This window comes from Paenarthrobacter sp. 10L420 (assembly GCF_056395385.1).
Genome location: NZ_JBFTJK010000003.1, coordinates 1 through 228,009, shown reverse-complemented (window position 1 = coordinate 228,009; position 228,009 = coordinate 1). Strand labels below are relative to the sequence as shown.

The following is a 228,009-nucleotide window of genomic DNA, read 5'->3' as shown; positions in this document are numbered from 1 at the left end:
ATCGCAAACGTCACCAAAGGCCGGCCGGTTGCCAAGGCACCGCCATAGGGAGAACGGTATGTCGGCGTCGTACGTTTTTGTTCGTTGACGCAATCAACACATTGGAACCCGACGGCGGCCGCCCGCTGGCACTCGGGGCACGCGGGGCGCCCGCAGCGCTGGCACCGCACGTAGGAGGGCCTGTCCGGGTGCCTCGGGCACACCGGAATTGTGGCGGACGGCTCTGCCGACGGGATTCCGTAGCTCATGGGCTCTGATTCAGCCTGTTGTTAGAGCTGCTCGATATCGATGCTGTTGATGACGACGTCCTCAACCGGGCGGTCACCCATGCCGGTGCGGACGCCCTCAATGGCGTCAACAACCTTGCGGGATTCCTCGTCAGCTACTTCACCAAAGATGCTGTGCTTGCCGAACAGCCAATCGGTGTTGACCGTGGTGATGAAGAACTGTGACCCGTTGGTGCCCTTGCCCATCTGGATACCGGCGTTGGCCATGGCCAGCTTGTAGGGAGCGTTGAAGGTCAGCTCGGGGTGGATTTCGTCGTCGAACTTGTAGCCCGGTCCGCCAACACCGCGGCCCAGGGGATCGCCGGCCTGGATCATGAAGTCCTTGATGATGCGGTGGAAGATGGTGCCGTTGTAAAGGGGCGTGCCGGTCTTGTCTTCGCCGGTTTCGGGGTGCGTCCAGGACTTTTCGCCCGTGGCCAGGCCAATGAAGTTGGCGACCGTCTTGGGGGCGTGGTTGCCGAAGAGGTCAACCTTGATGTCGCCGAGGCTCGTGTGGATCGTTGCTTTTGCGGTTGCGATGGTCATGGCCCCATTCTTTCATGCAGGGTCAACGCCGGCATGGCTGTAAAGCCGGTTCCGCGCTGGGTGAAATCCGGGAAGAATCCTGCAGATGAATAGCCGGTGTTCCTCAAGGCACGTAGGCTAGCTTCAAACGAGCATGTGTATCGGGAGGTAATTGTGAAGAAATCAGACCGTATTGCCCGCGACCTTGAACACTCCGTTGCGGCTGGTGTGGATAACGCCCGCGACTGGGCGGCGCCCCGCGTGGAAGCAGCCGTCAGCTGGGCTGTTCCCCGTATTCAGCACGGCATTGATACCGCTTCCCCCAAGATCCAAGAGGGACTGAAGTCGGCGGCGCACAACCTCGCCGACGGCGTGGCAACAGTTACGCCGCGGCTTCAGGATGGGCTGGCGCATCTCGCGCCAAAGATCCATGACGCTGTGGAAGACGCCACGCCCAGGATCCAGGAGACCCTTAACAAGGCAACTCCGGCCCTTGGACTCGCCCGGGACAAGGTAGTTGAGGAGTACCTGCCCAAGCTGTCCGAGCAGTTGGGCCAGGCTTCCGTAGCTGTTCATCACGTCCTTGAGAACGCACCCGCCCAAGTGGATGCCGTTGCGCAGAAACTGGTGGACTCAGGTGTGGTTCACAGCGTGCAGGAGCAGGCACAGGCCACCAGCAAGCAGATCAAGGCAGTGGCGGACCAAACCAGCAAGGCTGTTTCCCAGCAATTGGCTGTCCAGCAGAAGCCGAAGAAGCGCGGATGGCTGGTTGTCACAGTTATTGCAGCCGCGGTTGCTGCCGGTGTCGCTGCTTGGAAGGCCTCCAAGCCTGTGGAGGATCCTTGGAAGACGCCGGCTCCGGTCAATCCAACCCCTGCCCCTACGCCGGCTCCGGCGCCGGCTCCCGCAGACACTGCAGCATCCGCTACGGCAGCTACAACGGGTGCAACTCCACCAGCCGAATCCAAAGCGTCTGACATTACGCCCGAGGATGCCGCTGTCGAGGTGGAGCAGGCAACCAAGGATGCGTTCGAGAAGGGCAAGGATTCCACGGCCAACGTCGCTACGGATGCCAAGACCGCTGTCAGGAACATTGCGGCAAGCGGCCAAAAGGACAACGGCACTGCGTCCCCCTCCAAGGACCCGCAGCTCTAGAGATCTCATCGGCCTGCGTTCATAGAGGCCGTCATTGAAACATCATCTGAAGGGATCCCGGCCAGCCCGGGATCCCTTCAGTGTTTTCCAGCTTGTAACCAAACCGTCCGCTGGGGACGCTCTGCCGGGTGTTAGATTTGAGGTGATGTCAGCCGATAGACCCGTTGCGGGTGCCCTCAAGGAAGTCCCCGAGCCTCCGGGGGTTTCAATCGTCATCCCGGCGTATAACGAGGAAAGCGTCATTCGCCAGTGCCTCATCGCGGCCATCTACCAATCTGTTCCTGCTGAAGAAATCATCGTGGTGGACAATCTCTCCACTGACCGCACCGCCAGGATCGTGCGCCAGATGCAGCAGGAATACCCGGAGAGCCCCATCATCCTTTTACGGCAGGACGGCACGCAGGGGCTGATTCCCACCCGCAACTTTGGCCTCAACAGCGCCAAAGGGGAGATCGTTGGGCGCATCGACGCCGATTCTGTCCTCGAACCTGACTGGGTTGAGCAGGTCCAGAAGGCCTTCATGGACCAGTCCGTGCAGGCGGCTACCGGACCTGTTGTCTACTACGACATGCCCATGCGCCGCTTTGGGCTCAAAGCTGATGACAAAATGCGCCAGCTGATGCTGCGATTGGCCAAGCACCAGTACCATTTCCTCTTCGGTTCCAACATGGCCCTCCGCCGTACCGCATGGGAGACCATCCGCGACGAAACGTGCCTCGATGAGAAGGATGAGATGCACGAGGACATCGACCTCTCACTGCACCTCGCTGAGCACGATCTCCACGTCCGGTACTGCCCACAGATGGTTTCCGGCATGTCGGCCCGCCGACTTGAGGACTCTCCGCGGGACTATCGCTATTACGTCACCCGCTTCGACCGGACGTACAAGGCGCACAACGTTAAAAAGATGGCCCTGAAAGCGCCCATGGTGGTCTTCTTCTCGGTCTACTTCCCGGCCAAACTGCTGCGGGCCATTCACACGGCCAACGCGGCGCAGGGCTTTCGACGCAGCAGCCTCTAGGCCCCGCCATAGAGCTTCAGGCCAGGCAGCGGCACGCCACGCAGGCGCACGCAACGCAACCGCACGCCAAGCAACAGAAGCCCGACGGCGGAAGCTCAGTCAGTGCCCAGCTCGGCCTCCCGCCGGTCTGCTTCGCCTTTGCCACGCCGTTGCCCCGCGACCACCACCGCGAGTCCAATAAGAATGAGCGCAAGGCCGGCGTATGTTCCGGCGGGCAGTGTCTCGTTCAGGAAGATCGCCGCCAGGATCGCCGCACCCGGAATTTCCAGCAGGATGATCATGGAAACCAGCAAGGGACTCATTGTGGCCAGCAAATGGTTGAAGGCGGTGTGCCCTACCAACTGTGCACACACGGTGATGGCGAGAATCCCAAGCCAACCTCCGGCGTCGAATCCTGCCAACGGTTGGCCACTGAGCAAAGCCAACCCGGCAACAATCGCGGCACACATTCCATAGCAGAGCGTGGTGTACGTGCCTGTTCCCATGGATTGGCGGGCCTTGCCGCCAGCCAAGGTATACAAGCCGGCCAGGGCTCCACCAGCCAGCGCCAGGACGTCGCCCAGCAGGGCCTGCGGCGAGGAGCCCATGTCGAATCCTGTAATGGCCACGACTCCGCCAAAGGCTATACCCAAGCCCACCAGAACCGGCCACCGGTGGCGCGCGCCCCTGAACAACTGGAAGACCGCGATCCATGCTGACTGGAGGCAGACCAAGGCAGTGGCTGCAGCCACGGAGGTCAGCTGCAGCGCCGTGATGAAGCAAGCGAAGTGAAAGGCCAGGGCGACGGCGGCAACCGTGGACCAGCCAAATTCGCGCCGGTTGATGTTCCCAAACTGTTTGGGCTCACGGATGGCGACCGGTGCGGCCATCACGACTGCGCCAATGGCGTTCCGCCAGAAGGCGATCGCCAACGCCGTCACTGACGTGGCACCCAAAGTGCCTGCGATCAGTGGTCCTGAGGAAGCCACGCCCAGGACTCCCAGCGCAGAAATGAGAAGGTTCACGGATCAACCTTAGTTTGGTGAGGCACCCGTCCTGCCCTCTATGTGCGGCGCGGACAGTGTGGTTGTCTTGATTCAACATTCCAGACAGCCGGTGACGGCTTTCCCAAGGGGACACCTGATTGAACACAACACCCGTCCGTGGTGGAGCTAGACGGAGACGATCAGTACTGCTGCTGATCGCAGTTGCGGCCCTGGCTGTCGCACTCGTCGTCACGGGCTGGCTTGTGGTTTCCCGGGAACGGCCCAGTGGCCAGGGGACGGGCAAGACCGAAGTCGCAAACGTCTTCCCGGTTCCTCAACATTTCCAGTCCGGAACGGGGGATCCCATCCCTCTGAACGGCCACGTTTACATCGTGTCTTCCCCTGGCACGGACCAAGCATCCATTGGCGCCCTCCAAGACCTGGTGGCAGTAGCCGGGGGTACTGCAGAAACTGTGCCGGCCCTGAACAGCCCCGCGGCCGGCAGTTCGGCCGTCTTCCTTGGCGCCGCAACAGATCCGGTAGTAAGCCCGGTACTCAAAGAGCTGGGGAAGGAAAGCGGTGCGGATAACCAGGACGCAGTCAACCGGGCCGAAGGCTACGCCATAGCTACCGGAAGAACTTCGGGGATTCCCGCGGCGGTACTCGCCGGAGCGGATGCCGACGGCGTTTTCCATGCGGTGCAGACCGCGCGCCAATTGCTCAAGGATGGCGCAATGGCGTCTGCCCGCATCAGTGATTGGCCGCTGATGGAAACCCGTGGCGTCATCGAAGGGTTTTACGGCACGCCGTGGTCCCATCAGGCACGTTTGGATGTCATCAAATTCGCAGGCCGCCAAAAAATGAACACCTTCATCTATTCCCCAAAAGATGATCCATTCTTGCGGGAGAAGTGGCGGGCACTGTACTCGGACGAGGACCTCAAGGAACTAAAGGAACTGGTGGATACCGCTACCGCCAACCACGTCCGCTTTACTTACGCACTGTCCCCGGGCATCGATAGTTGCTACTCCGCCGAGGCTGATCTCAACTTTGCAGTGACCAAGCTTGAATCGTTGTATTCGATCGGTGTCCGTGCGTTCGTGATCCCGCTTGACGACATTGCCACCAAGGTCCAGTGCGCACAAGACCTCAAGGACTTCGGTGCCGGTCAAGCCAATCTGGCCAAGGCGCAGGCTTCATTCCTGAATGACGTCAATGACCGGTTCATTTCGACAAAGCCGGACATCGAGCCCCTGCAAACGGTTCCCACCTTTTACAACGGTTCCGGGAGCAATCCTTACAAGAGGGAACTTGGCAGGTCATTGAACCCTGGAATCGTGGTCCAGTGGACCGGTGAAGACGTAGTCTCCCACAGGGTCAGCGCCGACTCAGCCAAGACTGCCCGGCTCTCCTACGGGAGCCCAGGTTCCCCACGGGACCTCGTCATTTGGGATAACTACCCCGTCAACGACTTTTCGCAGGACCACCTCTTCATGGCACCAGTGATCGGTCGCGACCCAGAGCTGTACAAATCAGTCCGCGGAATCGTGACCAATCCGATGATTGAGCCCTATCTGTCTTTTCCCGCCATCTTTAACTACGCCGATCTCTCATGGAATGGACCAGCGTACGATCCCGGCAAGTCCATGGACGCAGCCCTGAAACAGGTTTCCGGCCCGGATCCGGAGGTCCGCTCGGCCGTAAAGGCTTTCGTGGACCTGAACCAAGATTGGCAGGACGACGAGCTCACCCCGTCCGCTCCGGAGCTCCGGCGGGATATAGACCAGTTCTGGTCGAATTACGACGCCGGAAGGTCGCCTTCAGGCGACTTGAAGGCCCGAGCTGAGCTGCTGCAGAGGTTGCCGGAACTGTTACCCAAGATGGCAGTGCCGGGGTTCGCAGCGGACGCCACGCATTGGGCAACCGCGGCGGCCAATTACGGACGAGGAGTGGAAGAGGCCCTGATCATGCTCGAGGCCGCTAAGCGCGGGGATTCCTCGGCCGTGGCTGAAGCCCGCCGGAATGTCCAGGCCGCGTTGGCGGCCGCCGATGCCAAAACGCAGCCGACACTGGAGCTCGGGGTGGTGACTCCTGTGCTGGGGGATAGCGAACTGAAGGCTTTCCTGGAACGGGCTCTGAAGACAGTCCCGCCCAACTAGGTCGCAGCTGAGCGCGTTTTGAGCCGTCAAAACGCGCTCGGCTGCGACTCAGTTGGGAGCCCCAGCTGTGTGAATGGGTTAAATGCAAAAAGTCCCGGTCATTTCTGACCGGGACTTTTCTTATGGTGGAGGCACGGGGACTCGAACCCCGAACCCCCTGCTTGCAAAGCAGGTGCGCTACCAATTGCGCCATGCCCCCATAAGAAGCAACCCGTCAATCATACCCCATGTCAGGACTGGCTTTTGCCAGTTCCAGACCGGGCTCCGCGGCTAGTCGACCTTGTCGGTTGACTTGCTCCAGAGATCCTTCCGGGCTTCGGATTCCTGCGCCTTTTTATAGACCAGGACACCTGCGACCGCCGCTGCGACTACTACCAGCAACTTCTTCACAAGCACCTCATTCCGGTTCAGTGTTACCTGAACCTGTTAGGTTCCGTGGGCGTACCAGGACTTGAACCTGGGACCTCTTCGTTATCAGCGAAGCGCTCTAACCGCCTGAGCTATACGCCCCGATGCCTCATCGGGCCGAGATATGACTGTACAGCACATCCCGGCCCGATCTCAAATCGAGGCATTCTGACCGCTGAATCTCACCGTTTTCGGCGTAAATCCACGGTTTTTTGCTAGTCGTCCGTCAGGGTGACGCCGATGCCGCCAACCAACGTTGCCGAAATGTTATAGAGCACGGCAGAGAGCATCGACAGGGCGGTCAGCAGAACTACGTTCACCACGGCAATAATCGTGGCGAAGGAGGCCACCTGACCGAGCGAAGCAATCTTCTTCAACTCGAAACCACTGCCTTCGGAACCGGCCAAGGTTCCCAGCAGGCTGTCCACCTGGTTGAAGATACCTGTGAGATCCAACACAGTCCACAGCACGATCGCGGCGACAACCGTGACGATGCCCAGCGCCACGGACAGCAGGAACGCCATCTTCAGTACCGACCACGGGTCAACCTTGCTGACAAGGAGGCGTGCACGGCGCACCTTGGCCTTGGGAGCCGGCTTTACAAGTCCGGGCCCACCCTGCGCGGGGCGCTGACCGGGCGCACCAGTCGGACGCTGCCCGGGTTGTGCGGGCCGTTGGCCGGGAGCTCCAGCAGGACGTTGCCCGGCTGAGGCGGGGCGCTGTCCAGGCGAGGCCGGGCGTTGTCCAGGAGCTCCGGCACCGGCTCCCGGGCGTTGCTGGGGCCTTGCAGGCGCTCCTGCCTGCGTGCTGCCCGAGGGCTGCCGGAGTCCGCCGGGGACACCTGTGCTCGGCTTGGGATATGAGTCGGAATTACTCACTCGTTACCTCCGGTGTTGTCTTCGTTCAGCTCCGCGCCCGTTTCTGTATCCGGGTCCGCGTCGTTTTCCGTTTCTGACGTGACGGTCGCCTCAGTGGCTCCGTCTTCTGCAGCCAACGTTACGTCATCGTCCTGTCCGTCCTCGGACTCTTCGCCTTCCAAACCGCGTTCGCTGTTGCGGGCGACCTCAATAATGCGGTCATTCTTGTCCGGCTTCGCAAAGATGACGCCCATGGTGTCACGGCCCTTTGCCGGGACGCCACTGACGGCAGAGCGAACCACCTTGCCGCCCTCCATGACCACCAGGACTTCATCTTCTTCCTGCACAATCAAGGCGCCGACAAGGTCACCACGATCCTCCGCGAGCTTCGCCACCTTGATGCCAAGGCCGCCACGGCCCTGCAGGCGGTACTCATCCACGGCGGTCCGCTTCGCGTAGCCGCCCTCGGTCACGATGAAAACGAACGAGCCGTCCTGGACCACATCTGCGGCCAGCAGTTCGTCATCTTCACGGAACTTCATACCCGTCACACCGGATGTTGCCCGGCCCATGGGACGAAGTGCATCGTCCGTGGCGGTGAACCGGATGGACTGGCCCTTGCGTGACACCAGCAGGAGGTCATCAGTTTCACTGACCAACTGTGCAGAGACGAGCTCGTCACCATCGCGCAGGTTGATGGCGATGACACCGGCCGTGCGGTTGGTGTCATAGTCCTCAAGCCTGGTCTTCTTGACCAAACCATTCTTGGTTGCAAGCACCAGATAGGGAGCCTGCTGGTAATCGCGGAGATCCAGCACCTGTGCGATGTGTTCGTCTGGCTGGAATGCCAACAGGTTTGCCACGTGCTGGCCCTTGGCGTCGCGTCCGGCTTCTGCGAGTTCGTAAGCCTTGGCACGGTACACGCGGCCCAGGTTGGTGAAGAACAACAGCCAGTGGTGCGTGGTGGTCACAAAGAAGTGCTCCACGACGTCGTCGCCGCGCAACTGTGCACCCTTGATGCCCTTTCCGCCACGCTGCTGGGAGCGGTAGTTGTCGCTGCGTGTGCGCTTGACGTAACCACCGCGGGTAATGGTGACGACCATTTCCTCTTCAGGGATCAGGTCCTCCATGGACATGTCCCCATCGAAGCCCATGAGAATGTGCGTGCGGCGGTCATCGCCATGCTTTGCAACGATCTCAGCAAGTTCCTCGCTGATGATCTGGCGCTGACGCTCTTCCGAAGCCAAAATCGCGTTGTACTCCTCGATCATGGCTTCGAGTTCGGAGTGACGGTCCTGGATCTTCTGGCGTTCCAAGGCAGCCAAACGGCGCAGCTGCATGTCCAGGATGGCGCGGGCTTGGAGCTCATCGATCTCCAGGAGCTCCATGAGTCCCTCGCGGGCCGCCTCCGTGGTGTTGGATGCACGAATAAGAGCGATAACCTCATCCAGCATGTCCAGTGCCTTCAGGAGTGCACGCAGGATGTGCGCTTCTTCCTCAGCCTTGCGCAAGCGGTAACGGGTCCGGCGGGCGATGACATCCATCTGGTGGTTCACCCAGTGCCGGATAAAGGCGTCCAGGCTCAAGGTGCGGGGAACGCCGTCGACGATTGCCAGCATGTTCGCTGAGAAGTTGTCCTGAAGCTGGGTGTGCTTGTACAGGTTGTTCAGGACGACCTTGGCCACAGCATCGCGCTTCAGCACGATCACGAGGCGCTGGCCAGTACGGCCCGAGGTTTCATCGCGGAGGTCCGCGATGCCTTGGATCTTGCCATCCTTGACCAGTTCGGCGATCTTGATGGCCAGGTTGTCCGGGTTTGCCTGATAAGGCAGTTCGGTGACCACCAGGCAGGTGCGGCCCTGTAGTTCTTCCACGTTGACCACTGCGCGCATGGTGATGGAGCCGCGACCGGTGCGGTAGGCGTCCTCGATGCCCTTGTGGCCCAGAATGGTGGCACCCGTGGGGAAGTCCGGTCCCTTGATCCGCAGCAGAAGCGCTTCGAGGAGTTCCTCCCGTGAAGCCGTGGGGTTGTCCAGGGCCCACTGCACGCCCTCTGCAACCTCGCGCAGGTTGTGCGGCGGAATGTTGGTGGCCATACCCACGGCGATACCGGAGGAACCATTCACCAGGAGGTTCGGGAAACGCGCCGGCAGGATGGTAGGTTCCTGGTTCTTGCCGTCGTAGTTGTCCTGGAAATCGACGGTTTCTTCGTCGATGTCGCGGACCATTTCCATGGCCAGTTGGGCCATCTTGGTTTCGGTATAACGGGGAGCAGCGGCGCCGTCGTTGCCGGGGGAACCGAAGTTGCCTTGGCCCAGCGCCAGCGGGTAGCGCATGGTCCAGTCCTGGATCAAGCGAACCAGGGCGTCGTAGATCGCCATATCACCATGAGGGTGATAGGTACCCATGACATCACCCACAACGCGGGCGCACTTGTTGAAAGAGCGGTCAGGACGGTAGCCGCCGTCGAACATCGCGTACAAAACGCGGCGGTGCACCGGCTTGAGGCCGTCGCGGACGTCCGGGAGGGCGCGTCCTACGATAACGGCCATGGCGTAGTCCAGGTAGGAGCGCTGCATTTCAGTCTGCAGGTCCACCTGCTCCACGCGGTCAGTCAGAACATCGCCTTCAAGGATGAGGTCGTCGACGCTGGGTTCCGCCGGGACTTCGGGAGTTTCGTCACTCATAATCTAAGTTTTCCGTTTCAGGTATATGTCAGCTCTGGAATATCTACAGCCTTGTGAGGCACTAGATGTCCAGGAACCTGACGTCCTTGGCGTTCTGCTGGATGAAGTTACGGCGCGATTCGACGTCCTCGCCCATCAGTACCGAGAAGGTCTGATCGGCAGCCAGGGCATCGTCCATAGTGACCTGCAAGAGAGTGCGGCGATCCGGATCCATGGTGGTATCCCACAACTCGGTGTAGTCCATTTCACCAAGACCCTTGTAACGCTGGATTCCGTTGTCCTTGGGAAGGCGCTTGTTCATGGCCGCACCCTTACGGATGGTGTCGTCGCGTTCGCGATCGCTGTAGACATAGTCATGGGCGGCGTTGGACCACTTGATACGGTACAGCGGCGGTTGCGCAAGGTAGACGTAGCCGTTCTCGATCAGCGGGCGCATGTAGCGGAACAGCAGCGTCATCAACAGCGTGGTGATGTGCTGGCCGTCAACATCGGCGTCTGCCATCAGAACAATCTTGTGATAGCGCAGCTTGGCGATGTCGAAGTCTTCGCCAATGCCGGTGCCGAAGGCTGTAATCATGGACTGGACTTCGGTATTACCGAGCGCCTTGTCCAGGCGTGCGCGTTCAACGTTGAGGATCTTGCCTCGCAACGGCAGGATCGCCTGAGTTTCCGGGTTGCGTCCCCGCTTGGCCGAACCACCTGCGGAATCACCCTCCACCAGGTAGACCTCACAACGCGAAGGATCCTTGGAGGAGCAGTCGGACAACTTGCCGGGCATGCCGAAGGATTCCAGCGGGCTCTTGCGCCGGGCATTGTCACGAGCCTTGCGGGCAGCCATGCGTGCCTGGGCAGCGGAAATGGCCTTCCGGATGACGTCGCGGGCGGGACCGGGGTTACGCTCCAACCAGTCGCCGAGCTGGTCCGTGACAACCCGCTGGACGAAGCCCTTGACCTCTGAGTTGCCCAGCTTGGTCTTGGTCTGGCCTTCAAACTGCGGCTCGGAAAGCTTGACCGAAATGACGGCCGTCAGACCTTCACGGATGTCATCACCGGTAAGGTTGTCCTCTTTTTCCTTGATGATGCTCTTCTCCCGCGCGTAGCGGTTGATCAGCGAGGTCATCGCAGCGCGGAAGCCTTCTTCGTGGGTTCCACCCTCATGGGTGTTGATGGTGTTCGCGTACGTGTGGACGCTTTCGGAGTACGCGGTTGTCCACTGCATGGCGACCTCGACGGCGATGTGCCGCTCAGTGTCTTCAGTTTCGAAAGCGATGACGTCCTCATGGACGATCTCCACCTTCTTGCTCGAGTTCAGGTGCTTGACGTAGTCCAGCAGGCCGTCCGGGTACTGGTAGACGACCGTGCGGTGCTCGGCAGCAACTTCGCCTTCGGTAGCGACGGCATCGAGATCAAGATCATCTTCACCCTCCCGGGCGGCGGGACGTTCGTCAGTCAGGGTGATTCGCAGGCCCTTGTTGAGGAAGGCCATCTGCTGGAAGCGCGCGCGAAGCGTCTCGAAGTCGAATTCGGTGCTCTCGAAGATGGTGCCGTCAGGATAGAACGTCTGTGTAGTCCCTGTTTGGTCCGTCTCTTCTCCCTTGACGAGTCCGCCCTGGGGCTTGCCGCCGTCGGCGAATGACATACGCCATACGTGACCCTGCCGCCGGACTTCAGTATTCACGCGGCGGGACAGCGCATTCACCACGGAGATACCCACGCCGTGAAGACCACCGGAAACCGCGTAACCGCCGCCGCCAAACTTACCGCCGGCGTGCAGGATGGTCATCACGACTTCGACGGTGGGCTTGCCCTCGGTGGGGTGGATGTCAACGGGGATGCCGCGGCCGTCGTCAACAACCTGGACGCCGCCGTCGGCACGGAGCGTGACTTCAATATGGGTGCAGAATCCGGCCAGAGCTTCATCGACAGAGTTATCCACCACTTCATAGACCAAGTGGTGCAAACCGCGCGGACCGGTGGAACCGATGTACATACCGGGACGCTTACGTACCGCTTCAAGGCCCTCCAGGACAGTGATGTCGCTGGCACCGTACTCCCGGGGGGTTTCCGCGGGCGTGTCAGGCTTGGGAACAGTGTCCTCTTCGGGCTCTACTGCCAAGGTCTCTGCATTGTCGTTAGCCACAGGCGCTTTCGACTCCTCTGTATTCGATGACGGCCGTTCCCCTTGAAGGCCGCGGCAAACCGAGGCCTTCAACGAGCACGTGACTGATTGCGCCGTTTACTCCGACGAAGGGGGTCCTGGAAGCCATGAAAGTGCTTCCAGGACCCCGACGACGTTTCACCGGCGCTCAGTGATCTACGCCAATTCTATCGTGGAAATGCGCGAATCCTTGCAAATACGGGGGCAGCCGAGAGCTGAATATGCCTATGGGAGGCCACTGGGCCTATCTGAAACGGCCCTACGGTGGTCCTGATGGGGGCCCATACGACTCGGGGGCGTTGAAACGCCCTGCACGCCGTTCAGCCGTACGTGTCCCGGGGTCCCCGACCGTTGACGCTGCGCCCACCCTTGCGCCAACTTGGCGCAGACGGACCGAGTACGTGGATGCTGGTCACCACACCTTCCCCGAGTTCATTCCGGAACATCTCAAGCAGGCTTGTACTCAGCAATCGCAGTTGAGTTGCCCATGCCGTGGAGTCGCAACGGACATGAAGTGTGGTGTCAGTAAAGCTCTCCGGCGTGCAGTGTGCAGAAATGTCCGCGCCCACCAACGTTTCCCATTCGGCCATGACCGAGCCAACGGCCACGGGCGATGTCCACCCACGTTCCGCCACCAACCGGCCGACGACTTTCCCCAGGCCCAACGGGTCACGTCCGGTCCCATGGAACTGGGTAAAACCCCTGGTGTCGCGAAGGCCCTTGCGTTTAGGCGCGGATCCGGGACGGGGAGCGCGCTGCCTGACTTCGCCTCTGGCTGCTGCGGCTTCCCGCATACGGTTCAGCGCGGCTTGGGCAGCATCGATTTCGTCCGGATCGCGGCCGGGTTGAAGTCCGTCGGGGCTATCCTTCGCCATCGATGCCTCCCGGAACAACGGTTATACGCCGCCCGGCCAGCTCCTCGGGAATATCGGCGTCGACGGCGGCCGTGACCAGTACCTGTTCGGCGCCGGCCACTATTGCTGCCAGTTTACGCCTGCGCTGGACATCGAGTTCGGCAAAGACATCGTCAAGAATGAGGATCGGCGCAGTGCCTCCGGTGCGGGCATCATCGAGCATGACGTAGTAGGAAGCGAGGCGCAGCGACAAGCACATTGACCACGTTTCACCGTGCGAAGCGTAGCCCTTGGCAGGTGCTTGGCCGAGCACGAGCTCCAATTCGTCCCGGTGCGGGCCCACCAGGGAGATGCCCCGCTCGAGTTCCTTCTTGCGGGATGCGGCGAAAGCATGGACGTAGCGCTCGGTGAGTTCGTCCACCGACAACAGCCTGAGGTCCTCGCCCGACGCCGAAGGTTCCGTTGGGCGATCGGCCGGACCGCCGTCGTCGTCCAGTACGCCCTGGATGGTTGAGCGGTACACCGCGCCGGCATCTTTTGAACCGTCAGTGAGCTGCGCGTAAGCACTGTTCAGGTGCGGGCGGAGCCGTTCCACAAGTTCCAGCCGCGCATGCAGGAGTTCGGCACCAGCGCGGGCCATATGCTGGTCCCAAACATCCAGCGTTGCCTCATGGCCTGCGGTAAATTTTCCGGTCCGCGCGGATTTCAGCAGGGCGTTGCGTTGCTTCAACACTCTGTCGTAGTCGCTGCGGGTAGCAGCATGGCGGGGAATCAAGCTGACCAGGAGCTCATCAAGGAAGCGCCTGCGGTTGGAAGGATCGCCCTTGACCAGCGCCAAATCCTCAGGTGCAAACAGGACGGTCTGGCAGATGCCCAGGATGTCCCTTGCGCGGACTGGGTTTCCTCGATTAATCCGGCCGCGGTTTGCCCGACCTGCATTAATTTCCACCTCAATAACCGTGGACTGCTCGCCGCGGATCAGCTTGGCCCTGATCATTGCGCGTTCCGCGCCGAAGCGAAGGAGTGGAGCATCGGTGCTGACGCGGTGCGAGCTCAGGGTTGCCAAATATCCGATGGCTTCCATGAGGTTGGTCTTACCGATCCCGTTCGAACCCACCAGGACAGTGACCCCGGGGCCAAGCTTCAGGTCAACCTGGGCGTAGCTGCGGAAATCGGTCAGCGAAAGATGTTCAAGATACACGCCGTCTGCTGGACTCCCGCGGCCTAGTTGGACGGACGTGTGGCGTGTCCGCCGAACTGGTGGCGCAACGCTGAAACCATCTTCATGGCCGGAGAGTTGTCTTCGCGCGAAGCGAACCGCGCGAAAAGTGCTGCGGTGATTGCCGGCGCCGGGACAGCGTTGGCAATTGCCTCTTCCACAGTCCATCGGCCTTCGCCGGAGTCTTCCACGTAGTCGTCGATCGAGGCCAGGCCCGGATCTTCGTCGAGTGCTTTGACCATAAGATCAAGCAGCCAGGAGCGCACGACCGTTCCTTTTTGCCAGGCGCGGAAGGTTCCGGGAAGGTCCTTCACGATGTCCTTGGCTGCCAGTAATTCGTAACCCTCGGCATAGGCCTGCATGAGCCCATACTCGATACCGTTATGCACCATTTTGGCGTAATGGCCGGCGCCGACTCCGCCGACGTGGACGAAGCTATCTGCTCGTTCCCCTTCGGGGCGCAGGGCATCGAAGACGGGCAACGCCAGCTCGATGTCTTCGTCAGCGCCTCCAGCCATCAGGCCATAACCGTTCTGCAATCCCCATACGCCACCGGATACACCGCAGTCCGCGAAGCGGATGCCTTTCTCTGCAAGTGCAGCAGCGTGCTTCTGGTCCTCCGTGAAACGTGAGTTGCCGCCGTCGATCACCAAATCACCAGGGTTGAGCTTTTCGCCAAGTTCGGTGATGACCGCATCTGTGATCCCGCCCGATGGAACCATGACCCATACGAGCTTCGGGGAGGGCAGGGCAGCGATGAGTTCGTCCACGGAAGCGACGTCCGTGACATCGGGATTCCGGTCAAACCCGGTTACTTCAATACCGCCGTTCCGCATGCGTTCCCGCATGTTGAAACCCATTTTTCCGAGGCCGATCAGTCCGATGTGCACGGGGTGAACTCTTTTCTGCGCTGGTGGATACGTGGCTGATCGCTAGTTTGGCAGGCGAACCGGCATCACGAGGTAGCGGTAATCGTCCTGGTCTTCGCCATCAGCTTCAGCCTGGGCCGTGATCATGGCCGGCTTGGGAGCGGTGGTAAAGGAGAAACGAACGTACTTCGTCTCGATGACGCTCAGGCCTTCAACCAGGTAGTGCGGATTGAAGGCGACAGTGATGTCCTCGCCTGATAGCTGGGCTTCCAGTTCCTCGGACGCCTGGGCATCTTCACCGGTACCGGCGTCGAGGTTCAGCAGACCCTGGCTGAAGGCCAGGCGGACCGGTGTGTTGCGTTCAGCCACGAGAGACACACGACGAACAGCTTCAACGAGTTCCTGTGTTTGGACCGTTGCGTGGATCGGGGTGGAGTCAGGGAAGAGCGAGCGGATCTTGGGGTAGTCGCCATCCACCAGCAAGGACGTGGTGGTGCGGCCTCCGCTTTCGAAGCCGATCAGGCGGCTGTCGTCGTCAGCGAGGGCAAGGTTGATGTCACCACTGCCACCGAGGGTCTTTGCCACCTCGTTCAGCGTCTTGGATTTGACCAGGGCGCTGGTGGAAATGCCCGGAGTGACGGGCTTCCAGGGGACTTCGCGCATCGCGAGGCGGTATCGGTCCGTAGCGAGGAGGGTGATCATGTCATCCTCAATTTCCATGCGCACGCCGGTAAGGATCGGCAGGGTGTCGTCCTTGCTGGCAGCGATGATCACCTGGGAAACAGCCTGTGCGAAGGCGTCACCTGGCAAAGTGCCACTGATGGCTGGCAACGCCGGAAGAGCCGGGTACTCGGCCTCAGGCATCGTAGCCAGGTGGAAACTGCTGCGGCGGCAGGTGAGGGTGACTTTGCTCCCGTCAGTTTCAACTTCCACAGGAGCTGAAGGCAGGCTGCGACAAATGTCTGCCAAGAGACGCCCGGACACCAGAATGGTGCCTTCCGTGGCGATATCCGCGGGGATCTCCAGGCGGGCTGATGTCTCGTAATCAAAGCTCGAGAGGCTTACCGTTCCAGCCTCGGCTTTGAGGAGGAGGCCGGAAAGCACAGGGACGGGCGGCCGCGGAGACAACGACCGCGCGGTCCACGTAACGGCTTCTGCCAGGACGTCGCGGTCGACTCTGAACTTCACGGAAGGGTGCCGCCTTTCATTGCTGCTGCCAAGTAGTAGCTGCGGATTCCTGCTTGGAACCCACCAAACCTTTGCTGTCCGGTACCGGAACCTGCATGGTCCGCACTCAAGCGAACTACAAACAGACCCAAGGATGGGAGCGCTGCTGACAGCTTAGCCGGAAGATCCGCGATTAACCCATCCCCGGCAGCACTCACCCCTCGTATGTGGACAGCCGCAGGCTGGCCGATGATCTGGTTGATCGGTCTGTCGGTGGCAGGCCGATGGGGCGCAGAACGAGATTGTTATTTGAGGGATTTCAATTTTTTGGGATTCGTAGTGTTAATAACTGCTGTGGAAACTGTGGATAACCCGACCTCGCCGCGTCGTTTCGCGGTTAAGCCCTGTTCACGGATTGTGCGTTAACTGGGTTTTAAACAGGGTGTGGATGGGGACAACTCCCAACCCGGTTTTTGACGATCCACAGATGCCTTAAGGGTTTTAAGCCCATTAACCGCGCTTGTCCCCTTAAGTATCCACAGGGTTATCCACATGCACCTGTTAATAAGGTATGTAGTGCGCGGCAGGATGTGGATTCAGGAGTCCCGCTGCTGCTGCTTGATGCGGTTTGTGAGCTCCGTGACCTGGTTGTAAATCACACGGCGCTCGGCCATCAGCTCACGGATCTTGCGGTCGGCGTGGATGACCGTGGTGTGGTCGCGTCCGCCAAGCTCCTGTCCGATCTTCGGCAAGGACATGTCGGTGAGCTCACGGCAGAGGTACATGGCGATCTGTCGCGCAGTGACGAGGGTTCGCGTACGAGACTTGCTGCAAAGCTCTTCCATGCTGAGCTTGAAGTAGTCAGCGGTCTGGTCCAGGATCTGCTTCGCTGTGATCTCTTGGGCGCCGTCGTCGGTGATGAGGTCCTTGAGGACCATCTCGGCGAGGGCCACATCCACCGGCTGTCGGTTCAGGCTGGCAAAAGCAGTAACGCGGATCAGGGCACCTTCAAGTTCCCGGATGTTGCTGGAGATCTTGGAAGCGATGTACTCCAGGGCGTCGTCCGGTGCCGACAATCCCTCGCTGAGGCCCTTCTTGCGGAGGATGGCAATACGGGTTTCCAGTTCAGGCGGCTGGATATCCGTCAGCAGGCCCCACTCGAAACGGGAGGTCATCCGGTCTTCGAAGCCCGCCAGCATCTTGGGAGGTTGGTCGGAGGTAATGACCACCTGCTTGTTGGCGTTATGCAGGGCGTTGAACGTGTGGAAGAACTCCTCCTGGGTCCGGTCTTTGCCCGCCAGGAACTGGATGTCGTCGATCAGCAGCACATCCACGTTTCGATACGTGGTCTTGAAGCTGGTGCCTTCGTCATCGCGGATCGAGTTGATGAAGTCGTTAGTGAACTCTTCGGAGTTGACGTAACGTACGCGGATTCCGCTGTAGAGGCGGCGGGCATAATGGCCGATCGCGTGAAGAAGGTGCGTCTTGCCGAGCCCGGAGTCGCCGTAGATGAACAGCGGGTTGTATGCCTTGGCAGGGGCCTCGGCTACGGCAACAGCGGCCGCGTGGGCAAAGCGGTTCGAGGAACCGATCACGAAAGTGTCGAAGATGTACTTCGGGTTCAGCCGGCCGAATTCATGCGAGGTACTCGGCGGTGTCGGCTGGGGCTTCGGCTCCGCGGCAAGATCCGGCATCGCGGAAAGTTCGACGGCGGGTTCCGGCTCTTCGTGGATGGGCACCAGATCGGTGTCGACGTCGATCGCGCAACGGATGTCATCCGAAAAAACGCTGCGAAGGGCGTCGTCCAGGGCGTCCTTGACCTGCGTCTGCAGGACCTCGCGGGTGAGCTCGTTGGGAACGGCTACCAGAAGCGTCGAGCCGATGAGGCCTTGGGCCTGGGCGAGGATGACGAAACCGCGCTGGCGGGGTGTGACCCGGTCGTCCTGCTCCAGAAGGCTCAGCACCCTGCGCCAGGAACTTCCGACAGTATTGGCGTGGTTGGCTTCGTCTACTGTCATCAATCAGTTCCTAAATACTTGCTTGCCGGCGTCGCTGGCAGCCGAAGTGTCTCCGACTGGCGATGTTTCCGGGGTTAATCCACAGAGTTATGCACAGCGGGTGGACAATGGGCTACTGAGCCACTCTAGGGGATGGAATCGCTAGAAGATAGCTGGGAAGTTGCTTGTGGATAATTACACCGTTGTGGTTCTGATTTCGGCCTTGTGAGCCACTTCATCCACAGGCTGTGCAGCATCCTTTGGCACAGCTGTGGATAGCTGCAGGAATGGCTCCCGGTTTGACTGGGGGTGCCTTTTTGCCCTAACGTTGTGAAGTCCTTTGTGTCCGCTTTTGTGATCAGTTGCATCGACGTACGTTTATCGTGCGGCAGGCAACGGCGGCAGGCACATACAAAACTTAGCGTCGGCCAGTTCTTCCCCTTTTGATCGGGTGGGCGCACCTTTGATCCACTGGAGTAACTAACGTGAGCAAGCGGACTTTTCAGCCGAATAACCGCCGTCGGGCCAAGAAGCACGGCTTCCGCCTTCGTATGCGCACCCGTGCCGGCCGCGCCATCCTGGCTGCACGTCGCGGCAAGGGCCGCGTCGAACTGTCGGCGTAAATAACTGACTTGTCGGTAAGGGACTTTTTGCGGGTTCGACGGTGCTAGCCACCCCTAACCGTCTGCGGACGTCTACCGACTTTTCAACAACTGTACGTTCCGGCGTCCGCAATGGACGCCGGAACTTAGTGTTATATACGGCCCCTATCGGGGCCGCGGAGCCGAGTCGAATCGGCTTCATTGTCTCCAAAGCCGTCGGGAACGCCGTGACCAGGAACCTCGTTAAGAGGAGACTGAGAGAAGCAGGCGCACTGTCCTTGCACACGCATGGAACGGGCCTGGCGGTCGTGGTCCGGGCGTTGCCCGCAGCTGCATCTGCCAGCTGGGAGCAACTGCTCTCGGACTACAACGCCGCATTGGCAGTGACGACGAAGCGACTGGGTGGATCCGTTCCACGCAGCGCTTCGCCAGACCACAACGGCACCACAAGGGAAGGGACACCGCGTGCATGACATAAGCACCGCCGTCGTTCCTTCCTCAGTTGACCCCTCTGGTTTTGGCGACCCCGCTGGCAAGATTCCCCATGGGAGCCTGTTGGCAGCGGTTGGCAAGTTCATGTGGGACCTGCCCCGAAATATCCTGATTCTCCTGCTGAAGACATACCGCAAGGTCATCTCGCCCCTGTACGGCCAGGTTTGCCGGTTCTTTCCGTCCTGCTCGGCATATGCCCTGGAAGCGGTGACGGTGCACGGCGCCGTAAAGGGTAGCTGGCTCGCAGCCAAGAGGCTCGCCAAATGCCATCCTTGGAATGCCGGTGGAGTGGACCATGTCCCCGCCGGCCATCGTCATTGGCCCGATGGCCAGACGCCCACAATTGTTGTACTGAACAACCCGGACCAGTTCCTGGTTGTTCAGGCTGATGAAGAAGGCCGCACTGCGGCCTAACGAATAGGGATATCGTATGGACTTCTTTGGAACGATCATGTTTCCGTTCAAGTGGCTGGTGTCAGTCATCATGGTTGGCTTCCATGACGGGTTGAGCTTCCTTGGCATGCCCGCCGCCAACGGCTGGACGTGGACCCTCTCCATCATCGGGCTCGTGCTGGTGATCCGTGCCGCCCTGATTCCCGTCTTCGTCAAGCAGATCAAGGCGCAGCGCGGCATGCAGCTGCTGCAGCCCGACTTGAAGAAGCTGCAGACCAAATACAAGGGCAAGACCGATCAGCTCTCCCGCCAGGCTATGGCGCAGGAGCAGATGGCCCTGTACAAGAAGCATGGCACCAACCCGTTCTCCGCATGTTTGCCCATGCTGATCCAGATGCCGTTCTTCTTCGCCCTGTTCCAGGTGCTGTCTGGTATCTCGACCGCCAAGAATGCGGGCGAGGGCATTGGGGCGCTGAGCCACGAACAGGTCATCGAGTTCGATCAGTCGAGCATCTTTGGTGCGCCGCTGTCTGCATCGTTGCTCCACGGTGGGGTACCTGGTACGGAAGTTGCCGTCTGGACCCTCTCCATCATCATGATCCTCGCCATGACAGCCTCGCAGTTCATCACGCAGAAGCAGATCATGGCCAAGAACATGTCCGAAGAAGCATTGGCCAGCCCGTTCATGCGCCAGCAGAAGATGATGCTCTACATCCTGCCGCTCGTGTTCGGTATCGGTGGTATCAACTTCCCCATCGGTGTCCTGATCTACTGGACCACCACCAACCTCTGGACCATGGGTCAGCAATTCTTCGTTATCCGCCGCATGCCCACTCCGGGCTCGCCTGCCGCCAGGGCACTGGAAGAGCGCCGCGCCGCGAAGGGCCTGCCGCCGCTGCTGGGTGGCAAGAAGAAGGACGACGACGACGCCGAGGCTGCCGCGGCTGCCGCTGCGGCCGAAATCAGGGCTCAGCGCGTCCAGCCACAACGTAAGAACAGGAAGAAGAAGTAATGTCTGCTGAGAGCACTGAAGATGTAACTGCCGCCGAGACTGAGGAGCAGGACGACACGCAGGAAGAGTCGTTGTCCAAGACGGCCAGCCGCCTCGAAGAGGAAGGCGACATTGCTGCCGACTACCTCGAGGAACTTCTTGATATCGCTGACATTGATGGCGACATTGACATTGAGGTCCGGAACGGCCGTACCTACATCTCCATCGGAACTGACGAAGAGTCCACTGCCCTGGACAGCCTGGTAGGTCGGGACGGCGAAGTCCTCGAAGCCCTGCAGGAACTGACTCGTCTGTCCGTCCTTTCGGCGACTGAAAGCCGGTCCCGCTTGGTATTGGACATCAACGGTTACCGCAAGGAACGTGCCGGGGTACTTCAGCAGATCGCCGAGGACGCCGTTGCCAAGGTCAAGGAATCCGGCGGGACCGTTGCACTGGAGCCAATGAGCGCCTATGAGCGCAAGATAGTTCACGATGCTGTCGCTAATCTCGGATTCGTCTCCGAATCCGAGGGCGAGGGCGCTGGCCGCCACATCGTGGTCTCGGCTGACTAGCGGCTCATGGTTGAAATTACGGCAACTGAACTGCAGGCAGCAGAGAAGATCTTTGGGGATCGCCTGGATCTCGCCAAGCGCTATGTAGAACATCTGGCCACGTCCGGAACTGAACGTGGGCTGATCGGTCCTCGTGAGATCCCGCGCTTGTGGAGCCGCCACGTCCTGAACTGTGCAGTCATCGAGTCAGCCATTGCCATGGACAGCCACGTGGCAGACGTCGGATCCGGTGCCGGGCTTCCTGGCCTGTGCCTTGCAATTGCCCGCCCAGACCTTGAACTGACCCTGATTGAACCTCTGGAGCGTCGAGTCATCTGGCTTCAGGAAGTCGTGGACGACCTCGGCCTGGACAATGTGACAATCATGCGAACCCGCGCTGAACTGGCTGTGGGATTGGTGGATGCGGACGTCGTTACGGCACGGGCAGTTTCCGCTCTTTCCAACCTGGCTGGGCTTACTATCCCCCTGCTGAATGGCAAGGGGGAGGTTGTCGCGATCAAGGGTCGCAGCGCTGCCGAAGAAATTGAGAAGGCCAAGAAGGTCATCCGTAAACTTGGCGGCGTGGAAACGTCCGTTGTGGTTTGTGGACAGGAGCTTTTGGAGGAACCCACCACCGTGGTGAGGATCATCGTCAACAAGCCCGGAAAGACGGGTTAGTCACCGCCCGGTTTCCCGCGTGTCGGCGGCTGAGCAGTTAGGCTAGAGAACGGCAGCAAGCGCCGAATGAGAGTGAGAGTGTGACCAGTGGGCAGTAGCGAAACCTCCACGCAACGGATCCCCCCCTTTATGTCCCTGGGGTCCGCGCGGGCCATGGCCACACCCTCGGCGTCACTTCAATCCGCCATTGTGCGAACGAATTCAGTTGATAATGCTGCCGTTTCACGTGAAACGCTGACGGATGAGGTTCACAACGTGATGGACTCCATCGATGATTCGAGCCCTATCGCTCGCCAACTGGCCAACGAAACACGCCGACGCGAGCGGCTGATTGGACGTGAACTCCCTAAACCTGACCGGACCCGGATTTTCACGGTCTCCAATCAGAAGGGTGGCGTTGGCAAGACGACTACCACCGTCAACATTGCCGCTGCTCTGGCGTCTGCAGGACTCAACGTCCTGGTCATTGACATTGATCCCCAGGGAAATGCCTCTACAGCCCTGGGCATTGAGCATCACGCAGATGTGGACAGCATCTACGACGTCCTGATCAACGACCTTCCGCTGAAAGATGTAGTGGCTCCGTGCCCTGACATTCCCAACCTCATCTGCGCCCCAGCGACGATCCACCTGGCCGGCGCGGAAATCGAGTTGGTTTCATTGGTGGCTCGTGAACAGAGGCTTCGCCGCGCCATAGACGTCTACTCAAAAGAGCGGGAGAAAAACGGTGAGGGACGTTTGGACTTCATCTTTATCGACTGCCCACCCAGCCTGGGTCTGTTGACTGTCAATGCATTCTGCGCCGCCAGCGAAGTTCTCATTCCCATCCAGTGCGAGTACTACGCCCTGGAGGGCTTGAGCCAACTCCTGAAGAATATTGAGATGATCCAGAAGCACCTCAACGCTGACCTGGTGGTTTCGACTATTCTCCTGACCATGTATGACGGCCGAACCAACCTCGCGGCACAGGTTGCGTCTGAGGTCCGCCAACATTTCCCCGAGCAGGTTCTGAGCGCCGTGGTCCCCCGCTCGGTACGTATCTCTGAAGCGCCGAGCTACCAACAGACTGTCATGACCTATGATCCTTCATCGAGCGGCGCGTTGTCCTACATGGAAGCCGCTGCCGAAATCGCTGAACGCTAGAATTCTTGAAACACTGCAACAGCCTGGGCGGGTCCGCACTCGGCAATTCCATCGGAGGGATGAATCAATGAGCGAAAAGCGAAGGGGCCTCGGCAGGGGTCTTGGGGCTCTCATTCCTAGCTCACCCGCGGGTGCCCAGGGAAACGGCGCTGCGCCCTCCCGCCCAGTGGACCTGTTCTTTCCGGAAGCGCGTAAGACAGCAGAGCCGCTGGAAGCGCCCGATGCTACGGCTCCCACAGCTACTGCCGACTCCGGGATGTCGAGCGTAGCTAGTGGTTCTCCTACCGGCGCTGCGAAGGAAGCATCCCCATCCGGCGAGGCGAAGCCCGCCGCGTCCAAGCCAGCTACAAAGCGCTCTTCGTCTGCTTCGGTGAAGACGGCTGATGCGGGGACGAGTTCGACGGCGTCTTCCGCCCCTGCTGCTCGCACTGCAGCTACTCCGCCCGAGGTGGAGTTGGTTGAGGTTCCAGGAGCGAGGTTCGCTGAAATACCGGTGACGGACATTCATCCCAACCGTAAGCAGCCTCGATCTGTCTTCGATGAAGACGACATGGCCGAGCTGGTCCACTCCGTCAAGGAAATCGGTGTCCTCCAGCCAATTGTTGTACGTACTTCAACCGAAAAGGGTGGAGAACCGTACGAACTGGTCATGGGTGAGCGCCGTTGGCGTGCAGTTCAGGCCGCTGGGCTGGAAACAATCCCGGCGATCGTTCGTGACACCACTGACGACGACCTTCTTCGAGACGCGTTGCTGGAGAACCTGCACCGTAGCCAGTTGAACCCGTTGGAAGAGGCTGCCGCCTACCAGCAGCTCCTGGAAGACTTCGGAACTACCCATGAGCAACTGGCCGACCGCATCGGTCGCTCCCGTCCTCAGGTATCGAATACGCTGCGACTTTTGAAGCTTCCGCCGTTGGTGCAGCGCCGTGTGGCAGCCAGCGTCTTGTCAGCCGGCCACGCCCGTGCTCTCTTGGCGTTGCCTGACGCGGCCGCCATGGAGCGTCTTGCACAGAAGATCGTTGCTGAAGGTATGTCTGTCCGGGCCACTGAAGAAGCCGTAGCTCTGTACCAAGACCCCACCGCGCCAGCCAAGAGTGCTATTCCCAAGCCCAACGCGAGGCACGAGCGCCTGGACTACCTGGCGTCCTCGCTTTCCGACCGCTTGGATACGAACGTGAAGATCACGTTGGGTGCTCGCAAGGGCCGCGTTAGCATCGAATTCGCGAGCGTAGAGGATCTCAATCGCATCATGGATGTTTTGGGACCGGGCTCTGAAGACTAGTTTTCCCGACCAACTGAATGGGGTTTGCCGTGTGGGCAGGCCCCATTTTTGTGCCCTGGAGCTTTGTGTTCCGAAGCGTCTTGTCCTTCCCAATGCGAAGTTGTTAGGTCTTCGGTAGGCGGGCTGCCCTTCCGAGTGCATGGTTTCACGTGAAACTATGTACTCCCAAGGCTTCAGAATGCCATTTTTTTGTGCGCTCTTATAGCGTTCGGTGTTGTGGATAAGAGGACACATCTCTTCTTGCTCCGGTAAGTCTGCCGCGCACGAGCCGCAATCGCTCCTGCGTGGCAACGGAGAAGGGAGTCCGTGTTCGATGGGTTCCGTTCATGAGCATATCTGCAAGTTGAACCAGCAGGGTTTAGAACCTCGTTTTGGCCTTCAAGCTACTGGAGTCGGAATCCGCGTGGAGGCAGATCGCCATAACAGCGCAGGCCGGTACCGAAGCTGCCTTACAGTGGCTTTTGAAAGGACGCCGCATCCCGCAGCACCCGACTGCCTGATGATGAGGGATGTTTCACGTGAAACTGGGATGTCACATACCCTCGAACAGCCTTCGCCTTGCAGGTACGTTTTACGCCTGGTTCCGACTCGTATGGCTGGACTTCTCCTTGTTGGGAGGAGGTTGCTTGAACTAGCCCGCTCCGCGCTAAAGGAAAGTGAGCGATTTGCTGTGGCGTGGGACGTTGAGTGTTCCACTCCGGCACGACCGGGAGAAGATCTAAAGCGGTCGCGCTTCTGACGCGGAGGTGTAGATACAGTCCGTGGTCTGGATTTCGTTGGAATGAGATTGAGCTCATGTCTCCGAGTAACTGAATGCACTACTTTGGCCTTTTGCAGTCTTTTCTCGTGGCACGGTGTCATTCCGATGCTCGCCTGGGTGCCGCATGGCCCGCTGGTCGTGGTTGTCGGTCCTTGTTTCACGTGAAACACTGCGAGGCGCGTAGCAGCCTCGCGACGGAAAGGAAGGGACATCGATTGTTTCACGTGAAACGCCCAGTTGTCTCAAGTGGACCGAAGGAACAGAGCATGAACTGGCGGATACGGAGAGTGCGACGAGGCAAGATTGAATTACAAGTCTGTAATTCGCGATGGTGTAGCGCGAACTCCCACTAGGGTCTGCCGACGAGCATCAAGCGTCGTACTCCCCATCACTCCAACGAGCGCCATACCAGGAAGGGAAGTCAGTCGGACTTTGGATGTGGGAGCTAGATCCGGGCCTATGAAACGGACCGGCCATGCCAAGGCCGGACGTACGTCCTAGGGGTGCTTATTGGTTGCGGGTATGGGAGCGATGGAGCGGCGTGAGATGCAACGGTTTAGTGGCGGCATCTTGAGTCCGATAGACCATTGTCCCAATATCTGGTGTTCGATCGGTTCGATCGGTTCGAGCATCGTAAACTGAACGTTCTCGTGTAGCGCGCTCGAGGGGTCCGAGCTGGGCGTTCCAGTTGTCGTGTAGATCTATGAAGTCATCACGACACTGGCGCCCACTCCACAAGTAACCTCCCTATTCCCTCCTGCTAACGCCCTGGGACCTGCACAACATCGCCCGAGGCCTTGCCGCCACCCTTTATCGTATTGGCCCAGCGAACTGACTACGCAGATGGACCGCCAATTCTGCGGACCTTGAACTGAGGAGAACGCCAATGTTCAATGCGGCCGGAAGGACAACTGGGACAAGAGGTCTTAGGCTCCGTCAGGGAGAAGCCTCCCCCCGTTTGCGGTCTTCGACGCAGATGCCTTTCCAGCCATAGTCCGTGAACTTCCCACAGTAGCCACTGAGGCTCGAGGGTCGGCACGATGTCCATCCGAGCTCATCGACTACCTAAGCTTTTCGCCCATCCAAGATCTTCGCACACCCAAATTCTTCGAACACAGTGGCAATGGCCTATGCGGACCACGCGGCTTGTTCCAAGTCGTCGTCGACCTTGAGACGCAGTGCCACGTTGGAAGACGGCGTCATGGCATCCTGGCGCTCAGCAGCGATGAGTTCCGTCGTGCGACCCACAGCCCTTGCTTGGTGCGCGATCCACACCCAATTATCCAGGGGCAATTACACGTACCACCGAACCTCGTGGGTGAGCGAGGCATCACGGCTGGTCTGTTGGGAATTGAATGGATTTGACATTGGCTGCCTGATAGATCTGATGTTGTACGTTTGCCTTGATATTCCGTCTCGGTAATCGCCGTTAGCCTTAAAGGTCTGGCTCGGCCGACCGGTCACCCGGCTTCGTGGATGGCCTCCTGAAAGGACGTGCCGGACCCTCGTCGAGGACGAACGGCAGACACTGTCTGTTTCACGTGAAACATTATGCACTGTCAACTGCATAGCGCGGCGGGCGGAAGCTGACATCGAGATGCATGGGACTACACCTAGTTGGGCGGTGGATAAGCCTGTGGATAACTTTGGGGATAAGTCTGTCCCTTGCTAAGGAGTGCCTGTTTCCAGAAGTTTCCAAGTTGCACAAATTAAGAGACGCGTGCACCGCGATCCGTCCTGGAAGATTCGACGCGTGTTTCACGTGAAACGCTCCGGCAGGGAAAGGGGCGTATTTCATGTCACATGATCCCAAAACACTTTGATTTGCGGGAATTTGGCGCGTACGCGAACCGAAGGCGACACGGAGACCCTCACCAGATCCGGAGTAGTCAGACGGAGATGAATCGGGGTGGCGAAGATCAGCACAATGAAGAGCTGTGGAATCGATATGTTGAAGGCCAACTGGCCGGTGGATAAGCCTGTGGATAACTTTGTGAATAACGTGAGCCAGTCTCCGGGTCTGCGTGCCACTGCTGGCTTCCCGGGATCGCTCAGATTGGAGCGACCCTCGATGCGCCGGCGTCTAGTCCATAACTGCGAAGTCGACTGCCGTGCAAGGGCAACAGCATGTTCAATGCCGAAGGCCGTCTGGGGCTCGTCACGGTGGTGTATTAGGTTCGCCGGTGAACCGCGGTTCATGCAGGAAGGTACTGAGGGCCGGTCAGAGCCAGGTTTCGACTCCGACTCCGGCTTCTTTGATCGGATGTTTCGTCCCCAGGGACTGGGTCGAGCTCTATGCCGAAAATTTCTAACTGTCCTTCTGGGGCCATCGCTGGGCGGGCAACGGTAGCAGCGTACTGCAAGTTGCTGTACGCATTTCCCCAAATGGTCGGGACGAGGAGCGCATCGTGTACGAGTCAACGGCCTCCCTATGGTCGTCCCCTACTGGGCGCTAACGTAAGTGGCGTTTGCGGGCGGTATGGTCAGCGGCGTCGTCCTTGAGATTGTAAGGCTTCTGTCGGAGTAGACTGCCTTCCGCCTAGGAAGTCCTCTGCAGGGGCCCATCCATCTTGTGAACGTACAGCTAGACGGTCAGGTTACATACCATGGTGGCTCAGTACCACTGCTGTGTTTCACGTGAAACATTCGGATCGCCTGGGGTTTCCCCGCAGAGCACTTCTTTGGAAGGCTTGGGTTCCGATATCAATCTCTTGCCGTCGAGCGTGATCGAGTGCTGGGTGGTTCCCGCTTCGACAGTTGATAGGACATTCCGTGGCGGCAACCTTTCCAATAGGCTGCCGCTCCTTCATCTTCCCAAGGTGCGTCGACGGTAGGTGGAGGGAGTCATCTCGAGCTCAGTAGAAAGCTGTCCGCCCACGCACGTCGCAGGAAGAACTCTCGACTTGTAGGTCATGCTTCCATGGCCAGGCCAGATGAGGTTCTTGCTATTGCCGGGCAGGGGCTCAGGAAAGCGCCAGTCGGTACTCCTGGAGGTCTGCGCGCCGCAGTAATCAAGTCCCACTGTCCCGTACGCGGGCCTGAGTCGCACTTGGTTCCAACCGCCCCGTCTGGGCCGTGTGGGAGTATGTACGGCCTCACTGGTGTCACCAGCACGCACAATGCATTGTTTGCATGTTCGCGCAGGAGCCGTTCCTACAAACAATGGAGCTGCCAGGTGCCAGTCAAGATGTTTCACGTGAAACGGATGTTCAGGACTGGAGAGCTCGTTGCTCTGAACAGGTTGGGGCCCCGCCTGCCGGGTCCATGGAACAATCGTGGAGTTCTCAATGGCAGACGAGTCGAGCCGAGCCCCACACCGAGCTGTGTCCTTCAGGCGCCAAATGCAGCCTGGGGTCGAATGCCCGTTACGCATTGAACTCCGACGAAGGAATTCGCGCATTGGACACGAGTGTTGAAATACCGGTCCACCTTAAGTCGAATCCCACACCAGTTCTAGTCCCCAGGAAGACGGCAGGGGCGGCTCTTTTGACCCCCGCAAGGGCCTAGCGAGTCGAGGGAGCGTTCGCACTGCCCTATGGTCCATGATCAAGGTTGGAGTGAACTATTGGGCTGTCAGACCGTAGAGCGTACCGTATTGAAGCGTGATGACCGTTCTCAGGCGTAGCCCATACCTTCCGGTGTATTCCTGGCAGGCGGAGCACAATTAGCTAGGTCCGCCAAGGAGCGCAAATTGACAAGGACAACAGCTCAGACGATGTTCGCGAGAGATTGGTGCGCATGCACTGAGTCCTTCCGAGGCAGATTCTCGAAGCGGGTACCTTCATGAAGTCGATCATCGCAGTCGTCTATTGCATTTGGTTGGGACAGCAGCAAAGGGGGCAAGCGAGCAGGGCGGTGAGCCCACTAAGGTCAAGTGGAGCGTACCCAGGGTTTGCCGACCCCTTGCGTCATTGCCATTTGTGAAGCTGCCTAGTGCTCACTGCCTATGTTTCCTGCAACAGTCCTTCTCCTTGGCTTCACAGCGTGTTTGTCTCCCAAGATGACATTCTTCACCACTGCACGTAGATGTTTCACGTGAAACACCGCAAGACTCCCTCGGTGCGAGCAGGCGGCAGTGTGTTGTCCGAATTTGTAGGCAGCGCCGAGATGGTTTGGGGGCTCGAAGTTGGGCCGAGGCGAAGCCGTTTCACGTGAAACATCTCGAGCGCCCTGTCGTAGACCCGAGGAGCTCAGCGACCAGAAGTGCACTTGTTTGCGTCCGGCATGCTCCATGGAACGTGAGCCGCAAAACCAGCGACCTTGAAAACTTGACTGCATCCCTCCACTGCGGAACGAACGACACGAAGGAGAAAAGAGGGAAACATCTGCGAAATGTCCCCTACTAGGCCGCTTGAGACTCCTGGGTGTTGCTTGACATGACAGGTAAGGGCATCGAGGCTCAGAGCCGGGTGTTATCAAGAGCCAGGCGGTTCGGAAGTTGCAGATCCAAATGATGCTGTCGATCCGCAGGGTTATGTACGGGCTTGTTCGACAATTTGCCACCGGAAACCTATCGGCGTTGGTGAAACTATTCGGCGAACCCGGACATTGGCATCAGATGATATCGGAGCGGCGCGACTGATGCCCTGCAACGACCGCAACTTCGCCGGCGGACTGAGAATGAGTGTGCGTATACCGCGTCGGCGCTGCTGTTTGCTGTATCCGGTTGAACATGGCCCCGAGATAGGCGCCCAATCATTGGTCATCGCTAGGCAGGACCAAAATTCTCCACGGCCCTGTCTGCAGAGCACTTCAGGATCTGAGAGAGGGACGGGCGGGTGGGGTGGGGATGTGAGAGAGGATCCGGCGGGTGGGGTGGGGATGTGAGAGAGGATCCGGCGGGTGGGGTGGGGATGTGAGAGAGTGACGGGCGGGCCGGGTGGGGATGTGAGAGAGGATCCGGCGGGAGGGGTGGGGATCTGAGAGAGGGTGCGTGTTCGGCTACCCCAGGTAAGGGGAACACGCATTGAGGAGTTCGGCGGACGCACAGGGCGTTTGGCGCAATCACACTGATAGAAACAAACGCTAGGGGGTGCAAATTCGCCAAATGCAAAAAACCGGCGACTCCCACTCCTTCAGGAGGGACAGCCGCCGGCTTTTCACTGACTAACTAAGGAGAACCTAGGACAAGACGTCTGCGAATTCCTTTTCGAAGAACTGCTTTGGCTTGGCGCCGATGACCGTGCTCTTCACTTCTCCCCCGCTGAAGAGGTACACAGCCGGAATGGACGTGATGCCGTACTCGGCCGCGATGGCAGGGTTGTCGTCGACGTTGAGTTTCACGACGTCAACTTTCTCGCCGTATTCAACGGAGATCTCGTCGAGGATCGGGCCGAGCTTGCGGCAGGGTCCGCACCACTCTGCCCAGAAGTCCACGATGACCGGCTTCTCGGAAGCCAGGACATCCGTGCTGAAGCTTGCGTCAGTTACGTCTTTAGCGTTGCTCATAACTTTTCCCTTCGTATGGTTGCTGGTCTGGTGAAGCTCAGGAATGCAGGTCTGCGAGGTAGTGCTCCACATCGAGGGCAGCCACACAACCGGAACCCGAGGCCGTGATGGCCTGGCGGTAGGTGGGATCAATGACGTCGCCTGCGGCGAACACACCCTTGATGTTGGTACGGGAAGTCCGGCCCTCTACGGCAATCGTTCCTTCGGGGGTCAGATCAACTTTGCCCTTTACGAGTTCCGTGCGGGGATCGTTGCCGATGGCCACGAAGACGCCGGTGACGTCGAGTTCAGATTCGGTACCGTCAACCAGGTTCTTGAGCTTGAGGCCCGCTACCTTGTCATCGCCGAGAACGTCCTCAACAGCAGTGTTCCAAATGAAGTTGATCTTCTCGTGCGCCTGGGCGCGGTCGCCCATGATCTTGGAAGCCTTGAGGGTGTCGCGACGGTGGACCACTGTGACGGACTTGGCGAACTTGGTAAGGAAGAGGGCTTCTTCCATGGCGGAGTCGCCACCACCGATGACGGCGATGTCCTGATCCTTGAAGAAGAAACCGTCGCAGGTTGCACACCAGCTAACACCGTGGCCCGACAAGCGCTTTTCGTTCTTAAGTCCAAGCTCGCGGTAGGCCGAACCGGTGGACAGGATGATGGCCTTCGCCTGGAAGGTCTCCCCCGTGCCGATGGTGACCGACTTGATGTCGCCGTCGAGGTTCAGTTCGGTGACATCCTCGAAGAGAATCTCTGTGCCGAAGCGGGCTGCCTGTTTCTCGAAGTTTTCCATGAGATCTGGACCCATGATGCCGTCGGGGAACCCCGGGTAGTTTTCGACGTCCGTGGTGTTCATCAACTCGCCACCAGCAGTGACGGAGCCGGCAATGAGCAGAGGCTTCATGTTGGCGCGGGCGGTGTAAACGGCGGCTGTGTAACCGGCGGGGCCTGAACCGACGATGATGACGTCACGCACCTGCGATGCGCTGTTTTCTGCAATGCTCACGTGGCGTGAACCTCTTCCTTAGTCGATGCTGCGGCTTTCGGGGCAGCCACCTGACTCAACCCCTTCAACGGTCCAAATATTCCGTTGGATTTGGAGGGCCTAAAACCCACCATCATTCAGGGTACCGTCTGGAGGCGTGGCGAATCGAAGCGGGGACGCCGGATGACTGATGGCCACATCAGTCACAAAGACAGGCCCACATGCGAAAACCAGGTAGCAGCAGGTGTCGTTTTGGCGGCTCAAAACGCGCTCAACTGCTACCTAGTTGGGTAAGCGCAGAGAAACGGAACTACTGGACCGTGACCTCGGCCAAGCGCAGACCAAATCCGAACTGGGTCTTGGGAGCAGCAAGCTTAGGCAGCGTCTTGATGACCACGATGACGTACTGGGTCTGCGTGGGAGCAGCCAGCGGCATTGTCAGGTCCGGAGACGTGAAGCTGTTGGTGCCGACGAGCTTGGCGCCGTCCATTGCGGGACGATCGTTGGTGTAGACGCTGATGCTTCCACCCGAGCCGCCCAATTGGTTCAGCACCACTGACTTGACCTCTGTGGGCTGCTTGAGCTTCACGACCAAGGGCATCTCACCCGAGAGTCCACCCCAGTTGGCGGAAGCGAACTCCATGTCGGACCAGTAACTGGCCGGGTTCCCATCAAATGCTTTGGGAAGGTCCTTATCGAAGGATGCAGCGAAGGGGAAGTCGCCAAGGCGCGTAATGCCATCGATGGCCGGAGGCGTTGCCGGAGCAGCGGTCTCACTGGGCGTCGGCTTTTCGGACTCGGTGCCCGTTGCCTGCGAGGAAGTCGTTGTTTTGTCTGATGCCTTCGGAGCGCCGCTGGGCAGGAGGCTTCCCAGGTTGGTGACCGCCAGGACAAGTCCAACGATCAACACTGCTGCCAGCAGACCGCCGACGAGCCAACGCAGGGACCGCGGCTCGCGTTCCGGGGTTTCGTCCTCGTAGACCTCTTCATCTTCGTAATCTTCTGTGGCAGCGGCCGACGCCGGGAAGCTGGTAGGAGCACGATCGTAACCAGGATCTGAGCTACCTCCAGCGGCTTGAGCCGCCCCGCCGGCAGCGAGGCCGTAGTCCTCCTCAGACCAGAGGGAAACCTTTGGTTCCCCGGCAGACTCGCGAGTCGGTGCGGGCTGCGGGTTCACGGGTTGTGAAGCCACAGGCTGTGAAGTGACTGCTTGGGTAGGCGGCTGAACCGGGGCAACGGGTGTAGTAGCAGGCGAAGCTCCGGACGACGGCGACTGTACGGCCTGCGTCCGCGGCTGGGCTTCTGTACTAGCAGCGGCAGCAGAAGTACCGCCAGCACCGGAAGCTCCATTCGCGGCAGCCCCGGCGTCGTGGTTCTTGGATCCGGCGTTCTTCAGAGCGGCAGCGGCAGCAACTCCTGCTGCCCCGGCGCCAGCCGCAGCAGCAGCGAGCTTTCCGGCGAGACCACCCTTGGCCGACGACGGGCTGGATGAAGGCATGGGCGGAACGTTACCGGCAGGTGTGGCCGTCGCTTCGCGGGCAGCATCCGATTCCGATTGGATGGGGTAGCCATTTTCGTCGTACTGGATGTACTCGGCTTCGTGCTCGTCGTCTTCGTAGAGGCCGTCATAGGTTTCGGGCTCGTAGGTGCGGGCCTGGCCGAAGATCTCGCTGCCGAGGGTTTCCGTGAAGAACGGTTCCACGTACGGCGGGTGGGTGGCCACCACGAGATCAAGAAGATCCGGCGCAGTGCTGTGGTTGGTGATCAAGTAGGTGGTGTTGTCGCTGACTCCGAGGTCCAGGATCTGGACATGGCCAGGGCGCTCCCCCGTGGCGACTTCGCGGGCGCTCTGTGCTACCTGCTCGGCATTTCCGGGACCGGCAACGAGGATGCTGACGGGGCGGTTGAGGACCTGGTCCACGCCGTCGAGCACCAGATCTTGGTCATGCGAGGTCAATACGGTGGCCGTGACCTTATAGCGGCCGCCAAGCACTGATCCGACGTCGATCGGGTGGGACACGTGTTCCTCCTAGGCTGTCCGGGAGCTGCGGGTCCTGCACGCGGTCCGCCCGGCGAGCCGGTGGTACCGCTTTTGCAACTACCTGTATTCATTTCTAGCCTAGCCGATTGGCGCCCGCCGCCCATGTTGACGGCACCGGTTCACTTCTTCCGCTTCTGCCTGGTGTGCTGTCCAGCTTCCCCGTTGGCGGGAAAGTAGGGATTGTGGCCAGGATCGCCTTGGTAGGTTCGCCTGCCCGGCAACGGGACCTGCGGGTGGAACCTTCCGCCCTTGGCCGTGCTCGGTACGTCCTCATCGGGCAGATAGGTCGTGTGCGGTTCTTCAGAGTCGGATGGGCCGGAAAAGTCTGAAGTTTTGGTTGGAGCCTCGACGGCGGGCTCCGGTTCGAGTGCCGGGCCGGCTCTGAAGGAGGCAGCATCGAACTCGCCCGAGATGCGCGGAATCAAACCGGTATCATCCGAGACTGTGGCGCGTGCCGCCGTCGTGGGTTCAGCAGCGGCCCCTGCCATGGCCGGTGCGCCGCGGCCAAAGCGGCCCATCAGCGGGCGCATGAGATCGCGAAGCTCGGTGACGTGGAAGACGCGAAGCAGGAGCAGGTAGGCCACCAGCATGACGGGCCCGACGACGACCACGGTCACCAAGGCTGCCGGCCGGCTGCTCCACGCGAAACCGTCGGCACGGTAGGCGCCGAGGAGCCACAGCGCCAGCGCACCCGCAATCGCCGAACCAAGGCCCGCGTAGCCCATCCGGATGTAGGAATTGGCGATCCGCGGACCGTCGAGGTGACCGAGCATGCGTCGCAGGAACACGACGCTGATCACCACGGACAGGATGTTGCCCAAGGTGTAGAGAACCGCGATCGCATAGATGATCTGGCCTACGGGAAGGAACTGGATGAAGAAGGCGCCCACCACATAAACGACGGCGAGCAACAGCTGCACGTAGAGGGGTGTGCGGGCGTCCTCGTTGGCGTAAAACACGCGCGACATCATGAAGTTTGCGCTCATGAACGGCGTGCTCAACGCCAGGATGGTGAGCGTCTGGGCCAGCATGACGCCGTCCTGGGGCTTCCCGCCGGAGAAGAACATGCCCAGCGGGCCAGCCAGCGCGAACAGTGCCAGGGCTCCAAAAACTGTCGCGACAGCCATGGTTCGCAGTCCATGGGAGAGCGCGTCACGCAGTTCGGCCTTGTTGCCATCCTGGGACGCCCGCGTCATGCGGTTAAAGAGGACAGTGGCCAGCGACAGGGCGATGATCGAGTGCGGCAATAGGTAGAGCTGGCTCGCAACTTCAAGGACGGCGTTACCTGGGAGAGTGGAGGCCGCCGTGGTCTGGCCTGAATTGTCCAGCCGGAGCCGTTCGGCGCCGGGAATCGTTGCAATTTTCATGACGTACAGGAACGCCAACTGTCCGACGGCGGCAGTCAGCAGCGTCCATACGCTCAGCTTGGCTGCCTGGCCCAGTCCAACGCCGCGCCATCCGAAGCGTGGCCGCAGGCCCAGTTTCAGCCTCAGGACGGGAATCATCAGGATGGCGGTTTGGGCGATCACGCCGAACGTGGAGAACCCGGCAATCAGGAATGTCTGGGTTGGTCCCCAATTATCGAGTGTGTGGGGATTCGTGTAGTTGGCACCCAGGATCCAAATGAACATGCCCAGGCCTGCGATGGCCACCACGTTGTTCAGGATGGGAGCCCACATGGCCGGGCCAAAGGCGCCATGCGCGTTCAGGACCTGTGTAAGAAGGGCGTAAAGGCCGTAGAAGAAGATCTGTGGAAGGCACCAGAACGCGAAAGTGACAGCCAGGGCCTTCTGCTGTTCCGAGTAGCCCTGCGTCGTTAAGTCGATAACGACGGGCGCGGCCAGTGTGACAAGGGCCGTCAGTCCCAGCAGGACCAGAACAGCGAGGGTCAGGAGCCGGCTGATGTAATCGGCGCCGCTGTCCGCACCCTTGCTGGCCTTAATGATCTGCGGCACCAGGACGGCGTTGAACACGCCGCCAGCCACCAACAGGAAGATCAGGTTGGGAAGGTTGTTCGCGTTGATGAACGTGTCATTGACCGTTGAACCCAGGCCGAGTGCAGCGCCGAGCATCCACGTTTTGGCGAAGCCAAGGAACCGGGAAACCAACGTTCCGGCCGCCATGATGGCGCTGGAACGTGCTTCTCCGGATTGAACGGACTGGGTAGTTTTGGCTTCAGACATCGCCTTTATCGTCCCATGCACCCGGGTCAGAGGTGTTCGGGAAGCACTTCCCGTGCCAAATCGGCGATGCGCCGTTCATTCGGGAAGGACAATTTGCGCGCCAATTCCTGGATCGGAACCCATGCGGCGTCCACGGCCTCCTGGTCCGGGTCATTCTCGATGGTGAGCTCGCCGCCGGTGGCCTGGAGCAGGAAATGGTGCACGGTCTTGTGGACCCGATGGCCGCTTACGGTGAACCAGTAGTCGATGCTGCCCAGGGGCGCCAGGATGTTGCCCTCGATGCCGGTTTCCTCGGCGATCTCACGGACGGCAGCTTCCTCGTTGTTCTCCCGACCTTCCGGATGGCCCTTGGGCAGGCACCATTCAAGCCGGCCACCCCTATTAAGGCGGGCGATGATCGCGACCCGGAGTTCGCCGTCGGACGTGTCCACAACGACACCGCCTGCCGACACTTCCTCCACAGTGGGAAGCGAGGCCTGGACCGGGTGCTGCGGGGCAGGCGCGACGTGGGCGCCGATTGCCGACGGCAACGGTGCGTTCGTCCTCCTGCCAGGAGCGCTCGGGATCGGATTGGCCATGAAGTCCACTCTAACGACTCTTGCCCTCGAGTGATGACCGGGACATGGCCGCAAGATGGACTGCAGGAGACACGCGTTATGGGTCCGCTGGTTTTCGGATGCAACTCTGGCCCAATGCTGCGGAAAAATCTGCCAAGCTTAAGGAACTATGGCGCACGTATTGGACAGCTCTTCAGTTAACTTCACCATCGATCCGGTGGTACTCGATCTCGGGCAGCGCTTTGTCGATGCCGGCTTCGAGCTGTCTTTGGTTGGTGGACCGGTGCGCGACCTTTTCCTGGGGAGGACGTCCCCGGACCTGGACTTCACCACAGACGCGACGCCCGAGCAGACGATCTCCGTCATCAAGAAGTGGGCGGACAACTTTTGGGAAATAGGACGGGCCTTCGGCACGATCGGGATGAAGAAGAACGGCTTCCAGATCGAAGTCACTACCTACCGCGCCGAGGCCTACGATCCCGACTCCCGCAAGCCCGTAGTCGCCTTTGGCAACTCCCTGACGGAGGACCTGCTCCGCCGCGACTTCACCATCAACGCCATGGCCTTGCGCCTGCCGAGCCTGGAGCTGGTGGACCCTTTCGGTGGCGTCCGGGACCTCCACGCCTCCGAACTCGCCACTCCCGGTGCGCCTGAGGCCTCCTTCTCCGATGATCCGCTGCGCATGATGCGTGCAGCGCGTTTCGCGTCCCAGTTGGGCGTGTCGGTTCACGACGACGTGCGGCTCGCCATGTCCCAGATGGCCGACCGCATCAAGATCATCTCCGCCGAGCGCGTTCGTGACGAACTGGTCAAGCTGATTAATGGCGCGCACCCGCGCGTGGGCATCGATCTCCTGGTGGACACCGGGCTGGCCGAGTTTGTCCTCCCCGAGGTATCCGCGCTTCGCCTGGAAGCCGATGAACACCACCGCCACAAGGACGTTTATCAGCACTCCCTGCAGGTCCTCGAACAAGCTGCTTCACTGGAAACCGGCGCCGACGGTCCCGTACCAGGTCCGGACTTTGTGCTTCGCTTCGCCGCGCTAATGCACGACGTCGGCAAGCCGGCTACGCGCCGGTTCGAACCGGGCGGCGCGGTGAGCTTCAGGCATCACGACGTTGTGGGTGCGAAGCTGACGGCCAAGCGAATGAAGGCGTTGCGCTTCGACAACGAGTCGATCAAAGCCGTGTCCCGCCTGGTCGAATTGCACATGCGGTTCTACGGCTATGGAGACGCTGGCTGGACGGATTCTGCCGTCCGCCGCTACGTGACCGATGCCGGTCCGCTGCTGGAACGACTGCATCGGCTCACCCGATCCGATGTCACCACGCGTAACCAACGCAAGGCCGACCGCTTGTCCTTCGCCTACGATGACCTTGAGCACCGAATCTCGGCCCTCTTGGAGCAGGAATCGTTGGCGGCTGTTCGGCCTGACCTCGACGGCGCGCAAATCATGGCGCTTCTGGGGCTAAAGCCAGGTCCTGTCGTCGGGCGGGCCTACAAGTTCCTTCTGGAAGAACGGATGGAACACGGACCGCTGTCCCCGGAGGAAGCCGAGAAGAAGCTCTTGGCGTGGTGGGAAGCGCAACCCGAGTCCGCCGTCGTCGAACCTTCAACCGAAACTGCCGAAGAAACCAAGGAGTCCTCATGAACGCCGCGATCTCCCCGCGTCCGCAACTTTGGATCCTTCGCCACGGCGAGACGGAATGGTCCAAGAGCGGCCAGTACACAGGCCTGACTGACCTTCCCTTGACCGTCGAGGGTGAGCAGCAGGCTGTTGAAGCACGCAAAGTCCTTGAGGGCATCGATTTTGACCTCGTTCTGACCTCTCCATTGCGTCGCGCCCGCCGCACGGCTGAACTGGCAGGTTTTCCCGATGCTGTCCACGAGCCGCTGGCGGTGGAATGGAACTACGGAGACTACGAGGGCGTCAGCTCCGACCTCATCCGCAAGGACAATCCGGACTACCTCATCTGGACGGACGGCGTGCCCAACGGCGAAACGCTGGACGAAGTGGCCGCCCGCGCTGACAAGATCATTGGACGTGTCCTGGAATCGGGCATGGACAATGTCCTTGTAGTGGCACACGGGCATTTCTCCCGTATTCTCACAGCGCGGTGGCTGGAAATGGACGCCAAGGAAGGCCGCCACTTCATTCTTGGAACTGCCAAGGTTTGCACGCTTGGATGGGATAAGCGGACGCCGGCGATTGTCCGTTGGGGACTCTGAAACGCGAATTTAGAAAAACTTTGGCTAAATAGCGAATTGCGCTGGCCAAGACTCCTATTCATGGGGTAGCTTATATCTTGTTCCCAGAGCGACCCGCCGGGAACGAGGCGCGCATTACTCCGATTAATCAGTCGGAACGTAATGCCACAGCGGAAAAGGAGGTTGGGAAAAATGATTACTTTGACTAGCGGATGGAATGTGACCGTCACTGCTACCCCGGCCTCTTGCGCTGATCGACGCCCTTTTTCGAAGCATTTTTCGAAGCGCTGACCACTCCCTGAACCACCGGACCGGCTCCAACGCCGGCGGTCTTCATGGCCACCCGTCAAGGGTGGCATTCTGAGCAGTCAGTTGTAGGCGCAGACCCACGCAACAAGCCGCGGGTGCGCAGTTTCCCCAAAGTTCGGAACCAGCTTCTTGTTGGGGACGACTGCAGGAAGCACACGCAATTGTGCACGATCACTCGCTGCTCCCGTATAGGTCTGCCCACTCCCCTTATTATCGTCGGGCTATTTGCGCGCGCTTTTATGCCTTGATTTCTCCTGAACTCAATTGGCTTTATTTGTTGTGCCCAATTCCGGCCATTTCCTGCAATGAAAGGAGGTGAACCATATGCCTAAGCGCCCCAAGGACCTGCGCTTCTACAAGAGCAGCGATGCTCCCAAGGAACGTACGCTTTTCAACGACCAGTTGCTCAAGCAAGGTCGTGAAGACGTCTTCGTCGTCCTGCACCAGATGGGACTCATCCGTTGATGCCCTTCAGCCCTTTCGAAGGAGTTTCCGGTGCCGCAGATGCATGCTGAACCCCAGGAAGCCCACGCGGCTACGCGTGGGCTTCCCCCTTTTAGCGGTCTGCTCTGGTGGCGATAGTTAAGCTGCCTGACTGTAAGCTCGATTTATGCAGGAGACGAAGCCGCACCGGCAGCGAAAACGTGCCCGCTTTGTGGTTCCAAGCCGCAGCGACTCCCTGCTTCGTAACTTCACGGAGGTTGTAGGTGGGCCCTTGGGCCGCCACTCGGCCCCAGGACAGATCTCCCCCGCACCGTTCACGGTAGAACGCGTCCTCGTTATCCTCACCGTGATCGCTGCTTTGCTGGCGGTGCTGGCGAAGGACTATTGCCGGGTCAACGGCTGGGAGACACCAACACAGTTTTACGCCACGTGCTACTCCGACTTCCCCGAGCTCTTCCGCAACCGCGGCTTGGGCGATGGCGTGTTCCCCTTCTTCACGCAAGGCAGCTTGTTTGAGTACCCGGTCCTCATGGGGATCGTCGCAGGACTGACCGCACTGCTGGTGCCTGGCCAAGGGGTGAGTAGCGAACGCATTCTGGGTTACTTCGACGTCAACGCAACGCTGATCGTTGCCGTATGGATAATTACCGTCCTCCTGACCGCCCGAATGAACAAGCGCCGCCCCTGGGATGCCGCCATGGTGGCCCTGGCCCCGGGAATCGTCCTTGCGGGGTTCATTAACTGGGACATGTGGGCGGTGGCTCTGCTCGCACTAGCCATGTACTTCTTCTCCCGCGACAAGCTGGTCCTGGCGGGAATCTGCATCGGGCTGGGAACGGCCACCAAGCTGTACCCCGTCCTCATTCTGGGTGCCATTTTGGTGTTGGCCCTGCGCAGTGGCCGTTTGAGGGCCTTCTTCATGACAGCCGCCGCGGCCGCTGCGTCATGGCTGGCCGTCAACCTTCCCATCGCGGCAATGAACCCTTCGGGCTGGCGCTACTTCTTTGAGTTCACCCAGGAACGGCCCGCCGGATATAGCTCGCCCTGGTTCGCGTTCAACCTCGTGGCTGATCGGCTTCAATGGAGCCAACTCAACGCCGCCACGATCAACTCGCTCGCGCTGAACCTGTTCGTCATCGCCTGCGTTCTGATCGGTGCCCTGGCTTTGTCGGCGCCCAGGCGCCCGCGCCTCGCCCAGTTGGCCTTCCTGATTGTGGCCGCGTTCATCCTCACCAACAAGGTGTACTCGCCCCAGTTCGTCATCTGGCTCATTCCCCTACTTGCACTCGCGAGACCGCGCTGGCGGGACTTCCTGGTCTGGCAGGCCGCCGAAGGTCTGCACTGGGCCGCCATCTGGATGTACCTGGGCCAAGCGACCAGCGGTGGGTCCGTGCAGCACAACATAGACATGTCCTACTACGTCCTGGCCGTGGCCCTGCACATGGTTGCAACGGCGTACCTGATGGCAAGGGTGGTGATGGATATCTGGGATCCATCACAGGATCCCCTACGTGCTTTGGGCGAAGACGATCCGCATGGCGGGCCTTTCGAGGGCACCAAGGATTGGCTCAGGGTTAACGTTCTCCACCCGTCCACGTCGGTTCTCCCCTGGCGTTCAAGGGTTGAGCCAGCCGAGCCTGAAGCACCCCGGCAGTTGGAGGTGGGTAGCGATGGCTGATGTCGCCGTCGTCGGTTCGGGTCCGAATGGTCTTGCCGCGGCAGTGACCATGGCCCGCGCAGGGCTTGAAGTACATCTGTACGAGGCCGCCGATGCCATCGGAGGCGGAACGCGGACAAGCGAGTTGATCAAGCCGGGTTATCTGTACGATGTATGCTCCGCGGTGCATCCAATGGCAGTGGCATCTCCTTTCTTCAAGGAGTTCAACCTTTCGCAGCGCATTGAGCTGCGCGTGCCCGAAGTCCAGCACGGCACACCGCTGGACGTGGGTGGGGCGGCACTCGCTTACCAGTCCTTGGAACGGACATCCATGGAACTGGGGGTGGATGGTCCAGCGTACCGTCGGCTGATTGCGCCGCTTCTTGCGCGCGTCAATGGGGTGGTGGACTTTACGTCGAACCAGTTGCTCCGTGTGCCCAAGGATCCGCTTGCGGCTGTGTTGTTTGGCCTCGCGACCCTGGACCAAGGAACACCGTTCTGGGGACGGCGCTTCCGTGAGGAGGCTGCTCCGGCCTTGCTGACCGGCGTGATGTCCCACGCTTTGGGCTCTCAGCCGGCGCTCAGTTCGACCGGTGCCGGACTCATGCTTGCCGTCCTGGCCCACGCCGGCGGATGGGTAGTGCCCGTGGGCGGATCCGCAGCAATTGCAGGTGCGATGGCCGAGGACCTCATTGCCCACGGCGGAACCATCCACACCGGTGAGCGCGTGGATTCTTTCGATCAGGTCAGGCCGGCAAAGGCGATCCTGCTGGATGTTGCACCCCCGACGCTCGCACGTCTGGGTGGCGCTGAGATACCCGACAACTATCGTCGGGCTCTGGATGCATTCCGCTTCGGGAATGCAGCCTGCAAAGTGGACTACATCCTGTCCGAACCCGTTCCCTGGCTGGCCTCTGGCCTGAGGCGGGCGGGGACGGTTCATGTGGGCGGTTCGCGAATGGCCATGGCCGAATCCGAGAACCTCGTGGACATGGGCAAACACCCAACGGAGCCCTACGTGCTGGTTTCCCAGCCGTCCCTTGTGGACCCGTCGCGGGCGCCGGCGGGACGACACATCCTGTGGACGTATTGCCATGTGCCAGCTAACTCTGATGTGGACATGGCTGAGGCTGTCACCGCACGGATTGAGCGATACGCGCCAGGCTTCCGGGACGTGGTGGTTGCCTCGAAGACCACGACGGCGGCCGAACTGGCCGCTTACAACGAAAACTACGTGGGGGGTGACTTCAGCGCGGGTCTGTTGGATTTGCGGGGCCTCGTGCAGAGGCCAGTGGTGTCCAACGTGCCGTGGCGTACCCCAATGCAGGGCGTCTATTTGTGTTCTTCATCCACCCCACCCGGGCCTGGCGTTACGGGAATGCCCGGGTACCATGCGGCGAAACATGCCCTCAAGGACATATTCCAGATGCCGGTACCCGGGCTTGGCCTGACTGTGGGTTAAGCCAGGCTGCTGTTTAGTTCGCGGCCGTGAAGCGTGCGCGGCGGTGAGCCGGGCTTTCGATTTCATCCAGCATTGCAACGGCGTAGTCCTGCGAGGAGATGCTGGTTCCGGCGGGGGAATCCTTAGCCACGTTGTATTCGCCGGTACGCTCGCCGGGCTGGATAACCGGAGCGGGGGCAAGGACCGTCCAGTCGACGTCCTCGGGAGTCTGCTTGACGGCCTCCAGTGCCTTCGCGGCGGTGGTGGCTTCCGCTTTGTATGCCTCGGGGAAGTCCGGGGAGTCGAGGAGCCGGACGCCGTCTACCTCGAGGGTGCCTGCACCGCCAACGATCATGAGGCGGGTTCCTTCGGCGTTGCTGTAAGCAGTGGCCATGGCATCGAGCCACTCTCCGTGATCCCCGCCGGTGCGGCTGGGACCCGTAGCCAGCACAACGACGTCGTGGTCCTTTGCAATGGAGGCAAAGACCTCAGCGTCGCCCAAATCGGCAACCTGGGCAGTTGCGCCGGCGATCTCGGCGCCCTTGCGGGAGATAGCCGTCACTTCATGGCCGCGGTTGATGGATTCATTGACGATTTCAGTGCCGACCATACCCGTGGCGCCGTAGACTGCGATTTTCATGACTCTCCTTTGGGTTGCTATCCTTGCGATAACACGAAGGTATCTATTGGATACTGATAGCTTCAAAGGAACTGAGTTACCTCATGGATACTAATGCCCTGCCAGGAAACGTCCTGGATCCAAATTGCCCCTCCCGCGTGATCTTCCAAAGAATCGGCGACAAGTGGGCGTCTTTGGTAATCCAAGTCCTCGGTGATGGGCCCGTGCGGTTCTCGGAGCTGCGCAAGATGGTCAACGTTGTCACGCCGAAGGTCCTGACGCAGACCCTGCGTGCCCTGGAACGCGATGGGCTCATTACGCGGACCGTCCACGCTCAGGTGCCGCCGCGAGTGGATTACGAACTTACTCCAATGGGCGAATCCCTCCTGCAACCCCTCACACTTTTGCGTCAGTGGGCCGAGAGCCACGTGCCTACGATTCTCGAAGCCCGCGACGCCTACGATGACGCGCAGGATGAAGCTCTCCTCGGCTCCCCCCAAGTAAGTCGCAGCTGAGCGCGTTCTGAGCACGCAAAACGCGCTCAACTGCGACCTAATTGGGCAGGGCGGACGGGAGTACGGCGCGGCTGATTCGTCCATCCCGCATGGTTGCGACGGAGTCAGTCAGAGGGAGAAACTCGGTGTCGTGCGTAACCATCACAGTAGCCGTGGAGAATTCGTCCGTTATCCGGCGCAATAACCTGACGATCGATTCGCTGCGTTCGTGGTCCAGTGCTGCGGTAGGTTCGTCCACCAGCAATACGGTGGGGCTGCCCATGAGGGCCCTCGCGATGTTCACCCTCTGACGCTGCCCCCCGGATAGCTGGTGTGGCCTCTTGTTTGCCGATGCGCCCAAACCCACAATCTCCAATAGTTCATGTGCTTTGCCAAGGGCCTCGCGGACAGCTTTGCCACGAAGATGGTCCCGGATCAGCAACTGCTCGACGGCGGTCAGCGACGGAAGAAGATTTGGCTGCTGGAAGATGATGCCGACTTTGTCGCGCCGCAGGGCCGTGCGTTCGGCCTCCTTTAGCGCGGAAACGTCCTGCCCGTTGATGAGGACGAGTCCGGAGGTGGGCTTCACGAGCGTGGCCGCAACAGCCAGGAGTGAGGACTTGCCGGAACCGGACGGACCCACCAAAGAGAGGAACTCCCCGCGTCCAACTGCAAGGCCTACGGCATCCAAGGCTCTGAGAGTGGAGTCGCCGTCGGGGTAGTCCAGAGTGATGTTGATGAGATTCAATGCATGCGTCATGATTTATGCCTTCCTAGGAATGCTCAAGATCTAGTTGCCGCCGAGGGCAAATAGTGGATCTACTTTGGTGACATTGCGGACCGCGAGGACAGCACCGCCGAGGCCCAGGACGATGACGCCGACAACTGGCACCAAGGTGGTCAAAGGCGTGACGAGGAAGGGCGCCGCGGTGGCCGCGAGAAGTCCGCCCGCCAGACCTAACAAACCGCCACATGCGGCGCCCGCCAGCAGTACGATCGCCGCCTGAGCCAAGGCGTCACGCAGGACATACCCGGAAGAGCCGCCGAGGGCTTTCAGGACCGCAATGTCACGCGTCCGCTGCACTGTCCACACCGTAAGGAAGGCCACGATCACCAAGGCAGAGGTTCCGTAAAGAAATGCCTGCATCAGCATGAGCGAGCCGTTCTCACTCTTGTAGGAGGCGAGAGCCTGGAAAGAGCCGACTGGATCCATGCTTACCGTTCCAGCCGCAGCGTTGGCGGCATCAACGCTGACGGAGGCACCGGCGTCGTAATTTATGGCCAGGACCGTGGCGGTGCCCTGGGGAGCGTGGGCGATGTTTCGCCAGGTGTCCAGCGTGGTCCACACGACGCCGGTGTGCGAGTACCACTGGTCCTGCACAACTTCTGAAACAGTCAGCTCCGTACCACCGACCCGGACGCGGCTGCCAGCCTCAAGCGTCAGTTCCTTCGCAAGGGTTTCGCCGACGACGACCGTCCCGTCCTGAACAGGGGCAGGAGCCGTCGAACCGCCAAAAACTGCCACATTTGCCGTGCCTTTAGGAGCGCCATCCCCGGCCAAGGATTGGAAGCGGGTTTGGCTAATGCCCACCGCCTGTGCCGATGACACGCCGGGTTGTTCCCGCCAGGCCTCGAGCTGGGCAGTGGAAACCTCAGACTCGGTGTAGGAGGCCTTCGGCTCCCCGCCCGCCGGTGTGCCGAAGACGATCTGCTGTGCGGGCAATGATTCAATGGCCGACGTCGACTGGTTTCCGAGTCCGGCAGTAAGCCCCGAAAGCATGACCAGCAGCAGGGTAATAAGGGCCACAACACTCCCCATGAGTGCGAAGCGGCCCTTGGCGAAGCGGATGTCGCGTATGGCGAGAAACATCAGAATCCTTTGCTTGGATGCGGGCTTGGTCCCGTCTGAATCCACTCTTCCGGCCAATGGATCCGGGCACATCGGGAGCCCGATGGATTCGCGCACATCAAGGGGTTGAACCGGCCATCATCCGATTGGTTGATTCCTGCTTCACGACGCGGAATTTTTCAGGGAGCGGCGCAAGGCCGGGGATAGGCTGGGACGCATGCAGGAGACTCCTACGGGCACCGCCACAATCCTCCGTGTGCTGCGGATAAGTCTCCATGTGGGCTTCGCGGCGCTGCTGTTGGTGGCAGTGGTGCGGCTCCTGGCAGGCACTGCGGGCAGTCCGTCGCCGGTGGCGGTCATTGCTGGACTGGGACTGTCAGCCGCCTTGGCCCTGGTGTATCTCGTGGGAACCATCCTTGAGAAACGCCACGCTGGCAATGCCTCCCGCTTCGATCCGACACCCTACTCCGGCTGGTGGCTTGCTGCCGTGATGGTCTTGTGGCTGTTGCTGCTCCTGGTCAGCAGTGATTTCGCATGGGTTGCCTTCCCACTCTTCTTCCTCCAATTGCACGTACTCCCCCGGCGCCTGGCCTTGCCGGCAATCGTCGTGAGCACCGCTTTGCTGATTGGTGCCCTGTGGTTCCACAGCAGGGGCGCGGCCGACGACGGTCTGGAGCTTGCGATGGTCCTGGGACCCATGTTTGGAGCTGGCTTTGCCGTGGTCACCGGGCTGGCATACCGTGCCTTGTTCCTGGAAGCCGAGAATCAACGCGTTGTTGCTGACGATCTCCGACGAACACGGGCAGAATTGGCCAAAACCCAGCACGACGCCGGGGTCCTGGCTGAGCGCGAACGGCTGGCCCGGGAAATACATGACACTTTGGCGCAGGGGTTCTCCAGCATCGTCTTGATGGGCAGGTCTGCGGGGAAAGCCTTGGACGAGGGGGACGTGAAGGCCGCGAACGAACGATTGAGGATAGTTCAGGACACCGCTTCGGCCAACCTTGCCGAGGCCCGGAGTTTTGTCCGTGATCTCCGGCCACCTGCTTTGGAGGAGTCCAATCTGGTGGACACGTTGCGCAGGCTTTGCGAGAAGACCGAGACCGAAGCAGCCGCCCGGGGAACCGCACTGCGCTGCCGCTTCGAACTTGTGGGCACCCCCTTGGACTTGCCCAATACGTACCAGACCACCCTGCTTCGGGCCGCCCAGGCCTCCCTGGCAAACGTGTGGGCCCACGCCCGCGCGAGTGCCGTCGTCGTGACCTTGTCCTTCCTCGGCTCGGAAGTAACCCTGGACATTTTTGACGACGGCGTGGGTTTTGAACCGTCGAAGGCGGCTGGCAATGCCCGCGGGGACGGCACCGGCGTCGGACTTCAGGGCCTTCGCGAACGGTTGGCGACGCTGGAAGGCAGCTTGGATATAGAGTCGGCGCCTGGCGAGGGAACGGTGGTTGCCCTTCGGGTGCCGCTGCCTGCCGGGAATGGTGCGGCATGAGTGAGATCCGCATCCTCCTGGTGGACGACCATCCTGTTGTGCGGGCCGGCCTCCGGGCAATGCTCGCCGATTTTCCTGGTATCAGCGTTGTGGCCGAGGCGGCGGACGGTGATGCGGCGCTGGCAGAACTGGGTAGGTTGAACACTCTGGGTGAGCCCGTGGACCTGGTGCTGATGGACCTGCAAATGGGTAACGGTATGGACGGCGTGACGGCAACAGGCAGGATCAAAGCCGGCGAGGCCGGGACTCCCCCGCCGCCTGTCCTTATCCTCACCACTTACGACACGGACGCTGACATCCTCGCCGCTGTCGAGGCCGGTGCCAGCGGCTATATGTTGAAGGACGCCCCGCCTGAGCAGATCCAGCAAGCTGTGGTGTCCGCTGCCGCTGGTCACACCGCGCTGGCACCGGAGGTGGCAGCCCGGCTCATGGGCAGGATCCGGAATCCCTCCCCTGCATTGAGCCCCAGGGAAGTCCAGTTGCTGGAACTCCTGGCCACTGGGATGGGCAACCGCGCCATGGCGAAGCAGTTGTTCATTTCCGAGGCAACAGTGAAGACGCACTTGGTGCACATCTACTCCAAGCTCGGCGTGGACAACCGAACGGCGGCGATTGCCGTGGCGGCGCAACGCAGGATCATTCGCCAGCGTTAAAAGTCATTTTCGGTGGACCCGGGGGTGGGACGGGTCCGGGGTGTGGGCGCGACAAGAAAGTGTCAGTGGAACGGGGCATAATGTCGCAAATGGGGAAAATGAAAACACGGAATCTTGTTCTTGGCTTGGTGGCGCTGGTGATGGCCGGTTCGCTGACCGCCTGCGATGACGGCCGCGCGGGTGCCGAGGGTGCGGCGAAGCAGTTGGCCTCCTCGCTTGCCGCGCTCGACGTCGGTTCGCTCACCGTGGAGGGCAAGGACAGCTCCGCGGCCAACGATCAACTCAAAGCGGTGTTTGAGGGACTCGGCGCCAAGCCATCGGTTCAGTCAGGTGACGTGAAGCTCGACGGCGAGACAGCCACCTTCCCTTTGAACTACAGCTGGAACATCGGCTCGGCCAAATGGGAGTACAGCTCCGAAGCTACGTTGAAAAAGTCCGGCGACAAGTGGGCTGTTCAATGGAATCCCCAGCTCCTTGCGCCCGAACTTTCGGATGACGAGACCCTCTCCGTTAAGACTGTTCCTGCCCAGCGCGGACAGATCCTCGGCGCAGGGGATGCCCCCATTGTGGAAGACCGCCCTGTTTTCCGCGTTGGTATCGACAAGACCAAGCTTGCCGCTGATCAGGCGGATGCGTCCGCCCGGGCAATGGCTGCTTTGCTCGGCCTTGATGTTGAAGAGTACGCCAAGCAGGTGGCAGCCTCGGGTCCGCAAGCTTTCGTGGAAGGCATCGTCCTCCGTGCCTACACCCCCGAAATTACCGAAGCAAAGATCACTGCCATTCCGGGTGGCGCGAGCATCCTGGATTCCATGGCGTTGGCACCAACACGCACTTTCGCCCGGGCGCTCCTGGGAAGTGTCGGCCAGGCCAGTGCGGAGCAGATCGAAAAGTCCAATGGGGCCCTGAGGGCCGGGGACGCGACAGGAACCGGCGGCCTTCAACAGAAATACGATTCTCTGCTCCGCGGAAAGGACGGCGTGGAGGTAGTCGCCAAGCAGGAAGCGAAGTCGGAAGGCGAGACCCCGGCAACAAAAGTGTTCTTCTCGTCCCTTCCTGTGCCTGGAACAACCCTCAAGACCACGCTTGACCTGAAGCTGCAGCAACTGGCTGAAGAAACGCTTGCCGGAGTAGGGCCTGCGTCCGCCATTGTGGCGCTGAAGCCTTCTACTGGAGCTGTCCTGGCGGCCGCATCCGGTCCGGGCAGCAACGGCTACAACACGGCGATGCTTGGCCAATATGCGCCGGGCTCCACGTTCAAGATCGTCGATTCCCTGGCGCTCTTCCGCGACGGCGCCACGCCTGATTCCAAGGTGGAATGTACGCCGACCCTGACGGTTGACGGCAGGACCTTCAAGAACTCCGAGGGCTACCCGGAAAGCTCCTTGGGCTCTGTTACGCTGCGGGACGCTTTTGCCCACTCCTGCAATACCGCTTTCATCAATGCCCGTGACACCGTCAGCCAGGACCAGCTCGAGTCTGCCGCGATGGCATTGGGCGTGGCCGTGGAAGCGCCCAAGCTGGGAGCCGACGCCTTCCTCGGTTCCGTCCCCGGAGCGGCAGAGGGAACCGAGCACGCGGCATCCATGATCGGCCAGGGGAAGGTGCTCTTCTCCCCGCTGTCTGCGGCGATCATGGCAGCCTCTGTTGGCAACGGCGCTCCGGTGTCGCCTCAACTCGTGCTGAACCCTGAGGCCCAGAACTCCAGCGCCACAGCCACGCCCACGGAAAGCGGCAGCGCGCCGCCGTCGTCCGCTTCCGCCAGCACGGCGCCCGCATCACCGCCCTCAACCAAGCCGATCACCAAGGAAGAAGCCGCTGCACTGTCGGACATGATGCGGGCAGTGGTGACCTCCGGGCACGCAGGATTCCTCGCCCAGGTACCGGGAGCGCCTGTCGGGGCAAAAACGGGAACTGCCGAGTTCGGCAATGACGACCCGCCCAAAACGCATGCCTGGATTGTTGCCGTCCATGGAGACCTGGCAGTTGCAGTATTCGTGGAAGACGGCGGGCTGGGTGCGACCACCAGCGGGCCGTTGTTGAAGTCGTTCCTCACCGCCGCCGGCTAAATCGGGAGAAGCTATGCAAAGCAGCACACAGTGCGTTGTGGTTGGTGGAGGACCGGCCGGGATTGTGCTGGGCTTGCTGCTTGCCAGGGCCGGAGTCGAAGTCACTGTGCTGGAGAAGCACGCCGACTTCCTGAGGGACTTCCGTGGCGATACCGTGCATGCTTCCACCATTCGCCTGCTCGATGAGCTGGGGCTGGGCGAAGGTTTCCGGCAGCTGCCGCAGAGCAAGCTCGGCAATTTCCAACTGCCTGCCGGGACCGGGAATTCAGTGATCCTCGCTGATTTCGGGCTCCTCAAGGAGCCGTACAACTACGTGGCCATGGTGCCCCAGTGGGACTTGCTGAACTTTCTGGTGGAGGCAGCCAAGCAGGAACCCACCTTCACACTTCGGATGAACACTGAGGCGACAGAGCTGCTCCGCGATGGGTCCGGCGCCGTGACGGGCGTGGCCTACAGAACCCGGGATCCCCTGACGGGCGAAACCGTGAGGACGGGCGAAGTGAACGCTTCATTGACGGTGGCATGTGACGGTCGTAGTTCCGTACTTCGTTCACGGGCAGGTTTGATCCCACGCGAATTTCCGGTGCCGTTCGATACCTGGTGGTTCCGGCTTCCGAGGAATGCGGACGAGAGGAAAGCCGTGGCGTCGATTGCGCCCAGCTTCGGGACCTCGGACGTGCTGCTGAGTTTGACCCGCAAGGACTTTTATCAGATCGCCTACCTTGCGGCGAAAGGACTGGATCCGCAGTTGCGGGCCGAAGGCGTAGAGGCGTTTCGCGCACGCATCGCCAGATTGCGGCCAGATCTTGCCGACCGCGTGGACAACATTGGCTCCATGGATGATCTCCACCTGTTGGACGTGAAGCTCAACCGCATCTCCGAGTGGCACAAGCCAGGCCTCTTGCTCGTTGGCGATGCTGCGCACGCGATGTCCCCCGCCGGCGGCGTGGGGATCAACCTGGCGGTGCAGGACGCCGTCGCAGCGGCCCGGATCATTGCTTCCCCGCTCCTGAGCAAAACGCTCGACGACGATCACCTCGCCGCCGTCCAGAAGCGGCGGTGGGCCCCAACCGTGATTGTGCAGACGTTTCAGCGGGTGCTGCATCGCGTGATCTTCGCACAGGTCATGGCGGGCAAGCAGCCAAAGCCGCCCAAGCTGTTGCTCTTTGTGCTCCGTAATTTTCCCAGCTTCCGGAAGTTGCCTGCACGGATGATTGCCTTCGGCCCACGACCCGAGCATGCACCGCAGTTTGCCCGGCGAATGCCTGACGCTTAGCCCGCTTGGGCACCCCGGCCAAGTTCCGCCGTCGAGCCTTAACACCTGACCGTGGGAAGATTGGGCGGTGGCCCATATTGACGTTTCCGGCATCGACTACTTACTCTCCGACGGCACCCAGCTGCTCAACGGCGTGACTTTCAAGGTGCCTGACGGCACCAAGACCGCGTTGATTGGACCCAACGGAACCGGCAAAACGACGCTGTTCAAGATCATTTCCGGCGACCTCACGCCCGACGAAGGCGTCGTGGGCAAATCCGGAAACATGGGCATCATGCGGCAGTTCGTGGGGCAAGTCCGGGATGAATCAACGGTCCGGGATCTGCTGGTTTCGACGGCCCAAGCCGGTCTCGCGGCAGCTGCCAAGGCTGTAGAAGACGCCGAGCTCGCCATGATGGAGCACGATGACGAACCCACCCAGATGAAGTACGCCCAAGCGATCGTGGATTGGGGAGACGCCGGAGGTTACGACGTCGAGACGGTCTGGGACGAAGTGTGCATGGCGGCTTTGGGAATTTCCTTCGACAAGGCACAGTTCCGACGTGCCTCCACGCTGTCCGGTGGCGAGCAGAAGCGACTCGTCTTGGAAGCCCTCTTTGCAGGTCCGGATGAACTCCTGCTCCTGGACGAGCCGGATAACTACCTTGACGTCCCCGGTAAGCGTTGGCTGGAGTCCAAGCTCAACGAGTCCAAGAAGACCGTGCTGTTCATCAGCCACGATCGCGAGCTGCTCAACAACGCCGCCGGACGAATAGTGACGCTGGAACCCGGCATCAACGGCGCCGGAGCCTGGATCCACGGCGGCGGTTTCGGCTCCTATGTAGAGGCACGCGCCGATAGGAACGCCCGATTCGAGGAACTCCGCAAGCGGTGGGACGAGGAGCACGTGAAGCTCAAGGAACTCGTCAACATGTACAAGAACAAGGCCGCGTTCCGGTCTGACATGGCAAACAGGTACCAGGCAGCACAGACCCGTCTTGCCAAGTTCCTGGAAGCTGGACCACCCGAAGCCCTGCCCATTGAGCAGAACGTGAAGATGCGCCTCAAAGGTGGGCGGACAGCCAAGCGCGCCGTCGTGGCCGAGAAGCTTGAACTGACCGGGCTCATGAAGCCGTTCTCCACCGAAATCTGGTTCGGCGACCGTGTGGGCGTACTCGGTTCCAACGGTTCCGGAAAGAGTCATTTCCTGCGCTTGCTCGCTACCGGTGGCACCGACCCCGAGCGGGAGCACTTGCCGGTGTCGGACGTTGTCATTGCTGAAGTGCCGCATGAAGGAACTGTGAAATTGGGCGCCCGAATCCGGCCCGGATTCTTCGCTCAGACGCACGTCCGTCCTGATCTGCTGGGCCGGACCTTGTTGGAGATCCTGCACCGCGGCGATGAACACCGATCCGGCCTGCCCCGCGAAGCTGCGGCAGGTGCTCTGGACTCCTACGGATTGGCCGGCCAATCGGAGCAAAAGTACGAGTCCCTGTCCGGTGGCCAGCAGGCGCGGTTCCAGATCCTCCTGCTGCAGCTGTCGGGAGCCACGCTTTTGCTCCTTGACGAGCCTACCGACAACCTGGACCTGCACTCCGGCGAAGCCCTGGAGCGTGCCATCGATGCTTTCGAGGGAACGGTCCTGGCCGTCACCCATGACCGCTGGTTCGCCAAGTCCTTTGATCGGTTCCTGATTTTCGGCTCAGATGGCAAGGTCTACGAGTCCGAGGAACCCGTCTGGGATGAGAAGCGCGTGGAGCGCGCCCGCTAGTCCCCACGTTCTCTCACATCGTTGCCCTTTTGGCCGGATGCTCTCTCACTTTCCTGACGCAAGGGAGAGAACATCCGGGTTTGAGGGGTGGGATGTGGGAGAGCATCGGCATTTAAGTGTCCGGATGTGAGAGAGCATCCGTGAGCAAATGATCACGCTGGATGATTAAGTGAGCGCGAGCCTGATACCGTTGAATCATGGGAACTGCTGATCGCCACCGGCTCATTGGCGAGCTGCTGCGCAAACGCGAAGAAGTATCAGTGGACGAGCTGGTAGCCGCTACCGGAGCCTCGGGCGCCACAGTCCGCCGTGATCTCGAGATTCTTGCTGCCAATGGAGTACTGAAGCGGATCCACGGCGGCGTCCGCAGTCTGGTAGCGCGAGGTGACAACCCCGGCTATGGGCAGCGAGAACTGGAAGACCACGAGGCAAAGCTCAAGATCGCAGCGGCTGTTGACGCACTGTTGAAGGACCGCGAGCATGTGTGGTTGGACAGCGGATCCACCGCCACGGAGATTGCGCGGCGACTGGGCCAGCGTGAACTCACAGTGATGCCGATGTCATTGCACGGCGTCGAGGCGCTGACCAACGCCAAGGAAGGCCGCCGGCCGCAGCTCATACTCCCGGGAGGAAGCCTCATTCCAGGCGAACAGTCTTTCCGCGGGCCCATGACCGAAGCGAATATCCGCTCGTTGCGGTTCGACACCGCCGTGGTGACGCCCTGTGCCCTCAATCTCAAGGATGGACTGCTGGCCCATGACCTGGACGACGCCGCGGTGAAGCGCGCCGGCCTGGAATCGGCGTCGCGGGTGATCGTTGCCTCTTCCGGCAGTAAGTGGAATGCCAGCGCGGTAGCACTGGTTGCTGCGATGGACACTGTGGACATCATCGTCACGGACCTCAAGCCATCCTCCGAAGATCTTGCCTGGCTCGACAAACTCTCTGTGGAAGTTGTGATTGCATGACCACCAGCACAAAAAGCACCACCAATGTCAACGCCGCGGCGGTGGCGACGTTCCTGATCTTCGCCATGAACGGCTTGGTGTTTGCCAGCTGGGCGGCACGCATCCCCGCTGTCACTGAGGCTCTCAGCCTGACCTCCGGTCAAATGGGCACCCTGCTGCTTTGCACCGCCGTCGGGTCCTTGATGGCGTTGCCATCCGCAGGTTGGGTGGTTGGCCGAATCGGTACCGCCGGAACGGTTCGTCTTGCGGGCATCGTGGCGGGGGCGGCAGGTGCGGCGATCGCCTTCTCCCTCATGGCTGCATCGGTTCCGGCCACAGCGATCGCCCTCTTCTTCTTTGGCATCGGCATCGGCCTGTGGGACGTGGCCCAGAACATCGAAGGGGCCGACGTCGAACACCGGCTCAAGCGGACCATCATGCCCCAGTTTCACGCAGCGTTCAGCGGCGGGGCTTTTGTAGGCGCTTTGATCGGGGCGGGGCTCTCCCAACTTGGTGTTGGCCTCCCTGAGCATCTGCTCGTGATCGCTGGACTTGCTGTCCTCCTCGCGCTGACCGTGCCGCGCTACTTCCTGCCGCACGAAGCCGCAGTGACTGAAACGCTCGACGACGGCGCGCCGGCTCCCAAGGGACCCACGGCTTGGCGGGACGGCCGGACCCTGCTCATCGGTGTGGTGGTTTTGGGTGCGACCCTCACGGAGGGCGCCGGGAATGACTGGATTGCCAAGGCTGCAGTTGATGGACTCGGTACCTCCGAAGCGACCGGCGCCCTGCTCTTCGCGCTCTTCGTTGCTGCCATGACAGGGATGCGCTTCCTAGGCGGAAAGGTCATCGACAGGTTCGGCCGCGTCGCTGTCCTGCGGGCCAGTATGGCAGCGGCCGCGCTGGGCCTGGCGTTGTTCGTCTTTGCCGGCAACGTGGTGCTGGCCGGCCTTGGTGCTGCTCTTTGGGGCGTTGGTGCGGCCTTGGCCTTCCCCATGGGCATGTCCGCTGCGGCCGACGACCCTAAGCACGCAGCCGCACGGGTTTCTGTGGTCTCAACGATTGGCTATGTCGCGTTCCTGGCTGGCCCTCCGCTTCTGGGTTACCTTGGCGACCAAACTGGAATTCACATGGCACTCCTGGCGATCGGGGTACCTATTCTTGTTGCCCTGCTTCTTGCTGGCGTTGCGAGGCCCCTGCGCGCCAAATAATTCCGCGGCCAGCAGTTTCATTCTCCTGGACGCATATTTTGGAGAACGGCCACCACAACAGCAGAACCACGCCGGCGGCAAGGCAAGCGCCACCCAAGACATCACTTAACCAGTGAGCCGACAGGTAGGTTCTGCTGATCATCATCGCGAGTATGCCAAGAACGGCCACCACCTTCGCCCACTGCCGGCCAATCAGCAACGCCAACACGACGAGAAACGCGGTTGTGGCAGAAACATGCCCCGAAGGGTATGAACCGGTATCCGAGAGGACCGTTGCGCCTTGCGGCCTTTCGCGGCCGACAACGGCCTTGGTCAGTTGCGTGAGCCCCAGGGCAGAAAGTCCTGACAGTGCAGTGAACATAGCAGCCTTGGGATGCCGCCAGATGAGCAGTGCGACCACCAAAACAAGGTGCAACACCAGCATCCCTACATAGCCAACCGCGTTGAGCACTACGTTTACTCCGTCCCAGAATGGGGCGTGCAGGGTGAAGATATAGGCCTGCCATGTTGTATCGATTCTGTTGAGGGCGGGTTCTCCCTGACCGGCCACAAGCATGGCTCCCGGGACCGCGAATGCGCAGAGCAAGAACAAGGCTGGGGCGACGATCTGCCAGCCGGGCCTTCGACGCGGACGCAGGACTCGGAGCATGCACCTCATCGTAGTCAGGGAAAGTTTGGATGGAGCATCTGAACGTCACGGGAATGCCGCAGGCTCGTGCGGCCAAGCTCGCGCTACTGTGGTGGCATGCGAGGTTTCCTGGGCAAAGGGCCCAAGCACGTGGCAAGGTTCGATCATTTCCTTGTCAGGGCGGTTTCGCGCCAGCCTCACGGTGAACATGATGATCTCTTCCGGCGGCTCTCCGCAGCGGCCACCAAGGGGAAGCTCTGGTTCGGTATCGCGGGAATCATGGCGAGTGTTCCAGGAAAGCCGCGCAGGGCAGCCCTGCACGGACTCCTTGCCTTGGGCGTTGCCTCCGGCGTCACCAACGTCATCTTCAAGACGGCACTCCCCAGGACGCGACCCCTGCCCGAGCATTTGCCGGTCTTCAGATTCGTGCATCCACAGCCCGTTAGTTCGTCAATGCCGTCTGGCCACTCGGCTTCTGCCGTGGCTTTTACCGTGGGAGCGGGGATGGTCTCTCCCGTCCTGGGTGCCGTACTCGCGCCCCTCGCGGCAGGCGTGGCCTACTCCCGTGTGCACACAGGCGCCCACTGGCCATCAGACGTGGTGTTTGGTTCTGCTCTTGGAGCGGGTGCTGCACTGCTGACGCGTAAATGGTGGCCGGCCAAGCCCGCCGAGCCCAAACCCCGCCGAACGCCGGCAGATGCTCCAGCGATTGTCGACGGCGAGGGGCTGAGCATCGCCGTCAACGTCCTCGGCGGTTCGTACTCTCAGGAAACCGGCGAACTCTTGAAGGATGTATTCCCTAAGGCGCATATTCATGAAATCGCTGAGGGCGAGGATGTAGCCGCGGAAGTTGAAGCAGCAGCTAGCCGGCCGGGCACCATAGCGCTTGGCGTGTGGGGTGGTGACGGGACGGTAGGCACTGCGGCGGCTGCCGCCGTCGAGCATTCCCTGCCTCTGCTGGTATTGCCCGGGGGCACCCTTAACCACTTTGCGCGTGATCTTGGGACCAGTTCGATTGACGACGCAATCGAGGCTGTCACGCAAGGTCAGGCCGCGTTGGTGGATTTCGGGCATGTTGCCGTACATCGCGGTTTGCCTGACAACCCTGAGGCCAGTGAGATCGCCATGCTGAATACGGCCAGTGTGGGTGTTTATCCGAACCTCGTACGCCGTAGGGAGAGACTGCAGCCTGCCATGGGCAAGCCCCTGGCCAGTCTGGTGGCATCGCTGCGAACGTTCGGCGTGAACTCGCCCACGACGCTCACCGTTAACGGCGTGAGGCACAAGCTATGGATCCTGTACCTGGGCCGAGGACGGTACTACCCCAGCGACCATGCCCCACTTCGACGCCCCGTGCTGGACGACGGCGTCTTCGACGTCCGCATGATCACGGCGGATGAACCATTTGCCCGTGCCCGACTGCTGTGGGCCGTGGTCACGGGTACCGTTGCCGCTTCCAAAGTCACGCATCTGACCGAGGCAACCACCGTGACCATTGAGGCGATCGGAGAACCGTTGGTCCTTGCCGTGGACGGTGAGCCTAAGCCAGGGGTGCGCAGTGCCGTCTTCACTGTCAAGAGGCGCGAGCTCCGTGTGTACTGCCCACTGCCGGTGGACCCAGGATCCTAGATCCTAGGGTCATCCGGGAGGACTACCCTGACTGGACCCTGAATCATCCCTGAGACAGGCGATTTCCGCACCCTCTGTGACTAGCGTGGTTAGTACAGTCAACAACTCATCTGCACGCACACGTGCTCCGAGGAGGGAACGCTTCCATGATCGAAGCAAAAGGCCTGACGAAGGTCTACGGCGAGAAAACCGCCGTCGGCGGTGTCAGTTTCACTGTCCAAGCCGGCCGGGTGACGGGCTTCCTGGGCCCGAACGGTGCCGGCAAGTCCACCACTATGCGCATGATCATGGGGCTGGATACTCCCACTGCGGGTTCGGTGACCGTGAACGGTGAGCCGTTCGCCAAGCATCTTGCGCCGCTGCGTGAAATCGGTGCGCTCCTGGATGCCAAGGCAGTCCACACGAGCCGCACGGCGTACAACCACCTGCTCGCCATGGCCGCGACCCACAGCATCCCCAAGAGCCGGGTGCGGGAGGTCATCGAGATGACCGGGCTGGGAGAAGTCGCCAAGAAGAAGGTGAAGGGTTTCTCGCTCGGAATGGGCCAGCGCCTCGGCATTGCGGCAGCGCTCCTGGGCGATCCACAGACCATCATCCTGGACGAACCCGTCAACGGCCTGGATCCGGAAGGCGTGGTCTGGGTTCGGAACCTGGTGAAGTACCTCGCTTCCGAGGGCCGCACCGTATTCCTGTCCAGCCACCTCATGAGTGAGATGGCGTTGACGGCAGACCATCTGATCGTGATTGGCCGCGGCAAGATCATTGCGGACGCACCCATCGCAGAGATCATCACCGGCAAGGGCCAGGCCCGCACCCGCGTCCGCACGGACCAGCCGGAGCGGCTCATGCAACTGCTCGCCGGCACGGGCGTTTCCGTTGAGGTCCACGAACGTGAGCTGCTGGAAGTTTCGGGCCTGGATCCTCGCGGGATCGCCCGGACTGCCCTGGACAACCAGGTCATGGTCTACGAGCTGACCCCGCTCCAGGCAAGTCTCGAGGAGGCGTACATGGAGTTGACCAAAGACGAGGTGGAATACCACTCGCACATCACCGCCGGGGCCTCTGTTCCCGTTCGGGCCGGAGGGAAGTAGACATGAGCACCACCACTTTGGACCGCAAGTCCATGCGTAATTCCGTCGGTCCCGGACCGGCGTTCCATCGCGTACTGAACTCCGAGTTCATCAAGTTCCGCACTTTGTTATCCACGCTGATTCTCCTGGCTTCCACAGCCTTGGTCATGGTTGGCTTCGCAGCACTTTCGGCCTGGGGAACGGGACAGTTCGCCGAGCGGGCCGGGAGGGATCCCCAAGCGGCCGCAGCCCTTGCCGCCCAGGGTGGAGACATCGCAGTTACTATCCCGACGTCGGGCATCGCCTTCGCGCAGCTCATCCTCGGTTCCTTGGGCGTTCTGCTGATGAGCTCCGAGTTCACCACGGGGATGGCGCGCTCCACCTTTGCTGCAGTCCCGAAGCGGCTCTCGCCGTTCCTGGCCAAGCTGATCGTTGTGATGGTCAGTGCCTTCCTCTTGACTGCGGTATCCATCTTCATTGCGGGTCTCGTGGCGCTCCCGATCGTGAACAACTACGATCTCAAGCTGGATCTCAGTAGCTCGCAGTCGGTCAAGCTTTTGCTGGTCAACAGCATTTACGTGGCAGCCGTAGCAGCGATTGGTATGTCCCTTGGAACCATCGTCCGCAACTCGGCCGGAGGCATCATGAGCCTGGTGGGTCTGTTCTTTGTGGCCCCGATTGCTTTCCAGCTCATTCCCGGCGACTTCTTCGTGGAGGCCCGCAAGTACCTTCCGGGCAACACCATCAATGCGATGACCGCCGTCGAGCATGTTCCGGACACGCTGGAAGTCTGGCAGGCCGCCCTGGTTCTCGGCGCGTGGGTTGTAGTGCCCGTTGCCCTGGCAATGGTCCTGTTGAAGAAGCGGGATGTCTAGGACGTCTAGGCTCAATCCATGAGTGAAGCTCCACAGGTGAAGGACGCGCCGGCTGCTACAGCCGACGCGTCCTTCGCTGAAATTGCCCAGCGCCGCCGGGGCCGTATCCGTCGGTACTTTTTCGAGCGTCCCCGTGCGATGGATGCCGTAGTTGTCCTTTGCTACGTGCTTTTGGCCTTGCCCACGATCATCGCCTCGATCATCGCGGGCAAGTGGCTCGTCGTCGGGCTCTTGCTGCTGATCGCCACTGTGCTGATATTCCGGCGGCGCTACCCGCTTCAGGTGGTTGCCGCCGTCGCGGTTCTTGAAGTCCTGGCAACCGTGCTGAATCCGTGGGGCTCAAACGTGTCTGCGGGCCTGTGGTTCGCCCTCTACGCGGTGGCGACAACCCGGAAGCGGCCAATTTCGCTGGTGGTGTTTGGCGCAGCGAGTCTGCCACTGAGTCTGCTGTACCTTTTCATGTGGACAAGTCCCAGCACGATGAACAATCTGCAGGAAGTCCCGGAGAACTTCCACCTCATCAACAACATCGCCACTGCTGTAACCATCATGTTGTCCAACCTGCTGGCCACGGGCATTGGTATCTCGGTCCGCCAGCGGCGTGAGCATGAGGCCGAGATCGCCGCATGGGCGGCGCGGACAACCCAGTTGGGCAAGATCACGGAGCGTAACAGGATCGCGCGGGAAATGCACGACGTCGTGGCTCACTCCCTGACGGTAATGATCAGTTTGTCGGACGGTGCGGCAGTCGTGGTCAAGAAGGACCCCGATCGCGCCGGCGACGTCCTGGGTGAACTGTCCCGAACGGGTAGGGCGGCACTTGCGGATATGCGTCGGGTGCTTGGCGTCCTGCGCGACGATTCCGGCCGCCCGGCGCCACTGACGCCGCTCGAGTCGGGGCTGAACCTGGCCAAGCTGCTGGATGGATTCCGTACGGCCGGCCTGCCGTTGCACTACGCGCACACCGGGCCTGCGCTTCCCGGCGATCCTGCTTTCGAGCTCACCGTTTACCGGATTGTGCAGGAATCGTTGACCAATGTCCTCCGTTATGGCCGGTCTCTTAGCCGCGTGGACGTGCAGGTAGCCCGCGACGGCGATCTGGTGACCATTGACGTGCTCGACGACGGCCGCGGAACCCGGGAGGGTGGCGAGTCAATGGACAGCCTGGGAACACGGCAGGGCATTGCCGGAATGCGTGAACGGGCGGGAATCTATGCTGGAATCGTTAGTGCCGGTCCGAGCAAAAGGGGAGGCTGGGCGGTCCACGCCGAGCTGCACTGGAACGGCGAAAAGGGGGAATAGTGGTAGAGAACGGCGTCATCAAGATCCTGCTGGTGGATGACCAGCCACTGCTGCGGATGGGCTTTCGACTCATCCTTGAAGGTGAAGAGAACTTCCATGTAGTGGGCGAGGCATCGGACGGAAACGAGGCTGTCCGGCAGGTGCAGGAGCTGCAGCCGGACGTGGTGCTTATGGACGTCCGAATGCCCACCATGGATGGCATAGAAGCCACGCGCCGCATTTCGGACTCCGGTTCCGAAGCCCGGGTCATCATCCTCACCACGTTTGACCTTGACGAATACGCCTTCTCGGGACTGCAAGCGGGCGCTTCAGCATTTCTGCTCAAGGATGTGGCCCCGCTTGAACTCGTTCACGCTGTGCGACTTGTGGCCAGTGGCGACGCCGTCGTGGCGCCCCGCGTAACGCAGAGGCTGTTGGAGACGTACGTACGCGGCGGCAGCGTACCCGGCCAATCGCCCAGCCCACATCGCGATCCGTTGTTGGACGATCTCACGCCGCGCGAAACCGAGATCCTCACGACCATCGCCGAGGGGCTGTCCAACGCGGAGATCGCCCACAAGTTCTTCCTGTCCGAGGCCACTGTTAAGACCCATGTACGCCGCATCCTCAGCAAGCTGCAATTGAGGGATCGTGTGCAAGTGGTGGTGTACGCGTACGAGACCGGACTTGTTGTACCGAGCAACCCGGACTACTAACCCCCGGCGCATGTAGCGTGCAACATATGCATTAACAAATGTTTTTAATGACCATATGCGTCGAAATTGTGTTACCTTCGTCACTACAGACGCCCTTCTTGGCACCCTCAGTCCGGATGTCCTCAGGCGTACCGTTCGCATCTGTCATTAACCGGAGACACCACATGGAACCTTCAGCACCCCTGCAATTGGACCATCTACCTGATGCTCCCGCTTCTCCCGGCTCGTCCACCGCCGCCGAAACCGGCCTGCGCCGAACGATGGGTCCGCGCCACCTCATCATGATCGCGATGGGAGGTGTTATCGGATCGGGCCTGTTCCTCAGTTCCGGATACACGATTTCGCAAGCAGGTCCCCTGGGCGCCGTCCTTGCATATCTGATGGGGGCCTTCGTGGTCTACCTTGTGATGGCTTGCCTCGGTGAACTGGCCATTGCCTACCCGGTTTCAGGCGCCTTCCACATTTATGCTGCACGATCCATTGGTCCCGCCACGGGCTTCGCCACAGCCTGGCTCTATTGGCTTTGCTGGGCAGTTGCCATCGGGTCCGAATTCACGGCGTCGGGCCTGCTCATGCAGCGGTGGTTCCCCGGCGTGGACGTGTGGGTCTGGTGCGTGGTGTTCGCAGCAATCCTCTTCGGACTCAATGCCATTTCCTCCAGGTTCTTCGGAGAATCCGAGTTCTGGTTCTCCATCGTCAAGGTGGGTGCGATCATCGCGCTGATCGTGTTTGGTGGAGCCGCGCTCTTTGGATTCCAACCGCTCTCGGGATCCGGCAACCACCCCTTCCTTTTTGAGAACTTCAACACCTCAGGCGGACTCTTTCCCAATGGCTTCTCCGGGGTCCTTGTTACGGCCCTGGCAGTCTTCTATGCCTTCTCCGGCTCTGAACTCATCGGCGTCGCTGCTGGAGAAACTACCGATCCCGCGCGGAACATTCCCAAAGCCATGCGCAGCACTGTAATTCGTCTCCTGATCTTCTTCGTCGGTGCCATTGCCGTCATCGCCGCCACCGTTCCTTTCGATCAGGTGGGCTTGGATGAGAGCCCGTTCGTTACCGTGTTCTCCTCCGTTGGCATCCCCTACGCGGCGGACATCATGAACTTCGTCATCATCACGGCACTGTTGTCTGCCGGAAACAGCGGACTGTTCTCCTGTGCCCGCATGCTGTACTCGCTATCCGATGAGGGGCACGCGCCAAAGGCACTGAAGCGACTGACGAAGCGCGGGATTCCCCTTGTTGCCCTTTCTGTCAGCATGCTTGGTGGGCTGGCATCGCTGATCAGCAGCGTGGTTGCCCCCGAAACGGTGTACCTTGCCCTTGTTTCCGTGGCGGGATTCGCGGTGGTAGGGGTATGGATGTCAATCACGGCATCCCACTTCTTTCATCGCCGGGCATTTATCCGAAACGGCGGGCAGGTGGCCGATCTTGCCTACAAGGCCCCGTTCTTCCCGTTGGTTCCCATCCTGGCATTCACGCTTTGCCTGGTCTCACTGATAGGCATTGCCTTCGATCCAAACCAGGTTGCTGCCCTTTACTTCGGTATTCCGTTCGTGGCCGCCTGCTACATCTACTTCCACTTCAGGCATGGACGCGCGGCGGTTAAGCAGATCGCCTGATCAATCCAGCACGGGGCTTCACGGCCGGACTTCAGAGAGAGTCCGGCCGTGAAGCCGTTTGTCGTCCTGACCAAGGGCCCCTGATTCTTGCCCCTGACACGGGCGTGTGAGAATGGCGTGAGCGCTTGGCGGAAGGAGCGGGATTTCTTGGAGGTGTCACCGGAGGCGTCGTCGTTGGCGCAGGGGCTTCGTCTCGTTCGGTTGGTTATTGACCGCGAAAAGCAGGGCCGTCAGCTCCTTGGCGTATCCCAGCTCGCGGCTGAGCTGGACATGGAGCAGAGCCGGGTCTCGCGACTGGCCCAGGAACTGTGCGACTTGGGGCTGCTGGAGCGGCTGGAGCGCGGACCTTTCCGTGCGGGACCCCGGTTCTTCAGCCTGGCCGCCTCCCTTAATGTTGGCTGGGTGCGTGATTCCCGGGCAGAACTGGAAGAGTTGGTCTCGGCCCTGGGGCTTAGGTCCCGGCTGTCAGTGCGCGATGGTGTCAAGGTTCTGCTGCTGCGTTCCTCCACCAACAACTCGGTCCTGGGCGGATTCGCGAAGCCGGGAATGGTCACGCCTGTGTGGTGTACGGGTTCCGGGCGGGCATTGCTATGGGACCACTCCCGTAACGAGCTTGAAGCCCTGCTCAAGGATGTCAACTTCATTGGAGTTGGGGGGCCTGCTGCAGCGCATTCCGAGGCGGAAGTCGACGCCCTCATGGAGCGCGACAGGCCCCGGGGATTTGTTTTGGCGGCCGAGGAGTTCGAACACGGTGTGTGGGAACTGGGCGTACCTGTTCGGGATTCTTCAGGCGCCATCATTGCTGCGCTCAGTGTCCTGGGTACGCTTTCCGATCTTGAGAGGGCCGCGCCGGAACTGGCCCCGCTGCTGCATTCGGCAGCCCACCGGCTCGGTTCCGCATCCGGGACTCCCGGTTCCGCAACGGGGAACTGAGGTCAGGGCGGCTATTGAGGCCGTCCACCCACCATGGACTCCAGCCATCCCTGCCAGGAGTGGAGCGCGACGGCGTACGTTTCGCGGTGAGGTTCAATGCGGGACTTCGGGCCAACTATCTGCAGGGCCGCAGCAACCTCCCCTTTGAAGTCGCGTATAGGCGCAGCCAGTGAGTAGAGTCCGGGCTCAGCTTCTTCGTCCACGATCGAGTAACCGCGTTCGCGAGCATCATTGAGCCGCGCCAGGAAGTCCTCCACGGAGGAAGGCGTATTGGGTCCATGCTTCACGAACTCAACAGACTCGAAGATCTTGCGAACTTCATCGTCCGGGGCGTCCCACAGAAGTGCTTGGCCCGCGTCACTGCAATATGCAGGATAGGGACGTCCAAGCCACGATCCCACGAGGTTGGCGCTGGCAGGCACTTGTTCACCGATGGTGACCGTGCTGTTGCCGCTGAGGACGCCAAGAAAGCATGCCTCGTTGGTTTCAGAAGCGAGACCCTCAAGCGCAGTTAGCCCGTCCGTCTTCAGCCGTTGTTCAGCGACCAGTTGGGCGTCCGTCAGGATAGTCCAGCCCAAGCTGTATTTCCTCTGATCCCTGCGGGCCAGGAAACCCTCCTGCAAGGCACCCTTGAGACTCCGCGATACTTGGCTGCGGTCCTTATCCAGGTCGGCCGCGACGTCGGCGACCGTACCGCCGTCGTTTCCTTGCGCGTGACGGGCACCGACCGCAAGGATGGCCATCATGCCCCGGCCCATGCTTGAGGTCTTTGACATGGATTGATTCTAGCTAGTGGATGGCGAAAACCCTGGCCGGAAAGCCACTGCCTTCCAGGGGTTTGGCCCAGGTAGCAACCAGGACGGCGCCTGCCTCGGGCACGTTGTCCAGAGTGGCAAGGAGTTCAATCTGCCACTTATCGCGGGCCAGGACGTAAGTTTCCAGGCTGAAGTCCTGTTGGGAAGTGGCGACGCCGGGATCAGTGTCCGTTTGTTCGTGGCCGACCGCAGCCACGGCACGGTTCTCGAACAGGTATTCCAGAACCTCGCGTGACCAGCCTGGAGTGTGGCTGATACCGGCTTGGTCCTTGTTCGCCATGGCCTGGGCATCGGGCCATCGCCGGCTCCAACCAGTGCGGAGCGCCACAAACGAACCTGGCAAAATGTGCCCGTTCCTCGCCTCCCAGCCCTGAACGTCGGCGAGTGTTGGAGTGGCATCTTCATCGTTGTGGACACGGTCACTGATATCCAGGACGACCAACGGCAACAGCATTTGTTCCACGGGTATCTCGTCAAGCGTTCGGCCGCCCCGGACAAAGTGCGACGGCGGATCCACGTGGGTGCCCCACTGGCCAACTATCGAGTACCGGTGGGCGGTAAAGCCGTCCCCCTTTTCCATGTCAAAGAGGGCTTCGCGGGACTCATCCGGAAAGGCAGCAAAATGGGGCTGACCCGGATGGAACGCGTGCGTCAGATCGGTGTACGTCCTGCCTTCGAGCAGGGGCGCGAGCTGCTGCCATAACTGGGAATTCATCAGGCTACCCTGCTTTCAATGGCGGGAGCATGGACGCTGCTGGAGACACTCAGTGGCCCGGAGACTTCGATGACGGGAACTTCCCACGGGTGGATGTCCACGATCCGCTGGACGAGCTCATGAACGGCCTGGTCAGAGAGCGAGTCATCGAAGTATGTGGTGAACACGAATGTCGGCGAGATGGTCCTCTGCCCCACGCTTCCCAACGTGGGATTGGCACCTTCCGCGACGGTAAAGCCCTCGAACCCTGCCGAGGACTCGAAGACGTGGTGGTAATTACCGAAGCCACCCAGCTCCGGCGTTGCAGTGAGCGCTTGCAGCAGCGAGGCGATGCCTGGGTCAGACTCTAGGGCCCCCAGATCGCCACTGGCCAGTTGGGTCATCGTGTCCAGCGGGATGGGCCAGTGGATGCGGAGCTTTCGCACGGCTTTAAGTTCAATGTTCATGGGGCAATGCCTTCCGTGGATGTGCTTACTGGGAGCAATCGTGGCACAAGGTGACGAGCATTACAAGCATATAGAAATGTTTATATTGCACACACTGTTCGCGAGTCCTTAGCCCGCAGCTTTCACAGCTCCCCCATGGGTTTGGCATGTACAAGGCACAGCCCCTGTGGGTTTGATGGACCCATGACCTCCCCGCAGCCCCATCCAGACCACGATCGCGGCCTTGAATTCGATCTCTCCACTCTCCTTAGCCGCCGGCGCACATTGGGCGTCCTGTTCGGCGCCGGGACGGCAGCAGCCCTGGCTGCTTGTACGCCGGGTTCCGGAGGTGGCAGCGCATCGCCGTCGTCGTCTTCCAGCGCTGCTGCCGCTACCGGAACAGAAAGCACGACGGCGGCCGGAACGCCTTCCGCCACCAGTACCGTGACGCGTGCACTCGCTGAATGCGGAGTAGAGATCCCCGAGGAAACACTCGGCCCCTACCCCGGCGATGGTTCCAATGGGCCGAATGTGCTCGAAGCATCGGGAGTGGTCCGCAAGGACATCACCTCAAGCTTCGGTAGCTCCACCTCGAAGGCCACCGGTGTCCCACTGACTTTCACGCTAACTCTGCTGGACAACGCCAACGGGTGCTCGCCGCTGGCGGGCGCAGCGGTCTATGCATGGCACTGTGACCAGAATGGAAAGTATTCCCTGTACGACTCGGGGCTGAAGAACGAGAACTACCTCCGGGGCGTCCAGGAAGCCGACAGCAACGGCCAGGTCACTTTCACCACCATCTATCCCGGCGCCTACAGTGGCCGGTGGCCTCATATTCACTTTGAGGTATTTGAATCCATGAGCAACACGTCTGCGGCTGGGCAGGTGTTGGCAGTTTCCCAGATTGCCCTGACGGAGGCGGCCTGCAAGGACGTCTACGCCTCGGCGGGATATGAATCGAGTGGCCGGAACTTCGCAAAGAGCACCCTGGCAGACGACAACGTCTTTGGTGACGATGGAGGCATATATCAGCTGGCCACCATGTCTGGTTCGGTCCAGGGAGGTTACACAGCCGCGCTGAACGTCACGGTCTGACGCGAGGAGGTCGAAGCGCGCGGCTAGACTCGGGGGCATGCCTTCGAATGCCTCCGCAGCAGTTGACCACGTCCAGGACCTCGGTGCGTATGTTTCGGCGTCGCCGTCCAGCTTCCATGCAGTGCACGAGGCCGCTCGCCGGCTGAATAGCGCTGGCTTCAGCTCACTGGATGAACTGCAGCCGTGGGAAGGTGGCGCGGGTAACTTCTACGTCATCCGCGATGGCGCCCTGATCGCATGGGTTACTCCCCAAAATGCTGGTCCCACCACAGGCTTCAATATCCTGGGCGCCCACACGGACTCCCCCTCCTTCAAACTGAAGCCGAAGCCCACCACTGGCAAGTTCGGTTGGCTGCAAGCAGGAGTCGAGGTGTACGGCGGGCCTCTCCTTAACTCCTGGCTGGACCGCGAGCTGCAACTGGCCGGCCGCTTGGTGCTACGCGACGGCACGCACCACTTGACTGCAACCGGCCCGCTCCTGCGCTTCCCGCAACTGGCTATCCACTTGGACCGTGCGGTCAATGACAGTGGCCTCCTTCTGTCCAAGCAGCAGCACATGAACCCGATTTTCGGGCTGGGCGAGCCGGCCAACGAGGATCTCTTAGGCCTGCTTGCCGGTCGAATCGAGGGCATCACCGTTGATCCGGCAGATATCGGGGGTTACGACGTCGTGGTGGCGGACACGCAGGCACCCGCGGTTTTCGGCGCAAAGGGTGAGTTCTTCGCCTCCGGCCGCTTGGACAACCTTTCTTCGACCCACGCTGGCTTGGTGGCATTGATAGAACATGCGAAAGCGGGCGCTCAGGACGGCCCCATCGCTGTCCTCGCCGCGTTCGACCATGAAGAGATCGGTTCCAACTCGCGCTCGGGCGCCTGCGGACCCATCCTTGAGGACATCCTGACCCGAATCTCTGACGGTCTTGGCGCCTCGGGGAGCCAGCGGCGTCAGTCCCTGGCAGCGTCGTTCTGTCTCTCTGCCGATGCCGGCCACGCCGTCCACCCGAACTACGCTGAGCGGCATGATCCCGTAAACCGTCCCGTACTCAACGGTGGGCCGCTGTTGAAGATCAACGCCAACCAGCGCTACGCCACCGACGCGACGGGAGCTGCGCTGTGGGCGCGTATGTGCAAGGACGCTAATGTGCCGTATCAGGAATATGTCTCCAACAACGACCTTCCGTGCGGTTCCACCATCGGTCCACTGACCGCGACGCGGCTGGGCATCAGGACAGTTGATGTCGGCATCCCCCTGCTGTCCATGCATTCGGCACGGGAGTTGTGCGGCGTCGAGGACCCGCTCCGTTTGGCTTCTGTGGCGGAACTGTTCTTCCGGACCCAGGTCTAAGTTCCCGCATGGAGGCTAAAAAGCCTCAAAGACTCATTTCAATGGCGTTTCTAAAGTTTCCTATAGGAAACTTTCGATGCTTATTATCATACTTTTTGTGCATGCTTCCTTTTTTGAGAACCGCAAAATGTGCACCCGCACAGGATTTTTGCCCTGCCCGGATGGCTACTGTGGAAAAGCCATGTGGCCCGCTGCACATCAACTCGGGCACTCTCCAAAGACACTAAGGACGGCGCCGACCCATGCACGCTGACCAACAGCTCTCAAAGTCCCTGAAACCACGACACCTCTCCATGATCGCCATTGCCGGCGTGATTGGTGCTGGGCTGTTTGTGGGCTCCGGTGCCGCAATCCAACAGGCTGGGCCGGGCATCCTCGTCGCCTATTTGGCTGCTGGCCTGGTGGTTATCCTCGTCATGAGGATGCTTGGCGAGATGGCCGCGGCCAACCCGGAGACAGGCTCCTTCTCCACCTATGCAGACAAGGCGCTGGGCCGCTGGGCCGGATTCAGTATCGGCTGGCTCTACGCGTGGTTCTGGATCATCGTGCTCGGCATCGAGGCCACCGCCGGCGCTGCCATCATGCATCGCTGGGTTCCAGGCGTCGACCAATGGGTTTGGGCACTGGTTCTCATGGTGCTTCTGACGCTGACGAATCTTGGCTCGGTGAAGTCGTACGGCGAGTTCGAATTCTGGTTCGCATCCATCAAGGTGGCCGCAATCGTCATCTTCCTGCTCGCAGGCATTGCAGCGATCCTTGGCCTGATCCCGGGCGTTTCCGCGCCGGGCGTCGCCAACCTCCTGGATCAGGGCGGCTTCATGCCCAACGGTCCGGGCGCTGTCCTGGCCGGCATCCTCGTGGTGGTCTTCTCGTTCTTCGGTGCCGAGATTGCCACCATCGCCGCTGGTGAATCCGAAAATCCTGTGGACGCCGTCAAGAAGGCCGTGAAGTCCACGGTATGGCGCATTCTTATCTTCTACATCGGCTCCATTGCCATTGTGGTCACGCTCCTGCCGTGGAACAGCGCTTCAGTTGCCAAGAGCCCGTACGTTGCCGTGATCGAGCTCTACGGAATCCCGGGTGCCGGCACCATCATGGACATCGTGGTCCTCACATCGGTTCTTTCCTGCCTGAACTCGGGTCTGTACACAGCAAGCCGCATGCTTTTCTCGCTCTCGCAGCGTGGCGACGCCCCCAAATCCTGGATGAAGATTTCCAAGCGCGGCGTGCCTGCGGCGGCAGTACTGGCCTCCACCGTGGTCGGGTTCATCACGGTTGGCCTGAACTACGTTGCTCCGGACACCGTGTTCCTGTTCCTTGTCAATACGTCCGGTGCCATCGCCTTGTTTGTGTGGCTGGTCATCGCCAGCTCACAGCTCATCCTTCGCCGCCGAATGGGCGCGGCCGCCAAGGACCTCGATCTCAAGATGTGGTTCTTCCCGTACCTCACGTGGATGGCGATTGGAAGCATCATCGCGCTCATCATCGGCATGGTGATCCTTGAATCCACACGAGAATCGCTCTTCCTCTCGCTTGCTCTGGCTGCGGTTGTCGTCGCCATCGGCGTATTCCGATACCGCAAGCGCGGGACGCAGTCCGCTCCGGTGGGTGATGGGGAAGCCGAGCGTGTGACGTTGGGTTCCGGTCCGGCGTCGTAAGCGTCCTTTCGTCCGGGCAGCCGCCGTCAGCGTTCGACGGCGGCTGCCCCGTTTGTGGTTAAGGCACCTCAACGGGGAGGTACTGGATGGGCCCGGGGCATTGTGCGCCGGTGGTGTCCGGAACACCCGGTATCGCAGGGATGTCGAAGATGGCGTCCCGCTGGCGTTTGCCTGTCTCCTTGACCACAACGCGGACCCTGGCCACCACGCCCGGAGTGGAGGTTGACTGCCCGGCGGGTAGGTACGGAGGCTCCTGAGGGACGAGCCAGCGGCCATCCGTCTGCTGCTGGAGGGGCCGCGGTGTGCAGCCGTCTCCGAAACATGCCTGGACGCGGCTTGGCGTCGACGCTATCTTCAGCTCGATCGGCGTGGCGCTCCCAATGGCTGGGCACACGCGCGACTTGTCCACCGCGAACCACACCAGTCCGCCGATCGCGGCCACGAGAATGACGGCCGCAACCCAAATCAGCCGGGGCTTCATGGCAAGTAGCCTACGCCTGGGTGCGCCGCCGGGAACTTAGCGTCCCACCGGGAACGGAGCGTCGGGCGGTATGGGCTACTGGGCCAAGCCGATAACGAGGTTGATGGTGACTGCCAGGATAACGGTGCCGAACAGGTAGGACAGCAGACTGTGTTTCAAGGCCTCAAGCCGGATCCTATGGTTGCTCAGGTTGGTGTCTGAGACCTGATACGTCATGCCCAGGCTGGTGGCCAGGTAAGCGAAATCCGTGTATTGCGGTGGGCGATCCTGGTTAAAGCTGATGCCGCCAACTCCACCACCGGCGTCGGCGTCAGGGCTGTAGTAGAGCTCCGCATAGCGCAGGGTGAAGAGCGTTTGGACCAGCGTCCAGGACAGGGCTACGCATGCAAGGGACAGTGCGGCCGAGTAAAAGCGCGTGTCCGATCCTTCGGTGTGCGAGTTGACGATGACCGCGACCGCGGCTGCGATGCTGGCCAGGTTTGCGATGAGGATCAGAAGGTCGGTGGCCCCACGGGACGGGTCCTCGGAGGTCGCGTGGTGCTGCGTTTCGGCGGGATCCATCCGCGCTATCACCAGCCACACCCACGCAACATAGATCAGCGCGGCCGTTGCCCAGCCCACGGCCGGGGCATCAACCCAGCTGCCTGCGAAGCCTGTGACCACGAAGGCTGCGGCGCCCGCTGCCACCATGACAACGAAGCGCAACCGGCTGCGCCTGACTCGGACATTGTTCATGGCCACCTAGTCACCGACGCCGGTGCTGCTGCGCTTCTTGTCGGCCTGAAGGATGCCATCCCGTACGCCCGAACGGACCACGAAATAGAGGGCGTAGAGGAAGATCGCTGCGAAAACGACTGTCAGGACCAGGGAGTTGAGTGCATCCATGCCCCCACCCTAGCTCGGGTTCCCCTTTTGATCCGGGACGCAGGAATCTACGGAATGGGCATCCTCGTGTTAGTGTCTTTGTCGCTGTTACGGAGAAAAACGAAACACTGTTTCTTCGAATCACCCTGCGCGGGTGGCGGAATGGCAGACGCGCTAGCTTGAGGTGCTAGTCCTCGAAAGGGGGTGGGGGTTCAAGTCCCCCTCCGCGCACAGGAGACCCCTGGAAGATCGCTGATCTTCCAGGGGTTTTGTCGTTTCAAGCGGGCGCCAGCTTCCTGCAGAGCCGGGGTTATCCACATACGGCAACTGGCAGGTTTCGGTCCGCGACCCCACCGAATAGCTTTGAGTGCAGGAGATGCACTAAGATATTGAAGTCTGTGTTGCGCCCTCCTTCCGAGTCTTCGGCGGGGGAGCGAGCCACAGCATCGCAAATGAACCTCCTGTTACGGAAATACCGTAACCGCTTAGCCCAAAGGAGGTGGGTTCACATATGCGTCCTTACGAATTGATGGTAATCATCGACCCCGAGGTCGAAGAGCGTACCGTAGAGCCGTCGCTTCAGAAGTTCCTCAATGTCATCACCACCGATGGTGGAACCATCGAGAAGGTTGACATCTGGGGCCGTCGCCGTCTGGCATACGACATCAAGAAGAAGTCCGAAGGTATCTACGCAGTGGTGAACTTCACCGCTGAGCCGGCTACCGCCAAGGAACTTGACCGCCAGCTGTCTCTTAACGAGACGATCATGCGCACCAAGATCATCCGCCCCGAAGACCAGAAGGTCGTTGCTGAGTAATCAGCCCCTTCCAGATCTTTACACCGCAGGAACGAACAAGGAGGCAGTAGATGGCAGGCGAAACCACTATTACGGTCATCGGTAATCTCACCAATGACCCGGAGCTGCGGTTCACCCCGTCTGGCTCAGCAGTAGCGAACTTCACCATCGCTTCTACTCCCCGGACCTTTGACCGCCAGTCGAATGAGTGGAAGGACGGGGAAACCCTGTTCCTCCGCGCTTCTGTCTGGCGCGAAGCAGCCGAGAACGTGGCCGAGTCCCTCACCAAGGGCATGCGCGTCATTGTCTCCGGCCGTTTGAAGAGCCGTTCTTACGAAACCAAAGAAGGCGAGAAGCGCACCGTTATCGAGCTTGAGGTCGATGAAATCGGCCCCAGCTTGCGTTACGCAAACGCCAAAGTCAACCGTACCCAGCGCTCCGGTGGCCAGTTCGGCGCCGGAAACGGTGGCCAGGGTGGCTTCGGTGGCGGTAACGCCGGTGGCTTTGGAGGAGGTGCAGCAGCTGGTGCAAGCCAGGGCGGCAACTCCGGTGGAAACTGGGGCGGCAACCAGCCCGCACAGCAGGATGACCCTTGGGCTACGCCCGGTGTCAGCAATGCAGGCGGCTGGGGCAACGGCCCGGATTCCGAACCTCCCTTCTAAACACCAAGAAAAAGTCCGACGCCGGAACCCGCCGGGACTGCCGCAAGGCATCCGGGCGATTACCGCCGTCGAACACCACCATCCCGTGGATCAATATCCACGGGCTCCATAGAAAAGGAGCTCCACGATGGCTAAGGCTGAACTCCGTAAGCCCAAACCAAAGTCCAACCCCTTGAAGGCCGCTGACATCACCGTCATCGACTACAAGGACGTAGCACTGCTGCGCAAGTTCATCTCCGACCGCGGAAAGATCCGCGCTCGTCGCGTTACTGGCGTTACCGTTCAGGAACAGCGCAAGATCGCCCAGGCAATCAAGAACGCCCGCGAAGTTGCTCTGCTGCCTTACTCCGGCGCTGGCCGCGGCTAAGGGAAGGGATTAACTAACATGGCAAAGCTCATTCTGACCCACGAAGTAACCGGTCTCGGTGCTGCTGGCGACGTTGTCGAGGTCAAGGACGGTTACGCACGTAACTTCCTGCTGCCCCGCGGCTTCGCTCTGACTTGGACCAAGGGTGGCGAGAAGCAGGTTGAGTCCATCAAGGCTGCCCGCGCTGCTCGTGCCCACGCTTCTGTTGAAGCTGCACAGGCACAGGCTCAGGCTCTGTCCTCCAAGAAGGTCAAGCTCGAGGTGAAGGCCGGCGAGTCCGGTCGTCTCTTCGGCACCGTCAAGCCTGCTGATGTCGCTGCTGCTGTTGAGGCCGCTGGCCTCGGCGCCATCGACAAGCGCAACGTTGAACTGCCGAACCACATCAAGTCTGTCGGTTCGTACCAGGCCAACGTTCGCCTGCACGAGGATGTTTCCGCTGTTATCGACCTCGAGGTCGTTGCAGGGAAGTAGTCTCTGACTGCTAAGAAGGACCCCCGTCACCGGTTTTCGGTGGTGGGGGTCCTTTTGCTTATGAGGACGCCGTGTGGAGCTCCGACATGACGTGTTGGTAGCCCGTCCGGATCATCTCTGCGAGGACCTCACGGTCCACGTCGTCCAGCCTATTGATGTATAAACATGCGGCTCCGGTTTTGTGCTTGCCCAACTCCGGAAGCAGGCGGTCGGTATCGGGACCGTACGTGAGGCCGTAGAGCGCCAGGTTCGCCTTGCGCGGTGAGAATCCGACGGCGGCGGAGTCACCTTCCCGTCCGCTCTCGTATTTGTAGTGGTAGCTGCCAAATCCCACGATGGTGGGCCCCCACATAACACCTTCCTCGCCGGTGATCTCCTGCATCATCCTCCGCAGTTCCAACCCATCGGCGCGCCGGCCTGGATGCTCCACGGAGGACAGGAATTCATCCACGGACACGTCCGTGGGGTGGGTCTTGTTCTCTGCCATGCTCGTAGTTTTGCAGACGGACGACGGGTCGGCCACCCAGTGATAGCCTGCAGCGGTGACTTCAGAATCCTTGCGCATCCGCCCCTTCCACCAAGTTGACGTCTTCTCAGCCCAGCCATATCGCGGTAACCCGCTGGCAGTAGTAGTTGACGCAGAGGGACTGAGCAGCGAGGCGATGCAGCACTTTGCTAATTGGACCAACCTCTCCGAGACCACCTTCCTTCTCCCTCCAACAGATCCGCGTGCGGACTACCGTGTGCGCATCTTCACGGGCAGCGAGGAGTTCCCGTTCGCTGGGCACCCAACCCTCGGCTCCGCACACACCTGGCTGCAGGCGGGGGGAGAGCCCAAGGAAGACGGCGTCGTGGTGCAGGAATGTGGCGCAGGTTTGGTCCGGGTGAAGCACGACGCCGGTCGGCTGGCTTTTGCTGCACCACCACTGACCCGCTTCGAGCCGGTGGATGCCGATGTTCGTTCCCAGCTGGCGGCCGGTCTTAGGCTGCTGGAGGACTCCTTGCTGGACGCATCATGGCTGGTGAACGGCCCTGAGTGGGTTGGTGTCCTGCTTGAGTCCGCCGAACAGGTCCTGGCGATCGAGCCGGATCTGGTGGCCATGGGTGATCTCAAGGTCGGGGTGATCGGCCCGCACGAGCCCGGTTCCGACGTCGACTTTGAAGTGCGGACGTTCATTCCAGGCGACGCGATGGTGGAAGATCCCGTGACCGGCAGTTTCAATGCCGGTGCAGCGCAGTGGCTGATCGGCAGCGGCCGGGCTCCTGAAGAATACGTGGCGGCGCAGGGCACTGCCTTGGGCAGGGCGGGTCGTATCCATGTGAAGGCTGAGGACGGTGACATCTGGGTCGGAGGGGCATCTGTTACTTGCATCCAGGGCACTGTCCTGTTGTAGCTCAACCGGCCCGGGGGATTGGCGTCCCCTTCGGCAAGCGTTTAGCGTGAGACTTATGTCAGCATCCGATGCTTCCGCGAAGGCCAACGGCAACCCTTTGCTTGTCCTGGGCAAGATCACGTCCATCCTGGACGCCTTTTCCCTATCGAAGCCGGTGCTGCAGCTGAGCGACATTCGCGAGTACACAGGGATGCCGACATCCACGGTGCAGCGTCTCGTCACCAACCTGACGTCCCAAGGATTCCTGGACCGGGAGGGCGACGCTTACCGCATTGGCATGCGGATGGCCTATTGGGCAGCTCCAGCCACCCGTGGCATGGAGGTGGTGGACATCCTGAGCCCGCTACTCAAGACGTTGCGCGATACTACCGGTGAGACTGCGTGCTTCTTCAAAGCCGAACAGCACTACCGCGTGTGCGTCGCTATGGCAGATACCCGTCACGCGCTCCGCCGCGAGATGCACCTTGGCAAGATCATTCCGCTCCACGCAGGTTCGGCGGGGAGGGTCCTGCTCGCTTGGTCTCCTGAATTGATGGAGTCTGTTCTTCGCGACCCGTTGGAGCCCATTACGGACTACACGATCACCAGCTCAGAGGAATTAGAGATCGCGGTCAAGAAGACGCGGGCCGATGGCTTTGCGATCTCTGTAGGGGAGCGGGAAGATGGTGCGTCCGGGCTCTCGGCGCCGGTGTTCGATTCAGCTGCTGCCCTCGTGGGCGCGGTCACCATCAGCGGCCCTACGCTGCGGATGCCACTGGAAACGTGCCAAGCGTGGGTGGAACCTTTGCTCGCGACCGCGGAACATATGACCAGACTCATTGGTGGGCGGTTCCCGGGGGAGTCGTAGGGGATATTAAGAGCTAACGGGTAGTAACCAAACGGGCGCACACGCAAGGAGCACATTATGGATTCTGCACGAACTTTTGAATCGATCACCATTATTTTCAATCCCAACAGCACGGGCAATGCGCCCGAACTGGCCGAGCAATTACAGGTCAAGCTGAAGGACATGCTGCCCTACGCGCCAGAGATTACCCTGCAGCCCACTGAACACGCTGGACATGCTGTGGAGTTGGCCCGGACGGCGGCAGCAAAGGGAGGCGACGTCCTTGTTGTCTCCGTGAGCGGTGATGGTGGCTATAACGAGGTTGTCAACGGCGTGATGCAGGCCGGAAACCCGCAAGCGGTGTGTGCGGTCATGGCCGCGGGCAACGCCAACGATCACCGTCGGATCACGGGAACCAAGCCACTGGAAGAGGCTATTGCTGAGGGACACGTCCGGAAAATTGACCTCCTGAGCATTCACACTGGCCAAAAAGAAGGCGAGCCGTTGGAGTATGCGCATTCCTATATCGGATTCGGCCTCACACCTGTTGTGGCCACCGAGCTCGAAAAGGGCAGCAAGGGAGCCCTGACTGAGATGGTTTCGGTCATCAAGACCTTCTCGAAATTCGAGCCCTTCGGCATCCGCACCTCCGAGGGCAAACGCAGGAAATTCGACAGCCTGGTTTTCGCCAACATCCCCGAAATGGCCAAGTACGCCACGCTCAGTGAGGCCGACGATCACCCCTCGGACGGGAAATTTGAGGTCATCATCTTTCCGCACATGCCCAAATGGCGAGTGCTCCTGACTGCCCTCCGAGCAACCACGCAGGGTCTGGGCGATCAGCCGAGCGTGAGCAGCTACGAATTCACTACACTCAAACCCCTGCCATACCAGATGGACGGTGAAGTGAAGACGGTGGAAGCCAATGTGAAAGTCAGGGTGGAATGCGCTCCGGCCGCTCTGGCGACAGTGGGCTAAATCCAGTCTCTCTGGCAGCGTCCGGGTAGGTTGTCTGAATTTCCCTGGCCGGATCATTGAGAACCACGTCACGTTTCCGTATGCAGGCCCACATAGTATGTGTCCGCCCCTCACTGTTTGTCTGGTGCACACAGGCAGGGCCGGATCAATCGTGGGAAATCCTGTGAGGAATTTACCTAGTCCGTGAGAGAGGCGACAACACTTGGTGTCCATCAGTCCTTCACCGGAGTTGCCACGGGAATCCGCCAACTACAGACCTGGTGAGCCGCTGAGGTCATGGATCAGCGGTGAGCCCATGGTCCCGATCGATGCACAACTGATAATTGCTGCTTCGCTTGCCCTCCCATCCCTTCGACGACTGATCAACGGCGACAAGCTTGAGGATCAGGACCTAATAGCCTTCGGCAGACTCAATTCGAACTGTGTACTTCGCTGGTATGAACCGGTTGTGAGCCTGATCAATGATCCCCAGATACCGCCCGAAGTGATTAGCGTCCTAAAGGCATCCGTACATGGACTGGAGTCCTAGGCCAAGTGTCTGAAAAGCTTCCAAACAATTTTCGACAGTGCTGGCCTTTTCCGAGGAGCGTCCAGTGTCCATAATTTCGGAGGGGAAAATGAAACGTCTATTGAAAACCCGAACGACGACCGTCCTTCTGGGAGCAGTTCTTCTCGGCGGTGCCGGAATCGGAGTTGCCAGCGCAACATCCCAGCCGACGGCCAAGCCCCAGGCAGTGCCCCAAGCGCCCGCTGCCGTGTTAAGTGACGCCGCCTTCGAGAAAAATGCCGCCGGCCAAACGTATGGGCTTCCAACTGAGGTCGATGGGGTTTCCGTTGAACCGGACCTGATTCGGGCATATGCAACCAACGATCGCATTGGGTATGTCAAGAACAACGAACGAAAAGTAGCAACTGGCGATCCATCGCTGTTCAAGTCGCCGGAAGAGGCATTGCATTGGCAGGCAAACCGGGCCAAGGGTCCGATGAGTATCCCGGTTTACGACCTCGACGGCGTCACCGTCGTAGGTGAGTTCGTCTTCTCGGAGGGGACCGTCACTTCGAGTACTGACAAATAGAAATGCCCTAATGAACGGCCCCACCACAGGCCGCTGTCACGAAGTCGTAGATACGCCCGCGCAACTCATTTGGTGCTGCAATTTTCAGTACGCCATCACGTGCACCCACCGAAATCCTTAGCGGCAACAGCGTTCCCACCTTGTCCTCGGCCACCGCATGCGGGTCGCAACGCGCGGGACGGATCGTCAAGGGCACCTCTTTCGGGCCGGCGCCGGACGATGTCGCGAGGTCGCGGGGCCAGGGATCCGCGGGCGATTCGGCCAGCAGGGTGGTTCCGTCGATGGAGTTAATCGTGAGCTTTTGTGGCGACTGACCGGGAGTGCCCGCAGGGGTAATGACAAGACGCACGACGGCGGTTCGACCATCTCGGGCCACCTCAAGATCGGAGTCCAAGACGATGGCAGCTACGGCGGCAGCGTCGGCTGCCAAGCACAGCTCGTCGGCGTTCCGGGGCAGGACGTTGAACGGATCCTGCGCCTCAACCGAGGTTTCTGCGGATCCCTTGGCTGGTTCCGAATATTCAACGACGGCCTTGAGGGGTTGAGTAGGCGACTGCCCGCAATGCGGCGCAGGCAGGTTGGCAGGAAGGCTCTTGGGCTGCCGAGGCGGTAGCTCCAGGGCGCCGTCTGTTGGCTCCCAGATGATGTCCTTCTCAAACAACGTGGACTTCAGCCGCGCACCGCTGACGGTAACGGTAGTGTCTGCGGTGTTGGTGAGCTGTATGAGGATGGCTTGTTTGCCGTATTGGTCCCGGGATTGATTAACCTCTACGGAGATGGGCTGTGCTTCGGAGTTGGTGGGCTGTTCTTGGCGGGGGGAACCGTCACATGCTGCAAGGGGCAGGGTGGAAAGCAAGGCTACGCCTGCCGCCCAATAGCGCCACTCCCTGCTGACCATGGCAACAGTGTAGGCGGCCTATGGCGAAGAATTTATAAGCATGCTTAGCTTAGCCCCACCACAGATGCCGAAGGCACATAGAAGGGAACTCCATGTCCACCGTTACGCAGCTGTTCAAGTCTTCTGCCGCCGACGTCTGGAATGTCATCGCTGACGGTTGGCTTTACTCCGGGTGGGTGGTGGGTGCATCAAGAATTCGTGCTGTGGACGACCAGTGGCCACAGGTCGGATCCAAGCTCCATCACTCCGTGGGATCGTGGCCGCTCCTCCTCAACGACAGCACGAGTGTCACCGCCGTCGAGCCTGGCCGGAGCCTGGAACTCCTGGCCCGTGGCTGGCCCGTAGGTGAAGCAAAGGTCCGCATCACCTTGGAGGACCTGGGTGGCAACCAGTGCCGGGTGTCCATGGCCGAAGACGCGATCCGGGGCCCCGGCAAGGTGGTGCCAAAGGTACTTAGGGATCCAATGATTACCGTCCGCAACCGCGAAACTCTGCGGCGGCTGGAGCTGATGGCGGCCGGCGGAGCGGGGAAGCCTAGCTTCTAAACGGCCGGGGAGGGGATGACCCAGTCAAAGGCTGCAGCCCGGGAGCGGGCGCCTTGGGCTGCCTTTGAACGGTTGGGTTCGCCCAGCTCTGCCAGCAGCTTTTCGGACAGGACCACCAGTTGGCCAAAGACATCCGGTGTCAGCCATTCGGGACGTGTCGCAAACAGGATGTCCTCGCTGGAAGTGTTGCCGCTGGCGCCGGGTGCGAAGGGGCAACCGCCCAGACCGCCCAAAGCGCCGTCCACCATTGCTGCGCCCGCTTGGATTGCCGCGAGCGTGTTGGCCACGCCCAAGCCCCAGGTGTCGTGCCCGTGATAGACGATCCGGCGGGCAGGAGATTCATCCCGCACACGCATGATCAGGCTGGACACCTGGGCAGGAACGGCCTGCCCCAAGGTGTCGCAGATGACGATGTCCGTGGTGCCTTCGGCCCGCGGATCGTTGGCGATAGCCAGGATGCGCTCCTCCGGAACGTAGCCTTCGAAAGGACAGGTGAAGGACGTCGCGATGCACAACTGAATCTGGCCATTCACTGCACGCGCGTACTCAATGGCCTCAGGCAAAGCGGCCAGGCTCTCGTCCGTGGTCCGGCCGATGTTCGCCTTGTTGTGTGAATCCGAAGCAGACAGGCAGTACTGGAAATTCCGCGCGCCTGCAGCTGATGCCTTGGCAACGTGGCCAGGTGTCGCTACCCAGATCCAGCACTTTTCGAGTTCCTCGGGCGTGAGGGCCTGGACCACTTCCAGAGTGTTGGCCATGGTGGGGACGAGGTCCGCGCGCGCCATGGATCCGAGCTCGATCGCTGGGACGCCCAGGCGCAGCAGCTCACGGACTGTTTCGATCTTTTGCTCCGTTGGCAGGAGTTTTCCGGTGAGCTGCAGCCCGTCCCGCAGAGTGACGTCCCTCAGGATGATGCTGCCCAAGGTGTTTCCAAGCGTTGTGGCGTCGGTGCTTTCAAAGCCGTTCATGGTCGGAGAGCCTCCTCGCGGCCGGAAGCCGCATTGATTTGCGCTGCATCCATGTGAAGGAGCCCGCCAAGGATTTCTTCAGTGTTTTCGCCGAGATCCGGTCCCAGGTTGCGGATGGGCAGGGACTGCTCCCCAATCACGGGAACGATGCCCGGGAAACCTACTCCTGGGAGGATCTCCTCGCCAGTGGAAACGTCGAACTTCTGGATCATGTTGCGGGCCGCATACTGGCTGTCCGTGCTGATGTCCGCGGCGGTGTAGATGGGACCAGCTGGAACTCCTGCGTCCTCCAAGGCTGCCAATGCTTCAGAGGCGGTCAGCTGGCCGGTCCACTCGCCGATTGCTTGGTCCAGTTCCTCGCGGCTCGCCCAGCGCCCGGCATTTGTCTGCAGCGCTGGGTCCTCCGCCAAGTCCGGCCGGCCGATGGTCTGCATGTACCGCTGGAAAATCGAGTCGCCATTGCCGGCGACCACAATGCTGGCACCGTCCTTACACACGTACGCATTCGAGGGCGCAATACCCTCCATCCGGCCGCCCACGCGCTGCCGGTCCACGCCGTAAGCCTGATAGTCAGGAATCAGCGATTCCATCATGGAAAACATCGCTTCGTTCAGCGCGACGTCGATGATGCGCTCGGCGAGGGGAACAGCGCCAGCCGAGCTTCGGCGTCGTGCTTCACGTTGGTACAGGCTCATCATGGAGCCGAAGGCGGCGTAAAGCCCCGCGATCGAGTCTCCGATGGAGACGCCCACGCGCACCGGAGCGCGGTCCGGATCCCCCACCAGATTGCGGAAACCGCTAAAGGCCTCGGCGACGGCGGCAAACCCCGGCCGCTCGGACAGGGGCCCGGTCTGTCCAAAGGCAGAGATGCGGGTGACGATGAGGTCCGGATTGGCTTCGTTGAGGACTTCCGGTCCGAGGCCCCACTTCTCCAGCGTTCCGGGGCGGAAGTTCTCAAGCAGGATGTCCGACTTGGCAACCAAGGCCAGGACAGCCTGCTTGCCGGCCTCGGTGCGGAGGTCCAGGACCACGGACTTCTTGTTGCGGTTCAGCGTGCGGTAGAGCATGGAGGTGTTGCCCTTGTGGAGGCGCCAGTTGCGGAGCTCGTCGCCGGTGCCTGGACGCTCGACCTTTATGACTTCGGCGCCGAAATCGGCCAGCAGCCTGCCAGCCGTGGGAGCGGCAATGTAATTGCCGAGTTCGAGGACTCGGACGCCGTCCAGCGGGGCGATTGTTTCGTGTGTCATGGTCTTCTCTCGTGCGTGCTTTGGTGATGGGACGGTCGACGGGCGTTCAGAACAGCAGGCTCATGGGCAGGATGAGCAGGATCGCGACCACGGAGGCGACTGACACTCCCACCGTGACCGATTTCAATGCACCCCTCACACTCTGGCCCAAAAGGGACTGCAGGAGCCAGAACGTGTTGCTGGTGACGTGAACCATGAAGAGCGAGCCGGCGCCGGCGGCGAGGGCCAGCAGCACGGGATCAAGTCCAATCGCGGGCGCGATGGGTGCCAGCAGCCCGGCTGCCGTAATGGCGGACAGGGTGACGGAGCCGACGGCGATGTGCAGCACTGCGGCGATGGCCCAGACCACCAGTAAGGGGGCTACGGTGCTCGCTGAGAAGAAGCCACCAAGGATGTCGCCGAGACCAGCGGCCTTTACGGTGGCCGCCAGGGATCCGCCCACGCCGGTGAGGATCAGGATCTGGCCGCTTTCCTTGAAACCGACGGCGATGGCCTCTTCAACTTTTTTCTGGCCAATGGATGCACGGGTTACAAGGCACGTGCCGATCAGCCCGATGAGAAGAGCGATGACGGGTTCGCCAAGCAGCTGGAGCCAAGGGAGATCGATCTTGAAAATCTGGAGGATGGCGCCCGCGCCGATGAGGATCAGTGAAGTCAGGAGCGGGGCAAACAGCATGATCAGCGGTTTCTCTTTGCTCTCGCGTTCGGCAACAACCACTGCGCCCTTGATTGGCTGGGTGTTGGCGCCGGCGCCGCCGTTGCTGGCGGTATCTGTTCCGGGGAGGGAGCCGCTTGTGGCTTCCTCGCCCTCGCTGTCTTCCTCCGCCACGAAGGTGTGGTCCTCGTCCTTGGCTTCATTCCAGAAACCGCGGCGGAAGAGGAACGTCATGATGGCAATGGAAATGACGATGGTGGGAATCACCAGCAGCAGGCCGAAGAGCAACATTTTGCCGAGCGGGACGTTGAGGAGGCCGGCCAAAGCCAGCGAAGCCACACCGGGCACGGTAAAGACAATGCCGCATTCCAGTGCGATAGCCATGGCGGTTGCCATGCGTGCCGTTCCCAGTTTTCCGATTTTGGGAGCCAGCTTACGGGCAAGCGGGGCTGAGATAACCAGGAGGACATCCAGGAAGATGGACTGGAGGAGCGTGCCTATCGCCAGACCCATCGTGTATGGCAGGCGTTTTGGGCCGAAGGTCTTGAGGAGATGTTCCACGAGGCGCCGGATAGCCCCGCTCTGATTGAGGATGGAGCCCATTAAAACGCCGAAAGCGATGAGCAGGCCAACATCGACCATGATCTCGCCGAAGCCGGACGTGATGGTCTTGACGGTCTCTTCGACACCGAGGCCGACGGCCAGGCCTAAATACACGGAGGCGATGACCAGCGAAATGACAGGGTTGACTCTGAAGCGGACGATCAGCACGACGGCGGCCAGGACCGCTACAGCTGTGTTGATCAGAACAGCAATGTCTGACATGGGGAATCCGATCGTTGGGCCTTCCACTTTGAAGGCTTGGAATTGATGCGCGCCGCGTGAGACAGGCCACATCACTAATCCCATATTATGAGTTTGAACTCATATTGCAAGCCCCTGCGACAAATTAGACTGGCCCAATGCCTCTCCTTATACGTCCCGCCAGCGAGGATGACGTGCTTGGTATCACGGAAGTAGAGCTCACCGCCGGGCGAACATCCCTGGCCGCTGCCGGCAAGTTCGGAGAAGGAATCACAGCCGCGATCATGGATTTGCATCGGCTGGTCCTGGTGGCTGAAGCGCCACCGGACATGCCCCGGGATGGAGGTTCCGCCGTCGTGGGTTGGTCCAAAACGCACTATTGGGACGATTCCGACGGACACGCGCCGGCTGGCCATTACCTCGGCGGAATCACTGTTGCTCCGCATTTTCGTCGCCAAGGGGTGGCGGCAGCGCTGACGGAGGCGAGGCTGGAGTGGATCTGGGAGCGGGCGGATACGGCGTGGTACGTGGTCAATTCCCGTAATCAGGCGTCGCTCGCCCTCCACCAGCGCTGGGGCTTTGAGGAGGTGGCCCGCGGCCCCGGATTTCACACGGTAACGTTCGACGGCGGTGAGGGACTGCTGCTCAAGGCGTCGCGTCCGAAGGCCTAAGAAGGGCGACGCGGGCGATTTCAGTGCCTGGCCTTCGTGATGCAGGTCTGACGGCTTAGCATGGTCCCCAGGTACACCGACTGGGGGAGTGTGTAATGGGGCCACTGGAATCGACTCAAGCCAGCATGACTGGCGCGGCATCAGCCCGAACAGCGGCGGGAGGCGATTCCCCCTTAGGCTCAGGCTCCCGTGCGGCTTTGCGGGCCAAACGACGGCGCCCTTCCCGCCTGAGGAAACTGGACCTGGCCATCATCCTGGTCCTGATCATCCTCCTAGCCGTTTCCGCTACTCCCTGGCCGTCCGCCATGTTAATTCGCAGCGTTTTTGAACGCGGAGCTCAGTCCACTATCGATGAGATGACGCCGTATGTCCCGGACACTCCTTTGCAGGAGCGCTCCGGTGTCGTTTACAAGCCCGGCTCCGCCTTTAACGTTTTCAGCCCTGCGGGGACCACTTCTCCGCTCCCCACCATCGTCTGGATTCACGGCGGCGCGTGGATCTCCGGGGCTCAAGGCGATGTGGAACCATATCTTCGGATTCTTGCCGCTGAGGGATACACGACCATTGGGATGAGCTACCCGATCGCACCGGAGGCCGTCTATCCCACGGCAGTACGGGACATCAACGATGCCCTTGCTTATATCAAGGCGCACGCTATTGAATTGAATGTGGACACCACGCGGATTGTCCTGGCCGGCGATTCTGCAGGAGCGCAGTTGGCCAGCCAAATGACCACTCTCACTGTTAATCCCGAGTACGCCAACCTGATGGGGATCAAACCCGCGCTCCAGAAATCGGACCTTGCCGCCACCATCCTGCATTGCGGAGTCTACGATCTCCGGGCGATGGCGGACCTCAATGGCCTGGTTGCGTGGGGCTTCAAAACCTCGCTGTGGGCATATACGGGAACTAAGGACTGGTCCTCCACATATGCGGGCAGCACCATGTCCACCATCGATTTCGTGACCAAGGATTTCCCGCCGACCTTCATCAGTGGCGGCAACGGCGATGGTCTGACGTGGCTTCAGTCGGTTCCCTACAGCAATCGCCTGAAGGAAGCGGGTGTTCCGGTGACCGAATTGTTTTGGGCTGCGGATCACGACCCCGAGCTGCCGCATGAGTACCAGTTCCACTTGAACTTCCCCGAGGCGCGCGATGCGAGGGACAAGACCTTCGACTTCCTGTCCACGTATGCCTCCAAGTCGAAGTGAGGGAAAGGCCGTGGAACACTCGGAAGAACATATCGAGGCCGGAGCCTTCTCCCTGCCGGAAGCCATGACCGGCAGGGCAAGCCCTGCGAAGGCCGCAGTTGGTGACGGGCCTGTCTTTGCCTACATTGCCAGCCTTCCGCAGCCTCAGCGTGGCGTCGCCGAAGCCATTGATGCGCTGGCGGCCAAGACACTACCGGGGCTCCAGCGCTCCGTGAAATGGGGCATGGCGTATTACGGCGTCGGCGACGGCTGGTGCTTCAGCTGCGGTGGCTTCGCTGGCCACGTCAAACTCATGTTTATCAATGGCGTGACACTCCAGCCCGTGCCGCCGGTGACGCCTGTGGGAATGGGCAAAGCGACGCGGGGTGTGGAGCTCGAATCCGTTGACGACATCGACGAAGACCAAATTGCGACCTGGATGAAACAGGTCACGGTCGTCCCGGGTGTTGGAGGAAAGAAGCGCTGACCGTGTGGGAATAGTTTGTGATGCTCCCCCGTTCACTCATTTAGATGCATATGCATGTATGCTGGGAATGAACGAGCAACAGGAGAATGCCATGGAAACCCGCCGCATCACAGTCCTTTCCGCCGGACTCGGCGTCCCGTCGTCGAGCCGTCTGCTGGCCGACCAGTTGGCGGCCTCCGCCGAGCGGCAGCTGCGGGCGGCAGGCTACGAAGCGAGGATCGACGTCGTCGAACTTCGAGACCTGGCCGTGGACATCGCCAACAACTTCGTCACCGGTTACGCCGCTCCGCGCCTCGCAGAGGTGATTGCCGGCGTCGAGGATTCCGACGGTATCATCGCCGTCAGCCCTGTTTTCAGCGCGTCCTACAGTGGCCTCTTCAAGTCCTTCATCGACGTCCTGGACCCCAAGTCCCTCGACGGCAAGGCCGTACTGCTTGGCGCCACCGGCGGTACCGACCGCCACCAGATGGTCCTGGACTACGCCATGCGTCCACTGTTCAGCTACCTGCGGACTCGGGTTGCGTCTACCGGCGTCTTCGCCGGGCCCCAGGACTGGGGAAACGACGACGGCGGCTCGCCCCTGTCGGCCCGCGTAGACCGGGCTGCCGGTGAACTCGTGCAACTGCTCAGCGGCCCCCAGCCTGGGCGCAAGGCCCCAACCTTGGAGTCACTGCCATTCGAACAGCTGCTGGCCGGTATTTCAGCTGGCAGGTAATCCAATGTCATTGGAGTCGTGGAAGTAGGCGCATTGCCACTCCTGTGTCTTTCGCGCCTGGCGACTCGACGTAAGGGACCACGGGGGATAAACGCGGAAACCACGCTTCCCACCGGTGCCGCCGACGGAAACTATGCCGTGGCTGATCAGGGCTGACAGTGGAAACACGAAGTGACCGGACTTCGCCCCTTTCCTTACTGAGATCACCAGGGTGTCCGAGTCGTCGGCGGAAGGGTGGTCCGCGGGGAAAGGTTCCGTGCCTCCGTCGGCCGATCGCCGCCACACAGCCACGAACAGACCCACCTTCGTCGGCGTGAGCTTGCCGACCCGGAACCGAATGGACGCCCTGCCACTGATGGCGATAGCGGCTCCGTACTCTGCGTTGTCGGCCTCGGGGGTGGGTTGGGAGCACTCCCTCCCCAGCAGTTTGATGAGCCGCTGTGCTTCGACCAGCTCCGGAGGGATCATCCGTTCAGTATGCATGGATGCACCAACATTTCGAATTTCGACTTTTAGTCGCGCTCAGTCGTCCAGGAGCTCGATGAATTCACGGGCCTGTTTGATGGTGATGTCCGAGTGGCGTGTCAGGGCCAGAGCTGCACCCTCCACATCACCGCTCTTTGCCAGGGTCCGGATTCGTCCGTAGATCTCGTCGTTGAGCATGTTGCTGCTCACCTCGCGCGTCACATCGCCCTTGCTGACGATCGCCCGGTACCGATACGGGAAGCGCTCGGGCTCGTCGTCGTCGTCCGACAAGAGATCCTTGGGCTGCGCCTCTGGCGTGAAGGGCTGCGGGTGGGCGGCCAGAGCGCCGACGGCGTCGCGCGACGCCCGTAGCCCCTCACCAGTGGCCTGCAGATACAGTTTGATCGCTGCCATGCCCTGACCCTGGGCAATGAGCGAGTAGAGCCGCCTGTGCTGTTCCTCATTCAGCTTCGCCGCGGATTCTTTGGCCAGCTGAACCGGATCCTTGGGGGAGTTGGCTGCAGCTACATCAGCCTTTGTCTCGGCCGAACGCTTGCTAAAGGAACGCATCAGCAGCAATACGCCCGCAATGACCGCGATCAAAATCACGAGCGGGACAAACAAGGAATCCATGGCGTCGTCAGAGCCGATCTACGTAGTTCTTAGCAGTGAGTAAGTCTGAATGGGTGGCCTGGCGGAAGACCTTGATGGCTTCTATCTTGCGCCCGCCACGGACCAGGTTCTGCAACTCAAAGGCGAGCTGCGGATTCAGCTGTCCATTGGGGAGCACCGCAGGCTGGTGCCCCGCTGGTGTACCTGCCGTCCTGGCGATTTGGGCCTGATGAGCGGCCCGGCTTTGCTCTGTCTGCTGGGTGTGCTGGGCCTCGTTCTGGCTTGGCTTGGTGGAAGCCTCGATCTTGGCCCTGGCAGCAAGTGCAGCCTGAACTTGCGAGGCTTGGTGCGCTGCGGAACGGGCCGCAAGTTCGTGTTGATAGCGCTCGGCATCAGAAAGGCCTGTATCGCGCGGTTTGAAGGCCGCTGAAAGCGCCCACAGCAGGCCCACGAGGACAATTAGCGGAAGGGCAATCATCAGCACGTCACCAAAGTTCATCCCCATGCTTAGAGCTTATGCCAGAACTTGGTTATCCACAGCACATTCCAGTCTCGGCATAGACTTCTGAGAGGGCAGTGTCAAATTAAGGCCTGCTTTGTAAGATGCATCACATTTGCGGCATGTTTAGCATGGATTTGAGGCCCTGATGACCAACCAGATCAGCTGGGTCTGTGGATGGTTTTCCACCAAAACTTTCTTTGCTCCACAGCCTGTGATGAATGTTTCCGCAGGTCAGACCGTAGTTACTGCAAAAAGAATTTCTCTATCCACAGGGTAACGCACAGACTGTGCACAACGTGGGGATGGTATTCCACAGGTTATCCACATGTGCACTTGACGGCGGACTTTGCGCCCGGACTGCACACCGCTAACGTGGCTCGGGTACCTGTTTCAGTATGGAATTTGCCCTCTCAGTGACCTTCAAGCAGCCGCGCGCAAACATGCTTGGGGAGACTTCTGTGGATAAGTTGTGGAAATTGGGGAAAGCCGAAAATTGTCGGACCCCCATGGATATAACAGGAGCACTCGGCTGGTCCGGAGGCTCGGGCAATCCATCCCAGGTTCACCTGCGCTTTACGCACCACTGAGGGATTAACTCTCTGCAGCGGTACACAAATGGAGGACGGCTTTGTCAGTTACGCACTTGGACTCAATCGAGGGCACACGCGCTTCGGACTCGAGCCGGAAACCTCCGCAGGATATCCCCGCTGAGCAGTCAGTCTTGGGCGGCATGATGTTGTCCAAGGATGCCATTGCCGATGTCGTGGAAATCGTCCGTGGTCATGACTTCTACCGTCCGGCTCACGAGACGATTTACGAGTCCATCATTGATCTCTATGGCCGCGGCGAACCTGCCGACGCTGTAACGGTTTCCGATGAACTGACCAAGCGAGGTGAGATCAACAGGATCGGCGGACCTGCCTACCTGCACGAGCTCATCCAAACTGTGCCTACGGCAGCCAACGCCGGCTACTACGCCGAGATCGTGGCAGAGCGCGCAGTGTTGCGCCGCCTCGTGAACGCAGGCACCAAGATTGTCCAGATGGGCTATGGCCAGGACGGCGAGGTGGAAGACCTCGTCAACCAGGCACAGGCCGAAGTCTATGCGGTTGCAGAAAAGCGCACTGCCGAAGACTACGTGGCGTTGAAGGACGTCATGGAGTCCACCGTGGACGAGATTGAAGCTTCCGGGCACCGCGGCGAGGGCATGGTTGGCGTTCCCACCGGATTCTACGAACTCGACGAGCTGACCCACGGCCTCCACCCCGGCCAGATGATTGTTATCGCTGCCCGTCCTGCTGTCGGTAAGTCCACATTCGCGCTGGACTTCGCCCGCTCCGCCGCCATCAAGAACAATCTGGCCACGGTCATGTTCTCCCTGGAAATGGGCCGGAACGAGATCGCCATGCGTTTGCTTTCGGCGGAGGCAACCATCGGGCTGCAGGACCTTCGTAAGGGCACCATCAAGGACGAGCAATGGTCCAAGATTGCCACCACGATGGGCCGCATGAACGACGCCCCGCTTTTCATCGATGACAGCCCCAACATGTCACTCATGGAAATCAGGGCAAAGTGCCGCCGGCTGAAGCAGCAGCATGACCTCAAGCTCGTGATCCTGGACTACCTCCAGCTGATGAGCTCCGGTAAAAAGGTTGAGTCCCGCCAGCAGGAAGTCTCCGAGTTCTCGCGTGCCCTCAAGCTGCTCGCCAAGGAACTTCAGGTTCCCGTCATTGCACTGTCACAGCTGAACCGTGGTTCCGAGCAGCGCCAGGACAAGCGTCCCATGGTGTCCGACCTCCGTGAATCGGGTTCCATCGAGCAGGACGCCGACATGGTCATCCTGCTCCACCGTGAAGACGTGTACGACAAAGAATCGCCGCGAGCCGGCGAGGCTGACATCCTCATCGCCAAGCACCGTAACGGTCCCACCAAAGACATTGTTGTCGCGTTCCAGGGCCACTACTCGCGCTTCGCGAACATGGCCGGCGATTCTGGTGGTGGGGGCGGGTTCTAACCCTTCAGCCTCAGGGCCCGGCCTACGCGAACGGGGGAGGGCCAACGATTTCGATGCCGCCATTTACCCGACCGGATTCTCGAATCCGGTCGAAGTCCACCGCCTGAGCCTCGTCTTCCGTGCGAAGAGGTTCGCTGGCGCCGTCGTAAAACGCCTGCGAGCTGCCGGGTGTGTGGAGGCATAAAACGCGGGTTCCGTCCTGAAGAACTTTGAACGCGTGTGGCACGCCGCGGGGCGCAATGGTCACTCCGCCGGCGGCGACGCGATGCTCCTCACCGTCCATGTTCATCAGGATCTCTCCGGCCAAGATGTACATGGTCTCGTCAGAGTCTGGATGCGTATGCATCGGCGTCACCTTATTGAGGGACATTTCGTCTTCAAAGAGGAGGAACGCCCCTGCTGTCTCGTCAGCCGTCGCTTTCCAAGTATGGATGCCGCCACCGAAGAACCAGCGCTTGGCCCCTTCTCCGGGCTGTCGGATGATTGCCGATGCTGCCTTCTTCGTCTCCATGGTGCTCGCCTCAATGCGTTGTAGGAAGACTTTATGAGACGTATGTCTCATGACAAGACTCATGTACCATGAGGGGTATGTCAAGAGCCTACGTTGACGTTGGGCGGACCGGTCAAAAGCGTCGCACCCTGGAGGCGCTCCTCGCGGCAGCCCGTACCCTGATCGCGTCCGGCGTTTCTCCCACTGTGGATGAGGCCGCTCAAGCGGCGGGCATCCCACGAAGCACCGCCTACAGGTATTTCTCCGGACAGCGGGAGCTTCTGGCTGCCGCCCATCCTGAAACTGCACGAACATCACTGCTTCCGGCCTCTCCTCCCGAGGGTGTCGCGGAGCGATTGGACGCAGTGGTAGTGGAGTTCCTTCGGATTATTGTTGAAACCGAAGCCCAGCAACGCACCATGTTGCGGCTTTCGCTTGAGCAGTCAAACGGAGCAGGCAACAGCCTTCCCCTCCGGCAGGGCAGGGCAATTGGCTGGATCACCGAAGCGCTTGCCCCACTGCAAAGGACAATGACGGACCGGGACATCCATCAATTGGTCCTGGCGATACGCAGCGCCATCGGCATTGAGTCCCTCGTCTGGCTAATCGACGTCGGCGGGCTTAGTCGTGTGGAAGCCGTCGCCTCAATGAGGTGGACGGCAGGGGCCCTGTTGTCCCATGCGCTCTCCGGCGGGCTCCCGGTCCGCGTATAGACCTGCACTTGATTTAGTGGGGTGTTTTCATCAGGGCTTCGGCTGTTCAAGGCCGGGGAAGCACCAGCAGGTACCCAGTGGGGAGCGCGCTGCTCCAGCGTCGCGGCTCCCGGACCACGAACTGCGTCGCCAGCTGCTCAGGGGTCAGCAGGCTGTTGGGTGCAGGCGAAGGCCCCCACTGCCCACTCCCGTAGGGATAGAGCGGATCCTGCACACGAATTCCCGTGACGGAGAAGTCCGGGAACTGGGAGGGATCCCCGAGTGACTCGAATCCGCTCATCACCCAGGCGTGGCGGCCACTCCACATGACCAGGCCGACAGGGCGGCCTGTAGTGGCCATGGCCCGTGCCGCAGTTCGTACTGCTTCCCCATAGTTAGGGATGCTGACGACTTCGTAGGGTCCCATTCCGACGGCGGTCAGTACTGCTGCCCAGCCAAAGGGGTTCGCCCCGTTGAAGGAGTCGGACGATCGCATTCGCGCCATCTCCCACAGCTCGGACTGCTGGGCACGGCCAGCCCACGTACCGCCTCCGGTATCGTCGACGAGGTTATGCGCGATTTGGATGCTCGCTGCGACGCACCAATCAAAGGTGTACTGCGGTACGAAGTCGCCTTCTTGGTACAGGTTGAGGGAATACGTCTGAGGCACCGCTGCAGGCGTTGGAACTGGAGCAGGTGTCGAAATCGGAGTAGGGGCTGTTGTCTGAGGGGGCCCCTGAGCTGGACCGGCGACACCGCCGGCCACTGGCTGGGCTGTGGAAGATGATGTCTGTTGATTCGGGGCGGCCTCGTCTACACCTATCGGGGACGAACAGGCCGAGAGAAGGGTGGCAAAGGCGACGAACCAAGCCAGGAGACGGGCACGGGCACCGGTCATGATCCAGTTTAGCGCTCGGCCCTCCACCACCTGAAGGCAGCCTTTTCCACCATTGGACGGGCGCTACACCACGCTAAATGCGACGGAGCGTGGAGTATGGGCGACTTGGGAGGGTTCCTGCCACCCACGGCCGAACCGACGGTTCCAGCGGAATTTGCCCTCGGCCGTCGCGAATAATCAGCACCACCGCGCCTATCGCGGCGGCAAGGGAAGCCAGACCCAGCATGATTAAGACAACAGCAAAAGCCAGAGACATCTCCATGCACCTCTAGGCTTAATTTTACCGGTGTTCGTGCCTGAGGTGATGGGGTTTCAGCTAGTTGCCGGCCGCCTTGAGCAAATGATCCGGCAGCCGATTCCCCGGAGCCCGGCCTCGGATTTCCAACAACTCGCGGGCGTGGGCATGCAACTTCTTGTCCTCTTCGGACACAGGAACCCACTCAGGAATGGGCACCGCCGTTCCCGTTTCGTCCCGGGCCACCATCACGGTGAGGCAGTACGTTGTCAAGTTCATCTCGCGGGTTTTCGGATCACCGGATCGGACGTGGACAGCGATGTGCATCCCCTTTGCGCCCGTGTAAACGAGACGAGCTTCTACTTCCACCACATGGCCGATCAACAACGGACGGTAGAAGCGCACGCCGCCTGAGAACACTGCCACGGTGTCCTTGCCGCAGTATCGCGAGGCGCAAACGTAGGCGGCTTCGTCGATCCATTTCATGACGATGCCGCCGTGGACCTTGCCGCCCCAGTTCACATCAGTGGGGGCCGCCATGAACCGCAGGATGACGCGCTCGGCGGTCCCGGCGTCGGTATATTCCTGGGCGTTCATCGCATTGACGATCTGTTCACGAACTTCAATGCGCGCAAGCGCGTGATCCCTTTGCTCGATTTCTTCCGGGGTGGAGGGCTCGAATTGCGGCACGGGAATCGGTTTGCCGTCAGGTCCGACGGCCACGAAAATCACCATGCACTGGCTGTGCATCGTCTCCGGTCCGCCCTTGGGGTCACGGGAACTGACCACAGTGTGGATGTGCATAGAGGAGCGACCCGTGTAGACGATGGTGGAAGTTACCTCCACCATGTCGCCGCTGTTCACCGGATCGGTGAAGTGAATGTTGCCCACGTAGGCGGTGACACAATAGGACTTGGCCCAGCCCACCGCGGCGGCATACGCGGCCTTGTCCACCCACTCAAGGACTGTGCCGGCGTCGACCGAGCCGCTGTGTCCAATGTCCATTGGAGCTGCAAGGAAGCGGAGGGTCACGGAATTGCCGGCTGTCTCACTCATGCTGGAAGTTTACTGTCGGCATGTTTCTGTTACGCGAGTAAGTCTGGACCCGCTGTCCAGGTGACCGGACGACCGCTGCCTACCCGCGCTGGATTCCCAAGGTTGCGATGAGATCCTCATGCAGGTCGAACCATGCCCGATGGAATGAATCACGGTCGGTCGCAGTGAACCAAGCTGTGTCCGTCCGGGCGTGCTCTAGCGCATCCATCAGCCGCCGGGAGTAGCCCGCGAATCGTGGCAATAATCCCGCCAGACGTTCTTCCAACGGACTCCAGGAAGCCAACGCCTCCTCCAAGATCCCGGCGGCAGCTGTGCCAGCTACCTGCTGCAGTTGGATGGCGCTGCAGGCACTGACAACGGTCAGATTGAGGTTCACGAATTCGTCGTGCACGACCATCACCAGCGGCCGGGCATCTTCACGCTCCAGCTCAGCTGCGAGGAGTCGTTCATTCTCGACCCGCCCCAGGTTGGAAAGTGCCCATCCGCTGCTACCCGCAAAGGAAGTGCGGGAAACGAAACCGAGCACGCCGGCGTCGATGAGTTCGGATTCGACCAGGCTGTGATCCCGGTTGAATCGATCCGCGACGGCTTGGGTTTCGGCGAACCCGAGGAGACGGACGGCGTGGAGTGTAAACAACAAGTCGCCGGTCATTCGGCTGATTCCGCAACGGCAGCACAGGCAATTGTGCCCAAGGAGCCGTTGACCGTCAGGGAAGTTCCGTCCGCGAGCAACGTCATAACGTCGCGAACACCTACCACGGCAGGTATGCCGAACTCACGGGCGACGATGGCGGCGTGGGACAACATTCCGCCAGTCTGAGTGACAACTGCCGCAGCCATTCCGAAAAGTGGCGTCCACGCGGGGTCCGTGGTGCGGCACACCAAGACATCGCCAAGCTGGAAACGGCTGAAGTCATCTGGCCCAGCGATGATTCGCGCCGTGCCATGGGCGGTCCCTGCACTCGCCGCGCTTCCGGTCAGTGTTACGGCCATCGTCACCGCCCACCCGCCGGGTTGGGTCGATCCGAAAGCCGGTCCAGTCGTTGTTGTGCGGCCTGGGCGGAGCGGAGCCCGAGGCTCTCTGCAATTTGCGGCCACGTGAGGCCTTCTGCCCGCGCAAGAAACAGAAGCGCGGTTTCGACGGCGTCCATCTCGCCACGAGCGGCGGCAACCAGCGCGAGAGCGGCACGTAGATCCGCCACCTCGACGGGGGCGGGATTGGCATCTTCGCCCTGACCGGAACCCCGGGATCGCCACAGGACGTGCTGGATCAGGTCCATGGCGGAAGGAGGCTGAGCCGGGGCGAGCCACGGCCGGGCATTCAGGTCCGAACCACCTCTGTCCATGAGCAACCGGACGGCGCTGGTTTCCTGCTCCGCTTCGTCAGCGTCCTGGGAGCCTCCGACGTTTTCCATGTGCTGCTCCTTCGCTTCTTCGACCCCAAGCATGGAATACCAACATAATGTTGTCAACATGCTGTTGATGCGGCCCTTCTAAGCACAGTCGGCGTTGGACTTGATACACAAATGAGAATCAATATCATTTAACTCATGCCTCATCATCCCATCCTTATTTCCCCTGTCCCAGCCACCTCGAAACGCCGGTTCCCCGCCAAGCCGCTTGCCGCCGTCGGGCTTTCCGCCCTCCTACTGACCGCGTGCGGAGCCCCTGGAGGGTCAGCCGGCAATGGCCCAGAGCCCGCCGCTTCCAGCAGCGAGAAGTCCAGTCCGAAAGAGGCGGGCGCGCCAACTCCGCGTCTGGTTTACACGCACGACGCCGGTATTGGAGTCCTGGACGCCACCACCCTCAAGCCTGTGGGAGGAGCGGAGCTGTCCGGTTTCAACCGACTGAATCCAGCTGGAGACGGACGCCACGTGTTTGTATCCACGGGAGACTCGTTCCGCCTGTTCGACGCAGGTGCCTGGACCGAGCCGCACGGTGACCACAGTCATCACTACGTCGCGGAGCCCAAGCTGACCGAACTGGCGTTCGAAGCGGACAAGTCCGGTCACGTGGTTCGTCATGCCGGTAAGACGGTCCTGTTCAGTGACGGATCAGGCAAGGTTGAGAGCTTCAAGTCGTCCTCATTGGGTGCTTCGATCGAGGATGGTGCCCTGCCCGCAACCGACGTCTACACAACGCCGGAAGCGCATCACGGTGTGGCAGCCGAACTTGAAGACGGCAAGTTGCTGGTGACGCTCGGAAATGAGCAAAGCCGCTCCGGAATCGCCATCCTCTCCGCAGGTAAGGGCCAAGAGCGTCAGGAAATCGTCCGCAATGAGGACTGCCCTGGCGTCCATGGTGAGGCTGTTGCTGCCGGAGAAGCTGTGGTGGTCGGTTGCGAGAATGGCATGCTGATTTACAAGGATGGCGTGATTACCAAGGTGGCCAGCCCCGATGCATACGGACGTCTGGGTAATCAGGCGGGTTCCGAGAAGTCGCCCGTAATCCTGGGGGATTACAAAGTGGACAAGGCGGCTGAGCTGGAACGTCCAACCCGTATTTCGCTGGTCAACACTGAGACCGCGACCCTTCAACTTGTGGATATTGGAACCAGCTACTCCTTTCGCTCGCTGGGCCGCGGACCTGCCGGTGAAGCGCTGGTGCTCGGAACTGATGGTTCCTTGCGTGTCCTCGACCCGATTTCAGGCTCTGTGACCTCGACGATCCCGGTAGTCGCCGCTTGGGAAGAATCCACAACGTGGCAGGACCCGCGTCCCACGCTGTTTGTCCAAGGCTCGACGGCGTTCGTCACCGAACCTGCGACGAGCACCATTCACGCGGTGGACTTGAAGACGGGCAAAGTGAAGAAGTCGGCTGCGCTGGAGCATGTCCCGAATGAACTGACTGGTGTAGAAGGCTAAACGCTCTCTCACTTCCAGCGGCTTAAAGCCGGATGTTCTATCACTTTCCTGACGAAAGGGAGAGAGCATCCGGCTCAATGGGCTGGTATGTGAGGGAACGTCTGGGGTTAGGAGGGCGCTTACGCGAGGACGCGGAGCTTGGATCCCTGCTTGGCGAAGAGTGCGTTGTCGGCGGAGAGCTTGCCGGCACCAGCAAGAGCGAGGGCCAGGGCGGCGCCGGCGAAGAGCAGAACCAGCTCGTATCCACCATTGGCGACGAAGACGCCAGCCGGTGCGTGAACCAGGAACAGTGCGCCGAGCATGTCAATGGCGAGGAGGGCTGCGAAGACCCTGGTCAGGAGCCCGATAATCAGCGCGATACCTCCCACGAGTTCAAGGGTTGCAACCACTGGGGCTACCGCGGAAGCGCCGGGGACACCCATCTGCGCGAAGGAGGCCTGCGTTCCGGCGATGGTGAATTCGTTGAACTTCTGCCAACCGTGCGCGGCGAAGAGAAAACCTGCAATAACGCGCAGGACGGTCAGGGCTGTGGTGCTCAGGCTGGACTTGTTCATAGCTTCAACCTTTGCCCAGATAAGTTGAAGAGTCAACCAATTAAGAAGTTCCGTGACTTTTCCCACGTGGCCTTGCTTGTAGCCATGGCTGCAGAAGGCGCGTCGTGATCGGCAGGAAGATGTACGTCATCAACGGCGTCAGGATGACGATATTCAGGAGCACTTGGAACACCAGCGGCCACCCCTGCGTCAGGGGGTGCAGCAGGAAATTAGCCAACAGACTGAGTGGGAAGAAAGGCAGGAAGATGCTGATAGCTTGCTTCCAACGAGGCGGCACAACGGTTTCGGGGACGACCACAGAGGCGTCACCGGGCTGTGAAAACCAGCCCTCGATTCCTGTGCGCCGTTCAACGCGGGTGGTCTCCATCATTTCCCGGGCGCTATCAATCCACCACCGTCGCTCTTCAGACTGCTCCCATCCGTGCAGCGTTTCAGCATCAGCGAAGCGGTAGAGCATGTGCCATTCGTTTGAGCCAGCGCCATTCCGGACCCAACCCGACCCCAGATATCCGGGCCACTCCCGTGCCAGTTCCTGGCCGGCGTGTGCCCAGGCGTTTGCTTGTCGGGTGTACCCCGGAAGGATGGTGCGGGCAACGGAAACTGTAACGGGATGCTTGTGTGACACGGCCCCAAATTTACCCGCCCCCGAGAAGACTAGGCTTGTTTAGTGCCTCAAACCACAACCATCACCACTCGTTCGAATGCCCGCGAGATTCTGCATCTGGCAGTGCCCGCGTTCGGTGCGCTGATAGCCGAGCCGCTGTTCCTGCTGGCCGACTCCGCCATCGTTGGCCACCTTGGCGTCGATCAGCTCGCAGGTGTGGGCCTGGCATCCACGATCATGCACACCGCAGTGGGACTTATGGTCTTCCTGGCATATTCGACGACGCCGGCGGTTGCCCGCGCGATCGGTGACGGTAAGTTGGCGAAAGCTTTGGCGGCAGGGCGCGACGGCGTGTGGCTGGCTTTGGTGCTGGGCATTTCGCTCGCTGTGGTCGGCTTCGTCGCTGCCGAACCTCTTGTAGGCCTGATGGGCGCCACCGGCGATGTGCGTGGGTTCGCGGTCGATTATCTGCGCTGGTCGATGCCCGGGCTCGCCGCGATGCTCCTGATATTCGCGGGCACTGGCGTGCTCCGTGGTCTTCAGGACACTCGGACTCCTCTGGTGGTTGCAACTGCAGGTTTCGCACTGAACATCGGGCTGAACTGGTTTCTCGTGTACGGCTTGCATCTCTCAGTTACTGGTTCGGCGATCGGCACCAGCATTGCCCAATGGGCCATGGCCGCAGTGTATCTGGTGATGGTCGGGCGGAATGCACGGCAACACGACGTGTCCTTCAAGCCCGACTGGCACGGCATCCGGGCCATGACCAAGGTTGGCTCGTGGCTGATGCTGCGCACGCTCAGCCTCCGCCTCGCCATCCTCGCCACGGTCCTCGTGGTCACAGCCCAGGGCGCAGTGAACCTCGCCGCGCACCAGTTGGCGATGACCATTTTCTCCTTCCTCGCCTTCGCTTTGGACGCCCTCGCCATCGCCGCGCAAGCCTTGATCGGCAAGGAACTGGGTGCGAGAAATGCTGGCCGCGTCCGGGAACTCACGCGGACCATGATCCGATGGGGTCTCGGTTTTGGGGTGGTCACCGGGCTGCTGCTGGCGTTGGTTGCTCCTTGGGCCGGCTACCTCTTCACCTCTGATGCCGGTGTCCGGGAGGCTTTGACCCTGGCCCTCTGGGTCCTCGCCGTCGGACAGCCGTTGGCCGGCTACGTGTTTGTCCTCGACGGAGTTCTCATCGGTGCTGGCGACGCGCGCTATCTGGCGATTGCCGGCGTCGTAAATCTTGGGGTCTATCTGCCGCTGCTTGCGGCCGTCCACATCGTCAGGCCCGACGGCGCGGCGGGGCTGGTGTGGTTGTGGGTCGTCTTTGCGCTGGGCTACATGCTGGCCCGCGGGGTCACGTTGGGGTTGCGTGCGCGCACTGATAAATGGATGGTGCTGGGTTCGCACTAAACTGGACGCGTGACTCTCCCAGCGAATTCTGCCCAGACACCGTCTGCCTCCGTGGCCGAGCTCTGGAAACCCGTGCTGATCCGCGCTGCGGTTGCACTGGTATTTGGCCTTGTCACGATCTTCTGGGGATCGCCTTCTGTGCAGGTCCTCGCGTGGGCTATCGGCCTCTATCTGCTGGGGACGGCAGGCGCTTTGTGGATGTCCCGCGTTCTGCCGGCGGCTGTTCCGGTGGTGGTCGCTGCAGGCGGTGTGGTGGCTTTGGTCACTCAGTCCGACGCCGGCGTCGCGCTTTCCGCCGCCGCAGCGCTACTAGTACTTGGCGTCTTTGAACTAGTTCATGGACTGCGGAATCGCGACTCGTTGACCCGTGACTGGCTTGTTTCCGGCGTTATCGCTGTGGGTACGGCAGTGGCATTGCCGTTCTTCATTTCGCTCGGGGCGCACGCACTTTTGGGGGTCGCTGGCGGCGGTGCGATCCTTTCCGGAGTGTTGTGGATGCTCTCCGGACTCACCCTCCGGCATGACGTTCGGTCGGGGACTCAGACCACTGCGCCGGGTGCTTCCCCCGAGGCCGTAAACTAGTAGCTGGACGTTCTACTCGCTGTAGAACTTTTGCAACCGGCGGGGAGCCGAACAGGCCCGCCATCATTGGAGGAATGACCGTGGCAGACCAGACACCAAGAGAGCCGCGAAAGATGCGGACCTCGGTCAAGGGACCCCTCATGTTCTCCGCGTTCTTCGCAGTATTGGCATTTGTTGCGGTGCTGATCTTCGCCTCAGGTGGCAGCGCACGCACTCCCCGGTTCGACCTCGCGTTCACCGGCGCCGGTATCGCGTTCATCGTGAGCCTCGTAGTGGCTGCGATGCTTTCCATGAGCCACAAGGAAAACGCCGAGCACCTGGGCAAGGGCTCGGGCGTCAATCTCAGTTCAAAGCGCCCAGGGCACGGCGGCTCCGCAGCCCCCGGTTCGGCTGCTGACGAGCCGGAAACGCCCGACGGCGGCCACTAACCTTCCAGCGTCTCCTCACTTTGGTGGGGAGGCGCTTTTTTGTGGGGAGGCGCGCTTTAACGTCCCGGCCTGCTGACACGCACGCCCGCGACCGCCACGAAAATTTGTCTGCGCCACCTCAATCCGGGTGGCACTCGTCCATTTATTGGGCGCTGAGTAATTTGCGTGGCGTGGGTGACACGCGCTTGGGTCTTCGGGGAAAGCCAGCGTTTACCGCGAGGAACGTCAGGAGCAAGCATCCGCTCATGAGCAAGCCTGCGTCCGGCAGGACGACGTCGTAAGTGAATCCGTCGATCTCACCCACCTGACGCTCAGGCTTGTTGTAGCCCCAAACCAGAAGCAGGGCGCCCGCCACAGCGAGAACGATATACACGGCCCAATTTCCCACCCACCAAAGGCTCAGTCGACGATTAAGGCGGAGGGGAAGACCCAGGGCCACGGCGAGGCCCATTGCAAAAATCGGCCCTGTCCGGCCAGTCGGGTGGCCGCACCCAGGCGGGGGGGGCTGCCCCTTGGCCTGAAATCGCCGATCCTGATTTGGTTGTTCCCCCATGTCAGCCATTATGCAGGGTTCTTACTCGCCTTCGGCAGCTTTCTCGGGCTATGCACTCTGCGGGATTGTGCGGCGACGCCACCGAAGAGGCAGTGCCGCGTTGACCAAGAGGAACGCTAGTAGGAACCACCCGCCGCAAAGTAAGCCGGGGTCCGGCGTAACGACGTCATAGGCGACTCCATCCAAGATGCCAACCTGTCGCTGGGTTTTGACGATGCCGGCGACCATGAGCCCTACCGCGACAGAAGCAATGGCAGTATGAGCGTGTCCGTTCCCAGCCCACCAGCGATTGAGGCGCGGAGCGAGACGAACTGGCAGACCCAGCACGATAACGGCAACGATGGCCAAAGTTGGAATTATCACGCCGCCCAACAGAAACCCGACGATCCCCGCCAAACCGTCATAATCGCTGGTTAAGGACACTTGGATCATGACCCAAGTGGGGGCCAATAGTGCTAACGCAATTCCCAACTGACCGAAATTCGTCATGCCCGCTGTCCCATACCGCTCTTTGGGGAGGGCGGCGAGCGTTAACGGCGGTGGGGTCGGCCCTGGTACTTGGTACTGCCAGCTCGCGTCCTGAAATCGAGACTGCAGGGTAACCGGGTAGCGCGGCGGTCCGGCGTTGATACTGCCTTCGTTAGTGTCACTCGATGTCCCCATCCTGCAATTATGCAGGCCTCTTACTCGCCCTCAGCAGCTTTCCTTGCCCGATATGCCGCGACGTGGGCTCGGTTGGCGCAGTTGCCTGTGTCGCAATAGAGCTTGGAGCGGTTGCGGCTGAGGTCAAGGACCACGGCGTCGCAATCGTCGGCGGCGCACACGCGCATGCGATCCATTTCCTGGCTGCGGATCACGTCAATGATTGCCATGGCAGCTTCTGTGCCCATGCGGTCGGCCAAGGGTGCTTCCGGGGTTGTGGCGTGGAGATGCCAGTCCCAGTGATCGTGCTTGACGAGCTGCGGGAGTGCCTTGGCGTCAACCAGCAGTTTGTTCACAGTCTTTGCGGCGGTGTCCTCATCGGCGGACCACAGTGATGCCAATTCGCTCCGGAGGCGCTTGATACTGCGCAATTCCGCTTCGTCATGAGTCCTCGAACCGGAAAATTCTTCGGCCGCCAGAAACGCGTCGAGATCCTCCACGGACGTCAGGGAATCCTCGCCGTTGGCCGCTGTGTTGACGAGATTTACGACGCTGCGAAGTGCAATCTCGGTGTCAGGCGCAAAATGCACTTTGACTCCTTACATGTTTCGGGAGTACTGTCATGACCATAAGCCCACTTTACTCCTGACAGGAGGCTGCTGTGTCAGCTACAAAGACGAAGGCTGATGCAAAAGGTTTCCTGGCCTCAGGAGTCGGCATCGCTCTATTTTCCTCAGCGGTTTTCGGCACGTCGGGCTCCTTCGCTAAATCCATGCTGGAAACCGGCTGGTCACCTGGCGCTGCCGTTGCCGTGCGACTCACCGGTGCCGCACTGATTCTGGCGATTCCCGGCGTCGTAGTTCTCCGCGGCCGCTGGCACCAGCTTAGGGACAACTGGCTGACTATCCTGCTGTTCGGGCTCATCGGAGTCGCCGGCTGTCAGCTGTTCTACTTCAATGCGGTGGCCCGGCTGTCCGTAGGTGTCGCACTGCTGCTCGAATACCTGGCTCCGGTGATGATCGTGCTGTGGCTTTGGATCGCCAGCCGACGCTGTCCCCGGGCCCTCACCGCTGCCGGCGCACTGCTTTCGCTGGGCGGACTGGTCCTTGTCCTGGACCTGACCGGTGCTGTGAAGGTGGACTTCATCGGCGTCCTCTGGGGCATGGCTGCAGCAGTATGCCTGGTGATCTACTTCTTCATCACAGCCAAGGAAAATGACACTCTTCCTCCACTGGTGCTCGCCTCGGGCGGGCTTCTGGTGGGCGCGTTGGTCATGTGGCTGGTGGGTGCCTTGGGGCTGATTCCCATGACTTTCAGCACCGCTGATACCACCCTTGGACCATGGACAATACCGTGGTGGGTATCCGCCGTGGGACTAGTAATCCTTGCGACCGTCCTCGCTTACGTTTCAGGGATCATGGCGGCGCGCAGCCTGGGGTCCAAAGTGGCGTCATTCGTTTCGCTGACAGAGGTGCTGTTCGCCGTGATCTGGGCCTGGCTGCTGTTGGGCGAACTGCCGGGTCCCATCCAGTTGGTGGGCGGACTGCTGATTGTGGGCGGTGTGGTCCTGGTCCGCGTGGACGAATTGCGCGGCGACCGCAAGGCAGCCCGAACCGCTGAAGAGGCCGTGCGCGCCAGGGTCCTGGATCACGCGAACGACGTCGAACCTGTCCCCTCGGGGCCTGTCGCCAAGGTCCCACGGGACTAAAGGGCGACTGCAAGTTTTGATCCTGGAAAAGCGAAAACCCCGAACGCCTTTGCGTCCGGGGTTTTCCCAACTGTCTTAGTTGGAAGCCTGCTGCTGCTGCTCAGCGTTCTTCTGAGCGCGGTCGCCGGCTTCGCGAAGGGCGTCGGCAACCTTCTTCAGGTTGGAAGCGTGCTGGCTGTCCCACTCGCCGCGGAACTTGTCAGCGTCCGGGCCCTTCCAGTCGGTGCCGTCAAGGGCACCCTTGAGCTGTGAACGCTGCTGCTCGATGTTCTCGGCACCAGCCTTCAGCTTGTTACCGAGCTGACGAAGCTGATCAACATCTGCACCCCAAATAGCCATGAGATTCTCCTTCATTTGTTCGGACCCGAGCTCTTCGGCATCCCCAGCGGCCTCCGGCTCATCCGGAAGATCCAATAGCTAAAACCTATCGTGGGATTCCAAAGAGCGTCGATGGGCACCCCTCCCCATGCAGCACTGCCCATAGTTAGCATGGGGTTATGTGCCGGAATATCAGGACTCTCCATAACTTCGAACCACACGCTACGTCGGCAGAAGTGGAGGCCGCCGCGCTGCAATATGTGCGCAAGATCAGCGGGTCCACCAAGCCGTCCAAGGCCAATGAGGAGGCTTTCGCTGATGCCGTCCACGAGATCGCCCACATCACTCAGCACTTGCTGGATTCGTTGGTGAGCCATGCCCCCGCGAAGAATCGTGACGAGGAAGCCGCCAAGGCAAAGGCCCGGGCTGCTGTCCGCTTTGGGACGGCTTAGCGGGTACAACCCTGCAAAGTGAATAGCAGCACATGACGTTCCGGGAACCCGGAACGTCATGTGCTGCTAGGTAGTTGGCGCTACTTCCCGAACGAGCGCAGCCGCAGGGAGTTCGCCACAACAAGCACGGAGCTCGCTGCCATTGCTGCGCCCGCGATCATCGGATTCAGCAGTCCAAGAGCTGCCACCGGGATACCAATCGCGTTGTAGAAGAAGGCCCAGAACAGATTGGTCTTGATAGTGGAGAGCGTCTTGCGGGACAGCTCAATGGCCTGGACGAGCTGACCCAGATCGCTGCCCATTACCGTAAGGTCCGAGGCTTCGATCGCGACATCCGTGCCCGATCCCATCGCAATGCCAAGATCGGACTGCGCCAACGCTGCGGCGTCGTTCACGCCGTCGCCGGCCATAGCCACAGTTGCACCGGAGTCCTGAAGCTTACGCACCGCGTCCACTTTGCCTTCGGGCAAGATACCAGCGAACACGTCATCAGGAGAAATCCCGACGGCGGCAGCTACCTGGGCGGCCACGGCAGCGTTATCACCCGTCAGTAGCATCGGACGAATTCCCAGGTCCTTCAGCCGCTGGATCGCAGCAGCCGAGCCGGGCTTGATGGTATCGCTCAGGCTGACGATGCCCGCAGCTTGTCCGTCCACCGCAACCCAAATTGCGGTGGCACCGCTGTTCTCCTGGGCTGCGAGTTCGTCCCGTTGGCTCGAATCGAGGGCAATGCCGTTCTCCTCAAGCCAGCCTGAGCGCCCAACGACAATCGTTTTTGCGGTGCCGTCTAGGGACACGGTTCCCCGGACTCCGCCGCCAGGAGCGGAACTGAAGTCATCCACGCCCGGAAAGGTACCGGCGTCGGGCATTGCTTCCTTGGCCGCTGCTGCAATCGCGTGGGCGATGGGGTGCTCCGATGCCGACTCAACCGCACCGGCAAGCGTCAGAACTGCGGCCGGTGAGTGGCCGTTGAGGGCGACCGTATGATCCATGGCCAGCTTTCCGCTGGTCACAGTGCCGGTCTTGTCCAACAGGATAGTGTCCACGTGGCGGGTGTCCTCGAGCACCTGCGGGCCCTTGATGAGGATGCCCAGCTGGGCGCCGCGGCCCGTTCCGGTCAGCAGGCCCACAGGAGTTGCGAGGCCCAAGGCGCAAGGGCAGGCGATCACGAGGACAGCAACCGCAGCGGTAAACGCCGCGTTGAGGTCGCCCGAGAAGAACAGCCACAACAGGAACGTCACCAACGCAAGCACCAGCACGATCGGCACGAACACCGCGCTGATCCTGTCCGCCAGACGTGCGATCGGCGCTTTTCCGGTCTGCGCCTGGCTGACCAAACGGCCCATCTGCGCCAGGGTGGTGTCGGACCCAACCCGTGTGGCTCGTACCAACAGACGGCCAGAGGTGTTGATGGTGGCGCCTGTGACCTGACTGCCCGGACCGACTTCGACCGGAACTGATTCGCCGGTAACGAGAGAGGCGTCGACGGCGGACGCGCCGTCAATGACCACACCATCCGTCGCGATCTTCTCACCAGGGCGGACCACAATGACGTCATCTACCAGGAGTTCTTCTGCAGGTATTTTCTGCTCCCGGCCGTCCACCAAAATCGTGGCATCCTTGGCGCCAAGATTCAGCAGGGCTTTCAAAGCGTCGCCTGCCTTGGCCTTCGCATTCGCTTCCAAATACCGGCCTAAAAGCAGGAACGTGGTGACAACCGCGGCGACTTCGAAATACAGGCCACCGCCGGACATACTTTCCATGCCGGGATGCTCAGTCATCCGGGGATCCGCGAACAACTGCCAGGCGGAGTAGAGGTAAGCCGCGATCACCCCGATGGAAACGAGCGTGTCCATGGTGGATGCGAAATGCCGGGCGTTGATAGCAGCGGCCCTATGGAACGGCCACGCAGCCCAGCTGACTACCGGCAGCGCCAGCGCACCCACAATCCAGCCCCAGTTTGTGAACTGCAGGGCGGGCACCATCGAAATGGCGAAGGCGGGGATGGTCAGTATGGCTGCCGTGATCAGGCGTGGGCGGAGTGTTGACGCGGCCGGGCCGTGGGACATGTGATCTGCGTGGTCGGCGTGATTCTCGTGCCTGGTGTGTTCGGCCGGCTCGGGGTGGTCGGTGTGCTCGGCTGGCGCGGAACCGCCGGCGCCATGCTCTGCATGCTCGCTCGTGCCTCGCTTAGACGCATGCTGCCGCACGCCTCCGGCGGTTCCGCTGTGGGCGTGAACGCTTCCGCCGTGGCCGCCTCCGCCGGGCACACCCAGCGTTGTCTGTTCCGGTGTCATCGTGCCGTGATGGGTGGACGTATTTTGGTGGTCCTCGTGGGCCGAGGGGTCATTCGTGAGCTCCGTGGGGGTGAGTCCGACGGGGTTCGCGCCGTAATCGTGGCGCTCGCGGGTGTGGGGGGCCGGGGGTTGGCGGACTTTGGCTTTGTAGCCCGTGGCATTGACCGTGTCCACGATTTGTTGGTCCGTTACTGTGGCCGGAACGGTCACATGGGCTGATTCCAAGGGCAGGTTGACGCTGGCTTCAACGCCTTCAAGCTTGCCGAGCTTCCGCTCAACTCGATTGACGCATGAGGCGCAGGTCATGCCCTCTATGTCCAGTTCGATGACCCGGGTTTCGGACTGATTGAAGGTCTCCTGGTTACTCAAGAGGTCTCCTAGGCTTCGTTGGCTACCACCAGGTAGCCAGCTTCAGCAACGGCCTCGCCTATTTCTGAAGGCGAGAGCTGGTTCGTGGATTTGATGGTCACGGTGGACAGTCCGCCGGGGTTGAGGTCCACTGAGACCTCTTCCACGCCGTTAAGTGCTTCGAGTTCCTCGCTCACGCTTGAAACACAGTGGCCGCAGGTCATGCCGGAAACGTTGACGTTTGTCTGGATGGTCTGGCTCATGATGCGCTCCTTTGTAGTGAGTTGAATGGTGTGGTGTGTGGTGGCGGAGTTACCGCAGCAGGCGCCCGATGGCATCGGTGGCCTCCTTCACTTTGGCGTCGATCTGTTCGGCGCGGGCTTCCGGGTTGGGCTCGGAGGCAGCGCCAACCACACAGTGGCCGATGTGCTCCTCGACGAGCCCAAGGCTGACGGCGTGCAGGGCTTTCGTGGCAGCAGCTACCTGCGTGAGGATGTCGATGCAGTACTTGTCCTCTTCCACCATGCGCGCGATGCCGCGGACCTGCCCCTCAATGCGTTTCAGGCGGCGCAGGTATGCATCCTTGTTGCTCGTATAACCGTGCGGCGCGGCGTGCTCCAGATCCACTTCAATGGTCGGGAAGTCACCGCCCGGCTGACTAATACTCAGGTCTGCATTGCTCATGCATTGAATGTATACCCCTTGGGGGTATCAAATCAAGTACCCCCCAGGGGTATCTCGCTAGTTGTTGCCAAGGAGCGCGAAGCAAGCCGGCGATCACGTAGTCTTTGCTTTGGCGGAAGGAGAATGCCGCTGAATCCGCTTTTCTCAACGGAGGACACGTGAAAACCTCACCGCTCGCCATAAATCTCGATCCGGCCGCCTTTTTCCGCGCCAAGCTGCAGTGCGAGATCGACGTCATGGAAGTGGCCGAATCGGAGCCCGGTTCCCTCGTTGTGGTGGACACACGCAGGCAGTCCTCATGGGACCACGGGCATATTCCCGACGCGGTACATATTCCGACTGCGCAGATTCCGGCGATGGCTGCTGGCTTGATCCCGGCGGGTTCAAAAGTAGTGGTCTACTCATGGGGTCCGGGATGCAACGGCAGCACCTTCGCGGCGCTCGCATTCGCCGAGCTGGGATATTCCGTGAAGGAAATGATAGGCGGCATCGAGTACTGGATCAGGAATGGCCTCCCAGTCGAGACTGCTTCCGGAGTCAGCTCGCAGAAGCCCGATCCACTGGTCACAGCTCACAAGTACGGGGACGGCTTGAAGGATTCTGCCCAAGACATCGCCCGAACCTCGGGCCGGTGATGTGAGGAACTTCGGCCGTCAGGCTTTCTTCAGTTCCTGGGCGAGCATCACGAGGATTCCGCTGGGGCCTCGGAGGTACGTGAGTTTGTAGACGTCGCCGTAGGTCGCCACGCCGCGAAGCGGATGGAATCCGTGCTTTGCAGCTACGTCGAGGGCCTTATCGATATCGTCGACCGAAAAGGCCACGCGGTGCATGCCAATGTCGTTGGGGCGCGTGGGGTCAGACTCGATCGCTTCCGGGTGGATGTATTCAAAGAGCTCAAGGCGACCCTGACCGTCCGGAGTTTGTAGCATCGCGATCTTGGCATGGTTTCCATCAAGTCCTACAGCCATATCGGCCCACTCGCCGCTGATCGTGTCACGGCCAATGACCGTAAGACCGAGGTCGGTGAAAAAGGCGATTGCTGCTTCGATATCGCGAACAGCGATACCGACATTCTCAAATTTGATGGCCATGCGTTGAAAGCTACCAAGGTCTGGCGATTGGCTCCAGTGATGGGGCGGCGCCGCCTGTTCATCCAGGTGACGGCTCGACTTCCGGTTCCCGTAGCTTGGCTCACGTAATTTGGCCGGTGCCCCCAAAGCCAAACCGATCTCTGGAGCCTGACATGTCACTCACCCAACGTGCCCTGGGCGTAGCCACCGCCTTGGTCCTCAGCGCCATCCCTGCATTGCCAGCGCAAGCGGCCCCGAGCGTAGACGCCAGTGATTCCTCCTTCACCTTCGGCGTGATCGGGGATGTTCCGTACGGTCCCGCCCAAGTCGAACGCTTTCCGCAGATGGTCACCGAACTGAACAACCAGGACGAGCTGAAGTTCGTCACGCATCTGGGCGACATCAAGGCAGGATCCGCTCAATGCACGGACGAGTACTTCGCCGCTATCAAGACGCAGTTTGACCGTTTCGAAGCTCCGCTCATCTACACGCCCGGCGACAACGAATGGGTGGACTGCCACCGAGTCAACAATGGCGCCTACAACCCGCTGGAGCGGCTCGACACCTTGCGCGAAATGTTCTTCAACACTCCGGGAAAGACCCTGGGTGGCAACATGCCGGTCAAGTCCGCCGCGGAGCAGGGGCTGCCCGAAAATGTGACATTCAGCAAGGAGCGGGTCGCCTTCTCCGTCATCAACGTCCAGGGTTCCAACAATTCGCTCGCGCCCTGGTCAGGTCTCGGTGAGACCGTGCCCAATGAAGCTCAACTTGCGGAGGTCCAGGCAAGGACAGCAGCGGATGTCGCCCAGTTGCAGCGAACATTTGCAGATGCCAGGAAGGCCGACTCGCGCGCCGTCGTGATCATGACCCAAGCCGACATGTTCGACCCGTTCATGCTCTCGCAGGGTGCCGAGGCGAACCCGGAGCTCGTGAGCGGCTTCCGCCCGATCGTCGAGGCAATTGCTGCCGGGTCCGCGTCCTACGGCGGCCCCGTCTACATCTTCAACGGCGACAGCCACGTCTACAACGACGATGCACCGTTGACCGCGGGCTCGCCGTGGCTGGGCATCTACGGCGTGGACGCTGCAGAGAACATCCGCCGCGTGACCGTTGAAGGTGCAGCAACGTCCAACGAGTGGCTGCGTGTGACGGTTGCTCCCAACAGTTCTCGGGGCAGCGATGTTCTGAGCTGGCAGCGCGTTCCCTACGCGTCCTGAACCACGCAAGAAGGCTCGACGTCGGCACTCACCCGGGTGCCGACGTCGGGGCCTTCTATTCGGTCTCGGCTTCCTTCAGAACCAGCGCGGTCCCCTGGAACGCCCGCAGTTCGAGGAAGAAGCTGCCGAGATCATCCACTTGCCCCACGTTTTCGCCACTGAAGAGATCGTGGACGCTGGCGCCGGGGACAAGATGCGAGGACTGGATGCTGCCGGCGATGTCCTGGTCGGAGAAGTTCAGGACGGTGACTTCAAGCTCGCCGCTGCCGAGTTGGTTGACCAGGACGAGCAGCCCGCGGTTGGAAACATCGGGCACGTCCAGCAAAGTGCTGGTTGCGATCCCTGATTGTTCCCTTACTTTCAGGATCTGCTGCAGTCGCCGGGCGTAGGAGCCTGGATCGTTGAGCTGTTCAGGCAGCGGACCGTAAAGACTGGTAGCGCGTGGCATCCCGGCCAAGGACGTCTTGGCATCGGGGCTCGTCCCCATGAGGTCGTGTGCTCCGCGGTTGATCCAGCGGGTGTCGCCCTGCGAAGTGAGCTCACGTACGGTGGCGCGGTCCAGGGCTGTGATGCCGGTGAGGTCCCAGCCGGAAAGGGCGAAGACTCCGGGCTGCAGCGCGTTGTACATGGACAGGAGCACGTGGGCGTCAAGGACCTGGGACTCTTGCTCCTTGGTGATGGCGGCGGGGTTCTTGACGCCCAGGGCCGCCATGATGAAGCTGACGGTGGTGCAGGCGATGCCATTGGTTGTGAAGACCGCGTTGTACGGGCCATTCTCGCCCGTGAGGCGTTCCCGCAGGGTGTTCTGAACTTTCTCGGCAACCTCGGCACCGGTCAGCTCTTCGCCGGCAAGCTCGAAGATGTCCTCCCGGTGGCCAGCGGCAAAGTGGAGCAGTTCGTAGGTCAATTCATCGTGGTTCTGCAGCGCGTGCACCAGGGAGGCCTGGTCCACGCCGATCTCCATGGCAAGCCGAAGGGTAAGCCGCAGGAACTCGGTATCACCGGTGACCAGCGCGTAGTGGTAGGCGGGCCTGGTGATGAAGTCGTAGGACAAATCCGGGCCCGATTCGGACTGAGTCTTGATGTCGTCAATGGTGAGGTTGAGTTCCTGAAAAGAGAACCCACCCACCTTGCGGATCATGGAGCCAATGAGCTGGTTCGCTGCCTCGGACAAGGGGTGGCCTTCCGACCAGCCCGGCTGCTCCTCAGCGCTCTTCTCCACGCCGAGGAACCCGTTGGCATCCAGCCGCAGGGCGCCGGTGCCCAGGTCCAGGAGGGAGTGCAGCGCATCGCCCACCACCAAACGCATCCCGGCGAAGGTTGGGTCCAACCAGTTGATGGACGGCTGTCCGGCCTTGAAGTAGTGCAGATATACCCAGCGACGGGTTTTGCCGGTGGTATCCACGATCGGCCTGGTGGCGCTCCAGTTGGTCTCCTTGACCCCGGGCTCGTAGAAGATCACCCGTTGGAGCCTGCCGATGATGTACCCGGCCTTTTGCAGGGCCTGCTCCGCGTCGGGACTGATGTTCACTGAGTCTTCGCCCTCTGGAACATCAGGCAGCAGGTGCCAGTCTTCCTCGGGGATGTCCACCATGTGGTAGATGCCCGGGTAGTCGCGGAAGTTCATCTCGGCAAGACGGAAATCCGCGCCCTTGCCCGTGTGCCCGGGCACGATGTCGTCGATGACCGTCCCCTCATGATCTGCGGCGACTTCGCACATCCGGCGGAACTCTTCTTCGGTGCCGAACGCGGGATCGATCGCCATGCTGATGCGGTCAAAGTGACCATCTACGCTAGGCGTTTGGGACCAACCGCTGATGCCTCCGGCCAGCTTGACGGGTCCGGTGTGGAGTCCACGGATGCCGATCTCCCGGAACGCTTTCCATAGCCCCGGATCTCCCAACGCGGACAGGAATGACTGGCCCTCGCGGGTGATGAAGGAGAGAGGGTAGGCCGTGAACCACACGGGTGCGCGCTCCACAGCCGCCCTGGGATTTGGCCGGGCGTAGGCGTTCTGCCACATACTCGCCTGCCCTGAGAGTTGCCGTGCCATGGTGTTCGCGTCGCCGAGCATCGACTGGTTCCGAAGCCAGTCCACATACGTTGGGTTGCGCCCGTCGAATTCCAAGGAGGGGCGGGCTGCGAAGAATTGCCGCCTGCGCGCTATTGGACGCAGGGCTTTCGGGCGGGCCGGATAGAACTGTTCGTCGAAAGTAATTTCCGCCGGCTCGGATACTGCAGTGTCATCGGCCTCCGCGCCATTCGTAGGCTCTGCACCGTTCACACCCTCTGCAGGCTCAGCGCCGTCCGTGGGCTTAACGCCGTCCGGTTTCGAACCGTTGGCCGGCGTATCCTGCCCCCCGGAATCTCCTGCGAGGCTTCGGTTCTCTGACACGTTCTCGCTGGCTATGGGCTCCCGCACAGTTTTCTCCTTTACGCGGTCGCCGCTTTCGCGCCGACCTTCCGAGGGGTCGTTCAAGAGGTCGCGTACTCCGGCTTCCCGGAGTCTTCATGCTAAGCACCGGAGTACACCATTTGTCGACCCATGACTGACCTGTGGGTTGCCGAACCACCCGAAAGGCTCGACGACGGCCCTCAGGTGAGTGCCGGCGTCGAGCCTTGGCGGTTGCTTTGGTCAGCCCTGGTGCAGTGCTTCCTGCCGGCGCTCCTCCAGGGCATTGCGGACACGCTCCACGTCCCGCGGGTAGCAGAAGTAGAGGGCGGTGAGGACTGCCGCATTGACCAGCATGAGGATCACCAGGGTCCAGAGGAACACGGCCTGGATTCCGAGGCTTGAGGCCAGTGCGCCCGCTCCGAGGGAGAAGACGGCCCACCCGATGGTCTCGAAAACGGTCAGGAAGATGGCGAAGGCCTGGCCGCGAAGTTCCGGCAGGACGACGGCCGCGACGATCGGACGGTTGGCGGGCGGATTGGCTCCTTGGGCGAAGCCGATCAAGGCCCAGAACGCGCTGTAGATGCCGATGTTGTCGTAGTCGAATTGGGTGGCGAAGAATGCGACGGCGGCGAAGAGAACCTGGGCGCCCTGCAGGTAGGCAACCCGGCCGCGATCGGGAAGCACCCGGTCCAGGAGGGCGACGAGCCAGCCACCACCCGCGGTTCCGGCAAAGTAGCCAAGCCCAAAGGGCACCAGGACGATGGCCGCGACAGCGTTGGTGAACCCCCGTTCCACCACGAGGAACTGGATACCGAAGATCGCGATGAGGAGGTGCCCGGACAGCAACCGCGAGAGCATCATGATGGAGAAGCTCGGAATCCGGAACAGCGAGGCCACGGAGCGAACAGTGACTTTCGGGGCGAGTCGTTCGCGGCCGCTGAGGTCTGCGAGCTGCTTCTCGGAAGCGCCAACTCCCGGGTCCTTCAGGAGCAGTGCCACAAGCAAGCCGGCCAGGAGGCAGATGCCACCGATGGTCCACATCCCGAAGCGCCAGCCGTCAGTAATGCCCGTAAACAAGGCGATGAGCGGGGCAATGAAGGAGCTGATAAGGCTCATGAATCCGTAGAAGTAGCCCGCAGCCTTGCCCCGCTGGCTGTCATCGAAGGAGTCCGCGATGATGGCGTTGGCGATCGGGCTTCCACCGATGATCGATGCCGACATCAGCGTGTTGAGGATCAACAGTTGAACGAAGTCCTGGGAAAAACCTGCCGCTATACCAAAGACGCCACCGGCCAGGGTAGTGGCGATCAGCGCTTTCCGTCGGCCGATCTTTCCGGCAAGCCAGGCCCACGCCGGACCGGCAGGGACAGCAATGATTTTGCCGAGTGCGGCCAGCAGGCCAAGGTGGCTGCTCTGCAGTTTCAGGGCCGCCGCAATGGTCGGGAAGAGGGTGGCACTGAGGCCGGCTTCCGTATGGTCCACGACGGTAACGCCGGTGAGGACAGCGAGGTTTCGCCAGCGGTGGGGGACTTTGCTGGCCTGGGCTGCTCCTTCTGCTGGAGCTTCCGTGGCGAGGGCGGGGCTGGGTTGGGTGGTCATGGGCTGTAGGTCCTGTCTACATTGTCAGGCTGGGTTGGGGATGTGTCACTGGCTTGGAGTTACGCCGTGGGGACGGCAGCCAGTTCCTCGGCAATGGACCCGAGGGCGCTCGAGGGAACCGGGATGACGGCTGCGAACTGGTAGAGGCTGAGCTGGGCGGGGATGTTTACCAACTCAGTGCTGATGAGGTCGGGGAGGTACCTCTCCACGGCTTCGCGGCCGCGGACGTCCTGGAGCAGTTCCAGAAGGGGCAGTGCCAGGGCCGCCCCGCCGTCGCCGAAGCTGTCGATCGGAGGCAGGGGTTCCAAGGCGAGCCGCGCCCTGTCCGCTTGCTGGGCGGCGAGCAGGTGCTGGGCTGTGGGTTCGGAATCGAAGGGAATTCCGAGCCGCTGGAACTGGCTTTCCGGTGCATCGTTGGCGTGCATGAGTTTGGCCATTGTTTTCAGAAGGCGCAGTTCCAACTCGTCATCGATGATCGGGTTCGTTTGGTGTGGGTCGTTTTCCACGTCGAACAGGAGGGATCCGTGGACCCACGAGTTCATCATGGAGGTGGTCTGGAGTAGCATTGTCCGCAGCCCCTTGGTGAAGCTGAACGCTTCCGCAGGTTCCCACTGCGCGAGTTCGGCCGTTGAGAACCGGGACCGCATGTGGGTGGGCATCAGCGTGTAATCCTCCAGAGGAGCGTTGGAAGGATCGACGGCGGCACGCATGTAAACGTAGCGGCCGTCAGTGACGTTGACGTGGCCACCGTGAATACCGAACAGGGCCGCCTCGCGTACTTCGCTGTCATCCTGCAGCACGGCGGCAAGGTCCTGGCCCTGCATATCCTGCGTAGGTTCGACGCCGAAGAAGCGCAGCATGGTGGGTGCGATGTCGATGGTCTGGGCAAGAGCTCCACGCCGGGTGTCCTTGCCGCCGGTGCGCGGGTCCCACAGGAACATGGGCAGGTGAACCAGCTCGTTGAACCATGGCTGAACAGACTTGGCCCACCAACCGTGCTCCCCCAGGAGGAAGCCGTGGTCCGTGTTCACCAGGAGGAGGGTGTCTTCCCAGAGGTTGTACTGATCCATGGCATCCAGAACCCGTCCGAGCGACTTGTCGCACATCGAGACCAAAGCGGCATATTCGTAGCGGGCGTGCTCCACCTGATCCTGAGGCTCGGTGACCTTCTGATATCCAGGCCAATCGAATTCGGGGCCATCGTAATCATGCTCGTACAAGGCCTTGTATTTGCTGTGGGTGAAGAAGGGCTCATGTGGATCGAAAAGCTCGATCTGGAGCATCCACTTGTCTGCTTCATGGTTCGTATCGATGAAGTGCAGGCCGGCGTCGACAGTTTTGGTCTGGGAGTGGTCAGCCTCGGTGGGCATGTAACTGCGGTTGATGAGGTCCTGACGCTTCATCCCGGCACGCCAGTCCTGGCTTCCGCCGGAAGGATTTACTACACCCTTCCAAGGGTCGCCTTCCTGGCCACGGAAGAACTCCCAGGTTGTGTAACGCGGGTGATAGGTGGCGCCTCCGTCCTCCCAGTAGTGCGGGTGGTCTGACACGAGATGCGTGTGCACTCCTGCCTTTCCGAGCATCTCCGGCATGGAATCGTCGAACGGTTCCAGTGGCCCCCAACTGCGGTGCAGGAAATTGTGGCGGCCCGTGTGCATCTCGCGGCGGGCTGGCATGCAGGGCATCGAACCGGCATAAAAATTGTCGAACGTGGCTGTCTTTGCTGCGAGGCGGGCAAAGTTGGGGGCGTCTACGAACGTGTCCGCGGCGTACGGGGAGAGCATGTGCCTGTTGAGGCTATCGAACATGAGAATGATGGCCTTCATGGTCGCAGCTCCGCCGGTACTGCGGTGAGCGAGCGGGACGACAGCTGTCCATCCAGGAGCTCCTTGCGCAGGCTGATGAGTCCAGCCACGTGGGCGTCGATGGCGCTCGCGCCCATGAGGTGCAGGCGCTCTCCCACGGATTCGGCCAGCTCCGTGTCAAAGGCGATGGTGGGAGCCCATTGTTCCCTGCGGTCGCGGTTGCGGTAGCGGGCGATTTCGTCCTGGCGGGTCTGGATTTCGACGTCCAGAATCTGGAGGAGTTGCTCGGCGCTCATGAAACCGGCAAAGGACAATCGCGCGGCGAGTTCGGGGTCCTGGAAACGGCTGGCCGGGTGGTACGGGCCGGTGAGCCAATCGAGGAACACCGTGGCTCCTTCATCAGTGACGCGGTAGGTCTTTGCGTCCTGTGCGCCGGGCCGTGGGTCCACGCTATGGGTCACCCAACCCTGACTCTCCATGCTCCCGAGCGCGCGGTAGACCTGGCTCATCTGCGTATTTGAGCGCAGGAAGCGGCCGTGGGTGTCCAGGAACTTCTTGATGTCGTAGCCCGTGCTCGGGTGCTCCAGCAGGACTCCAAGAAGGATGTGTTCGAGCTTCATTGTTCTCTCCATTGGCGGGTCATTGCGTGATGCGGATCACGTCTTCTAAGAAAAGAATGACACAAGTGGAATGGTGAGTCAATGACACAAGTGGAATGCTTTTGGTTGCCTAGGCGCCAAGGCAAGTTCCGGCGTCGAACCTTAACGCCGAAGCCTGTGTACACAAGGAGGGCGGGAGGCGAAGCTTAAGGGGCACGTGCACCCAGGGGGAGTTCCGAATGTACAAAGCGCCGAACAAGGCAGTCACGGACAGCCGGCTCGATCACGCATTCTTCGTTCTCGGGGGAGCTGCTGCCGCATGGCTGGCGTTCCTGTTGGTGGGGGAGAGCTTCCACTTGGGATGGGGCCAGGTGTGGTTCTCCTTTGTGTTCTGGGCCTTCCTGGCCTACCTGTTGCTGCCTCGCCTTCACCGGATCCTGACCACCATTTACGTTCCCGGCTACTTCATCGGCCGCGCCCGAACCAGTGACGGACTGCTCGGTGACCCGGTGAACGTGGCGCTCATGGGCACCGAGCCGCAGATCCACGCGATCATGAGGGCTGCCGGGTGGACCATTGCCGACGACGTGACCTTCGCCAGCAGCCGGCGCATCGTGAGCTCGACACTTTTGAGGCAGAGCTACACCCAGGCGCCCGTCAGCCCCTTGTACCTCTTTGACCGTCAGCAGGACTTCGCCTACCAGCAGGAAGTGGACAGCAACCCCGGCAAACGCCACCACGTCCGCTTTTGGCGCTGCCCCGAGGGTTGGATGCTGCCCGGCGGGCACAAGGTGGACTGGCTCGCCGCCGGCACTTACGATCGAAGCGTTGGCTTCTCACTCTTCACCCTGCAGATCACGCACAAGATCGAGCAGAATACGGATGTGGAGCGGGACCACATCGTGCGGACGGTGTCTGAGGCTGAGCCTGCCGTAACCGTGCGTGTCATCAAGGACTTTTCCACCGGATATCACTCGCGCAATGGCGGAGGGGACTCGATCTCCACAGACGGCGATCTGCCCATCATCGACGCCCGCCGTGTGCCCGTCCCCGCCGACCAACCAGCCAGCCAGACGGACAGCCGCGACCGCCGTCCCGCACCCACCATGACCGGCGCATTCCTCGTGGTCATCCGTGCCTTGGCGGCGCTGGCTTTGGCCATCACGTTGCTCACCTCGGGCGGCGACATCACCATCGAGGACGCCAACCTTGACCCGCAAACCACGACGGCGGCAATCGTCACCATAGCTGCGATCGTCCTGGTCTTCGGGCTCGGCGAGGTATTCCTTGCCTGGCGGATATTCCTCGGCAGCAACGGCGCCCGCGTGATTGCGATGGGACTCAGCTCCATCTCGATCGTGGTCCAAGCCATCGATGCCTCCACGGGGACCACCAATCTCACGCTTGAGGCAGGCCTGTCCGGCTTGGCCACGGACATCCTGGTGCTCCTGGCCCTGTCCAGCCAACGGGCCAGGATCTATGCCAAGCGCCAGCGGGTGCCGGCCGTCCCGCCGTCGGTTGTTCGCCGGGTGGCTTCCTGACCTTCTTTCGGCCCGGGGGTCCCGTGGCGCGCCGAGAAATGCGGCGTGTCGGCGGGCTGTTAGCGTCAAAGTGGGTGAGGAAGCAACGGGCCTCGCGCTAGAAATCCTCGGGAACCAATGAGTAGCCTGCTCCCACGGGATACGCCTCGAGATCCGCTTGGCTCAGAACGGCGCCGATGCACTCCGCTGAACCTGCGACAAATACAGATCTGGCGTAGATGTCGTTCCCCACGAACCATGCGCCGTCGTCGGGCAACCATGTCATCGCGAGCCTGTTGGGCGGCGAGTCGATGGGGTCAAGGGCAAGATTGAGTGTCCCATGGCGGACACGCATCACCCGGCCAAGGCCCGCTGTCACTGTTGGCGACCGGACCACCTCATCCTTGAGACCGCTGTATCCCTCCCAGGCAAGGAAACTGGCGTCCTCTGAAGACGTATGCCTTGAAAGGACTGCAAGCAGAGGCCGCGCCACGTGCTCATCAATGGTGCCCATGCTCGGTTCAAAGTACGGCCCCAGATTGGGTGACGCTGCTGCGACTACGTCGTTCCATTGAGTTTCTGAGTTAACCGGCATGGCGTGGCCAGCGATGTCGGACCAACGGAGCCATTTGCCACCCGGAGCCAGGACGGGGTTCAGTACACGGATCACGTGGGCGAAGCTTTGAGGTATCAGGGATGCCAGCGAGCCCAGGCGATGGCTCGACACTTCTCGAAGATAGGTATCGAGGGCTTGGCTCATGCTCGGCGTCGTCACGAGCCCATCCTGTCATCATGCGACCAGCAACGGGCCTCCTAGCAACGCTTGCGCCTCGTCCACAGGCCCACGTAGCCTCGCGTAGATGAGCGATGACACAAAGCCCACCTTGGACCGGAACAGCCGAGCGGACAAATACGGGAGCTCGGCATTGCTCCCAGTTGGAATCGTCTTCCTCGTTGTCGCCGTGATCATGGCGATCATAGTCAACCCTGCCTGGATCGCATTCCTAGGCATGGGCATCACTTTCCTCATCCTCGGGATCCAAAATCGCCGGAAGAACAAGAGCGAAACTCCCGCACCCTAGCCCAGGAGAACGCTGACGCCGCGCAAATTCACTGGAGTCACAGAAACGGGCTAGCGACGCCTGGATACAGGTGTCGCCAGCCCGAAACTGTGGCGCAAACGAAAATGGGTGTCGCGGCCTGGGAGCCTACGCAGTAACAGCCAGGGCGTCGATCTCCACCAGCATGACCTCGTGCGGGAGGTCCACAAACACGGTGGTGCGGCTCGGCAGCAATCCGCTGGGCACGTTCTCGCGGATGAACTCCCCGTAAACCTCGTTCATCGCGGCAAAGTCATCACGGGTAGTGAGGTACACGCGGAACATGATGACGTCTTCAACAGAGGAACCGCCAGCTTCGAGGATGGCCTTCACGTTCTCCAGCGTGCGACGTGTCTGGACGCGAACGTCGCCCTCGCCGATGTACTGGTTGGTGGCGGGATCCATGGGGCCCTGGCCGGAGACCTGGAACATCCCGCCCTTTTTGATGCCTTGGGAAAATACGTGTGCCGGGGCGGGGGCGTTTTCGGTCAGTACTACGTTCTTTTCACTCATGCTGAGTTCCTTTCGTGGCTGATCCAGCCGAGGTCATTCGAGATGGCCTCGGTGCTGGCTTTGAGGTCGGGCAGCAGCTCCAGCAAGCCTTCATAGCTGAGCATCACTACCGGTACCGAACAAGAGGCTGCGGCAACAACGGCGCCGCTGGCGTCGCGGATGGGGGCCGCGATGCAGTGCACGAAGGCCTCGTGCTCAGCGTTGTCGTGGGCCCAGCCCTGTTCCTTGACCTGCTCGAGTTCGGCCAGCAGGGCCTCCGGCGAGGTCAGGGTGTTCTCGGTAATTTTCACGTAGTCCAGCCCCGCGGCGATCTTTTCCTGCCGGCTGCGCGGCATGTCGGCGAGGAGGACCTTGGACACAGCGGCCGAGTGCAGCGATGCAGTCAGGCCGATGCGCGAGTACATGCGGACGGGGTGGTGCGACTCGAACTTGTCGATGTACACCACCTCATTCCCTTCAAATGCCGCGAGGTGCACTGTGTGCCCGGTGCGGCCATTCAGCTCGGCCAGGTGCGGATGGGCGACCTTGCGGATGTCCCTCTGCTCAAGGGCCAGCGATGACAGTTCGAACAGTTTGGAACCCAGCATGAACCGCTGCTCTTCGTCCCGCACCACAAACCGCTTCTCCTCCATGGCGTGCAGGAGCCGCATCACAGTGGTTTTGTGCACGGATGCTTTGGACGAGAGTTCGTCAAGGGTGGCGGGCTTCGCAGCGAGTTCGGCGAGCAGGTCGATGGCCCGCATGAGGCTCTGGCTCAAAATGTCACGCTCCGGTTCTGGTGTTGAAATGTCCCTCTTCAACATGGATGGCAGTCCAGTCCTCTTCCGAAGAATCGAGGATGGCCGCGAGCTCCACGGCGTCAGGCAGCGGCCCGCGGTCGCCGTGGACGGTCAGGGTACAGGCAGCCGCGACGTGGCCGCGACGGAGGCTCGCCTTCTGGTCCAGCCCAAACAGCATGCCGCTGAGGTAACCGGCGGCGAACGAGTCACCCGCGCCAACAGGCTCGACGACGGCGACGGACAGTGCGGGCACCTCTTCCCGGGTGCCACTCTGGTCCAGGGAGATCGCGCTGATCGCCTCGTTCTTGATGACCAGCACCTGAGGGTCCGGCATTAGACGACGGAGTTCGGCTTCGTCGGTGGTGCCAAAGGCGTGCTCGGCTTCGTCTTTTCCAACCAGCACGACGTCGGCCATGTTGGCCAGGCGCTGCAGGACCGAACGATCCTGGCCCGCCCACAGGGCTTCGCGCCAATTGACGTCGAAGCTGACGATGCGCCCGTTCCGCGGCTCGGTCAGCATGGCCTCCAGGAGAGACAGGCACTCGGCGGACAGGGCAGCGGTGATGCCACTCAGGTGGATGAGGGCTGCATTTTCCAGCAGTGACGAAACAGCGGGATTGGAAAGCAATGGGCGTCCCATGGCCGACGCCGCAGAACCTTGCCGATAGTACAGAACTGAGCTGCCGCCGTCGGGGTCTGATTCCTGGGCGGGGACCTTCACGTAGAGGCCGGTGGGCCGGGACTCGTCCACCTCGACGCCGGATACTCCCACTCCGTGCGCTCGGAGCTCGTCGAGAATGCGTGTGCCGAAGCCATCGTGGCCAACTCGGCTGATCCAATGCGTGTCCAAGCCCATGGCCGCGAGTCCCATGGCGACATTGGACTCAGCGCCACCAATTCCGCAGTGGAGTTCGGTGGCGAGGTGAAGGGGAACGGCCTGAACAGGGGTAAGCATGGCCATTGTTTCGCCAACGCATACTGCTGAAAGCATCGTTCTCCCACTGGTTCGTGCGCCTCTGCGCGGCCTTGACTCTTGATCCGCCACCATGTTAGACATATCACCATCAGGTTTGCAACCAGCGTTGCAAAATACGCAACGCTACGCCGAAGGGAATGAACCCGTGAACACTTCCGAAGCCATTTCGGCACACGCCGTGGCCGGCCTTGCAGACCGTCAGCTCGATTGGCGGCACAAGGCCATTCCGGCCACCGCCAACGGGATCACGCACGCCGAATTCCTCGCGGCCAAGCACACGCTGGCCGATCTGCAGACGCCGCTGCTCACGCTTGATAGCGCCGCGCTCCAGGCCAACGCCGACCACCTGGCCGATTGGTGCAAGGAACACGGCGTGCTTTTGGCGCCACACGGCAAGACGACGATGTCTCCCCAGCTCTGGACCGAGCAGCTCAACCGCGGAGCCTGGGGTATCACCCTCGCGAACTTCGCGCAGCTTCGGGTGGCCCGCGAGTTCGGCGTCCGGAACCTGCAGCTAGCCAACAGCCTCACGGACCCACACGCCATCGAATGGGTGGCGGGAACGTCCACTGCCGATGCGCCGATCCTGTCGTGGGTGGACTCGCTGGGAACCGTGGAGGTCATCAACCGCGTCCTCGCCGGGAGCGATGCCGTGCTGGATGTGCTCGTAGAGCTCGGAGCCCATGGTGGCCGGACCGGAGCCCGGGGCGTTGACGCTGCCATGGCGGTGGCCCGCGCGGTTGCTGCTTCACCGAATCTGCGGTTGGTAGGTGTCAGCGGCTACGAAGGCTCGCTCGCGCACACAGCCGACGACGCCGGACTGGGTGCCGTCCGCGGCTACCTCGCCCAGATGCGGCTGCTTCACGAGGAACTGCTCGCCGGGGGTTTCTACGATTCCAGCGAAGTGATCATCACCGCCGGTGGCAGCGCCTACTTCGATGACGTCGTCACCGTCCTCTCGCCCTGCATCAGCACAGGGGCCGAAATGGGAGATCCCAGCGTGGACCTCATGATCCGCAGCGGCGCCTACATCATTCACGACGACGGGTTCTACCGCGGAATCTCGCCTTTCTCCCGCGAAGGTGATCAGCCGTTCCGGGCGGGAATGCACGCTTGGGCGAGGGTCGTATCGCAAACGGAGCCGGGCTTGGCCATCCTCGACGCCGGCAAACGCGACCTCCCGTTCGACGAAGGACTTCCGGAGCCGCAGCTCATCGGTCCCGTGCTCGGCGGAGCGATGGAATCACTGCGTGGAGCCGAAATCACGTCGGTCAACGATCAGCACTGCTTCATGACCTACGATCCCGACACCACCAGCGTCCAACCCGGCGATGTGATCCGCCTGGGCCTGTCCCATCCCTGCACAGCCTTCGATAAGTGGACCGTCATCCCGGTGCTCTCGTCCGCCGAAAACACAGGCAACCAGGCCGTCGTCGACCTTATCCATACCTTCTTCTAGGACCCCTGCCATGAAGACCCTTATCAGCAACGCCACCCTGGTGGATGGAACCGGAGCGGACCGCCGCACGGCGGATGTCCTGCTGGACGGTGCGGTGATTGCCGCCGTCGTCGACGCCGGTTCCCTCACCGCTGGTTCCCTCACTGCAGCCTCAACCGGCGCGGACCGCGTTATCGATGCCACTGGTTTGGTCCTGAGTCCTGGGTTCATCGATATGCACGCGCATTCTGACCTGCAACTGCTTGTTAACAGGCAGCACTACGCGAAGCTCAGCCAAGGCGTCACCACGGAACTTTTGGGCCAGGATGGTCTCTCTTACGCACCAGTGGATGATGCCACGCTTGCAGGTGTCCGGGAGAAGATCGCTGGTTGGAACGATAACCCGGCGGACTTCGACTGGGACTGGCGGACCGTGGGGGAGTACCTGGACCGGTTGGATAGTGAGGTCACCGATGCGAACGGCACCACAGGCCGCATCGCCACCAACGCAGCCTACCTGGTTCCTCAAGGAACCGTCCGGGCCATGGTGATGGGCTTCGCCGAAGGTGACCCGACGCCGGAGCAACAGCAGCAGATGCAGGACGTCATCCGGTTGGCCATGGAGGAGGGCGCCGTCGGAATGTCCTCCGGCCTGACCTACACGCCGGGCATGTACGCGCAGACCGAAGAACTCGCTGGCCTCTGCAGGACTGTGGGGGAGCTGGGCGGCTTCTACGCACCCCATCACCGCTCGTACGGCAAGGGTGCGCTGGGTGCGTATGCGGAGATGATCGGGCTGAGCCGGGACACAGGCTGTGCCCTGCACCTCTCCCACGCCACGATGAACTTCGCCGAGAACAAGGGGCGGGCAGGGGAGCTCCTGGAACTCATCGATGAAGCCCTGGAGCAAGGTGTGGACATCACCCTGGACACCTACCCCTACCTCCCCGGCGCCACCACGCTCTCCGCGATCCTGCCCAGCTGGGCATCGTCCGGCGGAACGGAAGCGACGCTTGCCCGCCTGGCAGATCCCGAGTCCCGCGCCCGCATCAGGGAAGCCGTTGAGATCTACGGATCCGACGGCTGCCACGGGGTAGTTGCCGAGTGGGACACCCTTGAAATCAGTGGCGTCCAGAACCCGGCGCTCGCAGGACTCGTGGGCAAAACCATCAAGGACATCGCCGCCGAGAGCAACGAAGAGCCGTTCGATGTTTTCGCCCGCATCCTCACCGAAGACCGCCTCGGCACCGGCATCCTGCAGCACGTGGGGCACGAGGAAAACGTCCAGGCCATCATGAAACACCGCACGCACACCGGCGGAAGCGATGGCCTCCTGGTCGGCGCCAAGCCGCACCCCCGTGCCTGGGGAACCTTCCCGCGCTACCTCGGCCACTACTCTCGCGATCTCGGATTGCTCAGCCTCGAGGAAACCGTTCATCACCTGAGTGGGCGTCCGGCCGCACGACTCAAGCTCCACAACAGGGGACTGGTCCGCGAAGGCTACGCGGCCGACGTCGTGCTCTTCGATCCGGACACCATCCGCGACGAAGCCACTTTTGAGAATCCCCGCCAACCCGCCAGCGGCATCCATTACGTCTTCGTCAACGGCGAAGCAGCGATCGACGGCGGCCAGCCCACCGGTGCGCGCGCCGGCCGTGCGCTGCGTCGAAGCCGTGACGGACTTAGCCGAGAAGGAAAGCAGCACCACCCATGACTCCTGAAGAATTCATCCAGCAGCTTGAAGCCGACCGCACCCTGGCCGTGGTCCGCGCACCGTCCATTACGGACGCCGCGGATCTCTGCCGGGCATTGGCCGACGGCGGCATCCGCAGTGTGGAACTGACGTTCACTACCCCGGATGCGCTCAAGCACGTCAAGCGTGCGGCAGAAACTGCCGCAGACCATGGTGCCGCCGTCGGAATTGGTACGGTCCTGACCGCAGACCAAGCCCGCGCAGCGATCGATGCCGGTGCTAAGTTCCTGGTGACACCGGGCATCCGGCCGGAAGTTGCAGCCGTCGCCGTGGCCGCCGGCATACCCTTCAGCCTTGGCGCCATGACGCCCACCGAAGTGGCACAGGCACTTGACCTTGGGTCCGGCGTCGTCAAGATTTTCCCTGCCCGGCAACTCGGACCTGCGTATCTGAAGGACCTGCAGGGCCCCTACCCAGGCATCCGTTTGTTGCCTTCGGGAGGCATCGACGCTTCCAACGCAAAGAGCTACCTCGACGCCGGTGCTGTCGCAGTCTGCTGCGGCACCAGCGTGGTCCCGCCCGCAGCGGTCGCTGCAGGCAACTGGGCAGACATCGCGGCCCGTGCCGCCGCGTTTACCGGCACCCTCAAGTAGGACTCACCCAGAAAGAATCCCCATGAATGAATTTCTCGAATGGCTGCGGCACGACACCGCCGGCCTGCTCCTCCTGGCAGGCGCGGGCATCGCCCTCCTGCTGTTCCTGATCATCAAGGTCAAGCTCGAACCGTTCATCGCCCTGGTGGGAACCGGCGTGATCGTGGCTTTGGTGGGTGGGGTCTCGGTTGAAGCGTTGGTCGGCTCGGCCACCAAGAGCAGTGATGCCCTGATTGAGAAGGGCTTCGCCGGTATCCTTGGCCACATCACCGTGATCATCGGCCTCGGTACTGTGCTCGGTGCCATCCTCGAACGGTCTGGTGGTGCGGAAGTGCTGCTCGGCAGGCTGGTCAAGATCTTCGGCGAAAAGGGCACCCCGCTCGCCATGGGTATCACCGGCTTTGTGCTGGGTATCCCGGTGTTCTTCGATATCGGCATCTTCGTCCTGGCCCCGTTGGTTTACGTCGCTGCTATTCGCGGCGGCAAGTCGCTGGCACTGTACGCACTTCCGTTGCTGGCCGGCCTCTCCGTGACACACGCCTTCCTGCCTCCGCACCCCGGACCCGTTGCTGCCGCAGGCCTGTTCCATGTGGACCTTGGCTGGATCATCCTCATGGGCCTCATCTGCGGCATCCCGGCCTGGTTCGCCTCCGGTATTTTGTGGGGCACGTGGATCGGCAAGCGCGTGATGGTGAATGTTCCCGAGGACCGCATCGTTGCTGAGGCCGAGGAAGCGCGTGGCCACGAGCCGTCCATCGGACTGGTGCTGCTGGCCATCGGCCTGCCCATGATCCTCATCCTTGGCGGCACGTTCGGCAACATCTTTGCGCCTCCCGGTGTTTTCCGAGACATACTCCAGTTCTTCGGCAACCCGGCAATCGCACTGACCGTCGCCGTGCTGCTGGCCATGTGGCTCCTGGGCATCCGGCGCGGCATGAGCTCCGCCGAACTCAGCGAAATCACGGGTTCATCGCTTCGTCCCGTAGGCATGATCCTGCTGGTTGTTGGCGCCGGCGCGTTCTTTGGCGCAGTTCTCTCGGCTACCGGTGTTGGCAAGGCTGTGGCGGACTCGCTGGCCCAGGCCGGCCTGCCGATCATCCTCTCCGCCTTCGTGATCAGCGCGGGTATGCGCATTGCGCAGGGCTCCGCAACCGTGGCGATCGTAACCACCGGCGGCATCCTGGCCCCGAGTTTGGCCTCGGGTTACTCCCAGCCGCAGCTCGCCCTGATCGTGGTGGCGATCTCCTCCGGCTCCATCATCGCCAGCCACGTCAACGATGGCGGCTTCTGGATCATCTCCAAGTACTTCAACATGTCAGTCAAGGACACTCTGAAGACCTGGACCGTTCTGGAGACAGTGTTGTCGATCGTGGGCTTCGCAATGGCGGCGCTGCTGTACACGTTCGTGAGGTGACCTTTCGGCACCCAAGCCGGGTGCCGGCGTCGTGCGCTTGTCCCCATGAGAGTGCAGCTTAAACAAAGAGCTCCGGAGTGCGTTATTGGGGGATACGCACTCCGGAGCGGTCTTTGAGCAGGTGCTTCCGCTTCCTGCAGTAATCACTCTACGTTGGGCGGGACGGCATTGCCACCACCTCGAATAAGTACTTTCGCTTTAGTTTTTACGGGCAGCTTCCTGGGGCTTTTTCTGCGGCACGATCAGCACCGGCCGGCGTTGGTGGTGGCTCAGCCATGCCGCGACTGAGCCGTTCAAAGCCTCGGATATACGGTGTCCCAGACCCGGTTCCGGCGTTCCGACAATAATCATCGAGGCGTGAATGTCCTCGGCGAGTCGGCCCAGGGCGCGGGCAGGATCTCCAGCGAGCAACCGCAGAGTCCAATCCGCTGAGCCGCCATCCATGGCTTCGCCGATGACCTTGCCCAGATCACTGCGGACAGCTGCGACCTCCTCGTCATCCTTCTCCGGATGAAGCGACATTCGGTGTGTCTCCCGCGCCGGGTCCCATTCCACGAGGTAACTGGCCTCGTCCACGTAGGCACAAACCAGCGGTACGCCGAGTTGCTCAGCCAGCGTCCGGGCTGTTTGCAGCACCTCCACGTGCTGGTCGGGCAAGACGCCGACAACCAAAGGAATCCGTCCGCTGAAATTCTCCGCAGCCATACCTTATTGTTGCGCCGCGACGTGTCCTTGAACAGGCTGTCTGCTCACCCAAGTAAGTCGCAGCTGAGCGCGTTTTGAGGGCTCAGAACGCGCTCAACTGCGACTTACTTGGGTGGGGACGGTTTGTTCCACGTCAGCCGCACCTTGAAGTTGGATGCCGTGCTGGCCGATGCAATGAAAGCTCCGGCCTCGGCGTGGAGGTCTATGCCGAACTCAACGCTGACCTCATCGGGCCGGTTCTCCAGACTCAACAGTTCATCGATCACGCCCTGGACTGCGGGTCGGACATGCTCGAGGGCCCGCTGGAACGTCTGTTGGGCTCTCGCGAAGACGCCGGAATGATCCCCCGCGTGATCGCCGCCCCGGGTCACGATGCTCCCGGCTGTGCTCGCGACTTCCACAACTACCGTGCCGCCGTCGTCGGTGGTGAACTCAACCAGCCGGCTCATGGCGACGTTCCGGCCTTGGCAGCTGGTCCCGCTACAGTGGCTGGCCGAACGCGCCGCGCCATCACGACGAACACCACGCCCACCGCGCAAAGAAGCATCAGATGCAGAAGCAACGGCAGCGCCTGCGACATGTACCAGCTCTCCATGAACACGCCTTTCCCTTGGATCCAGATGATCGGTTGCAGCACGGTGGGCAGCAGCAGGAGCCACGCAAACGTTCGCAGTTCCGGGTGCTTCAAGGCCAGGATGCCCGCCCAAAGTCCGAAGGCGGCCAGGATAAAACTGGCCACGACGGCGGTCACTTCCACGGTGTAGTTAAGGCCGGCAAGCCCAAAGATCGCCCCGGAAAGCACGACGCCGGTCATCGCAACACGCGCTGGTACGGTCCGCTCGGGCAGTCCGGCGACCATGAGCAGCACATAACCGAGCGGTGCCAGAAGTCCGTACAGGATCCGGAGCACGATGTCGCCGCCGTTGTCCTGCCAGTAAGTCTCGTCGAACCACATGAAGAACACCACGATGCACGCCCCCATGGCGCCCGCCACAGCCAAGGCGACACCGCCCCACGCGAGCGGTGTCCAAGCGAGTGCTGGTTGCGGCGGTTTCGCGGATGGAGTGCTCGACGCCGGAGCTTGGCTGGGTGCCGGGGCTTTGGTAGGTGCCGGGACCCGCGTTGTGAGGGCTGCCGTTGGCCGCCGGGGCTCTGGAGACAGGTCCGCAGCCGTATATGAACCCTGCTGCTCCTTTTCCGGGGAAGGCTGCTTTGCCGGCTCCGGTTCCGGTGGATTCGCCTTCTCGATCTCAGCCCTGGCAGCGCTCGCGAGTCCGTCGGGGTCGGCCGCGTCCGGGTCCAGCGTCGCAAGTTCAGCCGCCACATCCACCACGGCTCCCCACGAGCCCAAAGACGAGTGGTAGCGCAGTTCACCCTGAAGGTCCGAGATGCGTTGACGGCGTTCGCAGTCCTGCCGGCGGCTTGCTGCTTGCGGGAACTCCGGATCCTCCTGCACCAGGGCAAAGCCGTCCGCCGCGGCCAGCCAATCGCCGGCCTCTTCAGCGGCGAGTGCCTCACGGTAGGTGCGGGACATGTCCAGCCGATGCTGTGCGCTCTCCCTTAGCGCCGTGGCGTCACGGTAGCCGGGTTCCAAGGTCAGGAGGTCATCGAACAGCTCAACAGCTTGTTCGAAGCGTCGTGCCCTTAATTCCGCCGATGCCTGGACGTAAAGGGCTCGCAGTTGGGCTCGCTTCATGGCCTGGTCGGCGTTCGCTTGTGCCGCCTTCGCGGCAGCGCCGTCTCCCGCGCCGGAGCTTCCCGGGGCCTGCAGCGGGACGGACGTTTGCCCGCTCAAGATGGGTGGCGCCGTCGGGACTGCAGCTTGACCGGCTTGCCCGCCCAAGGTGGGTGCCGCCGTCGAACGCGCTTCCGAAACGGTTGCGCGTGGCGTGCCGCGCAGCGTGAAGAGTTGAGTGGAGCCGCCCCGGACGTAAAGGGCCGGCGTGACCCACTCGAGTGTGCCGTCCGGGCTGGCCATAACCGAGATCCGGCCGACGCGTGCTGCCTCGTCCACCGTTCGGCCATTGGCGATTGCGGCGTAGAAGCCGTGGGCGAAGGCGATGGCCGCGGAGTCACTGATGGCGAACTGCATTGCCGCGACGGCGCCTATCCCGCTCCTGACCAAGGACGAAGCGGTACCGGAAAAGAGGTCCGATTGGCCCATCTCTCCGGAGGAACACGAGTTCAACACCACGAGTCGCGGGCGTGGTGCGGCAACGCTGAGCAAGGCCATGAGCCGCACGGCGCGGACCATGGCGGCCCTGCCGTCGGGTCCGACGAGAGCGATCCTGCCTTCGTCGGTCCGGGAATCGTAATCGCCGTGGCCCACGAAATGGACCACATGCCATGGGCCGGCGAGCAGCAGGGACTGAACGTCGTCCCAGGTTCCGCTTCTGGACCACACGAGTTCCACGCGTCCCTCGGCTACAGGACCAGCCAATGCCCTGCTCAGGTGGTCCTTTTCGGCATCAACGTCGAGGGTAGGAAGGTCCCGGGGCGAAGCGACGATGCCCAGGATCCGCAGCGGGGGAGCCACGTCCAAGGGGTTCTGGTTGTAGTCGGGGGCGGGGATATGCCGTAACAGGGGTTCCGTTTGGCACAGGTACGTTTCGGTTTCGGGGTCGAAGAGGGTCTCCCACGGCATGGTTGCCAATTCCGGCGCGGCAAGCCGCAGGACCACCCTGAGTTGCTGGCCAGCGTGTTGGGCCGCGCCAAGGCTGGCCCGGTACGTGCCGTAGACCTCGCGCGTGAACAAGGCCTGGAACAATTGCTGGCCTACTTCGCGGACTGCCATCTCGGCCACGGGCATAGTGCGCCGGGCGGCCACTGCGGAGGCAAGGACGGTGGCTTCAAGTTGGGGAAGCCGGTCCAGGATGCTGTCAACGTCCAGAGTGAACATCCCCGAAGCGTGGCCTCCCGCCGGAGCACGGACCACGTGCACCGTGTATTCGCCGCGTGCAGAGCCGGTATCGATCTCCAGCTCGATGTCACAGTCCATCGCGGATCCCTTGTGCGAGCGGGCGTCGGCACGGGTTCTTGAAACCTGCGCGCCAGCGTCCTAGGTACAGATTGGCCCTTCGCCCGATTCCCCACAAGACCCTGATAGCCGAGGCCGTGATGGAGCAACCCTTGTAGGGCAGCCCTTGTAGACGACCCGACCCCGGCCTACGGTTAATCCGAAGGAAGGTGGTCTGCGATGGAAATCTTCATGTGGTGGCTGGACCTGCACTTGGACAGCAAGGAGTGGCTGCGCGAAAACCTGCGTGCCGAGGAACTTCCGTTGCAGGTCCTGCAGCATATCGCCGAGGCTGGCGGGCCTCATACAGACAAGGTCAGTGGGGTGCTGACGTTGCAGGATTGGGACTTCATTGAGACGCAGTCGGAGTTCGTGGACTAAGCGTTCGTGGACTAGGGCGGGGCTTGCCAGGTTTACTTCTGCTCTAAAGGTTCTTCGTGGAGGGCATTCTGGAATTGGCTGACCATTTCCTGGCGGAAGGCATCGAAATCTCCTGCCAGAGCTAGCTCAGCTAATTTTTCGTGCTCAACAGCGATATCGTGCAGGTCGCTATAGGTACGGTGATCGACCGCCAGGTACAGGCGCAGCTTGTTCTCCCACCCGTTCCACATGTTTTGCAGGGCGGTGTTCCCCGAAAATTCGTAGAAGAGCCTGTGGAAACGAAGGTGGGCGTCAATGCTGCCGGGGATGTCGTTGGTGTCGGTGGCCCGGTACAGTTCCTCGATGGTCTGCTTGAGCCGGAGCCGCTCGGGACCCCGCAGGGTGGGGGCTGAAAGCTCGGCAGCATAGGGTTCAACGAGTACCCGGATCGATGCGATCTCAGCGACGTCGCGGGCACTGACTTCCACAACGAAGGACCCCCGGAAGGGGATCTTGACCACCAGCCCTTCCTCCTCCAGTTTGGTCAGCGCCTCACGGAGCGGGGACCGACTGATACCGAGGTCAGCGGCGATGTGCGTCTCGCGCAGTTGTTCCCCCGGAGGCACAGTTCCGTTCAGGATGGCGGTGCGGAGCACGCGGTAGACACCATCCGGCGTCGTCATCCGCTGTTCCTGCCACGTGAACTTGCGGTCCATGTGCCACCTCCCTGTCGATTGTCGATTATACCGGCCTAGCTCGTCCTGAACCGCTCAGGGCGTACGAATTCCAGGCCGTCGAGCGACTGTTTTCCGAGCGCTTCGTACGCGGCGATGTGGCCGAAACCCGTGGCGTTTTTGAATCCGCCTCCGGAGAAGCCTGTGGCGCCGTAGATCCTGCTTGACCTGCCGAGCCAGCCCAACAGCGGGTTCCGGTCCTCGGTGTAGAGGTCCGGGAAGGCGTCGGAGCGGATGATGCTGGGAACCAGGCCGGGCAAGAATTCGGTGACGGTTTCCAAAGTGTCGGCAATTTCGGCTGTTGAGAGCTCCCTGGGGAAAGCGTCGGGGTCAGTCGTCACCGTGCCCCGGCCGTCCAGCGTGGCTTTGACCGTAACGCCGTCCACGGCCGGCGCCCCGTACATGGCGCGGTCTTCGTACATGCGGCTGAATGTGGGGAACTTCTCCGGGGTGAACTGGGCTGCATCGCGGGCAACGAACCAGCTCAGGAAAATCCTGCGGGTTTCCGTCTGTGCCTTCAAGTAGTCAGGCATGAGCCGCTGGGACCAACCCCCCGAGGCGACGATGACGTTCTCGAAGGTCCAGGTGCTTTCCCCCGAGGTGACGACAACGCCGTCGGTGGTTTCCCGGATGCCGGTTACAGGAGTGTTGTTAAGGACCGTTGCCCCGTTTGCCTGTGCTGCGGCAATGGCGGCGGTTACTGCCCGGTCGGTCCGTAGGACCCCGGCGTTGGGGTCGAACACCGCGGAGTCGTCGGCCCGGAGGTTGTGCTGGGGGTAGCGTTCAGCCATTTCCTCACGGCTCAGGAGTTGGTGGGCAGCCCCATTGGTCCGGGCAGTTTCCAGGACGCTGCGGAGGTACGGCCCATCGGTGGTGCCGATGGAGAGTCCGCCACAGCGTGTGAGGATGTCCTGTCCGGTTTCTGCCTCGAGTTCCGCCCAGAGATCCCGTGAGCGCTCCAGGATGGGGTAGTGCGCCGGGCTGCCACGATAAATCATGCGGAACAGCCGGGTGTCCCCGCCTACAGCGCTGCGTCCATGGGCCGGAGTGTGTGCTTCGAAGCCGACCACGGAATCGGAAAGACGGGAGGCCTGCCAAAGTGCCATGCTTCCGATGCTGCCCAAGCCGATGACGGCGAGTTTTCCGTCCATGTTTAGAGCACCTCGATAACTTCATTCATGAACAGCAGGGTGTCTGCTGTTGGGCGGGTGAAGCCCATGCTTCTGTGACTGATGGTTTGCATGTGGGGAGTACGTCTCCTAGTTGAGCTTGGCTTCGGTGATGGCACCGGATTCGAGGCCCCAGTTCGAGAGGGACTTCTTGTACTCCGGGCTGTTCAGGACGGACTGGACGGCGGCCTGGAGGGCGGGGGTCAGGGGAGAGCCCTTCTTCAGGCCGATAGCCGTCACGTCGCTGGAGCCGACGTTGACCTGGGGCGTCAGAATGGTGAACGATTTGGGCTGCTGCTTCTCGGCCCAGGCGAGGGAAGTTGTGTCGTAGAGGATGCCATCGATGCGCCTGGACGCTAGCTGGGTCAGCGCGTCCTGGACGTTGGGCAGGGTCACGGCGTTGATGGCTGGCTGTCCCTTCGAAGTGCAGGTCTGTTCCGAGAGGGCCGGAAGGCGCTTGAGTTGGCCTGTTGAGCCGGCTGTGACGGCTATGTTTTTGCCGCACAGGGTTTCGTTGGTGAGTTTCAACGGATTTCCAGCGCTGACGGCCACTGAGTTGCCGGCTTTGAAGTAGTCGATCATGTCCAGGACCTTCAGCCGCTCCGGTGTTGGTGCCATGGTGGTGACCGTGAAGTCGTAGCGGCCACCGTCAATGCCCGGAATGATGGTGTCGAAGACGGTGTTCTCGAACTTCAGCTTCAGGCCGAGCTTCTTGGCTATCAGGCGGGCAATGTCCGGATTCAGGCCGATCGGCGTCGAGTTGTCCTCTGCGAGGAACGTCGTCGGCGGGTAGTGCAGGTCCATCGCCACCGTCAGTTCGCCCTTGTCCTTATAAGACGCGGGCAACAAGCTCACAGCTTTTTGGTCAGGTTGGACGCCCTCGGAGATGTCGGCCGTTTTGGGATCTGTTGGGGAGGTGCTTGTTGCCCCGCCACAGCCGGTGAGGGCCACCAGGATTGCAAACCCTGCGGCTGCAGCCTGGATCCTGCTTATGGTCTTCATGACGTACCTCCGGGGGCGTTTCAAATGAAGGTTTTTGGATGGTGCATTATTCGTGAAGTCCGGCGAGCCTGCTGCCGAATCTGGCCAGGAGGGACGTCTTGGTGGAATCCTTTCGCTCTTCCCACTGATCAGCAAGGCCGAAAAGCCGATACATGCCGTGAACACCCAACCAGCGGATGGGTTCCGGTTCCCATTTCCGTGCGCGGTAGCCAACCCAGGGGAGTGTGGTCCGTTCCGTTTCCCGTTCGAAAGCCAATTCCGCGAGTGTTCGGCCGCCCACGTAGGCGGCTGTAACACCGTGTCCGGCATAGCCGGTGGACGATCCGATTCCGGCGGCCTGGTCCCAGTGCACGCCGCCGTTCCAGTCACGCGTAACGCCCAGGACTCCGGACCACGCGTGGTCCACTTCGAGGTGGATACCCGGGAAGAAGGACCGAAGCTTTGTGGAGATCAGGTCAACCGTGGACTGGGCTGTGGCACCGGAGCCGCCTGTGCCGGAGCCGTAGCGGTAGGGCCTTCCCCTGCCACCAATCGCGATGCGGCCGTCCGCGGTTCGCTGCGAATAGATGAATGTGTGGGCGGAATCGCTAAGGCACTGAAGCCCGTTCCAGCCGATCTGCTGCCAGGCCTCCTCTGACAGCGGTTTGGTCACGATCATGGAGGAGTTGATCGGGATCAAGGACCTGCTACCAAGCAGCTGCCCTGAATACCCTTCCGTGCAGATGAACTTCTTGGCCGCCGTGACCTGTCCGTTGGCCAGGGTCAGGGTCTTGCCGTCAATGCTGTTTACGCGGCTGTTTTCGTAGATCCCCACCCCCATGAACGTCAGGGTGTCCGCGAGGCCATAGACAAGTTTCGCCGGATGAATCCGGGCGCAGGGCTTGTAGAAGAGCCCGCCGTGGACTGTGGAGATGTTGATCTTGCTCTGGAACTCGTCCCGGTCGAGCAGGCGGACATCGTCTTCGGTCAACCCATACTTCCAGTCGGCGTCACGCCTGGCTACCAGCCGGCCAAGCCCCGCCCTGGTGTGGGCAGCGACGAGTGCGCCACCCTTGTGCTGATCCGCGTCGATCCCCTCGGCTTGAAGGATGTTAAGGACGGAGTCGACGCCGGTCACGAACTCCTGCTGCAATGCCCGGCTGGCGTCCAGCCCACCTTCGGATGCGCGCGCAAAAGTGGCCCGGTTTCCCGGGGGCATCGCCGAAAGCCACCCGCCGTTTCGCCCGGAGGCTCCGTAGCCGATTTGTTCAGCCTCAAAAACCGCAACCGAGAGTGAAGGCTCGAGCTTCTTGGCGAAGTATGCCGCCCAGAGGCCTGTGTAGCCACCGCCTATGATGGCCAGATCCACGGACCCCTGGCCTGCGAAGCGCGGGAACGTTGGCCGGTTTTCCGCGAGTCCTGCCATCCAGAAGCCGAGGTCTCCGTTTCGGGGTGTTGCTGTGAGGGCTTTCATCGTTGTCCTACTTTGTGGGGAGTTGGTGTTCCAAGCGGTGTGGTGTTCAGGCGGCCGTGTAGCCGCCGTCGACGGGCAGTACCGCGCCGGTGATATAGGACGATTCCGGGGACGCCATGAAAAGTATGGCGTCGGCGATTTCTTCGGGAGTGGCCAGGCGCCGGAGCGGGATCTGGCCCTCGCGTTCTGCCCGGTAAGCCTCGGGATCGGGCCTGCGCTGGAACGAGGCCTCGATGACCGGGGTGACGGTCAGCCCGGGCGCGACGACGTTGACGCGGATACTGCGTGAGGCCCACTCGATTGCGGCGCCCTTGGCGAGCATGATGAGGCCGCCCTTGGCCGCGGAGTAAAGGACTTCATCAGGCTTGCCAACCATGCCCAGTCGTGAACTGACCAGGACGAACGAGCCTCCCGTGGCAGGCATCAACGGTGCAAAATGCTTCATCATCAGGAAGGCGCTGAGGAGGTTGCTGTGGAGCACGTTCTTGGCGTCTTCATACGCCATCTCCGTCAGCGGACCGCTTACCTGCAGGCCATGGTTAAGGACGACGACGTCCACGGTGCCGAACGCTTCGGCAGCCTGGTGGGCGAGGCCTTCGACGAAAGCCTCGTCATTGAGATCCCCGGGGACGTACACGTCACCAGATTCGACGCTGTCGAGTTGGTCCCTGCGGCCGGTGAGCAGCAGTCGGGCGCCTTCGCGCCGGAAGTGGGAACTCACTGCTTCCCCGATTCCGCTGCTGGCGCCGGTTATGACGGCAGTGGTCTTATCAAGTCTCATAGTGGTCAGTCCTTGTACGGTTTGTTTCTGCGGGTTGCCGGTCTGGGGTTGCGGGCTGGGGCCCGGACATGCCGTCCCCCACGAATCAGCTGAGGAATCCGCGGGCATCCACCCGCCACCGCTCCAGCGATGTGCCGGTGCTGTCAGTGACGATGTACTCCTCGAAATTGACCACAACCGGGCAAACGTGGTTCGGCACGATCGGGAGAACCGTGCCGACGCCCGGGTGGAAATCGCCGGCCGGCAGGGGGAGGAACCCGTGGTACTCGTTGAGCTTGGAGAGAACGGCCGACGTACCGGGGACAGCGCCATAGCCAATCTGGGGGCTGCCTTCCCGGCTTAATGCTTTGGTTCCTACATCGAGAATGACCTGATCGGGAACCCAGTCGCTGACCACCGTGCCAGCGACAAACAGGGCAATCTGATCTTCCGTGCAGGCTCCGAGCCGAGTGTTGTTCAAGTCATTGAACACGTACTCGCCGGGCCTGATCTCAGTGATCACGTTGCTCGTAGCGTACTCAATGGTGGGTGTTGAGCCAGCGCTGACGACGTCTGCGCTGATGCCCACCGCGCTGAAGCTGCGCACCGCCGTGGTGAGCGCGGCTTCCTGGTCCATCGCTGCACGCTGGCGGGCGTCCGGGCTGGAGCTTCCATGCCCTGGATAAGTGAAGACGCCCACCGGCACCAGTCCCCGCCTTCGGGCGGCGGCGGCGAGCTCGCCGGCAAACTCGGGTGGTGCACCGGAACGACGTGCTCCGCAGTCCACCTCAATCACAACCTGGAGCCGTTCGGCTTCAGATCCCATCGCATCAGCAAGGGCATCGATCGCCGCGAAATTGTCGACGCCGACCCCCAGCCGGGTGGTTACGGCAAGTTTGCGGATGCGCAGGCCTTTCGTTCCCGAAGGCCAGATTGGGTAGGCGATGAAGATATCGTCGAAGCCCGCTGCGGCGAAGATTTCGGCCTCACCAACATTGCCTGCGGTGATTCCCACAGCTCCGGCCTTGACCTGGCGACGAGCGATCTCAACGCATTTATGCGTCTTTACGTGCGGCCTGACGTTAACGTCCTGCCGGGCGGCGAAGGCCTGCATGCGATCGATGTTGTCCTGCATAACGTCGACCAGCACGATCGGCGCCGGGGTGTCGACCCGCTCGACCAGGGCGTTGAGTGCTCCTTGGATACGGTTCACGCTGTTCTCCTCATGAATTTGCCGCCAACATATCCGCGCCTAAGCGGCTGTGCAGATCATCTGGATCTCTACAGGAGTGTTGGCCGGCAGCCCGGCGACGCCGATTGCGGTCCGGGCGTGCCGTCCGTTCTCCCCCAACACTTCGATGAGCAATTCGCTGGCCGCGTTGGCGACCCGCGATTGCAGGCCGAGGTCCGGTGTGCTGGCCACGAACACCAGCATCTGCACGATCCGGACCCGGTCCAGGTCTCCAACCGCCTGCACAGCCGCCGCGAGGCAATTGAGCGCGGCATGGCGGGCGAGCTCCCGCGCTGTCTCCAGCCCCAGGTCCCGGCCCACGATGCCTTGGCCCAGCAGCACACCGTCCTTGTAAGGCAGTTGGCCGGCGATGTGGATACTGGAACCCACGGCGCGGTGGTCCACGTAATAAGGGCTGTCAGCGAGGGTTGGAAGCTCCAGGCCAAGGGCCCGAAGCCGATCCAAGGCCGAGCCCGCCGTAGTGACGCTCATCTGTCATCAGGTCTTTCTTACGAAGCAGCGGAACGTGGCAGGCCGAAGAGGACGGGGAGCTCGGCGATGTCGGTGATCCGCTCGTAGCCGAGCCAGTGCTCGTCATGCTCGAAGCCACGGTCCACATACACCTTGTTCTTGATGCCCATGATGGCTGCGGACCGAAGGTCGTACATCGGGCTCGCAGAGACGTGCACAATCTCGTCGGGCGTGACGCCAAGCTTGTCGAACATGTATTCAAACGCTCCGAGGCGGGGCTTGTACATGCCCATCTGCTCGGCGCTGATGACGGTTGCGAAGGGAGCTTGGAGGTTTTCCGAAAGTCGCTCAGCATGCGCGGTGTCGCTGTTGGTAATGATGACCAGGGGGACTGCCTCGGCCAGGCGATTCAGGGCCTCGGTCACACCTGGGTACGGGCCCCACGTGGGGACAATTTCGTAGACTGCCCTTGCATCGGCCTCCCGGTACTCAAGGCCGAGCCTGCGCGAGGCGCGTTCCATGGAGTTGGCGATGATCTGGTGGAAGGGCTTGTAATCGCCCATGCACTCATCGATCCGATATGCCTTGGTGGCCTGCAGGTATGCATCGGCGAGCTCTGCGGGCAGGCGTTCGCCCAAGACCTCACGGGTCGCGTCGGCGATAGCGAACTTGATCAGCGTTCCGTTCATGTCGAACGTTACGAACTTCGGCTTGATGTCGAATGCCATTTTTTCCTCCAGTTTGGATTTTATCTTCGTCGATTGTCGACGAGGCTTCATTGGGGAAGTACCGTCGATTGTCGACAATACTCGCGGTGGTTGTAGATTGTCAACGGTTCTTTGTCGATTCCGTGGTTGCTACTGGGCTTCGAGCATGGAGTCCCGCAGCCGCGACTGGACCAACGCCAGTCCTGCATACGCCGCTCCTTGGGCCACCGAGAGCCCGACGACTTGCGGCACCACCGTGATTCCAGGGACTACCGGAAGGCTTTGCGCCAGCCGCCTGCGTGCCTCAGGAAGGACTTCGTCCACGAGCGGGCTCAGGCGGCCCACGAAATATACGGACTCGGGATCAAGCGTCACGGCAACGGCCCCGACGGCGGCGACCATCGCCGTCGTGAATGCCTCCATCACTTCCGCGCGGGACGCCGCATCCTTCGGTTGGGACCAGAGCGCTTGGACGTCATCCAGGTCCAGTCCTCGTCCTCTGGCGAAGTGGAGGAGTCCCTTGGTGCTTAACAGTCCCTCCAATGTCTCGTTGCCAACACCGGAGAAGAGAACCTCACCAAGGTGTCCGAAAGCCGAAGTCCGCCCCTTGGCGATTTCATGATCAGCGCAACTGGCGAAGCTCAGCTCCGTACTCAGCATGAAGAGGACAGCGTTTCCTATGCTCGCGTCATCTTTCAGGATCCCTCGGAGGGAGGCGCTGGCATCGCTCTCAAGCACCACGGGAGCATTCAATCGACCTTCAAAGGTCTTCTGAAGAATTGTCGAATCCGTCCGGACACGGCCAGGAAGGGCGGCGACGATTTGGCGCAATGGCCCCTCGGCGGAATCGCTGGTATCTACAACCAAGTCCAGCAACCACTCGGCAATGGCTTCTTCATCGCCGCCCTCCAAGCTGGGCACGATCACGTGCCTGACCTCGCGGCCCCGCAGGTCCGTCACCAGGACGCAAGTGGTCCGTGCTCCGAACGAGATGCCCACAACATGCCCCGCCGTGCCGGGCACATCCAGATAGGTGGAGGGCCGGCCACGGCGCGCAACCGAGTTGACTCCCTGTTCGACGACGAGACCGTCGTAACGAAGCTCATCCACCTTCCGGGATACCGTGGCCTGGCTTAATCGCGTCAATTCGATGAGCCTGGTACGCGTCAAGGGCGCCTCTGACAGGACAGCATCAAGAACCCAAGCCTTGGTGTGGTCCCTTGCCATGGGATTGGTACGCATAGCACAACCTTAATGAGATATCAGAGCGAAGCCGGGACGTGGCTGCGCAAGTGCTAGCGGATCTTGGCTTCAGTAATAGCTGATTCACCCAGTCCCCAGTAGTCCAGGGACTTCTTGTATTCCGGGGTTTCCAGAACGGACTGGATAGCGGCCTGGAGTGCCGGGGTCAGGGGTGATCCCTTCTTCAGGCCCATGGCGACATTGGTGTCCGTGCGGGTATCCATGCGCGGCTGCAAGGTGGTGAAGTGGTTGGGCTGCTGATCGTTGGCCCACGCCAGAGCACTGGCATCGTAAAAGACAGCGTCGATCCGCTTGGAGTCCAGCTGCGTCAGGGCTTCCTGGACGTTGGGCAGGGTGGTGGCGTTGATCGCCGGCTTGCCCTGGGAGGTGCAGGTCCACTCCGAGACGTTGGGCAGGTGCTTCAGTTGCTGTGTTGAGCCCTTGGTCACGCCCACGTTCTTGCCACAGAGCGTGTCATTGGTCAGATTGAGCGGGTTGCCCTTCGCTACGGCTACAGCGGAGCCTCCCTTGAGGTAGTTGATCATGTCCAGCACCTTCAGCCGCTCGGCTGTAGCGGACATGGTGGTGGCGGTGAAGTCGTAGCGGCCGCCGTCGATGCCGGGAATGATCGTGTCGAACGCCGTGTTCTCGAACTTCAACTTCAGGCCCAGCTTCTTTGCCACCAAACGGGCAAGGTCCGGGTTCACGCCAATGGGGGTTGTGTTGTCCTCGGCAAGGAACGTCATCGGCGGGGAGCTGAGGTCCATCGCGACCGTCAACTCACCCTTGTCCTTGATGGCCTTCGGCAGCAACGCCACCGCGGCGGCGTCCGGTTGGACACCCTCTGAGATGTCACGGGTGTTCTGCGTCTTGGGGATTTCTGTCGCCTGGCTGCCCGTTGCGGCGCCACCGCAGGCGCTCAGGGCCAACAGGACAGCGAGCCCCGCGGCTGCTGTTTGAATCTTTTGTGTTGTCTTCATGGTGCAACCCTTCAAGTGATTTCAGCTGGTGTAATACACAGAGTGCTTTCACAGTGGAAGGCACAATCCCCAAGCATTTGGTGTCAGCACTGGGCCGACCTGTTTGTTGTTGCGCCTTAGCGCAGTGCCTTGAAGGCACGGCCCATTCCTTCCAGCAGGCGATCGGCGTCGTCACTGGAAAATGGCATTGGCGGACGCAGCTTCAGGACGTTGCCCTGGGCGCCGCAAGCCGAGATCAGGATCCGATCCTGCCGGAGGGCATTGACGATGCTGGCGGCGGCCTCCCCGTTGGGTGTGAGGGTGGATCGATCGGTGACGAGGTCGACGCCGATGAAGAAGCCGCTCCCGCGTACTTCTGCCACCTGGTCCAGATTCTGGGTAAGGTCCTTCAGGCCGGTGAGGATCTTTCCGCCAACCTTCAAAGCGTTCTCTATGAGTGATTCCTCCCGGATCACGTCCAGGACGGCCTGGGCTGCCGCTATGGCTACCGAATTTCCGCCGAAGGTGTTGAAGTAGCGGATATTCTTCCCGAACTCCTGCAGCAAATCGGGCTTGAAGATCGCTGCCGCTACTGGAATACCGTTACCCATGGGTTTGCCGATGGTCACGATGTCGGGGACGATTCCGTGGCGCTGGAAGCCCCACCACTCCTCACCTGTACGGCCGAATCCTGGCTGTACTTCGTCTGCGATGTAGAGGCCGCCCACAGCATGGATCTCTTCGATGATGGGGCGAAGGAAGCCTGTGGGACCGGCGAAGACACCGTCCGAGGAGAAGATGCTGTCAGCGATGAAAGCAGCCACTCCGATACCATGCCGGTGCAGGTCAGCGATGGCTGCGCGCACCTGGTCCCGCAGGTGATCCTCCAGCGAGCCTTGATCTGATGACGAGCCTTGATCCGATGAATAGCGCAGGGCGTCAGGGGCGTCGATAACCCGCACGTTCGGACCCAGGGGCACGCCCTTGCCCAAGGAAGGCGAGAACGAAGAGACCTCGGCAGTAAGGCCATGGTAGGCGCCGGCCGTGACGATGATGCCCTGCTGTCCGGTCGCATATTTTGCGACGCGCATCGCCAGGTCGTTGGCTTCTGAACCGGTGCACGTGAACATCACATGGCCAAGTTCGGCGGGGAACGTTGAAAGAAGCTGCTCCGAGTAATCCAGGATGGACTCCTGGACGTAGCGGGTGTTGGTGTTCAGCGTCTGCATCTGCTGGTGGACGGCCTCAATCACGCGTGGGTGGCCGTGCCCGACAGAAGGGACATTGTTGTAGACGTCGAGGTATTCATTGCCGTCGCGGTCAAACAATATGACGCCCTTGCCACGAACGATTTCCAGGGGCTCGTCGTAGAACAGCCTGTAGCTGGGCCCCAGGCTCTTGTCCCGGCGTCGAATACTCTTCTGGATCTGGTCCGGGAGCTCGTCCAGGCGGCTGGGATCGAAGCCGTTAACCATGGCCTTGGAGGGCGTGCGGATTGGGGAAGTGCCCATGTTTTCTCCTGGAAGCTAGGCGGTGGGGTTCATGGTGTGAAAGAAGGTTCTGGTGCCGGGGCTGCGGCAGTGGACGCGAGCCGGTCCCAGTCGGGCTTTGAGTGGGAGAGGAGATAGTCGCGTCTTTGCGGCAACTGGCTTGCGCGCCACCCTGTTATCAGGGCACGTAGCAGCAGGCGCGCTTGGGCTGAGACGATCAGTGCCTCTAACTCCTGCCCGGGAAGGGGGCGAACGCTCCGGTAGCCGTTCATGACGTGGAGTGCGTGCTCCCAGGGGCTGGCCGGGTCTGCCCCCAGCAGGTTTGCCATAGTGACGCTGATGTCGAAGATCACGGGGGTTCGTACGACGTCCCCGAAGTCGATAATCCCGGTCACATAATCGGGCCTGCTGGGGTTGACGAGGACGTTGTACGGACTGAAATCCCCGTGGATAACCTGGGAGGTCAGGGTGCCGAGGAGCGGAACCACTTTGTGGTCGAACTGATCGAAAATGTCCTCCGCGAGGGATCGTATTTCCTTCTCGTCGACATAGTCAAGAAGCGGGCGCATCCGGTGAAAATGCTTGAGGTCCCAGAGGAGCAAACGGTCCGCGCGAGGATGATCGAAGTCCTGCAAAGCAATCCCCATGCGGGCCAGGCTTGAGCCCACCAATCGAAGCTGGCCAGCCGACGCCTCGTGATTGGCCAGCAAATCGCCTGGCAGGAAGCGCATTACCCGCAGTACTCGATCAAAGGCTCCTGCAGGCTCCGGAATGAGGACTTGCGGCTCTCCGCCAAGGCTCCTGACAAGACGCTGGACCGGAAGTTCAGGGGCAGTCCGTTCCAAATGCTCCATGCAAGCCGTTTGGAGGTGGACGATCACCGGATCCTCATCGGAGGGTGAAATCTTCACCAGATACGTTTCGTCCCCGTCCCGGAGCCGGAAAGTCTCATCCTTTTCGGTGGGAATCCGGACCAGCGTTCCCTGAAGGCCGTAGAACTGTTCAAGCAGCTCCAGGACAGTCGGGTCGGCGAGGTGAGGATGCTCAGCCAGAAGTCCACTCTCTGATGCCACTGCTGCGATAAAAGCAGAATCGCTCATTTCACCCTTTCATCGAAGGAGAGCCAGCAACCGGTTTAGAGACCGAGGTGCTTGTTGATCTCGTCCAGGGACTTGACTGAGTTGTAGTCGTAGCCGCCAGTGATGGGGTCGTAGCCGCGGTCCAGTACCCAGAGGTTACGGAAGCCCATGTCGTGCATCGGGTGCATGTCGTACCGGGTGTGCGAGGCGATGTGCAGGAAGTCCTCCGGCTTGGCGTTCAGGGTATCGAGCATGTACTCGAAGGCCTGGTAGCGGGGCTTGTAGGCCTGGGCCTGCTCGGCGGTCAGGACGGCGTGGAAGTCAGCACCGAGCTTGGGGATGCTGATCTCCAGGAAGCTGTCGTCGGCATTGGACAGCGCCACAAGCTTGTAGTTGTCGCCCATGAGCTTCAGCGGCGCCGGCACGTCGTCGTGGGCGTCAAAGCCGCGTACAGCGTCAGCGAACTCTGCCCCTGCACCCGGGGTTGGCCCAATGCCAAAAAACTTGCTTACCCGGTCAAAGGAATTCTGCAGGATCTGCTCGTACGGCTTGTAGTCGCCAAGGACCTCGTCGAAGCGGTACCCGCGGAACACCTTCTTGAACGCAGGCCACTGCTCTTCAGGCAAACGGCCCGCGAGCAGCCGGCGGGTAGTGGCGTCAGTATCCCAGTTGATCAGTGTTCCGTAGATGTCAAAGGAGATGTACTTCGGGCGGGAGTCAGTTGTAGCCATGATGGGTCCCTTCGATGGAGGTGTTGGGAGAGGGGGCCTCGCTCGTTCTGGCGATTTCGTTCCGATGCGAGCGAGTAGAGGTTTTTGATTCACTATGAATCTAAATCCCAGACTGTCAATTGTCAACAATTTTCTTCAAGATTTGTTGAGGCTTCATCAGCCAACCGCCTGCCACCCGACGTCACACAACACGCCACATCCCAATCAAGCCAAGCGACGTCCTACCCTTGGATCGTGACTTTTTCCAAGATCTGCACCGCCGCCGCGAGCTCCCTCGCCGCCGCTGGTCTCCTGATTACCCTCGCCGCCTGTTCCACGCCGGCTGCCACCCAGCCAAGCACCGCGCCGTCCGCAACCTCGGCTTCCTCCAGCGCTGACGCCGGGCCCTGCACCGGTGTGAAGGTCATCGTCGATTCCGGCGCCCTGAAGCAGGCTGCCGCCGACAAGACTGTTTGCGTTGCCGTGGACGCGCCAACGACCGCTGCCAAGGTGCTCGATGAAGCCAAGGTGAAAACCGAGGGAACAAAGCAATACCCCACCGAACTGGTGTGCCGGGTCAATGGCGTGCCGGCCGCCGACTTCGACATCACCCACAAGGGCGGCACATACCGCGAAGAATGCGACAAGATGCCAGCGGGCTTTGCCTACTGGTCCATTTGGGTCAAGCCGGCCGCCGGCGACTGGGCCTACGCCCAGGAAGGCCTCGCCACCCAGCAGGTGAAGCCAGGAGAGAGCCTGGAACTGCTGTACACCATCGACGGCGCACCGGCCGCACCCAAGGCATGACCTTTCGACCCGCGCCGTTACGCGCTGCCGCGGCGCTCGCCGTCGTCTTCATAGCGGCGCGGGTCATCTATCGCATCCTTTTCAACGGAGCGGGCACCGTCGGGCCGGTGCTGCTGGAACTGCCGTCAGTGCGGCTGCCCGCCCCATACGCCCACGTGGTCTTCCTCGGACCCGTAACATCGCCTGGTCTGTGGGAGGCGGTTGTTTCAGCCCTGCCGATTGCCGGGATGATCCTTGCCTTCGGACTGCTCAACGCCTTCGTGGACGTGGCAAGGGGCTTCATGCGGCTGGCCCGCGGCGGCCCATTCCAAGGCATAGCCCGCACGCTTGTGGTGGCTTGGGCTGCGCTCCCCGCACTCGCCGACGCCGTTGCCTCCGTCCGCTTGGCCTTCCGGTTGCGGGGCGAACGCCTGGGGCCGAGAGCCCTTGTTCCGGTACTTGAGCGAACTCTTGAGCACGCCAGCCGGGTAGCCGCGGCCTTGGAATTGCGTGGCTTCGGGAGCAGGGCGGCGCACCAAGCCGGCAGCGATTCCGGCTTGCCCCTTGAGATCCGGGGCGCCCAATTCCGCATCGGCGACACGCGGCTGCAGGTCGAAAACTTCAAGCCAGGCCCCGGGACAATAACCGTTGTTACCGGGCCCACCGGCTCCGGAAAGTCCACCATCCTGCGGGGCGTTGCGGGACTCCTTTCACACGTCGACGGCGGAGAGCTTACCGGCACGGTCCGGGTCGCCAGAGTGGATCGTGCCGCCGTGCCGCCACGCGATACGGCCGGCGTCGTCGGCGTCGTCCTGCAAAACCCACGCGCCGCTTTCGCCAGCACCCGCGTCCGAGACGAAATCTCACTTTCGCTTGAACTGCGCGGCGTTGCAGCCGGCATCGCCCGGGCCCGCGCGGTGGAGGTCGCGGAGCGGATTGGAGTGTCGGCGCTCCTGGACCGGAACCTCAACTCTCTCTCGGCCGGCGAGGCAACGCTCGTGGCCATCGCCGCTGCCGTGGTGGAGCACCCGGCCCTGCTCCTGGTTGACGAGCCCCTTGCCGACCTCGACACCACAGCACGGGCCCTGGTCATCGCAGTACTCGACGCCCTCGCCCACGGATCGGGCATCTGCATCATTGTTGCTGAGCATCGGGCCGACCCGCTGTTACCCATCGCCGATTCCTGGTGGAGAATTTACGACGGCGGCTTGGTAGCAGGCGCCGCGCCAGCACCTGCACGTCCAGGTGGGATCCGTCCGACGCCGGCAGTGTCACCGGGGTTGGCACCGTCGCCGATGTCGGCAGTCGCACCGACATCGAAACCGCAGGACGCGCCGGTGTTGACCGCGACAAAGCTTGCGGTGCACCGCGACCGCAAGGCGCTCGTCAGCGACGCCTCACTGACCCTCCACCCTGGCGAAGTGGTCGCCTTAGTTGGGCCGAACGGGGCCGGCAAGTCCTCGCTCCTGGTAGCCCTTGCGCTCGGAGAAGGAACCGGCGGCACGGTGGAGGGCGGCCGCGTCGCCCTGGTTCCGGACGCCTCCGACGACCTTTTCACGAGGGACACGGTGGCTGCTGAGCTCCGGGCGGCAGATCGACGCGAAGCACGGGCACGGCGTAAATCAGACGGGAATGGCTCGGACAGGACCCTGTCAAAATCGGCAACATCCCGCCTGGTCCGATTGCGTGGTGAGGTTGGGATGCCGATAGGTCACGTGCATCCGCGGGACCTGTCGGCCGGAGAGCGCCGTATCCTCGCCATCGCGCTTCAGACTGCGGGCGACCCCCAAGTCCTCCTTATTGATGAGCCCACCCGCGGGCTCGATCCTGAGGCCCGGGCAGGAGTCTCGGCCGCCTTGCGCGCATTGGCGGACTCTGGCGCAGCAGTACTTATCGCCACGCATGACGTCGATTTCGCCCACGGCCTTGGCGCCCGGATTGTGCAGATGAACGACGGCGTGGCGCCAGCTGAGTCAGCACCAGCGGTCCATGCCAGCGAAGACCCGGCTGCCGGGACGCCCCTGGCCGCGATTCCGCCGGGTGCGACTCCCGCGGTTGTGGGGCGTGCTCTGCGCGCTAATTCCGAGGTTCGGGGCGTAGAGCAAGCCCCGCAACGCCACCTCCGCTTGCCGCGGGCCTTGGAGATCGCAATTCTCACGGCTGCCAACGTTTTGGCCCTCGGCGCGTTCTGCTGGCCGTTGCTCGCGGCGGCCCTACCCGAGGATGCCGCCGCGGCCGTACCTTTCGCAGCCCTGGCGATCGCACCTCTGGCCGTAGTGGCCGTCGTGGTCTCCGTCGATGGTTCCGTCCGCTCCGCGCATACGGTGGCGTTGCTGGGCGTCTTGGCTGCCGTCGGTTCGGCAGTTCGTGTGGCGAGTACCGGCGTCGGGGGCGTTGAAGCAGTGTTCATCCTGCTGATCCTGGCCGGCCGCGCCTTCGGTCCCCGCTTCGGCATGCTCCTCGGGGCGCTGACCATCGCCGTTTCCAGTGTCCTGTGGAGCGGTATCGGCCCTTGGTCGCCGTTCCAGATCTTCGCCTGCGCCTGGGTGGGGGCTGGGGCGGGCCTGTTGCCACGCCGGGTTCGAGGACGGGCTGAACTATGGATGCTTTGCGGCTACGGCGTGGTGTCGTCCTACGTTTTCGGCCTGCTGACCAATCTGTGGTTCTGGCCTTTCGCTGTCGGTGCCGGAACCGGCATTTCCTACGTGCCAGGCGCCCCACTGGGCACCAACCTCAGCAGCTTCCTGCTCTACTCCCTAGTGACCTCGACGGCGGGATGGGACACCCTGCGTGCCATCACCACCATCATCGGAATCGCCCTTGTGGGCCGGGCTATCCTCGCCGCCTTCAGGCGGGCGAAGCCGGTCTCCAGCCAGGACGGTCAAACCGCACGGGTTGAGGATGCTGGATCCAGGAAGACGGGCACAAAGAGTGCCCGCCCCCAACACCCCAAAGCCAAGGACCCGCACCAACTCACACCTTGAAGTACTTGGCCTCCGGGTGGTGGAACACGAAAGCATCCGTTGACTGCTCCGGGTGCAGCATCAGTTCATCGCTGAGGATCACGCCCATCCGTTCCGGTTTCAGCAACTCCGTGACCTTGCGGCGGTCCTCCATGTCCGGGCACGCCGGATATCCCAGCGAGAAGCGCGCCCCGCGGTAGTCGAGCTTGAAGTATCCGGCCTTGTCCTTCGGCTCTTCGGCTGCGAAACCCAGCTCGGAACGGATCCGCGCATGCCAGAATTCAGCCAGTGCTTCGGTCAGCTGCATGACCAGGCCATTGAGCTCGTAATAGTCGCGGTAGTGGTTTCCTGCGAACAGCTTGGACGTTACTTCTTCGATCTTCGAGCCCGCAGTGACCAGCTGGATCGGCAGGACGTCGATCTGGCCCGATTCCCGGGAACGCACGAAGTCGGCGAGGCACAAGTGCCGGTCCCGACGCTGGCGTGGGAAGTCGAAGCGTAGGCGCTCGGTGCCGATTGGACCGCCTGAGCCACCATCGGGGGCGAGCAGCCCGGGAGTGCCGAGGACGCCGTCGAGGTCCTCTCCATGGTGCAGCACCACCACCTGTTCGCCCTCGGACACCACCGGGAAATAGCCGTAGGCGACCGATGCATCGAGCATGCCCTCGGCGAGGATCCGGTCCAGCCAGTACCGCAGACGCGGCCGGCCTTCGAGTTCCACCAGTTCGTCGTAGGAGGCGCCGTCGTCGCCCCGCCCGGGCTTGAGTCCCCACTGGCCCATGAAGGTAGCGCGCTCATCGAGCAACGCAGCGTAGTCGTGCAATGCGACGCCGCGCACAATACGCGTGCCCCAGAACGGTGGAGCGGGCACAGGGTTTTCGGCGGTGACGTCGGATCGGCCGGGCATTGCCTCCGGTTCGGTGACCGTGAACTTCGGGCCACTCTTGTGGATCCGCTTCTTCAGTGGCGGGAGTCCCACCGCGTCCGGGTCAGCTCCGCGGGCCACCTGCACCAACGGTTCCATGAGAGCGAGGCCCTCAAAGGCGTCCTTGGCGTACCTGACGGTCCCTTCAAACTGCTCCGCCAGGTCCTGCTCCACGTAGGCACGGGTCAGGGCTGCACCGCCAAGAATAATGGGCCACTTTTTCGCCAGGCCCCGGGACTGGAGCTCGGCAAGGTTTTCCTTCATCACCACAGTGGACTTCACGAGCAGGCCAGACATGCCGATCACGTCGGCGTCATGCTCCTCCGCCGCGGCCATGATCTCGGCGATTCCCTGTTTGATGCCGATGTTGACCACTTTGTAGCCGTTGTTGGTGAGGATGATGTCCACCAGGTTCTTACCAATATCGTGCACATCGCCGCGCACGGTAGCGATCACCATGGTGCCCTTGCCGGAAGAGTCCGACTTCTCCATGTGCGGCTCGAGCAGTGCGACCGCGTTCTTCATCACCTCAGCGGATTGCAGCACGAAGGGAAGCTGCATCTCACCTGCGCCGAAGCGCTCGCCTACAACCTTCATGCCCTCCAGCAGTTGATCGTTGATGATGCCGAGCGGGGTCATGCCTTCACTGCGTGCGAGGTCGAGGTCCTCCTCAAGGCCCTTGCCTTCTCCGTCGATGATGCGCCGTTGCAGGCGTTCGCCGGTAGGCAGCGCCGCGAGTTCCGCGGCGCGCTGGTCCTTGAGCGCGGCAGTGTCGACGCCGGCGAAGAGGTCAAGCATGATGGCCAGGGGGTCATAGGTGACGTTGCCATCGGCGTCGTACTCGCGACGGTCCCAGACGAGGTCCAAGGCCACCTTGCGCTGTTCGTCCGGCAACGACGCGAGCGGGACGATCTTCGCGGCGTCGATGATACCGCTGGTCAGGCCTGCCTGCACGGCCTCGTGCAGGAACACCGAGTTCAACACCATGCGCGCGGCAGGGTTCAGGCCGAAGGACACGTTCGAGACGCCGAGGGTTGTCTGGATACCGGGGTACTTCGTGGTGATCTGGCGGATGGCCTCGATGGTTTCGATGGCGTCCCGGCGGGTTTCTTCCTGGCCCGTGGCTATGGGGAAGGTCAGGGCGTCCACGATGATGTCTTCAACCCGCATCCCCCATTCGCCCACCAGGGCGTCTACGAGGCGGGAGGCGATGGCCACCTTGCCTTCGGTGGTGCGGGCCTGGCCTTGTTCGTCGATAGTCAGGGCAATCACGGCCGTTCCGTGTTCCTTAACAAGCGGCATGATGCGCGCAAAGCGGCTGTCCGGGCCGTCGCCGTCCTCGTAGTTGACGGAGTTGACCACCGGACGTCCGCCGATGTGTTCGAGTCCAGCCTGCAGCACAGGCGGCTCAGTGGAGTCGATGACCAACGGGAGGGTAGAGGCAGACGCGAAACGCGAGACGATCTCCTTGATGTCCGCGACGCCGTCGCGCCCCACGTAGTCGATGCAAACATCGAGCAGGTGCGCGCCGACCCGGACCTGCTCGCGGGCGATATCGACGCAGTCGTCCCAGCGCTCTTCCAGCATCGCTTGGCGGAACGCCTTGGAACCGTTGGCGTTGGTGCGCTCACCAATGGCCAGGTAAGCCGACTCCTGGTCGAACGGAACGTGGTGGTAGAGGGACGCGACGCCGGCCTCCCGCTCGGTGGGGACCCGGCCGCCGGCGCTTTTCGCGCCGCCGGTGAGGCTCCCGGCGTCGGGCGCGTTGCCGTTGGTACGGAAGGGCTCAAGACGTTCGACGACGGCGGCCATGTGCTCCGGCGTCGTACCGCAACAGCCGCCTACCAGGCCCAAGCCGAATTCACGCACGAACTGCTCGTGCGCAGTGGCGAGTTCCGTGGGGGAGAGCGGATAGTGTGCGCCGTTCGCGCCGAGGATCGGCAGCCCGGCGTTGGGCATGCAGGCGATAGCGACCGAGGACTGCTTGGAGAGGTGCCGCAGGTGCTCGCTCATCTCGTCCGGTCCGGTGGCGCAGTTCAGGCCGATGGCATCGACGCCCAACGGCTCCAAGGCGGTGAGTGCAGCGCCGATTTCGGAACCCATCAACATGGTTCCGGTGGTTTCCACCGTCACCTCCACGAAGATGGGGAGGCGGACGCCGCGGGAGACAATTGCCTGCTTACAGCCGTTCACGGCGGCTTTGGTCTGCAGGAGGTCCTGGCTCGTCTCGATGAGGAACGCGTCGGCTCCGCCGTCGATGAGGCCCTCGGCCTGCAAGGCAAAGGTCTTCTTGAGGTAGTCGTAGCTGGTGTGGCCGAGGCTGGGGAGCTTGGTGCCAGGGCCCATGGACCCCAGGACCCAGCGCATCCGTCCGTCTACGGTTTCCGCTGCCTCTGCGCGCTCGCGGGCGATCCGGGCCCCTTTATTCGCGAGTTCTTCGATGCGGTCGTCGATGCCGTAATCGGAGAGGTTGGACCAGTTCGCGCCGAAAGTGTTGGTTTCCACGGCGTCGATTCCCACCGCGAAGTACGCGTCATGAATGTCCGCGATGACATCCGGGCGCGTGTCGTTGAGGATCTCGTTGCAGCCTTCGAGGTTTTGGAAGTCGGCCTCGAGCGACAATTCCCGGTCCTGCAGCATGGTGCCCATCGCGCCGTCGGCAATGACGACGCGCTGGTTGACGGCGTCGAGGAGCGACTGGGAACGGGTGGGACGAGGGACGGAATCGATGTCCAGTGCAAAACGAGGCATATAAACAGAGTACGTGCGAGGCCGGACACAGTACGGAGTATTTCCATGTACTACTTCCATATGTGGATAACCGTGGTTGGCTTCAAACCAGCGCAGTTATCCACATAGCTCCAAGGAACCCGTTGCCACCCATGCGACCTGATGGTTCGATGGGGTTCATGGCTACCGCAGAAAGTTATGTCCTAGCGATCGGGACCAAGAAGGGTTTGTGGCTGGCAACCAGCCCGGACCGCAAAGAATGGTCCCTCTCCGGCCCGCACTTCCTGATGAGCGAGATCCCCAGCATCGGGATAGACACCCGGGACGGCAAAACCAGAATCATGGTGGGGGTGCGTTCGGAGCACTGGGGACCCACCGTTGCCCATTCCGATGACCTCGGTGCAACCTGGACCGAGCCCGAGCAGGGCGCCATCAAGTTCCCGGACGGCGCAGACGCTGCCTTGGAACGCATCTGGCAGATTTACCCCGACACCGAGTCCCGTCCTGGCGTAGTTTGGGCCGGGTGCGAACCGATTTCAGTGTGGAAATCCACCGACGGCGGCGAGCACTTCGAGCTGAACCGCGGACTGTGGGACCACCCCCACCGCAGCGAGTGGGGTGCAGGCTATGGCGGCGCGGCAGCCCACTCGATCGTGGTGGATCCGTCCGGCGAGAAGGTCCATGTTGCCATGAGTACGGGTGGCGTTTACAGATCGCTCGACGGCGGGACCTCCTGGGAGCCCCGCAACAAGGGAATCTCGGCCTACTTCATGCCCGATCCCAATCCCGAGTTCGGCCAGTGCGTTCACAAGATTGCTGCGGATGCCGCCGTCGAGGGCCGTTTGTACGCACAGAACCACCACGGTGTCTACCGCACGGACGATGACGGCGAGAACTGGAACTCGATTGCAGACGGACTGCCCGCGGACTTTGGTTTCGTGATGCTGACGCATCCGCGCCGCGAGGGGACAGCCTGGGTTATCCCACTGAAGGCCGACGGCGAACGCATTCCGCCGGACGGCAAGCTGAGTGTGCACCGCACAGAAGATGCCGGTGGAACGTGGAGAGAGCTTCACACTGGTTTGCCGGACCATGAATACAACGCTGTGCTTCGCGATGCCGCATCCGTGGACACTGCCGAACCGACAGGCGTGTACTTCGGAACCCGCGGCGGATCGGTGTACGCCAGCGCCGACGAGGGCGAGACCTTTACTGAGGTGGCCTCGCACTTGCCGGACGTGCTGTGCGTGCGTGGCGCCGTCGTGGTTGGAAATGGCAGTGGCGCGGAGCGGGAAGCATCAGCCAGCGCCCCGGTACCTGGTTAGGTCCGTTGTGGCTGACTTCACGGTGGTGTTGCCAGGTGTCCTGCAGCCTCTCGTCGGCGGACAGTCCTATCTGACTGCGTCCGCCGACGGGGCTGTGACCGTTGGACAGTTGCTGGACTCGGTAACCGGAGAATATCCGGTGCTGGCCAGGCGTTTGCGTGATGAAACCGGTGCCCTCCGCCGTTTCGTGAATATTTACGTGAACGGCGATGAGGTCCGGCGTCTGAAGGGTCTTGATACGGAAGTTGCGGCCGGCCAGGAGGTCTTGATAATCCAGTCCGTGGCCGGCGGCTAAGCGGGTGTTTGGGGTCAAGCCGGGGTTCAGGCGACGCGCCAAACACTGCATTCGTCGGTATTGATGGCTTTCCTCATCCCGGAGGCTTGGTCCATGATCCAGACGACGCCGATTCCCGGTGCGGTTTCCTGGACCCGTCCACGACGGATGACCACGTCATCGTAAGCGGGACCTACGGACATGCGGGCCTCGATCTCGTCTCCGCGGTGGAGCTGGCTGAGAGCGCGTATACGTGTTGTGTGAGTGGTGACTTCCTTCAGCATGGTGTCCTCCTGAACTGGAGCTGGTGCCTGCACTTGCCGGCTATTCCAGTGTGGCGGGGCATTGTTGCCGGAGTATTTCGGCGTGGTTAGGGTCCGGTTAGCATTCCGGGATGCTTGCGTTTCGGGTAAGGCCCGACGCCGGTACTCGCCACCGGCGGCAGGACTCGCCGTCGGTTGGCGCGCACCTCCAGAGACGCCTGCCGGCTCGGCTGTAGCCTGATCTCGGTTCTTGAGACTCACAGGGACCGCAGACTCCGTCCCCGGGAGATTCAATGGGTTTTTTGCGACGTGCGATCGCGGTGTCCACAGGCCTGGTGGTATTCGCCACCGGCCTGTTTTTCGTCCAGGCCCCTGCCAAGGCAGTGCCGGAACCCACACCCGATAGTCCGAACGTACGGTTCTTCGAGGGGACACCGCATTCGGAGCACGTCTTCGAGACGCCGCCCGGACAGGCGCCATCCAGCAGTGGCAAGATTACCGACGTCGAATCCCTTCTCGGCGCGGGCGCAGCAGCAACCGGTCCCAATGGCGATATCCGGGTCCGTTTGGTGACGGCCAAACTGGCCGATAACACCAACCCAATCTCCATGTCAGGGGCCGAGCAGACGGTCGCGGCCACCAGCAGCTACTGGAAAGCCATGACGGACAACAAGCTGTCCATGACTGTGGACAGCAAGGTCTCCGGGTTCCAATCCAAAGCCAAGTCGACTGACAGCTACAGCACCATCATGTCCATCATCACCAGCGAGTTGAAATGGACAGCCAGCCCCTACACGGCACTGGTGATCTTCATTCCGGCGTCCACGCTTTCCGGGAACGCCCTGGGCGTGGGCTACAGCAGTGGCAGCTACAGCGGGCGGGTGCTGATGCCGCAAATCAGCAACTTCTCCAACAACGTCATGAGCCATGAATTCGGGCACGTGATCGGACTGATGCACGCCGACGCGCTGCAGTGCAACAGCGGCGCGTCCGACGTCGGGGTGGATAGCACCGGGCGGTTCACGGATAGCTCCTGCTACATCCGAGAATACGGGGACACCACGGACCTCATGGGCGCGGCGCAGTACGCCCAGCCGGTGGTGAGCTCCAGCTTCTGGGACTACGCGGGGCTGGGCCGCGGCGACGAAATTCGGGATATCGGGGTGGCCACAGGCGTCAAAAGCTACACGCTGAAGCCGTGGGGAGGCACCGACGCGCAGAGGGCCATCAAGTTCACGGACCCCGTCAGCGGGGAAGCCTATTATTTGGAGCTGAGAGAGCCTGCGGGGTACGACAGTTATCTCGGGGAGCAGGGCAGGCCCCCTGGCAACAGGGGCGTCAAGATCGTCCAACGCGGCGGCGCCACGATCGCCTCGTCGCTGATTCTCATGCCATCCACCATCCCGTTCCAGGAACAGTACTACGCCAAGAACCACGCCTGGCAAGCCGGCAGCACCTTCACCACGTACACGGGCACCCAGGTCACGATCAACTCCGTCTCCACAACCTCGGCGACCGTCACCATCAACGCCGATCCCAAACTCAAGGCGCGCATGCGTTTCTCCGCCGGCGACTTTGACGGCGACAAACTGGCGGACGTCATCTCCCGGGAAGCTGACGGTTCCCTGCTGCTCTTCAGTGGCCTCCCGGGAAACCGGCTGGATGATCCGGTGCAGATCGGCTCGGGCTGGGGCATTTTCAACGCCGTCCTGGGAACGTCGGACTTCAATGGTGACGGCTTCGCGGACATCCTGGCCCGCACCAGCGACGGCGCACTCTGGCTGTATCCGGGCAACGGCAAGGGCGGATTCCTGACCCGGAGCCAGATCGGTTTTGGGTGGCAGGGCTTTACCCAATTGGTTGCGGCGGGGGACTTCAACGCGGATGGCCGGAGTGACCTGATTGCTGCCGGCTCTGATGGCCGCCTGTGGTTGTATCCAGGCAATGGCACGGGTGGTTTCCTCGCCCAAACGCAGATCGGCCAGGGCTGGGATTCCTTCAACAGCCTGGCGGCGTCAGGTTCATTCGGCGGCGGCGCCCCGGGTCTGCTTGCCCGGGCCAGCGACGGCACCCTCTATGTCTACCCCGGCGATGGCAAGGGCGGCTTCCTGCCGCGTGCCGCCGTCGGAACCGGTTGGAACGGGGTAGGTGACATCGTCGGCGGCCGGGACTTCACGGGCGACAAGCGCGTGGACGTCCTGACCGCAGCATCGGGCGGGGGCCTGACCCTCTATCCGGGTGACGGCAGTGGTTTCGCGGACCGGCTTGCGATCGGGACCGGCTGGAACCAGTTCGCTCAGGTGTGGGAAGCAGGCGATTTCGACGGCGATGCTGCCGCCGACATCCTGGCGCGCGCAACCGACGGCGCGTTGTGGCTTTACCCGGGCAATGGATCGGGCAGTTTCCTCCCGCGTGTTCAGGTTGGGTGGGGCTGGGGCCAGTTCACGTCGGTGTTGAGTGCGGGAGATTTCGACGGCGATTCGCACCCCGATCTTGTGGCCCGGGCTTCCGATGGGACACTGTGGCTTTACCCGACCGATGGCACGGGACAGTTCCTTGCCCGTCAACAGATCGGAACCGGATGGCAAGGCTTCGAGCAGTTGATGGCCCCGGGCGATTTCACGGGCGACGGAAAGCCGGACATCGTTGCCCAGTCCGGCGATGGTGTGCTGTGGGTCTACCCGGGCAATGGCTCCGGAGGGTTCCTTGCCCGCAAGCAGATCGGCACCGGGTGGGACATGTTCAACCTGGTCCTGCAGGCCGGTGACTTCAATGGCGACGGAAGGGAAGACCTCGTTGGCCGTTCCGGTGATGGCGGGCTCTGGCTCTACCCGGGGAACGGCGCTGGCGGCTTCCTTGCACGCTCCTACCTCGGTTCAGGGTGGAACATGTTCTCCAGCATCGCTGCTCTCGGTAACGGGTTTACGGGTACTGGCGACCCCTCTGTGGTAGGAGTCGCTGGGGACGGAACGCTGCTGATGTACTCCGGGACGGGCACGGGGAAGTTCAAGCCGGTGGCGCTGAACCCGCGGTAGGTAGTTCTGTGGTGGACAGGAAAAGCCCGGAATGTCAGAGGACATTCCGGGCTTTTCCGTTGCTGGCGCCCAGCAAGTGGGAGGAGCGCGGCGACTTACTTGTGCAAGCCGAGTTCCGCCGTCGGGACCTTTGCTGACTCGCGTGCGGTCATGGCCGACACCGCAGCGATCACGCAGATGACTGCGGTGAAGATGGAGATCTGGACCCAACCGCCAGGCTTGGTGCCGCCGAGGGCGGTGACGATGGTCGGAGCAAAGCCGGCCATGAGGAAGCCGAGCTGCGTACCGATTGCCAGACCGGAGAAGCGGACCTTGGTGCTGAACATTTCACCGTAGAAGGACGGCCACACGGCGTTGGCGGCTGCATACCCGAAGGAGAAGAACACCACGGAGACCAGGAACATGAGCGGGACGACTCCCGATTCCAAAGTCAGCAGGAACACCGGTGTCATGATGGCGCTGGCGATGGCGCCGTAAATGAAGACTGGCTTGCGGCCGATCTTGTCCGCGAGCATGCCGAACAGTGGCTGGGTACCGAGGGCCACAATGTTGGCTACTACAACGAGCCACAAGGTGATGGTGCCGCTGACGTGGGCCACGTCCTGGGCGTACTTGATGGCCAGGGTTCCAAATACGGTACTCACGGCGGCGATGAAGGCGCAGCACACCACGCGGAGGACGTCGCGCCAGTGCAGCTTGAGGAGATCGGCAATGGGCAGCTTGGCGATCTGGTTGTTCTTCTTGGCCTCGGCGAATGCCGGCGGCTCGTGCAGGGTGCGTCGGATGAAGAACGCCACGATCACTACTACGGCACTGAGCCAGAACGGGATGCGCCAGCCAATGCCGTATTTGATCTCGTCCGGGAGCGCGAGTACTGGAATGAAGACGAGCGCTGCCAAAATCTGGCCGCCTTGGGTGCCGGTCAGTGTCCAGGAGGTGAAGAACGAGCGGCGGTTGTCCGGAGCGTGCTCCAGCGTCATTGACGAGGCACCGGCCTGCTCACCGGCAGCCGAAAGACCTTGGGCAAGGCGGGCAAGTACCAGCAGGACGGGAGCCCACCAGCCAATGGTCTTGAAGTCCGGGAGGCAGCCGATCACGAAAGTCGCGGCACCCATCAGGACCAGCGTGAACATGAGGACCTTCTGCCGGCCGATCCTGTCGCCGAAGTGGCCCAGAATGACGGCGCCTACTGGTCGGGCAACGTAGGCGAAGCCGAACGTTGCGAAGGACATGATGGATGCGTTGGTGTCCGCGTCCGGGAAGAACACGTGCGGGAAAATCAGGGCTGCGGCGGAGCCGAAGATGAAGAAGTCGTAGTACTCCACTGCGCTTCCCAGGAAGCTGGCGAGTGCCGCCTTCTTGGGTGTTCCTGCTGGGGTAACTGTGCCTGGCGTCGCTGACGGCATTGTGTGGCTCATGGGTGTTCCTTCTGTGACGACGATGTCGCGGGTCTGGCTTCTGCGGGAAGACCAGAACGAGGTGCGGCTGGATCAATCCTAAAGTAACCACATGGTGAGAGCTACTTGTGCAATACAGCAATAGTGGCCGTGACTGGGGTCACTTGTCAAGACTTGTCCCCACTATCTAGAAATAGCTCTCACTATGTGAGAGCATCTAAGCATGAGTGTGAAAGAGGACACAAAGACCGACATGGTCGGCAAGGCCCTGGGCCTGTTGGTATTGCTCGGAAATGAGCCCAAGGGTGCGAGTGCCGCGGATCTGGCCAGGAGTGCGGGACTTCCGTTCAGCACAACGTACCGGCTGCTCGGCTCGCTGACGCGCGATGGATTCGTCGACTACGAGCCCGACGGCCGTCGATATCACCTGGGATTGCGGGTTTTCCAGCTGGGCCAGCGGGTGTCGAACCACCATGGCTTCGCAGCAACCGCCCTTCCTGTACTTCAGCGCGTCACCGAGAAGACCGAGGAGGCAACCATCCTCTCCGTGCGCGATGGCAACCATCATCTGACAGTCAATAAGGTGGACGGCCCCAAGACCTTCCGTGTCACCAGCGATCCCGGTCATTTGGGCGCGCTGCACACGACGTCCGTGGGTAAGGCGATTGTCGCTTTTGAGAACGACGCCGAACGCGAACGACTGCTCGAAGAGTTGCCTTTGGAGCCTCTCACTGAGCGCTCCATTACCGACCGGGCTGCATTCCGGGCGGAGATTGAGCAGGTGCGCCGGCAGGGCTACGCGGTGATGGATGAAGAAAACGAGATCGGCATGCGCGCCGTCGCGGTGCCGGTCCTCAATTCCCAGGGCCACGCCTTTGCATCTCTCGCCACGGCCGTGCCGGTTTTTCGTCTCACCATGGACGAACTCATCGCCCACGTACCCACGTTGCAGGAGGCCGCGGCTGAACTCGCGGCCCGCCTGCCCCAGCGCTAGCCCAACTGAGGGACAGGACATGTCGCTAGGAGCCCTCAGTGGGGCGTTATCTGCCCCCTAGTTGGGTGAGGTTGGCGGAAATGTTCGCGATAAGAACAAGCGTGCGGAATATGAACACTTGTAGTAATCTAAATAGCACCCGGCCTGGCGACGCCCGAAAAGCGCCAACAGCCCGGGGTGCTGAAGTCAAAGGAGCTTTAGGATGAGCAATCGAGCCGAGTCCGTTCTGGTGGGCCTCATAGGCGAAGGCGTCATGCCCTCGCTCACGCCACCCATGCACGAACGCGAAGCCGACGTGCAGGGCCTTCGCTTGCTGTACCGCCCCATCGACCTACTGGACCTGGCTTTGCCGGCCACCGCCGTCGGGGATCTCCTCACCGCAGCCCACCGCATGGGCTTCAATGGCCTGAACATCACGCACCCGTGCAAGCAGCTGGTGCTGGAGCATCTTGACGAAATTTCCGACGACGCCCGTCGCCTGGGTGCCGTCAATACAGTTCTGATTCAGGATGGTCGGTTTATCGGCCACAACACTGACTTCTCCGGCTTCGGTTCGGCGCTCGCCGACGGTCTGCCCGGGGCGAAGCTCGAGCACGTTGTCCAGCTGGGTGCTGGCGGTGCCGGGTCCGCCGTCGCCTACGCGTTGCTCAAAGCCGGGGTCGGCGTGCTGGACCTCGTGGACATGGACGCCACCCGTGCGGCCGATCGTGCCGAGGAACTGGGCGGATTTTTCCCGGCGGCCACAGTCACGCCCCGCACCCCAACTGACTTGCCGCAGATCATGCCGCTCGCGGACGGCCTAGTGCACTGCACCCCCATTGGTATGGCCGCTCATCCGGGACTGCCCCTGGACATCGACCTCCTGGAACCGCGCCACTGGGTTGCCGACATCGTCTACCGACCGATCGAGACACGGCTGGTCCGCGAGGCGCGCGCCAAGGGTTGCGACGTCCTCGACGGCGGCAGGATGGCAGTCGGTCAGGCGGCCGACGCTTTCCAGCTCTTCACCGGATGCGACGCCGATCGCGACCGCATGCGGGCACACTTCCTGGAACTGATCGCCGTGGAAGACGCCGCAGCCTCACTGGCCCCTGAGCTGACGAAGGCGGGTCACTGATGCGCACCGGAATCGCCACCGTATGCCTCTCCGGCACCCTGAAAGAGAAGATGCAGGCTTGCGCAATAGCGGGCTTTGACGGTATCGAAATCTTCGAGCACGACCTCGTCACCTCGCCGCTCAGCCCCGAGGATGTGCGGAAAATGGCCGCCGATCTCGGCCTGGGCCTGGACCTCTACCAGCCTTTCCGCGATTTCGACGGCGTCACTCCGGACCTGCTCAAGGCCAACCTTAAGCGGGCCGAGGCAAAGTTTAACGTGATGGAACGCCTGGGCATGGACACCATTCTGGTCTGCTCCAACGTGGCGACGGCAACAATCGACGACGACGAACTTCGTGCCTCCCAACTGGCAGAGCTTGCTGAACTGGCGGGGGACCACGGCGTCAAAGTTGCCTACGAAGCATTGGCCTGGGGGAAGTACGTCAACGATTACGAGCACGCGTATCGCTTGGTCGAGATGGTTGACCACCCCAACCTCGGCACGTGCCTGGACTCCTTCCACATCCTCTCCCGCGACTGGGACACTGCGCCGATCGAGAAGATCACCGCGGAGAAGATCTTCTTCGTCCAGGTTGCCGACGCACCCAAGCTCTCGATGGATGTGCTGTCCTGGAGCCGCCACTACCGCGTTTTCCCTGGCGAGGGTCAGTTCGAGCTTGCCAAGTTCATGGGCCACGTGGTCCGCGCCGGCTATACAGGTCCGGTTTCGCTGGAAGTTTTCAACGATGTCTTCCGCCAGTCGGACGTCGAACGGACAGCCGTGGACGCCATGCGTTCCCTGATCTGGCTCGAGGAGCAGAGCGCCAAGTGGCTCGAAAGCACCTCCGCGGATTCCGCAGCCGGCAACGGAAGCGCCTCCCGGCGTCGTTATCCCATGGAACTGGCCACCCTGCCAAAGGTGAACGAACCGGCCGGCTTCAACTTCGCCGAGGTCAAGGCCGACGACACCGCCCAGCTTGAGAAGCTCCTGGGCCAGCTCGGGTTCGAGTTCGAGGGCCGCCACCGCACCAAGGACGTCCAGCTTTGGACCATGGGCCAGGCGCGCGTGATCATCAACGAGCAAGCGGCACAGCACGCCGAACCGGCTATCGCCGCTTTGGGGTTCGACGTCGACTCTCCAGTGATTGCCTCTGCTCGCGCCCAACAACTCAAGGCGCCCGTGGTGGCACGCAAGGTCCAGGCTGACGAGGAAGTGTTCCAAGGCATCTCCGCCCCGGACTCCACCGAAATCTTCCTGTGCCAGGGCAGCCCGGACGGAACCGCTGCCTGGACTCACGAGTTCGGCGAGGGGCTGGAACACGTCTCCGGCGTGCAAAACGCCGTGATTGACCACGTAAATCTGGCCCAGCCGTGGCAGCACTTCGACGAAGCTGTCCTCTTCTACACCAGCGCCTTGGCCCTTGAACCGCAGCCGTTCGCCGAAGTCCCGAGCCCCAGCGGCTTGGTGCGCTCGCAGGTCATGGAGACCTCGGACGGCTCAGTCAGGCTGGTGCTGAACCTGGCACCGGCACAGCAGGCGCAGACTGCCCGCAAAACGTACCAAGAACACATCGCATTCGCCGTGGAGGACCTCGTGGGGGCAGCCCGGTCGGCCCGCGATCGGGGCCTCGAGTTCCTGCAGATCCCCGCCAACTACTACGAAGACCTGGACGCGCGGTTCGATCTGGAACCTGACTTCCTTGCCACCCTCAAGGAGCTCAATCTCCTGTACGACCGCGACGCCAACGGAGAATTCCTCCACTTCTACACCGCCACGGTTGGGAGCGTGTTCTTCGAAATGGTGGAACGCCGGGGCAACTACGACGGCTACGGAGCGCCCAACGCGCCGGTTCGCCACGCCGTCCAATACGACTCGCTCCACCGCATCTAGACCCATAACGAAGCCATCAACCGAAAGGAGCCGACTGTGCCACAAGAACAGACAGCAGAAGCGCTCGAATCCGAGGAACTCGTGCCTCCCGCTGAGCCGCACGCCGCCCATGATTCCAAGAAAGTGGAAACCCAAGCGGATCTCAGCGCTGAGATGAAGGGCATCGGCGACCGCTATGCGGAGGCGCTGAAGAACGGCAAGACGCCGGAGACCATGCCACGGCTGGACTACGCTCCGTACCGCAGCAGCATCCTGCGCCACCCGACCAAGAGCCTGCACCACGCGGACCCGGAGACGATCGAGCTCTACTCGCCCGCGTTCGGCCACCAGGACGTGCACGCGCTGGAATCCGACCTGACCATCCAGCACAACGGTGAGCCGCAGGGTGAACGCATCATTGTCGCTGGCCGCGTCCTTGATGGCGACGGCCGCCCGGTTGCGGGCCAGCTCGTGGAAATCTGGCAGGCCAACGCGTCCGGCCGCTACATCCACAAGCGCGACCAACACCCCGCACCGCTGGACCCGAACTTCACCGGCGTCGGGCGTTGCATCACCGGCGATGACGGCTCGTACAGCTTCACCACCATCAAGCCTGGCGCCTACCCGTGGAAGAACCACCTGAACGCCTGGCGCCCGGCGCACATCCACTTCTCCATGTTCGGCTCGGAGTTCACGCAGCGCATCGTCACCCAGATGTACTTTCCGGGCGACCAGCTGTTCCCGCTGGACCCGATTTACCAGTCGATCGTGGACCAGGACGCCCGCGACCGCCTGGTTGCAGAGTACGACCACGAGCTGACCAGCCCCGAATGGGCGCTCGGCTACAAGTGGGACATCATCCTGACCGGCTCCAAGCGGACCTGGACAGAGAACGAAGCATTCGGCGACGCCGGGGACGAGGAGTAAGCACATGAGCAAGCTGACACCCACACCGGGCCAAACCGTCGGACCCTTCTACGGCTACGCCCTCCCCTTTAACAAGGACAACGAACTCCTCGCCCCGGGCAGCCCGGGAAGCATCCGCCTCCAAGGCACGGTCTACGACGGCGCCGGCAACACGATCCCGGACGCCATCCTTGAAATTTGGCAGCTGGACTCCGAGGGCAACATCGTCCAGCGCACCGGCTCCCTGGTCCGCGATGGCTACACCTTCACCGGTTGGGGCCGCGGCTCCGTGGGAAACTCCGGCGTGTACACGTTCACCACCGTCAACCCCGGACCCACCTCGCCGGGTGCCGCCCCGTTCATCTCTGTGGCAGTTTTCGCCCGCGGCCTCATGAACCGCCTCTTCACGCGCATGTACCTCCCGGAAAACGAAGAAGCGCTGGGCAACGATCCCCTCCTGAGCTCCCTGGATCCGGAGCGTCGCAAGACCCTGATCGCCCGTCGCGACCCCGACGGCGGACTCACCTGGGACATCCGGCTGCAGGGCGGCGATGAGACCGTATTCCTGGATTTCCAGCAGGACGGTTCGCTGGAAACCAGCGTCAACGCGGACTCACCTGCAAGCGAAAACCGGCCATGACCGACGGCGACTTCGGCCTCCTAAGCCCGGTCTCGGCGTCGCGCGCTGTGGCGGCGCTGACGGGCGACCGTGCCGTGATCGCGGCGATCCTCGACGTCGAAGCCGCCTGGGCGGTTGTCCTCGAGGAGGCGGGACTCGTTCCTGCAGGATCCGGCGCAGTTGTGGCCGAAGCCGCCAATCCCGGTTCTTATGATGTTGCCGCAATCGCGGAACGCGCCCAAGGCGGGGGCAACCCGGTGATTCCGCTGCTCGGTGACCTGCGGGCCCGGGTGAAGTCCTTGGACGCGGGCGCGGCATCGGCCGTGCACACCTCGCTCACCAGCCAGGACGTCCTCGACTCCGCTCTCATGCTGCTCGCCAGCCGCACCATTTCCGCACTGCTGGCCGACGTGAAACGCACGACGACGGCGCTCGCCACCTTGGCGGAACAGCACGCGGACACGCTGTGCGTTGGCAGGAGCCTGACGCAGCACGCGCTTCCGTACACGTTCGGGCTCAAGGCTGCGCAGTGGTTCCACGGTGTGGCGGCTGCGGCTGCGCGGTTGGAATCCCTTGAGCTGCCCATCCAGTTTGGCGGGGCTGGCGGGACTTTGGCGTCGGCAACCAAACTGACTGCTTCCTCGCGGACCACCCCTTTTGATCTGGCCGATTCTTTGGCCTCAAAGCTTGGCCTCGCTACGGCTCCTGCTCCTTGGCACACCAACCGACTGGCCGTCACGTCCCTGGGCGATGGACTTGCTGCCCTGATTGATTCCTTCGGCAAGATCGCCGCTGACCTGCTGTTCCTGAGTCGGCCGGAAGTGGCCGAGCTTGGTGAACCATTGGCTGCCGGACGCGGGGTTTCCTCGGCAATGCCCCAGAAACAGAACCCCGTACTGTCCGTACTCATCCGCAGTGCGGCCCTGCAGGCACCCGGCCTCGCGTCGCAGCTTCATCTCGCGGCGGCCACCTTCAACGATGAGCGCCCGGACGGTGCCTGGCACAGTGAATGGTCGGCCCTGCGCCAGCTGCTCGCGTTGGCCTTGGGGTCCGCAGGTCACGTCCGCGAGCTCACGGAAGGCCTTCGTGTCTTCCCGGAAGCGATGCGCCGGAACCTCGAGCTCTCGGGGCCGTTGCTGCTCAGCGAAGGTGTGATGGCCGCCGTCGTGCCTCTCCTGGGCCCGGACGGAAAACAAAAGCTGCAGAACGTGGTCGATGAGACTCTCAAAGCGCCGGCCGCTGAGCAGGCGCGGATCTACACCAAACTACTTCGCGAGGCTGTCCCTGCGGACAAGCTTTCTGACGCGCAGCTCGAGGCATTGCTTGACCCCGCGAGCTACCTCGGAGAGGCCGCCGAGATCACGCGCCGGATCCTTGCCGCCTATTCGGGATTCACGGGCTCTGCCGCCTCCGACTCACCGACAACGAAGGGAGCCACCCGTGGCTAAGCCAACCGTCAAGGCTGTTCTGCTCTCCCCGCAGCGCGAACTGGGAACCAAGCCGCTCCTGGTGGTGGGACCGTCGCTGGGTACGTCCACTGTGCTCTGGACGGAAACCGCGGCCCTCCTTGGAGACGACTACGACGTCATCGGTTGGGACCTCCCCGGCCACGGCATCTCGCCAGCCGCCACCGAAGGTTTCGATATCGCGGAACTGGCGGACGCCGTCGTCGATCTCGTCGACTTTGTGAGTCCGGGCGCGAAGTTCCACTACGCGGGCGTCTCGCTGGGCGGGGCCACCGGCTTGCAGCTCGGCATCAAGCACGGCGACCGTCTCCGCAGCCTGTCTGTCCAGTGCAGCGGCGCCAAACTCGGCACGCCCGAGGGCTGGCTGGAGCGCGCCGAAACTGTGCGCAAACTGGGTACGCCCGTGATGATTCAGGGCTCCGCCGAACGCTGGTTTGCCGCTGGCTTCATGGACCGGCAGCCGGAAATCAGCAGCCGCCTCCTTCACGCCCTACGCGACGCCGACCGCTTCAGCTACTCGTTCTGCTGTGAAGCCCTCGCCGGATTCGACGTCCGCGAGCAGCTCGGCAGCATCACCGTTCCCACCCAGGCGATTGCCGGCGTCGAGGACGCTGTGGCGCCGCCGTCGCTGGCCGAAGCTGTTGTTTCCGGTATCACCGCGGGCGGCGGTACCGCTCAGGCGGTGGCGCTCGACGGCGTCGCGCACCTCGCGCCAGCGGAGGCGCCTGCAGTTGTGGCCGGGTTGATGCGGACCTTTATGAAGGAGAACGGACGATGACCTCTTTATCTCCCGAGCGGAATGGTGCCGTTCAGCCGAGCGCCACCGGACAGGACATCTACGACGCCGGCATGGCGGTACGCCGCGAAGTGCTCGGCGATGAGCATGTGGACCGCGCGAACGCCACCATGGACTCCTTCACCGAGGACTATCAGGACATGATCACCAGGATCGCCTGGGGTGGCATCTGGACGCGGCCCGGTCTTAGCCGGCAAATGCGCTCCGCCGTCACCCTCACGGCACTGGTGGCGCACGGTCACTGGGAGGAGCTCGCCATGCACATCCGGGCTGCCCTCAACAACGGGCTGAGCAGGGACGAGATCAAAGAAATCCTGCTGCAGACCGCAATTTATTGCAGTGTTCCCTCGGCCAATTCGGCCTTCAAGACGGCGCAGAAAGTATTCGCCGAGATCGACGCAGCTTCCACGCCCCCCGAACCCAACTAGGTCCCCACCGCCACCCAACTAGGGGACAGCACATGTCCCATTGAAGGCTCACAGCGACGTTTACTGTCCCCTAGTTGGGCAGAGAGAATCAAAGGAATCCCCATGAACCAGGCATACGTGTACGACGCCGTACGCACACCCTTTGGCAAGTTCGGCTCCGGTCTTGCTGCTGTCCGTCCCGATGACCTTGCTGCCCATGTGGTCCGCGAGTCCGTTCGCAGGGCTCCGGGGCTGGACGTTGAACGGATCGACGAGGTGGTCTTCGGCAACGCCAACGGCGCCGGCGAAGAAAACCGCAACGTGGCCCGGATGGCTACCCTGCTGGCAGGCTTGCCCGTGTCGATTCCCGGGACAACGGTCAATCGTCTGTGCGGCTCCTCCCTGGACGCAGCGATCATCGCTTCGCGCCAGATCAACGCCGGCGACGCCGACCTGATGTTGGTGGGCGGTGCAGAGTCCATGTCGCGTGCACCTTGGGTGCTGCCGAAGACGTCCAAGCCTTACCCGGCCGGGGACATGACGCTGGCATCCACCACGCTCGGCTGGCGTCTCGTGAACCCGGCCATGAACAAGGACTGGACCATCTCACTGGGCGAAGCCACCGAACGGCTGCGCGAGAAGTATGGGATCACCCGTGAACGCCAGGACCAGTTCGCTGCTGATTCGCACAACCTGGCCGATTCCGCATGGAACGACGGCTTCTACGACAACCTGGTGGCACCAGTTCCGGGGACAGACTTGGTCCGGGACGAGGGCATCCGGGCCGGTTCCACCGCAGAGAAGCTCGCCACGCTGAAGACCGTGTTCCGTGCCGAGGGTTCAGGGCCCGACGGCGGCACGGTCACCGCCGGTAACGCCTCGCCTTTGAATGATGGAGCTTCGGCTGCGTGGATCGGTTCGGAGGCTGCTTCTTCCATCCTGGGTCTCGAACCCCTGGCCCGCATCGCCGGCCGCGGCGCCCATGGCAACGATCCCCAGTTCTTCGGGTTCGCCCCGGTGGAGGCGGCGAACAAGGCCCTTGCGAAGGCGGGCATCGGCTGGGACCAGGTTGGCGCCGTCGAACTTAACGAGGCCTTCGCGGCGCAGTCGCTGGCGTGCGTTGACGCGTGGGGGATTGACCCCGGAATCGTGAACCAGCATGGCGGGGCAATTGCGATGGGTCACCCACTGGGTGCCTCCGGTACCCGCCTCCTCGGGACGCTTGCCCGTTCGCTGCAGGCCTCCGGACAGCGCTGGGGAGTCGCTGCGATCTGTATCGGGGTTGGACAGGGCTTGGCTGTCGTGCTGGAAAACGTCACTGCCGGCGCATCGGCTTAGAAGGGTAAAGAGTCATGTTGAATTTCATTGACACTGTTGGCGAAGCAGTCGCTGGTATCAAGGACGGTTCCACGGTGATGATCGGCGGCTTCGGCAATGCCGGGCAGCCATTCGAACTGATCGACGCCCTGATGGACTGCGGCGCGAAGGACCTCACGGTGGTGAACAACAATGCCGGCCAGGGCGATCAGGGCCTCGCGTTGCTGATCAAGGAAGGCAGGGTCCGCAAGATGATCTGTTCCTTCCCTCGGCAGTCCGATTCCTGGCACTTCGATGCCAAGTTCCATGCGGGTGAGATCGAGCTGGAACTCGTTCCGCAGGGCAACCTGGCTGAGCGCATCCGTGCCGCCGGCGCTGGGATTGGCGGGTTCTTCACACCTACCGGCTACGGCACCACGCTGGCCGAAGGCAAAGAAACGCGATTGTTGGACGGGAAGTGGCAGGTATTCGAAACGCCGATTCACGCCGATGTCGCACTGATCAAAGCACTCAAGGCGGACGGCAAGGGCAACCTCGTGTACCGCAAGACCGCCCGGAACTTCGGCCCCATCATGGCGGCGGCTGCCAAGCACACCATTGTGCAGGTCTCCGAGATCGTGCCCACCGGTTCGTTGGATCCGGAGAACGTGGTGACGCCGGGGATTTACGTCAACAGCGTGGTCCGGGTTGGTTCTGCAGAATTCGATGGGAAGGTGGCTTGATCATGAGCACTGCGACAAGTATCCAGACGTCCGAGAAGCCGTTGGGTCGCGACGAACTCGCCCAGTTGGTGGCACGCGACATCGCACCGGGTTCCTTCGTGAACCTGGGCATCGGCCAGCCAACGCTCGTGTCCAACTACCTCACCGAGGAACAGAACATCACACTCCATACGGAGAACGGGATGCTCGGGATGGGTCCCGCGGCTGAAGGCGACGAGATCGACGGTGACTTGATCAACGCTGGCAAGATCCCCGTCACCGAGCTGCCCGGAGCGTCGTACTTCCACCACGCCGATTCGTTCGCGATCATGCGCGGCGGTCACCTGGACATCTGCGTCCTCGGCGCCTTCCAGGTCTCCGCCACAGGCGACCTCGCCAACTGGCACACCGGCGCCCCGGACGCGATCCCCGCCGTCGGTGGCGCGATGGACCTGGCCACCGGTGCTAAGGACGTGTTCGTGATGATGACGCTCTTGACCCGCGAGGGAGCGTCCAAGCTCGTGGAACAGTGCACTTACCCGCTCACGGGCGTCGGCTGCGTCACCCGCGTGTACACGGACAAAGCTGTCTTCCTCACAGGGCCCGACGGCGTCACTGTGCGCGAGACGTTCGGCTGCACCTTCGAGGAAATCCAGGAGCTCGTTCCCCTGCCCCTGAAGCCCGGCGCCTAACACTCCTCTCGTTGCGAGCCTGCTCTGCGGATGCAGAGTAGGCCCCGCAACGCACCCTAGGATTGGTAACCATGACCGATTCCGCAGTTACCCCGCAGGCCAGCGACCAGTATGTTCAGTCGTTGGCCCGGGGGCTGGCCGTGATCCGGGCGTTCGACGCGAACAACCCGGTCATGACCCTCAGTGAGGTGGCAGCCCGCACTGACTTGACCCGCGCAACGGCACGCCGTTTTCTTCATACCCTTGTTGAGCTCGGCTACGTCCGCACGGACGGCAAGACCTTCGCCCTCACCGCCAAGGTGCTGCAGCTCGGCTATTCGTATCTGTCAGCGCTGTCCCTGCCTCAGCTGGCTCAGCCACATCTGGAGCAGTTGAGCCTGAAGCTGGGGGAGTCCACATCGGCGGCAGTCCTGGACGGTCCGGACATTTTCTACGTTGCCCGCGTCGCGACCCGCCGGATCATGAACGTGGGAATCACTGTGGGCACTCGCTTCCCTGCATACGCCACCTCCATGGGCCGTGTGCTGCTCGCCGGCCTGCCCCAGGCCAAGCTTGAGGCATACCTGGCCAACGTCGAACTCAAGCCCATCACGCCGCGGACGGTGGCCAGCGCGGCAAACTTGAGGGCCGCCGTCGAGCAGGTCCGTGCGCAAGGCTGGTGCCTGCTGGACCAGGAGCTGGAAATCGGGCTCATGTCTATCGCGGCGCCGGTCTGGAACCACAACAACGGCGACAATGTTGCGGCGATCAACGTGTCCCTTCAGGCCCAGGCGGTCGCGGCGGAGCCGGACCCGGACAAGTATCTCGAGTCAGTCCGGCAGGAAGTCGTCGCCACGGCCAACGCGATCTCGCAGGACGTGTCCGCGAAGCACTAAGTAGCTACTTACGGATCGCAGCCAACCGCGTCTCGAGAATCCGCCGAACCATGGAGTCCGGAACAGGGTTGTCAGCAGAGAACCGCAATGTCCCCGGCGACCACGAATAACCGCCCAGCTCCTCCGACATCTCCGGCAGGATCTGCCCGCTGAACGGGTACAGGGCAAGGTGCTTCTTGGTTTCGATCACACTTACGAAGCCCTTGCCGTCCACCAGCAAAGCAGGCATGCCGTAGCTGGTGCCTTCCTTGGCGTCCGGGGCAAGTTCACGCGCGATCGCAACTATCCGCTCGAGGATTTCCCGGTTACCCTCGCTGACGTTCTCCAGATATTCGGTGACGGTTCCCATACGAGACATGCTTCATTAAGGCCGCAGCAGAGGCCAGAGGTTTAGCCCTCAGGAATAACTGCGATGCCCTGGATTTCGATCAGGGCCTCTTTCTGCCACAGCCGGGTCACACCGATGCCCGCCATCGCCGGGTACTGAGTGCCAGCCATCTCACGCCAGATTCGTCCGATCTCGCGCCCGTTCGCCATGTAGTCGTCTACGTCTGTGAGGTAGATGGTGACGTTGACGAGGTCCTCCGGCTGTCCACCGGCTTCCCGCAACGTGGTCAGCACGTTGGAGAACGCCTGCGTGAACTGCTCCACAATGCCGCCGGGAACGATGTTCATGTTCTTGTCCAAGGCAGTCTGTCCACCCAGGAACACCGTGTTTCCGGCAAGCATGCCATGCGCAAAACCGGATGGCTTGGGGAGTGACTCCGGGTTGATTGTTTTGTGGCTCATGCTGTTCCTCCTTGTTGTGGCGACTGCAAAAACTTTTGAAATGCCTCTGTGCAGATCATTTCTGCCGTGCTACGTTGAGCATATGTGACGATCGTAAAAAAGTCGACACATTGAATCTCGAAGGAGCAGAACCCATGAAACTTGCCACCTTGCGCACCTCCGGCGGAAGTACGACGGCGGCACTCGCCACGGGTGCCGACACGTACGTTGCGCTGCCGGCCACCGACGTCGGCGCGCTCCTGGGACACCCGGAATGGCGCATGATCACCGAGAAGGCAATGGCGGACGGCGGACTCACCGTCATCGCAGCAACTGAAACTGACTTCGCCCCACTCCTTCCCCACGCCGGAAAAGTCATCTGTTGCGGGCTGAACTACGGGGACCACATCCAGGAAATGGGACGCGAACTTCCTGAATATCCGACCCTCTTCGCCAAATACGCGGACACGCTGATCGGAGCCGCAGACGCAGTAGAAGTCCATGGCAGTGGCCGCGTGGACTGGGAAGCCGAGTTGGCCGTCGTCGTGGGTTCTGAACTGTTTCGCGCTGACGAAGAGCAGGCCCGGGCGGCAATTGCCGGGTACACCGTTGCCAATGACGTCTCCATGCGTGACTGGCAGAACCGCACCCTGCAGTGGTTCCAGGGCAAGGCCTTCGACGCAACCACGCCAGTGGGCCCCGTGATGCTGACTGCGGACGAGGCAAGCGAAAGCTTCGAGGTCCGCGGCTACGTCAACGGTGAGCTCGTGCAGCAGGGAAACACCGGCACCCTGGTGTTCGGCCCCGCCCAGCTCCTGTCCTACATTTCCCAGTTCACCGTCTTGCGCCCCGGCGATCTCGTACTCACGGGCACGCCAGGGGGAGTCGGCATGGGTATGACCCCGCCGCGCTACCTCAAGGACGGCGACGTCCTCACCACCGAAATCGACGGCATCGGCCGCCTGGAAAACACGTTCCGAATCCACGCGCCGGTCGCGCCAATCCCCGCCAACGCCTAAATCCCACCGCCAAAAAGGAGAATCCCCATGAGCCAGACCACCACCGAATACCGCCTCGAAGGCGACAACTCCATCTACGCCGGCGCTGACGGCAAGGTTGTCCCCGTAGTGACCCGCGCGGGTGAGGAAGACACCAACACCGCCCAGTCCGGGGATTGCATCCGCGTCTCCGGAGTGAGCATCCAGCACACCCCGGCAACCAAGATCTGGTTCGGCCAGGTCTCCAACACCCCCGGGTACCGCTCCCTGCCGCACCACCACGGTGAAGCCGAAACCGGCGGCTACGTTCTTCGTGGCCACGGCCGCATCTACTTCGGCGAAAACTACTCAGAGTTCCTTGACATGAAGGCCGGCGACTGGGTCTTCGTGCCGCCGTTCATGCCTCACGTCGAAGCCAACATGTCCGTCACCGAAGAACTCGTGTGGCTGACGGCCCGCACCCCGGAGAACCTCGTGGTCAACCTCGACGACGTCCCCGACGAAACCCTCGCCGACTACCGCCGGGCGTAACCACCATGATCACTGGGACCCTTACCTCAGAGACCTTCCTCAAGGCCGTTGAACTGACGCCCACAACGGCCCAGGTTTTTGACGAAGCCTACGAGGCAACCACCCAATACGTTCCGTGGCCAAAAGCCTATGGCGGAGACATGGTGGCCCAAGCGGCAGCCGCCATGATGCTGTCCGTGGAGGCCGACAGGCAGCTCCACTCGATGCACAGCTACTTCATGCGCCCCGTGGACATCGGTGCCCATGTTCGCTATGAAGTAGAGCGCTTGCGCGACGGTCGCGGCTACTCCACCCGCAATGTCCGTGGTTTCCAGAATGGCAAGCCTGTATATGCCGCGATGGGTTCGTTCCAGGTTCCCGAAGATGGCCCGGACTTCCAGCCGGAGGCTCCTGCCGCCGTCGAGCCTGAATCCCTGCGCTCCGCAGCAGAGGCACTGGACGGGACAGAAGGCCCGGCCGCAGTCTATTGGTCTACGGGCCGTAGTTTCGACATGCGGCATATTCCGGGGCCGGTATACATCGAGCTTGAGGGTGGATCCATGCCGCAGCAGGCAATTTGGGTCAAGGCTTTCGACAGCCTCCCCGAGGACGCCAACCTCCACCGCACTGCCCTTGCCTACGTTTGCGACTACACCATCCTGGAGCCGCTACTCCGGGTCAACGGACTCAACTGGTCCACTCCCGGCCTCGCCACCGCAAGCCTTGACCACTCAATGTGGTTCCACCGCGATGGCCGCGCCGATGACTGGGTCCTCTATGCACAAGAGGCCATATCAGGCCAAAGCAACAGGGGCCTGGCCATGGGCCGCTTCTTCGACCGGCAAGGAAGGCTCCTCGCCACAGTCGCCCAAGAAGGCATGATCCGCGCCTGAACAGCTTTACCCCCACCACCATCCCCAGCTTCACTGACGCACCACTGAAAGGAACGGCCATGAGCATGACGCCATCGGCCCACGTGGACACGTTCACCCGCGACCACCTGCCGCCCGCCAACACCTGGCCGGCGCTCGAATTTACCCTGCCCGAACTCCACTACCCGGAGCGGCTGAACGCTGCCGCCGTGCTGATCGACAACGCGGTCGAGACGTACTGTCCGGACAGGCCAGCGCTTCGCACCCCGGATGGCACAGTCTGGTCTTATGGACAGTTGCAGCAGCACTCCAACCAGGTTGCCCAGGTCCTTACCGAAGACCTCGGAGTAGAGCCCGGAAACCGTGTGCTGCTCCGCGGCCCCAACAATCCATGGCTGGTTGCCGCCTGGCTAGGCGTGCTCAAGGCGGGCGCGGTAGTAGTTACTACGATGCCCATGCTGCGTTCCACTGAAGTGGCCACGCTGATCCAGCTCACCAAGCCCGTTGTCGCCATTTCCGATCACCGCTTCGTGGATGAGCTCGCGACGGCGGCAGGCGAGGACGTCACCGTCTTGAGCTACGGAGGACCCGACGACGGCGACCTCATTCAACGCTGCACGGCCAAGAGCGGGGAGTTCACGGCTGTGGACACGTCTGCAGACGACGTAGCCCTGCTGGGTCCAACGTCCGGGACCACCGGTGTGCCCAAGGTGACCATGCACTTCCACCGTGATGTCCTGGCGAATGCGGACACGTTTGCCCGCTACATCCTGCAGCCCACGGCTGATGATGTCTTCGCCGGCTCTCCTCCGCTTGCCTTCACCTTCGGGCTCGGCGGACTGGTGATCTTCCCGCTGCGGTTTGGCGCGTCGTCGCTCCTGACCGAGAAGGCCGGGCCTGTGGAACTGGCCGAGCACGCTTCGGCTGCTGGAGCCACCATCCTCTTCACCGCCCCCACTGCCTATCGGGCGATCCTGAAGGAAAAGCGCGGTGACTTGCTCCGTGGCCTCCGCGTTGCTGTCTCGGCGGGGGAGCACCTGTCCAAGGAGACGTGGGAAGCGGTCCGTGAAGCGACGGGCCTGAGGCTGGTCAATGGAATCGGCGCCACGGAGTTGCTTCACGTGTTCATTTCCGCGGCCGGAGACGACATCCGTCCAGGTACCACCGGGAAGGCTGTGCCGGGCTTCCGCGCAACCATTCTTGATCAGGACGGGAACGAGCTGGGCCCAGGCCAGTCCGGCCGGCTGGCCGTGATTGGGCCCACGGGTTGCCGTTACCTCGACGACGTACGCCAAAAGAACTACGTGGTGAAGGGCTGGAACGTCACGGGCGATACGTTCTCCATGGACGAGGACGGCTACTTCACGTACCAGGCCCGCTCGGACAACATGATCGTTTCCTCCGGCTACAACATCGGGGCACCCGAGGTGGAAACCGCCATCGACCAGCACCCGGACGTGGTGGAGAACGCGGTGATCGGCCGGCCTGATCCAGAGCGCGGGAGCATCGTGTGCGCGTTCATCGTCCTGCGTGAGGGCGTCATTGGCGACGCTGCGAAACGCAAGGAAATCCAGGACTTCGTGAAGCAGACCATCGCCCCGTACAAGTACCCGCGCGATGTCCGCTTCGTCACCGAGTTGCCCCGCAATCCGAGCGGAAAACTCCAGCACTTCAAGCTCCGCGATGGCCTCCTCCAGGAGAGTGCCACAGGCGAAGCAGAAACCCAACAACTTACCCCCGCCGGCCAAAGCCAGGCTTGAGAAGGAGCATGAGCATGAAGATCGCAATCGTTGGAGGCGGCCCGGGCGGCCTGTACTTCGCAGCACTGATGAAGCAGCTGGACCCGTCGCACGACATCACCCTCTGGGAACGCAACGCGGCCAGCGACACCTTTGGCTTCGGCGTCGTGTTTTCCGATGAGACCCTCGGGGGCATCGGAAACGCCGATCCCGTGGTGGCCGAATACATGAGCCGTCGGTTCGCGCGCTGGTCTGATATCGACATCCACTTCCGCGACCAGATGATCACCGTCGGCGGGCAGGGGTTCGCGGCCATGAGCCGCAAGGAACTGTTGGAACTGCTGCAGCGCCGCTGCATCGAACTGAACGTCGACGTCCGGTTCAGCACAATGGCCCCTGCCATTGAGGAACTCGAAGCAAACTATGACCTGGTGCTCGCCGCTGATGGAGTCAACTCGCAGATTCGTGCCAAGTATGCCGATGCGTTCGGCCCGGACCTGGACCCGCGGAGCAACAAGTTCATGTGGCTCGGTACGGACCAGGTATTCGAGGCCTTCAAGTTCTTCGTGAAGGAAACTGAGTGGGGTGTCATGCAGATCCACGGCTACCCGTACTCCGATGAGGGTTCGACGTTCATCGTGGAAATGCACCAGGACGTGTGGCAGGCTGCCGGCTTCGACGAGACCGCCAACGATGTCTTCCCTCCCGGGGTCTCCGACGAGAAGGCCGTTGCCAAAATCCGTGAAATCTTCGCGGAAGAACTGAACGGCTACGAGGTCCTCACCAACAACTCCAAGTGGATCAACTTCACCACGGTCCGCAACCAGAGCTGGCGCAAGGGCAACGTTGTCCTGCTCGGCGACGCCGCGCACACCGCGCATTTCTCCATCGGCTCGGGCACGAAACTGGCCATGGAAGACTCCCTTGCTCTGGCTGCATGCCTGCACGAGCATCCGGACGTGGACTCTGCTTTGGCAGCGTATGAAGCCGAGCGGCGCCCCGTGGTCGCCTCCACGCAGCGCGCCGCGCAGGCATCGCTGGAGTGGTTTGAGCGGATCGGCCAGTACAAGGACCAGGACCCGACCCAGTTCGCGTTCAACCTGCTGACCCGCAGCCGCCGCATCACCCAGGAAAACCTCCGTCTCCGCGACCCGGAGTTCGCCCACGCCGTGGACCGGAACTTCGCCGAATCCCAGGGCCTGGCCCAGGTCGCGCCGGCGATGTTCCAGCCATTCCGCATCGGGGAACTGGAGTTGAAGAACCGCATCATCGTCTCCCCGATGGACATGTACTCCGCCACCGACGGGATCCCCGGGGACTTCCACAAAGTCCACCTCGGCTCCAAAGCCCTCGGCGGCGCGGGCCTGGTCATGACCGAAATGGTCTGCGTGTCCGAAACCGGGCGCATCACCCCCGGCTGCAGCGGCCTGTACACCGATGAACAACGGGACAGCTGGAAGGAAATCGTGGGCTTTGTCCACGCCCGCTCCACCGCCAAGATCGGCGCCCAGTTGGGCCACTCCGGCCGGAAGGGCTCCACCAAGCTCATGTGGGAAGGCATCGACCAGCCCCTCGAATCGGGCAACTGGACCGCCGTCGGGCCTTCCGCACTGCCGTACAGCAACGAAAACCAGACTCCCGTGGAGCTGGATCACGAAGGGATGGATGCCATCAAGGCGGAGTTCGTCGCTTCCGCCGTCCGCGCGGATGAGGCAGGCTTTGACCTCCTCGAAATCCATGCCGCCCACGGCTACCTGCTGTCCTCCTTCCTCTCTCCGGTTTCCAACAAGCGCACCGACGAATACGGTGGCAACCTGGAGAACCGGCTGCGGTTCCCGCTGGAAGTATTCGACGCCGTCCGCGCGGCTTGGCCTGCGAACAAGCCGATCACGGTGCGTATCTCTGCGACGGACTGGATCGAAGGCGGCAACACGTCCGACGACTCGATCGAGATTGCCAAGGCGTTCGTGGCACACGGTGCTGCAGGCCTTGACGTATCCACCGGCCAGGTCGCCAAGGAAGAAAAACCTGCGTTCGGGCGCAGCTACCAAACCCCGTTCGCGGACCGCATCCGCCAGGAAGTCGCCGCCCCCGCCGGGGTGGCCGTGATCGCCGTCGGCGCCATCTCCAGCTACGACGACGTGAACTCGATCCTCCTCGCAGGACGTGCCGACCTGATCGCCCTGGGCCGTACACACCTTTACGATCCGCAATGGACTTTGCACGCCGCCGCTGAGCAGGAATACCACGGCCCCGGCGCCCAATGGATCCCGCAATTCCGCGCCGGCCGCCGCAAACCCCCAAGCGCCCGCACCGACGCCGTCCGCCCCCGCCTGTCCCTGCTGAAGGAACCCGACGCCGAGCAAACCACCACCCACCTCCGCTGGACTCCCGCGTCCGCCACTGCATCTGCGTTGGTGAAGTAGCCATGGCCGCCGCACCGCTTAATGACTGGAACGTGCCCAAGCGCACCACCGGCTTGGTGCTGATTTGCTGCTGGCTCGCCATCCTCGCTGAGGGTTACGACGTCGGCGTTCTGGGGGCAGTGCTTCCGGCGCTGGCCGAGTACAAGCAATGGAACCTCAGCCCGCTTGCCCTGGGTGGGCTGGGATCATATGCCTTGATCGGCATGCTTATTGGAGCCCTGTTCATCGGGACTCTCAGCGACCTCGTAGGCCGTAAGAAGATGCTGTTGGCTTCCATGGTCATCTTCACGATCACCCAGGCAGGTGCGGCCTGGGCTCCCACGCCCGAGCTGTTTGGCATCTTCCGCCTCATTGGGGGACTCGGCATGGGCGGCGTCATCCCCGTGGCCGCAGCCCTGACAATCGAGTACTCAGCTCCCAATAGGCGTTCCTACAACTACGGCCTCATGTATTCGGGCTACTCGCTGGGCATCGTTGCGGCCGCGCTTGCTGCGATGTTCGTGCTGCCGGTTGGTGGCTGGCGGGCGGTCATCGCTATTGGTGCCGCGCCGATTGTCCTGCTGCCCATCATTTGGAAGTTCCTCCCCGAATCGTTGGAGTACCTCGAGTCCAAGGGACGTAAGACGGAGGCCAAAGCCTTGGCTGCCAAGCTGGAGATCGCCGACTACCAGCCGGTTGCAACGGTGGCGCAGCCCGGTTCCCCGGCCGCCTCACACACCGCCGATCCGTGGTGGAAGACCATTACCACGATGTTCTCCAGGAAGTACCTGCGCTCCACGGTGTTCTTCTGGATCTCCCTGTTCTGCGGCCTGGTACTCGTCTACGGGCTCAACACCTGGCTGCCGAGCATCATGAAGAAGGCCGGTTACGATCTCGGCTCGTCCCTGACGTTCCTGTTGGTCTTCAGCTTGGCATCGGCCATCGGCGGCCTACTCCTGGGCCGTGCGGCAGACAAGTACGGCAAGAAGCTCATCTTGGTGGTGTTTTACATCCTGGGTGGCCTGGGCATCATGCTCCTCGTCTTCCCCAACACCATGGTGGTCAACCTGCTGTTCGTGGCCTTCGCAGGCATCGGTTCCATCTCCACGTCGCTGGTCCTCACGGGCTACATCGCAGATTACTACCCGGCCAAGGTGCGCGGTACCGCCACGGGTTGGGCCCTCAGCTTTGCCCGTCTGGGCGCGATCTCCGGACCACTGATCGGCGGTTGGATTGCAGGTTCCAAGCTGCCGTTCGAGGCCAACTTCGCGATCTTCGCGGGCATCGCAGTGGTGGCAGCAGCCGCCGTCGCAATGATTCCGAAGCCGCAACCCGAGGTGACAGTTGTTGCGCCCAGCGCGGGAGCCGACGTCGCGGATCCGGACGACGAGACCGCGGTAGTCAGCACCCACTAGGAGAATCATGGACGCGTTTCCTGAAGCGAGTGTTGAGCGGACGGTTGAGTGGGTAGACACCGATGCCTCCGGCCACCAACACAACTCGGCCATCCTCCGATGGGTGGAAGCCGCCGAGGCAGAGCTGTTCCGCTCCCTGGAGCTGCCGGACTACTTTCCCAACGCTCCTCGCGTCCAGCAGGTGATCAACTACAAGGCCAAGCTCTGGTTCGGCCAGCGCGTCACCGCCACGGTGAAAATCCACGCGCTCGGCCGGACCTCGCTGACCATGGCCTTCGAGGTCCGCGGCCACTCGCGTGAAGATGCTGGCGGAACGCCCGACGGCGTCACTCACCAGGGTGCATCGTCGGACGGCAGCGAGGTGGCCGCCTTCGGGACGGTCACCACGGTCCATGTCCCCAACGGCACCACCGCCGCGCAGCCTTGGCCGGAACATTTTGTCCGCGCTGTGCAGGCCGCCGAATAGCCTCGCGAGATGGCAGATAACCCCAATGTTGAGCCTTGGCATTGGGTTTAAATGCCATCTCGGCGGACGTGCCCCTACGGGACGAAGGCCTGCGCTAGCGTACCGTGCCCGCGGACGGTGATGTCGCCGTCGGCCGCGGAGACGAACAGTGACTGCCCCCTGGTGATGCTTCGCCCATGGGGAGCGGCGTTGGTAGCGGCCGTGATGTCACCGTCGAGGCAGACCAGGATGCGGGGTCCGTCGCCGGGCAGGATGACCTTGCCTTCTGCTGATCGGTTCGGGCGAGTGATGCTGAGGGCGAATTCCGGGACTGGAGGTCCGAACACGTGTGTCACCGCGTCGCCCGGCCCGGTGGAAACGTCGAAGCCCCAGGACGAGAAGTCAATGGCATGGAGCATGGACTCGATATCGATGTGCTTCGAGGTGAGGCCCAGCCGGAGGACGTTGTCCGAGTTGGCCATGATTTCCAGGCCAAATCCGCCAAGGTAGGCATGTGGAACGCCGTCGCCAAGAAAGACGAGCTGGCCAGGCTCGAGCTGGACACGGTTCAACACCAGGGAAACTACCGCGCCGACGTCGCCGGGGTACTGTTGTGCGAGTTCGACAACCGTCGCGCACGCTGCCCGGACGTCAGGGTCCGGATGAGACGCGGCCGAGGACGCAGAAATTCCGACCACAGCGTTGATGACTTCCGCGTCCAGGCCGACCATGGTTTCCAGCATCAGCTTGAGCCCGTCCTCAGCCCGTACGTCACTGAGCAGTGCCCTCACCGGTGACAACGGCCCCGCAATGGCGTCCAGGAGCCGCACTATCTCTTCAAGTGGCCGGAATCCGACGAGTCCCTCGAACGCGGTGATGGCATAGACCATTTCGGGCTTGTTGCTTCGATCCTTGAAGCTGCGCCGCGGATCTGACAGGGGCACTCCCCGGCTTTCTTCTTCGCGGTAGCCGCGCTCGGCCAGCTCCCGCGTCGGATGGACCTGGATGGAGAGTGGCTTTGCTGGCGCCAGGAGCTTGACCAGGTATGGCAAGCGTCCAAAGCCTGCCATTACCCTTTCTCCCAGGTGCCTGCGTTCATTCCGGCTGACGAATTCATCCAGCCCTTCCGCTCCTCCGGGCGCTTCGACGGTGGATGGACCTGTGGGATGCGCCCCCAGCCAGAGTTCGGCAAAGGGCTCCCCGTCAGGAGTCAGGTTGAGGAATTCGGGCATGGCCGCGATGGATCCCCAGTCATAGGAGCGCCGGGCGCCTGTCAGTAAATGCACGGGATGGTTCCTTTTCTTATGGTTTGTGGGCTCACTACGACGCGGTGTGAACCGAGGCCGTGTGCAGCAGCGCGTGAAGAGGGTGATCTGTCGGAAGGGTCGCCAGTTGTGCCACGCCGTCCAAGGGGCCTCCCAGAGGTGCAAGGATCTCGGCGTTTGGCCAGGCCTGTTCCAGTTTGCGTTGCAAGGGCAAGGCAACCCTTGGGTTTGACAGGATCTTTCCCACCCAGCTGATGGAGGGGTTGTCCGCCGGCGTCCAGCCGGTGTTGCGGAGGCTGGCGCCCACGGATAACGCCAGCTCATCGGTGGCATGATCAACGATCCGCGCCGAGACCTGGTCATGGTCGGAGAGATCAATGATGGTGCGGGCGTAGGAGGCTACGAACGAGATCCGCTCGGGCTTGGATTGGATCTCAATGTAGGCCGTCTCTACATCCGGGAAATCCTGCTGGACCACTTCGAGAATCGCGGTCGGATGTCCCCGTCCGTCGTGCGCCCGCATGGCGGCGTCCAGGCCTGCCCGCCCAATCCAGTACCCGCTTCCAGCGTCGCCCATGATGTTCCCCCAACCATCTACGCGCGAGTACCCGCCGGGTCCGGTCGCAAGGGTCACGACGCCGGTGCCGGCCGCCAGCGCTGCTCCACCGCGCTCGCCAAGGCAGCCGAGGTAGCCCGAGATGGAGTCGTGCGCCAAGCGGATCGCGGTGACGCCGAGGTCTTCGCAGGCCGCCAAAATGCTTCCGGCGTCAGCATTGGCGGGAGTCAGGCCGGAAAGCGCTGCAGCAACGTGAACTCCTTCCCCCGGCTGCCCTGTGAGGACTGAGCGGATGACGCGTTCGAGCTGGGGCATGAGAGGGCCATCGGTGAGGAGCGGGGGAAATTCGCGTTCCAGTTTTGTGGCTGTCCCGGCCAGTAGCCTGGCGCGGATGGAGGACTGACCGCCATCAATGGCGACGACGGTGGAGGGAGGGATCACAGGGATTGCTTTCGTTGGTCAGCTGTTCCCGGCGCCTGATGAAGCGCCGGGATTGACGGTGATTTTGAGGGTATTGATGCCGTTCAGGAGGAAGGCGCCAACATCGTGGAGCACCGGTTCCCGGCCGGGGCTGGATCCAAGTGCATGGCCATTGATGCTCGCCGAGGCGGACGGTGTCAGTCCGTGGAAGATCAGTTTGGTGCTTGGTTTCCCTGTGCTTCGCCAAGGAAAGTCCAGGCTGTACTCCCATCCACAATGCGCAATCCACTCCGCCGTTGCGCTGGCCAAGAGGCCTGCAGATGCTAAATCCTGGCGGATGGCTCCAGGACGTGACGTGGGGATCAGCTGGCCGGATACGCCGCGGGGTGCTGGTCCCGCAAGGAGGCGCATGTGCCAACCTGAAGTCAGGCTGCGGTGCAGGACGTCGGTTTTCAGCTCCGCATCGAAGTAATCTCTCATGACGGATCAGACAGCCAGGGCGGCGTTCGCGGGGAGCGGCGCCGTGGGCACTGCGCGCAGATCGTTTGCCGTCCTGAGGACGGCAGGCGAGATGAAGTCCAAAGGATCCACCACACTGGATCCGGTGGTTACCATGAACGTCCATTCCGAACCGGCAGGCAAGGTGACCAGTGCATGGTCGACCCGGGCATCTGGATCTACACGATCCACCTGGAGGGTGATGTCACGGGCCAGCGATGTTGCCTTCACGCTGATCGCGTAACCCCCTTTCACCGCCTTGACCGAGGCTTCCAACGGCTCAGGGTTGAGTCGAAGGCTGATGTCTTCCACGAACGTGTGGACAACGCGCTCCGGTCCGAGGCTGACCACCAAGGCTTCGTTGGAGGGGTCCTCGGGTGTCGACAAATCCTGCCGAACCGGCAGCGTGAGCACGGCGCGGGCGGGAACTTCCACCAGTTCTTCGTGTTCGTTCCGGACTGCACCATCGAGCGTCTGCAGGCAAAGGGTCAAGGGACCGCTCCAGGTCTCGTCCGTATCGTTCACCAAGGAGACCGCCAACTGGCCATCACGGTCTCCGAGGGAGATGATCCGTGGTGCGTACGCCAGTCGCAGGGCATGCCACAGGGGCTTGGGCCTTTCTTCCGAGTCCACTGCCGCCCAGGAGGTGACGGGCCAGCAGTCGTTGAGCTGCCACACGATGGCCCCTGCCGTGCGGGGCCACCATGAGCGGTAATGCTCAATCGCATATCGCACTGCGCGTGCCTGGTTGAGCTGGGTAGCCCAGTGCCAGTCCTGGAAGTCGGCGGGTATGCCCAGATGCCGCTCCAGGCCTCGATCCAGCTTTCCGTTGCCGTCGTCCGCTTTCTGATGGACCAGGAAATTCTGGTCCTCCTTCCCGTTGGCTGCATTAGCCAGCGGGCCGCCGTCGACTGCGTGCACAAAGTCGCTCAGAGTGCGCCAGGTCGGAGGGCCCTGGAACCCAAATTCGGAGCAGAACCTGGGAATCTCGCTCCGGTATTCGGAGTAGTCGATCCTGTTCCACACCTCCCACTGGTGATGCGTGCCGTGATCGGGATCGTTCGGGTGAATGTCCTCCGGCTTCTGGCCGGGGGAGTAGGGGCTGTTATCGCAGTAAGGGCGTGTGGGATCAAGCTCAGCAACGATCCCGCCGAGGAGTTCGTGGGCATAGAGATCACCCCAACTCCGTCCTCCCAGCTCTTCCTTCCAGCCCCAATCTTCGTGGCCCCAGACGTTTTCGTTTCCGCCGTTCCAGACCACCAGGGAAGGGTGGGAAGAGAGCCGAACCACGTTTTCGCGGGCCTCCGCCTCGATCTCCTCCCAGACCTGTGACTCCTCCGGGTAGGAAGCGCAGGCGAGCAGGAAATCCTGCCACACAAGAACGCCACGCTCATCGCAGGCCTCGTAGAAGTCTTCTGTTTCGTAGATCCCTCCACCCCACACGCGGAGCAGGTTCATGTTCGCTCCGAGGGCTTGATCCACTCGACGCTCGATCCGGTCACGCGTGATCCGGGTCAGCAAATGATCATCCGGGATCCAGTTGGCGCCCTTGACGAACACGGGTGTGCCGTTGACGCTGAGGGTGAAGGCCGTGCCAGTCTCGTCCTTGCTGGTATCGAGGTCCACGTTACGGAAACCGATCCGGCGTTCCCATGAATCAAGTTCGACGCCGCTGGATTCGTTCAGACGGACCTGTAGCTCGGCCAAGGGCTGATCACCGTAGCCAGCGGGCCACCACAACGGAGCATTGGGAACCTCCAGCCTCAGGACGGCGGAATCACTGCCAACTGGGACTGCTGCGGTGACTGCTTGCCCCAAAACGGTGGCTGACAAGGCAAGCTCACCCTCATGGCCAAGCCCGGAGCGCTCAATCAAGACCCGAAGCTCCACGGATCCTGTTCCATCGGGAGCTACAGTGACCAGCGGAGTAACCTGGGCTATCCGCGCCACGGACCAGCGCTCAATCCTGGCTTCTTTCCACAGCCCTGCTGTCCTCAGATCCGGACCCCAGTCCCAACCGAAGCTGCACGCCATTTTCCTGACGAAGTTGAATGGCACGGGGTGATACGCGCTGGGGCGGTCACCCAAGGCTGCACGAAGTTCCTCGGCGTAAGCGGTAGCGGAACGCAGCGTGACGGCCAGTGTTTTCCCTGTTCCATCAGCAGCGGATCTGGCATCGAACCTATACGAGCGGTGCATGTTCGCCGTGCGTCCCAGCTCGACGTCCCCGAGCTTGATGCTGCCGACCGTGTCCACGCCATCGAAAACGAGGTCGACGCGCTCGCCTTCCCCAGGAACGGGGAGCGTCAGTGGCAGCTCGTAGCACCAATCGACGTGGTGCATCCACTGCAGCTTCTTCTCATTTGAGTCCAGATAAGGATCCGGGATGAGTCCAGCCCGCAGTAGGTCCGTATGTACGGACCCGGGTACTAAGGCCGGCACGCGTGCAGGGATTTCAGCTGGTACCGGTCCAGCCACGGGAGCTACTGTCCAACCGTCATTCAATGGCGTCGAGATCATCTTCTTGGTCCTAGTTGTGTTCGAGAGTAGGAAGTTCTGCGGCTATTTCGTCCATATGTACCCACCGTTTGCTGAAGTGGTTGAAGCACACAGTGTTGTCTATGGCGTCACGATCCGGCGGAAGCTCGCTGGCAGCCACTTTGCCAACGCGTTCCGGATCCGGGGCAGCCTGGGCCAACAGCTGGGTGTAGGGGTGCTGTGGGTTGAGGATGACATCATCCGAGGGCCCGCGCTCCACCACCCTGCCCCTGTAAAGGACAAGGATTTCATCGGAGAAATGCCGGGCAGTGGCCAGATCATGGGTGATGTAGAGGACTGCGAGATTGTCTTCGCGCTGCAACCGTCCCAGCAGGTTCAATACGCCCAGGCGGATGGAGACGTCCAACATGGATACGGGCTCGTCGGCGATCAACACCTGGGCACCGGGTGCCAAAGCGCGGGCGATGGCAACCCGCTGGCGCTGACCACCGGAAAGCTCGTGTGGACGCTTGGCGGCGATCACTTCTGCGGGCGTCAGGTTCACGCGTTCGAGCATCTCCAGAACGCGGTGGTGTGTTTCAGCGGCCGTCCGTGTGCGCCCGTGGATCCTTAAGGGCCGGGCGATGTGGTGTTCGATCGAATGGAAGGGGTTCAGCGAGGCAAAGGGGTCCTGGAACACCATTTGCACGTGACGACGATAGACAGATCCGAGCACAGGGGTTTTATCATCCAACTGAACAGAGACCGAGCCGGATGTCGGTTTCTCCATCTGGGTCAGCAACTTGGCGATGGTTGACTTCCCCGATCCTGATTCCCCTACCAAGGCCACCGTTTTGCCTGGCAGCAAATCGAAGCTGACGCGGTCCACCGCCCGCAAGGACCGCCGTCGAAATCCCTCTCGAAGCGTGTATTCCTTGGTCAGGTTGGTCACGGAGACGGATGTCATGGCTGCTCCTCGAAGTCGTAGTTCCCGCCAAAGCCAGAGTCCTCGCCGGAACGGATGAACGCGCCCCGGCCGCCGCTGAGGCTGGGGAACGAGGCGAGAAGTTTGCGGGTGTAGGGATGGGACGCTGAGCGGTAGAGCGACTCCGCGCTGTCCAATTCCACAATCTCGCCCCGCAGCATCACGGCGATGCGATCACTGATTTCCAGAAGCAACGGCAGGTCATGCGTGATGAATACGACGGCGAAGTTCAGCTCCTCTTTCAGCCTCACGATCTCCCGCAGGATGTCCCGCTGGACCACCACATCAAGTGCGGTGGTGGGTTCGTCCATGATCATGACCTGCGGTTCCAGGAGCATGGCCATGGCGATCATGACGCGTTGCCGCATCCCTCCTGATAATTCATGCGGGTAGGAACGCAGGCGCTGGGGGTCTACACCCACGAGCCTGAGCACTTCGGCGCAGCGGGCCTGCCGTGCCGCCTTGCGGAGGCTCGGCTCGTGCGCACGGAGCGTATCGTCCAGTTGGTTGCCGACGGTGCGGACAGGGTTCAGCGCGTTCATGGCACCCTGGAAAACCATGGACAGTTTTGACCAGCGGAAGCGGCGCAGGGCCTCGTCCTCCAACTCCAGGAGGTCCACGTCGTGGCCGTCGCGGTCGTGGAAGGTGACTTCACCGGATGCGATACGGGCTGGGGGTTGGTGGAGGCGGTTGATGGCGTAGGCCAACGTGGTCTTACCGCAGCCGGATTCGCCAGCCAGGCCAAGGATCTCACCGCGGCCCAGCTCGAAGCTTGCGTTCTTGACAGCTGGCACTGGATGATCCGTCTCATAGACGACGCTCAGGTTCTTGACCGTTAGAACGGGTCCGCGGGTTGTGCGGACGGGCGCTTGCCCGAGTGCGAGGTCGGCGCTCATGAGGTCACAGCCTTCTTTTCGATCCGGGCAGCCTGCCGTGCGCGTTTCCGCACGAGCCGGACATTCTTGAGTTTCGGGTTGATGATCTCGTCTATGGAGAAGTTGATCAGCGAGAGTCCCATGCCGAAGAGGGCGATCATCAGCCCTGGCGGGAGGAACCACCACCACGCTCCCAACGGCAGGGCGAACCCGTTCTGCGCATAGAACAGCATGGTGCCGAGGGTGGACGAACTTGAGGCACCTAGTCCAAGGAACGACAATCCGGCTTCGCCGAGAATCGCCGCGATCACGGAGAACACGAACTGGGACGCGAGAACCGGCAGAAGGTTGGGCAGGATTTCGACGGCGATAACGCGCCACGCGCGCTCGCCGGAAACCCTCGACGCTGCAACGTAATCGCGATTCCTCACGGACAGGGTTTGTGCGCGAAGGACCCTGGCCGACGCGGCCCAACTGGTCAGGGCAAGGACCACTGCGATGGTCCATAATCCGCGGCTCTCGCGAGGCACGAAGCCGGAGATCACGATGACCAGCGGCAGGCCCGGGATCACCAGGAACACGTTGGAGAGCAGGGAGAAGACCTCATCTGCGAATCCACCGATGTAGGCGCCGTAGATGCCAAAGAACGCGGAGAGGACGGTTGCAAGAACACCTACCAGGAAGCCGATCTGGAGTGATCCGCGGGTTGCATGGGCAAGCTGAGCCAAGACGTCCTGCCCGGTTTGCGTGGTGCCTAGCCAGTGCTCGCCAGTGGGCCCACTGAGTCCTATGTTGCTGATGGCGGCGGGATCGCCCACCAACAAGGGGCCGATGGCACCGAAAACCATGATGGATCCGATGAGGGCCAGGCCTGTGATCAGCCACGGGGTTGGGGTGGGGAGCATGAGGCGCCAGGCCGGTTTGGGCCGTTGGCCGCGACCGCGGGCCATGGTGGCCAGTTCTTCCGTTGCGTTTGCCTGCCCTGATATGGACTGGATGTTGGTCATGTGGGTTGCGCTCCTTAGCCTTTGGCCCGTGTCCGGGGATCGACCAGGCTGTAGAGGAGGTCGACCAGGAGGTTCGCTGCGAGGACAGCGATGGTGATGTACAGGAACACGCCCTGCATGAGTGCGTAATCGTTGTTGGTCACTGCCGCCAGCAGCCGCGATCCGATTCCCGGGTATGAGAAGACCTGCTCGGTCACCACGGAGCCCGAGACGACGAACCCGAGCGAGATGGCAAAACCGGCAACGGACGGGAGAACCGCGTTACGGGCAGCGTAGTTACGCAGGATCCAGCGGTCCGGAAGTCCCTTGGCCCGGGCCGTGAGGACATAGTCCTCTGACAACGTCGAGACCATCATGTTGCGCATTCCCAACAGCCATCCTCCGAGGGATGCGATGACAATGGTCAGGGCAGGAAGGACTGCGTGTTCTATGGCCGAGAGGATGAAAGGGCCGTTCAATCCGGGGTCGAGGACCACGTTGTAGCCTCCTTGGCCCGGGAAGAGGCCGAGTCCACGGGAGAGGATGTACACCAGCACCAAGGCGAGCCAGAAGTAGGGGACGGCGGCAAGAAGCGTTGTCGCTGGAACCAAGGAGTCCAGCCACGTACCGGGCCTCCAGCCAACGAAGGCTCCGAGCAGGATTCCCAGGGTGGCGGCAATGATGGTGGAGACGCCTACCAGGATCACTGTCCACGGCATTGATGCTCCGATGACGTCCGTAACTTTAGCCGGGAAGTAGCTGATGGACACTCCGAGATCGCCCCGGAAGATGTTGCTCAGGTAAGACCAGTACTGCGCGAGGATGGGCTGCGAGTCATCACCACCCAGGAGGATGGCGTAGGACTGGCGCGTCTCAGCGGTGATGCTGCCTCCCCGCTGTTGGAGCTTGGCCAGCAGGATGTCCACGGGATTGCCTGGCAACATCCGGGGGATGATGAAGTTCAGGGTCAAGGCCGCCCAGAGAGCTGCGGCATAGAAGCCCAGTTTTCGGATGACGTAGTTCACTGTTTAGCCTTCAGCGGGCTTGAGGGACTTGAAGATTTGGGCAGCATCCAAGCGGGACCAGACTGCGGGGAAGGCATACATGTTCTCTTCGCTGGGCCAGCCAGTGAACTTGGCCTTGTTCCAGATGCTGGTGGTGCCTCCGGTTACCACGGGGATGTAAGGCATGTCCTTGAGGATGGCCGCCTGGATGATGTCAAACTGCTTCTGCCGTTCGGCTTTGTTGTCGAAACGGAGGTTCTTGACCGATTCCAGGGCTGCGTCGACTGCTGGGTTTGAGTACCGCGCGTAGTTCGTGCCTGCAGTTTGGCCCACTGGCGCCGAGGTGGCGGAGGAGAAGAAGTAGTTGTAGACGTAGTAAGGGTCTGCCGCTGGCCCTTGGTACAGCGAATCGATGGCCAGCTGGAACTTGCCCTTGCTGCGCTTGTCGGTCCACTCGTTCCAGGAAGACTGCGAAGCCTGGACGTCGATTCCAGCGGCTTTGGCCTGCTCGGAAATGGTCTGGATTGCGGTGATGTAGTCCGTCCATCCCGTCACGACCTCAACGGTCAGGCTGAGCTTCTGGCCGTTCTTTGCGTAGATTCCATCTGAGCCCTTGGCCCATCCGGCTGCCTCCAGGGTTTGTTGTGCCCCCTGGGTATCAGCTGTTTCGGGCGCAGTGGTGGGCTTCACCGCCGTCGAGATCCATTCAGCCTGGGTGTCGGTCAGGGCGAATGACGGCGAGATGGGTGACGCCGTGTTCTCGTAGGCCAGCTTGTTCAGCTGGGTGCGGTCGATGGCGAGGTAGAGGGCTTTCCGGACTGCCGGGTCTGTCTGCGGTCCTGTGCAGCCAAGGTCCGCGTTGGCGCAGGCGGCCAGGACCTGCTGGCTTTGGGCCACTGTTTGCTTCTCATACTTGGGGAAATTCTTGGACACGTTCTGAATGTCCGGAACAGGGCCGGTTTGCCAGTCGATGGTGCCTGAAGCGATGGCGTCAGCACCTGCGGTGTTGCCGGAAAGGGCGATGTATCGAACGTTCTTGACGGCCGGTTCGCCGCCCCAGTAGGTGGGGTTGGCCTTCAGCGTAAATGCCTGGGGCTTGAAGTCCGCCAACTGGTAGGCGCCAGTCCCTACCGGCTTTTCCACGACGTCGGTCTCGGGGTTGATCTTTGACCAGATGTGCTCGGGAACAATAACGGCCTGCGTGAGGATGTCCGGTCCTGTGACAAAGGCGGGGCTGTCCCACACGAACGTGACGTGGTTAGGGTCCACCACGTTCACGGTTCCCTTGAATCCCAAGCTGTTCAGCGCGGGATGTTGCTTGAGCAGGTTGAAGGTGAAGGCCACGTCATTTGCCGTGAAGGCTTCGCCGTCGCTCCATTTCACGCCCTCGCGAAGAGTGACGGAGAGCTGGGTGCCGGCCTCGTTCCAGGTGAATTCCTTGCCGAGGAGTGGCTCAGGCTTGGCATCTGCTGCCGCCTTGTTTTGGTAAAAGAGCGGCTCGAAGATAGCCCCCGGCCCCGCTACCTGGGAGGGCGAGAACGGGTTGAAGTTGATCTGGTAGTCGCCGGCCTGACCGGTGTATGCGATCAGTGTTGAGTCGCCTGCTGCGCTGGTTCCGCCGCCTGAACAACCGCTGAGGAGGAGGCCGAGTGCAGTCGCGCCGGCGGCCATTGCAAGGGTGCTGCGCCGAAGTTTGGCAGCCCGGTTTGGAAAGTTGAGGAGCATCCCTGGTCCCTTTCATCTAGCCGGACCGCTATGACCGGCTGGGGTTTTTATGTGCCGTGGATCACGACCTATGAAAAAGTTAGGTGATTAAATTAAGTCAGTCAAGTTATTATGAACCCAGCCACTGTTACAGATTTGAAGAGGAGAAGGGTGAGGACCATTACGCCGCATCCACCGCCGGGCCCATCAACCCGGGCCAGGTTGCTGGACATCATGCGCACTCGGGGAACGGTCAGCCGGGTGGAACTGGTAGGTGCCACGGGCCTGACGCCGGGCACTATCACCAACGTGATCCGCGAACTGCTCGACGACGGCCTGGTGCGGGAGGTGGGGCAGTCCCGCTCAACAGGTGGGCAGCCCAGACGGCTCCTCAGGCTCCGGGCTCAAGCACACTACGCAGTGGGGGTCCAAATGGATCGATGCACCAGCTCCGTGGTTCTCGCCGACTTCACCGGGCGCTTGGTGGCAGAAAAGACGCTCCAAGGATCAGGGAGCCACAGCCCTGAAGAGATGCTTCAGATTCTTGCTGCCCACATCCACAAACTCCTTGAGGTCCAGGAGGTGCCGCTCGAGAGTGTGCTCGGAATAAGCCTTGTCACGCACGGTCCGCAGGACAGGATCAAGGGCACTCTTCTTGCGCCCCGTCCCGGTCCGCAGTGGTACGGCCATCCGCTCGTCCCGTCGCTGTCACGGCTCACTGGACTGCCCGTGATCCTGGAGAACGATGCCACTGCTGCCGCGATAGGCGAGCAATGGCTAGGGGACGTCGCCGCCGATTCTTTCGGAGTGATCTACATGGCAAGTGGCCTGGGTGGCGGAGCCGTAGTGAACCGGGAGGTATATCGCGGAAGTGGCTCCAACACGGTGGAGATTGGCCACATCACCCTCGACGCAGACGGACCGCTCTGTGAATGCGGCAACAGGGGATGCGTGGAGAATCTCTGCGGCGCAGCTGCTGTAGTGGCCAAGGCCGTGGGGGACGTGGCGCTACGTGACCGCTTGGGACTCAAGGACAATCCCGCGGAAACGCTCAACGATTTTGAACTCATTTCATCGGCGGCGATGGCCGGTGATGCCCCTGCCCGGCTTTTGCTCCAGGACGCGGCACGCGGGCTAGGACAGGTCGCAGTGACCTTGGTGAACCTCTTCGACCTCAGCACAGTGGTGCTTGCCGGGCCAGCCTTCTCGGCGGCCGGCCCGCTCATCCGCGACACGATCTCGGCAACCGTCAACGCCGCCGCCTTCAACCGCGAGCTGCAGCCAATCGACGTCGTCCTGTCCTCGCATGGTTCGCTCGCCGCCGCCATCGGAGGCTCTTTGCAGGTACTCCGAACGGCCAGCGCCACCAAGGAGCGGAAGCCCGTTCCGCCGTCGTACTTTCACGGACACAACCATCAACAATTTGCCAGCCTCAACCCCTGAACGATCCCGGAGGAACGCATGTCCCAACTTTTAGAGCCCTTGCAGCAGGTGCAGCAGTTCACCATGCTGCGCCGCGATGGCGTCAGCCTCGTCCTTAGGCATCTGCCAACGGGCCTGCCCTCCGTCCTGCATTGGGGTGCGGACATCGGGCCCTTGGAGAGCGGTGACCTCGACGCTTTGGTGCTTGCCAGCGCTCGCCAAACGCCGCCCGGAACGCTCGACGCCGCGTGGCAGCTCAGCATTCTGCCGCAGGAAGGTGATGGCTGGGCAGGTCGACCCGGGTTGGTAGTCACCCGGGAGGGCGCGCCGGTCTTTCCGCGGTGGACGGTAACCGACGTCGATGCCAGCGACTACGAGGTGGAAGTCACTGCCGCTGACATCGCCAACGGTCTGGAAATTCACAGCGCGCTTGCCTTGACGCCAGGCGGGGTGGTCACGGTGGTGCACCGCCTGGTGAACCAAGGAGCGGCCGCCCTTGACGTCCATTGGCTGGAAGCAACCATGCCCGTGCCGAAGACCGCAGACTGGCTGACCTCGTTTTCCGGTCGGTGGACGCGGGAGAAAGCGCCCTTCACGATCGGGATGCCCAGGGGTGCGGTCAGCCGGGAAACAAGGCGCGGCCGTGGCGGACATGATGCTCCGCACCTGGAAATCGCGAGCCTTGATAAGCCTAAGAACCGGACCGGGGAGATGTGGGCCGTCCACTTGGGCTGGAGCGCCGACTGCACGTACCGCACGGACCGGATGACCGAATCGGTCACGCTGCTGGGGGCCGGCGAACTTCTGCGTGCGGGCGAAATGCGGTTGGCACCTGGCGAAAGCTACAGCACACCTAAGGCATGGTTCGCGTGGTCCGATGCCGGGCTTGATGGCTTGTCTTCCCGCTTCCACCAATCCCTGCGCTCGCGGGAGCAGCACCCGGCCAGCACCCGGCCTTTGGTGCTGAATACCTGGGAGGCCGTGTACTTCGACCACGACCCGGCCACGCTGACACGGTTGGCGGAACGCGCTGCCGAAGTTGGAGTCGAAAGGTTCGTCCTCGATGACGGTTGGTTCATGGCCAGGCGTGACGACACCAAGGGATTGGGAGACTGGACAGTGGATCACGCTGTTTGGCCCCAGGGACTGGGTCCTTTGGCGAAACGCGTCCATGAGCTTGGAATGCAGTTCGGGCTGTGGTTCGAGCCCGAAATGGTGAACCTGGACTCGGATCTTGCAAGGAAGCATCCTGACTGGCTGCTGCACAATCCGGACCACGTCTGGCAGTCTCCGAACGATTTGTCCTGGCGTACGCAATTTGTTGTGGATCTGGCCAACGCCGGCGCCTATGAGCACATCCGCGGTCAAATGAGCGCGCTCATTGATGAGCTTGGAATCGACTTCATCAAGTGGGACCACAACCGGGACCTCGTGGAACCTGTACATGCGGGCACGGTGGGCGGACCTGGGAAGCCGGGCACCCATGAGCACACATTGGCGGCCTACCGGCTGATACGTGAGCTCAAGGAAACCCACCCTGGCCTGGAAATCGAGTCCTGTTCCAGCGGAGGGGCGAGGACGGACCTGGGCATTCTGGAGTTCGCGGACAGGGTTTGGGCCTCGGACTCCAATGACGCTGTGGAGCGGCAGGACATCCAGCGGTGGACCCAGTTGCTGTTGCCCCCGGAAATGGTGGGAGGCCACGTTGGACCCACCACTTCCCATAGTTCAGGCAGGACCGTGGACTTCTCTTACCGGGCCGCCACCAGCTTGATGGGCTCCGCAGGCTTTGAGTGGAACCTCCTGGAATGCAGCCCTGAAGAGCTTAAGACTGTGCGGGGCTTCGCTGCCTTATACAAAGAGCTCCGTCACGTGCTGCATACAGGAACGTCGGTACACGGCGATGTCCTGGACCCTGCCTTGCGGGTGACGGGAGCCGTCCTTCCGGATAAGAGCGAGGGAGTGTGGACCATCGCCTCAGTGGCGACTCTGGAAGACGCCCTGCCGGAGAAGGTTCGTTTGCACGGATTGGACGTTTCCACGCGCTATCGCGTCCGGCTTCGCAAGGAATTGGGCGAGGCCCGCCGCGGCTGGATCACGCCGCCTTGGGTGTCAGCAGGTGAAGTGACGCTTCCGGGGAGTGTCCTTGTCCGGGAAGGCTTGCAGATTCCCTTGCTGTGGCCAGCCCAAGCGCTGGTTCTGCACGTGCAAAGCGTCTAGCCGCCTGGTGGTTTTGGCGCCCGGCGGTCTAGGCGCCGTGTGGTTTTGACGCCCGTGGTTTAGGCGCCCGGTACGGGTGCGGGGTCTCCCTATGAAGGTGCAGGCCCCGTACCCGGCCATTCCGACGTACTGCCGCGCCGCACTATGCGGCCAGTGGGTACGTGCACCACGGTCTGGACCGCCCCGGCATGTGTTTTCATCAATACGTCCGCCACCGTCTGCCCCAGTTCATACACGTCCAGACTGATGACCGAAAGGGGTGGAGAGGCGAGACGACAGTTGGGCCCGTCATCCCAGGCGAGCAAGGAAACGTCCTCAGGTACGTTCAAGCCCAGGTCTTGAACTGCGCCCAATCCAGCTACTGCCATCATGCTGTTTTCGTAGATCACAGCACTGGGAGGCTCGGCTGCCGACAGTATCTCCCGAGTTCGTTGCCGACCCGATTCAGCCGAATAGTCGCCCTCTGCAGACAGACCTTTGATGTTACGTTGGGCAACAGCCTGATTGAAGGCCGTGCTCCTGGACTTTGTGTGGTGAAGGTGTCCCGGTCCGGAAACACGTCCGATCACTTTGTGGCCCAAACCCGCGAGGAAGTCCACGGCCATCTCCATGGCTCCGGAGTTATCCACGTCCACCAAGGATGCGCCGGCGGTCGGTGGGCCGCCCAGTATGACCACGGGCAACCCGAGCTCCAAGCACCGCTCCGCGCGGGAGTCATCGTCTTGGGAGTCCACAATTACCACCACATCCACGTCACCGCTTTGGGCCCATTGCGGATAGGCGTTCAGCTCCTCCTGATAGGAACTGAATTGGCGCAGGAAGGCCGTCGCTCCGTGCCGGTCCAAGGCCTCTTCCATGCCGGTCAACAGTTCCTCAAAGAACGGATCCGTGCCGTGGGGGCCATTCTTGCTTTGCACTGCAACCCCGAATCGTGGTGGCCGGGGGCTTGCCGATGCGACGTTGTCCATGTGCTAAGTATGGCTTTGACCGGCAATACTTAGCACATGAGCCGAGCCCTGAAGCGTCCATGACCGTCCTGCATTCCTCGTCCATCACGCCAACCAGCAGGGCTCTGATCCTTGACCGGGTCAGGGCCGAGGGTCCAGTCAGCCGGGTCGAACTCGCTGAGCGAACGGGCCTGACGCAGGCTTCCATTTCCAATCTTGTCCGGTCCCTGCTGGTGGAGGGGCTTTTGGTGGAGACCGGGGAGCGCACCTACACCGGGGCCAAAGGCAAGCCCCGGGTCCTTCTCGGGCTGAATCCACGGGCCCGCTGCAGCGTGGGGGTTCAGCTCGGTGCGGACTGGATCGTGGTCCTTGTAACGGATGCGGCAGGTTCTGTCCTGGCGCGGACGCGCGTCAGGGGTGCGCGGTCCAGAACTCCGGAGGAAGTGGTTGAAGACGTGGCTGACCATGTGACCGTCCTGCTCCGTCTGGCGAACGTGGACCGGAGCGTCGTGGCCGGCATCGGCTTGGTGGCCCCGGGAGCCCTGGACGTTGACTCCGGCTCGATACTGGTTTCTCCCAGCCTCCCGTTGTGGCAGGGATTCCCTGTCCGCGAAGCGCTGGGGAAGGCCTCGGGCTTGCCTGCCTTGCTGGACAATGTTGCCACTGCTGCGGCAATGGGCGACTTTTGGAGCGGCACCATACCCAACGCCACCGCACACTGCACGCTTTACATGGGCGCCAGTATCAGCGCCGGGTTGCTGATATCGGGAGCACTTTACCGGGGTGCCAGCTCAAACAGCGGTCCCCTTGGAAGCGTACGTTTCCAAGGGGACCGAAGAGCAGGGCTAACGCTGGAGGAAGTCGCGGGACCACGAGCTGTTGCCGAACGAGCCAGGGCCGCCGTTTCAGGCGGACGGACGACGACGGCAAAACTCACCAAGGACAACGATCCCTTCAGTGACTTCGCAGCCATTGCAACGGCAGCCGTCCATGGTGACCCCTTGTCCATGGAACTTGTCCGGGAGTCCGCGGATTTCGTGGCTGATGCAGTACTCGCGTTGGTGAATATCCTCGATTTGGATTCTGTGACGTTCGCGGGCCCATCGTTTACGACTGCAGGATCGCTCTACCTGCCGGTGGTGGAGCAGCGGCTCCGCAAGGAAGCCTTTGCCTCGCCCAAGCATGGGGTAACAGTCAGGTTGTCCAGTCAGGTCACTGATGCTGCATCCGTTGGCGCTGCCGCCCTCATGCTCCAGCAGAGCCTGAACCAGCCCGTTGTTCCCCAGCCCGCTTAGCCAGCCTTCAGCTCGTCCAGGTAAATCGTCCCGTTGGTGGAATGCCCTTCAGGTACTTGGTTGATGAATACATTGAACTGGGACAGGTCCTTGAGGTCTTCGGCGGTGATACGCCGCTCAGCATTTGCCGTATCCCAAGGTGCTGGCCGGAAATCCGCAAAGGGGATACTGATGGTTTGCCCTTCCGTGCCGCTGAGGGATGGGTAAGCCTCGTAGGCGACGCCGCCGCAGACCAGCTGGAGAACCAGCTTTTGCTGGGACCCGTCCGGCCGCAACCACAAGGACAGTGCGTTGAAGCCTGACCAGTCACCATCAATGCGTCGGGTGATTCCCGTGTAGTTCTGCAATCTGAAGTCGTAGTCGAACCGCAACGAACGTTCTCCACTTCCAACAGGGCTGGTGGAAAGCGAGATGGTGTTGGCTCCCACCGCGCTGTATGTGGCACGAAGTTCGTGGTCGTCGGCATACCCTTCAAAATCGTCCACCACTCCGAGAGCCGCTGGAGGCTTTGCGCCGAGGACGATTTGCTGCTGTGCCGTGAGCGGGTCCTTCCCCGGCAGCTCCGCTGTAACGGCAAAGCTGGTCCGCTGGTTCACCAAGGCAGTTTCAGGCACAGTCAATGTGCCGGTGAAATAGCCTGACTCCGCGTCGTAAGCCAGTGGGTGTGTGGTTTGGTCATCGCCCCACGTGAACCACACAGTCTTGGGTTTTGCGTCGCTGACACGGACACGGACGGTGGTTTCCGTCTCCGTAATCCGTGACCCATCAACAGGTGACACCACGTGCATTGCAGGGGCGTGGCTGAACGTCTTGACCTTTCGCTGCCATACGTCACTCCAAGAGGCGTCCTTGCTGAACACTGTGAAGTCATCTGCTGCGAAGGCACGGAAATCCGTCAGCATTTCGTGCTCCGCCAGCTGGCCCGTAGCCGGGTACGGAACGAAAAATTGATCAGTACCGTAGTTGGTCCATGTCAGCATCCAGGCCATCCTCCTGGCGGCAGGATCGGCTTTGAGGGCGGCGAGCACGTGGCTGTACCAGCTGGGATCCGGGTTCTGCCCATTGGCTTTGAGGGCCCCGCTGACACCGAATTCTGTCAGTGCTGCCACTTTCCCTCGTTCATCAGCGAGGCGGGAGATCATGCCGAGGTCCGCCACGAGTCCATCCAGCCACTGCTGGGAGCCGCCGGAGCTGTCGTAGTTGTCGTATCCGAGGACGTCCACGAAGTCATCGCCAGGATACGTGCGCATGAAGACATCGTTGGTTCCGCTGAATCCACCGCCTGGTGAATATGCGTACAGGAAGTTGTGGACACCCTTGATGTCCCTCAGGTACTCAACGGTGTAGCGGAACAGCTCGATGTATTGGGCGGATGAGGCGTGGGCGGCGCCCCACCAAAACCAGGAACCGGCGTTTTCGTGGAAAGGACGGAACACTATGGGGATTGCACTTCCGTCATCGGCAACTGCCGCCTTTGCGAGTCGGGCTATTCTGTCCAGGTAGTCAGTGAATTGCTGGTTCTTATCGCCCCCCGGCATGATCCGCGGAACCACTCCGCCGTCGGTGTCGTTGAAGGCGCCGCCCGTGACGAAGTTGTCCATATGGGCCGAGAAGGTCTGGACACCCCCGATTTTGTCTGCCGCCTTGACCAGTTCCAGAGTGTGCTGGAGGTTCTCCTCCGGCGTTGGGCTGCCCGGTGCTGAACCGTTGCCGTCGTGCCCGAAATCCCAGCCGAAGACAGCAGGGTGATCTCCTGTAGCCGACTTCACATCAGACTGAAAACCGTCGGCACTCCCAGCGGGAAACGTCACGCCGAACTCTGTGTCCTGCTGGTGCCCGAACAGGATGCCTTTGCCTTGTTGGGAATGCAGGTAGGAAAAAAGCGCTGCGGTACGGGGAGTTGCATCGGGATCTGTGAGGGCAAGCCGTTGCGGAGGGCCGGAACTGCTTTCGGTGGACGGGGTGACGGCCATGGCGCCAGTAGAGGTTGAGGCTGCGAGGACAGCTATGAGCAGGGTCGCGCCGCACTTACGGAGGCGGCGAAGAAGTTCACTTGAAGGTTTCAATGTGGTCCTGTCTTCTTTGGGGATGCGGCTGTGCATCGCCATCGCCCTCACATTAGGTGATTAACTTAACTTGGTAAAGTTATTTCTGAATACGAGTGAAGGAGGACATTTCTTATCCTTGGTTATCCATGGCCTCCGCCCTTCCTGGCCATTGATGGTTCCGCACCTATGATGAACATGACTGGCGCCTTACCTGGCGCGGAAATGAGGGTCCTTCAATGTTCGCCGTCCCGGCACCCCCGGTGCGCCATCAGCAACTCCTGGTCACCATCTTCGGTCTTTATGGCAGGAATGCCGGTGATGCGCTGCCGGTCTCCGCACTGGTTTCGATGCTCGGTACGCTCGGCTATGACGCGCCAGGTGTGAGGTCGTCCGTTTCCAGGCTTAAGGCAAAGGGTGTCCTGAAGAGCGTCCGCGAAAGCGGCATTGCCAAGTACAAGATTGCCGAATCGGTGAGCGACGTCTTCCGTGAAGGTGATCGGCGGATCTTCGCCCCCGAACAGCCAGCTCCCGTGGATACGTGGGTGCTCGCCGTGTTCTCCGTGCCCGAGTCGATGCGGAACCGCCGGCACCAGCTGAGGTCCGCCTTGTCCAGCCTGGGATTTGGGTCCGTGGCTTCCGGTGTATGGATCGCTCCGGCACACAAGCTGGAGCAGGCTCGCGAACGCCTCACTGCCAGCGGGCTGATCGAATTCGTGGACCTCTTCCGCAGCGACTATGTTTTCGATGGCCCCATGCGGCCCAAGATCTCCGAATGGTGGGATCTCAAGGAACTCGATGAACAGTTCACGGAGTTCCTTGAGATCTACCGGGGCGCCGAGCAGCAGTGGATTGACCTTGTGGGAACCGACCCTGAGGCGGCCTTGGCTGATTCCACGGCCGAAGTGCGGCGCGACGCTTTCCGCTACTACATTCCGATGCTCACCCTGTGGCGCAAGTTCCCTTACCGGGACCCCAATCTTCCGACGGACTACCTTCCGCCAGAGTGGCATGGGCCGGAAGTCCGCCGAACCTTCCAGGCAGTGCACCGCCTCGCCGCGCCGCTCGCCGCGGCACACGCCCACGAGGTCATCAGCGAAGCCTTGGACCCTGTCCTGACGTAGCCGTTGGTGCGGGTTTAGCCGTTGGTGCGGGTGTAGCCTGCGGTCCGGGCTTAGTCCTTGGTCCGGGGCGCGTCGATGATGCCGAAGATTTCTCCCTGCGGCGCCTGCAGGATTGCCATCCGTCCCATGGGGCTGTCCATGACTGGGACCAAGGCCGAAGAGCCGAGTTCCACAGCTGTTGCGGCGGTTCGATCCACATGATCGCTGGCAAACCAGGCCAGCCAGTGATTCGGCGCGCCCTCGGCCATTTCGGTGTCGTGCTGAATGCCGCCCACTTCGCGGCCATCAGAAGCCCGCTTGGCGGTTGCGTATATGAATCCGTCCTGGTCGATGTCCTGGTAGCTGAAGCCAAAAACATCGGCATAGAAGGACCGGGCCAGCGCGTAGTCGCGGGTGTGGAGTTCGTTCCAGCACAATGCGCCGTGCTCGTTGACGCGCTCTGCCCCGATGTGGCTTCCCGCCTGCCAGATGCCAAAGACTGCGCCAACGCTGTCCGCGGCAATTGCCATGCGCCCCGAATCCATCACATCGAAGGGAGGAGCAATGAGTTGGCCACCAGCGGCGGCAACCTCTTTGGACGTGGTGTCAACATTGTCCGAGGCCAGATACGTCGTCCAGACGGTTGGCATGGTGGAATCCTGTTTGGGGCCGAGTCCCGCAACAGCTTGTCCGTCCAGTTGGGCCAGTAGGTAGCCCCCGGCCTCTTCGTCGCCGGAGAGGTAATCCCATCCAAACAACTCTGTGTAGAAGGACTTGGCGGCAGGGAGATCATCGACCCCCAGATCCACCCACGCGGGTGTTCCTGCAGGCCATTTCTCAGTTTGGGTAGACATAGCAACTCCTCGGGTTCTGGGCTTAATTGGCGCGGCTGCCTCCCGGAATGCCCTATGCGCCGGGCTTCCTGGGAGGCAGCCACTCCCTTTGTGCGTCCCGCGTCCAATTCGTGATGCGATTCGGCCCAAATCGAGGCCGCCCCTCGTGGAGTGGCAGTCCCACAGCACCCCAGCACAAAGGAGGCGGCAGGCGTAAGCCGCCTGCCGCCGTCGTGCGTGTTTTGTTATGAAATGGTGCGGTCTATCAGACGGTCCGCGTCGCCTTGGCGAGGTTGTCGCGAAGTTCGTCCGCGTTCTGACGGATAACGTAGGCCGGGCGGTCGCGCTCGACCCGCCAGCTGTCTTCGAGCGGCCCGATGTTGACGGTGTCGAAACCGAACTCGTCGTACAGCTTGGTCACGAGTTCGGCGGCCTCCCGGAAGTCGCTGGCTGTGGCCAATGCGCGGCGGTTGGGCGTGCCGGTCGGGGTGCCATCGGTAGTGATGTCCTTGGCGAAGATGTGGTTGAAACCCTTGGCTACCTTGGACGTGGGCAGGTGCTTCTGGAGCAGGCCCGAGGTGGTGGCCTCGCCGCTGTCGAGCGCGGGCATACGGCCGTCGCGCTCCCAGTAATAGTTGTTGGTGTCGATGACGATCTTGCCTTCCAGCGGCTCCGCCGGGATGTCCTGATAGTTCTTCAGCGGAACGGTCACGACGGCGAAATCACCTGCCGCTGCTGCCTCAGCCGCCGTCGCGGCCCGGGCCCGCGGCCCGAGTTCTGTGACCAGGTCCGCCAGGGTTTCCGGCCCCCGCGAATTGCTGATCACGACGTCGTAGCCGAGTTCAACCGCTTTACGCGCAACCTGGCTGCCAATGTGTCCTGCACCGATGATTCCGATTGTTGTCATACTCCCGCCAACAAGATGTTGCAGACGCGTATTTCCGGTTTCGCAATATGTCGAAGTCAATAGTGAGTTTCCGTGAGTGGTAGTGATAAGTAGACTTACTAAATGTCTACTCAAGCCAACTCCAGCTCCAAGAAACGCGGTGTCCTCTTTGACGTCGATGGGACATTGATCGACTCCAGCTACTTCCACGCGTTCGCCTGGTGGCAGGCGTTCAGGCGCGAGGGCTTGGACATCCAGATCTCCGACATTCATCGCTGCGTCGGGATGGGCGGCGACAAGCTGGTCCAGCACCTGGTTCCGGACTGTCCGGAAGACATGCAAAAGGAACTGAAATCCGCGCACGGTGCTGTGTTTTCGACATTCTGGCCGTCATTGCGCGCCTTCGACTCCGCCCGGGACCTCCTTGCGGCCTGCTCGGATTCGGGGTTGGCGGTCGGGCTGGCGTCGTCAGCGCAAGAGCGGGACCTTGACGTCAGCAGGCGGCTCCTCGACGCCGGTGGGTCCATTGACGCGTGGACCAGCTCCAATGACGCCGACGAAAGCAAGCCGGCTCCGGATATCCTCGTGGCGTGCTTGAAGAAGCTGGAACTTAATCCAGCAGACGTCGTTTTTGTTGGCGACGCAGTCTGGGACGTGAAGGCTGCTTCGGCAATTGGCGTTCCCGCCATCGCCCTGACCTGCGGTGGTATCAGCGAGGGAGAACTGCGTGACGCAGGCGCCGCGGAGGTCTACGACAATCCGCGGCACCTGCTGGAGAATCTGGAAAGCAGCGCTATTGGCCGGCTAACGGCGGGGACAGTCAGCGGTTAAGAAGCGCGGCCGCCCGCGCCACCGGGTTGAGTAGCATTGCCCCCAATTGACCAGCAACGGAAGGAAGTCGCATCATGCAGCAGTATGTCGTCCTGCAAGTGATCCTTAAGGAGAAACTCTGGGGAACCGGTTCGGGCAATCTGACCTCTCTGGAGAAGGCCATCAACGATCAGGCCGCGAAGGGCTACCGGCTCCACACCATCACCACGGCGAGCAGCGGGAGCAAGGGGATGATCGGTGGCGGGGACCGCATTCAGGCAACGATGGTGTTCGAACGCCTCGGATAGAAGGCGCGGGCATGTTGGTTTTTCCGTAACTGCCCTGATGTTTGGGGCACGGGCCGAGACTATGTCTTGAGGGCTGCAGGTATCCCGTTGAGGCGAAGGGTCGTCCCCGTGCGCAGGTGAGGTAAGTCAGCGCTGCCGTCTCCGGTTCGCTCGAGGAACGTGACCTGCTCTGTCCAGGTCAGCTTGCTCCTCCCTGTTTCCGCATCCGCCAAGGTCACTGTTACAAGCGATGCCCACCGGGTTACATCGTCCACGATCGCTTCATAGACGAAAACGATCCGGCGATCGGGAATGATGTCGAGGTAGCGCGAACGATTGCGCAGTTTCTCGGCCTGCCCGTCTAGCAGGACGAAAGTGCTGCTCGCTTCCTCACCGCCGCCAATGCGGAAGTCGTGATCATAGACGGACCCCGTTCCTGGCATCCGAAACCATTGCCGGCGCAACCGATCATCCGCGAACACGGCGAAGAGGTCCGCCCGGTTCGCATCGAAGTCGCGCGTGATACTGAAAGTCTCGTGCCTCACGTCCGAAGGCTGCTCCCCACTCGTTTGGTCGGAAGGGTGCCCATCACGCAGCTCAGTCATGTCAGCCAACTCTCTGTTTTCTCATCACGTATCTGTGGGAACAGAGGCAGGCCGCAGTTGCTTCCCGCACTTGATCTCAGCCGGACGGCCACGCCTGGCGTCGTCTAGAGTTCCTCGTCCCGCACTTCCTCATTCCGGCCGCGTCCTCGAACTGCCCAGATGATCAACGCAATGACGATGATCGCAGCAACGGCTGCCAGGATCCACGGCGTGACGTCGGTCCGGGTTTGTTCCTAGGGTTGGGACTCTCCGGTCCCTGGGTTCGCGGGTCCGCTGCTTGCCGGGTTGGACGTGGTTTGCCCGCCGGACGATGGAGCTGGGTTTGTGGGTGTCGCCGTTGATGGGCCGGACGGGTTGCTGGGCGAGGCCGACGGCGTGGGGGTGGTGGCAGCTACGTGACCTTGGAGGGCGGCCGGGTTTGCTGCGTTTGCTGCTGCCGCGATGGACAACATGGACCCGGTGAAGAGGGTCAGTGCCAGGGTTGTCAGGGCTAATCTACGAAGCATCGTTTCTCCTGTGGGATAGGGCGTGTCCGCGAATCCTCATAGTAGTAAGCATACTGACTAACAAAGAAAATGGGATGGGTGTCGCCCCTAGACAAGGGGCGACCCCACCCGAGGGGCTAGCGCGTTAGCTTGGCGGAATCCGGTTCCGGATCGCCGATATGGCCCGGAGCGTTGGCTGCCAGGACACGCTGGACGAACGCGCTGTATTCCTCCATATAGTGGCGCAGCAACCCTGCCGTGCCCTCGTCCTTAACCGAGCCGTCGTCGTCGTACGCGTCCGCGACGAAGCGGATGTAAGCCTCCGGCGCATTCAGCTGAGGTGCGTCGAGGAAGCTGAGGACGCTGCGCATGGAGGACTGCATCACCGCGGTTCCGATGCCACCAGGCGACGCGCCGATAATGCCGGTCGGCTTCCGTGCGAAGGAGTTGCTTCCCCACGGTCGTGATCCCCAGTCGATGGCGTTCTTCAATGCGCCTGGAATGGAACGGTTGTACTCGGGGGAGACGAACAGGATGCCGTCCGATGCGGCGATCGCGTCCTTCAATTCCCTGCCGGCGGGCGGGAAATCGGAGTCATAGTCGGAGCTGTACAAGGGGAGGTCCCGGATGGCGATCTCATGGAACTCCAGTTCCGGAGGCGCCACGCTGATGAGCGCCTTGGAGAGGACCCGGTTGATCGAGGTACTAGAGAGGCTTCCGACGAAATAGCCGATTTTGAATGTGTCCATAGCGGCGTTCCTTCCCGACGGCACGGCCGGAACCGGCTCGTCGACGGTGTGGACGCTGGTTGCCCCAGCTTCCACCGACCCTAATGGACTTGTCCACATAGCGCACCCCCTACTCCCGTCCGGACCCTTGCGGCCATAGACTCATGCCAACTGGTTCCGGAGAGTTCCCGAAGAGGGGTGGCGGGTGAAAGCAGGCATAGCGCGCGAGGCACTCGACGGCGAGCGCAGAGTGGCAGCCACGCCCGAAACGGTCAAGCAATTGACCGGGTTGGGCCTTGATGTTGAGATCGAGTCCGGAGCGGGGCTTGCCTCCGGACACAGCGACGATGATTACCGGCAGGCCGGCGCTTCTGTTGTGCAGTCCTTGGATCTCGGATCCGTAGACGTTTACTGCCACGTGCGTCCCATGGAACCGTCGACGGCGGGAGCTCTCCGCCCGGGTTCAGTCACCGTCGGTTTGGGGTCGCCGTCGTCGGAGTTGCCAACCGTCCGCGCGCTCGCCGCAGGTGGCATCACCTCCTTTGCGCTGGAACTGGTTCCCCGGATCTCGCGGGCCCAATCCATGGACGCCCTGACCTCACAGGCCCTGGTGGCTGGCTACCGCTGTGTCCTTGAGGCCGCGACGCGACTGCCGCGCTTCTTCCCCCTGTACATGACCGCGGCCGGAACTATTCCGCCGGCGCGAGTCCTGGTGCTGGGGGCAGGCGTGGCCGGACTCCAGGCGATCGGCACTGCCAAAAGGCTTGGCGCGCGTGTTTCAGCCAATGACATCAGGCCGGCCTCGGCAGACGAAGTGGCTTCCATGGGTGGGACTTTCATCAAGCTGGACCTTGAAACAGCCGAAGCTTCAGGCGGATATGCGCGCGAGCTCAGCGCAGACAGGGGTGCCTTGCAGCGTGCGCTCCTGACCCCGCACGTAGCGCAGGCAGATGTCCTCATCACCACTGCTGCCGTCCCCGGACGCCGGGCACCACTTCTGGTGAGCCGCGAAATGGTCCAGGGGATGCGCCCAGGATCGGTCGTAGTAGATCTGGCGGCAGAGTCAGGCGGAAACGTGGAAGGCAGCATCCCCGGGCAGGACATCCACATCCCCACCGCTGATGGGCAAGGCGAAGTGACCTTGGTGGGGCTCAAGGACCCAGCGTCCGCGATGCCCGGCGATGCCTCACGCTTGTTCGCCAAGAACGTGGCCAACCTGATCGCATTGATGACCCGGGACGGAGTTGTCGCCCCGGACTTTGAAGACGAGGTTGTGGCGGGAACCTGCCTCACCCACGACGGCGAGGTGCGGCACGCGCCAACGGCTGAGGCACTCACGGCGCTCGCGGGTGAGACCGGCCCCTTTGGCAGTGCCCACACCGCGGCCAACCCTGGCAGTGAAGGAGTGCATTGATGGATGGCATGAGTCTGCTGACGATCACCGTACTGGCAGTTTTCGTGGGCTTCGAGGTCGTCTCCAAAGTTTCCAGCACCCTGCACACACCGCTCATGTCCGGGGCAAATGCGATCCACGGGATCATCCTCGTGGGTGCGATCATCGTCGCTGGCGAGGCCTCTGATCCGTGGGTTTTGGCGGTTGCCCTGCTGGCTGTTGTCCTTGCCACTGCCAACCTTGTGGGCGGCTTCGTGGTGACCGACCGCATGCTGGAGATGTTCCGCGGGAGGCAACGGCCGCCGTCGCCAGTTGTTTCATCCGAGGATCATGCGGGTAAGGAGCTCGGCCGGTGACTCTTCTGGATCCCACCTGGACAGCTCTCCTCTATCTCGCAGCCGCAGCCTGTTTCATCCTGGCGCTTAAAGGTCTGAACTCACCGCGGACGGCACGGCGTGGAAACCTCATTGGGGCGTTCGGAGCCTTGTTGGCTGTCGTCACAGTGTTCGTCTCGGTGAAGCTGGACAACGTTCCGTGGATCGTTGGGGCAATAGCTCTGGGATCGGTGGTGGCCGCACCCGTGGCACGGCGCGTTCAGATGACGCAGATGCCCCAACTCGTGGCCCTGTTCAATGGTGTGGGTGGCGGCGCAGCCGCGCTCGTGGCCTTGCTGGAGCTCTCGCACACGGGTGATGCGTGGGTCCGCCTGGCCATTGTTTTCACGCTGCTCGTCGGGGCCGTTTCCTTCGCCGGTTCTGGAGTTACGTTTGCCAAACTCCAAGGGCTGATGACCACCCGGCCAGTAACGTTCCCGGGCCTGCCTGTGTTGATGGCCGTAGTGTTGCTGGCGGCAGTGGGCGCAGGGGTTGTGGTGATACTGAACGGTTCGCTGCTGCTCGCGCTTGCGCTGCTGATGCTTGGTCTTGTGACCGGCATCCTGCTGGTCCTCCCGGTGGGTGGTGCCGACGTGCCCATCGTCATCTCGCTGCTCAACGCCTTCACCGGATTGGCCGTGGCCGCATCCGGATTGGTGCTGGGCAACGTACTCCTGGTGGTGGCCGGCACCCTGGTTGGGGCGTCCGGCACCATCCTCACTCGGGCCATGGCCGCCGCAATGGGCCGCAGCGTTGCGGGCATCATGTTCGGTGCCTTCAAGGGTGGCTCCACGGCTGGGTCCACTGCGGTTAGTGAGCGCCCGGTCAGATCCTCCAGCCCGGAGGATGTTGCAGTGCTGCTCGGGTACGCCCAGCGGGTGATTATCGTTCCCGGGTACGGCTTGGCCGTGGCGCAAGGCCAGCACACGGCCGCTGAGTTGGCCTTGGCTTTGGAGGCGCGCGGGACCGAGGTGGACTTCGCCATCCATCCTGTGGCCGGACGCATGCCCGGGCACATGAACGTCCTCCTGGCCGAGGCAAACGTGCCGTACGAGTCGCTGAAGGAAATGAGCGATATCAACCCGGAGTTCAAGACGGCCGATGTTGCTTTGGTGGTGGGTGCCAACGACGTAGTGAACCCTGCAGCCAAGACCACCTCCGGCTCGCCGATTTACGGAATGCCCATCCTGGAAGTAGCTGACGCCCGGCAGGTGGTATTCCTCAAACGGTCCATGCGTCCAGGATTCGCCGGCATCGAAAACGAACTTTTGTACGAGCCACAGACCACGTTGCTGTTCGGCGACGCAAAGGATTCATTGACCAAGGTGTTGGGCGCAGTAAAGGCGCTCTAGGAGGATCGGCCCTCTAATTTCGGGCCCAAATTTCGCGTCACGTTCCGACTGCTGAAGCCACATCTTTTAAACAGAAGTCTGCCCAGAAAGGCGACTGCGGAAAGATGCATGGCTAGGAGTCATCGATTGCAAGACGATATGAACGATTCGACGCCGGATTCCCGCTTCGACAAACCACAAAGCAAGAGGGTGACAGATTGGAGGCCACTCGTTGGCCTGGACGTTCAAATCTGGCGCGGCAACAAGATCGTGGACCAAGGCCTCGTGGAAGCGGTGACCGCTGACGGCGACGTTTTCTGGCTCAAACAAGAGGGAGCAACAAACCGTCGGCTTGTCATGAAGGAAGCCGGAACAGGGCTTCGGGTACGGCTCATCACCTGAGCACAAAGCCGGGGTGCCCGGTATCGCACCCTTCCCGGCCATCCGCCGTCGTCCTAAGCTGAACCGTACGAGTTACCCAACCCATGCCGAACCGCCACATCTAAGCGAGGTTGCGCCATGACCGTCAAACTCAACAAGAAAGCATTCGATAACGCGAAGCACCTGATCAGCGACGGGAAGATCGTCAAGGACGTCCGGGATGACTGGAGCGAGCATGCCCCGTCCACCCAGGACGAGAATAAGTTCCTGGAGAAGCACGGCCAGGCGGAGTATTCCAAGTGGTATCTCGGTGTGGACGACGATCACCCGGATGACCAAAAGGGCCACTACAAATTCCCCTTCGGCGACTTCAAGAAGATCCACAGATGTGCGGTCATCTCTGCCGAGAGCCGTGCGGCGCAGAACGACTATGACGATATCCGGGATGCGCTCGGCAAGCTGCTCGAACGCATCGATGAGGATAACGAGGATTAGTGTACGGCGTCAGCCAGCAACCGCCCCCATTTCGGGTCCAGCAACGGAGCTCCGGCAAGCTTGAGGGCATGCCAGAGTGTCACTGCCACGGAATCGAGTACCGGGACGCCTGTTCGGGCTTCTACGTCTGCTGTGATGTTGGCTCCATAGAGGTTGGTGCACAAATAGACCAAGGCATCGGGATGAGCTGCAGCCAGCTCCAATGAACCCGGCAGCATTTCCTCATCAGTAACGCGGCCAAAGGATTCGTTATCGGTGAGATCAAGGTGCCGGTGATCGATCGTCTTGATGCCTTCTTTGATATAGGACGCGATCACGGCCTCATTCACGTCTGCGGTGTAAGGCGTGAACAGACCAATTCGCTCGGTGCCAAAGGACGAGAAGGCCTCCAAGTAGGCGAGCGTGGACGTGGTGGCCGGTATGCCTGTGGCGTCGGTGATCTCACGGACCAAGGCGTGGTCGTGGGAAGCGCCGAGCCAGGATCCGGACGTGCCGTTCCATGCAATAACGTCCACGTTCGCTGTGGCCAGCAACTCGGCGGCGGCGCGCATCACGGAGGAATCGAATTGCTTGTCCGAGGAGTCGTCCAAGGCAATCCTGGTGACGGGGATGCGGGTTGAATGGATGGTTACATCCTGGCGGTCGCCAAGAATCCGGTAGGTCTGCGGCTCGAGGCAGGTGTTGGAGGACGGCACGATCATGCCGATGCGGATGGGGTGGTTGTTTGAAGGCATGGTTGCTCCTAAGCGCTAAGGGATTCGGCAGAAGGAATGACGGGAACGGAGAGGGCGTCGCGGTGTTCCGTGAAGCCGTTGCGGGGCACGAAGCGACCCACCGGCCCGGGATCGTGGAAGCCTGCTTCATCAAGGACCACCCGTCCCGCGGAGATCACCACTGCGGGCCAGCCGCTGAGCGTCTTCCCCTCAAAAGGCGAGAAATCAGTCCCCATGTGCAACGCACCGCCGTCGACCGTTTGCTGTGCGGCGGGATCGAAGATCACGATGTCGGCATCGAAGCCTTCCATGATCGCGCCCTTTCGCGGGACTGCATTGATCCTGGCGGGGCCTGCGGAGAAAACCTCAACGAAGTCCTCCACAGAGCCGCCCGACTCCGTAACCAGTGCCGTGAACGTCACGGGCATGCGGGTTTCCACGCCGGGGAGGCCGTGCGGCATGTAGCGGACATCGTCCGTGCGCTCGCGTTTTTGGGAGAGGTCGTAGCAGGAATGGTCCGAGGAAACGGCGTGGATGGCACCGGCAGCAAGCCGAGCCTTCAAAGCGGCCACCGTTTCGGCACTGCGCATCGGCGGGCAGCACGCGTACCATTCCGGGAACGCGGAACCATAAACGGTGTCGTCCAAAGTCAGATAGTGCGGGCACGTCTCGGAGTAAGCCTCCTGGCCGCTCTCGCGGGCTTCGGCCACGAGGTCCACGGAGCCCGGAGTCGACTGGTGGACAAAATAGACGGGCGCTCCGGTGTACTGAGCCATGGCCAGGGTTTCCTTGACCGAGATCTCTTCGGCAAGCTCGGGCCGCGTGCGGTGCAGGTGCTCGATGCCGATGCGACCGTCCGAGGCGTGCTGCTCAGTGCAGTCGGTGATGATGGGATCGTGCTCTGCATGGATGTACGTGAGGCCATCCAGGCGCACCATCTCTCGCATGACCTTCAGGATGGTGTCACCATCGGCCATGGTTGAGCCGCGATTGGTGGTGTACATCTTCACGGACCTGACGCCCTCGGCTGCAAGCTGCTCGAGCTGCCACGGAACCGTCTCATCCCACGTGACAACAGCGCCGTGCAGGGCAACATCGCAGCGGGATTCTGTGGCGAGGCGCTTCTTGTTCAGGACCGCTTCGAGCGGAGTCTCCTGTGCATCGCGGGGGATGCCGAAATCGATGATGGTGGTGGTGCCGCCCCAGAGTGCTGCCGTGGACGTGGTCCCGTAGTCATCCAAAGTGCGGAATCGGCCCGTCACTTGGGCAACATGGCAGTGGCCGTCGATGCCGCCGGGGATGACCAACTGGCCGTGGGCTTCAATGGTTCGTGCGGCCGCGGGAATGGGTTCGGCAGCGTCAACGAGCTGGACGATGCGTCCGCCGTCGACTACGACGTGGGCGGCTTGCCTGCCGAAACTGTTGACGACGGTGCCGTTGGCGATGACGAGATCGGGGAAGTGGGACATCGTTGTCCTCCTTGTTCTTGGAAGTTTTTAGCGGGACGGGAGGGCGGGCGATGCCGGAACCGGCGCGGAGGAGAGGTGCGCGGAGTGGGCTGCTGACTGGGCCGCGGACTGAGCACCGGTCAGGGCAGCGTCGAGGTTTTCCGAAAGACCCTGCCGCCGTTTGACCGGTGGCGCTGCGAACGAGCCGCCTCGGTGAACGCCGGACTTCAACGCGACCACGGCCTCCGTCATGCGGATCCCGGCGGAAATGCCGTCCACCACGGGCACGGGGATCTGACCTTCGAGCTCCCGGGCAAGCCCGGCTAGCGGCGCACCGGCAAGGATCACGACGTCGGCGCCGTCCTCAGCGACGGCCTGCCGGCTGAGTGCCAGCAGGGTTTCCTTGAAGTCTGCCTGCACCGACCCTATGGAGTTCAGGCTTTGGTTGATGGAGCGGATGGAAGCGAGACGGCCGGCAAAACCGAAGCGTTCCACGCAGTCCAGGTACCAGGCCTGGATCCGGTCCGAGATGGCAATGATCGAGAAACGGTGGCCCTGCAAGGCCGCCGCGCACAATGCCGCCTCGGTGATGCCAATGACCGGTACGTCCACCAGTTCCTTCAGTGCGGGCATTCCCGGATCGCCGAAAGCAGCCACAACGATGCCGTCCACAGCGGCAAGGCCGCCTTCCCGCCCAAGGCTGTCGCGTTCCCGCCCAAGGCTGGCGCCGCCGTCGTGCGTGTATTCGGCGATCAGCTCAGCCACTGCGCCGGCCGCGATGAGCGACTCGAAGCGGGTTTCGATGTATTCGACGCCGTGCCCGGCAGTCCGAACGATCAATTCGGTGTCCGGCCCGGCTGAGCGCAAGGCCTCGGCCTGGATCAGGGCGGTGACGTCGTCACTGATGTTGGGGTTGATGACCAGGAGTCTCATGGTTTTTTCCGTTGCAGTTTGGGCTCAGTGTGGCTGGAATCCTCGGGGAACTGTTCGCGGTATTTGCCGATGTGCGACGCCGATTGGAGAGCGGCCCGGTCAGGGTCACCACTGGCGATGGCAGCGTAGAGGTCACGGTGTTCCTGGATGAGTTCCGGGAGATCGCTGACGTGGCGGAACAGCCAGTGCATGCGACCCTGGAGTGGTTCCAGCGCGGAGCGGAGAAAATCGTTGTTTGCGATTGCCGTGATGGCATCGTGGAAATCGCTGTTGGCGCGGTGGGCTTCCAGGATGGAGCCCTTGGCCAGGCAGCGATCGGCCTCATCCAGCAGGCCGGCGAGGTGTTCAAGATTCTGGGTGGTGGCCCGCTTGGCGGCCAGCCGGCAGGCGAGGACTTCCAAGGATTGACGGACGTCGAAGAGGTCCTCCACATCCTTGGGGCTCAGGCCGCTGACTTCGGAACCACGGCCGGCGCGGTCCCGGATAAGTCCTTCCTGCCGCAGCATGCGCAGTGCTTCGCGGATGGGCAGTCGGGAGACGTTGAATTCGGCGGCGAGGTCGCGCTCCACCAGTCTGGTGCCGGGCGCATAGTGCCCCTCAAAAATCCTGGAACGGAGCGTGTCACGCACTGACTCCCGGAGGGGGCGGTCAGCGATGTTCGTGTCTTCTGCGGCTAGCATTTCCAGCTCCATTTCGTGATGTGTGAGGCAGTGCGCCCGGCGACCAGGTGGGCTTCCGGCCATCCGGCGGTTCAGTACCGTCAGGCCAGCCCGGTCAGGCGAGTTAGACCGGGAGTCGCTTGTTGTAATCCAGGACCAGGACGGAGATGCCCATGATCACGGCGGATCCAACAAAGTACAGCAGAGCCCAGGTGTAAGAGCCGGTGGCCCCGACAATCAGGCCTACCACAATCGGGGTGACGAATCCGGCGATGTTGCCGCTGAAGTTCATGGCCCCGCCGAGTACGCCCGCATTCGTGCGGCCGCCCAGGATGGACGGGATGGACCAGAACAGGCCAACCCAGCGCAGGAAGAACAGGACTACCGAGAGAAGCACGACGGCGGTGATCGGGTCTGCGACGACCGTGACGCCTACGAGGCCGCCCACCACTACGACGCTGGAGATACCCAGGAGAGTGCGCATGACCCGGTTGGCCGAAGCACCGGACGCCCGCCATTTGTCGGCGATGATGCCACCGAGGATTTCGCCGACGAACCCGGCGCCGAAGATCACAAACGTGGACCAGCCGATGGTCTTCAGATCGAAGCCCTTGGCTTGAGCCAGGTACAGCGGGCCCCACGTGAGCAGGCCGTAGAACACGCCGTTGAAGCCGAGCCAGCCGAAGCACATTGCCCAGAAGGAACGGAACTTCAGGTAGGGCAGCAGGGCGCGCTTGCCTTGCGCACCTTCCTTGGCAGCTTCAGCGTCGTCCTCGGCGTGTGAAGCCTCGATGTAGTCAGCTTCGGCGTTGTTGACACTCTTGTGCTGACGGGGGTTGTCGCGGACGTACCACCAGACGGCCAGGCCCATGAGAATCGTGAGGGCGCCGGCGATGATGAAGGACATCCGCCAGCTGCCGGTGGAGGCAATCAACCAGGTGATGAGGATGCCGCCGAGGCCAGCACCCAGGGGAGCACCGGCGTCGAGGATGGTGGCGCCGCGGCCACGTTCCTTCTTGTGCATCCAGATGGCGTTGAGCTTACCGCCGGCAGGCATGACACCTGCCTCCGTCACGCCGATGCCCAGGCGGGCGATGAACATGCTGAGGAATCCGCCGGCGAAACCCGAGGCGGCGGTAGCGGCGCCCCAGCCAATGCAGGATGCGGTGACCACTTTGCGTGGGCCAAACTTGTCGATCAACAGACCGACGGGGATTTGCATCAGGGCATAGGTCCAGAAGAATGCCGACAACAGAAGCCCCACAAGCTCGGGCGGGAGGTTGAATTCCTTCTGGATGATGGGCAGGGCTACGGAGATGGATCCACGGTCAATGTAGTTGACCGAGACAAGGACCAGGAGCAGGATGAAGAGCTTCCAGCGGACGTTGGTGCGTCGCTGCACGCCGTCCTTGCCGGTTTTGGGCTCGTTTTCCTGGTTTTCCTGGGTTGCCAGTTGGGTGTTTTGGGGAGACACAGCTTCTCCTTCAGAGGAGTCAACAGGGGTGGAATGTCTTGGGGTATGTCTTTGGGGGATGAGCCGGGGCGCGATATCGCTTCAGCTGGATCCGTGCCGGCGGCAACTGTTGCGATCCCTGTCCTTTTGGTGGCGGGGGCCGCAGCCGGTAGCGGGTCCATTTGGGATCCCGTTTTGGGATCCCAAAATCTAAGTTAGATGTGACGAGCGGCACTGTCAAGAGTTTTGGTATACCCAATCTGAAAACGCAATGTGACTGGGCAGGCTGGCTGGCGCGCGCTCCTTCCCGGCTACTCCTACGTAGACACACGAAAACCCGGTGTTTCCTGGGAAATTCCCGGCTTTCGGGGGCGGTAACTGGGAAGGAGTGCTGATTAGCGCTGGTATGCCGAACTTGTGGATGCGTCAGGACTGTATGCCAAAATCTCCGCGAGCTCAGCAAGCCGGTGCGCGCGGGCAGACTCTGCGGGCGTGAATGGCTCGCCTGGACGGGAGAAGACCAGAGGTCCATGCCATGCTGTTGGAATCTTGAGGATGTCCGTTGAAGGCCCGACGCCGGCACTCGCCTCGGGTGCCGGATTCTCTGGATCGTTGGGAACTACTTTCGCGGACAGCAGTTCGGCGACCGCGTGTGGAAGCTCATTCGGATTCCCGGCAATACGGGTGGCGAGGCTCAGCGCCTTGGTTTGACCATCAGCCATGGCGAGTGCCGTGGTAGGCCACACGTGGGACTCACGCCCGCCGCCGTCGTCGAGCGCTTTCAGCAGTTCGTGTTCAGTGACCTCACCCGGGGCGGAGAGGACGAACTCATCCATCACTATTTGCGAGACTTCTGATCCGTCGCGGGCCGGGCCGTCCATCGGGTGAACGTGAATGCTGAGGATATTCGTCTCCAGCTTGGCCAGGGACTGGGTGATTTTCTGCAGGGAACCGGGTTGGTCCCGCAGCGTGACCCGAGCACGCCACAAAGACGGGGCCGCATGTAGCTTGTGCCGCTGGCGGAGGGCAGGGGCATGCAACCAGCGGCGGAGAACCTTGGCGGCCGACGGTTCGGCCACCCAGATAACCAGCACTGTTGCAGTCACTGTCAGCAGCAGGACCTTGGCCACATAGGGGAGATGAGTTTCCACAACCGCGGCGTGAACCAGCAGCTCAATGGGAAGCATCACCGCGATGTTGGCCAGGGTGAGCCGGGCCTTGGGAGGTTCCGGCAGTTGACCGCAGACATCGCATCGGAGATCCGCGGTGACGGGAGAGCTCGCTTTGGGCTTCATGATTTCATGCTGCCCGACGCCTGTTTCGTGAGGGTTGCCTGCGCGTCACGTTTCTGGTTACTGGCGTCGAACGGCTGAATTCCTGCCCACTTACTACCTGCCCGCACCACGCTGGCAACGCAAAAGCCCGGCGTTCTCGCGGGGAGAACGCCGGGCTATGTGAAGCAACCGGGAAGGAGCGCTCGGGGAATTTGTCTTAGTGGACGGAATCCGAATCCAGATCCGAACCCCGTCCGGTGCCACGATGGGCCGCTGCATCCTTCAGGAGGTCGCGGATTTCGGCCAGGAGGGCGGTGTCAGCCGGCAGTGGCTCTTCTTCGGGTTCCTCGGTGGAGAGGCGGTTCTTGACCATTGAATTGATCTTGTTCATGGGCGCTACGAAGATGAAGTAGACCACTCCGGCGGTGATCACGAAGGTCACCATTGCCGTGAGCACGGCACCAAAGTTGATGAACGTAGCGGGGTTGTCCTGCCAGATCCGGAAGCCCAGACCGTCGGCGTTCACGCCGCCCGCAGCCGCGATGACGGGGTTGATGATGTTGGTGGTGAAAGCCGCAACGAGTGCGGTGAACGCACTGCCGATGACCACGGCAATAGCCAGTTCGATCACGTTGCCGCGAAGTATGAAGTCCTTGAAACCCTTAAGCATGGAAATGTCCTCCGATTGGGTGCGGGTGTCTGGCTCAAGCAGAGAACAAACTACCACTCCAAGGTTTCAAAAGGGTGTCAACGTGATGTGAGAGAGGGATGCCGGGAGGGCGTGTGGATGTGAGAGAGGGATGCCGCCAGGGGGTGTGGATGTGAGAGAGGGATGCCGGGAGGGGGTGTGGATGTGAGAGAGGGATCCTGGGAGGGGGTGGGGATGTGAGAGAGCATCGGGTTTGATCGATGCTCTCTCACATCGTGGCCTGTTTTCGAGAATGGTCTCTCACATCGTGTTGCTCGGTCAGGCGAGCAGGGCGCGGGTGTGGTCGTTGAGGAACATTCCCCTGGGGTCGAACTCGCGGCGGACTTGGATGAAGGTGTCCAACTCGGGGTAGAGACGCTCAAGGCGGCCCCGGGTCATGAAGTGGATCTTCCCCCAGTGGGCCCTCGGCTCGAACTCCTGCAGAACAGCGTCGGCGTCCCGGAAGAACTGCCAGTAATCGGTTCCAGGCTCGGTCGTCAGGGTGATGACAGTGCTGTCGCGCCCTTGGAACTGGGACATGTAGGCGTCGTCGGACTTCACCCAGCGGACCTCCACCGGGTACTTCTGCTCGGGGTATTTAGTGCGGATCAGGTCCTGGATGGCCTCGACCGCCACCAATCCATCCTCGCTGCGGACGAAGTACTCGAGCTCGTGGAACTGGGTAGTGAAGCCGCCCGGGTAGATCCGGTAGGAGCGATCCAGCCGGGCACCCTCGACGGCGGAGAGCTCGCGTTCGTCCTGGACGTCCACAATGTTGTACCGCTTGGTGTAGCTGCGGTCGCCCATAGCGTGGTCTGGTGAACCAGGGAGGTCCAGAAGCTCGCAGGAATCGTCCTCCGGGCACCAAAGGAAGGAGTAGTGCCTGTTGGAATCGATATCGGTCTGCCATGTAGCCGTGGTTTCCTCCCACGTGGGGTAGGTGATCTGCTCCTGAAGGTAGTAGCTGTCCTCAACAGCCAGTTCCACTTCCAGGAAGATCCCCAGCGTGCCCAACGCGACCTGTGCAGCCCGGAGTTCGCGGAGTTGGCCCTCCCCGATTTCCACGATCTCGCCGTAGCCATTGATCAGCTTCACCCAGCGAAGGTTGGAGGAGAAACTGCCCAGGTTTTTGCCCGAACCGTGGGTGCTGGTGGCCAGGGCGCCGGCGATCTGTTGCTTGTCGATGTCGCCTTGGTTCCCCAAAGCCAGCCCCTGCTCCCACAGGGCATCGCCGAAAGCGTTGATGGTGGTTCCGGCGAGGGCCCTGGCGCGACGCCCGGTCTTATCGGTGCCCGTGATCGCCGAAAGCCCGGACATATCCATCAACACTCCGCCAGTCTGAACCAGCGGTGAGGACGAGTGCCCTGAACCGACAGCCCGCACAGGCAACCCTTCGCGGATGGCGAAACGGACGGCGTCGAGCGCTTCTTGCTCATTCCTCGGCCGAACGGTGAAGGCGGGCGTCGCGCTCTGGTTTCCGCCCCAGTTGGTCCAGGTCACGTCCGTCCCGAAGGGGGCTGAAGGCGTGGCCGCACCTGGCAGGGATGTCGGGCGGGAAACATTGGTGGTCATGGTGAAAGCTCCGTTGCTTGTCTGAATGCTCATGCGCCGTGGTTGATCATCACGTGCTTGGTACGTGAGTAATCGTCCAGGGCGTAGAGCGAGAGGTCGCGGCCGTAACCGGATCCCTTGAATCCGCCCCACGGTACCTCGCACGCCAGGACCAGGTGTGCATTGACCCAGACCGTGCCGAAGTCCAGTTGCTTCGGAATCCGCAGGGAAAGGCTCGAGTCACGCGTCCAGACGGAGGCCGACAGGCCGTAGGGGCTCTCGTTCGCGCGGGTCACGGCTTCTTCGGTGGTGCTGAAGGTCTCCACGGTGACCACGGGGCCGAAGATCTCGTGCGTGGCGATGGGGGCTCCTGCGGGAACGTCGGAGATGACAGTGGGCTCGATGAAGTAGCCGGGTCCTTCCAGCGCCGAGCCACCAATGGCCACGTGGAGCCCCGCCTCGCGGGCTTCGGCCAAGGATTCCTTGACGCGTTCAAAGTGGGGCCGGGAAATCATAGGACCGATTTCGACGTCGTCCCCAGCCTCGGGGGCCCCTACCACCAGGGTGCCAACCTCCCGGACCAGGTGCTCGGTGAATTCCTCGGCTACGGACTCGTGCACCAGCACGCGGCAGGCAGCACCGCAGTCCTGGCCGGCGTTCCAGAAGCCGGCGTTGCGCACACCGGCCGCAGCGGCGCGGAGATCGGCGTCGGGGAAGACAACAACCGGCGCCTTGCCGCCAAGTTCCAAGTGGACGCGCTTGACGGACTTGGCCGCAGTTTCGGCGACAGCCTGGCCGCTCACGACGCTGCCGGTCAAGGCAACGAGGGCGATGTCCGGGTGCTCCGAAAGCCGCTGTCCCACAGTTCGGCCCTGGCCCGTGACTACGTTGAGGATCCCATCAGGGATGCGTCCGGCGAGCAATTCCGCCAGCTTCAGGGTGGACAACGGCGTTTGCTCGGACGGCTTGAGGACGATGCTGTTGCCGGCAGCCAGAATCGGTGCGACCTTCCAGGCAGCCATCAGCAGCGGGTAGTTCCAAGGGGTGATGACCCCGACGACGCCCACGGGTTCCCGGAGGATCACTGAGGTGTGGTCAGTGGCATAGTCGCCGCCGGCCATGGACGTCAGCGTGCGGGAGGCGCCGGCCATGAAGCGGAACGTGTCGATGGTGCTGGTGACATCGTCCTCAGATACCGCCTGCGGCTTGCCGGTATTGGCGGACTCAATGAGCTCGAACGCCTGCCGGTTCTCTTCAATGATGTTGGCGATCAGGTTCAGGACGTCCGCGCGCTCCTTGGGGGTAGTGGCACCCCAGGTCTTTTGGGCGACGACGGCGGCCTGGACGGCGGCGTCGACATCATCCGCGGTGCCCGCCTGCACTGAGGCGATGACCTGCTCGTTGGTGGGATCCACGACGTCGATCAGGTCACCGTTGGAGCCTGGGACGAAAGATCCGTTGATGAAGTGCCCGGCCGGAGGTAAAGGCAGGTTCCCGGCGTGGTCAGCACTGATGCGTCGAACAGTGAACTGGACGGTTTCCGGGTGGGCAGTGTCTGTGAGGGTCATGACAATTCGCTTTCAGATGAGGTCTGGGGTGAGGGCAGCGGAAGAAAGTGAGGCGGCTTCTGATTTTTGACGGAAGACGCGCGCCGCGAAGTAGTAGAGGGGAGCAACTACCACCAGGCCGACGATCCAGGAGATGTCCACGCCGCCCAACGCGGTGGCCATGGGGCCGGTGTAGATTGCGGTGGCCGAGAAGGGAACCTGGATGAGGGCGCCTGCCAGGTAGGAGCTGATGGCGACCCAATTGAACCGCCCGTACACGCCGCCGTCGCGCTTGAAGAAGTCTTCAACCCGGTAGTCGCCGTGCCGCAGAAGGTAGTAGTCCACCAGGTTGATGGCAGTCCAGGGGACCAGGACGTACATCAGGAAGGAGAGGAAGTTGGTGTAGAAGAGGATGAAGTTGTCGCGGGCGAACAAGGCGATCGAGACAGCGACGACGAAGAGGATGATCGCCGCCACGGTGCGGGTCTTGGCCCGTGGCAACCACGAGGGCTTGAATGTTTGGCCGATGGTCAAGGTGCACAGGACGCCGCAGTAGAGGTTCATGGCGTTCGAGGCCGCGACTCCCAGGCAGAAGATTCCCACGATGATCAGGGTCCAGGGCTGCAGCAAAGCGCCCAGGCTGCCAACGATTTCGACGTTGTCGGCGCTCATGGTCATGGCGAGGGTGCCCACCAAGGCGCCGAGGATCATGGGGAACAACGTTCCCAGGACGCAGCCCGAGTAGGAAGCCCAGAACGCCGGTGCTGACCCCGTGCCCTGCGGCATGTAGCGGGAGTAGTCCGAGACGTAGGGTGCGTAGGCCAACTGCCACAGGGCCGAGACGGAGATGGTCCCCATGAAGCCGACCCAGTTGAAGTTGCCCTCCCCAAGGAAGCTGGCGGGAAGGCCGTGGACCACCAGGATCCAGACGAACGCGAGCAACAACGCCAGGCCCGCCGCGACGCTGAGGACGCGGGCATAAGCGTGAATGAGCCGATAGCCGAAAATCGTGGCGATAACGCTGACCACGCCGATGATGATGATGCCGCCATCCACGCTGATGCCGGGGCTGACGGCGGCCATTGCTTCTCCGCCAAAGACAAGGTTGGCGGCGAAGAAGCCGACGTACATGACCACCACGATGACCACGATCAACAGGGCGCCGAAGGAGCCGAACTGGCCGCGGGTCTGGATCATCTGCGCCACACCAAGCTGCGGACCTTGGGCCGAGTGCAGCGCCATGAAGACGCCGCCCACTATGTTGCCGATGATGATGCCCACCAGCGCCGGCACGAACCCGAGGCCGAACACCGTGGTGGCGAGCCCGCCGGTCACGATGGTCATGATCATGATGTTGGAACCGAACCAGATGGTGAAGAGGTCCCGGGCCTTGCCGTGGCGCTCGTTGAGCGGGATCGGCTGGATGGTTTTGTCCTCGAGGCGGGGAACTTCGGTTGTTGGCACGGTGCTCATGACGCACTCCGGGATGTCGAAGCCAGTTCACGGACAGCAGAGCTGGTGGCTTTGCTGCGGTTCACCATCAGGCCGAGAAGGTCGAAGACGAGCGTGGCCGCGGCGACGGTTGTGATGTCCGCATGGTCGTAGGCCGGAGCGACCTCGACGACGTCGGCGCCCACAATGTTGATGCCGTTCAGGCCGCGGAGCAGGGCCAGGAGTTCGCGGGAGTGGAGCCCGCCCATCTCCGGAGTGCCTGTGCCGGGTGCGAACGCGGGGTCGAGGACGTCGATGTCGATGGAGACGTAGACGGGGGTATCGCCGAGCCTGTCCTTCACCTGCTGGATTGCAGCCGGGACGCCGATGACATCCAGGTCCGAGCAGCGGATGATCTGGAACCCGAATTCGTGGTCGCGGAGGAAATCGTTGCGGTCATACACCGGGCCGCGGATGCCGACGTGCATGGACTTGTCCTCCACAAGGAGGCCCTCCTCGAACGCCCGGCGGAAGATGGTTCCGTGCGTGATGGGCTGGTCAAAGTAGGTGTCCCACGTGTCCAGGTGAGCGTCGAAGTGCAGCAACGCCACCGGGCCATGGACCTTGTTCAGCGCCCGCAGCATGGGCAAGGCAATCGTGTGGTCGCCGCCGATCGAGATCAGCCGCTTGTCCTCACTGATCAGGGGCAACGCCTGCTCCTCGATCTCACGGACCGCCCGGGTGATGTCGTAGGGAGTGCAGGCGATGTCGCCGGCGTCAACAACCTGGGCTTCGTAAACAGGTTCGACGTCGAGCTCCGGGTGGTAGCCCGGGCGGAGGAGACGCGAGGCCTCGCGAACCGCGGCAGGACCGAAACGGGCGCCGGGCCGGAAGGAGGTTCCGCCGTCGAACGGGACACCGACGATCGCAATGTCGTAGTCCGGAACCCGGTCGATTTGGGGGAGGCGGGCGAAGGTGCCGAGGCCGGCATACCGCGGGACTTTGGTTGCGTCGACAGGGCCGATGGGCTTGTGAATTGTCATTGACGGATCCTTGGTGTGAGGGGGTGCTCGCCATTGAGCGGGAAGTAAGTAATTCCATTCTTCGTGACGCGGGTCACGGCGAATAGCGGTACATTGACTACAAATGGCCGAGGCGCTTAGACGAATGTCTAAACTGTCCGAAACGGCCCCCGGAATCATAGAGTCAGGACCCCATCCGATGGCAATCACCGTCGCCGAGCTCGTGGCTGAACCGCAGCTGGGGCTCACCCTCCTGGCCGGTGACACAGGCCGCGACAACCGGATCACCTGGGCCCACACTTCTGACCTGCCCAGGCTGTGGGAATGGGTCACCGGCGGCGAGCTCATGATGACCAATGGGCTGTCGATTCCCGCAGACGCCGAGGGACAAGTGGCGCTCGCAGAGGCACTCATGGACAGCGGGGCAAGCGCCTTGGCGATCGGCGAGAAGATGCACGCGCCCCCGCTGACGCAGGAGTTCCTGACGGCCTGCGATCGGCTGCCGTTGCCACTGATCAACGTCCCGTACCCGCTGCCGTTCATTGCGATCGCCCGCTCGGTTGCCGAATCTTCCCTGCTCGAAGAGTCGCGGCGCCTGCGGCAGACGGCAAGGGTTTATGACCTTCTTCGCACGGCCGGAGCCTCCGAGGACCATTGGCAGAGCCTGGTCCAACGGCTTGCCACTGAACTGGACGCGGAACTGTTCGTGGTGGACCGCCGCTGCCTCCATCCCTGGCACCCCGAAGGCCAGCGGCTCCCGGAGTTCCTCGCGGATGAATGGGCGCCGCTTTCCGGGCAGGTGTCCCTGGCGGGCAAGAATTTCCAGTGGCACCGGATCAGGGGCCGGCACGTGCTGACCATGGACATCCCGACCCACGCCAACGCGCTCCTCGTGGTGCTGCCCAAGAGCGAACCGCACCCGGACGCCGTCGTACTCCTGCACGCCGCGACCGTGCTGGGACTGCAGCTCTCGCGCATCGTTTTGTCGTTGGAAGGCCGCCACCGACTGGCAGGCGAGTTCCTGCTGCAGGCCATGGATGGGCGCTTGGGCGCGGCCGAAATGGAGAGTCGGCTGGCAACTTTTGGGGTTCCGCCACAGGACTTCCTGCTCGCCTCTATGTCAGCGGATATGGCGCCCGCTGCGGGGCTGGCCCAGGCAGCGAACGACGGCGACAGGCTGGCCAACGTGCACATCGAACTGTGGCGGCACGGGGTTGCGTCGGCTTCTTTGAAGCGGAATAGCCGCCTGCACGTTGTGATCCCTTCTGATGTTCCGGACGACATCCTGGTCCATTGCGCCGGGGCGGATGCAGCGATCGGAATCAGCGCTCCGGCGGCAGTGGCCGGCATTCAGCGCGCGCTGCAGGAGTCCCTCTGGGCGCTCGGTTCGGCCCGGGCGAACAAGCTTGGCCTGGCCCGATATGCGCAGGGACCGTCGTGGCTCGGGCTGACAGGTTTCGAGGAAGGGACTGCGCTGGTCCGGCGTCTCCTGGGGCCGATTTTCGATTACGAGCAGAGCCAGGAGGGCGATCTCCTCGTCACGCTGAGGACCTATTTGGACTCGCAGCGTTCGTGGCAAAAGACTGCCGCAGCCTTGTTCGCGCACCGGCAAACCATCATCTATCGGATGCGGAAAATCGGTGAATTGACGGGGCTGGACATGAGTGAAACCTCCACGGTCGCCCAGTTGTGGTTCGCGCTCCAGATCCACGAGGCAATGCATCGGTAGGTATCCCTTGCTTGCGCTTTTTCCAGATAACCCGCTATGGTGTGAACCGTGTCACCCAGGTGACGCAATGCTTTTGATCTGTGGCGGGAGAGTCCTGCCGGTACATCCAGTCAGGCGCCGTAGGAGCAAATCCTCCCCAGGAATCTCTCAGGCCCACGTACCGCCACGGCGAGGCAACTCTGGAAAGAAGTCCAGGTAACTGGGCTCACCGACGGTGCAAGCAGGCAACCATTCCTGCGGAATCTCTCAGGTCCAATACAGAGCGGGGAGGAACCCACATCATCGTGGCGCACATAGGGCGCCTGAATCATGGAGTTCCTCTTGACTGTTCAATCAACCCCCACCGCTTTCGCGGACCGGCACATCGGCGCACGGCGCCAGGCCGACGTTGACACCATGCTCAAGGCAATCGGCTACGACTCCGTAGACGGCCTGGTAGATGTTGCGGTCCCCGATTCCATCCGCCAGGACACCGCGCTCAAGTTGCAGGATGCCCTCACTGAGGTGCAGGTCCTCGCCGAGCTCCGCAAGCTCGCGTCCAAGAACAAGACCGCTGTCCAGATGATCGGCCAGGGCTACTACGACACCGTCACGCCCCCGGTTATCCGCCGCAACATCCTCGAGGCTCCGGCCTGGTACACGGCGTACACGCCTTACCAGCCCGAGATTTCGCAGGGCCGCCTCGAAGCTCTCCTGAACTTCCAGACCATGGTCCAGGATCTCACGGGGCTGCCGGTAGCCAACGCTTCACTGCTGGATGAAGCAACGGCTGTAGCCGAGGCCGTACTGCTGATGCGCCGCGCCAACAAGTCCAAAACTGCCAAGGACGGAAAGACCGTCCTGGACGCCGACCTCCTACCGCAGACCATCGCGATCGTGAAGGGCCGGGCCGAAGCGCTGGGCTTCGAAGTGGAGATTGCTGACCTTTCGCTCGGACTGCCCGACGGCGACATCAACGGCATCGTCCTGCAGCAGCCCGGCGTTTCCGGCCGCGTGTTCGATCACTCCATCGTCATCGCGGCGGCCAAGGAACGAGGTGCGCTGGTCACTGTCGCTGCCGACCTTTTGGCGCTCACCCTCATCACGCCCCCGGGCGAACAAGGTGCCGATGTCGCCGTCGGAACTGCGCAGCGCTTCGGTGTTCCGCTGTTCTTCGGCGGCCCCCACGCTGCGTACATGGCCGTGCGGGAAGGCATGGAGCGCACGCTTCCGGGCCGCATCGTGGGCGTCTCCAAGGACAACGCCGGCATCCCCGCGTACCGCCTGGCGCTGCAGACCCGCGAGCAGCACATCCGACGCGAGAAGGCCACGTCCAACATCTGCACGGCCCAGGCACTGCTCGCGATCGTGGCCTCGATGTACGCGGTTTACCACGGTCCCGAAGGCCTGAAGGCGATCGCCGAAACCGTCCACGGCCACGCTCGTGTTTTGGCCGCGACGCTGCAGAAGGCGGGCCGCGAGCTCGTCTCCGACGTCTTCTTCGACACCCTCACCGTCCGCGTACCCGGCAAGGCTGACAAAGTCATCTCCGCTGCCGAAGCCCGCGGTATCAACCTCCGGTTCGTCGATGCAGACACCGTTGGCGTTTCCCTCGATGAAACCACGACGCCGGAGGTGCTCTCCGCGGTAGCCGTCGCCTTTGGTGCCGGTCCGGTGAAGGACGCTGCAGGGTTTGAGCTGCCGTCTGATGTGCTCCGCACGAGTGATTTCCTACAACACCCAGTGTTCAACACGCACCGTTCCGAGACGCAGCTGTTGCGCTATATCCGCAAGCTGTCCGACCGTGACCTCGCCTTGGACCGCACCATGATCCCGCTGGGCTCCTGCACCATGAAGCTCAACGCAACCGCCGAGATGGAAGCAATTTCGTGGCCCGAGTTCGCCTCGATCCACCCGTTCGCTCCTGACCACCAGACGGCGGGCTGGCGTGAACTGATTGAGGACCTGGAAGCCGACCTGACTGAGATCACCGGCTACGATCAGGTCTCCATCCAGCCGAATGCCGGTTCCCAGGGCGAGCTCGCAGGGCTCCTCGCGATCCGTGGTTACCACCTTTCCCGCGGCGACGAGCAGCGCAACGTGTGCCTGATCCCCGCTTCTGCGCACGGCACGAATGCAGCATCTGCTGTGCTTGCCGGCATGAAGGTGGTTGTAGTGGCCACCGCTCCCGATGGCACCATCGATCACGCTGATCTGGCGGCCAAGATCGAGGCCAACAAGGACGTCCTGTCCTGCATCATGATCACCTACCCGTCCACGCACGGTGTGTACGACGCCGATGTCCGCGAGGTTTGCGACTCTATCCACGCTGCTGGCGGCCAGGTGTACGTTGACGGTGCAAACCTCAACGCACTCGTTGGGCTCGCCCAGCCGGGCAAGTTCGGCGGCGACGTCTCGCACCTGAACCTGCACAAGACGTTCTGCATCCCGCACGGCGGTGGCGGACCCGGGGTCGGCCCGGTCGCGGCCAAGGCCCACCTGGCGCCGTTCATGCCCGGTGACGCGAACAACGTTTCGTCTGAAGGTGGCGTGGCCATTTCGGCATCCCGCTACGGCTCCGCTGGCGTCCTCCCGATTTCCTGGGCCTACGTGAAGCTCATGGGCGGCCAGGGCCTCACGGAAGCGACCAAGTCCGCGCTGCTCGCGGCCAACTACGTTGCCTCCCGCTTGGATGAGCACTTCCCGGTCCTGTACACCGGCGAAGGTGGACTTGTTGCCCACGAATGCATCCTGGACCTCCGTGAGCTGACTGCCCGCACGGGCGTTACCGCGGAGGATGTTGCCAAGCGCCTCATTGACTTCGGTTTCCACGCTCCCACCCTTGCGTTCCCCGTTGCGGGCACTTTGATGGTGGAGCCGACCGAGTCCGAGGACCTGGCTGAGATCGACCGTTTCATCGAGGCCATGATCACCATCCGTTGCGAAATCGAGCAGGTCGCCAGCGGCGATTTCACTGTTGAGAACTCGCCGCTGCGCAACGCGCCGCACACGGCTGCCGCCGTCGTGAGTTCTGCATGGGACCGCGACTACCCGCGTGAGCAGGCAGCGTTCCCTGTCCCCCACCTCAAGCAGGACAAGTACTTCCCGCCGGTCGGCCGCGTTGATGGCGCCGCGGGGGACCGTAACCTGGTGTGCTCCTGCCCTCCGCTCACGGACTTCGAAAACTAAGGGACGGTCCTGACATGACTGAGAACCACACCGCTCTTTACGAGCAGCACAAAAAGGCCGGCGCGTCCTTCACGGACTTCGGCGGCTGGCAGATGCCCCTCAAATACGAGTCCGAGCTTGCTGAGCACCATGCAGTCCGGAACTCCGCCGGCTTGTTCGACCTCTCCCACATGGGCGAGGTCTGGGTCAGCGGCCCGGACGCGGCAGCGTTCCTGGACTTCGCGCTGGTGGGCAAGTTGTCTGCGGTCGCCGTCGGCAAGGCCAAGTACTCGTTGATCTGCAACGCCGACGGCGGCATCATCGACGACCTCATCTCCTACCGTCGACCCTCTACCGAAGAAGGCGTGGATCAGTACCTCGTGGTCCCGAATGCGGGCAACGCCAAGGTAGTTGCCGCAGCCTTGCTGGAGCGGGCGGGCGGCTTCGACGTCGTAGTTGACGACGCCTCCGCCGAGACGTCACTGATCGCAGTACAGGGTCCGAACGCCGAAGCCATTCTGCTGACCTTGGTTCCCGCCGAGCAGCATGCCCTGGTGACCGAACTGAATTACTACGCGGCCGTTGAAGTCTCCATTAACGGGCAGGACCTGCTGCTCGCCCGCACCGGCTACACCGGCGAGGACGGCTTCGAGATCTACATCCCCAACCTTGACGCAGCTGGCCTGTGGGAAGCACTCCTCGAAGTCGGCGAGGGCCACGGGCTCATCCCCGCAGGCCTTGCCGCACGTGACTCCCTCCGCCTCGAAGCCGGGATGCCGCTCTACGGCAACGAACTCTCCCGCTACGTCAACGCCTACGCCGCAGGACTGGGCCCCGTGGTTTCCCTCGCCAAGGAAAGCGACTTCATCGGCAAGGAAGCCCTGACCGCTATCAAGGCTGCCGGCGTCGGATCCACCATCGGCCAAAAGCTCGTCGGCCTCAAAGGTACAGGCCGTCGTGCAGCCCGCGGCCACTACTCGGTCCTCAAGGACGGCTCGCTCATCGGCGAAGTCACCTCCGGCCAGCCGAGCCCAACACTCGGTTACCCGATCGCCTTGGCGTACGTCGACGTCGAACATTCAGCGCCGGGAACGATCGTCGAAGTGGACCTCCGGGGCAAGTCCGAGCCGTTCGAAGTCGTAGCTCTGCCGTTCTACAAGCGAGCTAAGTAGGTCCCGTCGGGAGTGGCATCCAGCTCGGTGGTGCCGACCTCCTCTGCATGCTCGGTCGCGAAGGGGCCCGCTGAGCGGACCCGACGCTCCCTTAGACGCATGCTGCCGGAGGCCGGCACCACAGGGGCCGTGCGGCTCACCTTGCGCACGGGGACCAGTAGACCGAGGCGACCTGCTGAAAGGCGGCTTCCAATGCCTTGGTTCGCGGGCTTTTCTGAAGGTGAGCGGTCCATAAAGTGTGGGCCAGCCGTGGGGAGCCGGATTCCGGAAGCGTGCGTCTAAGGAAGCGACACGTCCGCTCAGCGGGCGTCCTCGCGACCGAGCACGCGGAGGAATTCGGTGTCCGGCACCCAACCCAAGTACCGCCGGGATCACGAACAGTTTTCAAAACACACAAGAAGTTAGGAATTGGAATGAGCAAAGTAGTTGCCGAGCTGAAGTATTCGGCCGAGCATGAATGGGTTGCTTCGGATGGCGCCGGGCCTGTGGGGATCGGGATCTCTGCGGTCGCTGCGGATGCCTTGGGCGACATTGTTTATGTGGATCTGCCCGAGGTCGGTTCGACCGTGACTGCGGGGGAGACCTGCGGTGAAGTTGAGTCCACGAAGTCCGTGTCTGACCTGTACTCGCCTGTTACCGGTGAGGTGACCGAGATCAACGACGCCGTCGTCGATGATCCGGCCCTGATCAACAACGATCCCTATGGTGCCGGCTGGCTGTTCAAGGTGGCCGCCACGGAAGAAGGCCCACTCATGTCGGCCGAAGAATACGCTGCAACGAACGGTGGAGAACTGTGAACCCGGCAGCCGTGACCGAATTCGAGCAGGTCGTGTCGGCGTCGTTGGATGCGCACTTGGCGGACCTGGACCCTGAGATCGCCGCAAAGATCGACGACGAACTGGGCCGCCAGCGCGACGGCCTGGAAATGATCGCCTCAGAGAACCACACGGCGGTTGCTGTGATGCAGGCTCAGGGCTCCGTGCTGACCAACAAGTACGCCGAAGGCTACCCGGGCAAGCGGTACTACGGTGGTTGCGAGCACGTCGACGTGATCGAGCAGCTCGCGATCGACCGCATCAAGTCCCTGTTCGGCGCCGAATTTGCGAACGTCCAGCCTCACTCCGGTGCGCAGGCCAACGCGTCGGTGATGCACGCGCTGATCAAGCCGGGCGACACCATCATGGGCCTGAACCTGGCCCACGGCGGCCACCTGACCCACGGCATGAGGATCAACTTCTCCGGCAAGCTCTACAACGTGGTCCCGTACGGCGTCCGCGAGGACACCCACACCGTGGACATGGCCGAAGTGGAGCGGCTGGCCCAGGAGCACAAGCCGGCTCTGATTGTTGCCGGCTGGTCCGCTTACGCGCGGCAGTTGGACTTCGCCGAATTCCGCAGGATCGCTGACTCCGTGGGCGCCTACCTCATGGTGGACATGGCGCACTTCGCCGGATTGGTTGCAGCTGGCCTGCACCCGTCGCCGGTCCCGCATGCCCACGTCACGACGTCGACGACGCACAAGACCCTCGCCGGTCCTCGTGGAGGCATCATCCTCTCCAACGACGCCGACATCGCCAAGAGGATCAACTCGGCCGTGTTCCCCGGCCAACAAGGTGGTCCCCTGGAGCACGTAATCGCTGGTAAGGCTGTCGCCTTCAAGATCGCCGCTTCCGAGGAGTTCCGGGAACGTCAGGAACGCGTCCTTGCTGGCGCCCGGATTCTTGCCGAAAGACTGGTCCAGCCGGACGTTGTGGAAAAGGGGATCACAGTTGTGTCAGGCGGCACGGACGTGCATTTGGTGCTCGTCGACCTGCGCAACTGCGAACTCGACGGTCAGCAAGCCGAAGACCGGCTCGCTGCGATCGACATCACCGTCAACCGCAACGCCGTCCCGTTCGACCCGCGCCCGCCCATGGTCACCTCCGGCCTGCGCATCGGCACCCCGGCCCTCGCTACACGCGGATTCGGGGAAGCTGCCTTCCGCGAGGTTGCGGACATCATCGCCGAAGTTCTGATTGCCGACGCCGATGCGGACCTTTCCGGGTTGCGGCACCGGGTTGATGCGCTGGCGAAGGCGCATCCGCTCTACCCGGCTGTTTCGAACCTCGCGTAAGTCGCCCATCGGGTTCGGTTCGCCCGTCGGGTTCGGTTCGTCGTCGGGCTCGGAACGCCCGTCGAGTCCGACCTCCTCTGCATGCTCGGTCGCGTAGACGCCCGCTGGGCGGACGTGACGCTCCCTTAGACGCATGCTGCCGGAGCCCGGACCCGAAGGGGCAGCTCTTGGGTCGGCCGGTCCGGATGCCCGGGCCAATGGTCGGGTTGCCGTGTTGGGACGGGACCGGGGGTTCGTTGGCTTGTGTTGGATGGATCCGGCTGCCGAGGGTGTTCCGTGGGCGCAGGGTTGGTTTGGGAGCGGCAGGGATTCATGCAACGCGGGGTCACTTGTGGCCCATGTGGGGGGCGTTTGGGGGCCATAAGTGACCCCGCGTTGCTTTAGACATCTTTTGTTTTGAAAGGGATCACGGCTATGGCTGTTGGTGTTTTCGATCTGTTCACTGTGGGCATTGGCCCGTCGAGTTCGCATACTGTGGGGCCGATGCGGGCTGGGGCGGTGTTCGCCCGTGAGCTGAATGAGTCCGGCGTGCTCGGGTCGGTCGCGTCCTTGCGGGTTGACTTATATGGGTCGTTGGCTGCGACGGGTAAGGGACATGGCACGTTCACCGCGGTGTTGCTTGGGCTGGAAGGCTTCGACCCCGAGGAGATCCTGCCTGACCAAGTGGAGGAGCGGTTGGCCTCCATCGCGGAGACCGGGAAGCTCAATCTGGCTGGCGGACAGCTTCTCGAATATGCCGTGGAGGACATGATCCTGCATCCGTTGACGGTGTTGCCGCGGCATACGAATGGGATGAAGTTTGCCGTGGCTGATGCTGTGGGCAACATCCTGCGGGAGGCGACGTTTTTCTCGGTCGGGGGCGGGTTCATTGTCCGCGAGGGTGAGGAGGACGCGGCCCGGGCGGAGTTGGAGGAGACGAAGGCGGAGTTGCCGTTGCCGTTCCGGACCGCTGCCGAGTTGCTGGGCCGGTGCGCGTCCAAGGGCTTGGGGATCAGCGAGATCATGTTCATCAACGAACGTGCGTCCCGGAGTGAGGAGGAGATCCGGGAGGGTTTGCTTCATATCTGGCATGTGATGGAGGCGTGTGTTGAGACGTCGTTGAAGCGTGAGGGTGTGTTGCCCGGGGGTTTGAAGGTCCGTCGTCGTGCTCCTGATTGGTTGGAGCGGTTGTTGAAGGAAGACAAGGACCGCAACGATCCGAAGTATTGGCAGGAGTGGGTGAACCTGATCGCCCTGGCGGTCAATGAGGAGAACGCCACGGGCGGGCGGGTGGTGACGGCGCCGACGAACGGTGCTGCGGGGATCATTCCGGCGGTGTTGTATTACGCGTTGAACTACGCCCCGGGCATGGATCAGGCCACCCAAAAGGACAGGGACGATGTGGTGGTGAAGTTCCTGCTCGCCGCGGGTGCGGTGGGTGTGTTGTACAAGGAGCAGGCGTCCATTTCGGGGGCTGAGGTGGGCTGCCAGGGTGAGGTGGGGTCGGCGTCGTCGATGGCTGCTGCCGGTCTTGCTGAGGTGATGGGTGGTACGCCGGGTCAGGTGGAGAACGCGGCGGAGATCGCGATGGAACACAACCTGGGGCTCACGTGTGACCCGATCGGAGGGTTGGTGCAGATTCCGTGTATTGAGCGGAACGCGATCGCGGCGGCGAAGGCGATCAACGCGGCGAAGATGGCGCTCTGGGGTGACGGGACGCACCGGGTGTCGCTGGATGAGGTGATCGTGACCATGCGCGAGACCGGCAAGGACATGTCCTCCAAGTACAAGGAAACCGCGATGGGCGGCCTCGCCGTGAACGTCGTCGAATGCTGAGTCTTTCAACCAATAAGGAAGTAAACCCATGACCCTGGCACCTGAAGGCCGTAAGTTGCTGCGCGTTGAGCAGCGTAACTCGGCTGTCCCGGTTGAACGCAAGCCCGAGTGGATCAAGGCCAAGGTCCAGATGGGCCCGGAGTTCGTCGGGTTGAAGAACCTGGTGAAAAAGGAAGGCCTGCACACTGTCTGTGAAGAGGCCGGCTGCCCGAACATTTTCGAGTGCTGGGAAGACAAGGAAGCGACGTTCCTGATCGGCGGGTCCGAATGCACCCGGCGCTGTGATTTCTGCCAGATCGATACCGGCAAACCCTCCCCGGTGGACATGTTCGAACC

General features: G+C 61.8%; 212 protein-coding genes, 3 tRNA genes, 1 pseudogene and 1 riboswitch (1 of these 217 only partly in view). Of the genes and pseudogenes, 107 read left to right on the top strand and 109 right to left on the bottom strand.

All coding sequences use genetic code 11. The annotated features are described in order from the left end of the window. A protein-coding gene (locus AC1DD5_RS07825; RefSeq protein ID WP_477521085.1) for a rhomboid family intramembrane serine protease crosses the window boundary here: on the bottom strand, nt 1–248 show its start. Its footprint begins 607 nt before the window's first position; only the first 248 of its 855 coding nucleotides appear in the window; the start codon lies at nt 246–248; the stop codon falls past the left edge of the window. 21 nt (nt 249–269) lie between these two features. Beyond that, nucleotides 270–812: a peptidylprolyl isomerase gene (locus AC1DD5_RS07820; RefSeq protein WP_431117362.1), complete on the bottom strand. Its 543-nt coding sequence runs from the start codon at nt 810–812 to the stop codon at nt 270–272. Between the two features lie 153 nt (nt 813–965). On the opposite strand from AC1DD5_RS07820, the gene AC1DD5_RS07815 reads away from it, so the two are divergent. Continuing rightward, the gene (locus tag AC1DD5_RS07815) at nt 966–1,946 is read left to right on the top strand and encodes a hypothetical protein (protein WP_477521084.1); all 981 of its coding nucleotides are present in this window, start codon (nt 966–968) and stop codon (nt 1,944–1,946) included. 145 nt (nt 1,947–2,091) lie between these two features. Then, the gene (locus AC1DD5_RS07810; protein ID WP_477521083.1) at nt 2,092–2,967 is read left to right on the top strand and encodes a glycosyltransferase family 2 protein; all 876 of its coding nucleotides are present in this window, start codon (nt 2,092–2,094) and stop codon (nt 2,965–2,967) included. Nucleotides 2,968–3,062: 95 nt separating this feature from the next. Here the strand turns inward: AC1DD5_RS07810 and AC1DD5_RS07805 are convergent, their stop codons facing one another. Then, on the bottom strand, nt 3,063–3,971 hold the full coding sequence (locus AC1DD5_RS07805; protein WP_477517561.1) for a DMT family transporter: 909 nt from the start codon (nt 3,969–3,971) through the stop codon (nt 3,063–3,065). A gap of 119 nt (nt 3,972–4,090) precedes the next feature. Between AC1DD5_RS07805 and AC1DD5_RS07800 the strand changes: the two genes are divergently transcribed. Next, on the top strand, nt 4,091–6,091 hold the full coding sequence (locus AC1DD5_RS07800; RefSeq protein WP_477521082.1) for a beta-N-acetylhexosaminidase family protein: 2,001 nt from the start codon (nt 4,091–4,093) through the stop codon (nt 6,089–6,091). Nucleotides 6,092–6,214: 123 nt separating this feature from the next. Here AC1DD5_RS07800 and AC1DD5_RS07795 read toward each other — a convergent pair. The 11 genes from AC1DD5_RS07795 to dnaA form a co-directional block, all read right to left on the bottom strand. Beyond that, nucleotides 6,215–6,290 (bottom strand) — tRNA-Ala (locus AC1DD5_RS07795). 71 nt (nt 6,291–6,361) lie between these two features. Further along, nucleotides 6,362–6,481, bottom strand: a complete 120-nt coding sequence (locus tag AC1DD5_RS07790) for a DLW-39 family protein (protein WP_216924378.1) — start codon at nt 6,479–6,481, stop codon at nt 6,362–6,364. 46 nt (nt 6,482–6,527) lie between these two features. Continuing rightward, nucleotides 6,528–6,601: transfer RNA gene (locus AC1DD5_RS07785), tRNA-Ile, on the bottom strand. Between the two features lie 113 nt (nt 6,602–6,714). Further along, nucleotides 6,715–7,377: a DUF3566 domain-containing protein gene (locus AC1DD5_RS07780; protein WP_477521081.1), complete on the bottom strand. Its 663-nt coding sequence runs from the start codon at nt 7,375–7,377 to the stop codon at nt 6,715–6,717. Continuing rightward, nucleotides 7,374–10,043 (bottom strand): DNA gyrase subunit A, encoded by a 2,670-nt coding sequence (gene gyrA / locus AC1DD5_RS07775; protein ID WP_477521080.1) that lies wholly within the window; start codon nt 10,041–10,043, stop codon nt 7,374–7,376. The genes AC1DD5_RS07780 and gyrA overlap by 4 nt, the downstream gene beginning before the upstream one ends. A 61-nt stretch (nt 10,044–10,104) precedes the next feature. Next, nucleotides 10,105–12,183, bottom strand: coding sequence for a DNA topoisomerase (ATP-hydrolyzing) subunit B (gene gyrB / locus AC1DD5_RS07770; RefSeq protein WP_442005249.1), 2,079 nt, complete (start codon nt 12,181–12,183; stop codon nt 10,105–10,107). Nucleotides 12,184–12,521: 338 nt separating this feature from the next. Further along, a complete protein-coding gene (locus AC1DD5_RS07765) occupies nt 12,522–13,076 on the bottom strand; it encodes a DciA family protein (protein WP_224094502.1) in 555 nt (184 codons plus the stop codon). Further along, a complete protein-coding gene (gene recF, locus AC1DD5_RS07760) occupies nt 13,063–14,256 on the bottom strand; it encodes a DNA replication/repair protein RecF (protein ID WP_442019003.1) in 1,194 nt (397 codons plus the stop codon). Before recF ends, AC1DD5_RS07765 begins: the two co-directional genes overlap by 14 nt. A 23-nt stretch (nt 14,257–14,279) precedes the next feature. Next, the gene (gene gnd / locus AC1DD5_RS07755) at nt 14,280–15,164 is read right to left on the bottom strand and encodes a phosphogluconate dehydrogenase (NAD(+)-dependent, decarboxylating) (RefSeq protein ID WP_442005252.1); all 885 of its coding nucleotides are present in this window, start codon (nt 15,162–15,164) and stop codon (nt 14,280–14,282) included. Between the two features lie 42 nt (nt 15,165–15,206). Further along, nucleotides 15,207–16,331 carry a DNA polymerase III subunit beta gene (gene dnaN / locus AC1DD5_RS07750; protein ID WP_431117352.1) on the bottom strand — a complete coding sequence of 375 codons (1,125 nt, stop codon included), beginning with the start codon at nt 16,329–16,331 and terminating at the stop codon, nt 15,207–15,209. 575 nt (nt 16,332–16,906) lie between these two features. Beyond that, nucleotides 16,907–18,328 (bottom strand): chromosomal replication initiator protein DnaA, encoded by a 1,422-nt coding sequence (gene dnaA, locus AC1DD5_RS07745; RefSeq protein WP_431117351.1) that lies wholly within the window; start codon nt 18,326–18,328, stop codon nt 16,907–16,909. A 464-nt stretch (nt 18,329–18,792) separates the two neighbouring features. Between dnaA and rpmH the strand changes: the two genes are divergently transcribed. From rpmH to AC1DD5_RS07705, 8 genes are all read left to right on the top strand, one after another. Continuing rightward, nucleotides 18,793–18,930 carry a 50S ribosomal protein L34 gene (rpmH, locus tag AC1DD5_RS07740; protein ID WP_011776797.1) on the top strand — a complete coding sequence of 46 codons (138 nt, stop codon included), beginning with the start codon at nt 18,793–18,795 and terminating at the stop codon, nt 18,928–18,930. 41 nt (nt 18,931–18,971) lie between these two features. Next, a complete protein-coding gene (gene rnpA / locus AC1DD5_RS07735; RefSeq protein WP_442005253.1) occupies nt 18,972–19,382 on the top strand; it encodes a ribonuclease P protein component in 411 nt (136 codons plus the stop codon). Between the two features lie 64 nt (nt 19,383–19,446). Then, nucleotides 19,447–19,815 carry a membrane protein insertion efficiency factor YidD gene (gene yidD, locus AC1DD5_RS07730; RefSeq protein ID WP_442019008.1) on the top strand — a complete coding sequence of 123 codons (369 nt, stop codon included), beginning with the start codon at nt 19,447–19,449 and terminating at the stop codon, nt 19,813–19,815. A 16-nt stretch (nt 19,816–19,831) separates the two neighbouring features. Continuing rightward, complete coding sequence (gene yidC, locus AC1DD5_RS07725) at nt 19,832–20,806, top strand: membrane protein insertase YidC (protein WP_442019002.1); 975 nt, start codon at nt 19,832–19,834, stop codon at nt 20,804–20,806. Then, nucleotides 20,806–21,357, top strand: coding sequence for a Jag family protein (locus AC1DD5_RS07720; protein ID WP_477521079.1), 552 nt, complete (start codon nt 20,806–20,808; stop codon nt 21,355–21,357). The genes yidC and AC1DD5_RS07720 overlap by 1 nt, the downstream gene beginning before the upstream one ends. Before the next feature lie 6 nt (nt 21,358–21,363). Beyond that, nucleotides 21,364–22,014: a 16S rRNA (guanine(527)-N(7))-methyltransferase RsmG gene (rsmG, locus tag AC1DD5_RS07715; protein WP_442005256.1), complete on the top strand. Its 651-nt coding sequence runs from the start codon at nt 21,364–21,366 to the stop codon at nt 22,012–22,014. Between the two features lie 129 nt (nt 22,015–22,143). After that, the gene (locus AC1DD5_RS07710) at nt 22,144–23,157 is read left to right on the top strand and encodes a ParA family protein (protein ID WP_442005257.1); all 1,014 of its coding nucleotides are present in this window, start codon (nt 22,144–22,146) and stop codon (nt 23,155–23,157) included. Between the two features lie 67 nt (nt 23,158–23,224). Then, on the top strand, nt 23,225–24,439 hold the full coding sequence (locus AC1DD5_RS07705) for a ParB/RepB/Spo0J family partition protein (protein WP_477521078.1): 1,215 nt from the start codon (nt 23,225–23,227) through the stop codon (nt 24,437–24,439). 5,881 nt (nt 24,440–30,320) lie between these two features. Here AC1DD5_RS07705 and trxA read toward each other — a convergent pair. From trxA to AC1DD5_RS07680, 5 genes are all read right to left on the bottom strand, one after another. Then, complete coding sequence (gene trxA / locus AC1DD5_RS07700) at nt 30,321–30,647, bottom strand: thioredoxin (protein ID WP_216924410.1); 327 nt, start codon at nt 30,645–30,647, stop codon at nt 30,321–30,323. 37 nt (nt 30,648–30,684) lie between these two features. After that, complete coding sequence (gene trxB / locus AC1DD5_RS07695; RefSeq protein ID WP_477521077.1) at nt 30,685–31,641, bottom strand: thioredoxin-disulfide reductase; 957 nt, start codon at nt 31,639–31,641, stop codon at nt 30,685–30,687. A 289-nt stretch (nt 31,642–31,930) separates the two neighbouring features. Next, nucleotides 31,931–33,640 (bottom strand): ABC transporter substrate-binding protein, encoded by a 1,710-nt coding sequence (locus AC1DD5_RS07690; protein ID WP_477521076.1) that lies wholly within the window; start codon nt 33,638–33,640, stop codon nt 31,931–31,933. Between the two features lie 140 nt (nt 33,641–33,780). Continuing rightward, nucleotides 33,781–35,844 carry a murein biosynthesis integral membrane protein MurJ gene (murJ, locus tag AC1DD5_RS07685; RefSeq protein ID WP_477521075.1) on the bottom strand — a complete coding sequence of 688 codons (2,064 nt, stop codon included), beginning with the start codon at nt 35,842–35,844 and terminating at the stop codon, nt 33,781–33,783. Between the two features lie 26 nt (nt 35,845–35,870). Further along, nucleotides 35,871–36,374 (bottom strand): NUDIX hydrolase, encoded by a 504-nt coding sequence (locus tag AC1DD5_RS07680; protein WP_442005289.1) that lies wholly within the window; start codon nt 36,372–36,374, stop codon nt 35,871–35,873. A 196-nt stretch (nt 36,375–36,570) separates the two neighbouring features. Here AC1DD5_RS07680 and AC1DD5_RS07675 point away from each other — a divergent pair, with 196 nt between their 5' ends. The 5 genes from AC1DD5_RS07675 (at nt 36,571) to AC1DD5_RS07655 (ending at nt 42,481) form a co-directional block, all read left to right on the top strand. Then, nucleotides 36,571–38,052: a CCA tRNA nucleotidyltransferase gene (locus AC1DD5_RS07675; RefSeq protein ID WP_477521074.1), complete on the top strand. Its 1,482-nt coding sequence runs from the start codon at nt 36,571–36,573 to the stop codon at nt 38,050–38,052. After that, nucleotides 38,049–38,630 (top strand): histidine phosphatase family protein, encoded by a 582-nt coding sequence (locus AC1DD5_RS07670; protein ID WP_216924419.1) that lies wholly within the window; start codon nt 38,049–38,051, stop codon nt 38,628–38,630. The genes AC1DD5_RS07675 and AC1DD5_RS07670 overlap by 4 nt, the downstream gene beginning before the upstream one ends. Before the next feature lie 612 nt (nt 38,631–39,242). Then, entirely contained in the window at nt 39,243–39,383 is a 141-nt protein-coding gene (locus AC1DD5_RS07665; RefSeq protein WP_223935169.1) for a hypothetical protein, read from the top strand. Between the two features lie 145 nt (nt 39,384–39,528). Further along, on the top strand, nt 39,529–41,040 hold the full coding sequence (locus tag AC1DD5_RS07660) for a glycosyltransferase family 87 protein (RefSeq protein ID WP_477521073.1): 1,512 nt from the start codon (nt 39,529–39,531) through the stop codon (nt 41,038–41,040). Then, on the top strand, nt 41,033–42,481 hold the full coding sequence (locus AC1DD5_RS07655) for a phytoene desaturase family protein (RefSeq protein ID WP_477521072.1): 1,449 nt from the start codon (nt 41,033–41,035) through the stop codon (nt 42,479–42,481). Before AC1DD5_RS07660 ends, AC1DD5_RS07655 begins: the two co-directional genes overlap by 8 nt. 13 nt (nt 42,482–42,494) lie before the next feature. On the opposite strand, the gene AC1DD5_RS07650 is transcribed toward AC1DD5_RS07655, so the two are convergent. Further along, the gene (locus tag AC1DD5_RS07650) at nt 42,495–43,100 is read right to left on the bottom strand and encodes an NAD(P)-dependent oxidoreductase (protein ID WP_442018994.1); all 606 of its coding nucleotides are present in this window, start codon (nt 43,098–43,100) and stop codon (nt 42,495–42,497) included. 83 nt (nt 43,101–43,183) lie between these two features. Here AC1DD5_RS07650 and AC1DD5_RS07645 point away from each other — a divergent pair, with 83 nt between their 5' ends. Continuing rightward, nucleotides 43,184–43,594, top strand: coding sequence for a winged helix-turn-helix transcriptional regulator (locus AC1DD5_RS07645; protein ID WP_477521071.1), 411 nt, complete (start codon nt 43,184–43,186; stop codon nt 43,592–43,594). A gap of 37 nt (nt 43,595–43,631) precedes the next feature. Here AC1DD5_RS07645 and AC1DD5_RS07640 read toward each other — a convergent pair whose 3' ends face one another. Both AC1DD5_RS07640 and AC1DD5_RS07635 read right to left on the bottom strand, forming a co-directional pair. After that, nucleotides 43,632–44,333: an ABC transporter ATP-binding protein gene (locus tag AC1DD5_RS07640; RefSeq protein WP_477521070.1), complete on the bottom strand. Its 702-nt coding sequence runs from the start codon at nt 44,331–44,333 to the stop codon at nt 43,632–43,634. Nucleotides 44,334–44,363: 30 nt separating this feature from the next. Further along, entirely contained in the window at nt 44,364–45,443 is a 1,080-nt protein-coding gene (locus tag AC1DD5_RS07635; protein WP_477521069.1) for an ABC transporter permease, read from the bottom strand. A 196-nt stretch (nt 45,444–45,639) separates the two neighbouring features. On the opposite strand from AC1DD5_RS07635, the gene AC1DD5_RS07630 reads away from it, so the two are divergent. From AC1DD5_RS07630 to AC1DD5_RS07600, 7 genes are all read left to right on the top strand, one after another. After that, nucleotides 45,640–46,917: a sensor histidine kinase gene (locus tag AC1DD5_RS07630; protein ID WP_477521068.1), complete on the top strand. Its 1,278-nt coding sequence runs from the start codon at nt 45,640–45,642 to the stop codon at nt 46,915–46,917. Further along, nucleotides 46,914–47,570, top strand: coding sequence for a response regulator (locus AC1DD5_RS07625; RefSeq protein ID WP_477521067.1), 657 nt, complete (start codon nt 46,914–46,916; stop codon nt 47,568–47,570). Before AC1DD5_RS07630 ends, AC1DD5_RS07625 begins: the two co-directional genes overlap by 4 nt. A gap of 89 nt (nt 47,571–47,659) precedes the next feature. After that, the gene (locus AC1DD5_RS07620; RefSeq protein ID WP_477521066.1) at nt 47,660–49,636 is read left to right on the top strand and encodes a penicillin-binding transpeptidase domain-containing protein; all 1,977 of its coding nucleotides are present in this window, start codon (nt 47,660–47,662) and stop codon (nt 49,634–49,636) included. A 13-nt stretch (nt 49,637–49,649) separates the two neighbouring features. Then, nucleotides 49,650–50,912, top strand: a complete 1,263-nt coding sequence (locus AC1DD5_RS07615) for an FAD-dependent oxidoreductase (RefSeq protein WP_477521065.1) — start codon at nt 49,650–49,652, stop codon at nt 50,910–50,912. 67 nt (nt 50,913–50,979) lie between these two features. After that, nucleotides 50,980–52,662 (top strand): ABC-F family ATP-binding cassette domain-containing protein, encoded by a 1,683-nt coding sequence (locus AC1DD5_RS07610; RefSeq protein ID WP_477521064.1) that lies wholly within the window; start codon nt 50,980–50,982, stop codon nt 52,660–52,662. Nucleotides 52,663–52,859: 197 nt separating this feature from the next. After that, on the top strand, nt 52,860–53,627 hold the full coding sequence (locus AC1DD5_RS07605) for a DeoR/GlpR family DNA-binding transcription regulator (protein ID WP_477521063.1): 768 nt from the start codon (nt 52,860–52,862) through the stop codon (nt 53,625–53,627). Then, a complete protein-coding gene (locus AC1DD5_RS07600) occupies nt 53,624–54,817 on the top strand; it encodes an MFS transporter (protein WP_477521062.1) in 1,194 nt (397 codons plus the stop codon). Before AC1DD5_RS07605 ends, AC1DD5_RS07600 begins: the two co-directional genes overlap by 4 nt. On the opposite strand, the gene AC1DD5_RS07595 is transcribed toward AC1DD5_RS07600, so the two are convergent. After that, nucleotides 54,762–55,466, bottom strand: coding sequence for a phosphatase PAP2 family protein (locus tag AC1DD5_RS07595; protein ID WP_477521061.1), 705 nt, complete (start codon nt 55,464–55,466; stop codon nt 54,762–54,764). The two genes, AC1DD5_RS07600 and AC1DD5_RS07595, sit on opposite strands and share 56 nt — an antisense overlap. A 96-nt stretch (nt 55,467–55,562) precedes the next feature. Between AC1DD5_RS07595 and AC1DD5_RS07590 the strand changes: the two genes are divergently transcribed. From AC1DD5_RS07590 to AC1DD5_RS07560, 7 genes are all read left to right on the top strand, one after another. Beyond that, nucleotides 55,563–57,074 carry a phosphatase PAP2 family protein gene (locus AC1DD5_RS07590; RefSeq protein WP_477521060.1) on the top strand — a complete coding sequence of 504 codons (1,512 nt, stop codon included), beginning with the start codon at nt 55,563–55,565 and terminating at the stop codon, nt 57,072–57,074. Between the two features lie 146 nt (nt 57,075–57,220). Further along, the gene (locus tag AC1DD5_RS07585; RefSeq protein ID WP_477517536.1) at nt 57,221–58,165 is read left to right on the top strand and encodes an ABC transporter ATP-binding protein; all 945 of its coding nucleotides are present in this window, start codon (nt 57,221–57,223) and stop codon (nt 58,163–58,165) included. A 2-nt stretch (nt 58,166–58,167) separates the two neighbouring features. Then, nucleotides 58,168–59,019, top strand: coding sequence for an ABC transporter permease (locus AC1DD5_RS07580; RefSeq protein WP_477517535.1), 852 nt, complete (start codon nt 58,168–58,170; stop codon nt 59,017–59,019). Nucleotides 59,020–59,037: 18 nt separating this feature from the next. Further along, on the top strand, nt 59,038–60,321 hold the full coding sequence (locus AC1DD5_RS07575; RefSeq protein WP_477521059.1) for a sensor histidine kinase: 1,284 nt from the start codon (nt 59,038–59,040) through the stop codon (nt 60,319–60,321). Between the two features lie 56 nt (nt 60,322–60,377). After that, on the top strand, nt 60,378–61,016 hold the full coding sequence (locus AC1DD5_RS07570) for a response regulator (RefSeq protein ID WP_477521133.1): 639 nt from the start codon (nt 60,378–60,380) through the stop codon (nt 61,014–61,016). 164 nt (nt 61,017–61,180) lie between these two features. Continuing rightward, the gene (locus tag AC1DD5_RS07565) at nt 61,181–62,635 is read left to right on the top strand and encodes an amino acid permease (protein ID WP_477521058.1); all 1,455 of its coding nucleotides are present in this window, start codon (nt 61,181–61,183) and stop codon (nt 62,633–62,635) included. A 147-nt stretch (nt 62,636–62,782) separates the two neighbouring features. Continuing rightward, nucleotides 62,783–63,568, top strand: a complete 786-nt coding sequence (locus AC1DD5_RS07560; RefSeq protein ID WP_477521057.1) for an IclR family transcriptional regulator — start codon at nt 62,783–62,785, stop codon at nt 63,566–63,568. An 11-nt stretch (nt 63,569–63,579) separates the two neighbouring features. Here AC1DD5_RS07560 and AC1DD5_RS07555 read toward each other — a convergent pair whose 3' ends face one another. The 3 genes from AC1DD5_RS07555 to AC1DD5_RS07545 are packed head-to-tail and all read right to left on the bottom strand — an operon-like array spanning nt 63,580 to nt 65,544. Continuing rightward, nucleotides 63,580–64,344 carry an IclR family transcriptional regulator gene (locus AC1DD5_RS07555; protein ID WP_442004930.1) on the bottom strand — a complete coding sequence of 255 codons (765 nt, stop codon included), beginning with the start codon at nt 64,342–64,344 and terminating at the stop codon, nt 63,580–63,582. 13 nt (nt 64,345–64,357) lie between these two features. After that, complete coding sequence (locus tag AC1DD5_RS07550) at nt 64,358–65,098, bottom strand: cyclase family protein (protein WP_442004929.1); 741 nt, start codon at nt 65,096–65,098, stop codon at nt 64,358–64,360. After that, entirely contained in the window at nt 65,098–65,544 is a 447-nt protein-coding gene (locus tag AC1DD5_RS07545; protein WP_442004928.1) for a YqfO family protein, read from the bottom strand. The genes AC1DD5_RS07550 and AC1DD5_RS07545 overlap by 1 nt, the downstream gene beginning before the upstream one ends. Nucleotides 65,545–65,727: 183 nt before the next feature. Here AC1DD5_RS07545 and AC1DD5_RS07540 point away from each other — a divergent pair, with 183 nt between their 5' ends. From AC1DD5_RS07540 to AC1DD5_RS07530, 3 genes are all read left to right on the top strand, one after another. Continuing rightward, nucleotides 65,728–66,618: an intradiol ring-cleavage dioxygenase gene (locus AC1DD5_RS07540; protein WP_442004927.1), complete on the top strand. Its 891-nt coding sequence runs from the start codon at nt 65,728–65,730 to the stop codon at nt 66,616–66,618. Nucleotides 66,619–66,655: 37 nt separating this feature from the next. Continuing rightward, nucleotides 66,656–67,963 (top strand): M18 family aminopeptidase, encoded by a 1,308-nt coding sequence (locus AC1DD5_RS07535; protein WP_442004926.1) that lies wholly within the window; start codon nt 66,656–66,658, stop codon nt 67,961–67,963. A 242-nt stretch (nt 67,964–68,205) separates the two neighbouring features. Further along, nucleotides 68,206–69,621, top strand: a complete 1,416-nt coding sequence (locus AC1DD5_RS07530) for an amino acid permease (RefSeq protein WP_477521056.1) — start codon at nt 68,206–68,208, stop codon at nt 69,619–69,621. Between the two features lie 58 nt (nt 69,622–69,679). Here the strand turns inward: AC1DD5_RS07530 and AC1DD5_RS07525 are convergent, their stop codons facing one another. The 3 genes from AC1DD5_RS07525 to AC1DD5_RS07515 all read right to left on the bottom strand — a co-directional run bounded on the left by AC1DD5_RS07525 (nt 69,680) and on the right by AC1DD5_RS07515 (nt 70,987). Then, complete coding sequence (locus AC1DD5_RS07525; RefSeq protein ID WP_442004924.1) at nt 69,680–70,102, bottom strand: hypothetical protein; 423 nt, start codon at nt 70,100–70,102, stop codon at nt 69,680–69,682. Nucleotides 70,103–70,177: 75 nt separating this feature from the next. After that, entirely contained in the window at nt 70,178–70,837 is a 660-nt protein-coding gene (locus AC1DD5_RS07520; RefSeq protein ID WP_442004923.1) for a DUF1345 domain-containing protein, read from the bottom strand. A 6-nt stretch (nt 70,838–70,843) separates the two neighbouring features. Beyond that, complete coding sequence (locus AC1DD5_RS07515) at nt 70,844–70,987, bottom strand: hypothetical protein (RefSeq protein WP_442004922.1); 144 nt, start codon at nt 70,985–70,987, stop codon at nt 70,844–70,846. 127 nt (nt 70,988–71,114) lie between these two features. Between AC1DD5_RS07515 and AC1DD5_RS07510 the strand changes: the two genes are divergently transcribed. From AC1DD5_RS07510 to rplI, 5 genes are all read left to right on the top strand, one after another. Beyond that, nucleotides 71,115–71,197 (top strand) — tRNA-Leu (locus AC1DD5_RS07510). 280 nt (nt 71,198–71,477) lie between these two features. Further along, nucleotides 71,478–71,783, top strand: a complete 306-nt coding sequence (rpsF, locus tag AC1DD5_RS07505; protein WP_021473324.1) for a 30S ribosomal protein S6 — start codon at nt 71,478–71,480, stop codon at nt 71,781–71,783. A gap of 50 nt (nt 71,784–71,833) precedes the next feature. After that, complete coding sequence (locus AC1DD5_RS07500; RefSeq protein WP_216924481.1) at nt 71,834–72,424, top strand: single-stranded DNA-binding protein; 591 nt, start codon at nt 71,834–71,836, stop codon at nt 72,422–72,424. A gap of 127 nt (nt 72,425–72,551) precedes the next feature. Beyond that, nucleotides 72,552–72,791 (top strand): 30S ribosomal protein S18, encoded by a 240-nt coding sequence (rpsR, locus tag AC1DD5_RS07495; protein WP_003800144.1) that lies wholly within the window; start codon nt 72,552–72,554, stop codon nt 72,789–72,791. 18 nt (nt 72,792–72,809) lie between these two features. Next, entirely contained in the window at nt 72,810–73,262 is a 453-nt protein-coding gene (gene rplI, locus AC1DD5_RS07490; RefSeq protein ID WP_223935139.1) for a 50S ribosomal protein L9, read from the top strand. Between the two features lie 58 nt (nt 73,263–73,320). Here rplI and AC1DD5_RS07485 read toward each other — a convergent pair whose 3' ends face one another. Beyond that, a complete protein-coding gene (locus tag AC1DD5_RS07485; protein ID WP_477521055.1) occupies nt 73,321–73,749 on the bottom strand; it encodes a DUF1801 domain-containing protein in 429 nt (142 codons plus the stop codon). Between the two features lie 55 nt (nt 73,750–73,804). On the opposite strand from AC1DD5_RS07485, the gene AC1DD5_RS07480 reads away from it, so the two are divergent. From AC1DD5_RS07480 to AC1DD5_RS07465, 4 genes are all read left to right on the top strand, one after another. Further along, entirely contained in the window at nt 73,805–74,656 is an 852-nt protein-coding gene (locus AC1DD5_RS07480) for a PhzF family phenazine biosynthesis protein (protein ID WP_477521054.1), read from the top strand. Between the two features lie 55 nt (nt 74,657–74,711). After that, nucleotides 74,712–75,503 (top strand): IclR family transcriptional regulator, encoded by a 792-nt coding sequence (locus AC1DD5_RS07475; protein WP_477521053.1) that lies wholly within the window; start codon nt 74,712–74,714, stop codon nt 75,501–75,503. A 57-nt stretch (nt 75,504–75,560) separates the two neighbouring features. Continuing rightward, the gene (locus tag AC1DD5_RS07470; protein ID WP_477521052.1) at nt 75,561–76,460 is read left to right on the top strand and encodes a diacylglycerol/lipid kinase family protein; all 900 of its coding nucleotides are present in this window, start codon (nt 75,561–75,563) and stop codon (nt 76,458–76,460) included. Nucleotides 76,461–77,077: 617 nt separating this feature from the next. Continuing rightward, nucleotides 77,078–77,536, top strand: coding sequence for a hypothetical protein (locus AC1DD5_RS07465; protein WP_477521051.1), 459 nt, complete (start codon nt 77,078–77,080; stop codon nt 77,534–77,536). Between the two features lie 7 nt (nt 77,537–77,543). Here AC1DD5_RS07465 and AC1DD5_RS07460 read toward each other — a convergent pair whose 3' ends face one another. Continuing rightward, entirely contained in the window at nt 77,544–78,434 is an 891-nt protein-coding gene (locus AC1DD5_RS07460; RefSeq protein WP_477521050.1) for a hypothetical protein, read from the bottom strand. A 92-nt stretch (nt 78,435–78,526) separates the two neighbouring features. Here AC1DD5_RS07460 and AC1DD5_RS07455 point away from each other — a divergent pair, with 92 nt between their 5' ends. Further along, on the top strand, nt 78,527–78,979 hold the full coding sequence (locus AC1DD5_RS07455) for an SRPBCC family protein (RefSeq protein ID WP_442017202.1): 453 nt from the start codon (nt 78,527–78,529) through the stop codon (nt 78,977–78,979). Here the strand turns inward: AC1DD5_RS07455 and AC1DD5_RS07450 are convergent. The 3 genes from AC1DD5_RS07450 to AC1DD5_RS07440 are packed head-to-tail and all read right to left on the bottom strand — an operon-like array spanning nt 78,976 to nt 82,674. After that, nucleotides 78,976–79,947 carry a beta/alpha barrel domain-containing protein gene (locus AC1DD5_RS07450; RefSeq protein WP_477521049.1) on the bottom strand — a complete coding sequence of 324 codons (972 nt, stop codon included), beginning with the start codon at nt 79,945–79,947 and terminating at the stop codon, nt 78,976–78,978. The genes AC1DD5_RS07455 and AC1DD5_RS07450 overlap by 4 nt on opposite strands. Then, nucleotides 79,944–81,194 carry a CaiB/BaiF CoA transferase family protein gene (locus AC1DD5_RS07445; protein ID WP_477521048.1) on the bottom strand — a complete coding sequence of 417 codons (1,251 nt, stop codon included), beginning with the start codon at nt 81,192–81,194 and terminating at the stop codon, nt 79,944–79,946. The genes AC1DD5_RS07450 and AC1DD5_RS07445 overlap by 4 nt, the downstream gene beginning before the upstream one ends. Before the next feature lie 46 nt (nt 81,195–81,240). Further along, nucleotides 81,241–82,674 carry a GntP family permease gene (locus tag AC1DD5_RS07440; protein ID WP_477521047.1) on the bottom strand — a complete coding sequence of 478 codons (1,434 nt, stop codon included), beginning with the start codon at nt 82,672–82,674 and terminating at the stop codon, nt 81,241–81,243. A gap of 137 nt (nt 82,675–82,811) precedes the next feature. Here AC1DD5_RS07440 and AC1DD5_RS07435 point away from each other — a divergent pair, with 137 nt between their 5' ends. The 4 genes from AC1DD5_RS07435 (at nt 82,812) to AC1DD5_RS07420 (ending at nt 85,716) form a co-directional block, all read left to right on the top strand. Further along, complete coding sequence (locus AC1DD5_RS07435; RefSeq protein WP_477521046.1) at nt 82,812–83,324, top strand: N-acetyltransferase family protein; 513 nt, start codon at nt 82,812–82,814, stop codon at nt 83,322–83,324. Nucleotides 83,325–83,449: 125 nt separating this feature from the next. Continuing rightward, on the top strand, nt 83,450–84,535 hold the full coding sequence (locus AC1DD5_RS07430) for an alpha/beta hydrolase (RefSeq protein ID WP_477521045.1): 1,086 nt from the start codon (nt 83,450–83,452) through the stop codon (nt 84,533–84,535). A gap of 10 nt (nt 84,536–84,545) precedes the next feature. Continuing rightward, nucleotides 84,546–85,001: a DUF1801 domain-containing protein gene (locus AC1DD5_RS07425; protein WP_477521044.1), complete on the top strand. Its 456-nt coding sequence runs from the start codon at nt 84,546–84,548 to the stop codon at nt 84,999–85,001. A 91-nt stretch (nt 85,002–85,092) separates the two neighbouring features. Further along, nucleotides 85,093–85,716 (top strand): FMN reductase, encoded by a 624-nt coding sequence (locus AC1DD5_RS07420; RefSeq protein WP_477521132.1) that lies wholly within the window; start codon nt 85,093–85,095, stop codon nt 85,714–85,716. Here AC1DD5_RS07420 and AC1DD5_RS07415 read toward each other — a convergent pair. The 3 genes from AC1DD5_RS07415 to AC1DD5_RS07405 are packed head-to-tail and all read right to left on the bottom strand — an operon-like array spanning nt 85,702 to nt 87,292. Next, nucleotides 85,702–86,184 (bottom strand): MepB family protein, encoded by a 483-nt coding sequence (locus AC1DD5_RS07415; RefSeq protein ID WP_477521043.1) that lies wholly within the window; start codon nt 86,182–86,184, stop codon nt 85,702–85,704. The genes AC1DD5_RS07420 and AC1DD5_RS07415 overlap by 15 nt on opposite strands. 54 nt (nt 86,185–86,238) lie before the next feature. Continuing rightward, nucleotides 86,239–86,814: a hypothetical protein gene (locus AC1DD5_RS07410; RefSeq protein ID WP_477517514.1), complete on the bottom strand. Its 576-nt coding sequence runs from the start codon at nt 86,812–86,814 to the stop codon at nt 86,239–86,241. 7 nt (nt 86,815–86,821) lie between these two features. Further along, complete coding sequence (locus AC1DD5_RS07405) at nt 86,822–87,292, bottom strand: hypothetical protein (RefSeq protein WP_442004937.1); 471 nt, start codon at nt 87,290–87,292, stop codon at nt 86,822–86,824. A gap of 631 nt (nt 87,293–87,923) precedes the next feature. Between AC1DD5_RS07405 and dnaB the strand changes: the two genes are divergently transcribed. Continuing rightward, complete coding sequence (gene dnaB / locus AC1DD5_RS07400; RefSeq protein ID WP_442004906.1) at nt 87,924–89,309, top strand: replicative DNA helicase; 1,386 nt, start codon at nt 87,924–87,926, stop codon at nt 89,307–89,309. A 22-nt stretch (nt 89,310–89,331) separates the two neighbouring features. Here dnaB and AC1DD5_RS07395 read toward each other — a convergent pair whose 3' ends face one another. Continuing rightward, a complete protein-coding gene (locus AC1DD5_RS07395) occupies nt 89,332–89,820 on the bottom strand; it encodes a cupin domain-containing protein (protein WP_477517512.1) in 489 nt (162 codons plus the stop codon). A gap of 77 nt (nt 89,821–89,897) precedes the next feature. On the opposite strand from AC1DD5_RS07395, the gene AC1DD5_RS07390 reads away from it, so the two are divergent. Beyond that, nucleotides 89,898–90,512, top strand: coding sequence for a TetR/AcrR family transcriptional regulator (locus tag AC1DD5_RS07390; RefSeq protein WP_477521042.1), 615 nt, complete (start codon nt 89,898–89,900; stop codon nt 90,510–90,512). Nucleotides 90,513–90,558: 46 nt separating this feature from the next. Here AC1DD5_RS07390 and AC1DD5_RS07385 read toward each other — a convergent pair whose 3' ends face one another. From AC1DD5_RS07385 to AC1DD5_RS07365, 5 genes are all read right to left on the bottom strand, one after another. After that, the gene (locus tag AC1DD5_RS07385) at nt 90,559–91,161 is read right to left on the bottom strand and encodes a hypothetical protein (protein WP_477521041.1); all 603 of its coding nucleotides are present in this window, start codon (nt 91,159–91,161) and stop codon (nt 90,559–90,561) included. A 544-nt stretch (nt 91,162–91,705) separates the two neighbouring features. After that, nucleotides 91,706–92,680, bottom strand: a complete 975-nt coding sequence (locus AC1DD5_RS07380) for an acyl-CoA thioesterase (protein WP_477521040.1) — start codon at nt 92,678–92,680, stop codon at nt 91,706–91,708. 79 nt (nt 92,681–92,759) lie between these two features. Then, nucleotides 92,760–93,332 carry a hypothetical protein gene (locus tag AC1DD5_RS07375; RefSeq protein ID WP_477521039.1) on the bottom strand — a complete coding sequence of 191 codons (573 nt, stop codon included), beginning with the start codon at nt 93,330–93,332 and terminating at the stop codon, nt 92,760–92,762. Next, the gene (locus tag AC1DD5_RS07370; protein WP_477521038.1) at nt 93,329–93,673 is read right to left on the bottom strand and encodes a PEP-utilizing enzyme; all 345 of its coding nucleotides are present in this window, start codon (nt 93,671–93,673) and stop codon (nt 93,329–93,331) included. Before AC1DD5_RS07370 ends, AC1DD5_RS07375 begins: the two co-directional genes overlap by 4 nt. Before the next feature lie 2 nt (nt 93,674–93,675). Further along, nucleotides 93,676–94,095, bottom strand: coding sequence for a MarR family transcriptional regulator (locus AC1DD5_RS07365; protein WP_477521037.1), 420 nt, complete (start codon nt 94,093–94,095; stop codon nt 93,676–93,678). A 135-nt stretch (nt 94,096–94,230) separates the two neighbouring features. Here AC1DD5_RS07365 and aztD point away from each other — a divergent pair, with 135 nt between their 5' ends. After that, on the top strand, nt 94,231–95,544 hold the full coding sequence (gene aztD, locus AC1DD5_RS07360) for a zinc metallochaperone AztD (protein WP_477521036.1): 1,314 nt from the start codon (nt 94,231–94,233) through the stop codon (nt 95,542–95,544). A 119-nt stretch (nt 95,545–95,663) separates the two neighbouring features. On the opposite strand, the gene AC1DD5_RS07355 is transcribed toward aztD, so the two are convergent. Both AC1DD5_RS07355 and AC1DD5_RS07350 read right to left on the bottom strand, forming a co-directional pair. Continuing rightward, nucleotides 95,664–96,098: a DoxX family protein gene (locus AC1DD5_RS07355; protein WP_477521035.1), complete on the bottom strand. Its 435-nt coding sequence runs from the start codon at nt 96,096–96,098 to the stop codon at nt 95,664–95,666. Nucleotides 96,099–96,138: 40 nt separating this feature from the next. Further along, a complete protein-coding gene (locus tag AC1DD5_RS07350) occupies nt 96,139–96,723 on the bottom strand; it encodes an antibiotic biosynthesis monooxygenase (protein ID WP_477521034.1) in 585 nt (194 codons plus the stop codon). Between the two features lie 42 nt (nt 96,724–96,765). On the opposite strand from AC1DD5_RS07350, the gene AC1DD5_RS07345 reads away from it, so the two are divergent. The 3 genes from AC1DD5_RS07345 to AC1DD5_RS07335 all read left to right on the top strand — a co-directional run bounded on the left by AC1DD5_RS07345 (nt 96,766) and on the right by AC1DD5_RS07335 (nt 99,116). Next, nucleotides 96,766–98,106 (top strand): MATE family efflux transporter, encoded by a 1,341-nt coding sequence (locus AC1DD5_RS07345; RefSeq protein WP_477521033.1) that lies wholly within the window; start codon nt 96,766–96,768, stop codon nt 98,104–98,106. Between the two features lie 9 nt (nt 98,107–98,115). Then, entirely contained in the window at nt 98,116–98,688 is a 573-nt protein-coding gene (locus AC1DD5_RS07340) for a DUF308 domain-containing protein (protein WP_477521032.1), read from the top strand. A 74-nt stretch (nt 98,689–98,762) separates the two neighbouring features. Continuing rightward, nucleotides 98,763–99,116: a hypothetical protein gene (locus AC1DD5_RS07335; RefSeq protein ID WP_477521031.1), complete on the top strand. Its 354-nt coding sequence runs from the start codon at nt 98,763–98,765 to the stop codon at nt 99,114–99,116. Nucleotides 99,117–99,258: 142 nt separating this feature from the next. Here AC1DD5_RS07335 and AC1DD5_RS07330 read toward each other — a convergent pair whose 3' ends face one another. The 3 genes from AC1DD5_RS07330 to AC1DD5_RS07320 all read right to left on the bottom strand — a co-directional run bounded on the left by AC1DD5_RS07330 (nt 99,259) and on the right by AC1DD5_RS07320 (nt 100,901). Beyond that, nucleotides 99,259–99,489 carry a hypothetical protein gene (locus AC1DD5_RS07330; protein ID WP_477521030.1) on the bottom strand — a complete coding sequence of 77 codons (231 nt, stop codon included), beginning with the start codon at nt 99,487–99,489 and terminating at the stop codon, nt 99,259–99,261. A 228-nt stretch (nt 99,490–99,717) separates the two neighbouring features. Continuing rightward, nucleotides 99,718–100,158, bottom strand: coding sequence for a hypothetical protein (locus AC1DD5_RS07325; protein WP_477521029.1), 441 nt, complete (start codon nt 100,156–100,158; stop codon nt 99,718–99,720). A 194-nt stretch (nt 100,159–100,352) separates the two neighbouring features. Continuing rightward, complete coding sequence (locus AC1DD5_RS07320; protein ID WP_442017221.1) at nt 100,353–100,901, bottom strand: CGNR zinc finger domain-containing protein; 549 nt, start codon at nt 100,899–100,901, stop codon at nt 100,353–100,355. A gap of 71 nt (nt 100,902–100,972) precedes the next feature. On the opposite strand from AC1DD5_RS07320, the gene AC1DD5_RS07315 reads away from it, so the two are divergent. Beyond that, complete coding sequence (locus AC1DD5_RS07315) at nt 100,973–102,019, top strand: EamA family transporter (RefSeq protein ID WP_477521028.1); 1,047 nt, start codon at nt 100,973–100,975, stop codon at nt 102,017–102,019. Nucleotides 102,020–102,094: 75 nt separating this feature from the next. Here AC1DD5_RS07315 and AC1DD5_RS07310 read toward each other — a convergent pair whose 3' ends face one another. After that, a complete protein-coding gene (locus AC1DD5_RS07310; protein ID WP_011776688.1) occupies nt 102,095–102,358 on the bottom strand; it encodes a WXG100 family type VII secretion target in 264 nt (87 codons plus the stop codon). Between the two features lie 158 nt (nt 102,359–102,516). Here AC1DD5_RS07310 and AC1DD5_RS07305 point away from each other — a divergent pair, with 158 nt between their 5' ends. Next, nucleotides 102,517–102,789 (top strand): DUF2277 domain-containing protein, encoded by a 273-nt coding sequence (locus tag AC1DD5_RS07305; RefSeq protein ID WP_477521027.1) that lies wholly within the window; start codon nt 102,517–102,519, stop codon nt 102,787–102,789. Between the two features lie 80 nt (nt 102,790–102,869). Here AC1DD5_RS07305 and AC1DD5_RS07300 read toward each other — a convergent pair whose 3' ends face one another. The 3 genes from AC1DD5_RS07300 to AC1DD5_RS07290 are packed head-to-tail and all read right to left on the bottom strand — an operon-like array spanning nt 102,870 to nt 106,118. Next, a complete protein-coding gene (locus AC1DD5_RS07300; protein WP_477521026.1) occupies nt 102,870–105,455 on the bottom strand; it encodes a heavy metal translocating P-type ATPase in 2,586 nt (861 codons plus the stop codon). 8 nt (nt 105,456–105,463) lie between these two features. Then, the gene (locus AC1DD5_RS07295; RefSeq protein WP_442004887.1) at nt 105,464–105,697 is read right to left on the bottom strand and encodes a heavy-metal-associated domain-containing protein; all 234 of its coding nucleotides are present in this window, start codon (nt 105,695–105,697) and stop codon (nt 105,464–105,466) included. Nucleotides 105,698–105,746: 49 nt separating this feature from the next. Beyond that, the gene (locus tag AC1DD5_RS07290; RefSeq protein ID WP_442004886.1) at nt 105,747–106,118 is read right to left on the bottom strand and encodes a metal-sensitive transcriptional regulator; all 372 of its coding nucleotides are present in this window, start codon (nt 106,116–106,118) and stop codon (nt 105,747–105,749) included. Nucleotides 106,119–106,354: 236 nt separating this feature from the next. Here AC1DD5_RS07290 and AC1DD5_RS07285 point away from each other — a divergent pair, with 236 nt between their 5' ends. Then, the gene (locus AC1DD5_RS07285) at nt 106,355–106,753 is read left to right on the top strand and encodes a rhodanese-like domain-containing protein (RefSeq protein ID WP_477517627.1); all 399 of its coding nucleotides are present in this window, start codon (nt 106,355–106,357) and stop codon (nt 106,751–106,753) included. Between the two features lie 18 nt (nt 106,754–106,771). On the opposite strand, the gene AC1DD5_RS07280 is transcribed toward AC1DD5_RS07285, so the two are convergent. Next, nucleotides 106,772–107,209, bottom strand: a complete 438-nt coding sequence (locus AC1DD5_RS07280; protein WP_477521025.1) for a VOC family protein — start codon at nt 107,207–107,209, stop codon at nt 106,772–106,774. Between the two features lie 152 nt (nt 107,210–107,361). Between AC1DD5_RS07280 and AC1DD5_RS07275 the strand changes: the two genes are divergently transcribed. Further along, entirely contained in the window at nt 107,362–108,405 is a 1,044-nt protein-coding gene (locus tag AC1DD5_RS07275; RefSeq protein ID WP_477521024.1) for a hypothetical protein, read from the top strand. A gap of 55 nt (nt 108,406–108,460) precedes the next feature. On the opposite strand, the gene treS is transcribed toward AC1DD5_RS07275, so the two are convergent. The 4 genes from treS to AC1DD5_RS07255 all read right to left on the bottom strand — a co-directional run bounded on the left by treS (nt 108,461) and on the right by AC1DD5_RS07255 (nt 114,824). Beyond that, nucleotides 108,461–110,623 (bottom strand): maltose alpha-D-glucosyltransferase, encoded by a 2,163-nt coding sequence (gene treS / locus AC1DD5_RS07270; RefSeq protein WP_477521131.1) that lies wholly within the window; start codon nt 110,621–110,623, stop codon nt 108,461–108,463. Between the two features lie 417 nt (nt 110,624–111,040). Further along, entirely contained in the window at nt 111,041–112,399 is a 1,359-nt protein-coding gene (locus AC1DD5_RS07265; protein ID WP_477521023.1) for an MFS transporter, read from the bottom strand. Between the two features lie 59 nt (nt 112,400–112,458). Further along, the gene (locus AC1DD5_RS07260; RefSeq protein WP_477521022.1) at nt 112,459–114,225 is read right to left on the bottom strand and encodes a sulfatase family protein; all 1,767 of its coding nucleotides are present in this window, start codon (nt 114,223–114,225) and stop codon (nt 112,459–112,461) included. Further along, the gene (locus AC1DD5_RS07255; RefSeq protein ID WP_477521021.1) at nt 114,222–114,824 is read right to left on the bottom strand and encodes a PadR family transcriptional regulator; all 603 of its coding nucleotides are present in this window, start codon (nt 114,822–114,824) and stop codon (nt 114,222–114,224) included. The genes AC1DD5_RS07260 and AC1DD5_RS07255 overlap by 4 nt, the downstream gene beginning before the upstream one ends. A gap of 218 nt (nt 114,825–115,042) precedes the next feature. Between AC1DD5_RS07255 and AC1DD5_RS07250 the strand changes: the two genes are divergently transcribed. After that, on the top strand, nt 115,043–116,344 hold the full coding sequence (locus tag AC1DD5_RS07250) for an LssY C-terminal domain-containing protein (protein ID WP_477521020.1): 1,302 nt from the start codon (nt 115,043–115,045) through the stop codon (nt 116,342–116,344). 97 nt (nt 116,345–116,441) lie between these two features. On the opposite strand, the gene AC1DD5_RS07245 is transcribed toward AC1DD5_RS07250, so the two are convergent. Then, nucleotides 116,442–117,098 (bottom strand): hypothetical protein, encoded by a 657-nt coding sequence (locus AC1DD5_RS07245; protein WP_477521019.1) that lies wholly within the window; start codon nt 117,096–117,098, stop codon nt 116,442–116,444. An 85-nt stretch (nt 117,099–117,183) separates the two neighbouring features. Between AC1DD5_RS07245 and AC1DD5_RS07240 the strand changes: the two genes are divergently transcribed. Further along, nucleotides 117,184–117,405: a hypothetical protein gene (locus AC1DD5_RS07240; RefSeq protein WP_477521018.1), complete on the top strand. Its 222-nt coding sequence runs from the start codon at nt 117,184–117,186 to the stop codon at nt 117,403–117,405. A 126-nt stretch (nt 117,406–117,531) separates the two neighbouring features. On the opposite strand, the gene AC1DD5_RS07235 is transcribed toward AC1DD5_RS07240, so the two are convergent. The 3 genes from AC1DD5_RS07235 to AC1DD5_RS07225 are packed head-to-tail and all read right to left on the bottom strand — an operon-like array spanning nt 117,532 to nt 119,706. Further along, entirely contained in the window at nt 117,532–117,936 is a 405-nt protein-coding gene (locus tag AC1DD5_RS07235) for a RidA family protein (RefSeq protein WP_216924578.1), read from the bottom strand. Next, a complete protein-coding gene (locus AC1DD5_RS07230; protein ID WP_477521017.1) occupies nt 117,933–118,694 on the bottom strand; it encodes an IclR family transcriptional regulator in 762 nt (253 codons plus the stop codon). Before AC1DD5_RS07230 ends, AC1DD5_RS07235 begins: the two co-directional genes overlap by 4 nt. 4 nt (nt 118,695–118,698) lie before the next feature. After that, nucleotides 118,699–119,706, bottom strand: a complete 1,008-nt coding sequence (locus AC1DD5_RS07225) for a sugar kinase (RefSeq protein ID WP_477521016.1) — start codon at nt 119,704–119,706, stop codon at nt 118,699–118,701. A 130-nt stretch (nt 119,707–119,836) separates the two neighbouring features. On the opposite strand from AC1DD5_RS07225, the gene AC1DD5_RS07220 reads away from it, so the two are divergent. Genes AC1DD5_RS07220 through AC1DD5_RS07205 form a run of 4 tightly spaced genes read left to right on the top strand, consistent with a single transcriptional unit; the run spans nt 119,837 to nt 124,889 of the window. Beyond that, nucleotides 119,837–121,150, top strand: coding sequence for an alanine racemase (locus AC1DD5_RS07220; protein ID WP_477521015.1), 1,314 nt, complete (start codon nt 119,837–119,839; stop codon nt 121,148–121,150). A 10-nt stretch (nt 121,151–121,160) separates the two neighbouring features. Continuing rightward, nucleotides 121,161–122,843, top strand: a complete 1,683-nt coding sequence (locus AC1DD5_RS07215) for an N-acyl-D-amino-acid deacylase family protein (protein WP_477521014.1) — start codon at nt 121,161–121,163, stop codon at nt 122,841–122,843. Beyond that, nucleotides 122,840–123,475 carry a bifunctional 4-hydroxy-2-oxoglutarate aldolase/2-dehydro-3-deoxy-phosphogluconate aldolase gene (locus AC1DD5_RS07210; RefSeq protein WP_442017236.1) on the top strand — a complete coding sequence of 212 codons (636 nt, stop codon included), beginning with the start codon at nt 122,840–122,842 and terminating at the stop codon, nt 123,473–123,475. Before AC1DD5_RS07215 ends, AC1DD5_RS07210 begins: the two co-directional genes overlap by 4 nt. Nucleotides 123,476–123,497: 22 nt before the next feature. Then, nucleotides 123,498–124,889 (top strand): GntP family permease, encoded by a 1,392-nt coding sequence (locus AC1DD5_RS07205; RefSeq protein ID WP_442017237.1) that lies wholly within the window; start codon nt 123,498–123,500, stop codon nt 124,887–124,889. Nucleotides 124,890–125,087: 198 nt separating this feature from the next. Here the strand turns inward: AC1DD5_RS07205 and AC1DD5_RS07200 are convergent, their stop codons facing one another. The 3 genes from AC1DD5_RS07200 to AC1DD5_RS07190 all read right to left on the bottom strand — a co-directional run bounded on the left by AC1DD5_RS07200 (nt 125,088) and on the right by AC1DD5_RS07190 (nt 128,592). Beyond that, complete coding sequence (locus AC1DD5_RS07200) at nt 125,088–125,594, bottom strand: universal stress protein (protein WP_442017238.1); 507 nt, start codon at nt 125,592–125,594, stop codon at nt 125,088–125,090. Between the two features lie 104 nt (nt 125,595–125,698). Continuing rightward, entirely contained in the window at nt 125,699–126,043 is a 345-nt protein-coding gene (locus tag AC1DD5_RS07195) for a CU044_2847 family protein (protein WP_442017239.1), read from the bottom strand. Then, nucleotides 126,040–128,592 (bottom strand): CHAT domain-containing protein, encoded by a 2,553-nt coding sequence (locus AC1DD5_RS07190; RefSeq protein WP_477521013.1) that lies wholly within the window; start codon nt 128,590–128,592, stop codon nt 126,040–126,042. The genes AC1DD5_RS07195 and AC1DD5_RS07190 overlap by 4 nt, the downstream gene beginning before the upstream one ends. A 198-nt stretch (nt 128,593–128,790) precedes the next feature. Here AC1DD5_RS07190 and AC1DD5_RS07185 point away from each other — a divergent pair, with 198 nt between their 5' ends. Then, nucleotides 128,791–128,991 carry a hypothetical protein gene (locus AC1DD5_RS07185; protein WP_442017241.1) on the top strand — a complete coding sequence of 67 codons (201 nt, stop codon included), beginning with the start codon at nt 128,791–128,793 and terminating at the stop codon, nt 128,989–128,991. Nucleotides 128,992–129,023: 32 nt separating this feature from the next. On the opposite strand, the gene AC1DD5_RS07180 is transcribed toward AC1DD5_RS07185, so the two are convergent. From AC1DD5_RS07180 to AC1DD5_RS07120, 13 genes are all read right to left on the bottom strand, one after another. Continuing rightward, a complete protein-coding gene (locus AC1DD5_RS07180) occupies nt 129,024–129,686 on the bottom strand; it encodes a GntR family transcriptional regulator (RefSeq protein ID WP_442017242.1) in 663 nt (220 codons plus the stop codon). A gap of 35 nt (nt 129,687–129,721) precedes the next feature. Continuing rightward, entirely contained in the window at nt 129,722–130,855 is a 1,134-nt protein-coding gene (gene solA, locus AC1DD5_RS07175; protein WP_477521012.1) for an N-methyl-L-tryptophan oxidase, read from the bottom strand. 108 nt (nt 130,856–130,963) lie between these two features. Further along, a complete protein-coding gene (locus AC1DD5_RS07170; RefSeq protein WP_477521011.1) occupies nt 130,964–131,875 on the bottom strand; it encodes an ABC transporter substrate-binding protein in 912 nt (303 codons plus the stop codon). A gap of 46 nt (nt 131,876–131,921) precedes the next feature. Continuing rightward, nucleotides 131,922–133,328, bottom strand: coding sequence for an NAD(P)/FAD-dependent oxidoreductase (locus AC1DD5_RS07165; RefSeq protein WP_477521010.1), 1,407 nt, complete (start codon nt 133,326–133,328; stop codon nt 131,922–131,924). 46 nt (nt 133,329–133,374) lie between these two features. Beyond that, nucleotides 133,375–134,109, bottom strand: coding sequence for an SDR family NAD(P)-dependent oxidoreductase (locus AC1DD5_RS07160; protein WP_477521009.1), 735 nt, complete (start codon nt 134,107–134,109; stop codon nt 133,375–133,377). 85 nt (nt 134,110–134,194) lie between these two features. Further along, nucleotides 134,195–135,301, bottom strand: coding sequence for an alanine racemase (locus AC1DD5_RS07155; RefSeq protein ID WP_477521008.1), 1,107 nt, complete (start codon nt 135,299–135,301; stop codon nt 134,195–134,197). Nucleotides 135,302–135,340: 39 nt separating this feature from the next. Next, the gene (locus tag AC1DD5_RS07150; RefSeq protein ID WP_477521007.1) at nt 135,341–135,811 is read right to left on the bottom strand and encodes a RidA family protein; all 471 of its coding nucleotides are present in this window, start codon (nt 135,809–135,811) and stop codon (nt 135,341–135,343) included. 17 nt (nt 135,812–135,828) lie between these two features. Next, complete coding sequence (locus AC1DD5_RS07145; protein WP_477521006.1) at nt 135,829–136,518, bottom strand: haloacid dehalogenase type II; 690 nt, start codon at nt 136,516–136,518, stop codon at nt 135,829–135,831. A gap of 129 nt (nt 136,519–136,647) precedes the next feature. Continuing rightward, a complete protein-coding gene (locus AC1DD5_RS07140; RefSeq protein ID WP_477521005.1) occupies nt 136,648–137,739 on the bottom strand; it encodes an ROK family protein in 1,092 nt (363 codons plus the stop codon). Between the two features lie 53 nt (nt 137,740–137,792). After that, nucleotides 137,793–138,719 (bottom strand): ABC transporter substrate-binding protein, encoded by a 927-nt coding sequence (locus AC1DD5_RS07135; RefSeq protein WP_477521004.1) that lies wholly within the window; start codon nt 138,717–138,719, stop codon nt 137,793–137,795. Nucleotides 138,720–138,835: 116 nt separating this feature from the next. Further along, the gene (locus AC1DD5_RS07130; RefSeq protein WP_477521003.1) at nt 138,836–140,209 is read right to left on the bottom strand and encodes an aspartate aminotransferase family protein; all 1,374 of its coding nucleotides are present in this window, start codon (nt 140,207–140,209) and stop codon (nt 138,836–138,838) included. Between the two features lie 29 nt (nt 140,210–140,238). Then, complete coding sequence (locus AC1DD5_RS07125) at nt 140,239–141,288, bottom strand: phosphotransferase (protein ID WP_477521002.1); 1,050 nt, start codon at nt 141,286–141,288, stop codon at nt 140,239–140,241. Nucleotides 141,289–141,323: 35 nt separating this feature from the next. Then, on the bottom strand, nt 141,324–141,998 hold the full coding sequence (locus tag AC1DD5_RS07120) for a haloacid dehalogenase type II (protein WP_477521001.1): 675 nt from the start codon (nt 141,996–141,998) through the stop codon (nt 141,324–141,326). 234 nt (nt 141,999–142,232) lie between these two features. Between AC1DD5_RS07120 and AC1DD5_RS07115 the strand changes: the two genes are divergently transcribed. Both AC1DD5_RS07115 and AC1DD5_RS07110 read left to right on the top strand, forming a co-directional pair. Then, complete coding sequence (locus AC1DD5_RS07115) at nt 142,233–142,784, top strand: hypothetical protein (protein ID WP_442004862.1); 552 nt, start codon at nt 142,233–142,235, stop codon at nt 142,782–142,784. Then, nucleotides 142,781–145,747, top strand: coding sequence for an ATP-binding cassette domain-containing protein (locus AC1DD5_RS07110; protein WP_477521000.1), 2,967 nt, complete (start codon nt 142,781–142,783; stop codon nt 145,745–145,747). Before AC1DD5_RS07115 ends, AC1DD5_RS07110 begins: the two co-directional genes overlap by 4 nt. On the opposite strand, the gene metH is transcribed toward AC1DD5_RS07110, so the two are convergent. Beyond that, a complete protein-coding gene (metH, locus tag AC1DD5_RS07105) occupies nt 145,737–149,402 on the bottom strand; it encodes a methionine synthase (RefSeq protein WP_477520999.1) in 3,666 nt (1,221 codons plus the stop codon). The two genes, AC1DD5_RS07110 and metH, sit on opposite strands and share 11 nt — an antisense overlap. Nucleotides 149,403–149,551: 149 nt before the next feature. Here metH and AC1DD5_RS07100 point away from each other — a divergent pair, with 149 nt between their 5' ends. Together AC1DD5_RS07100 and AC1DD5_RS07095 are read left to right on the top strand one after the other, a co-directional pair. After that, nucleotides 149,552–150,706: a WD40/YVTN/BNR-like repeat-containing protein gene (locus AC1DD5_RS07100; RefSeq protein ID WP_477521130.1), complete on the top strand. Its 1,155-nt coding sequence runs from the start codon at nt 149,552–149,554 to the stop codon at nt 150,704–150,706. A gap of 7 nt (nt 150,707–150,713) precedes the next feature. Continuing rightward, on the top strand, nt 150,714–151,001 hold the full coding sequence (locus AC1DD5_RS07095; RefSeq protein ID WP_216924633.1) for a MoaD/ThiS family protein: 288 nt from the start codon (nt 150,714–150,716) through the stop codon (nt 150,999–151,001). Between the two features lie 26 nt (nt 151,002–151,027). On the opposite strand, the gene AC1DD5_RS07090 is transcribed toward AC1DD5_RS07095, so the two are convergent. After that, nucleotides 151,028–151,264 carry a hypothetical protein gene (locus AC1DD5_RS07090; protein ID WP_442017259.1) on the bottom strand — a complete coding sequence of 79 codons (237 nt, stop codon included), beginning with the start codon at nt 151,262–151,264 and terminating at the stop codon, nt 151,028–151,030. A gap of 272 nt (nt 151,265–151,536) precedes the next feature. Here AC1DD5_RS07090 and AC1DD5_RS07085 point away from each other — a divergent pair, with 272 nt between their 5' ends. After that, nucleotides 151,537–154,278 (top strand): FG-GAP repeat domain-containing protein, encoded by a 2,742-nt coding sequence (locus AC1DD5_RS07085; protein WP_477520998.1) that lies wholly within the window; start codon nt 151,537–151,539, stop codon nt 154,276–154,278. A gap of 95 nt (nt 154,279–154,373) precedes the next feature. On the opposite strand, the gene AC1DD5_RS07080 is transcribed toward AC1DD5_RS07085, so the two are convergent. Then, a complete protein-coding gene (locus tag AC1DD5_RS07080) occupies nt 154,374–155,696 on the bottom strand; it encodes an MFS transporter (protein WP_477520997.1) in 1,323 nt (440 codons plus the stop codon). A 202-nt stretch (nt 155,697–155,898) separates the two neighbouring features. Between AC1DD5_RS07080 and AC1DD5_RS07075 the strand changes: the two genes are divergently transcribed. The 12 genes from AC1DD5_RS07075 (at nt 155,899) to AC1DD5_RS07020 (ending at nt 167,415) form a co-directional block, all read left to right on the top strand. After that, nucleotides 155,899–156,669, top strand: a complete 771-nt coding sequence (locus AC1DD5_RS07075) for an IclR family transcriptional regulator (protein ID WP_431117236.1) — start codon at nt 155,899–155,901, stop codon at nt 156,667–156,669. Nucleotides 156,670–156,871: 202 nt separating this feature from the next. Then, nucleotides 156,872–157,786 carry a shikimate dehydrogenase gene (locus AC1DD5_RS07070; protein WP_477520996.1) on the top strand — a complete coding sequence of 305 codons (915 nt, stop codon included), beginning with the start codon at nt 156,872–156,874 and terminating at the stop codon, nt 157,784–157,786. After that, nucleotides 157,786–159,657, top strand: a complete 1,872-nt coding sequence (locus tag AC1DD5_RS07065) for a bifunctional sugar phosphate isomerase/epimerase/4-hydroxyphenylpyruvate dioxygenase family protein (RefSeq protein ID WP_477520995.1) — start codon at nt 157,786–157,788, stop codon at nt 159,655–159,657. Before AC1DD5_RS07070 ends, AC1DD5_RS07065 begins: the two co-directional genes overlap by 1 nt. A gap of 36 nt (nt 159,658–159,693) precedes the next feature. Next, nucleotides 159,694–160,563, top strand: coding sequence for a protocatechuate 3,4-dioxygenase subunit beta (pcaH, locus tag AC1DD5_RS07060; RefSeq protein WP_477520994.1), 870 nt, complete (start codon nt 159,694–159,696; stop codon nt 160,561–160,563). Nucleotides 160,564–160,567: 4 nt separating this feature from the next. After that, nucleotides 160,568–161,182: a protocatechuate 3,4-dioxygenase subunit alpha gene (pcaG, locus tag AC1DD5_RS07055; RefSeq protein ID WP_477520993.1), complete on the top strand. Its 615-nt coding sequence runs from the start codon at nt 160,568–160,570 to the stop codon at nt 161,180–161,182. Beyond that, a complete protein-coding gene (locus AC1DD5_RS07050; RefSeq protein WP_477520992.1) occupies nt 161,179–162,609 on the top strand; it encodes a class-II fumarase/aspartase family protein in 1,431 nt (476 codons plus the stop codon). The genes pcaG and AC1DD5_RS07050 overlap by 4 nt, the downstream gene beginning before the upstream one ends. Continuing rightward, a complete protein-coding gene (locus tag AC1DD5_RS07045; protein ID WP_477520991.1) occupies nt 162,602–163,405 on the top strand; it encodes an alpha/beta fold hydrolase in 804 nt (267 codons plus the stop codon). Before AC1DD5_RS07050 ends, AC1DD5_RS07045 begins: the two co-directional genes overlap by 8 nt. Continuing rightward, nucleotides 163,402–163,851: a 4-carboxymuconolactone decarboxylase gene (pcaC, locus tag AC1DD5_RS07040; protein ID WP_477520990.1), complete on the top strand. Its 450-nt coding sequence runs from the start codon at nt 163,402–163,404 to the stop codon at nt 163,849–163,851. Before AC1DD5_RS07045 ends, pcaC begins: the two co-directional genes overlap by 4 nt. 102 nt (nt 163,852–163,953) lie before the next feature. After that, nucleotides 163,954–165,168: a thiolase family protein gene (locus tag AC1DD5_RS07035; RefSeq protein ID WP_477520989.1), complete on the top strand. Its 1,215-nt coding sequence runs from the start codon at nt 163,954–163,956 to the stop codon at nt 165,166–165,168. A 14-nt stretch (nt 165,169–165,182) separates the two neighbouring features. After that, the gene (locus AC1DD5_RS07030; RefSeq protein WP_431117227.1) at nt 165,183–165,869 is read left to right on the top strand and encodes a 3-oxoacid CoA-transferase subunit A; all 687 of its coding nucleotides are present in this window, start codon (nt 165,183–165,185) and stop codon (nt 165,867–165,869) included. A gap of 2 nt (nt 165,870–165,871) precedes the next feature. Then, complete coding sequence (locus tag AC1DD5_RS07025) at nt 165,872–166,540, top strand: 3-oxoacid CoA-transferase subunit B (RefSeq protein ID WP_477520988.1); 669 nt, start codon at nt 165,872–165,874, stop codon at nt 166,538–166,540. A 71-nt stretch (nt 166,541–166,611) separates the two neighbouring features. Then, a complete protein-coding gene (locus AC1DD5_RS07020) occupies nt 166,612–167,415 on the top strand; it encodes an IclR family transcriptional regulator domain-containing protein (RefSeq protein ID WP_477520987.1) in 804 nt (267 codons plus the stop codon). Between the two features lie 4 nt (nt 167,416–167,419). Here the strand turns inward: AC1DD5_RS07020 and AC1DD5_RS07015 are convergent, their stop codons facing one another. Both AC1DD5_RS07015 and AC1DD5_RS07010 read right to left on the bottom strand, forming a co-directional pair. Further along, nucleotides 167,420–167,764, bottom strand: a complete 345-nt coding sequence (locus AC1DD5_RS07015) for an iron chaperone (RefSeq protein ID WP_477517457.1) — start codon at nt 167,762–167,764, stop codon at nt 167,420–167,422. A gap of 41 nt (nt 167,765–167,805) precedes the next feature. After that, on the bottom strand, nt 167,806–168,204 hold the full coding sequence (locus tag AC1DD5_RS07010; protein WP_442017275.1) for a RidA family protein: 399 nt from the start codon (nt 168,202–168,204) through the stop codon (nt 167,806–167,808). 134 nt (nt 168,205–168,338) lie between these two features. On the opposite strand from AC1DD5_RS07010, the gene AC1DD5_RS07005 reads away from it, so the two are divergent. From AC1DD5_RS07005 to AC1DD5_RS06975, 7 genes are read left to right on the top strand one after another with little or no spacing between them, the layout of a single operon-like run. Continuing rightward, complete coding sequence (locus tag AC1DD5_RS07005) at nt 168,339–169,202, top strand: fumarylacetoacetate hydrolase family protein (RefSeq protein WP_477517456.1); 864 nt, start codon at nt 168,339–168,341, stop codon at nt 169,200–169,202. A gap of 27 nt (nt 169,203–169,229) precedes the next feature. Further along, on the top strand, nt 169,230–169,712 hold the full coding sequence (locus tag AC1DD5_RS07000) for a cupin domain-containing protein (protein WP_442004841.1): 483 nt from the start codon (nt 169,230–169,232) through the stop codon (nt 169,710–169,712). Between the two features lie 5 nt (nt 169,713–169,717). Next, on the top strand, nt 169,718–170,584 hold the full coding sequence (locus AC1DD5_RS06995) for an acyl-CoA thioesterase (protein ID WP_477520986.1): 867 nt from the start codon (nt 169,718–169,720) through the stop codon (nt 170,582–170,584). Between the two features lie 59 nt (nt 170,585–170,643). Next, complete coding sequence (locus tag AC1DD5_RS06990; RefSeq protein WP_477517454.1) at nt 170,644–172,323, top strand: AMP-binding protein; 1,680 nt, start codon at nt 170,644–170,646, stop codon at nt 172,321–172,323. Between the two features lie 14 nt (nt 172,324–172,337). Continuing rightward, nucleotides 172,338–174,728: a bifunctional salicylyl-CoA 5-hydroxylase/oxidoreductase gene (locus AC1DD5_RS06985; protein ID WP_477517453.1), complete on the top strand. Its 2,391-nt coding sequence runs from the start codon at nt 172,338–172,340 to the stop codon at nt 174,726–174,728. A 2-nt stretch (nt 174,729–174,730) separates the two neighbouring features. After that, nucleotides 174,731–176,122 carry an MFS transporter gene (locus AC1DD5_RS06980; protein ID WP_477520985.1) on the top strand — a complete coding sequence of 464 codons (1,392 nt, stop codon included), beginning with the start codon at nt 174,731–174,733 and terminating at the stop codon, nt 176,120–176,122. Between the two features lie 7 nt (nt 176,123–176,129). Then, nucleotides 176,130–176,588, top strand: a complete 459-nt coding sequence (locus AC1DD5_RS06975; protein ID WP_477520984.1) for an acyl-CoA thioesterase — start codon at nt 176,130–176,132, stop codon at nt 176,586–176,588. A gap of 74 nt (nt 176,589–176,662) precedes the next feature. Here AC1DD5_RS06975 and manA read toward each other — a convergent pair whose 3' ends face one another. From manA to AC1DD5_RS06930, 9 genes are read right to left on the bottom strand one after another with little or no spacing between them, the layout of a single operon-like run. Further along, entirely contained in the window at nt 176,663–177,853 is a 1,191-nt protein-coding gene (manA, locus tag AC1DD5_RS06970) for a mannose-6-phosphate isomerase, class I (protein ID WP_477520983.1), read from the bottom strand. Between the two features lie 34 nt (nt 177,854–177,887). Next, nucleotides 177,888–178,829 (bottom strand): BadF/BadG/BcrA/BcrD ATPase family protein, encoded by a 942-nt coding sequence (locus AC1DD5_RS06965; RefSeq protein WP_477520982.1) that lies wholly within the window; start codon nt 178,827–178,829, stop codon nt 177,888–177,890. 18 nt (nt 178,830–178,847) lie between these two features. Next, nucleotides 178,848–179,288, bottom strand: a complete 441-nt coding sequence (locus tag AC1DD5_RS06960; RefSeq protein WP_477520981.1) for a glycosyl hydrolase 2 galactose-binding domain-containing protein — start codon at nt 179,286–179,288, stop codon at nt 178,848–178,850. A gap of 6 nt (nt 179,289–179,294) precedes the next feature. Continuing rightward, nucleotides 179,295–181,826, bottom strand: coding sequence for a glycoside hydrolase family 2 protein (locus AC1DD5_RS06955; protein WP_477520980.1), 2,532 nt, complete (start codon nt 181,824–181,826; stop codon nt 179,295–179,297). A 10-nt stretch (nt 181,827–181,836) separates the two neighbouring features. After that, on the bottom strand, nt 181,837–182,751 hold the full coding sequence (locus AC1DD5_RS06950) for an ABC transporter ATP-binding protein (RefSeq protein WP_477517446.1): 915 nt from the start codon (nt 182,749–182,751) through the stop codon (nt 181,837–181,839). Then, complete coding sequence (locus AC1DD5_RS06945; RefSeq protein ID WP_477520979.1) at nt 182,748–183,665, bottom strand: ABC transporter ATP-binding protein; 918 nt, start codon at nt 183,663–183,665, stop codon at nt 182,748–182,750. The genes AC1DD5_RS06950 and AC1DD5_RS06945 overlap by 4 nt, the downstream gene beginning before the upstream one ends. Continuing rightward, the gene (locus AC1DD5_RS06940) at nt 183,662–184,651 is read right to left on the bottom strand and encodes an ABC transporter permease (protein WP_477520978.1); all 990 of its coding nucleotides are present in this window, start codon (nt 184,649–184,651) and stop codon (nt 183,662–183,664) included. Before AC1DD5_RS06940 ends, AC1DD5_RS06945 begins: the two co-directional genes overlap by 4 nt. Nucleotides 184,652–184,665: 14 nt before the next feature. Further along, entirely contained in the window at nt 184,666–185,655 is a 990-nt protein-coding gene (locus tag AC1DD5_RS06935) for an ABC transporter permease (RefSeq protein WP_477517443.1), read from the bottom strand. 3 nt (nt 185,656–185,658) lie between these two features. Then, nucleotides 185,659–187,359 carry an ABC transporter substrate-binding protein gene (locus AC1DD5_RS06930; RefSeq protein ID WP_477517442.1) on the bottom strand — a complete coding sequence of 567 codons (1,701 nt, stop codon included), beginning with the start codon at nt 187,357–187,359 and terminating at the stop codon, nt 185,659–185,661. Nucleotides 187,360–187,509: 150 nt separating this feature from the next. On the opposite strand from AC1DD5_RS06930, the gene AC1DD5_RS06925 reads away from it, so the two are divergent. Both AC1DD5_RS06925 and AC1DD5_RS06920 read left to right on the top strand, forming a co-directional pair. Next, nucleotides 187,510–188,781, top strand: a complete 1,272-nt coding sequence (locus AC1DD5_RS06925) for an ROK family transcriptional regulator (protein ID WP_477520977.1) — start codon at nt 187,510–187,512, stop codon at nt 188,779–188,781. 18 nt (nt 188,782–188,799) lie between these two features. Next, nucleotides 188,800–190,980: an alpha-galactosidase gene (locus AC1DD5_RS06920; protein ID WP_477520976.1), complete on the top strand. Its 2,181-nt coding sequence runs from the start codon at nt 188,800–188,802 to the stop codon at nt 190,978–190,980. A gap of 89 nt (nt 190,981–191,069) precedes the next feature. On the opposite strand, the gene AC1DD5_RS06915 is transcribed toward AC1DD5_RS06920, so the two are convergent. Then, entirely contained in the window at nt 191,070–191,948 is an 879-nt protein-coding gene (locus AC1DD5_RS06915; RefSeq protein WP_477520975.1) for a LacI family DNA-binding transcriptional regulator, read from the bottom strand. A gap of 59 nt (nt 191,949–192,007) precedes the next feature. Here AC1DD5_RS06915 and AC1DD5_RS06910 point away from each other — a divergent pair, with 59 nt between their 5' ends. Continuing rightward, nucleotides 192,008–193,222, top strand: coding sequence for an ROK family transcriptional regulator (locus AC1DD5_RS06910; RefSeq protein WP_477517438.1), 1,215 nt, complete (start codon nt 192,008–192,010; stop codon nt 193,220–193,222). On the opposite strand, the gene AC1DD5_RS06905 is transcribed toward AC1DD5_RS06910, so the two are convergent. Continuing rightward, nucleotides 193,219–195,330 (bottom strand): glycosyl hydrolase, encoded by a 2,112-nt coding sequence (locus AC1DD5_RS06905; protein ID WP_477520974.1) that lies wholly within the window; start codon nt 195,328–195,330, stop codon nt 193,219–193,221. The genes AC1DD5_RS06910 and AC1DD5_RS06905 overlap by 4 nt on opposite strands. A gap of 176 nt (nt 195,331–195,506) precedes the next feature. On the opposite strand from AC1DD5_RS06905, the gene AC1DD5_RS06900 reads away from it, so the two are divergent. Further along, nucleotides 195,507–196,391, top strand: coding sequence for a PaaX family transcriptional regulator (locus tag AC1DD5_RS06900; protein WP_477517436.1), 885 nt, complete (start codon nt 195,507–195,509; stop codon nt 196,389–196,391). A 50-nt stretch (nt 196,392–196,441) separates the two neighbouring features. On the opposite strand, the gene AC1DD5_RS06895 is transcribed toward AC1DD5_RS06900, so the two are convergent. Both AC1DD5_RS06895 and AC1DD5_RS06890 read right to left on the bottom strand, forming a co-directional pair. Continuing rightward, nucleotides 196,442–197,224: a VOC family protein gene (locus tag AC1DD5_RS06895; protein ID WP_477520973.1), complete on the bottom strand. Its 783-nt coding sequence runs from the start codon at nt 197,222–197,224 to the stop codon at nt 196,442–196,444. Nucleotides 197,225–197,468: 244 nt separating this feature from the next. Continuing rightward, the gene (locus tag AC1DD5_RS06890; protein WP_477520972.1) at nt 197,469–198,110 is read right to left on the bottom strand and encodes an NADPH-dependent F420 reductase; all 642 of its coding nucleotides are present in this window, start codon (nt 198,108–198,110) and stop codon (nt 197,469–197,471) included. A gap of 102 nt (nt 198,111–198,212) precedes the next feature. On the opposite strand from AC1DD5_RS06890, the gene AC1DD5_RS06885 reads away from it, so the two are divergent. Next, complete coding sequence (locus AC1DD5_RS06885) at nt 198,213–198,920, top strand: HAD family hydrolase (protein WP_477520971.1); 708 nt, start codon at nt 198,213–198,215, stop codon at nt 198,918–198,920. A 74-nt stretch (nt 198,921–198,994) separates the two neighbouring features. Then, a complete protein-coding gene (locus AC1DD5_RS06880; RefSeq protein WP_216927343.1) occupies nt 198,995–199,207 on the top strand; it encodes a DUF4177 domain-containing protein in 213 nt (70 codons plus the stop codon). A 59-nt stretch (nt 199,208–199,266) separates the two neighbouring features. On the opposite strand, the gene AC1DD5_RS06875 is transcribed toward AC1DD5_RS06880, so the two are convergent. The 3 genes from AC1DD5_RS06875 to AC1DD5_RS06865 form a co-directional block, all read right to left on the bottom strand. Beyond that, nucleotides 199,267–199,731, bottom strand: coding sequence for an SRPBCC domain-containing protein (locus AC1DD5_RS06875; protein ID WP_477520970.1), 465 nt, complete (start codon nt 199,729–199,731; stop codon nt 199,267–199,269). A 293-nt stretch (nt 199,732–200,024) separates the two neighbouring features. After that, nucleotides 200,025–200,297, bottom strand: a complete 273-nt coding sequence (locus AC1DD5_RS06870; RefSeq protein WP_477514101.1) for a hypothetical protein — start codon at nt 200,295–200,297, stop codon at nt 200,025–200,027. A gap of 116 nt (nt 200,298–200,413) precedes the next feature. Further along, nucleotides 200,414–201,025, bottom strand: coding sequence for an NADPH-dependent FMN reductase (locus tag AC1DD5_RS06865; protein ID WP_442004825.1), 612 nt, complete (start codon nt 201,023–201,025; stop codon nt 200,414–200,416). A gap of 184 nt (nt 201,026–201,209) precedes the next feature. Between AC1DD5_RS06865 and AC1DD5_RS06860 the strand changes: the two genes are divergently transcribed. The 5 genes from AC1DD5_RS06860 to AC1DD5_RS06840 all read left to right on the top strand — a co-directional run bounded on the left by AC1DD5_RS06860 (nt 201,210) and on the right by AC1DD5_RS06840 (nt 204,978). Then, entirely contained in the window at nt 201,210–202,418 is a 1,209-nt protein-coding gene (locus tag AC1DD5_RS06860) for a Re/Si-specific NAD(P)(+) transhydrogenase subunit alpha (protein WP_477514100.1), read from the top strand. Further along, on the top strand, nt 202,418–202,753 hold the full coding sequence (locus AC1DD5_RS06855; protein ID WP_477514099.1) for an NAD(P) transhydrogenase subunit alpha part 2: 336 nt from the start codon (nt 202,418–202,420) through the stop codon (nt 202,751–202,753). Before AC1DD5_RS06860 ends, AC1DD5_RS06855 begins: the two co-directional genes overlap by 1 nt. Further along, a complete protein-coding gene (locus AC1DD5_RS06850) occupies nt 202,750–204,123 on the top strand; it encodes an NAD(P)(+) transhydrogenase (Re/Si-specific) subunit beta (protein WP_442004822.1) in 1,374 nt (457 codons plus the stop codon). The genes AC1DD5_RS06855 and AC1DD5_RS06850 overlap by 4 nt, the downstream gene beginning before the upstream one ends. Nucleotides 204,124–204,249: 126 nt before the next feature. Continuing rightward, entirely contained in the window at nt 204,250–204,504 is a 255-nt protein-coding gene (locus tag AC1DD5_RS06845; protein WP_477514098.1) for a hypothetical protein, read from the top strand. A gap of 117 nt (nt 204,505–204,621) precedes the next feature. After that, nucleotides 204,622–204,978 (top strand): hypothetical protein, encoded by a 357-nt coding sequence (locus tag AC1DD5_RS06840; protein ID WP_442017295.1) that lies wholly within the window; start codon nt 204,622–204,624, stop codon nt 204,976–204,978. Here AC1DD5_RS06840 and AC1DD5_RS06835 read toward each other — a convergent pair. From AC1DD5_RS06835 to speB, 11 genes are all read right to left on the bottom strand, one after another. Next, nucleotides 204,975–205,712 (bottom strand): maleate cis-trans isomerase family protein, encoded by a 738-nt coding sequence (locus AC1DD5_RS06835; RefSeq protein WP_477514097.1) that lies wholly within the window; start codon nt 205,710–205,712, stop codon nt 204,975–204,977. The two genes, AC1DD5_RS06840 and AC1DD5_RS06835, sit on opposite strands and share 4 nt — an antisense overlap. Nucleotides 205,713–205,720: 8 nt before the next feature. Beyond that, nucleotides 205,721–207,160 carry an amidohydrolase family protein gene (locus AC1DD5_RS06830; protein ID WP_477514096.1) on the bottom strand — a complete coding sequence of 480 codons (1,440 nt, stop codon included), beginning with the start codon at nt 207,158–207,160 and terminating at the stop codon, nt 205,721–205,723. A gap of 27 nt (nt 207,161–207,187) precedes the next feature. Continuing rightward, nucleotides 207,188–208,072, bottom strand: coding sequence for an aspartate/glutamate racemase family protein (locus tag AC1DD5_RS06825; RefSeq protein WP_477520969.1), 885 nt, complete (start codon nt 208,070–208,072; stop codon nt 207,188–207,190). After that, on the bottom strand, nt 208,069–208,752 hold the full coding sequence (locus tag AC1DD5_RS06820) for a GntR family transcriptional regulator (protein WP_477520968.1): 684 nt from the start codon (nt 208,750–208,752) through the stop codon (nt 208,069–208,071). Before AC1DD5_RS06820 ends, AC1DD5_RS06825 begins: the two co-directional genes overlap by 4 nt. A 103-nt stretch (nt 208,753–208,855) precedes the next feature. Further along, a complete protein-coding gene (locus AC1DD5_RS06815) occupies nt 208,856–210,205 on the bottom strand; it encodes an MFS transporter (RefSeq protein WP_442017300.1) in 1,350 nt (449 codons plus the stop codon). Nucleotides 210,206–210,579: 374 nt separating this feature from the next. After that, on the bottom strand, nt 210,580–211,479 hold the full coding sequence (locus AC1DD5_RS06810) for an amino acid-binding protein (RefSeq protein WP_477520967.1): 900 nt from the start codon (nt 211,477–211,479) through the stop codon (nt 210,580–210,582). Nucleotides 211,480–211,675: 196 nt separating this feature from the next. Further along, nucleotides 211,676–212,128, bottom strand: a complete 453-nt coding sequence (mscL, locus tag AC1DD5_RS06805) for a large conductance mechanosensitive channel protein MscL (protein ID WP_442004813.1) — start codon at nt 212,126–212,128, stop codon at nt 211,676–211,678. 297 nt (nt 212,129–212,425) lie between these two features. Beyond that, on the bottom strand, nt 212,426–213,751 hold the full coding sequence (locus AC1DD5_RS06800; protein ID WP_477520966.1) for a D-arabinono-1,4-lactone oxidase: 1,326 nt from the start codon (nt 213,749–213,751) through the stop codon (nt 212,426–212,428). After that, nucleotides 213,748–215,265, bottom strand: coding sequence for an aminobutyraldehyde dehydrogenase (locus AC1DD5_RS06795; RefSeq protein ID WP_477520965.1), 1,518 nt, complete (start codon nt 215,263–215,265; stop codon nt 213,748–213,750). Before AC1DD5_RS06795 ends, AC1DD5_RS06800 begins: the two co-directional genes overlap by 4 nt. 12 nt (nt 215,266–215,277) lie before the next feature. Beyond that, complete coding sequence (locus AC1DD5_RS06790; RefSeq protein WP_477520964.1) at nt 215,278–216,717, bottom strand: purine-cytosine permease family protein; 1,440 nt, start codon at nt 216,715–216,717, stop codon at nt 215,278–215,280. After that, nucleotides 216,714–217,718 carry an agmatinase gene (gene speB, locus AC1DD5_RS06785; protein WP_477520142.1) on the bottom strand — a complete coding sequence of 335 codons (1,005 nt, stop codon included), beginning with the start codon at nt 217,716–217,718 and terminating at the stop codon, nt 216,714–216,716. Before speB ends, AC1DD5_RS06790 begins: the two co-directional genes overlap by 4 nt. Nucleotides 217,719–217,896: 178 nt before the next feature. Between speB and AC1DD5_RS06780 the strand changes: the two genes are divergently transcribed. The 7 genes and pseudogenes from AC1DD5_RS06780 to AC1DD5_RS06750 form a co-directional block, all read left to right on the top strand. Beyond that, on the top strand, nt 217,897–219,426 hold the full coding sequence (locus AC1DD5_RS06780; RefSeq protein WP_477520963.1) for a PucR family transcriptional regulator: 1,530 nt from the start codon (nt 217,897–217,899) through the stop codon (nt 219,424–219,426). 74 nt (nt 219,427–219,500) lie between these two features. Continuing rightward, a riboswitch (glycine riboswitch) is annotated at nt 219,501–219,599 on the top strand. Nucleotides 219,600–219,747: 148 nt separating this feature from the next. Continuing rightward, nucleotides 219,748–222,594, top strand: a complete 2,847-nt coding sequence (gene gcvP, locus AC1DD5_RS06775) for an aminomethyl-transferring glycine dehydrogenase (protein ID WP_477520962.1) — start codon at nt 219,748–219,750, stop codon at nt 222,592–222,594. Between the two features lie 14 nt (nt 222,595–222,608). Then, complete coding sequence (gene gcvT / locus AC1DD5_RS06770) at nt 222,609–223,745, top strand: glycine cleavage system aminomethyltransferase GcvT (protein ID WP_477520961.1); 1,137 nt, start codon at nt 222,609–222,611, stop codon at nt 223,743–223,745. Between the two features lie 413 nt (nt 223,746–224,158). After that, the gene (gcvH, locus tag AC1DD5_RS06765; RefSeq protein ID WP_442004805.1) at nt 224,159–224,542 is read left to right on the top strand and encodes a glycine cleavage system protein GcvH; all 384 of its coding nucleotides are present in this window, start codon (nt 224,159–224,161) and stop codon (nt 224,540–224,542) included. Continuing rightward, nucleotides 224,539–225,858 (top strand): serine hydroxymethyltransferase, encoded by a 1,320-nt coding sequence (gene glyA, locus AC1DD5_RS06760; protein WP_477520960.1) that lies wholly within the window; start codon nt 224,539–224,541, stop codon nt 225,856–225,858. Before gcvH ends, glyA begins: the two co-directional genes overlap by 4 nt. Before the next feature lie 414 nt (nt 225,859–226,272). Beyond that, nucleotides 226,273–227,673: an L-serine ammonia-lyase gene (locus AC1DD5_RS06755; RefSeq protein ID WP_477520959.1), complete on the top strand. Its 1,401-nt coding sequence runs from the start codon at nt 226,273–226,275 to the stop codon at nt 227,671–227,673. Nucleotides 227,674–227,701: 28 nt separating this feature from the next. Continuing rightward, nucleotides 227,702–228,009: pseudogene (locus AC1DD5_RS06750) on the top strand (lipoyl synthase); the annotation flags it as partial.

Bases quoted from the DNA above. Each gene is read 5' to 3' on its own strand.
- AC1DD5_RS07820 (WP_431117362.1), bottom strand. From the start codon at position 812: ATGACCATCGCAACCGCAAAAGCAACGATCCACACGAGCCTCGGCGAC.
- AC1DD5_RS07810 (WP_477521083.1), top strand. From the start codon at position 2,092: ATGTCAGCCGATAGACCCGTTGCGGGTGCCCTCAAGGAAGTCCCCGAG.
- gyrA (WP_477521080.1), bottom strand. From the start codon at position 10,043: ATGAGTGACGAAACTCCCGAAGTCCCGGCGGAACCCAGCGTCGACGAC.
- AC1DD5_RS07765 (WP_224094502.1), bottom strand. From the start codon at position 13,076: ATGGCGAAGGATAGCCCCGACGGACTTCAACCCGGCCGCGATCCGGAC.
- dnaA (WP_431117351.1), bottom strand. From the start codon at position 18,328: ATGACAGTAGACGAAGCCAACCACGCCAATACTGTCGGAAGTTCCTGG.
- yidC (WP_442019002.1), top strand. From the start codon at position 19,832: ATGGACTTCTTTGGAACGATCATGTTTCCGTTCAAGTGGCTGGTGTCA.
- AC1DD5_RS07720 (WP_477521079.1), top strand. From the start codon at position 20,806: ATGTCTGCTGAGAGCACTGAAGATGTAACTGCCGCCGAGACTGAGGAG.
- rsmG (WP_442005256.1), top strand. From the start codon at position 21,364: ATGGTTGAAATTACGGCAACTGAACTGCAGGCAGCAGAGAAGATCTTT.
- AC1DD5_RS07710 (WP_442005257.1), top strand. From the start codon at position 22,144: ATGTCCCTGGGGTCCGCGCGGGCCATGGCCACACCCTCGGCGTCACTT.
- AC1DD5_RS07705 (WP_477521078.1), top strand. From the start codon at position 23,225: ATGAGCGAAAAGCGAAGGGGCCTCGGCAGGGGTCTTGGGGCTCTCATT.
- trxA (WP_216924410.1), bottom strand. From the start codon at position 30,647: ATGAGCAACGCTAAAGACGTAACTGACGCAAGCTTCAGCACGGATGTC.
- murJ (WP_477521075.1), bottom strand. From the start codon at position 35,844: ATGTCTGAAGCCAAAACTACCCAGTCCGTTCAATCCGGAGAAGCACGT.
- AC1DD5_RS07675 (WP_477521074.1), top strand. From the start codon at position 36,571: ATGGCGCACGTATTGGACAGCTCTTCAGTTAACTTCACCATCGATCCG.
- AC1DD5_RS07670 (WP_216924419.1), top strand. From the start codon at position 38,049: ATGAACGCCGCGATCTCCCCGCGTCCGCAACTTTGGATCCTTCGCCAC.
- AC1DD5_RS07665 (WP_223935169.1), top strand. From the start codon at position 39,243: ATGCCTAAGCGCCCCAAGGACCTGCGCTTCTACAAGAGCAGCGATGCT.
- AC1DD5_RS07660 (WP_477521073.1), top strand. From the start codon at position 39,529: ATGCAGGAGACGAAGCCGCACCGGCAGCGAAAACGTGCCCGCTTTGTG.
- AC1DD5_RS07655 (WP_477521072.1), top strand. From the start codon at position 41,033: ATGGCTGATGTCGCCGTCGTCGGTTCGGGTCCGAATGGTCTTGCCGCG.
- AC1DD5_RS07650 (WP_442018994.1), bottom strand. From the start codon at position 43,100: ATGAAAATCGCAGTCTACGGCGCCACGGGTATGGTCGGCACTGAAATC.
- AC1DD5_RS07645 (WP_477521071.1), top strand. From the start codon at position 43,184: ATGGATACTAATGCCCTGCCAGGAAACGTCCTGGATCCAAATTGCCCC.
- AC1DD5_RS07640 (WP_477521070.1), bottom strand. From the start codon at position 44,333: ATGACGCATGCATTGAATCTCATCAACATCACTCTGGACTACCCCGAC.
- AC1DD5_RS07635 (WP_477521069.1), bottom strand. From the start codon at position 45,443: ATGTTTCTCGCCATACGCGACATCCGCTTCGCCAAGGGCCGCTTCGCA.
- AC1DD5_RS07630 (WP_477521068.1), top strand. From the start codon at position 45,640: ATGCAGGAGACTCCTACGGGCACCGCCACAATCCTCCGTGTGCTGCGG.
- AC1DD5_RS07625 (WP_477521067.1), top strand. From the start codon at position 46,914: ATGAGTGAGATCCGCATCCTCCTGGTGGACGACCATCCTGTTGTGCGG.
- AC1DD5_RS07620 (WP_477521066.1), top strand. From the start codon at position 47,660: ATGGGGAAAATGAAAACACGGAATCTTGTTCTTGGCTTGGTGGCGCTG.
- AC1DD5_RS07615 (WP_477521065.1), top strand. From the start codon at position 49,650: ATGCAAAGCAGCACACAGTGCGTTGTGGTTGGTGGAGGACCGGCCGGG.
- AC1DD5_RS07605 (WP_477521063.1), top strand. From the start codon at position 52,860: ATGGGAACTGCTGATCGCCACCGGCTCATTGGCGAGCTGCTGCGCAAA.
- AC1DD5_RS07600 (WP_477521062.1), top strand. From the start codon at position 53,624: ATGACCACCAGCACAAAAAGCACCACCAATGTCAACGCCGCGGCGGTG.
- AC1DD5_RS07595 (WP_477521061.1), bottom strand. From the start codon at position 55,466: ATGCTCCGAGTCCTGCGTCCGCGTCGAAGGCCCGGCTGGCAGATCGTC.
- AC1DD5_RS07590 (WP_477521060.1), top strand. From the start codon at position 55,563: ATGCGAGGTTTCCTGGGCAAAGGGCCCAAGCACGTGGCAAGGTTCGAT.
- AC1DD5_RS07585 (WP_477517536.1), top strand. From the start codon at position 57,221: ATGATCGAAGCAAAAGGCCTGACGAAGGTCTACGGCGAGAAAACCGCC.
- AC1DD5_RS07580 (WP_477517535.1), top strand. From the start codon at position 58,168: ATGAGCACCACCACTTTGGACCGCAAGTCCATGCGTAATTCCGTCGGT.
- AC1DD5_RS07575 (WP_477521059.1), top strand. From the start codon at position 59,038: ATGAGTGAAGCTCCACAGGTGAAGGACGCGCCGGCTGCTACAGCCGAC.
- AC1DD5_RS07570 (WP_477521133.1), top strand. From the start codon at position 60,378: ATGGGCTTTCGACTCATCCTTGAAGGTGAAGAGAACTTCCATGTAGTG.
- AC1DD5_RS07565 (WP_477521058.1), top strand. From the start codon at position 61,181: ATGGAACCTTCAGCACCCCTGCAATTGGACCATCTACCTGATGCTCCC.
- AC1DD5_RS07555 (WP_442004930.1), bottom strand. From the start codon at position 64,344: ATGTCAAAGACCTCAAGCATGGGCCGGGGCATGATGGCCATCCTTGCG.
- AC1DD5_RS07550 (WP_442004929.1), bottom strand. From the start codon at position 65,098: ATGAATTCCCAGTTATGGCAGCAGCTCGCGCCCCTGCTCGAAGGCAGG.
- AC1DD5_RS07545 (WP_442004928.1), bottom strand. From the start codon at position 65,544: ATGAACATTGAACTTAAAGCCGTGCGAAAGCTCCGCATCCACTGGCCC.
- AC1DD5_RS07540 (WP_442004927.1), top strand. From the start codon at position 65,728: ATGACCTCCCCGCAGCCCCATCCAGACCACGATCGCGGCCTTGAATTC.
- AC1DD5_RS07535 (WP_442004926.1), top strand. From the start codon at position 66,656: ATGCCTTCGAATGCCTCCGCAGCAGTTGACCACGTCCAGGACCTCGGT.
- AC1DD5_RS07530 (WP_477521056.1), top strand. From the start codon at position 68,206: ATGCACGCTGACCAACAGCTCTCAAAGTCCCTGAAACCACGACACCTC.
- AC1DD5_RS07525 (WP_442004924.1), bottom strand. From the start codon at position 70,102: ATGAAGCCCCGGCTGATTTGGGTTGCGGCCGTCATTCTCGTGGCCGCG.
- AC1DD5_RS07520 (WP_442004923.1), bottom strand. From the start codon at position 70,837: ATGAACAATGTCCGAGTCAGGCGCAGCCGGTTGCGCTTCGTTGTCATG.
- AC1DD5_RS07515 (WP_442004922.1), bottom strand. From the start codon at position 70,987: ATGGATGCACTCAACTCCCTGGTCCTGACAGTCGTTTTCGCAGCGATC.
- rpsF (WP_021473324.1), top strand. From the start codon at position 71,478: ATGCGTCCTTACGAATTGATGGTAATCATCGACCCCGAGGTCGAAGAG.
- AC1DD5_RS07500 (WP_216924481.1), top strand. From the start codon at position 71,834: ATGGCAGGCGAAACCACTATTACGGTCATCGGTAATCTCACCAATGAC.
- rpsR (WP_003800144.1), top strand. From the start codon at position 72,552: ATGGCTAAGGCTGAACTCCGTAAGCCCAAACCAAAGTCCAACCCCTTG.
- rplI (WP_223935139.1), top strand. From the start codon at position 72,810: ATGGCAAAGCTCATTCTGACCCACGAAGTAACCGGTCTCGGTGCTGCT.
- AC1DD5_RS07485 (WP_477521055.1), bottom strand. From the start codon at position 73,749: ATGGCAGAGAACAAGACCCACCCCACGGACGTGTCCGTGGATGAATTC.
- AC1DD5_RS07475 (WP_477521053.1), top strand. From the start codon at position 74,712: ATGTCAGCATCCGATGCTTCCGCGAAGGCCAACGGCAACCCTTTGCTT.
- AC1DD5_RS07470 (WP_477521052.1), top strand. From the start codon at position 75,561: ATGGATTCTGCACGAACTTTTGAATCGATCACCATTATTTTCAATCCC.
- AC1DD5_RS07465 (WP_477521051.1), top strand. From the start codon at position 77,078: ATGAAACGTCTATTGAAAACCCGAACGACGACCGTCCTTCTGGGAGCA.
- AC1DD5_RS07460 (WP_477521050.1), bottom strand. From the start codon at position 78,434: ATGGTCAGCAGGGAGTGGCGCTATTGGGCGGCAGGCGTAGCCTTGCTT.
- AC1DD5_RS07455 (WP_442017202.1), top strand. From the start codon at position 78,527: ATGTCCACCGTTACGCAGCTGTTCAAGTCTTCTGCCGCCGACGTCTGG.
- AC1DD5_RS07450 (WP_477521049.1), bottom strand. From the start codon at position 79,947: ATGAACGGCTTTGAAAGCACCGACGCCACAACGCTTGGAAACACCTTG.
- AC1DD5_RS07445 (WP_477521048.1), bottom strand. From the start codon at position 81,194: ATGACACACGAAACAATCGCCCCGCTGGACGGCGTCCGAGTCCTCGAA.
- AC1DD5_RS07440 (WP_477521047.1), bottom strand. From the start codon at position 82,674: ATGTCAGACATTGCTGTTCTGATCAACACAGCTGTAGCGGTCCTGGCC.
- AC1DD5_RS07435 (WP_477521046.1), top strand. From the start codon at position 82,812: ATGCCTCTCCTTATACGTCCCGCCAGCGAGGATGACGTGCTTGGTATC.
- AC1DD5_RS07430 (WP_477521045.1), top strand. From the start codon at position 83,450: ATGACTGGCGCGGCATCAGCCCGAACAGCGGCGGGAGGCGATTCCCCC.
- AC1DD5_RS07420 (WP_477521132.1), top strand. From the start codon at position 85,093: ATGGAAACCCGCCGCATCACAGTCCTTTCCGCCGGACTCGGCGTCCCG.
- AC1DD5_RS07415 (WP_477521043.1), bottom strand. From the start codon at position 86,184: ATGATCCCTCCGGAGCTGGTCGAAGCACAGCGGCTCATCAAACTGCTG.
- AC1DD5_RS07410 (WP_477517514.1), bottom strand. From the start codon at position 86,814: ATGGATTCCTTGTTTGTCCCGCTCGTGATTTTGATCGCGGTCATTGCG.
- AC1DD5_RS07405 (WP_442004937.1), bottom strand. From the start codon at position 87,292: ATGAACTTTGGTGACGTGCTGATGATTGCCCTTCCGCTAATTGTCCTC.
- AC1DD5_RS07395 (WP_477517512.1), bottom strand. From the start codon at position 89,820: ATGGAGACGAAGAAGGCAGCATCGGCAATCATCCGACAGCCCGGAGAA.
- AC1DD5_RS07390 (WP_477521042.1), top strand. From the start codon at position 89,898: ATGTCAAGAGCCTACGTTGACGTTGGGCGGACCGGTCAAAAGCGTCGC.
- AC1DD5_RS07380 (WP_477521040.1), bottom strand. From the start codon at position 92,680: ATGAGTGAGACAGCCGGCAATTCCGTGACCCTCCGCTTCCTTGCAGCT.
- AC1DD5_RS07375 (WP_477521039.1), bottom strand. From the start codon at position 93,332: ATGACCGGCGACTTGTTGTTTACACTCCACGCCGTCCGTCTCCTCGGG.
- AC1DD5_RS07370 (WP_477521038.1), bottom strand. From the start codon at position 93,673: ATGGCCGTAACACTGACCGGAAGCGCGGCGAGTGCAGGGACCGCCCAT.
- AC1DD5_RS07365 (WP_477521037.1), bottom strand. From the start codon at position 94,095: ATGGAAAACGTCGGAGGCTCCCAGGACGCTGACGAAGCGGAGCAGGAA.
- aztD (WP_477521036.1), top strand. From the start codon at position 94,231: ATGCCTCATCATCCCATCCTTATTTCCCCTGTCCCAGCCACCTCGAAA.
- AC1DD5_RS07355 (WP_477521035.1), bottom strand. From the start codon at position 96,098: ATGAACAAGTCCAGCCTGAGCACCACAGCCCTGACCGTCCTGCGCGTT.
- AC1DD5_RS07335 (WP_477521031.1), top strand. From the start codon at position 98,763: ATGACCGTGGCAGACCAGACACCAAGAGAGCCGCGAAAGATGCGGACC.
- AC1DD5_RS07325 (WP_477521029.1), bottom strand. From the start codon at position 100,158: ATGACGAATTTCGGTCAGTTGGGAATTGCGTTAGCACTATTGGCCCCC.
- AC1DD5_RS07310 (WP_011776688.1), bottom strand. From the start codon at position 102,358: ATGGCTATTTGGGGTGCAGATGTTGATCAGCTTCGTCAGCTCGGTAAC.
- AC1DD5_RS07305 (WP_477521027.1), top strand. From the start codon at position 102,517: ATGTGCCGGAATATCAGGACTCTCCATAACTTCGAACCACACGCTACG.
- AC1DD5_RS07295 (WP_442004887.1), bottom strand. From the start codon at position 105,697: ATGAGCCAGACCATCCAGACAAACGTCAACGTTTCCGGCATGACCTGC.
- AC1DD5_RS07290 (WP_442004886.1), bottom strand. From the start codon at position 106,118: ATGAGCAATGCAGACCTGAGTATTAGTCAGCCGGGCGGTGACTTCCCG.
- AC1DD5_RS07285 (WP_477517627.1), top strand. From the start codon at position 106,355: ATGGAAGTGGCCGAATCGGAGCCCGGTTCCCTCGTTGTGGTGGACACA.
- AC1DD5_RS07280 (WP_477521025.1), bottom strand. From the start codon at position 107,209: ATGGCCATCAAATTTGAGAATGTCGGTATCGCTGTTCGCGATATCGAA.
- AC1DD5_RS07275 (WP_477521024.1), top strand. From the start codon at position 107,362: ATGTCACTCACCCAACGTGCCCTGGGCGTAGCCACCGCCTTGGTCCTC.
- AC1DD5_RS07265 (WP_477521023.1), bottom strand. From the start codon at position 112,399: ATGACCACCCAACCCAGCCCCGCCCTCGCCACGGAAGCTCCAGCAGAA.
- AC1DD5_RS07260 (WP_477521022.1), bottom strand. From the start codon at position 114,225: ATGAAGGCCATCATTCTCATGTTCGATAGCCTCAACAGGCACATGCTC.
- AC1DD5_RS07255 (WP_477521021.1), bottom strand. From the start codon at position 114,824: ATGAAGCTCGAACACATCCTTCTTGGAGTCCTGCTGGAGCACCCGAGC.
- AC1DD5_RS07250 (WP_477521020.1), top strand. From the start codon at position 115,043: ATGTACAAAGCGCCGAACAAGGCAGTCACGGACAGCCGGCTCGATCAC.
- AC1DD5_RS07240 (WP_477521018.1), top strand. From the start codon at position 117,184: ATGAGCGATGACACAAAGCCCACCTTGGACCGGAACAGCCGAGCGGAC.
- AC1DD5_RS07235 (WP_216924578.1), bottom strand. From the start codon at position 117,936: ATGAGTGAAAAGAACGTAGTACTGACCGAAAACGCCCCCGCCCCGGCA.
- AC1DD5_RS07225 (WP_477521016.1), bottom strand. From the start codon at position 119,706: ATGCTTTCAGCAGTATGCGTTGGCGAAACAATGGCCATGCTTACCCCT.
- AC1DD5_RS07215 (WP_477521014.1), top strand. From the start codon at position 121,161: ATGAAGACCCTTATCAGCAACGCCACCCTGGTGGATGGAACCGGAGCG.
- AC1DD5_RS07210 (WP_442017236.1), top strand. From the start codon at position 122,840: ATGACTCCTGAAGAATTCATCCAGCAGCTTGAAGCCGACCGCACCCTG.
- AC1DD5_RS07205 (WP_442017237.1), top strand. From the start codon at position 123,498: ATGAATGAATTTCTCGAATGGCTGCGGCACGACACCGCCGGCCTGCTC.
- AC1DD5_RS07200 (WP_442017238.1), bottom strand. From the start codon at position 125,594: ATGGCTGCGGAGAATTTCAGCGGACGGATTCCTTTGGTTGTCGGCGTC.
- AC1DD5_RS07195 (WP_442017239.1), bottom strand. From the start codon at position 126,043: ATGAGCCGGCTGGTTGAGTTCACCACCGACGACGGCGGCACGGTAGTT.
- AC1DD5_RS07190 (WP_477521013.1), bottom strand. From the start codon at position 128,592: ATGGACTGTGACATCGAGCTGGAGATCGATACCGGCTCTGCACGCGGC.
- AC1DD5_RS07185 (WP_442017241.1), top strand. From the start codon at position 128,791: ATGGAAATCTTCATGTGGTGGCTGGACCTGCACTTGGACAGCAAGGAG.
- AC1DD5_RS07180 (WP_442017242.1), bottom strand. From the start codon at position 129,686: ATGGACCGCAAGTTCACGTGGCAGGAACAGCGGATGACGACGCCGGAT.
- solA (WP_477521012.1), bottom strand. From the start codon at position 130,855: ATGGACGGAAAACTCGCCGTCATCGGCTTGGGCAGCATCGGAAGCATG.
- AC1DD5_RS07170 (WP_477521011.1), bottom strand. From the start codon at position 131,875: ATGAAGACCATAAGCAGGATCCAGGCTGCAGCCGCAGGGTTTGCAATC.
- AC1DD5_RS07165 (WP_477521010.1), bottom strand. From the start codon at position 133,328: ATGAAAGCCCTCACAGCAACACCCCGAAACGGAGACCTCGGCTTCTGG.
- AC1DD5_RS07160 (WP_477521009.1), bottom strand. From the start codon at position 134,109: ATGAGACTTGATAAGACCACTGCCGTCATAACCGGCGCCAGCAGCGGA.
- AC1DD5_RS07150 (WP_477521007.1), bottom strand. From the start codon at position 135,811: ATGAGCGTCACTACGGCGGGCTCGGCCTTGGATCGGCTTCGGGCCCTT.
- AC1DD5_RS07145 (WP_477521006.1), bottom strand. From the start codon at position 136,518: ATGGCATTCGACATCAAGCCGAAGTTCGTAACGTTCGACATGAACGGA.
- AC1DD5_RS07140 (WP_477521005.1), bottom strand. From the start codon at position 137,739: ATGCGTACCAATCCCATGGCAAGGGACCACACCAAGGCTTGGGTTCTT.
- AC1DD5_RS07135 (WP_477521004.1), bottom strand. From the start codon at position 138,719: ATGAAGACAACACAAAAGATTCAAACAGCAGCCGCGGGGCTCGCTGTC.
- AC1DD5_RS07130 (WP_477521003.1), bottom strand. From the start codon at position 140,209: ATGGGCACTTCCCCAATCCGCACGCCCTCCAAGGCCATGGTTAACGGC.
- AC1DD5_RS07125 (WP_477521002.1), bottom strand. From the start codon at position 141,288: ATGAGCGATTCTGCTTTTATCGCAGCAGTGGCATCAGAGAGTGGACTT.
- AC1DD5_RS07120 (WP_477521001.1), bottom strand. From the start codon at position 141,998: ATGGCTACAACTGACTCCCGCCCGAAGTACATCTCCTTTGACATCTAC.
- AC1DD5_RS07110 (WP_477521000.1), top strand. From the start codon at position 142,781: ATGACCTTTCGACCCGCGCCGTTACGCGCTGCCGCGGCGCTCGCCGTC.
- metH (WP_477520999.1), bottom strand. From the start codon at position 149,402: ATGCCTCGTTTTGCACTGGACATCGATTCCGTCCCTCGTCCCACCCGT.
- AC1DD5_RS07100 (WP_477521130.1), top strand. From the start codon at position 149,552: ATGGGGTTCATGGCTACCGCAGAAAGTTATGTCCTAGCGATCGGGACC.
- AC1DD5_RS07090 (WP_442017259.1), bottom strand. From the start codon at position 151,264: ATGCTGAAGGAAGTCACCACTCACACAACACGTATACGCGCTCTCAGC.
- AC1DD5_RS07085 (WP_477520998.1), top strand. From the start codon at position 151,537: ATGGGTTTTTTGCGACGTGCGATCGCGGTGTCCACAGGCCTGGTGGTA.
- AC1DD5_RS07080 (WP_477520997.1), bottom strand. From the start codon at position 155,696: ATGAGCCACACAATGCCGTCAGCGACGCCAGGCACAGTTACCCCAGCA.
- AC1DD5_RS07075 (WP_431117236.1), top strand. From the start codon at position 155,899: ATGAGTGTGAAAGAGGACACAAAGACCGACATGGTCGGCAAGGCCCTG.
- AC1DD5_RS07070 (WP_477520996.1), top strand. From the start codon at position 156,872: ATGAGCAATCGAGCCGAGTCCGTTCTGGTGGGCCTCATAGGCGAAGGC.
- AC1DD5_RS07065 (WP_477520995.1), top strand. From the start codon at position 157,786: ATGCGCACCGGAATCGCCACCGTATGCCTCTCCGGCACCCTGAAAGAG.
- pcaG (WP_477520993.1), top strand. From the start codon at position 160,568: ATGAGCAAGCTGACACCCACACCGGGCCAAACCGTCGGACCCTTCTAC.
- AC1DD5_RS07050 (WP_477520992.1), top strand. From the start codon at position 161,179: ATGACCGACGGCGACTTCGGCCTCCTAAGCCCGGTCTCGGCGTCGCGC.
- pcaC (WP_477520990.1), top strand. From the start codon at position 163,402: ATGACCTCTTTATCTCCCGAGCGGAATGGTGCCGTTCAGCCGAGCGCC.
- AC1DD5_RS07035 (WP_477520989.1), top strand. From the start codon at position 163,954: ATGAACCAGGCATACGTGTACGACGCCGTACGCACACCCTTTGGCAAG.
- AC1DD5_RS07030 (WP_431117227.1), top strand. From the start codon at position 165,183: ATGTTGAATTTCATTGACACTGTTGGCGAAGCAGTCGCTGGTATCAAG.
- AC1DD5_RS07025 (WP_477520988.1), top strand. From the start codon at position 165,872: ATGAGCACTGCGACAAGTATCCAGACGTCCGAGAAGCCGTTGGGTCGC.
- AC1DD5_RS07020 (WP_477520987.1), top strand. From the start codon at position 166,612: ATGACCGATTCCGCAGTTACCCCGCAGGCCAGCGACCAGTATGTTCAG.
- AC1DD5_RS07015 (WP_477517457.1), bottom strand. From the start codon at position 167,764: ATGGGAACCGTCACCGAATATCTGGAGAACGTCAGCGAGGGTAACCGG.
- AC1DD5_RS07010 (WP_442017275.1), bottom strand. From the start codon at position 168,204: ATGAGCCACAAAACAATCAACCCGGAGTCACTCCCCAAGCCATCCGGT.
- AC1DD5_RS07005 (WP_477517456.1), top strand. From the start codon at position 168,339: ATGAAACTTGCCACCTTGCGCACCTCCGGCGGAAGTACGACGGCGGCA.
- AC1DD5_RS07000 (WP_442004841.1), top strand. From the start codon at position 169,230: ATGAGCCAGACCACCACCGAATACCGCCTCGAAGGCGACAACTCCATC.
- AC1DD5_RS06995 (WP_477520986.1), top strand. From the start codon at position 169,718: ATGATCACTGGGACCCTTACCTCAGAGACCTTCCTCAAGGCCGTTGAA.
- AC1DD5_RS06990 (WP_477517454.1), top strand. From the start codon at position 170,644: ATGAGCATGACGCCATCGGCCCACGTGGACACGTTCACCCGCGACCAC.
- AC1DD5_RS06985 (WP_477517453.1), top strand. From the start codon at position 172,338: ATGAAGATCGCAATCGTTGGAGGCGGCCCGGGCGGCCTGTACTTCGCA.
- AC1DD5_RS06980 (WP_477520985.1), top strand. From the start codon at position 174,731: ATGGCCGCCGCACCGCTTAATGACTGGAACGTGCCCAAGCGCACCACC.
- AC1DD5_RS06975 (WP_477520984.1), top strand. From the start codon at position 176,130: ATGGACGCGTTTCCTGAAGCGAGTGTTGAGCGGACGGTTGAGTGGGTA.
- AC1DD5_RS06960 (WP_477520981.1), bottom strand. From the start codon at position 179,288: ATGAGAGATTACTTCGATGCGGAGCTGAAAACCGACGTCCTGCACCGC.
- AC1DD5_RS06955 (WP_477520980.1), bottom strand. From the start codon at position 181,826: ATGATCTCGACGCCATTGAATGACGGTTGGACAGTAGCTCCCGTGGCT.
- AC1DD5_RS06950 (WP_477517446.1), bottom strand. From the start codon at position 182,751: ATGACATCCGTCTCCGTGACCAACCTGACCAAGGAATACACGCTTCGA.
- AC1DD5_RS06945 (WP_477520979.1), bottom strand. From the start codon at position 183,665: ATGAGCGCCGACCTCGCACTCGGGCAAGCGCCCGTCCGCACAACCCGC.
- AC1DD5_RS06940 (WP_477520978.1), bottom strand. From the start codon at position 184,651: ATGACCAACATCCAGTCCATATCAGGGCAGGCAAACGCAACGGAAGAA.
- AC1DD5_RS06930 (WP_477517442.1), bottom strand. From the start codon at position 187,359: ATGCTCCTCAACTTTCCAAACCGGGCTGCCAAACTTCGGCGCAGCACC.
- AC1DD5_RS06920 (WP_477520976.1), top strand. From the start codon at position 188,800: ATGTCCCAACTTTTAGAGCCCTTGCAGCAGGTGCAGCAGTTCACCATG.
- AC1DD5_RS06915 (WP_477520975.1), bottom strand. From the start codon at position 191,948: ATGGACAACGTCGCATCGGCAAGCCCCCGGCCACCACGATTCGGGGTT.
- AC1DD5_RS06910 (WP_477517438.1), top strand. From the start codon at position 192,008: ATGACCGTCCTGCATTCCTCGTCCATCACGCCAACCAGCAGGGCTCTG.
- AC1DD5_RS06905 (WP_477520974.1), bottom strand. From the start codon at position 195,330: ATGGCGATGCACAGCCGCATCCCCAAAGAAGACAGGACCACATTGAAA.
- AC1DD5_RS06900 (WP_477517436.1), top strand. From the start codon at position 195,507: ATGTTCGCCGTCCCGGCACCCCCGGTGCGCCATCAGCAACTCCTGGTC.
- AC1DD5_RS06895 (WP_477520973.1), bottom strand. From the start codon at position 197,224: ATGTCTACCCAAACTGAGAAATGGCCTGCAGGAACACCCGCGTGGGTG.
- AC1DD5_RS06890 (WP_477520972.1), bottom strand. From the start codon at position 198,110: ATGACAACAATCGGAATCATCGGTGCAGGACACATTGGCAGCCAGGTT.
- AC1DD5_RS06885 (WP_477520971.1), top strand. From the start codon at position 198,213: ATGTCTACTCAAGCCAACTCCAGCTCCAAGAAACGCGGTGTCCTCTTT.
- AC1DD5_RS06880 (WP_216927343.1), top strand. From the start codon at position 198,995: ATGCAGCAGTATGTCGTCCTGCAAGTGATCCTTAAGGAGAAACTCTGG.
- AC1DD5_RS06870 (WP_477514101.1), bottom strand. From the start codon at position 200,297: ATGCTTCGTAGATTAGCCCTGACAACCCTGGCACTGACCCTCTTCACC.
- AC1DD5_RS06865 (WP_442004825.1), bottom strand. From the start codon at position 201,025: ATGGACACATTCAAAATCGGCTATTTCGTCGGAAGCCTCTCTAGTACC.
- AC1DD5_RS06855 (WP_477514099.1), top strand. From the start codon at position 202,418: ATGGATGGCATGAGTCTGCTGACGATCACCGTACTGGCAGTTTTCGTG.
- AC1DD5_RS06840 (WP_442017295.1), top strand. From the start codon at position 204,622: ATGACCGTCAAACTCAACAAGAAAGCATTCGATAACGCGAAGCACCTG.
- AC1DD5_RS06835 (WP_477514097.1), bottom strand. From the start codon at position 205,712: ATGCCTTCAAACAACCACCCCATCCGCATCGGCATGATCGTGCCGTCC.
- AC1DD5_RS06830 (WP_477514096.1), bottom strand. From the start codon at position 207,160: ATGTCCCACTTCCCCGATCTCGTCATCGCCAACGGCACCGTCGTCAAC.
- AC1DD5_RS06825 (WP_477520969.1), bottom strand. From the start codon at position 208,072: ATGAGACTCCTGGTCATCAACCCCAACATCAGTGACGACGTCACCGCC.
- AC1DD5_RS06820 (WP_477520968.1), bottom strand. From the start codon at position 208,752: ATGCTAGCCGCAGAAGACACGAACATCGCTGACCGCCCCCTCCGGGAG.
- AC1DD5_RS06810 (WP_477520967.1), bottom strand. From the start codon at position 211,479: ATGAAGCCCAAAGCGAGCTCTCCCGTCACCGCGGATCTCCGATGCGAT.
- mscL (WP_442004813.1), bottom strand. From the start codon at position 212,128: ATGCTTAAGGGTTTCAAGGACTTCATACTTCGCGGCAACGTGATCGAA.
- AC1DD5_RS06800 (WP_477520966.1), bottom strand. From the start codon at position 213,751: ATGAGCATTCAGACAAGCAACGGAGCTTTCACCATGACCACCAATGTT.
- AC1DD5_RS06795 (WP_477520965.1), bottom strand. From the start codon at position 215,265: ATGACCCTCACAGACACTGCCCACCCGGAAACCGTCCAGTTCACTGTT.
- AC1DD5_RS06790 (WP_477520964.1), bottom strand. From the start codon at position 216,717: ATGAGCACCGTGCCAACAACCGAAGTTCCCCGCCTCGAGGACAAAACC.
- speB (WP_477520142.1), bottom strand. From the start codon at position 217,718: ATGACAATTCACAAGCCCATCGGCCCTGTCGACGCAACCAAAGTCCCG.
- AC1DD5_RS06780 (WP_477520963.1), top strand. From the start codon at position 217,897: ATGGCAATCACCGTCGCCGAGCTCGTGGCTGAACCGCAGCTGGGGCTC.
- gcvT (WP_477520961.1), top strand. From the start codon at position 222,609: ATGACTGAGAACCACACCGCTCTTTACGAGCAGCACAAAAAGGCCGGC.
- gcvH (WP_442004805.1), top strand. From the start codon at position 224,159: ATGAGCAAAGTAGTTGCCGAGCTGAAGTATTCGGCCGAGCATGAATGG.
- AC1DD5_RS06755 (WP_477520959.1), top strand. From the start codon at position 226,273: ATGGCTGTTGGTGTTTTCGATCTGTTCACTGTGGGCATTGGCCCGTCG.